At 70.5% G+C, this 227,593-nt stretch carries 205 protein-coding genes and 1 riboswitch (1 of these 206 cut by a window edge); of the genes, 111 read left to right on the top strand and 94 right to left on the bottom strand.

Annotated features, from left to right (window positions below; translation table 11 throughout):
- On the top strand, positions 1-375 hold the 3' end of the coding sequence (locus ACFC1K_RS09640; RefSeq protein ID WP_375871432.1) for an SseB family protein. 819 nt of this gene lie to the left of the window's left edge; 375 of the gene's 1,194 nt are visible here — the last part of the coding sequence; its start codon lies beyond the left edge, outside the window; its stop codon occupies positions 373-375.
- Between the two features lie 142 nt (positions 376-517).
- Positions 518-1,561 (top strand): non-homologous end-joining DNA ligase, encoded by a 1,044-nt coding sequence (gene ligD / locus ACFC1K_RS09635; RefSeq protein WP_375871431.1) that lies wholly within the window; start codon positions 518-520, stop codon positions 1,559-1,561.
- Positions 1,562-1,599: 38 nt separating this feature from the next.
- On the opposite strand, the gene ACFC1K_RS09630 is transcribed toward ligD, so the two are convergent.
- The 6 genes from ACFC1K_RS09630 to ACFC1K_RS09605 all read right to left on the bottom strand — a co-directional run bounded on the left by ACFC1K_RS09630 (position 1,600) and on the right by ACFC1K_RS09605 (position 9,130).
- Positions 1,600-2,775 carry a serine hydrolase domain-containing protein gene (locus ACFC1K_RS09630; protein WP_375871430.1) on the bottom strand — a complete coding sequence of 392 codons (1,176 nt, stop codon included), beginning with the start codon at positions 2,773-2,775 and terminating at the stop codon, positions 1,600-1,602.
- 97 nt (positions 2,776-2,872) lie between these two features.
- Positions 2,873-3,919, bottom strand: coding sequence for an ATP-dependent DNA ligase (locus tag ACFC1K_RS09625; protein ID WP_375871429.1), 1,047 nt, complete (start codon positions 3,917-3,919; stop codon positions 2,873-2,875).
- A 162-nt stretch (positions 3,920-4,081) separates the two neighbouring features.
- Complete coding sequence (locus tag ACFC1K_RS09620) at positions 4,082-7,033, bottom strand: AAA family ATPase (protein ID WP_375871428.1); 2,952 nt, start codon at positions 7,031-7,033, stop codon at positions 4,082-4,084.
- A gap of 37 nt (positions 7,034-7,070) precedes the next feature.
- The gene (locus ACFC1K_RS09615) at positions 7,071-7,286 is read right to left on the bottom strand and encodes a hypothetical protein (protein WP_375871427.1); all 216 of its coding nucleotides are present in this window, start codon (positions 7,284-7,286) and stop codon (positions 7,071-7,073) included.
- 247 nt (positions 7,287-7,533) lie between these two features.
- Entirely contained in the window at positions 7,534-7,728 is a 195-nt protein-coding gene (locus ACFC1K_RS09610) for a hypothetical protein (RefSeq protein ID WP_310288942.1), read from the bottom strand.
- A 163-nt stretch (positions 7,729-7,891) separates the two neighbouring features.
- Entirely contained in the window at positions 7,892-9,130 is a 1,239-nt protein-coding gene (locus tag ACFC1K_RS09605; RefSeq protein WP_375871426.1) for an acyl-CoA dehydrogenase family protein, read from the bottom strand.
- Positions 9,131-9,277: 147 nt separating this feature from the next.
- Here ACFC1K_RS09605 and ACFC1K_RS09600 point away from each other — a divergent pair, with 147 nt between their 5' ends.
- The 4 genes from ACFC1K_RS09600 to ACFC1K_RS09585 are packed head-to-tail and all read left to right on the top strand — an operon-like array spanning position 9,278 to position 12,836.
- A complete protein-coding gene (locus ACFC1K_RS09600; protein ID WP_375871425.1) occupies positions 9,278-10,216 on the top strand; it encodes a hypothetical protein in 939 nt (312 codons plus the stop codon).
- The gene (locus tag ACFC1K_RS09595; protein ID WP_375871424.1) at positions 10,213-11,955 is read left to right on the top strand and encodes a Dyp-type peroxidase; all 1,743 of its coding nucleotides are present in this window, start codon (positions 10,213-10,215) and stop codon (positions 11,953-11,955) included. Before ACFC1K_RS09600 ends, ACFC1K_RS09595 begins: the two co-directional genes overlap by 4 nt.
- Before the next feature lie 7 nt (positions 11,956-11,962).
- Positions 11,963-12,370 (top strand): ester cyclase, encoded by a 408-nt coding sequence (locus tag ACFC1K_RS09590; protein ID WP_375871423.1) that lies wholly within the window; start codon positions 11,963-11,965, stop codon positions 12,368-12,370.
- A 43-nt stretch (positions 12,371-12,413) separates the two neighbouring features.
- Positions 12,414-12,836, top strand: a complete 423-nt coding sequence (locus ACFC1K_RS09585) for a DUF1801 domain-containing protein (protein WP_310288954.1) — start codon at positions 12,414-12,416, stop codon at positions 12,834-12,836.
- Here ACFC1K_RS09585 and ACFC1K_RS09580 read toward each other — a convergent pair.
- The 4 genes from ACFC1K_RS09580 to ACFC1K_RS09565 form a co-directional block, all read right to left on the bottom strand.
- Positions 12,833-13,222 (bottom strand): MmcQ/YjbR family DNA-binding protein, encoded by a 390-nt coding sequence (locus ACFC1K_RS09580; protein ID WP_310288955.1) that lies wholly within the window; start codon positions 13,220-13,222, stop codon positions 12,833-12,835. The two genes, ACFC1K_RS09585 and ACFC1K_RS09580, sit on opposite strands and share 4 nt — an antisense overlap.
- Positions 13,223-13,275: 53 nt before the next feature.
- Positions 13,276-14,388 (bottom strand): alcohol dehydrogenase catalytic domain-containing protein, encoded by a 1,113-nt coding sequence (locus ACFC1K_RS09575; RefSeq protein WP_375871422.1) that lies wholly within the window; start codon positions 14,386-14,388, stop codon positions 13,276-13,278.
- An 81-nt stretch (positions 14,389-14,469) separates the two neighbouring features.
- Positions 14,470-17,190, bottom strand: a complete 2,721-nt coding sequence (locus tag ACFC1K_RS09570; RefSeq protein WP_310288959.1) for a cation-translocating P-type ATPase — start codon at positions 17,188-17,190, stop codon at positions 14,470-14,472.
- Between the two features lie 63 nt (positions 17,191-17,253).
- A complete protein-coding gene (locus ACFC1K_RS09565; protein WP_311292706.1) occupies positions 17,254-17,943 on the bottom strand; it encodes a TetR family transcriptional regulator in 690 nt (229 codons plus the stop codon).
- A 123-nt stretch (positions 17,944-18,066) separates the two neighbouring features.
- Here ACFC1K_RS09565 and ACFC1K_RS09560 point away from each other — a divergent pair, with 123 nt between their 5' ends.
- From ACFC1K_RS09560 to sucD, 4 genes are all read left to right on the top strand, one after another.
- Entirely contained in the window at positions 18,067-19,182 is a 1,116-nt protein-coding gene (locus tag ACFC1K_RS09560; protein WP_375871421.1) for an NAD(P)/FAD-dependent oxidoreductase, read from the top strand.
- Positions 19,095-19,658, top strand: coding sequence for a Rieske 2Fe-2S domain-containing protein (locus ACFC1K_RS09555; RefSeq protein ID WP_375871420.1), 564 nt, complete (start codon positions 19,095-19,097; stop codon positions 19,656-19,658). The genes ACFC1K_RS09560 and ACFC1K_RS09555 overlap by 88 nt, the downstream gene beginning before the upstream one ends.
- 88 nt (positions 19,659-19,746) lie before the next feature.
- Positions 19,747-20,910, top strand: coding sequence for an ADP-forming succinate--CoA ligase subunit beta (gene sucC, locus ACFC1K_RS09550; RefSeq protein WP_310288966.1), 1,164 nt, complete (start codon positions 19,747-19,749; stop codon positions 20,908-20,910).
- A 33-nt stretch (positions 20,911-20,943) separates the two neighbouring features.
- Complete coding sequence (gene sucD / locus ACFC1K_RS09545; RefSeq protein ID WP_375871419.1) at positions 20,944-21,846, top strand: succinate--CoA ligase subunit alpha; 903 nt, start codon at positions 20,944-20,946, stop codon at positions 21,844-21,846.
- 61 nt (positions 21,847-21,907) lie between these two features.
- Here the strand turns inward: sucD and ACFC1K_RS09540 are convergent, their stop codons facing one another.
- Positions 21,908-22,141, bottom strand: a complete 234-nt coding sequence (locus ACFC1K_RS09540) for a tautomerase family protein (protein WP_310288970.1) — start codon at positions 22,139-22,141, stop codon at positions 21,908-21,910.
- A gap of 59 nt (positions 22,142-22,200) precedes the next feature.
- Here ACFC1K_RS09540 and ACFC1K_RS09535 point away from each other — a divergent pair, with 59 nt between their 5' ends.
- From ACFC1K_RS09535 to ACFC1K_RS09520, 4 genes are all read left to right on the top strand, one after another.
- Positions 22,201-22,641 (top strand): nitroreductase family deazaflavin-dependent oxidoreductase, encoded by a 441-nt coding sequence (locus ACFC1K_RS09535; RefSeq protein WP_310288973.1) that lies wholly within the window; start codon positions 22,201-22,203, stop codon positions 22,639-22,641.
- Between the two features lie 75 nt (positions 22,642-22,716).
- Positions 22,717-23,241, top strand: a complete 525-nt coding sequence (locus ACFC1K_RS09530) for a hypothetical protein (protein ID WP_375871418.1) — start codon at positions 22,717-22,719, stop codon at positions 23,239-23,241.
- Complete coding sequence (locus ACFC1K_RS09525; RefSeq protein WP_375871417.1) at positions 23,238-24,806, top strand: polysaccharide deacetylase family protein; 1,569 nt, start codon at positions 23,238-23,240, stop codon at positions 24,804-24,806. Before ACFC1K_RS09530 ends, ACFC1K_RS09525 begins: the two co-directional genes overlap by 4 nt.
- Before the next feature lie 37 nt (positions 24,807-24,843).
- Complete coding sequence (locus ACFC1K_RS09520) at positions 24,844-25,587, top strand: SUMF1/EgtB/PvdO family nonheme iron enzyme (RefSeq protein ID WP_310288977.1); 744 nt, start codon at positions 24,844-24,846, stop codon at positions 25,585-25,587.
- Positions 25,588-25,644: 57 nt separating this feature from the next.
- Here the strand turns inward: ACFC1K_RS09520 and ACFC1K_RS09515 are convergent, their stop codons facing one another.
- Positions 25,645-27,126 carry an NCS2 family permease gene (locus ACFC1K_RS09515; RefSeq protein ID WP_310288979.1) on the bottom strand — a complete coding sequence of 494 codons (1,482 nt, stop codon included), beginning with the start codon at positions 27,124-27,126 and terminating at the stop codon, positions 25,645-25,647.
- A 128-nt stretch (positions 27,127-27,254) separates the two neighbouring features.
- Here ACFC1K_RS09515 and ACFC1K_RS09510 point away from each other — a divergent pair, with 128 nt between their 5' ends.
- From ACFC1K_RS09510 to ACFC1K_RS09415, 20 genes are all read left to right on the top strand, one after another.
- Entirely contained in the window at positions 27,255-28,955 is a 1,701-nt protein-coding gene (locus ACFC1K_RS09510; RefSeq protein ID WP_375871416.1) for a DUF6350 family protein, read from the top strand.
- 4 nt (positions 28,956-28,959) lie between these two features.
- On the top strand, positions 28,960-29,562 hold the full coding sequence (gene purN / locus ACFC1K_RS09505) for a phosphoribosylglycinamide formyltransferase (protein ID WP_375871415.1): 603 nt from the start codon (positions 28,960-28,962) through the stop codon (positions 29,560-29,562).
- A 25-nt stretch (positions 29,563-29,587) separates the two neighbouring features.
- Entirely contained in the window at positions 29,588-31,192 is a 1,605-nt protein-coding gene (gene purH, locus ACFC1K_RS09500; protein WP_375871414.1) for a bifunctional phosphoribosylaminoimidazolecarboxamide formyltransferase/IMP cyclohydrolase, read from the top strand.
- A 131-nt stretch (positions 31,193-31,323) separates the two neighbouring features.
- Entirely contained in the window at positions 31,324-32,673 is a 1,350-nt protein-coding gene (locus ACFC1K_RS09495; RefSeq protein WP_375871413.1) for an RDD family protein, read from the top strand.
- Between the two features lie 20 nt (positions 32,674-32,693).
- A complete protein-coding gene (locus ACFC1K_RS09490) occupies positions 32,694-37,223 on the top strand; it encodes an FtsK/SpoIIIE domain-containing protein (protein WP_375871412.1) in 4,530 nt (1,509 codons plus the stop codon).
- Between the two features lie 126 nt (positions 37,224-37,349).
- The gene (locus tag ACFC1K_RS09485; RefSeq protein WP_375871408.1) at positions 37,350-37,637 is read left to right on the top strand and encodes a WXG100 family type VII secretion target; all 288 of its coding nucleotides are present in this window, start codon (positions 37,350-37,352) and stop codon (positions 37,635-37,637) included.
- 90 nt (positions 37,638-37,727) lie between these two features.
- Entirely contained in the window at positions 37,728-38,021 is a 294-nt protein-coding gene (locus ACFC1K_RS09480) for a hypothetical protein (RefSeq protein ID WP_056370822.1), read from the top strand.
- A 7-nt stretch (positions 38,022-38,028) separates the two neighbouring features.
- Positions 38,029-39,252, top strand: a complete 1,224-nt coding sequence (locus ACFC1K_RS09475; protein ID WP_375871411.1) for a hypothetical protein — start codon at positions 38,029-38,031, stop codon at positions 39,250-39,252.
- Between the two features lie 43 nt (positions 39,253-39,295).
- Positions 39,296-39,913 (top strand): hypothetical protein, encoded by a 618-nt coding sequence (locus ACFC1K_RS09470; RefSeq protein WP_375871410.1) that lies wholly within the window; start codon positions 39,296-39,298, stop codon positions 39,911-39,913.
- A 1-nt stretch (position 39,914) separates the two neighbouring features.
- Positions 39,915-40,532, top strand: coding sequence for a hypothetical protein (locus ACFC1K_RS09465; protein ID WP_375871409.1), 618 nt, complete (start codon positions 39,915-39,917; stop codon positions 40,530-40,532).
- Positions 40,529-41,296: a hypothetical protein gene (locus ACFC1K_RS09460; protein WP_311292694.1), complete on the top strand. Its 768-nt coding sequence runs from the start codon at positions 40,529-40,531 to the stop codon at positions 41,294-41,296. The genes ACFC1K_RS09465 and ACFC1K_RS09460 overlap by 4 nt, the downstream gene beginning before the upstream one ends.
- Positions 41,297-41,511: 215 nt before the next feature.
- A complete protein-coding gene (locus ACFC1K_RS09455; protein WP_375871408.1) occupies positions 41,512-41,799 on the top strand; it encodes a WXG100 family type VII secretion target in 288 nt (95 codons plus the stop codon).
- 84 nt (positions 41,800-41,883) lie between these two features.
- The gene (locus ACFC1K_RS09450) at positions 41,884-42,186 is read left to right on the top strand and encodes a hypothetical protein (protein ID WP_310289007.1); all 303 of its coding nucleotides are present in this window, start codon (positions 41,884-41,886) and stop codon (positions 42,184-42,186) included.
- A complete protein-coding gene (locus ACFC1K_RS09445) occupies positions 42,183-43,310 on the top strand; it encodes a hypothetical protein (protein WP_375871407.1) in 1,128 nt (375 codons plus the stop codon). The genes ACFC1K_RS09450 and ACFC1K_RS09445 overlap by 4 nt, the downstream gene beginning before the upstream one ends.
- 1 nt (position 43,311) lies before the next feature.
- Positions 43,312-43,953, top strand: coding sequence for a hypothetical protein (locus ACFC1K_RS09440; RefSeq protein ID WP_375871406.1), 642 nt, complete (start codon positions 43,312-43,314; stop codon positions 43,951-43,953).
- A 4-nt stretch (positions 43,954-43,957) separates the two neighbouring features.
- Entirely contained in the window at positions 43,958-44,629 is a 672-nt protein-coding gene (locus tag ACFC1K_RS09435; protein ID WP_375871405.1) for a hypothetical protein, read from the top strand.
- 88 nt (positions 44,630-44,717) lie between these two features.
- Positions 44,718-46,301, top strand: coding sequence for an Ada metal-binding domain-containing protein (locus ACFC1K_RS09430; RefSeq protein ID WP_375871404.1), 1,584 nt, complete (start codon positions 44,718-44,720; stop codon positions 46,299-46,301).
- Positions 46,298-46,807 carry a methylated-DNA--[protein]-cysteine S-methyltransferase gene (locus ACFC1K_RS09425; RefSeq protein ID WP_375871403.1) on the top strand — a complete coding sequence of 170 codons (510 nt, stop codon included), beginning with the start codon at positions 46,298-46,300 and terminating at the stop codon, positions 46,805-46,807. Before ACFC1K_RS09430 ends, ACFC1K_RS09425 begins: the two co-directional genes overlap by 4 nt.
- A 399-nt stretch (positions 46,808-47,206) precedes the next feature.
- Positions 47,207-49,066 (top strand): ABC transporter ATP-binding protein, encoded by a 1,860-nt coding sequence (locus tag ACFC1K_RS09420; RefSeq protein ID WP_375871402.1) that lies wholly within the window; start codon positions 47,207-47,209, stop codon positions 49,064-49,066.
- Positions 49,048-50,877, top strand: coding sequence for an ABC transporter ATP-binding protein (locus tag ACFC1K_RS09415; RefSeq protein ID WP_310289023.1), 1,830 nt, complete (start codon positions 49,048-49,050; stop codon positions 50,875-50,877). Before ACFC1K_RS09420 ends, ACFC1K_RS09415 begins: the two co-directional genes overlap by 19 nt.
- Before the next feature lie 138 nt (positions 50,878-51,015).
- Here ACFC1K_RS09415 and ACFC1K_RS09410 read toward each other — a convergent pair whose 3' ends face one another.
- The 6 genes from ACFC1K_RS09410 to ACFC1K_RS09385 are packed head-to-tail and all read right to left on the bottom strand — an operon-like array spanning position 51,016 to position 58,627.
- Positions 51,016-51,930 (bottom strand): N-acetylglucosamine kinase, encoded by a 915-nt coding sequence (locus ACFC1K_RS09410; RefSeq protein ID WP_375871401.1) that lies wholly within the window; start codon positions 51,928-51,930, stop codon positions 51,016-51,018.
- Positions 51,927-52,853: a 1,4-beta-xylanase gene (locus tag ACFC1K_RS09405; RefSeq protein WP_375871808.1), complete on the bottom strand. Its 927-nt coding sequence runs from the start codon at positions 52,851-52,853 to the stop codon at positions 51,927-51,929. Before ACFC1K_RS09405 ends, ACFC1K_RS09410 begins: the two co-directional genes overlap by 4 nt.
- A gap of 41 nt (positions 52,854-52,894) precedes the next feature.
- A complete protein-coding gene (locus ACFC1K_RS09400; protein ID WP_375871400.1) occupies positions 52,895-55,399 on the bottom strand; it encodes a glycoside hydrolase family 2 protein in 2,505 nt (834 codons plus the stop codon).
- Entirely contained in the window at positions 55,396-56,304 is a 909-nt protein-coding gene (locus ACFC1K_RS09395) for a carbohydrate ABC transporter permease (protein WP_310247568.1), read from the bottom strand. Before ACFC1K_RS09395 ends, ACFC1K_RS09400 begins: the two co-directional genes overlap by 4 nt.
- A complete protein-coding gene (locus tag ACFC1K_RS09390) occupies positions 56,301-57,293 on the bottom strand; it encodes a carbohydrate ABC transporter permease (protein ID WP_375871399.1) in 993 nt (330 codons plus the stop codon). The genes ACFC1K_RS09395 and ACFC1K_RS09390 overlap by 4 nt, the downstream gene beginning before the upstream one ends.
- A gap of 20 nt (positions 57,294-57,313) precedes the next feature.
- Entirely contained in the window at positions 57,314-58,627 is a 1,314-nt protein-coding gene (locus ACFC1K_RS09385) for an ABC transporter substrate-binding protein (RefSeq protein WP_375871398.1), read from the bottom strand.
- 289 nt (positions 58,628-58,916) lie between these two features.
- Here ACFC1K_RS09385 and ACFC1K_RS09380 point away from each other — a divergent pair, with 289 nt between their 5' ends.
- Both ACFC1K_RS09380 and ACFC1K_RS09375 read left to right on the top strand, forming a co-directional pair.
- Entirely contained in the window at positions 58,917-59,942 is a 1,026-nt protein-coding gene (locus ACFC1K_RS09380; RefSeq protein ID WP_375871397.1) for a LacI family DNA-binding transcriptional regulator, read from the top strand.
- The gene (locus tag ACFC1K_RS09375) at positions 59,939-62,074 is read left to right on the top strand and encodes an alpha-galactosidase (RefSeq protein WP_375871396.1); all 2,136 of its coding nucleotides are present in this window, start codon (positions 59,939-59,941) and stop codon (positions 62,072-62,074) included. The genes ACFC1K_RS09380 and ACFC1K_RS09375 overlap by 4 nt, the downstream gene beginning before the upstream one ends.
- Before the next feature lie 13 nt (positions 62,075-62,087).
- Here the strand turns inward: ACFC1K_RS09375 and ACFC1K_RS09370 are convergent, their stop codons facing one another.
- On the bottom strand, positions 62,088-63,056 hold the full coding sequence (locus ACFC1K_RS09370; protein WP_375871395.1) for an acetylxylan esterase: 969 nt from the start codon (positions 63,054-63,056) through the stop codon (positions 62,088-62,090).
- 161 nt (positions 63,057-63,217) lie between these two features.
- Complete coding sequence (locus tag ACFC1K_RS09365; protein WP_375871394.1) at positions 63,218-63,670, bottom strand: GNAT family N-acetyltransferase; 453 nt, start codon at positions 63,668-63,670, stop codon at positions 63,218-63,220.
- A 146-nt stretch (positions 63,671-63,816) separates the two neighbouring features.
- On the opposite strand from ACFC1K_RS09365, the gene ACFC1K_RS09360 reads away from it, so the two are divergent.
- From ACFC1K_RS09360 to ACFC1K_RS09350, 3 genes are all read left to right on the top strand, one after another.
- The gene (locus tag ACFC1K_RS09360; protein WP_375871393.1) at positions 63,817-66,030 is read left to right on the top strand and encodes an NADP-dependent isocitrate dehydrogenase; all 2,214 of its coding nucleotides are present in this window, start codon (positions 63,817-63,819) and stop codon (positions 66,028-66,030) included.
- A gap of 138 nt (positions 66,031-66,168) precedes the next feature.
- Positions 66,169-69,087, top strand: a complete 2,919-nt coding sequence (locus ACFC1K_RS09355) for an MMPL family transporter (protein WP_375871392.1) — start codon at positions 66,169-66,171, stop codon at positions 69,085-69,087.
- Positions 69,087-70,940: a YhgE/Pip domain-containing protein gene (locus ACFC1K_RS09350; RefSeq protein ID WP_375871391.1), complete on the top strand. Its 1,854-nt coding sequence runs from the start codon at positions 69,087-69,089 to the stop codon at positions 70,938-70,940. The genes ACFC1K_RS09355 and ACFC1K_RS09350 overlap by 1 nt, the downstream gene beginning before the upstream one ends.
- A gap of 6 nt (positions 70,941-70,946) precedes the next feature.
- On the opposite strand, the gene ACFC1K_RS09345 is transcribed toward ACFC1K_RS09350, so the two are convergent.
- On the bottom strand, positions 70,947-72,983 hold the full coding sequence (locus ACFC1K_RS09345) for a L,D-transpeptidase family protein (RefSeq protein ID WP_375871390.1): 2,037 nt from the start codon (positions 72,981-72,983) through the stop codon (positions 70,947-70,949).
- 219 nt (positions 72,984-73,202) lie between these two features.
- Here ACFC1K_RS09345 and ACFC1K_RS09340 point away from each other — a divergent pair, with 219 nt between their 5' ends.
- The 6 genes from ACFC1K_RS09340 to ACFC1K_RS09315 all read left to right on the top strand — a co-directional run bounded on the left by ACFC1K_RS09340 (position 73,203) and on the right by ACFC1K_RS09315 (position 79,474).
- Complete coding sequence (locus ACFC1K_RS09340) at positions 73,203-74,402, top strand: ROK family transcriptional regulator (protein ID WP_082497112.1); 1,200 nt, start codon at positions 73,203-73,205, stop codon at positions 74,400-74,402.
- A gap of 135 nt (positions 74,403-74,537) precedes the next feature.
- The gene (locus ACFC1K_RS09335; RefSeq protein ID WP_375871389.1) at positions 74,538-75,812 is read left to right on the top strand and encodes an extracellular solute-binding protein; all 1,275 of its coding nucleotides are present in this window, start codon (positions 74,538-74,540) and stop codon (positions 75,810-75,812) included.
- An 88-nt stretch (positions 75,813-75,900) separates the two neighbouring features.
- Positions 75,901-76,866, top strand: coding sequence for a sugar ABC transporter permease (locus tag ACFC1K_RS09330; protein ID WP_310289055.1), 966 nt, complete (start codon positions 75,901-75,903; stop codon positions 76,864-76,866).
- The gene (locus ACFC1K_RS09325; RefSeq protein WP_310289057.1) at positions 76,863-77,705 is read left to right on the top strand and encodes a carbohydrate ABC transporter permease; all 843 of its coding nucleotides are present in this window, start codon (positions 76,863-76,865) and stop codon (positions 77,703-77,705) included. Before ACFC1K_RS09330 ends, ACFC1K_RS09325 begins: the two co-directional genes overlap by 4 nt.
- A 43-nt stretch (positions 77,706-77,748) precedes the next feature.
- Complete coding sequence (locus tag ACFC1K_RS09320) at positions 77,749-78,702, top strand: ROK family protein (RefSeq protein WP_375871388.1); 954 nt, start codon at positions 77,749-77,751, stop codon at positions 78,700-78,702.
- Entirely contained in the window at positions 78,695-79,474 is a 780-nt protein-coding gene (locus tag ACFC1K_RS09315) for a glucosamine-6-phosphate deaminase (RefSeq protein ID WP_375871387.1), read from the top strand. The genes ACFC1K_RS09320 and ACFC1K_RS09315 overlap by 8 nt, the downstream gene beginning before the upstream one ends.
- Positions 79,475-79,549: 75 nt before the next feature.
- On the opposite strand, the gene ACFC1K_RS09310 is transcribed toward ACFC1K_RS09315, so the two are convergent.
- The 5 genes from ACFC1K_RS09310 to ACFC1K_RS09290 form a co-directional block, all read right to left on the bottom strand.
- A complete protein-coding gene (locus ACFC1K_RS09310; RefSeq protein ID WP_375871386.1) occupies positions 79,550-80,941 on the bottom strand; it encodes an FAD-binding oxidoreductase in 1,392 nt (463 codons plus the stop codon).
- Positions 80,938-81,330, bottom strand: a complete 393-nt coding sequence (locus ACFC1K_RS09305) for a YrdB family protein (RefSeq protein WP_310289065.1) — start codon at positions 81,328-81,330, stop codon at positions 80,938-80,940. The genes ACFC1K_RS09310 and ACFC1K_RS09305 overlap by 4 nt, the downstream gene beginning before the upstream one ends.
- Before the next feature lie 95 nt (positions 81,331-81,425).
- Positions 81,426-83,324 carry an RNA polymerase sigma factor gene (locus tag ACFC1K_RS09300; protein ID WP_375871385.1) on the bottom strand — a complete coding sequence of 633 codons (1,899 nt, stop codon included), beginning with the start codon at positions 83,322-83,324 and terminating at the stop codon, positions 81,426-81,428.
- 311 nt (positions 83,325-83,635) lie between these two features.
- The gene (nagA, locus tag ACFC1K_RS09295) at positions 83,636-84,772 is read right to left on the bottom strand and encodes an N-acetylglucosamine-6-phosphate deacetylase (protein ID WP_375871384.1); all 1,137 of its coding nucleotides are present in this window, start codon (positions 84,770-84,772) and stop codon (positions 83,636-83,638) included.
- Between the two features lie 27 nt (positions 84,773-84,799).
- Positions 84,800-86,314, bottom strand: a complete 1,515-nt coding sequence (locus ACFC1K_RS09290; protein WP_375871807.1) for a beta-N-acetylhexosaminidase — start codon at positions 86,312-86,314, stop codon at positions 84,800-84,802.
- A 151-nt stretch (positions 86,315-86,465) separates the two neighbouring features.
- Positions 86,466-86,550: riboswitch (ZMP/ZTP riboswitch) on the top strand.
- Positions 86,551-86,602: 52 nt separating this feature from the next.
- Here ACFC1K_RS09290 and glyA point away from each other — a divergent pair.
- Both glyA and ACFC1K_RS09280 read left to right on the top strand, forming a co-directional pair.
- Positions 86,603-87,877, top strand: coding sequence for a serine hydroxymethyltransferase (gene glyA, locus ACFC1K_RS09285; RefSeq protein WP_310289074.1), 1,275 nt, complete (start codon positions 86,603-86,605; stop codon positions 87,875-87,877).
- A 134-nt stretch (positions 87,878-88,011) separates the two neighbouring features.
- Positions 88,012-88,893 carry a bifunctional methylenetetrahydrofolate dehydrogenase/methenyltetrahydrofolate cyclohydrolase gene (locus ACFC1K_RS09280; protein ID WP_375871383.1) on the top strand — a complete coding sequence of 294 codons (882 nt, stop codon included), beginning with the start codon at positions 88,012-88,014 and terminating at the stop codon, positions 88,891-88,893.
- A 2-nt stretch (positions 88,894-88,895) separates the two neighbouring features.
- Here the strand turns inward: ACFC1K_RS09280 and ACFC1K_RS09275 are convergent, their stop codons facing one another.
- The 14 genes from ACFC1K_RS09275 to ACFC1K_RS09210 form a co-directional block, all read right to left on the bottom strand.
- Positions 88,896-89,543 (bottom strand): NAD(P)H-dependent oxidoreductase, encoded by a 648-nt coding sequence (locus ACFC1K_RS09275; protein ID WP_375871382.1) that lies wholly within the window; start codon positions 89,541-89,543, stop codon positions 88,896-88,898.
- On the bottom strand, positions 89,540-90,022 hold the full coding sequence (locus ACFC1K_RS09270; RefSeq protein ID WP_375871381.1) for a MarR family winged helix-turn-helix transcriptional regulator: 483 nt from the start codon (positions 90,020-90,022) through the stop codon (positions 89,540-89,542). Before ACFC1K_RS09270 ends, ACFC1K_RS09275 begins: the two co-directional genes overlap by 4 nt.
- Before the next feature lie 158 nt (positions 90,023-90,180).
- Positions 90,181-90,915, bottom strand: a complete 735-nt coding sequence (locus ACFC1K_RS09265) for an amino acid ABC transporter ATP-binding protein (RefSeq protein WP_375871380.1) — start codon at positions 90,913-90,915, stop codon at positions 90,181-90,183.
- Positions 90,912-91,757 (bottom strand): amino acid ABC transporter permease, encoded by an 846-nt coding sequence (locus ACFC1K_RS09260; RefSeq protein WP_375871379.1) that lies wholly within the window; start codon positions 91,755-91,757, stop codon positions 90,912-90,914. Before ACFC1K_RS09260 ends, ACFC1K_RS09265 begins: the two co-directional genes overlap by 4 nt.
- Positions 91,758-91,779: 22 nt before the next feature.
- Positions 91,780-92,634 carry a transporter substrate-binding domain-containing protein gene (locus ACFC1K_RS09255; protein WP_375871378.1) on the bottom strand — a complete coding sequence of 285 codons (855 nt, stop codon included), beginning with the start codon at positions 92,632-92,634 and terminating at the stop codon, positions 91,780-91,782.
- A gap of 185 nt (positions 92,635-92,819) precedes the next feature.
- Entirely contained in the window at positions 92,820-93,875 is a 1,056-nt protein-coding gene (locus tag ACFC1K_RS09250; RefSeq protein WP_375871377.1) for an RNA polymerase sigma factor, read from the bottom strand.
- Entirely contained in the window at positions 93,875-94,255 is a 381-nt protein-coding gene (locus ACFC1K_RS09245; protein ID WP_310289093.1) for a YciI family protein, read from the bottom strand. Before ACFC1K_RS09245 ends, ACFC1K_RS09250 begins: the two co-directional genes overlap by 1 nt.
- 77 nt (positions 94,256-94,332) lie before the next feature.
- Positions 94,333-94,896 (bottom strand): hypothetical protein, encoded by a 564-nt coding sequence (locus tag ACFC1K_RS09240; protein WP_375871376.1) that lies wholly within the window; start codon positions 94,894-94,896, stop codon positions 94,333-94,335.
- A 120-nt stretch (positions 94,897-95,016) separates the two neighbouring features.
- Complete coding sequence (locus ACFC1K_RS09235; protein WP_375871375.1) at positions 95,017-95,820, bottom strand: aldolase/citrate lyase family protein; 804 nt, start codon at positions 95,818-95,820, stop codon at positions 95,017-95,019.
- The gene (locus tag ACFC1K_RS09230) at positions 95,805-96,590 is read right to left on the bottom strand and encodes a 2-keto-4-pentenoate hydratase (protein WP_375871374.1); all 786 of its coding nucleotides are present in this window, start codon (positions 96,588-96,590) and stop codon (positions 95,805-95,807) included. Before ACFC1K_RS09230 ends, ACFC1K_RS09235 begins: the two co-directional genes overlap by 16 nt.
- A 125-nt stretch (positions 96,591-96,715) precedes the next feature.
- Positions 96,716-97,882, bottom strand: coding sequence for a 3,4-dihydroxyphenylacetate 2,3-dioxygenase (gene hpaD / locus ACFC1K_RS09225; protein ID WP_375871373.1), 1,167 nt, complete (start codon positions 97,880-97,882; stop codon positions 96,716-96,718).
- A gap of 44 nt (positions 97,883-97,926) precedes the next feature.
- Positions 97,927-99,459 carry a 5-carboxymethyl-2-hydroxymuconate semialdehyde dehydrogenase gene (gene hpaE / locus ACFC1K_RS09220; protein WP_375871372.1) on the bottom strand — a complete coding sequence of 511 codons (1,533 nt, stop codon included), beginning with the start codon at positions 99,457-99,459 and terminating at the stop codon, positions 97,927-97,929.
- 57 nt (positions 99,460-99,516) lie between these two features.
- Positions 99,517-100,206 (bottom strand): GntR family transcriptional regulator, encoded by a 690-nt coding sequence (locus tag ACFC1K_RS09215; RefSeq protein ID WP_310289106.1) that lies wholly within the window; start codon positions 100,204-100,206, stop codon positions 99,517-99,519.
- On the bottom strand, positions 100,203-101,684 hold the full coding sequence (locus tag ACFC1K_RS09210; RefSeq protein ID WP_375871371.1) for a fumarylacetoacetate hydrolase family protein: 1,482 nt from the start codon (positions 101,682-101,684) through the stop codon (positions 100,203-100,205). Before ACFC1K_RS09210 ends, ACFC1K_RS09215 begins: the two co-directional genes overlap by 4 nt.
- A 196-nt stretch (positions 101,685-101,880) precedes the next feature.
- On the opposite strand from ACFC1K_RS09210, the gene ACFC1K_RS09205 reads away from it, so the two are divergent.
- Positions 101,881-103,266: an MFS transporter gene (locus tag ACFC1K_RS09205; RefSeq protein WP_375871370.1), complete on the top strand. Its 1,386-nt coding sequence runs from the start codon at positions 101,881-101,883 to the stop codon at positions 103,264-103,266.
- A 125-nt stretch (positions 103,267-103,391) separates the two neighbouring features.
- Here the strand turns inward: ACFC1K_RS09205 and ACFC1K_RS09200 are convergent, their stop codons facing one another.
- Positions 103,392-104,000 (bottom strand): TetR/AcrR family transcriptional regulator, encoded by a 609-nt coding sequence (locus tag ACFC1K_RS09200; protein WP_375871369.1) that lies wholly within the window; start codon positions 103,998-104,000, stop codon positions 103,392-103,394.
- A gap of 113 nt (positions 104,001-104,113) precedes the next feature.
- Here ACFC1K_RS09200 and ACFC1K_RS09195 point away from each other — a divergent pair, with 113 nt between their 5' ends.
- The 11 genes from ACFC1K_RS09195 to ACFC1K_RS09145 all read left to right on the top strand — a co-directional run bounded on the left by ACFC1K_RS09195 (position 104,114) and on the right by ACFC1K_RS09145 (position 114,196).
- Positions 104,114-104,848, top strand: a complete 735-nt coding sequence (locus ACFC1K_RS09195; RefSeq protein ID WP_375871368.1) for an enoyl-CoA hydratase/isomerase family protein — start codon at positions 104,114-104,116, stop codon at positions 104,846-104,848.
- Positions 104,848-105,702, top strand: coding sequence for a 3-hydroxyacyl-CoA dehydrogenase family protein (locus ACFC1K_RS09190; RefSeq protein WP_375871367.1), 855 nt, complete (start codon positions 104,848-104,850; stop codon positions 105,700-105,702). Before ACFC1K_RS09195 ends, ACFC1K_RS09190 begins: the two co-directional genes overlap by 1 nt.
- On the top strand, positions 105,699-107,816 hold the full coding sequence (gene paaZ, locus ACFC1K_RS09185) for a phenylacetic acid degradation bifunctional protein PaaZ (protein WP_375871366.1): 2,118 nt from the start codon (positions 105,699-105,701) through the stop codon (positions 107,814-107,816). Before ACFC1K_RS09190 ends, paaZ begins: the two co-directional genes overlap by 4 nt.
- Positions 107,813-108,238, top strand: a complete 426-nt coding sequence (gene paaI / locus ACFC1K_RS09180) for a hydroxyphenylacetyl-CoA thioesterase PaaI (RefSeq protein ID WP_375871365.1) — start codon at positions 107,813-107,815, stop codon at positions 108,236-108,238. The genes paaZ and paaI overlap by 4 nt, the downstream gene beginning before the upstream one ends.
- 20 nt (positions 108,239-108,258) lie before the next feature.
- A complete protein-coding gene (paaK, locus tag ACFC1K_RS09175) occupies positions 108,259-109,569 on the top strand; it encodes a phenylacetate--CoA ligase PaaK (protein ID WP_375871364.1) in 1,311 nt (436 codons plus the stop codon).
- A gap of 70 nt (positions 109,570-109,639) precedes the next feature.
- Positions 109,640-110,614, top strand: coding sequence for a 1,2-phenylacetyl-CoA epoxidase subunit PaaA (paaA, locus tag ACFC1K_RS09170; RefSeq protein WP_310289126.1), 975 nt, complete (start codon positions 109,640-109,642; stop codon positions 110,612-110,614).
- On the top strand, positions 110,614-110,919 hold the full coding sequence (gene paaB, locus ACFC1K_RS09165) for a 1,2-phenylacetyl-CoA epoxidase subunit PaaB (protein WP_310241776.1): 306 nt from the start codon (positions 110,614-110,616) through the stop codon (positions 110,917-110,919). The genes paaA and paaB overlap by 1 nt, the downstream gene beginning before the upstream one ends.
- Complete coding sequence (paaC, locus tag ACFC1K_RS09160) at positions 110,916-111,740, top strand: 1,2-phenylacetyl-CoA epoxidase subunit PaaC (RefSeq protein WP_310289131.1); 825 nt, start codon at positions 110,916-110,918, stop codon at positions 111,738-111,740. Before paaB ends, paaC begins: the two co-directional genes overlap by 4 nt.
- A complete protein-coding gene (gene paaD / locus ACFC1K_RS09155; RefSeq protein ID WP_310289135.1) occupies positions 111,734-112,228 on the top strand; it encodes a 1,2-phenylacetyl-CoA epoxidase subunit PaaD in 495 nt (164 codons plus the stop codon). The genes paaC and paaD overlap by 7 nt, the downstream gene beginning before the upstream one ends.
- Positions 112,228-113,424 carry a 1,2-phenylacetyl-CoA epoxidase subunit PaaE gene (gene paaE / locus ACFC1K_RS09150; RefSeq protein ID WP_375871363.1) on the top strand — a complete coding sequence of 399 codons (1,197 nt, stop codon included), beginning with the start codon at positions 112,228-112,230 and terminating at the stop codon, positions 113,422-113,424. Before paaD ends, paaE begins: the two co-directional genes overlap by 1 nt.
- Before the next feature lie 10 nt (positions 113,425-113,434).
- The gene (locus tag ACFC1K_RS09145) at positions 113,435-114,196 is read left to right on the top strand and encodes an enoyl-CoA hydratase/isomerase family protein (protein WP_056370710.1); all 762 of its coding nucleotides are present in this window, start codon (positions 113,435-113,437) and stop codon (positions 114,194-114,196) included.
- Positions 114,197-114,235: 39 nt separating this feature from the next.
- Here ACFC1K_RS09145 and ACFC1K_RS09140 read toward each other — a convergent pair whose 3' ends face one another.
- Positions 114,236-115,888, bottom strand: coding sequence for a thiamine pyrophosphate-binding protein (locus ACFC1K_RS09140; protein WP_375871362.1), 1,653 nt, complete (start codon positions 115,886-115,888; stop codon positions 114,236-114,238).
- A 151-nt stretch (positions 115,889-116,039) separates the two neighbouring features.
- Here ACFC1K_RS09140 and ACFC1K_RS09135 point away from each other — a divergent pair, with 151 nt between their 5' ends.
- A complete protein-coding gene (locus ACFC1K_RS09135) occupies positions 116,040-116,348 on the top strand; it encodes a hypothetical protein (protein WP_310289148.1) in 309 nt (102 codons plus the stop codon).
- Positions 116,349-116,453: 105 nt separating this feature from the next.
- Here the strand turns inward: ACFC1K_RS09135 and ACFC1K_RS09130 are convergent, their stop codons facing one another.
- A complete protein-coding gene (locus tag ACFC1K_RS09130; protein ID WP_375871361.1) occupies positions 116,454-117,167 on the bottom strand; it encodes an IclR family transcriptional regulator in 714 nt (237 codons plus the stop codon).
- 125 nt (positions 117,168-117,292) lie between these two features.
- Here ACFC1K_RS09130 and ACFC1K_RS09125 point away from each other — a divergent pair, with 125 nt between their 5' ends.
- The 5 genes from ACFC1K_RS09125 to ACFC1K_RS09105 all read left to right on the top strand — a co-directional run bounded on the left by ACFC1K_RS09125 (position 117,293) and on the right by ACFC1K_RS09105 (position 122,326).
- Positions 117,293-119,212, top strand: a complete 1,920-nt coding sequence (locus tag ACFC1K_RS09125; protein WP_375871360.1) for an FAD-binding monooxygenase — start codon at positions 117,293-117,295, stop codon at positions 119,210-119,212.
- Between the two features lie 241 nt (positions 119,213-119,453).
- Entirely contained in the window at positions 119,454-120,923 is a 1,470-nt protein-coding gene (locus ACFC1K_RS09120; RefSeq protein WP_375871806.1) for an NAD-dependent succinate-semialdehyde dehydrogenase, read from the top strand.
- A gap of 149 nt (positions 120,924-121,072) precedes the next feature.
- Complete coding sequence (locus tag ACFC1K_RS09115) at positions 121,073-121,279, top strand: dodecin family protein (RefSeq protein ID WP_159845939.1); 207 nt, start codon at positions 121,073-121,075, stop codon at positions 121,277-121,279.
- A gap of 84 nt (positions 121,280-121,363) precedes the next feature.
- Entirely contained in the window at positions 121,364-121,729 is a 366-nt protein-coding gene (locus tag ACFC1K_RS09110) for a hypothetical protein (protein ID WP_310289159.1), read from the top strand.
- 3 nt (positions 121,730-121,732) lie between these two features.
- On the top strand, positions 121,733-122,326 hold the full coding sequence (locus ACFC1K_RS09105) for a GNAT family N-acetyltransferase (RefSeq protein ID WP_310289162.1): 594 nt from the start codon (positions 121,733-121,735) through the stop codon (positions 122,324-122,326).
- Positions 122,327-122,375: 49 nt separating this feature from the next.
- Here the strand turns inward: ACFC1K_RS09105 and ACFC1K_RS09100 are convergent, their stop codons facing one another.
- The 4 genes from ACFC1K_RS09100 to ACFC1K_RS09085 form a co-directional block, all read right to left on the bottom strand.
- On the bottom strand, positions 122,376-122,582 hold the full coding sequence (locus tag ACFC1K_RS09100; RefSeq protein WP_310289165.1) for a three-helix bundle dimerization domain-containing protein: 207 nt from the start codon (positions 122,580-122,582) through the stop codon (positions 122,376-122,378).
- A 68-nt stretch (positions 122,583-122,650) separates the two neighbouring features.
- The gene (locus ACFC1K_RS09095) at positions 122,651-123,322 is read right to left on the bottom strand and encodes a VOC family protein (protein WP_375871359.1); all 672 of its coding nucleotides are present in this window, start codon (positions 123,320-123,322) and stop codon (positions 122,651-122,653) included.
- An 8-nt stretch (positions 123,323-123,330) separates the two neighbouring features.
- Positions 123,331-123,471, bottom strand: coding sequence for a hypothetical protein (locus ACFC1K_RS09090; RefSeq protein ID WP_375871358.1), 141 nt, complete (start codon positions 123,469-123,471; stop codon positions 123,331-123,333).
- 95 nt (positions 123,472-123,566) lie between these two features.
- Complete coding sequence (locus ACFC1K_RS09085; protein ID WP_375871357.1) at positions 123,567-123,932, bottom strand: DoxX family protein; 366 nt, start codon at positions 123,930-123,932, stop codon at positions 123,567-123,569.
- A 113-nt stretch (positions 123,933-124,045) separates the two neighbouring features.
- Here ACFC1K_RS09085 and ACFC1K_RS09080 point away from each other — a divergent pair, with 113 nt between their 5' ends.
- Positions 124,046-124,477: a helix-turn-helix domain-containing protein gene (locus ACFC1K_RS09080; protein WP_310289176.1), complete on the top strand. Its 432-nt coding sequence runs from the start codon at positions 124,046-124,048 to the stop codon at positions 124,475-124,477.
- A 45-nt stretch (positions 124,478-124,522) separates the two neighbouring features.
- Positions 124,523-125,602 carry a winged helix DNA-binding domain-containing protein gene (locus ACFC1K_RS09075; protein WP_375871356.1) on the top strand — a complete coding sequence of 360 codons (1,080 nt, stop codon included), beginning with the start codon at positions 124,523-124,525 and terminating at the stop codon, positions 125,600-125,602.
- A gap of 48 nt (positions 125,603-125,650) precedes the next feature.
- On the opposite strand, the gene ACFC1K_RS09070 is transcribed toward ACFC1K_RS09075, so the two are convergent.
- Positions 125,651-127,087, bottom strand: a complete 1,437-nt coding sequence (locus ACFC1K_RS09070) for a helix-turn-helix domain-containing protein (RefSeq protein WP_310289180.1) — start codon at positions 127,085-127,087, stop codon at positions 125,651-125,653.
- A 141-nt stretch (positions 127,088-127,228) separates the two neighbouring features.
- On the opposite strand from ACFC1K_RS09070, the gene ACFC1K_RS09065 reads away from it, so the two are divergent.
- Positions 127,229-129,109: a phosphoenolpyruvate carboxykinase (GTP) gene (locus tag ACFC1K_RS09065; protein WP_375871355.1), complete on the top strand. Its 1,881-nt coding sequence runs from the start codon at positions 127,229-127,231 to the stop codon at positions 129,107-129,109.
- Between the two features lie 240 nt (positions 129,110-129,349).
- Here the strand turns inward: ACFC1K_RS09065 and ACFC1K_RS09060 are convergent, their stop codons facing one another.
- Together ACFC1K_RS09060 and ACFC1K_RS09055 are read right to left on the bottom strand one after the other, a co-directional pair.
- Entirely contained in the window at positions 129,350-131,350 is a 2,001-nt protein-coding gene (locus tag ACFC1K_RS09060; RefSeq protein WP_375871354.1) for an ABC transporter ATP-binding protein, read from the bottom strand.
- 26 nt (positions 131,351-131,376) lie between these two features.
- A complete protein-coding gene (locus tag ACFC1K_RS09055) occupies positions 131,377-131,592 on the bottom strand; it encodes an AsnC family protein (protein ID WP_310289187.1) in 216 nt (71 codons plus the stop codon).
- A gap of 153 nt (positions 131,593-131,745) precedes the next feature.
- On the opposite strand from ACFC1K_RS09055, the gene ACFC1K_RS09050 reads away from it, so the two are divergent.
- The 7 genes from ACFC1K_RS09050 (at position 131,746) to ACFC1K_RS09020 (ending at position 136,875) form a co-directional block, all read left to right on the top strand.
- Positions 131,746-132,687 (top strand): ABC transporter ATP-binding protein, encoded by a 942-nt coding sequence (locus tag ACFC1K_RS09050; protein ID WP_375871353.1) that lies wholly within the window; start codon positions 131,746-131,748, stop codon positions 132,685-132,687.
- Positions 132,684-133,556: an ABC transporter permease gene (locus tag ACFC1K_RS09045; protein ID WP_310289192.1), complete on the top strand. Its 873-nt coding sequence runs from the start codon at positions 132,684-132,686 to the stop codon at positions 133,554-133,556. Before ACFC1K_RS09050 ends, ACFC1K_RS09045 begins: the two co-directional genes overlap by 4 nt.
- Complete coding sequence (locus ACFC1K_RS09040; protein ID WP_310289194.1) at positions 133,553-134,380, top strand: ABC transporter permease; 828 nt, start codon at positions 133,553-133,555, stop codon at positions 134,378-134,380. The genes ACFC1K_RS09045 and ACFC1K_RS09040 overlap by 4 nt, the downstream gene beginning before the upstream one ends.
- A 125-nt stretch (positions 134,381-134,505) precedes the next feature.
- Positions 134,506-135,180, top strand: a complete 675-nt coding sequence (locus tag ACFC1K_RS09035) for a TetR family transcriptional regulator (RefSeq protein ID WP_310289197.1) — start codon at positions 134,506-134,508, stop codon at positions 135,178-135,180.
- Entirely contained in the window at positions 135,177-135,584 is a 408-nt protein-coding gene (locus ACFC1K_RS09030) for a hypothetical protein (protein WP_310289199.1), read from the top strand. Before ACFC1K_RS09035 ends, ACFC1K_RS09030 begins: the two co-directional genes overlap by 4 nt.
- Positions 135,581-136,186 carry an SRPBCC family protein gene (locus ACFC1K_RS09025; protein WP_375871352.1) on the top strand — a complete coding sequence of 202 codons (606 nt, stop codon included), beginning with the start codon at positions 135,581-135,583 and terminating at the stop codon, positions 136,184-136,186. The genes ACFC1K_RS09030 and ACFC1K_RS09025 overlap by 4 nt, the downstream gene beginning before the upstream one ends.
- Positions 136,183-136,875 carry a DUF4166 domain-containing protein gene (locus ACFC1K_RS09020; RefSeq protein ID WP_375871351.1) on the top strand — a complete coding sequence of 231 codons (693 nt, stop codon included), beginning with the start codon at positions 136,183-136,185 and terminating at the stop codon, positions 136,873-136,875. The genes ACFC1K_RS09025 and ACFC1K_RS09020 overlap by 4 nt, the downstream gene beginning before the upstream one ends.
- 63 nt (positions 136,876-136,938) lie before the next feature.
- Here the strand turns inward: ACFC1K_RS09020 and ACFC1K_RS09015 are convergent, their stop codons facing one another.
- The 7 genes from ACFC1K_RS09015 to ACFC1K_RS08985 all read right to left on the bottom strand — a co-directional run bounded on the left by ACFC1K_RS09015 (position 136,939) and on the right by ACFC1K_RS08985 (position 143,886).
- Complete coding sequence (locus ACFC1K_RS09015) at positions 136,939-138,420, bottom strand: MFS transporter (protein WP_375871350.1); 1,482 nt, start codon at positions 138,418-138,420, stop codon at positions 136,939-136,941.
- A gap of 228 nt (positions 138,421-138,648) precedes the next feature.
- On the bottom strand, positions 138,649-139,002 hold the full coding sequence (locus ACFC1K_RS09010; protein ID WP_045300921.1) for a hypothetical protein: 354 nt from the start codon (positions 139,000-139,002) through the stop codon (positions 138,649-138,651).
- A 139-nt stretch (positions 139,003-139,141) separates the two neighbouring features.
- Positions 139,142-139,618 (bottom strand): 6,7-dimethyl-8-ribityllumazine synthase, encoded by a 477-nt coding sequence (gene ribH / locus ACFC1K_RS09005; RefSeq protein WP_310289212.1) that lies wholly within the window; start codon positions 139,616-139,618, stop codon positions 139,142-139,144.
- The gene (ribA, locus tag ACFC1K_RS09000) at positions 139,615-140,889 is read right to left on the bottom strand and encodes a GTP cyclohydrolase II (RefSeq protein WP_310247740.1); all 1,275 of its coding nucleotides are present in this window, start codon (positions 140,887-140,889) and stop codon (positions 139,615-139,617) included. The genes ribH and ribA overlap by 4 nt, the downstream gene beginning before the upstream one ends.
- Positions 140,886-141,557: a riboflavin synthase gene (locus ACFC1K_RS08995; RefSeq protein ID WP_375871349.1), complete on the bottom strand. Its 672-nt coding sequence runs from the start codon at positions 141,555-141,557 to the stop codon at positions 140,886-140,888. The genes ribA and ACFC1K_RS08995 overlap by 4 nt, the downstream gene beginning before the upstream one ends.
- Positions 141,557-142,594 carry a bifunctional diaminohydroxyphosphoribosylaminopyrimidine deaminase/5-amino-6-(5-phosphoribosylamino)uracil reductase RibD gene (gene ribD / locus ACFC1K_RS08990; RefSeq protein ID WP_375871348.1) on the bottom strand — a complete coding sequence of 346 codons (1,038 nt, stop codon included), beginning with the start codon at positions 142,592-142,594 and terminating at the stop codon, positions 141,557-141,559. The genes ACFC1K_RS08995 and ribD overlap by 1 nt, the downstream gene beginning before the upstream one ends.
- 332 nt (positions 142,595-142,926) lie before the next feature.
- Complete coding sequence (locus ACFC1K_RS08985; protein ID WP_375871347.1) at positions 142,927-143,886, bottom strand: sugar-binding transcriptional regulator; 960 nt, start codon at positions 143,884-143,886, stop codon at positions 142,927-142,929.
- Between the two features lie 87 nt (positions 143,887-143,973).
- Here ACFC1K_RS08985 and ACFC1K_RS08980 point away from each other — a divergent pair, with 87 nt between their 5' ends.
- Both ACFC1K_RS08980 and glpK read left to right on the top strand, forming a co-directional pair.
- Positions 143,974-145,701 (top strand): FAD-dependent oxidoreductase, encoded by a 1,728-nt coding sequence (locus ACFC1K_RS08980; protein ID WP_375871346.1) that lies wholly within the window; start codon positions 143,974-143,976, stop codon positions 145,699-145,701.
- A 72-nt stretch (positions 145,702-145,773) separates the two neighbouring features.
- The gene (glpK, locus tag ACFC1K_RS08975) at positions 145,774-147,312 is read left to right on the top strand and encodes a glycerol kinase GlpK (RefSeq protein ID WP_375871345.1); all 1,539 of its coding nucleotides are present in this window, start codon (positions 145,774-145,776) and stop codon (positions 147,310-147,312) included.
- 3 nt (positions 147,313-147,315) lie between these two features.
- On the opposite strand, the gene ACFC1K_RS08970 is transcribed toward glpK, so the two are convergent.
- Positions 147,316-148,176, bottom strand: coding sequence for an Fpg/Nei family DNA glycosylase (locus ACFC1K_RS08970; RefSeq protein ID WP_375871344.1), 861 nt, complete (start codon positions 148,174-148,176; stop codon positions 147,316-147,318).
- Between the two features lie 41 nt (positions 148,177-148,217).
- On the bottom strand, positions 148,218-148,784 hold the full coding sequence (locus tag ACFC1K_RS08965; RefSeq protein ID WP_375871343.1) for a GNAT family N-acetyltransferase: 567 nt from the start codon (positions 148,782-148,784) through the stop codon (positions 148,218-148,220).
- A 226-nt stretch (positions 148,785-149,010) separates the two neighbouring features.
- Between ACFC1K_RS08965 and ACFC1K_RS08960 the strand changes: the two genes are divergently transcribed.
- Positions 149,011-149,856: an endonuclease domain-containing protein gene (locus tag ACFC1K_RS08960; protein WP_375871342.1), complete on the top strand. Its 846-nt coding sequence runs from the start codon at positions 149,011-149,013 to the stop codon at positions 149,854-149,856.
- Between the two features lie 319 nt (positions 149,857-150,175).
- Here ACFC1K_RS08960 and trpS read toward each other — a convergent pair whose 3' ends face one another.
- From trpS to sdhC, 7 genes are all read right to left on the bottom strand, one after another.
- On the bottom strand, positions 150,176-151,183 hold the full coding sequence (gene trpS / locus ACFC1K_RS08955) for a tryptophan--tRNA ligase (protein WP_375871341.1): 1,008 nt from the start codon (positions 151,181-151,183) through the stop codon (positions 150,176-150,178).
- A gap of 30 nt (positions 151,184-151,213) precedes the next feature.
- The gene (locus ACFC1K_RS08950; protein ID WP_310247762.1) at positions 151,214-152,080 is read right to left on the bottom strand and encodes an exodeoxyribonuclease III; all 867 of its coding nucleotides are present in this window, start codon (positions 152,078-152,080) and stop codon (positions 151,214-151,216) included.
- A 41-nt stretch (positions 152,081-152,121) separates the two neighbouring features.
- Positions 152,122-153,438, bottom strand: a complete 1,317-nt coding sequence (locus ACFC1K_RS08945; RefSeq protein WP_310289236.1) for a YhjD/YihY/BrkB family envelope integrity protein — start codon at positions 153,436-153,438, stop codon at positions 152,122-152,124.
- A gap of 76 nt (positions 153,439-153,514) precedes the next feature.
- Positions 153,515-154,315 carry a succinate dehydrogenase iron-sulfur subunit gene (locus ACFC1K_RS08940; protein ID WP_375871340.1) on the bottom strand — a complete coding sequence of 267 codons (801 nt, stop codon included), beginning with the start codon at positions 154,313-154,315 and terminating at the stop codon, positions 153,515-153,517.
- The gene (sdhA, locus tag ACFC1K_RS08935) at positions 154,315-156,138 is read right to left on the bottom strand and encodes a succinate dehydrogenase flavoprotein subunit (RefSeq protein ID WP_310289238.1); all 1,824 of its coding nucleotides are present in this window, start codon (positions 156,136-156,138) and stop codon (positions 154,315-154,317) included. Before sdhA ends, ACFC1K_RS08940 begins: the two co-directional genes overlap by 1 nt.
- Positions 156,139-156,181: 43 nt before the next feature.
- Entirely contained in the window at positions 156,182-156,631 is a 450-nt protein-coding gene (locus ACFC1K_RS08930) for a succinate dehydrogenase hydrophobic membrane anchor subunit (RefSeq protein WP_310289239.1), read from the bottom strand.
- The gene (sdhC, locus tag ACFC1K_RS08925) at positions 156,631-157,062 is read right to left on the bottom strand and encodes a succinate dehydrogenase, cytochrome b556 subunit (protein ID WP_375871339.1); all 432 of its coding nucleotides are present in this window, start codon (positions 157,060-157,062) and stop codon (positions 156,631-156,633) included. Before sdhC ends, ACFC1K_RS08930 begins: the two co-directional genes overlap by 1 nt.
- Before the next feature lie 239 nt (positions 157,063-157,301).
- On the opposite strand from sdhC, the gene ACFC1K_RS08920 reads away from it, so the two are divergent.
- The 8 genes from ACFC1K_RS08920 (at position 157,302) to ACFC1K_RS08885 (ending at position 167,078) form a co-directional block, all read left to right on the top strand.
- The gene (locus ACFC1K_RS08920) at positions 157,302-158,417 is read left to right on the top strand and encodes a mannose-1-phosphate guanylyltransferase (RefSeq protein ID WP_310289243.1); all 1,116 of its coding nucleotides are present in this window, start codon (positions 157,302-157,304) and stop codon (positions 158,415-158,417) included.
- A 239-nt stretch (positions 158,418-158,656) separates the two neighbouring features.
- Positions 158,657-159,802 carry a BMP family ABC transporter substrate-binding protein gene (locus tag ACFC1K_RS08915; RefSeq protein WP_310289245.1) on the top strand — a complete coding sequence of 382 codons (1,146 nt, stop codon included), beginning with the start codon at positions 158,657-158,659 and terminating at the stop codon, positions 159,800-159,802.
- A 112-nt stretch (positions 159,803-159,914) separates the two neighbouring features.
- Positions 159,915-161,429, top strand: a complete 1,515-nt coding sequence (locus ACFC1K_RS08910) for an ABC transporter ATP-binding protein (protein WP_375871338.1) — start codon at positions 159,915-159,917, stop codon at positions 161,427-161,429.
- A complete protein-coding gene (locus ACFC1K_RS08905; protein WP_056370639.1) occupies positions 161,426-162,793 on the top strand; it encodes an ABC transporter permease in 1,368 nt (455 codons plus the stop codon). Before ACFC1K_RS08910 ends, ACFC1K_RS08905 begins: the two co-directional genes overlap by 4 nt.
- Positions 162,790-164,070 carry an ABC transporter permease gene (locus ACFC1K_RS08900; protein WP_375871337.1) on the top strand — a complete coding sequence of 427 codons (1,281 nt, stop codon included), beginning with the start codon at positions 162,790-162,792 and terminating at the stop codon, positions 164,068-164,070. The genes ACFC1K_RS08905 and ACFC1K_RS08900 overlap by 4 nt, the downstream gene beginning before the upstream one ends.
- A 96-nt stretch (positions 164,071-164,166) precedes the next feature.
- Positions 164,167-164,568 carry a cytidine deaminase gene (locus ACFC1K_RS08895; protein WP_310289255.1) on the top strand — a complete coding sequence of 134 codons (402 nt, stop codon included), beginning with the start codon at positions 164,167-164,169 and terminating at the stop codon, positions 164,566-164,568.
- On the top strand, positions 164,565-165,866 hold the full coding sequence (locus tag ACFC1K_RS08890) for a thymidine phosphorylase (protein WP_375871336.1): 1,302 nt from the start codon (positions 164,565-164,567) through the stop codon (positions 165,864-165,866). Before ACFC1K_RS08895 ends, ACFC1K_RS08890 begins: the two co-directional genes overlap by 4 nt.
- Positions 165,867-165,962: 96 nt before the next feature.
- Complete coding sequence (locus ACFC1K_RS08885) at positions 165,963-167,078, top strand: adenosine deaminase (protein WP_375871335.1); 1,116 nt, start codon at positions 165,963-165,965, stop codon at positions 167,076-167,078.
- A 100-nt stretch (positions 167,079-167,178) separates the two neighbouring features.
- On the opposite strand, the gene ACFC1K_RS08880 is transcribed toward ACFC1K_RS08885, so the two are convergent.
- The 12 genes from ACFC1K_RS08880 to ACFC1K_RS08825 all read right to left on the bottom strand — a co-directional run bounded on the left by ACFC1K_RS08880 (position 167,179) and on the right by ACFC1K_RS08825 (position 179,011).
- Positions 167,179-168,081, bottom strand: coding sequence for a hypothetical protein (locus tag ACFC1K_RS08880; protein WP_375871334.1), 903 nt, complete (start codon positions 168,079-168,081; stop codon positions 167,179-167,181).
- Positions 168,082-168,288: 207 nt separating this feature from the next.
- Positions 168,289-169,245 (bottom strand): SDR family oxidoreductase, encoded by a 957-nt coding sequence (locus ACFC1K_RS08875; protein ID WP_375871333.1) that lies wholly within the window; start codon positions 169,243-169,245, stop codon positions 168,289-168,291.
- The gene (locus tag ACFC1K_RS08870) at positions 169,242-170,246 is read right to left on the bottom strand and encodes a bile acid:sodium symporter family protein (protein ID WP_375871332.1); all 1,005 of its coding nucleotides are present in this window, start codon (positions 170,244-170,246) and stop codon (positions 169,242-169,244) included. Before ACFC1K_RS08870 ends, ACFC1K_RS08875 begins: the two co-directional genes overlap by 4 nt.
- Positions 170,243-171,613, bottom strand: a complete 1,371-nt coding sequence (locus ACFC1K_RS08865) for a flavin-containing monooxygenase (RefSeq protein ID WP_375871331.1) — start codon at positions 171,611-171,613, stop codon at positions 170,243-170,245. The genes ACFC1K_RS08870 and ACFC1K_RS08865 overlap by 4 nt, the downstream gene beginning before the upstream one ends.
- Positions 171,614-171,726: 113 nt before the next feature.
- The gene (locus ACFC1K_RS08860; protein ID WP_375871330.1) at positions 171,727-172,455 is read right to left on the bottom strand and encodes a TSUP family transporter; all 729 of its coding nucleotides are present in this window, start codon (positions 172,453-172,455) and stop codon (positions 171,727-171,729) included.
- Between the two features lie 4 nt (positions 172,456-172,459).
- Positions 172,460-173,278 (bottom strand): alpha/beta hydrolase, encoded by an 819-nt coding sequence (locus ACFC1K_RS08855; RefSeq protein WP_375871329.1) that lies wholly within the window; start codon positions 173,276-173,278, stop codon positions 172,460-172,462.
- A 25-nt stretch (positions 173,279-173,303) separates the two neighbouring features.
- Complete coding sequence (locus ACFC1K_RS08850; RefSeq protein ID WP_375871328.1) at positions 173,304-174,467, bottom strand: mannitol-1-phosphate 5-dehydrogenase; 1,164 nt, start codon at positions 174,465-174,467, stop codon at positions 173,304-173,306.
- Entirely contained in the window at positions 174,467-174,904 is a 438-nt protein-coding gene (locus ACFC1K_RS08845; protein WP_056370616.1) for a PTS sugar transporter subunit IIA, read from the bottom strand. The genes ACFC1K_RS08850 and ACFC1K_RS08845 overlap by 1 nt, the downstream gene beginning before the upstream one ends.
- A gap of 150 nt (positions 174,905-175,054) precedes the next feature.
- Positions 175,055-176,614 (bottom strand): PTS mannitol transporter subunit IICB, encoded by a 1,560-nt coding sequence (locus tag ACFC1K_RS08840; RefSeq protein ID WP_375871327.1) that lies wholly within the window; start codon positions 176,612-176,614, stop codon positions 175,055-175,057.
- A 47-nt stretch (positions 176,615-176,661) separates the two neighbouring features.
- Positions 176,662-178,317: a phosphoenolpyruvate--protein phosphotransferase gene (ptsP, locus tag ACFC1K_RS08835; RefSeq protein WP_375871326.1), complete on the bottom strand. Its 1,656-nt coding sequence runs from the start codon at positions 178,315-178,317 to the stop codon at positions 176,662-176,664.
- Between the two features lie 3 nt (positions 178,318-178,320).
- Positions 178,321-178,599 carry an HPr family phosphocarrier protein gene (locus ACFC1K_RS08830; RefSeq protein WP_375871325.1) on the bottom strand — a complete coding sequence of 93 codons (279 nt, stop codon included), beginning with the start codon at positions 178,597-178,599 and terminating at the stop codon, positions 178,321-178,323.
- 52 nt (positions 178,600-178,651) lie between these two features.
- On the bottom strand, positions 178,652-179,011 hold the full coding sequence (locus ACFC1K_RS08825; RefSeq protein ID WP_310289273.1) for a PTS sugar transporter: 360 nt from the start codon (positions 179,009-179,011) through the stop codon (positions 178,652-178,654).
- 131 nt (positions 179,012-179,142) lie between these two features.
- Here ACFC1K_RS08825 and ACFC1K_RS08820 point away from each other — a divergent pair, with 131 nt between their 5' ends.
- Positions 179,143-181,077, top strand: a complete 1,935-nt coding sequence (locus tag ACFC1K_RS08820; RefSeq protein ID WP_375871324.1) for a BglG family transcription antiterminator — start codon at positions 179,143-179,145, stop codon at positions 181,075-181,077.
- 267 nt (positions 181,078-181,344) lie between these two features.
- On the opposite strand, the gene ACFC1K_RS08815 is transcribed toward ACFC1K_RS08820, so the two are convergent.
- Together ACFC1K_RS08815 and ACFC1K_RS08810 are read right to left on the bottom strand one after the other, a co-directional pair.
- A complete protein-coding gene (locus tag ACFC1K_RS08815; RefSeq protein ID WP_375871323.1) occupies positions 181,345-182,394 on the bottom strand; it encodes a hypothetical protein in 1,050 nt (349 codons plus the stop codon).
- Between the two features lie 328 nt (positions 182,395-182,722).
- Positions 182,723-183,307 carry a GNAT family N-acetyltransferase gene (locus ACFC1K_RS08810; RefSeq protein ID WP_375871322.1) on the bottom strand — a complete coding sequence of 195 codons (585 nt, stop codon included), beginning with the start codon at positions 183,305-183,307 and terminating at the stop codon, positions 182,723-182,725.
- A gap of 207 nt (positions 183,308-183,514) precedes the next feature.
- Here ACFC1K_RS08810 and ACFC1K_RS08805 point away from each other — a divergent pair, with 207 nt between their 5' ends.
- The 5 genes from ACFC1K_RS08805 (at position 183,515) to ACFC1K_RS08785 (ending at position 188,766) form a co-directional block, all read left to right on the top strand.
- Positions 183,515-185,080, top strand: coding sequence for an ABC transporter substrate-binding protein (locus ACFC1K_RS08805; RefSeq protein ID WP_375871321.1), 1,566 nt, complete (start codon positions 183,515-183,517; stop codon positions 185,078-185,080).
- Positions 185,081-185,184: 104 nt separating this feature from the next.
- Positions 185,185-186,144 (top strand): ABC transporter permease, encoded by a 960-nt coding sequence (locus tag ACFC1K_RS08800; protein WP_045300989.1) that lies wholly within the window; start codon positions 185,185-185,187, stop codon positions 186,142-186,144.
- Positions 186,141-187,016, top strand: a complete 876-nt coding sequence (locus tag ACFC1K_RS08795; protein ID WP_375871320.1) for an ABC transporter permease — start codon at positions 186,141-186,143, stop codon at positions 187,014-187,016. The genes ACFC1K_RS08800 and ACFC1K_RS08795 overlap by 4 nt, the downstream gene beginning before the upstream one ends.
- On the top strand, positions 187,013-187,834 hold the full coding sequence (locus ACFC1K_RS08790; RefSeq protein WP_375871319.1) for an ABC transporter ATP-binding protein: 822 nt from the start codon (positions 187,013-187,015) through the stop codon (positions 187,832-187,834). Before ACFC1K_RS08795 ends, ACFC1K_RS08790 begins: the two co-directional genes overlap by 4 nt.
- Positions 187,831-188,766, top strand: a complete 936-nt coding sequence (locus tag ACFC1K_RS08785) for an ATP-binding cassette domain-containing protein (protein ID WP_375871318.1) — start codon at positions 187,831-187,833, stop codon at positions 188,764-188,766. The genes ACFC1K_RS08790 and ACFC1K_RS08785 overlap by 4 nt, the downstream gene beginning before the upstream one ends.
- Positions 188,767-188,820: 54 nt before the next feature.
- Here the strand turns inward: ACFC1K_RS08785 and ACFC1K_RS08780 are convergent, their stop codons facing one another.
- The gene (locus ACFC1K_RS08780) at positions 188,821-190,968 is read right to left on the bottom strand and encodes a phospho-sugar mutase (protein WP_375871317.1); all 2,148 of its coding nucleotides are present in this window, start codon (positions 190,966-190,968) and stop codon (positions 188,821-188,823) included.
- 80 nt (positions 190,969-191,048) lie between these two features.
- Complete coding sequence (locus tag ACFC1K_RS08775) at positions 191,049-191,882, bottom strand: purine-nucleoside phosphorylase (RefSeq protein WP_310289291.1); 834 nt, start codon at positions 191,880-191,882, stop codon at positions 191,049-191,051.
- A 102-nt stretch (positions 191,883-191,984) separates the two neighbouring features.
- On the opposite strand from ACFC1K_RS08775, the gene ACFC1K_RS08770 reads away from it, so the two are divergent.
- Positions 191,985-193,442 (top strand): NAD(P)H-quinone dehydrogenase, encoded by a 1,458-nt coding sequence (locus ACFC1K_RS08770; protein ID WP_375871316.1) that lies wholly within the window; start codon positions 191,985-191,987, stop codon positions 193,440-193,442.
- Positions 193,443-193,567: 125 nt separating this feature from the next.
- On the opposite strand, the gene ACFC1K_RS08765 is transcribed toward ACFC1K_RS08770, so the two are convergent.
- The 3 genes from ACFC1K_RS08765 to ACFC1K_RS08755 all read right to left on the bottom strand — a co-directional run bounded on the left by ACFC1K_RS08765 (position 193,568) and on the right by ACFC1K_RS08755 (position 196,687).
- Positions 193,568-193,783: a hypothetical protein gene (locus ACFC1K_RS08765; protein ID WP_375871315.1), complete on the bottom strand. Its 216-nt coding sequence runs from the start codon at positions 193,781-193,783 to the stop codon at positions 193,568-193,570.
- A 334-nt stretch (positions 193,784-194,117) separates the two neighbouring features.
- Positions 194,118-195,884 (bottom strand): acetyl/propionyl/methylcrotonyl-CoA carboxylase subunit alpha, encoded by a 1,767-nt coding sequence (locus ACFC1K_RS08760; protein ID WP_375871314.1) that lies wholly within the window; start codon positions 195,882-195,884, stop codon positions 194,118-194,120.
- 95 nt (positions 195,885-195,979) lie between these two features.
- On the bottom strand, positions 195,980-196,687 hold the full coding sequence (locus ACFC1K_RS08755; RefSeq protein ID WP_375871313.1) for a Maf family protein: 708 nt from the start codon (positions 196,685-196,687) through the stop codon (positions 195,980-195,982).
- Between the two features lie 37 nt (positions 196,688-196,724).
- Between ACFC1K_RS08755 and ACFC1K_RS08750 the strand changes: the two genes are divergently transcribed.
- Genes ACFC1K_RS08750 through ACFC1K_RS08735 form a run of 4 tightly spaced genes read left to right on the top strand, consistent with a single transcriptional unit; the run spans position 196,725 to position 201,183 of the window.
- Entirely contained in the window at positions 196,725-198,128 is a 1,404-nt protein-coding gene (locus ACFC1K_RS08750; protein WP_375871312.1) for a class I SAM-dependent RNA methyltransferase, read from the top strand.
- Positions 198,129-198,150: 22 nt separating this feature from the next.
- Positions 198,151-198,828, top strand: coding sequence for a response regulator transcription factor (locus tag ACFC1K_RS08745; RefSeq protein ID WP_310289299.1), 678 nt, complete (start codon positions 198,151-198,153; stop codon positions 198,826-198,828).
- Positions 198,818-200,068: an ATP-binding protein gene (locus ACFC1K_RS08740; protein WP_310289300.1), complete on the top strand. Its 1,251-nt coding sequence runs from the start codon at positions 198,818-198,820 to the stop codon at positions 200,066-200,068. Before ACFC1K_RS08745 ends, ACFC1K_RS08740 begins: the two co-directional genes overlap by 11 nt.
- On the top strand, positions 200,065-201,183 hold the full coding sequence (locus ACFC1K_RS08735) for a hypothetical protein (protein ID WP_375871311.1): 1,119 nt from the start codon (positions 200,065-200,067) through the stop codon (positions 201,181-201,183). The genes ACFC1K_RS08740 and ACFC1K_RS08735 overlap by 4 nt, the downstream gene beginning before the upstream one ends.
- 425 nt (positions 201,184-201,608) lie before the next feature.
- Here the strand turns inward: ACFC1K_RS08735 and ACFC1K_RS08730 are convergent, their stop codons facing one another.
- Both ACFC1K_RS08730 and ACFC1K_RS08725 read right to left on the bottom strand, forming a co-directional pair.
- Positions 201,609-201,860 carry an acyl-CoA carboxylase subunit epsilon gene (locus ACFC1K_RS08730; RefSeq protein WP_375871310.1) on the bottom strand — a complete coding sequence of 84 codons (252 nt, stop codon included), beginning with the start codon at positions 201,858-201,860 and terminating at the stop codon, positions 201,609-201,611.
- Entirely contained in the window at positions 201,857-203,464 is a 1,608-nt protein-coding gene (locus ACFC1K_RS08725; RefSeq protein WP_310289305.1) for an acyl-CoA carboxylase subunit beta, read from the bottom strand. The genes ACFC1K_RS08730 and ACFC1K_RS08725 overlap by 4 nt, the downstream gene beginning before the upstream one ends.
- Before the next feature lie 119 nt (positions 203,465-203,583).
- Here ACFC1K_RS08725 and ACFC1K_RS08720 point away from each other — a divergent pair, with 119 nt between their 5' ends.
- The 10 genes from ACFC1K_RS08720 (at position 203,584) to ACFC1K_RS08675 (ending at position 215,853) form a co-directional block, all read left to right on the top strand.
- Positions 203,584-204,393, top strand: a complete 810-nt coding sequence (locus tag ACFC1K_RS08720; protein ID WP_375871309.1) for a biotin--[acetyl-CoA-carboxylase] ligase — start codon at positions 203,584-203,586, stop codon at positions 204,391-204,393.
- A 71-nt stretch (positions 204,394-204,464) separates the two neighbouring features.
- A complete protein-coding gene (locus ACFC1K_RS08715; RefSeq protein WP_375871308.1) occupies positions 204,465-205,049 on the top strand; it encodes a PH domain-containing protein in 585 nt (194 codons plus the stop codon).
- A gap of 63 nt (positions 205,050-205,112) precedes the next feature.
- Positions 205,113-206,249, top strand: coding sequence for a 5-(carboxyamino)imidazole ribonucleotide synthase (locus ACFC1K_RS08710; protein WP_310289311.1), 1,137 nt, complete (start codon positions 205,113-205,115; stop codon positions 206,247-206,249).
- 106 nt (positions 206,250-206,355) lie between these two features.
- Positions 206,356-206,823 carry a 5-(carboxyamino)imidazole ribonucleotide mutase gene (purE, locus tag ACFC1K_RS08705; RefSeq protein ID WP_310290043.1) on the top strand — a complete coding sequence of 156 codons (468 nt, stop codon included), beginning with the start codon at positions 206,356-206,358 and terminating at the stop codon, positions 206,821-206,823.
- On the top strand, positions 206,820-208,298 hold the full coding sequence (locus tag ACFC1K_RS08700) for an LCP family protein (RefSeq protein ID WP_375871307.1): 1,479 nt from the start codon (positions 206,820-206,822) through the stop codon (positions 208,296-208,298). The genes purE and ACFC1K_RS08700 overlap by 4 nt, the downstream gene beginning before the upstream one ends.
- 3 nt (positions 208,299-208,301) lie before the next feature.
- Complete coding sequence (locus tag ACFC1K_RS08695; RefSeq protein ID WP_375871306.1) at positions 208,302-209,432, top strand: glycosyltransferase; 1,131 nt, start codon at positions 208,302-208,304, stop codon at positions 209,430-209,432.
- A gap of 146 nt (positions 209,433-209,578) precedes the next feature.
- Positions 209,579-212,191 carry an FG-GAP repeat domain-containing protein gene (locus tag ACFC1K_RS08690; RefSeq protein WP_375871305.1) on the top strand — a complete coding sequence of 871 codons (2,613 nt, stop codon included), beginning with the start codon at positions 209,579-209,581 and terminating at the stop codon, positions 212,189-212,191.
- 93 nt (positions 212,192-212,284) lie between these two features.
- Entirely contained in the window at positions 212,285-213,172 is an 888-nt protein-coding gene (locus ACFC1K_RS08685; RefSeq protein WP_375871304.1) for an ABC transporter permease, read from the top strand.
- Positions 213,169-213,909 (top strand): ABC transporter ATP-binding protein, encoded by a 741-nt coding sequence (locus ACFC1K_RS08680; protein ID WP_375871303.1) that lies wholly within the window; start codon positions 213,169-213,171, stop codon positions 213,907-213,909. Before ACFC1K_RS08685 ends, ACFC1K_RS08680 begins: the two co-directional genes overlap by 4 nt.
- 3 nt (positions 213,910-213,912) lie before the next feature.
- Complete coding sequence (locus ACFC1K_RS08675) at positions 213,913-215,853, top strand: DUF6541 family protein (protein WP_375871805.1); 1,941 nt, start codon at positions 213,913-213,915, stop codon at positions 215,851-215,853.
- Here the strand turns inward: ACFC1K_RS08675 and ACFC1K_RS08670 are convergent, their stop codons facing one another.
- Positions 215,854-216,240, bottom strand: coding sequence for a DUF2304 domain-containing protein (locus ACFC1K_RS08670; protein WP_375871302.1), 387 nt, complete (start codon positions 216,238-216,240; stop codon positions 215,854-215,856). It abuts the gene before it with no gap.
- Positions 216,240-216,941 carry a glycosyltransferase family 2 protein gene (locus ACFC1K_RS08665; protein ID WP_375871301.1) on the bottom strand — a complete coding sequence of 234 codons (702 nt, stop codon included), beginning with the start codon at positions 216,939-216,941 and terminating at the stop codon, positions 216,240-216,242. The genes ACFC1K_RS08670 and ACFC1K_RS08665 overlap by 1 nt, the downstream gene beginning before the upstream one ends.
- A gap of 51 nt (positions 216,942-216,992) precedes the next feature.
- On the opposite strand from ACFC1K_RS08665, the gene ACFC1K_RS08660 reads away from it, so the two are divergent.
- From ACFC1K_RS08660 to ACFC1K_RS08645, 4 genes are read left to right on the top strand one after another with little or no spacing between them, the layout of a single operon-like run.
- Positions 216,993-217,625: an acyltransferase gene (locus ACFC1K_RS08660; RefSeq protein ID WP_375871300.1), complete on the top strand. Its 633-nt coding sequence runs from the start codon at positions 216,993-216,995 to the stop codon at positions 217,623-217,625.
- Positions 217,622-218,722: a DegT/DnrJ/EryC1/StrS family aminotransferase gene (locus tag ACFC1K_RS08655; protein ID WP_375871299.1), complete on the top strand. Its 1,101-nt coding sequence runs from the start codon at positions 217,622-217,624 to the stop codon at positions 218,720-218,722. The genes ACFC1K_RS08660 and ACFC1K_RS08655 overlap by 4 nt, the downstream gene beginning before the upstream one ends.
- Positions 218,722-219,711 carry a Gfo/Idh/MocA family oxidoreductase gene (locus tag ACFC1K_RS08650; RefSeq protein WP_375871298.1) on the top strand — a complete coding sequence of 330 codons (990 nt, stop codon included), beginning with the start codon at positions 218,722-218,724 and terminating at the stop codon, positions 219,709-219,711. The genes ACFC1K_RS08655 and ACFC1K_RS08650 overlap by 1 nt, the downstream gene beginning before the upstream one ends.
- A 28-nt stretch (positions 219,712-219,739) precedes the next feature.
- Positions 219,740-221,536 carry an ABC transporter ATP-binding protein gene (locus ACFC1K_RS08645; protein ID WP_375871297.1) on the top strand — a complete coding sequence of 599 codons (1,797 nt, stop codon included), beginning with the start codon at positions 219,740-219,742 and terminating at the stop codon, positions 221,534-221,536.
- 8 nt (positions 221,537-221,544) lie between these two features.
- Here the strand turns inward: ACFC1K_RS08645 and ACFC1K_RS08640 are convergent, their stop codons facing one another.
- The 5 genes from ACFC1K_RS08640 to ACFC1K_RS08620 are packed head-to-tail and all read right to left on the bottom strand — an operon-like array spanning position 221,545 to position 227,445.
- Complete coding sequence (locus tag ACFC1K_RS08640) at positions 221,545-222,627, bottom strand: glycosyltransferase (protein WP_375871296.1); 1,083 nt, start codon at positions 222,625-222,627, stop codon at positions 221,545-221,547.
- 56 nt (positions 222,628-222,683) lie between these two features.
- Positions 222,684-223,907, bottom strand: coding sequence for a hypothetical protein (locus tag ACFC1K_RS08635; RefSeq protein ID WP_375871295.1), 1,224 nt, complete (start codon positions 223,905-223,907; stop codon positions 222,684-222,686).
- Positions 223,904-225,055: a glycosyltransferase family 4 protein gene (locus ACFC1K_RS08630; protein WP_375871294.1), complete on the bottom strand. Its 1,152-nt coding sequence runs from the start codon at positions 225,053-225,055 to the stop codon at positions 223,904-223,906. Before ACFC1K_RS08630 ends, ACFC1K_RS08635 begins: the two co-directional genes overlap by 4 nt.
- A 7-nt stretch (positions 225,056-225,062) precedes the next feature.
- On the bottom strand, positions 225,063-226,235 hold the full coding sequence (locus tag ACFC1K_RS08625) for a glycosyltransferase (RefSeq protein WP_375871293.1): 1,173 nt from the start codon (positions 226,233-226,235) through the stop codon (positions 225,063-225,065).
- Positions 226,219-227,445, bottom strand: a complete 1,227-nt coding sequence (locus ACFC1K_RS08620; protein WP_375871292.1) for a hypothetical protein — start codon at positions 227,443-227,445, stop codon at positions 226,219-226,221. Before ACFC1K_RS08620 ends, ACFC1K_RS08625 begins: the two co-directional genes overlap by 17 nt.
- Between the last annotated feature and the right edge of the window lie 148 nt (positions 227,446-227,593).

The raw sequence follows: 227,593 nt of genomic DNA, 5'->3' as shown, positions 1-227,593 counted from the left end.
GTCGAGCAGGCCGATCCGCAGCTGACCGTGAAGACCCTTCTCGCGGCGGAGCGCACCCCCGAGATGAACGCCAAGGTGGCCGAGGCGCTCACCCGTGTGCCGCTGTGGGTCGCGGTGGGGGTCGCCGAGAGCGGCGCGCCCGGCCTGGCGGAGGGGCGCGACGCGGAGGGGCGTCGCTTCCTCGAGGTGTACTCGCACCCGCTCGAGATCGCCGTCATGGGCCGTGGCGACAACGCCGGTCCGATCACCGGCGCGCAGCTCGCGAAGGCGCTGCGCAGCGACGACGGGATCACCGGGGTGGTGGTCGACCCCGCCGGGCCGTGGATCCGGCTCAGCCGTGAGGACCTCGCTCCGGTGCTCGCTCTCGCCGACTGAAAGTCCCGTCCGGGCGCGACGGCGCCGCCTCCTGCGGTGAGCGGGGTGACGGTCCCCACGGCCCCTCCACTCGCCGCTGGCGCGTCGAGCGGAGCCTCGGGCCGGGTGGCCCCAGTCGCGGAGGCCCGCTAGCGTCTGATCCATGGCGTCCCCGCGGATCACCCTCACCGTGCCCGGCCCCGACGGCGATCGCGAGGTGGGGATCTCGAATCCCGACCGGGTGATCTGGCCGGAGGTCGGCATCACGAAGCGCGAGCTCGCGGAGTACCTCATCGCGGTGCGGGAGCCCTTCCTCGCCGCCAACGGCGACCGCCCCGTCTCGCTCGAACGGTTCCCCGAGGGCGTCGACGGCGAGCGGTTCTACTCGAAGAACCCGCCGAAGGGGGCGCCGGCCTTCGTCGAAGCCCAGACCGTGACGTACAACAGCGGGCGGCGGCATCCGCAGATCATCCTCACCGAGATCGCCGCGGCCGTCTGGGCCGTGCAGATGAACACGATCGTCTTCCACCCGTGGGCGTCGCTGACGGCGAACACCGACAACCCCGTCGAGCTCCGCATCGACCTCGATCCGCAGCCGGGAACGGATTTCACGGATGCTGCCGCCGTCGCCCCCGCGATGCGCGACGTCCTCGCCGAAGCGGGGCTGACGGCGTTCCTCAAGACCAGCGGCAATCGCGGCATCCACGTGTTCTGCCCGATCGAGCCGGAGTGGGAATTCCTCGACGTGCGGCACGCGGTCATCGCCGCCGGCCGCGAGCTCGAGCGGCGCCTCCCCGAGAAGGTGACGATGAACTGGTGGAAGGAGGAGCGCGGCGAGCGCATCTTCATCGACTTCAACCAGGCGAACCGCGATCGCACGATGGCCGGCGCTTACAGCCCGCGGGCGCTGCCGAGCGCGACCGTGTCGACGCCGCTCACGTGGGACGAGCTGGGGGCCGGCGTCGACCCGTCCGCGTTCACGGTACGCACGGTTCCGCAGCGCCTGGCCGACGTCGGCGACCCGTGGGCGGACCTGCTCGCCAAGCCGGGGCGCATCGACACGCTGCTGGAGTGGTGGCAGCGCGACCTCGACGACGGGCTCGGCGAGCTGCCGTTCCCTCCGGACTTCCCGAAGATGCCCGGCGAGCCGCCGCGTGTGCAGCCGAGCCGCAAGAACGAGGCGAACTGGCCGAAGGACGAGGGCTGAGGGCACACCCGGTCACCAAGGAGAGCGGTCTGCCGGCCTCACCCGGAGTCCGTGGGCAGGTCGGCGAGGAGCAGGGCAGCGAGCCCCACTGCCGTCGAGCTCGCATAGCCGTGATTGCCCCGCGGATCGTCGATCGCGACCTCGGACGCGATCACGGCCACGGCGTCCCTCACGGGATCGACGACCACCGCCGTCCCGCCTTCGCCCTGGGCGTAGAACACGCCGCGCTGCGGGTCGACCCACCACTGGTAGCCGTAACTGATCCTCCCGTACCCGATCGTGGCGACGACGGGAGTGGTCGCCTGGACCGCCCAGGTCGCCGACACGATCTGCTCATCGCCCCAGACACCTTCGTCGAGCATGAGCTGGCCGATGCGCACGAGATCCGTCGCGTGGAGCCGCAGATGCGTGTAACCGAGGTTCACCCCCTGCGGGTCGGCGGGCCACGCGACTTCCGCATGCTGGTACTCCTGAAGCAGGACCGCAGGGTCGCTCCCTGGCGAGAACCGCTCCTCCCACAGCGGCGCGACATCGATGTCGAGCGGGTCGAACAACGCCTCCTGCGCGAAGTGGAGGGGGGACATCCCGGTTGCCTGCGCGAGGACGGCGGCCAGGATGTGCGTGCCCATGTCGGAGAACAGGAACCGGCCGTCGCCGGGTCCGCGGGCCGCGCGATCCGCGAGGATCGCGGCGACCCAGTCGGGCTGCGCGTACAAGTCCGCGGGGGTGCCGCGAATGTCGCGCTCTTCGGACGTCGGCGCGAAGTTCGCGGTGTGAGTGAGCACGGACTTCAGCTGGATGGCTGAGGTCTCAGGTGTGAGGACCGCCGCATAGTCGGGAAGGAGCTGACCCAGGGTGGCGTCGACCCCCGAGATGAGTCCGCGGTCGATGGCGATGCCGACGAGGGTCGAGGTCACCGCGCGCGTGACGCCGCGCACGTCCCACGTGTCGTCCGCGGTCGACTCCTGATACTGCTCGTACACGAGTTCGCCGTGCTGCTGAACGAGCACCGCGCGGACCGCATCCTCGCCGTACAGCGTGCCGAAGACCGAGTCGATGTCCTCGCGGATCGCGTCGGCCGGTGACGTCTGCTCGGGGAGCGGGGTCGACGCGGACGAGCATCCCGACACCAGCAGCGCCCCGATCGCGGCGCACATCAACGCGACTCGCGTGCCGGCACGACCGCGAGAGCGCGGGTGGTCGATGCGGGCCATGGGTGCCTCCGTCAGCAGTGACCCTGACCGCACGGTACACCCGCGCCGCGCACGCGGACAGAGCACGGCCGGCAGCCGCCGCCCGCCTCCGAACGCGTCAGACCAGGACGTCGGCCAAGTCGTACGCGGCGACCACCTCGAGCTGCTCGTAGGTGCACGAGCGCGGGTCGCGGTCGGGGCGCCAGCGCTCGAACTGCACGGTGTGGCGGAAGCGCCAGCCTTCGAGCTGGTCGTAGCGCACCTCGAGCACGCGCTCGGGGCGCAGCCGCACGAACGACGAGTCGGCCCGACCCGCCTGGAAGCGCGACTTCTCACCTTCGCCGCGCAGCGCCTCGCCGTCGGCGTCGCGCTCGACGAGCGGGGCGAGCTCGTCGATGAGCTCGAGGCGGCGGGCGTTGCTCCAGGCGGCCACGCCGCCGACCGGGTAGAGCGTGCCGTCCTCGCTGTACAGGCCGACGAGCAGTGAGCCGACGCCCTCGCCGGACTTGTGGATGCGATAGCCCAGCGCCACGACATCGGCCGTGCGCGCGTGCTTGATCTTGAACATCGTGCGCTTGCCCGGGGCGTAGGGCTGATCGAGCGGCTTCGCGACCACGCCGTCGAGCCCGGCGCCCTCGAACTCGGCGAGCCAGCGGCGGGCGAGGTCGGGGTCGTCGGTCGTGCGCGTGACGTGCACGGGGTCGGGCACGTCGCGCAACAGGTCTACGAGGGTCTGCCGCCGCGTCTCGAACGGCTCGTTCTGGAGGTCGCGGTCGCCGACGGCCAGCAGGTCGAACGCGATGAACATCGCCGGGGTGGTCTCGGCGAGCATGTTGACCCGGGATGCCGCGGGGTGGATGCGCTGCGACAGCGACTCCCAGTCGAGCCGGCGTCGCCCGTCGCGGTCGATCGGCACGACGATCTCGCCGTCGAGCAGGCACGGCTCGGGCAGGAGCCGCGCGAACGCCTCGACGAGCTCGGGGAAGTACCGCGTCAGCGGCTTCGCGCCGCGCGATCCGATCTCGACGTTCTCGCCGTCCCACGAGATGAGGGCGCGGAACCCGTCCCACTTCGGCTCGTAGCTGAGCCCACCCGCCGCCTTCGCCGGATCGGGAATGTCGGGAACGGACTTCGCGAGCATCGGCGCAGGGATCTCGTACGGCATGCGTCTCATCCTGCCGTTCCCCGCCGACACCCGACACCCCGCGCCGGCATCTTGCCGAGTCGCCACAACACGCCGGAACGGCACGGGCCCAGCCGGCGTGTTGTGGCGACTCGAGGGTGAGTGCAGGCGGGACGGATGCTGCGGACCCGGGGCAGAGCCGGGTCAGGCCGACGTCGGGGACGATGCGGACGTCGAGGCAGACACGGACGCGGCGTAGAGCGCGGCGGCCTCGGCCCGGTTGGCGGCGCCGATCTTCGCGAGGATCGCCGACACGTGCACCGAGGCGGTCTTCGGGCTGATGAACAGGCGCTGCCCGATCTGCGGGTTGGTGAGGCCCTCGGCGATGAGCTCGAGCACCTGCAGTTCGCGCGGCGTGAGGGTCGTGATGACGCCACCCTCGCTCACTTCGTCTGCAGAGGTGGGCGTGAGGCGGGCGTGCGCGGCGAGCTCCGCCGCCCACCGGCCCACGCGAGCAACCCCCTCGGAGGGCGCCGTCGCGACGATCTCCGTGAGGAGTTCCGCGGCCGCGTCGCGGTCCCCGGCGTCGAGAAGGGCGAGGGCCAGGCGGCAGCGTGCGAGCTGCCGGTGCCACACGGCCAGGAGATCGTCGGTCGGCGCGCCGATGAGCGAGCGCCACACGGCGACCCTGTGTTCGGGGGTGCCGTCGGCATCGGCGAGAAGTGCCCGGACGAGGTCGGCGTGCGCCTCCGCCGCCGCGTGGTCGGGCCATGTCTCGACCTTCGCGGTCAGCCGGTCGCGGAGCTCCCGATCGGCCGGGCGGCCCGGGACGAGGGTGAGAAGCGCCGCTGTCACCACCGCGTAGCGGCGCACCGCCGCCGCGCCGGTCTCGGCGTCCGCGATGTCGAAGACGTCGGCGAGGACTCCGGCGAGCACGTCTGCCGTGGCGTCTGCGCTCGCGCCGCGCAGTGTGAGCAGCGCCTCCGCGCGCTCGACCGCCCACCACCCGCGCTTGTCGGGGAACCGTCGCCGCGAGTCCTCGATCGTGGCGCGTTCGGCCAGGAGGAGCTCTGCCCGCTCTGCGTCGCGATCGTCCCACGTCAGGTGCGAGGCCAGCAGGCGGACGATGGACGCGCCATGGAGCGGGTTCTTCATCAGCCGTCGAGCCCGCAGCGCGTAGCGCCGCGCGCCCTCGGGGCGCCCGGTCGCGAACAAGGCGACGGCGAGTGAATACGCGAGCCCCGAGCCCGACCCCCGTTCGATGCCCGCTCGGGTGACGTCCTCGTAATGCTGGGTGCCGACGACGACGGCCTCGTCGAATCGCCCGACGCGCGCCAGCATGTCGGTGAGGGCCGCACCCGCGTACGCCCGCATCGGCGGGTCGATCGACAGCGTCACCGCGCGCTGCAGCGGCGCCAATGCCCTCGGCTCGTCGTCCTCGTCGCCGGCGATGCGCCACGCCTCGACCGTCAGCGCGACCGAGAGCGCGGCGTCGTCCCCGGCTTCCTCGGCCAATGCGATTGCCCGTGCCGCATGGGCGGCGGCATCCGTTCCATGCTCCTCGAGCGCGATGTTGGTGAGTACGCGCGACAGCAGGATGCGCGCGCGGGGGTCATCGAGGCCCTCCAGCAACGAGACGGCCTTCTCGAGATCCTCGGCACGCCCTCGGTGCTCCGCGTTGTACGTCTGCACGAATCGCTGCCGCAGCAGCGCCGCGCGCGTGAGCGGGTCGTCAGGACACACCGCGAGACCCTCGTTCGCCGATCGCAGCGAACGCTCGGCGTCACCCAGATCGTGCCAGGCTTGCGCGGCATCGAGGTGCAGCTCGGGGAGGGTCGTGCCGGCGCGGGTCTCGGCATCCGGAACCTGGTCCCAGAGCTCCGTGAGGCGCTCGGCGAGCTTCGCCGACGTCGCCGGCGAGAATCGCGATCTGGACCGCTCCAGCGCCGCGACGGTGGCATCGAAGGCTGCGGGGAGGTCGCGCGCCGCGAGCCAGTGCTCGGCGACCGCGGACGCGTCGTCGGGGGAGTCGCCGCGGTGGTCGCGCAGGTGCTCGGCGTACCGCCGGTGCACGCGCACGCGCTCGCTCGGCAGCATCTCGGCCTCGACCGCCTCGCGCGTGAGCGCGTGCCGGAAGCAGTAGCCGGGGCCGTCGGCGACGATCACCCGGGTGTCGATGGCCTCGCGCACGGCGTGGTCGAGCGCGCTCTCGTCGAGCGCGGTCACGGCCGCGAGCACATCGTCGTCGACGTGCACGCCGCCCGCGGCCATCGTGCGCACGGCCTGCTGCGCCTCGTCGCCGAGACGGGCGTAACGCGCGAGCACCAGCTCGCGCAGCGTGTCGGGGAGTGCTCGGTCGCCGAGGTCGACGAGCTCCTCGACGAGGAAGGGGATGCCTCCGCTGCGCTCCGCGAGCGCCTCGACGACCCGCGGGTCCAGGCCGCTCGCCAGCTGTGCGACCTGCTCGGCGACCTCGTCGGCCGTGAGCGGCGTCACCTCGACGCGCACGACGGAACGCGTGCGGTCGAGTTCGGCCAGCACGGGCCGCAGGGGATGGAACCGGTCGATGTCGTCGGAGCGGTACGTCGCGACGATGGTGAGCCGGCGGCCCCGGAGCGTGCTGGCCAGGGTCTTGAGCAGGGCCATGGTGGCAGCATCCGCCCACTGCAGGTCTTCGAGCACGACGACCACGTGACGGCGCTGCGACAGGCGCTCGAGCAGCACCTCGATGGCCTCGGCGAACTCGCCCGCCGGCTCGTCGGCCTCGGGAGACTCGTCGGCGATGCCGGGCACCAGCGCCGCGAGGCTCGCGATCGCGGCGGCCGAGCCCGCGGCGTCGCGCAGCGCGTCGGTGCCGACGGCGGCGTGCAGGTCGCGCAGCACGCGACGCACCGGGCCGAACGCGGCACCGATGGGTCCGAGGTCGACGCACTGCCCGAACGCGATGACGGGTGCGTCGTCGGGGCGCGCGTCGAGCGGATCGGCGGTCACGAGCGCGAGGAACTCCTGCACCAGTCGCGTCTTGCCGACCCCCGCCTCGCCGCGCACGATGACGGTGCGCGGGACTCCGCCCACGCCGTTGTCGTACGCCTCGAGCAGGGCGGCGAGCTCGGTGTGCCGGCCGACCATGCGCGGGCTCGAGGAGAGAGCGGGCATGGTCATATCGTGGCACCTTCCGTGCGCCGGGGGACCCTCATCGCGTGGCGACGAACGTCGTGTGCCCAGTGGAGCGGTGCGGCCACCAGAAACGGTGTTGCCCGGATGCTGCCGCCGCCGCATGCCGTGCCGCCGGCGTCGCGGCTGCCTCGGCGTCGCGCTCCGCGTGCTGCGCGAGCAGCGCCACCTCCCGACGCAGGTCCTCCGCGCGATGCGCGTCGAGCACCGAGGCGAGGTACGTCGTGTCGTTCATGTGCGTCTCCTGTCGGGCGACCCGCCGAGGCGGGGCTTCTCACAGGTACGACTGTGCTCGCTAAGGGGTCGGGCACTCATCGGGCGGATGCCCTATTCGCAGCACCCGCGTCCTCAGATCGGGTTCGGGGTCGCAGCGGGATCCCGCGCGAGGAAAGAGGGCGAAGCCGGTGCCGGCTTCGCCCTCTTCATGCGCACTCGCGTGGACAGTTTCGGGGTGTGCGCCCCCCGGGTCTGTGGAATCCGGGTCAGTGACCCGCGATGGCCGTGGCACCCGCACCGTGGTGCAGAACCCCGCGGAACCAGGCCGCCAGCGGCTGCCCGGCAGGCCGAGCCGGCGACTGCCCGCGCTCGCGGTGGGCGCGCATCATCTCGTTCTGGCGCACGAGGTCTGCGGCGCGGTGCTGGTCGAGGACGTAGCCGGTGAAAGTCGTGTCGTTCATGGGTCTCTCCTGTCTGCGGCGGAACTCGGATCGGTTCCGGTTGTGCTGACAGGTACGACTTTCCTCGCTAAGGCGGGTTCCCCTCATCGGGCGATCGCCTTGTCTTGACGGCCGCAGGTACCTTAGTGCGGCCACCCGGCGTCTTAAGCCGGCGTCGAACGCCTCAGGCGAACGCGCTCATGCCCGTGATGTCGCGGCCGATGAGCAGCGCCTGGATGCTCTCGGTGCCCTCGTACGTGTGGATCGCCTCGATGTCGGCCAGGTGCTGCATGACGCCGTTCTCGAGCAGGATGCCGTTGCCGCCGAGCATGTCGCGGGCGGTCGACGCGATCCGGCGCGCGGCGCGGGTGTTGTGGTACTTCGCGAGCGAGGCCTGCGTCGGGCGCAGGTCGCCGCGCTCCTCGAGATCGGCCATCCAGCGGCAGTACAGCTGCATCGCGGTGAGCTCCTCGAGCATGTTCGCGAGCCGCTCCTGCACCATCTGGAACTTCGCCAGAGGCTTGCCGAACTGGATGCGCTGCTGCGAGTACGCGAGCGCGGCCTCGTAGCAGGCCGTCGCGTGGCCCAGCGCCGACCACGCGACACCCGAGCGGGTCGAGTACAGCACGGTCGAGGCATCCTTGAAGCTCTTCGTGCCCGGAAGCACCGCATCGGACGCCACGCGCACGCCGTCGAGCACGATATGCGCCTGATGGATGCCGCGCAGCGACGCCTTGCCGGTGATCACCGTGCCGGTGTACCCCGGGGTGTCCTGCTCGACGAGGAAGCAGCGCACCGCACCGTGGAACTCGTCGTCGTCCGCTTCGACGCGCGCCCACACGAACGTGATGCCGCCCGAGGCGCCGTTGCCGATCCACTTCTTCGCGCCGTCGATCACCCACTCCTGCGTTGCGGCGTCCCGGCGGGCCACGGTCTCGAGAGACACCGAGTCCGATCCGTGGTCGGGTTCGGTGAGGGCGAAGGATGCTGCGACCTCGCCTCTGGCGACCGGCACCAGCCAGCGCGCCTGCTGCGCGTCGCTGCCGAACAGCGCGAGCGTGCGGAGCGCCAGGCCGCCTTGGACGGCGAGCACCGTGCCGAGCGAGCCGTCGCCGCGGGAGATCTCCATGTTCACCAGGCCCGCCGCCAGCGGCGAGAAGCGGGTGAGCGCCGGATGCACGATGCCGTCGTTGAACAGGTCGAGCTCGCCGCCGCGCATCGCGATGTCGAGCGGATACTCCCCGGTGTCCCAGGCGTCCTGCATGCGCGTGCCCACCTCGTCGACGTACGCCTGCGCGCGCTCCCACACCTCGCGATCGGCGGCGGGGATGTCGGCGAACACGGCGTAGTAATCGGTGCCGCGACGCCGGGTGACGTCGTAGCCCTCGACGCGCTGGCCGGGGCGGGGCTGGAAGTCGGTCACGATCGGACTCCTGGCGTGTGGGTGTGCGGTGGTGCGGTATCCGATTCTCGTGGAACTGAATCCCACGATCAATAGTACTCAGTCTCATGTGCCGCACCCGGAATGTCCGCGTGCGCACCACCCGCCCCCGCTGCTAGCTTCTCGAGCATGGAACTGGTCCGGTTCTCGGCGCCCGCACACCTCGACGATGCGGGGCCGGGGTCGGACTTCCCAGATCAGTGGCACGACCTCGTGAGCGCGCTGATCGCCGCGTCCACGGAGGTGAGCGGCCGCGGCGCGTACGTGAACCCGGTGCTGCATCCCGGGAACCGCGATCGCGAGCGGGCGATCACCTGGACGGGGCTCTCGAGGCCGCTGCTCATGGAGCATCGCGACGATCGTCGTGCCGCGTACGCGGCGGCGGAATCGCGCGAGGTGCAGATCGAGTACCTCGAGTGGCACGTCGAGAAGGTCGACGGCAGGATCGCGCGCGTCACCTTCACCACCGAGACGCCGGAGTATTGGATGCTGCTCGCCGAGGTGCACCCCGACACCGTGCTGGCTCTCTACCGGCGACTCGTCTCGCCGGCTGTCGCGGAGGAGGACCTCTTCCCCGACGGCGGCGAGTACGACCCCCGGAACCGGTGGAACACGACCGACGGCATCGTGCACTACGTCATGCCCATCAACTCGATGGGCGACCTGCTCGGCGTCTCGCAGGAGAGCGAGCCGTCGCAGCACGCCGTCGACGGCTACGACGCGCTGCCGTACTCGCGGGAGACCGGGGCCGACGCCCGCATCAACTTCGACGTCTGGGCGATGTCGCGGCAGGGGCTGTCGGTCGCCACGGCGGATCCGCCCGGGCTCTACATGATCGGCTGGGACGATTCGGGCTGGACGAAACCCGACGGCACGCCGGTCGGCGACTACTGGACGATCGAGCGCGGCGAGCCGGGTGCGGCGCTCCGGGTGACCTACGAGGTGCCGGCAGGGGAGGGGTTCCTGGTGGGCGACATCCGTATCGGCGGGCGGCCGATCGAGTTCGGCGGCCAGATCGCCGAGCACATCACCATGTCGGCGCACGTCGTGAGCGGGGGAGCAGCATGAGCGGCAAAGGAGCGCACGCGCTCGCGGGGCTCATGGCGGGCGGCGTCCCGCGGCTTTCGGGCATCGAGCTGCCCGCGCCGGAGCCCGGGCCTGTCGCACGCGCGCTCGCGGGGGACGCGTTCCCGGAGGGTGAGCCGCGGTTCGATCCGGCGACGACCGCCGACATCCAGGGCAACGTCATCCCCGGGTTCAACAAGGACCACCAGCGGTTCCTGTTCCTGCGGATCGAAGACGTCGAAGGCTCACGCGCCTGGCTCACGTGGCTCGCGCCGCGCCTCAGCAGCATGCAGGAGGTGCTCGACTTCCGTCGCGAGTTCCGGCGCGAGCGACTCCGGACGGGCGCCACCGAGCCCACGGCACCCGCCACCTGGGTCGCCTTCGCGCTCTCGGGCCCGGCCGTCGCGAAGCTCGTGGGCGATGAGGCGCTGGACGCCATGAGCGATGAGGCGTTCCGGCAGGGGCTCGCCGCGCGCTCGACCTACCTCGGTGATCCGGCCGACCCGACGAAGCCCGGACACCGGGCCCGCTGGCGGGTCGGAGGCGAGGAATCGGAGGCCGACTTCCTCGTCACGGTCGCCGCCGATTCCGCCGCGGATGCCGACGCCGAGGCATCCGTGATCCTTGCAGAAGGTGCGCGGAACGGGGTGTCGGTGCTCTTCGCGCAGGCGGGCGAGAACCTGCCGGGCGACCTCGGCGGGCACGAGCACTTCGGCTTCAAGGACGGCGTCTCGCAGCCCGGTGTGCGCGGCGCGACGGCCGACGGCGAACTGCTCGCCCCGCGCTACCTCGACCCGCGCGACCCGCACGCGCGCCTGTTCGGAAAGGCGGGTCAGCCGCTCGTCTGGCCGGGCCAGTTCGTGATCGGGATGCCTCGGCAGAACCCCGCCGATCCGCTCGTGCCCGCGGCCGACGACGGAGTGTTCCCCGGCTGGGCGCGCCTCGGCTCATATCTGGTCTGCCGGCGACTCGCGCAGGACGTTCCCGCGTTCTGGGACTTCGCGGCCGCTGCAAGCGCGCACTACGGCACCGATCCGGTGCACTTCGCCTCGCTGATGGTCGGCCGCTGGCCCAGCGGTGCGCCGGTCTCCCGCACACCGGAGAGAGACGACCTCGACCTCGCCGGCGACGAGTTCGCGAACAACCACTTCCAGTTCGACGACGACACGAAGGCGTGGGCGCCGGAGGCCGGGCTCCTGGACGGGGGCTACGGCGGTGACGGGCACGCGAAGGCACGGGCCGATGTCTTCGGCGACGTGTGCCCGATGGCGGGGCACATCCGCAAGGTCAACCCGCGTGACAGCGGCACCGACTTCGGCGCCCCCGCCGACACGATGCTGCGGCTGATGCTGCGGCGCGGCATCCCGTACGGACCTGCGCTCGCGGGCGTCACCGATCCGTCGCCGGAGCTGGTCGCCGCCGAGCGCGGGCTCATGTTCGTCGCACACATGGCGTCGATCGAGGACCAGTTCGAGTTCGTCACACGGCGGTGGGCGAACTCCGCCCTCCAGCCCAACGCCGGCGGCCACGACCCGGTCATCGGCCAGGCCGACGTCCATGGCGATCGCGACCGCTCGTTCGAGGTGCGCACGCCGTCGGGCGAGGCGAAGAGGTTCCTCCTCGACCGCGAGTGGGTGACGCCGACCGGTGGCGGCTACTTCTTCGCGCCCGCCATCTCGGCCGTGGGTGGGCACCTCGCCACGGGCGCGGAGGGACCAGGGCCGCTCCGGCCGCCCGGATAATGAGGAGGTGGAGCCGTGGGAGATGCGCGAGTGGTACGCCGACTTCCTCGACGCGTGCAACCGCCACGACCTCGATGCGATCCGGTCGTTCCTCGATCCCTCGGTGCGCCGAGCCCACCTGCCGGCGGGCGCGGACGCCTGGATCGACGACCTGGCGGACATGTTCGACGCGTTCCCGGACTGGCGGTGGCGGCGCATCCAGCTCGTCGCCGAAGACGACCGCCTCGCCGCCCACGTGCGCGGCAGCGGCACTCAGGTCGGGGCGTTCCGTGGCGTCGCGCCCACCCGCCGGCACGTCAACGTGGCCGAGTTCGCGATGTACCGGGTGGTCAGCGGGCGCATCACCGAGTACTCCGGCTCGGATGCGCGATTCGAAGTGCTGGACCAGCTGAGCGGATCGCCGGCCGGCCGCTGACGGCTTCTGGTCCCGTGTCGGCCTCGGCCGCCATAATGGCGGCGTGAGCGAGATCAAGACCCAGGCGACCGACGCGGATGTGTCGGCGTTCCTCGAGGCGGCGACGCCGCAGCGACGGCGCGACGACGGACTGGCCCTGGCGGAGATCTTCCGTGAGGTGACCGGGGCCGAGCCCGTGATGTGGGGTCCGTCGATGGTCGGCTACGGCAGCTATCGGTACGTGTCTCCGTCCGACCCCAAGCGGCAGGGCCAGTGGCCCAAGACCGCGTTCTCGCCGCGCAAGGCGCAGCTCTCGCTCTACGGGCTGAAGGACCTGCCCGACGGAGCCGAGTTGCTGCCGGAGCTCGGAGAGTACACCGAGGGTGCGGGTTGCGTGTACGTCAAGAAGCTCGACGACATCGATCTCGGCGTCCTGCGGCGGCTGATCGCCATCGCGTGGGGGCGCGGCGACGACCCGCTGCCCTAACCCGCCTGCTCGTCGAACTCGCGTCGCAGGTACTTCGGAGCCTGCACGCGCCACGCCTCGGTGACCAGCTCGGTGAGGTGATCCGCGTCGATGCCGGCCATGCGGAACGCGATCTTCGGTTCGCCCCACGGCGTGGTCGTTCGCAGGAACACGTCGGGTTCCATCTCGACCAGGGCCAGGGCGTCGATCGGGTCGGCGACCTTGACGCCGACGACGAGCTCGGACGCGATGATGGCCCGCACGTCGTCGGGGATGCTCGGCCAGGGATGGCACTCCCAGGCGTACAGCTTGTTGCGCACGAACCAGGCGGCGCCGCCCGTCGTCGCGCGCTCCTCGCTCCCGGGGAGCCCGGCCGCGGTGCCGCGCAGATCGTCGAGGGTGGCCACGCCCCGAGCCTACGGCGCACCTCCGACGCGCCTGTGGCCCCTCCGCCGTTCGGTCAGAACGTGATCAGCTGGCGCAGCTCGCCGCCCGCGGCGAGCCTGTCCATCGCCGCGTCGAGGTCGTCGAGGCCGATGCGGGACGAGACGAGCCGCTCGAGCGGGAGGCGCCCGGCCCGCCACAGCTCGACGTAGCGGGGGATGTCGCGGCTCGGCACGGCGGAGCCGAGGTAGCTGCCGACGACAGTCCGTGCTTCGGCGGTGAGCAGCAGCGGCGACACGCTCGCGCGCGCGCCGGGCGCCGGCAGCCCGACCGTCACCGTGGTGCCGCCCGGCGCGGTCAGGGCGAGGGCGGTCTCGAACGCGCGCGCGGCGCCGGCCGCCTCCACGACGACGGGGGCACGGATGCCGTGGTCCACGGCTTCCTCGGGAGTCAGCGCCCCGCTCGCCCCGCACTCCAGGGCGGCGGCGAGCTTCGAAGGCACCGTGTCTACCCCGATAACCTCGTGACCTGATGCGACGGCGACGAGGAGCGCCGCCATGCCCACACCGCCGAGCCCGACCACGACGACCCGGTCGCCGGGTGCCGGGCGACCGGCGTTGGCCACCGCGCCGCCGCCGGTGAGCACCGCGCACCCGAGCAGTGCGGCGATCTCGGCCGGCACGTCGGAGTCGACGCGCACGACCGATGCGCGACCCACCACGGCGTAGGTGGCGAAGGCCGAGACACCGAGGTGGTGGTGCACGTCCTGCCGCCCACCCTCGCGACCGCGGTGGAGACGGATGCCGCCACCGAGCAGCGTGCCCGCGGCATTGGCCGCCGAACCCGGTGTGCACGGCAGGCGCCCGTCGGTGAGGCATCCGTCGCACTCGCCGCAGCGGGGAAGGAACGTCATGACCACGCGATCGCCGACGGCGAGATCGTCGACATCGTCGCCCAGCTGCTCGACGATGCCGGCGGCCTCGTGGCCCAGCAGCATCGGCACCGGTCGCACGCGGTTGCCGTCGACGACGCTGAGGTCGGAATGGCACACGCCCGCGGCTTCGATCCGCACGAGCAGTTCGCCGGGTCCGGGTGGGTCCAGTTCGACCTCGCCCACCGTGAACGGGCGCGTCTCGGCGAACGGCGGCTCGGCGCCCGAGACCTCGAGCACTGCTCCGGTGATCCTCATGCGACCTCCTCGTCGTGCGACCGTACCCCGAATGGAGAACGCGCGCCCCCATTCGGGTGGCGCGCGTCCTCTGCGTCGGTGTCAGGCCTGCGCGGCGCGGCGGCGGAGCCGCGCGCGACGGATCCACTTCTCGAGCTCGATCAGCACCGGGACGAGCAGGGCGAGGCCGAGCGCGGTGAGCCACTCGTTGCCCGAGAGGCTGACCGTGCCGACGAGGCGCTGCATGAACGGCACCTCGACCGCGACGACCGTGAGGGCCAGCGGGATCGACAGCCACTTCACCGCGTCGATGATCGGTGCGGCGAGACCCGACTCGGGATCGCGGCGCATGACGAGTCCGCCGAAGATCGAGCCGAGCGCGCAGACCACGAACGCCATCGTGACCGGCACGTTGGGCACGGTCGAGCTGAGCAGGTCGGGGTACAGGAGCAGCGGGACGAGCGTCGTGACGAAGATCAGACCGCCGTAGACGAACCAGAGCGTCACCGCCGCCGGGTTGGCGATCGTCTTCTTGGGGTCGCGCGGCGGCTTCAGCATGATGCCGTCGGGCACCGGATCGAGGAGGATCACGATGACCGGGAAGATGGCGATGAAGAAGTTCAGGAACAGCACCATGATCGGCGTGAGCGGCACGCCGTTGTTGATGTCGAAGATGCTCGCGACGAGGAACAGCAGCACGAGCGAGAACAGCTGCGACATCTGGAACCGGACGTAGCTGACGATCTTCTCGTAGATCGACCGGCCGAGTCGCACCGCCGTCACCAGCGTGCCGAAGTTGTCGTCGACGAGGATCATCTTCCCCGCCTGCTTCGTGACGTCGCTGCCGGAGCCCATCGCGACGCCGATGTCGGCCTGCTTGAGGGCCGCGGCGTCGTTCACGGCGTCGCCGGTCATCGCGACGACCGCGCCCTCCTCCTGCATGAGGCGCGCGAGACGCAGCTTGTCCTCGGGGGTGACGCGGCCGAACATGTGCAGGCGCGGGAGCGCCTTCTTCAGCTCGTCGTCGCTCATCGCCTGGATCTCGGCACCGCTCGCCGCGCCGTCGCCGAGCCCGAGCTTCGCGCCGATCGCGGCGGCCGTGATCGCGTGGTCGCCCGTGATCATGCGGACCTCGATGCCGGCCTCGCGCGCGATGCGCACGGCCTCCTTCGAGGACGGTCGCAGCGGGTCGATGATGCCGACGAGACCGACGAACGTGAGATCGGAGACGGCCGCCATGGGGTCGTCGGCCACCGGTGCGTCGGACGCGAAGCGGCGGAACGCGAAGGCGAGGACGCGCAGGCCCTGCTCCGAGAGCGAGCGGTTCGCCTCGAGGATCGCGTCACGGCGGTCGGCGATGGGCACGACGCCCTCCATCGTCGCGACAGAGCTGCAGCGGTCGAGCACCACGTCGGGTCCGCCCTTGACGTAGCCGACGAGGGTCTCGACGCCTTCCACCGGGATCTCGTGGAACGTGCCCATGAACTTGTAGGCAGAGTCGAACGGCACCTCGGCGATGCGGGGGAACTTCGCCCGCGTGAGCTCCGCATCGGCGCCGAGCTTCGCGGCGAGCACGACGAGCGCGGCCTCCGTGGGGTCGCCGATCACCGCACCGTCATCGGACACGGTCGCGTCACTGCAGAGGGTGAGTCCGAGTGCGAGCTGGTTGAACTGGGGGACCGGCAGGCCCGCGACGTGGCGCACTTCGCCCGACTTCTCGTAGCCGGAGCCCGCGACGGTGAACCACTCGCCGCGGTAGTACAGCGATTCGACCGTCATCTCGTTCATCGTGAGCGTGCCGGTCTTGTCGGAGTTGATGGCACTCGTCGCACCGAGCGTCTCGACGTCCGTCAGGTTCTTGACGACGGCCTTGTGCTCGGCGAGCTGGCGCGAGCCGTACGAGAGCATCGCCTGCACGAAGGAGGGCATGCCGGTCGGGATCGCCGAGATCGCCATCGAGATGCCGAGCAGGATCACGGATGCGATCTCCTGGCCGCGCAGCAGCCCGGTGATGATGATGATCGCGACCGCGCCCCACGCGATCCACCCGAGCACGCCGGTGAGCGAGTCCAGCTCGCGCTGCAGCGGGGACTTGGCGGGCTTGACCGCCGAGAGCATCGACGCGATCTGACCCATCTGGGTCTGCATGCCGGTGTCGGTGATGATGACGGTGGACGTTCCGCGCGTCACCTGGGTGTTCTGGAAGACCATGTTCGTGCGGTCGCCCAGCGTGGTCTCGGCGTCGGCGAGGGTGCCGGCATCCTTCGGGATCGGCGCGCTCTCGCCGGTGAGAGCCGCCTCCTGGGTCTCGAGTGTCGCCGAGCGCACGATGCGCCCGTCGGCGGGGACGATGTCGCCGGCCTCGAGGGCGACGACGTCGCCGGGCACCAGGGTCCTGGCGTCGACCTGCAGGAGGGAGCCGTCGCGGATGACCTTCGCCTGCGGGATCTGCATCTTGGCGAGGGCGTCGACGGATGCCTTCGCCTTCATCTCCTGACGCGTGCCGAGCACGATGTTCAGCACGACGAGCGCGCCCACGAGGATGCCGACGCTCACCTGGTTGATGAAGAGGCTGATGATCGCGACGGCGACCAGCATGACGTTCATCGGATCCGCGAGCTGCTGCAGAGCGACCTGCCACGTCGACGGCGGCTTCTCGGCCGCGATCGAGTTGGGTCCGTGCTCGGCCAGCCGCTGGGCGGCGTCGGCGGCAGTCAGTCCGCGGTCGCGGTCGCTGCGCAGGGCGGCGACGACGGCATCGGGGTCCTGTGTGTACCAGGGGGCTTTGCCCGCCGTGTCCGGCGACGTGTCCACGGTGCTCATGGGTTGAACATACCGCCGCACCGAGATCGAGCGACGACGAATTCCAGCGGCGCGCCGTGGCGGTCAGTCGTCCAGTCGCTCGCGCAGTCGGCGGGCCACCTCGGCGGTCGGCATGGACCGGGGGAACACCGCGACGACCACCTGGTCGGCGGCAGGATCCGCCTCGCCGTCCGGAAGGACGCCGAAGCGCCGGCGGGCATCGTCGAGAGCCGTGCGCAGCACCGAGACCGGCACCTTCTTCGGGCCGCGGATGAGCCGGCGCAGCACGTGGTTGTGGATCGCCGTGATGAGCGCCGAGAACCCGACGGCGTCGAGCGGATCGAGGCCCGGCAGCGACGCGCGCAGGTACTCGTCGAAGAGCCGCTCGTACCGGAACACCGTCACGATCTCGCGATCGCGCAGCGCCGGCACGCCGCGCACGACCGCATAGCGTCGCCGCGCGAGCTCGGGGTCGGCCGCGAAGTGCGCGTACACGAAGACGGATGCCTCGCACACGGCCGCCCACGGATCGCGATGCGGCTGCGCCAGGAACTCGCGCAGGCGCTCGAGGAGCAGCTCGTGGTCGGTGAAGACGACGTCGTCCTTGCCGCCGAACTGCCGGAAGAAGGTGGAACGCGACACCCCGGCGGCCTGCGCGATCTGCTCGACCGAGGTCTGGTCGAACCCCTGCTCGGCGAAGAGCTCGAGCGCGGCGGCGACCACGGCAGCGCGGGAGGCGGCCTGAGCGGCGGAGGCGGCAGCGGTGTCGGACATCTCGGGGAGAGCCTAATGCGCGCACCACCGTGAGCGCGGCATACCGGCGCGCGCCACGCCCGCTTCGGGTCTCGTGCTTTCACCGGGGTCGACACAGCGGATGCGGAGGTCTTCTATAGGGCCATGACACCGATGACGCCGATCTGGAAGCAGGATGCCGAGAGCGTCGCGGGTACGCCGTTCGAGCCAGGCCGCAGACGCGACGTCGTGGTCGTCGGCGCCGGTCTGACCGGCCTGTCGACCGCGCTGCTGCTGACCCGTCAGGGCATGGACGTCGCCGTGGTGGAGGCGGACGAGGTGGGCGGCCTCGCATCGGGCGCGAACACCGGCAAGCTGACGCTGCTGCAGGGGTCCGTCCTGTCGGCGCTGCGCCGCCACCACCCGGCGAACCTTGTGCGCGCGTACGTCGAGTCCAACATCGACGGCGCGCAGTGGCTCACCAGCATCGCCGATGAGCTCCGTGTGTCGTATTCGCACCGCACTGCCTACTCCTATGCGCAGACGCCCGCGGGGGTCGCGGTCATCGAGGCCGAGCTGCACGCCGCCACCGAGGCGGGACTGCCGGTGCGGCGCGTCGAGCCCGACCTGCTCGCCCAGTCGCCGTTCGACATGGTCGACGCGGTGGCGCTCGATCGTCAGGTCGCGATCGATCCGCAGCGACTGCTCGTGGCCCTCACTCACGCGCTGCTGCGCGAGGGCGGGACGCTGCACACCGGCGTGCGCGTGACCAGGGTGCACGCCGTGCCGCGCGCGGGTGTCGAGACCGAGGCGGGATTCGTCGCCGCGGACCACGTCGTGCTTGCGACCGCGACACCCATCACCGACCGGGGGCTGTATTTCGCCAAAGTGCGGGGACTGCGCTCCTCGGGCGTCGCGTTTGCGACCGAAGGACCCCTCCTCGAGGGGCTCTACCTGGCGGTCGACGGCGAGACGAAGTCGGTGCGATCGATCACCGCGGACGACGGCCCGGCACACGCTGCGCAGCTCGTCGTCGGCGGCAACGGCTTCCCGGTGGGGCGTTCTCCGTCCCCTCTGGCCGCGGTGAACGGGCTCGTGGCGTGGACGCAGCATCACTTCCCGGCGCGGAGCCGGTGGCGTCGTGGTCGGCGCAGGACTACGAGTCGCACGACCTCATCCCCTTCGTCGGCGCGATGCCGCGCGGACTCGGGCGCATCCGGTTCGCCACCGGCTACGCGAAGTGGGGTCTCTCGAACGCGCCGGCCGCGGCGCTGCGGCTGACGGCGGAGATCACGCGGGTGCCACGGCGCGAGCGCCCGGACTGGATGAACGTGATCGCCACGCGGTTCACGGTGCCCGCCGACCTCGCTCGCGGCGGCGTGCAGAACCTGCGCATCGGGTGGGAGGCGGCATCGGGATGGATCGGCGCGCAGGCCGTGCCGACTCCCGTCCGTCGGCCGGCCGAGGGGGATGGCGTGGTCGCCAGCCGAGGCGGTCAGCCCGTGGGAATCTCCACGGTCGAGGGACGCACATGCGCGGTGAGCGCCGTCTGCACCCATCTCGGCGGCGTGCTGCGGTGGAACGACGCCGAACTGACGTGGGATTGCCCGCTGCACGCTTCGCGGTTCACGGCGGACGGCCACCGCGTCGAGGGGCCCGCGCTCCGCAACCTCGCTCGCCTGCCGCGTGTGCCGGGCGAAGAACTCGACGACGACCCCGGCGCGTCGCTGCGGTCAGAACCGGACATCGACCGGTAGTAGGCTGGGGGACTGGTCGATATCTCGACGTCGAGACGCTTTTGAGCGTCGTCCCCACCCCCATTCGCCACCTGCGAAGGAAATCACTGTGGATCTGTACGAGTACCAGGCACGAGACCTTTTCGAGAAGTACGAGGTGCCGGTGCTCGCCGGCATCGTCGCGGACACGCCGGAGGAGGTGCGTGCCGCAGCCGAGAAGATCGGCGGTGTCGTCGTCGTCAAGGCCCAGGTCAAGACCGGCGGTCGCGGCAAGGCCGGCGGCGTGAAGGTCGCGAAGACGCCCGACGAGGCCTACGAGGCCGCGAAGGCCATCCTCGGCCTCGACATCAAGGGTCACGTCGTCAAGCGCGTCATGGTCGCGCAGGGTGCCCGCATCGACAAGGAGTACTACTTCTCGGTGCTGCTGGACCGCGCCAACCGCTCGTACCTGTCGCTCGCGTCGGTCGAGGGCGGCATGGAGATCGAGGAGCTCGCGGTCGAGCGCCCCGAGGCGCTCGCGCGCATCGACGTCAACCCGGGATCGGGCATCGACAAGGCGAAGGCCGTCGAGATCGCGGAGGCCGCCGGCTTCTCGGCCGACCTGGTCGACAAGGTGAGCGACGTCTTCGTGAAGCTCTTCGACGTCTACAAGGGTGAGGACGCGACGCTCGTCGAGGTGAACCCGCTCGTGCTCACCGAAGAGGGCGACATCATCGCCCTCGACGGCAAGGTCTCGCTCGACGAGAACGCCGACTTCCGTCACGCCGGGCACGCGCTGCTCGAAGACAAGGATGCGGCCGACCCGCTCGAGGCGAAGGCCAAGGCCAACGACCTCAACTACGTCAAGCTCGACGGCGAGGTCGGCGTGATCGGCAACGGCGCGGGCCTCGTGATGTCGACGCTCGACGTCGTCGCCTACGCGGGTGAGAACCACGGCGGCGTGAAGCCCGCCAACTTCCTCGACATCGGCGGCGGCGCCTCGGCCGAGGTCATGGCCGCCGGCCTGGACGTCATCCTGGGCGACCCGCAGGTGAAGTCGGTGTTCGTCAACGTGTTCGGCGGCATCACCGCGTGCGACGCGGTCGCCAAGGGCATCGTCGGCGCGCTCGCCGAGCTCGGCTCGTCCGCCTCGAAGCCGCTGGTCGTGCGCCTCGACGGCAACAAGGTCGAGGAGGGCCGCGCGATCCTCCGCGACGCCAACCACCCGCTCGTGACCCTGGCCGAGACGATGGACGAGGGCGCCGACAAGGCCGCCGAGCTCGCCAACGCCTGAACCGCAGACATCTGACAGAGGAACCGAACAACAATGTCGATCTTTCTTGACAAGGACTCCAAGGTCATCGTCCAGGGCATCACGGGCGGCGAGGGCACCAAGCACACCGCGCTGATGCTCAAGGCCGGCACCCAGGTCGTCGGCGGCGTGAACGCCCGCAAGGCCGGCACCACCGTGCTGCACACCGACGCCGACGGCAACCCCGTCGAGCTGCCCGTCTTCGCCTCGGTGCAGGAGGCCATCGACGCCACCGGCGCCGACGTCTCGATCGCGTTCGTGCCGCCCGCGTTCACCAAGAGCGCCATGGTCGAGGCCATCGACGCCGAGATCCCGCTCCTCGTCGTGATCACCGAGGGCGTGCCCGTCGGCGACACCGCCGAGGCGTGGGCGTACGCGCAGTCGAAGGGGAACACCACCCGCATCATCGGCCCGAACTGCCCCGGCATCATCACGCCCGGCGAGTCGCTGGTCGGCATCACGCCCGCCAACATCACCGGCAAGGGCCCGATCGGCCTCGTGTCGAAGTCGGGCACCCTGACGTACCAGATGATGTACGAGCTGCGCGAGATCGGCTTCTCGACGGCCATCGGCATCGGCGGCGACCCGATCATCGGGACGACGCACATCGACGCGCTGGCGGCGTTCGAGGCCGACCCCGAGACCAAGGCGATCGTCATGATCGGCGAGATCGGCGGCGACGCCGAGGAGCGCGCGGCCGACTTCATCAAGGCGAACGTGACCAAGCCGGTCGTCGGCTACGTCGCGGGCTTCACCGCCCCTGAGGGCAAGACCATGGGCCACGCCGGCGCCATCGTCTCCGGCTCGGCGGGTACCGCGCAGGCGAAGAAGGAGGCCCTCGAGGCCGCCGGCGTCAAGGTCGGCAAGACGCCGTCCGAGACCGCAGCCCTCATGCGCGAGATCATCGAGAGCCTGTAAAAAGCCTTCAACAAGGGACGGATGCCGCAGCATAGTGCTGCAGCATCCGTCCCTCGTCGTTTCAGTCGGCGACGGAACCGCCGAATCGGGCGACCTGACCCGCGCGGTCGGCGTCTTCGCTGGCGAGGACGCCGCCGTTCGCGACGAAGTCGGCGGCGACCTCCTCGAACATGATGCGGACGTCCTGACGGCGGGCGCCGAGTGCCTCGACGGCGGCATCGGTCACCAATTCGGCGAAGCGGCGTCGCTGGTCGACGGTGCGTCCGGGGAGGAGTTCGACTCTGAGGTTGGGCATGAGTCGACCATAGGGGTCGCGCGACCCGACCTGTGGCGCCGCGGCTTTACGCTGGGGGGATGCCGCTGACCGGAGAGTACAAGCCGTCCACGTCCGATTGGGCCCGCACGCAGGCCGAGGCGTTCGAAGCGTCGAACGGCGAGAAGGCGAACACCCTGCGCGGCGTGCCGATCATCGTGCTGACCACGGTCGGCGCCAAGTCCGGGGCCTTGCGCAAGACCGCGCTCATGCGCGTCGAGCACGACGGGCGCTACGCCGTCGTCGCGTCCAAGGGCGGCGCACCCGACGAGCCCAAGTGGGCCGAGAACATGCGCCGGCAGCCCCACGTCGAGCTGCAGGACGCCGACGCGAAGCAGGACTACACCGCCCGGGAGCTGGCCGACGACGAGCGTGTCGAATGGTGGGCGCGTGCCGCGGCGGTCTGGCCCGACTACGACAACTATCAGAAGCGCACCGACCGGCAGATCGCGATCTTCGTGCTCGAGCCGCACGAGGACTGATCTCGGGAAACTGAGGCGTTCCTGAGCGATCCGGGCGCGGCGCGCTCCTAGACTCGGCCCCGTCAGGGGGTGGCCGTGACAGAGGACGCACGCGTCGGATCCGCCGCGCGCCGGTGGGAGATCGCGCTCGCCTGCGCGGCCGCTGCCCTCGTGCTGGCGGCCGTCTCCGCCGCCGCCCTCGTGGCGGTGCCGCCGACGATCGCGAACCTCTCGAGCGAGGTCTCCGACGGGAGCGACCCGACCGACCTCGGCGACGCCTCGGTCATCGTCCCCGCCGACTGGGTGGTGACGCGCGACTCGGAGGACGCGATCACGGTGCGCACGCCCGACGGCGCGCTGCGCGCGAGCCTCGAATCGGTCGACGAGAAGCCCGGCGACGTCGTCGCCGCCACGGCGGGCCCCCTTCGTTCGGAGCTGCTCGCCTCCGGTCTCACCGCGGTGCACGTCGACCTCGACGACGGCGGCGTCGTCGCGGGGGTGGGCGAACCGGATGCTGCGCCCAGCGTGCGCGTCACGGTGCAGGTCTCGCCGGCCGACGGCGATGAACCGGCGGCGTACCGGTCCGCCATCGGCGACCTGCTGGAAGGCATCCGGCGATGAGGGCGCGGTGGATGGTGGCCGCCCTCGCCGCGGCGGTCCTCGCGCTGTCGGCGTGCGCGCCGGCGTCGCGCGGGGGCTGGGATCCCCCGGCGTGGGCGCCTGAGGTCGTTCACGCGACGGATCCAGTCCCCGAGATCTCCGCCGCCGCGGACGGACCGCTGGGCGCGGGCATCGTCCCCTTGCGCGTGCGCAACGACGCTGTCGGCCTCCAGGCCCGCGTCGCCCTCCTGCCGGCCGGCGCCACCACCGACGCGTTCAACGCCCAGGTCGAGCAGTTCGTCCGCGGCGCGATCGCGGACCGCGTGGTCGCCTCGGGGACCGCATTCGTGCCGACGCCTTCGTCCGTCGGGTCCGGCCTCGCGGATCGGCGCTGCGCCTCCGAGAGCACGCGGCGCCCGGCCGCAGAGCTGCTCGCCGATCCCGCGTTCGGGCCGGTGGGCGGGGCGGGGACGGCCGTCGTGTGCGGCATCGTCGCCGCCGGCGGGACGATCGTGGGCGAGCGCGTCCGGGTGCTCAGCGGAGACGCGGCCGGCGTCCACTCCGACACGGCGACGACGCTGTACACCGATGTCGCGACCGGTGAGACGGCGACGGCCGACGGGCTGTGGGCCGAGGGCGCGGCCGGTGCACTCGGCGCGCACATCGTCGAGGCGCTCCGGCGCGACGCGGGCGCGCTCAGCCACCGGCCGGTCGTCGTCGGCGATGAGACCCAGATCGCGGCCATCCAGGCTGCACTGGGCACGACCGTGCCGTCCGACGAAGGCCTCGTGATCACCCTCGCACCGGGCTTCACCGCACCCGACCTGGCCGGGCTCGGCGCGCCGCCGACGACCGAGCCCACCGAGTTCGCCATTCCGGCCGAGGTGGCGGCCGACCTGGTCTCGCCGCTCGGCGCGCGCGTGCTGGCCTCCTCCGGCCAGCTCTACACCGGACCCGTCGCGGCCCCCGCGGGAACCCGCGCCGTCGACTGCGACCTCGTGCCCTGCGTCGCACTCACCTACGACGACGGTCCGTCGTCGTACACGCCCGGCATCCTCGACGAACTGGCGGCTCGCGACGCCGCGGCGACGTTCTTCGCACTGGGCCAGAACGCGCAGGGCTACGCCGAGACGCTCGCCCGCATGACGAGGGAGGGGCACGAGGTCGAGGGTCATACGTGGAACCACCCGCATCTGCCCCAGCTGACGGACGCGCAGGTCACCGCCCAGGTCGTCGACTCCACGCAGGCGCTCGAAGCGGTGTCCGGCCAGGACATCACCGTGTTCCGTCCGCCGTACGGCGAGTTCACGCCGCGGGTGCTCGCCGCTGCGGGCATGCCGGCGATCCTCTGGGACATCGACACCAACGACTGGCAAGGCCCGGCTGACGACGTGCTCATCGCGCGCGCCGTCGAACAGCCGCGCGCGGGGTCGATCGTCCTGCTGCACGACGTCCACGCGGTCACGGCGCGCACCGCGGGCGCGGTCCTTGACGGGCTCCTCGATCGGGGGTTCCAGCTCGTCACCGTGCGGCAGCTGTTCGGCGGGGAGCTGCCCACTTCGGGCTCCTGGCGTCGCGCCCCCTGAGCGCCCCGCACCCACCGCCGCGTGGGATACTTCCGCGGTGACCGACATCGAGCTCGCCCGCATCGCCGGCGGAACGGTCACCCTGCACGACGCCCGCCGCAAGGCGCGCTGGAGCGTCGAGCTCGAACCCTACGAGATCGGGGTGTACGCCGTCACCCAGGAGCAGCTCGCGGAGCTGCTGGGCGAGCCGGCGTCGCACCCGCGCCGCCCCGCGACCGACGTCAGCTGGCTGCGCGCGATCCGGTTCTGCAACGCGGCGTCGGAGTGGGAGGGACTCGATCCCGCGTACTCGTTCGACGGCGAGGACGTCACATGGCACGTCGACGCCGACGGCTTCCGCCTTCCCACCGAGGCCGAGTGGGAGCACGCCTGCCGCGCCGGCTCCACGGGCCCGCACTACGGCCTCCTCGCCGAGGTCGCGTGGACGAGCGCCGACGGCGTCAGCGCCCCGCAGAACGTCGGCGGCAGGCTGCCCAACCTCAACGGCCTGTTCGACACCCTCGGCAACGTGTGGGAGTGGACCTGGGACCTGCTCGACCCCGCCCGCTACGCCGACTACCGCGTGTTCCGCGGCGGCGGCTTCGCCGACGACTCGTGGAGCGTCCGCGCCTCGACCCGCCGCGGCGGCGCCCCGCGAATGCACCACGACGACGTCGGCTTCCGCGTTGCACGAGGCGGCTTCGACGGCACGGATGCCGCGCAGGGATGGTCGGCCCGCGCCGACGCCGAGCGCGCCGCCTACGACGGCCCGACACCGCCCGGCTGGACCCCGCTGCGCTGAAAGGCAGAAGCGGATGCCTCGGGTCGAGGCATCCGCTTCCGTCCGTGGTCTGACGGCTCAGCCGAGCAGGGTCTCCAGCGGTCCGCGTGCGAAGTAGAGCACGAAGCCGGCGGCGACGATCCACAGCAGCGGGCTGATCTCGCGAGCCTTGCCCGACAGCGACCGGACGACGACCCAGGAGATGAAGCCCGCGCCGATGCCGTTCGCGATCGAGTACGTGAGCGGCATGACGGTGACCGCGAGGAACACCGGGAGCAGGATCGAGAAGTCCGAGAAGTCGATGAAGCGGATCTGCGACATCATCAGTGCACCGACGATGACCAGGGCCGATGCCGCGACCTCGGTGGGCACGATCGACACGAGCGGCGTGAAGAACATGGCGACGAGGAAGAGGCCGCCGGTCACGACGTTCGCGAGGCCCGTGCGAGCGCCCTCGCCGATGCCCGCGCCCGACTCGATGAACACCGTGTTCGACGAGCTGGACGTGAAACCGCCCGCGACGGCGCCGACGCCCTCGACGATGAGCGCCGACTTGATGCGGGGGAAGTCGCCCTTCTCGTTCGCGAGGCCGGCCTCCTTGGACAGACCGGTCATGGTGCCCATGGCGTCGAAGAAGTTCGTGAAGACGAGCGTGAAGACGAGCATCAGCGCGGCGAGCACGCCGATGCGCTCGAACGAGCCGAACGACACCTGGCCGACGAGCGACAGGTCGGGCACGCTCACGAGCGACGACGGCAGCTCGGGGACCGACAGGCCCCATCCGCCGGGGTTGACGTCGTCGCCGGAGAACTTCGGGCCGATGTTCCAGATCGCCTCGACGATCACCGCGACGACCGTTCCGGTCACGAGGCCGATGAGGATGCCGCCCTTGACCTTGCGGGCGACCAGGATGCCGGTCAGCAGCAGGGTGAAGACGAAGATCAGCGTCGGCACCGTCGCGACCGAGCCGTTGACGCCCAGTCCCACCGGGGGCGAGGACGCGCCGGTCGCCGTGACGAAGCCGGCGTCGACGAAGCCGATGAACGCGATGAAGAGGCCGATACCCACCGTGATGGCGAGCTTCAGCTGGATCGGCACGGCGTCGAAGATCATGCGCCGCAGGCCCGTCGCCGCGAGGAGCACGATGATCAGACCGTTGATGACGACGAGACCCATCGCCTCGGGCCACGTCACCTGCCCGACGACCGAGACGGCGAGGAACGAGTTGATTCCCAGGCCCGCCGCGAACGCGAACGGCAGGCGGGTCACCAGACCGAACAGCAGCGTCATCACACCGGCGGTGAGCGCCGTGGTCGCGGCGACCTGCGTGAACCCGAGGGTGTCACCGGCGACATCGGTGCCGCTGGACAGGATGATCGGGTTCAGGATGACGATGTACGCCATCGTCACGAACGTGACGACACCGCCGCGGATCTCGGCGGGGATCGTCGATCCGCGCTTGGTGATCTCGAAGAACCTGTCGAAGCCGTTCTTCGGCTCCGGGGTCTCGGTGTTCTCGGTCTCGGGGGCGTTGGGCGCCGTGGACTCGGCTGTGCTCATGTGGGGGGACCTCCGAGGGGAAACGTTAGTCGCTCCTGCCCCAACCTGAGGATTCGCTGGACGGATGCCTCGGCCCCGCGCGCGGGCGCCCCGGCCGGGGCGGTGCGCCGAAGTAGGGTCGATGGCGCATGCATCGCCTCATCGTCGCCCTTCTCGCCTCCGTCGACGCCGTCATCGCGGCGGCCGTCGGCCTTGCCGTGACCCTCGCTCCGCTCACCCTCCTGTGGGTGTTCGGGTTCGGCGGCGGCGCGGACTGGGGCGCGCTGTGGCCGTCGGCGGTGTCGGTGTGGCAGCTCGGCAACCTCGTGCCGCTCAGCATCACACTGCCGCCCGACTACCTCGCCGCGACGGGGATCGATGCGGGCGCGGCATCCTTCGTCCTCTCGCTCGCCCCGCTGGCCTTCGCCGGGTTCACGGCCGTCTTCGCCGCCCGCTCCGGTGCGCGCGCCTCGCACGCCGACGCGTGGCTCACGGGCGTGCTCACCTCGAGCGCCGTGTTCGCGCTCCTGACCACCGGCGCCGCGCTGACCGGCGCCAACGACGTCGCTCGCGCCGAGACGTGGCAGGCGATCCTCGTGCCGACGCTCGTGTTCGCCCTGCCCGCCCTGGTCGCTGCGGTCGTGACGGAGTGGTCCGAGGCGGGGTCCGGCGCGATCGCGCGCCTGCGCGACCGCGTCGAGGCGGCGCCGCACGGCTGGGGAGAGGTGCCCGCGCTCGTCGCGCGCGGGACCGCCGTCGTCGTGGTCGGGCTCGTCGGCATCGGTGCCGCGGTGGCTGCCGTCGCGCTGTTCGCCCGCGCAGGGCAGATCGTCGCGCTGTTCCAGGCGGGCGACGTCGACCCCATCGGCGCCACGGTCATCACGCTCGTCCAGCTCGCCTACGTGCCGACGCTCGCGGTGTGGGGGATGAGCTTCGTCGCCGGCCCCGGTTTCGCCGTCGGCACGGGCACGGCGGTCTCGCCGGCCGGAACCCAGGTCGGCGTCATCCCCGGGCTTCCGGCGCTCGGTGCCGTCCCCGAATCGACGACCTCGTGGCTGCTGCTGCTCGCCCTGCTGCCGATCGCCTTGGGCGCGCTCGCCGGGTGGATCGCGCGATCGCGGCTCCTGCACGCCCGTGGATCTTTCCGCGAGCGGTCCCCACACCCCCTCCACGCGGCGCTGGCGCGCCGCGCGGAGCCTCCGGGTGCGTGGGCCCAGCTGCAGCCCGCGCCCGCGGCCGGCCCGGCGTCGTCGCGGTTCGACGCGGGGAAGACCGCGGCGCTCAGCGGACTGCTGTCGGGGGCCCCCTCGGAGGAGCCCGGCGCCGACGCGCCTCTCGACGAGGATGTCGACTCGCCGGAGGATCCGATCGCGGCGCGTCTCGTCGTGACCGCGGGCATCGCGCTGCTCTCGGGCGGCGCCGCGGCCCTGCTGGCCTGGGCGGCGTCGGGGTCCCTCGGACCGGGGCGACTGGCCGAGTTCGGACCGGATGCCGGGCCCGTCGCGCTGGCGGTCGGCCTCGAAGTGCTGCTCGGCGCGGCGATCCTGCTGCTGTCGCCGCGTTCGGCGGGGGGCGGGAACTCGGCCGCGCAGGACTCCGCGCCCGCGACGGCCGGGGTCGAGCCGGCGGCGGACGACGAGCCGCACCCCGAACCGCCGGAGGCTGCGGCCTTCGCCGCGGTCGCGGCGTTCACGGCCCGACGATCGGGCGCGGTGCCCGCCGAGGACGCCGAGGAGCGGCATCCGTCCCCTCCCGTGCGCGGAGCGCGCCCGGCACCGCTGCCGGACGCCGGCGGTGGCGTCACATCGGACGCGACGACCGAGCCGATCGAACTCCCGCGGCTAGACTGATGCGGTGCTGACGGTCGCTGTTCTCATCTCGGGCACAGGCTCCAACCTGCGCGCTCTGCTCGACGCGGCGGCCGATCCCGAGTTCCCGGCCCGCATCGTCGTCGTCGGTGCCGATCGCGAGGCCGACGGGTTCGCGCACGCCGAGGAGTACGGCATCCCCACGTTCATGGTGCCGTTCGCGCAGTTCGCGAGCCGCGAGGAGTGGGGTGCCGAGCTCGCCACCCAGCTCGACGTCTGGCAGCCCGACCTCGTCGTCTTGAGCGGTCTCATGCGCCTGCTGCCGGCGGACCTCGTCGACGCGTGGTCGCCGCGCATCATCAACACCCACCCGGCGTACCTGCCGGAGTTCCCCGGTGCGCACGGCGTGCGCGACGCGCTCGCCGCCGACGTCGCGCAGACCGGGGCCAGCGTCATCATCGTCGACAACGGGGTCGACTCGGGGCCGATCCTCGCCCAGGAGCGCGTGCCCGTGCTCCCGGACGATGACGAGCACGCCCTGCACGAGCGCATCAAGCCCGTCGAACGCCGCCTCCTGATCGACGTGGTGCGCCGCGTCGCGACCGGCGACCTCGACCTCGCGGCGGTGTCCGCGAGCGCCCAGCTCTGACCCCCACCCCACCGAGGAGACCCGCATGGCCGGACCGAGCCACGACCCCGCCCTGTACCGCCCCCGCGACGTCGTCCCGGTGCGCCGCGCACTCGTGTCGGTGAGCGACAAGACCGACCTGCTGACGCTCGGCGAGGCGCTGGCGGCGGCCGGTGTCGAGATCGTGTCGACGGGCGGTTCCGCCACGCTGCTGCGTGAGGCCGGCTACACCGTGACCGACGTGTCGAGCGTGACGGGCTTCCCCGAGTCGCTCGACGGCCGCGTGAAGACGCTGCACCCGGGCGTGCACGCCGGCCTCCTCGCCGACCTCCGCCTCGAGGACCACGAGCGTCAGCTCGCCGAGCTCGACATCGCCCCGTTCGAGCTCGTCGTGGTGAACCTGTACCCGTTCGTCGAGACCGTGCGCTCGGGCGCGCAGGGCGACGACGTCGTCGAGCAGATCGACATCGGCGGCCCCGCCATGGTGCGTGCATCGGCGAAGAACTACGCCAACGTGGCGATCGTCGTCTCGCCGTCGTCCTACCCGGCGGTCATCGACGCCGTCCGCGCGGGCGGCACGACGCTCGTGCAGCGTCGCGAGCTCGCAGCCCGTGCCTTCGCGCACACGGCCGAGTACGACCGCGCGGTCGCGACCTGGTTCACCGAGGGCACGCTCCTCGAGGAGGCCCTGCCGGCGCACCTCACGATCAAGGCCGAGCGCCTCGCGACCCTCCGCTACGGCGAGAACTCGCACCAGCGTGCGGCGATCTACACCCGCAACGGCGGCCACGGCATCGCCCAGGCGATCCAGCTCCAGGGCAAGGAGATGTCGTACAACAACTACGTCGACGCCGACGCCGCCCTCCGCGCCGCCTTCGACATGGTCAAGCCCGCCGTCGCGATCATCAAGCACGCGAACCCGTGCGGCATCGCGGTGACGGCGCCCAACGCCCTCGACCCCATCGCGAGCGCGCACCTGCGCGCCCACGAGTGCGACCCGGTGTCGGCGTACGGCGGCGTGATCGCCGCCAACGGCACCGTGACCCTCAAGATGGCCGAGAACCTCAAGGACATCTTCACCGAGGTCATCGTGGCGCCCGCGTTCGAGCCGGCGGCGCTCGAGGTGTTCAAGGCGAAGAAGAACCTGCGTCTGCTGCAGCTGCCCGCCGACTGGCAGCAGGAGCGCATGGACGTGCGCCTGGTCTCGGGCGGTCTGCTGCTGCAGGACGCCGACCGCTTCCCCGACGACATCGAGTCCGTCGCGAAGGACTGGCAGCTGGTGTCGGGCGAGCGTCCGGCCGACGAGGAGATGACCAACCTGATCTTCGCGTGGAAGGCCTGCCGCGCGGTCAAGTCGAACGCCATCGTCCTCGCCAAGAACTCGGCGACGGTCGGCATCGGCATGGGCCAGGTCAACCGCGTCGACTCGTGCCGCCTCGCGGTCGAGCGCGCCGGTGACCGCGCCGCCGGGTCGGTCGCCGCATCGGATGCGTTCTTCCCCTTCGCCGACGGCCCGCAGATCCTGCTCGACGCGGGCATCGCGGCCATCGTCCAGCCGGGCGGCTCGGTCCGCGACGACGAGGTCATCGCCGCCGCGAAGGCCGCGAATGTGACGATGTTCTTCACGAACGAGCGCCACTTCTTCCACTGACGCAGGTCACCCGGAGGGGCCGTCCTGCCGATCGACCAGGACATGGGGCTATTTCCCCATGTCCTGGTTCTCGTCGGGACGGGCACGATCGTCCGGATAGGGTCGATGCGGAGCGTTCGCCAGGAGGACCCGTGATTTGGGAGATCGACGACTCGACGCGCGCCGTCGAGGGGCTCGATGGGCGTGGCCGGCCGAAGCCGGAGTACGCCGCGACACTCGGGCTGCGCAGGGCGCCGTTCGGGCGGCGCGTGCTCTCCACATCGATCGAGCTCGGCATCCTGCTCGTGCTCCAGCTCCCGTTCCTCCTCGTCACCCTTCCTGCGTTCCTGAGCACGACGGCGCCGCCGGACGCGGCGGCGCTCGCGGCCCCCGGCCGGCTCGGCCTGGTCATCGCGTGCGGGGCGGCATCGGCGGCGCTGACGACCGCGTTCGTCGTGGTGCAGCTCGTGCTGCACGGGCGCAAGGGCGTCACCGTCGGCAAGGCGATGACCGGGATCCGATCGGTCAACGTTCGCACGCTCGAGCGCCCGGGCTTCTGGCGGGGCGCGGTGGTGCGCTCTCTCGTGCTGTACGGCAGCTTCCTGGTGCCGCTGGTGGGTCCGGTGCTCGTCATCGTGTGCTCGCCGCTGTTCGACCCCGAGCGGCGGGGCCGCGGCTGGGCAGACCTTGCCGGGGCGACGTGGTTCGTCGACGCGCGTGACGGGCTCAACCCTTACGACGTCAAGCGCATGCGCATCGCCCGCAAGACCGCCGCCACCGACCTCGCGGACGAGCGCAGCGAGCTGCGCTCCCTCGCCACCTCGGCGACCGCCCCCGGCACGGGCGCCTACATCCCGGTCACCCGCAGCAGCGGGGGAGTCGTGGGTGCGCCGCGTACCGACGCCTACCCGTCGACCGCCGAGGCGAGCGGAACGGATGCCGCGTCCCCCGCGTCCGCTTCGGCACCCGCGCTCGCACCTGCCGTCGTGGCGCCGGCCGGTGTCGCGCCGGCGGCCATCGTGCCGACGGCGCCCTCCTCCGGGCCGGGGATCCCGTGGACGCCGCCCCGGCTGCTGCCGGACGCGAGCCCCGCACCCGCGCCGGTCCCAGTGGGCCTGGCGGCCGCGCCCGGAACCCCGGCACCACCGTCGTCGTCGCCGGCCGACCCTGCGACTGGCGTCGTCCTCGAGTTCGACAACGGCGCCCGCATCGCGCTCGCCGGGTCCGGAATCCTGATCGGCCGCGATCCGGCGGCCGGGCCGGGGGACGCCGGTCTCGCGCTCGTTCCCTTGGACGACCCGTCGAAATCCATCTCGAAGACCCACCTGGCGCTCCTGCGCACGGGTGGCAGCATCATCGCGATCGACCGTGCGTCGACCAACGGGAGCGCGGTGATCCGCGACGGCGTCGAGCACGCACTTCCGCCCGGCCAGGGCATCGCGGTCCGCTCCGGAGACACCCTGCTGCTCGGCGAACGGCGCGCCCGCGTCCGCATCGGCTGAGGCAGCACAGCGAGGAACCCATGAGACTCAGACTCACCCTGCAGCGCCGGAACGCCCAGCACATCGACATCGTGGTCACGGCCGACACGACGGCGACCGTTCAGGACGTCGCGAGGCACATCGTCGAGACCGATCCGGCGCGCGAGACCGTCGCGTCGCCGCGTGACGTGCTGACGCTCAAGGTGGCGCCTCCGACGTCGTCGACGTTCGCGATGCTCTCGCCCGAGACGCTCATCAGCGACGCTGCCGTGGGCTCGGGCTTCGTCGCCTCGATCGTCAATCTCGGTGAGGACTACGTCTCGACGCGGACGAACGGGGGCCCGCCTGCCGCCATCCTCTCGATCGTCGGCGGTCCGCTCGTCGGCCGCGAGTTCCCGCTGCCGCGCGGTCAGTTCACCATCGGCCGCGTCGCGGGCAACGACATCGTCCTCGCGGATCCCCTCGTCTCCAAGTCGCACGCACGCATCGAGGTCGGTACGTCCGTCGAACTGGTGGACTTGAACTCGGCGAACGGCATCGTCGTGGACGGCGGCCTCGTGCAGCGCCTTCGCGTCATCCCCGGCCAGCGGTTCTCGCTCGGCGACACGGACGTCGTCGTCCGCATGGTGCAGGACTTCGCGCCGGTGGAACAGGATCCCGTCCTCGAGCGGGGCGGCTCGCTCCTGTTCAACCGCAGCCCGCGCGTGGAGCCGCGGTACGTGGGCGAGGAGCTGCCCGAGCCGCGGATGCCGAAGGATCCGGTCTCGCGGCTGTTCCCGTGGCCCATGCTGGTCGCCCCGATCATTCTGGGACTGGCCCTCTTCGCGATGCAGGGCAACCCCCGCGCGCTGCTGGTCGTCGTGCTCTCGCCGCTCATGCTCCTCGGCAACTTCATCTCCCAGCGCACGCAGGTCGGTCAGCGCGCCCGCAAAGAGACGGAGATCTTCGAGCGCACGTTCGAGGAGCTCGAAGAGAGCCTCTACCGCGAGCGGCCGCGCGAGCGCGAGATCCGCAACGCCGAGGTGCCGCCGGTGGCCGTCGTCTTCGACGAGGCGATGCGGCTCGGCCCGATGCTCTGGACCAGGCGACCCGAGCACTGGAACTTCCTGTCGGTGCGACTGGGCACCGCCGAGGCCCCGTCGCGCACGACGGTGAAGCGGTCCGAATCGCCCGAGGCGCTGCAGGAGTTCGTCGACCGCGTCGACCGGCTGCGGGATCGCTACCGCATGATCGACGGCGTGCCGGTGCTCGAGTCGCTGCAGAGCGTCGGGGTGATCGGCGTCGCCGGAGGCGAGCGGGAAGCCGCCGACGCCCTGCGGGGCCTCTGCGTCCAGCTGTTCGGCCTGCACTCGCCCAACGAACTGGTCGCGATCGCGCTCACCGAACCGCGATGGGCGACGCAGCTCGAGTGGCTCAAGTGGCTTCCGCACACGTCCAGCGAGCGCAGCCCCTTCCGCGAGATGCCGCTGTCGGATTCGGCGTCGACCGGCGCCGCGCTGCTGTCGGGCCTGGAGGAGCTCGTCATGCAGCGCTCCAAGGCCGCCTCGTCGCCGCGCCTGCCGCTGGATGACGAGTGGGACCCGATGCGCTACGGCACCGACGTGCGGCGCGCAGCGGAGGAGGCCACGTTCCCCGGCCAGACGGCGGTGCTCGTCATCGTCACCGCCGACGCCCCGGTGGATCGCGCACGCCTCACGCAGGTGCTCGAACGCGGCGCCGACGTCGGCGTCTACGGTCTGTTCGTGGCACCCGTCGTCGAGGCGCTGCCCGCCGTCTGCCGCAGCTTCGTCGACGTGTCCCGGGGCCTCGAGCACGCCCGCGCGGGCACGGTCCGCAGCGGCGTGGACTATCCGGAGACCGCGGTCGAGGGCGTGTCGAACGACCTCATGATCGTGCTGGCCAAGCGGCTCGCGCCGGTCGTGGACTCGAGCACGGTCGTGGAGGACTCGTCCGACATCCCCCACTCGGTCATGTTCCTCTCGCTCGTCGGCGGCGAGCTCGCCGCGGATCCCGGCTCCGCCGTGGAGCGCTGGCGCGAGAACAACACGATCATCGACCGCTCGGGCGCGGTCCTGCCGCGCCTGAAGAAGGCCGGGACCCTCCGCGCGATCGTCGGTCAGGGGGCCACGGACGCGATGGCCCTCGATCTGCGGACGCAGGGACCGCACGCCCTCGTCGGCGGCACCACCGGCGCCGGCAAGTCCGAGTTCCTCCAGGCGTGGGTGCTCGGCATGGCCGCCGCCCACAGCCCCGACCGCGTCACGTTCCTGTTCGTCGACTACAAGGGCGGGTCCGCGTTCGCCGACTGCGTCGAACTTCCGCACACGGTCGGCCTCGTCACCGACCTGAGCCCGCACCTCGTACGACGCGCGCTCACCAGCCTGCGCGCCGAGCTGCACCACCGCGAGCACCTCTTCAACCGCAAGAAGGCGAAGGACCTGCTCGAGCTCGAGAAGCGGCGCGACCCCGACACGCCGCCCGCCCTCGTGCTCGTCATCGACGAGTTCGCGGCGCTCGCGGGGGAGGTGCCCGAGTTCGTGGACGGTGTCGTCGACATCGCGCAGCGCGGCCGCTCCCTGGGGATCCACCTGATCATGGCGACGCAGCGGCCGGCGGGCGTCATCAAAGACAACCTCCGCGCCAACACCAACCTCCGCGTCGCACTGCGCATGGCCGACGAGTCGGACTCGAAGGACGTCGTCGACGACCCCGTGGCCGCGCGCTTCGACCCCGGCATCCCCGGCCGCGGCATCGCCAAGACCGGCCCGGGCCGGCTCGTGCCGTTCCAGTCCGCCTACGCGGGTGGCTGGAGCACCGACGAGGCGCCCGCCGCCGATGTGGGCGTCGCGCAGCTGCGGTTCGGCTCGGTGCAGCGCTGGGAGCTGCCGGACTCGGGCGAATCCGAATCGCATGATGTCGATCCCGGGCCCAACGACCAGAGGCGCATCGTTGCGACCCTGGTCGCCGCCGCCGCGGCAGCCCGGATCCCCGCGCCCCGGCGCCCGTGGCTCGACGACCTCGAGACCACCGTCGACCTCCGTCAGCTGCGGGCAGGACGACCCGGCTTCATCCTGCTCGGCAAGCGCGACGTGCCCGAGCGGCAGCTGCAGGAGCCGGTGTACTTCGAGCCCGACCGTGACGGCTCGCTCCTGGTGTACGGCACCAGCGGCTCGGGCAAGTCCACCGTGCTGCGCACGGTCGCCATCGCCGCGGCGATGGGGCGCCGCGCCGAGAACATCGCGGTGTACGGCCTGGACTTCGGCGCCGGCGCGCTCAAGAGCCTCGAGGTGCTGCCGCACGTCGGATCGATCATCCCCGGCGACGACGCCGAGCGCGTGCAGCGCATCATGCGCTCGCTGGGCGGCATCCTCGACGACCGCGCCAAGCGGTTCAGCGCGGCCAACGCCTCGAGCATCGCGGAATACCGCGAGCTGACGGGGCGCGACGAGTCGCGCATCATCGTCCTCCTGGACGGCCTCCCGCAGTTCCGCGCCGAGTGGGAGTCGACGACCGCGCGGATGCCGTTCTATCAGGCGTTCATGCGCATCCTCGGCGAGGGCCGCCCGCTCGGCGTGCACGTCGTCGCGACCGCCGACCGTTCCGGGTCGGTGCCCACCGCCATCAGCTCGAACGTGTCGCGGCGTGTGGTGCTGCGTCTGTCGGATGAGAATGCCTACGCGCTGCTGAACGCCCCCAAGGACGTGCTCGACGAGCGGTCCGCGCCGGGCCGGGCCATCGTCGACGGCTTCGAGACCCAGATCGCGGTGCTCGGCGGCACACCGAACGTGGCCGAGCAGACGAAGCTGCTGGGTCAGTGGGCCGAGGAGCTTCGCGCGACCGGCGCGCGAGAGGTGGACGAGATCGGCTCGCTGCCGACACGGCTCGCCTGGCAGGCGCTGCCGGATCGCATCGGCGAGTTCCCGGTGCTCGGCATCGCCGAAGACACGCTCGCGGCCCGCGAGTTCGATCCGGTGGGCACCTTCGTCGTCGCGGGGCCGCCCTCGGCGGGCAAGACCAACGCGATGAAGGCCCTCGTCACTGCGATGGTGCGCTTCGATCCGGCCGTGCGGCTGTTCCACTTCGGCGGGCGACGCTCGCAGCTCAAGGAGTTCGCCCCGTGGATGCGCAGCGCCACGACGCCCGACGAGGCGAAGGACCTGGCGACCGAGCTCGCCGAGCTCGTCGCCGACGAGTCGATCGACGCGCGGCTGATGATCGTGATCGAAGACGTGCCGCAGTTCGCCGACTCGCCCGCGGAGCGCCCGCTCAAGGCACTGTTCCAGTCGGTCAACCGCAGCGAGCACGTGCTCATCGGCGACGCGGATGTCACGCAGGTCACCAGTGGCTTCGGCCTGGTGGGCGACTTCAAGGGCGGCCGGAAGGGCATCATCATCAAGCCCGACGCCTTCGACGGCGACGCGGTGTTCAAGGTGCCGTTCCCGAAGGTCAAGCGGTCCGACTTCCCCGATGGCCGCGGCATCTTCGTGCAGGCGGGGCGCCAGGTCACGGTCCAGTTGCCGCTGGTCGAGGCATCCGTCCTCCCCGTTCCGCAGGCGGCGCCGCAGCATTGACGCGGCCCGAGGCGCCCGACGCGAGGACATGGGGAATGATCCCCATCGCGTGCCGTCGGCGCGCTCCGTTAGGTTGCTGAGTGTCCCGCCCGACGGGGGTCGGGAATCTGAGTGAGGGAGTTGACGATGGCCGATTTCGGTGCTTCGTATGCGGAGATGGAGCAGGTGGCGTCGTCGCTGTCGCAGGCTCGTGATGACATCCAGGGTCAGTTGGACGCGCTGAAGAGCCAGGTGGACACGCTGCTGGGTGAGGACTTCAAGACGCAGCACGCGTCGGGCAAGTTCGGTGAGGGGTACTCCGAGCTGACGACGGGTCTGAAGGGTGCTGTGGACGGCATCAACGACATGTCGGAGTCGCTGCTGGGCATGATGCGTGCCATTCAGGACCTCGACCAGCAGCTCGCCGGCGGCTGAACCGCATCATCGGGGTCGGGAGCGGTGCAGGCCGCTCCCGACCGGTGATCGGTGAGGGCGGACGAGTCGGATCGGGAATGAGGAGACCCAGTGAGCGTCAAAGTCAGCTATGACGACCTCGGTGCACTGAGCACGCAGCTGAAGAGCATCATCGACGAGTTCGAGCATGCGGGCAACCGCCGCCGCGACCTCGAGGGTGCCGTCGACCGCCCGTACGAGCTGGGTGACCTGAAGGACGCGGCGCACGACTTCGAGGGCCGCTGGGACGATCGCCGGAAGCGCCTGATGGACAGCTGCAAGGGTCTCGCCGAGCATGTCGACGGCGTGATCGAGGGTTTCCAGGACTTCGACGAGGAAGCCGGCAACCGAACCGGCGAGAGATGAGCCGACGATGACGACAGTGCTTCCGTACATGCCCTCGCAGACGCCGAGGGGAGGAAACCTCATCGAGCACCTGCGCGGCGATGCGGGCGACGTCCAGACGCGTGGTCAGCAGATCGTCGACCTCGGTGCCGACATGTCGGCCGCGTGGATGCTCATCAAGCAACTGGTCGACAACGGCGCCGACATGGAAGGCAGCACCGTCGACAAGCTCCGCGAAGTCGCGGGTGAGGTCAGCGGCGATCTGTCGAAGGCGGCCGAGCTGTACGCCGCCGTCGGGCCGCACATCCTCACCTATGGTCAGGAGCTCGAGACGTCGAAGGCCGCGATCGATCCGATCGTCGACGACCTGATCGAGTTGTGGGCCGCCTACTACTCGCTGTCGCGCGCCGCCGACACGGCTGAGGGCGCCGTTCCGCGAGAGCCCGATGACGATGCCGATGCCGATGAGCAGTCGTCGTACGACAGCGCGAACGCCAATGCTGTCGAGAAGCGGGGTCTCGCCGACGCCAAGCGCGGCGAGTGGGACACGCGGGCCGGTGAGTACGACACGGAGTGGGACAGCTGGCACAGCGCGTTCCAGACCGCGGCCACGAACATCAAGGAAGGCTTCAGCGGCAAGATCGAGGACTCCTGGAAGGACGACCTGCGCGGCGCGCTGGAGTTCCTCTCGAACGTCCTCGCCGTGGCCGGCATCGTGCTCGCGGTGCTGGCGATCGTCGTGGGCGGACCCATCATCGCCGCACTCGCGGCGATCGTCGCCGTCGCGACGCTCGCCGTCGCCCTCACCCGCAAGCTCGCGTTCGACGACGGAAGCTGGGTCGACGTCGCTTTCGGCGTCATCGGCGTGGTGCCCTTCATCGGCCCCGCGGCGCGCGGCCTGCGCGGACTGGGCGCCCCCGGGGGCTGGCGCGCACTCGGAACGGCGTTCGGCGACGACGCCGCCCGCCTGTTCGGCGTCGGTGCGACGGGGATCGACGACTGGGCGTCGGGGCTGAACCGCCTGCAGGGAACCGGGTTCGGCGCGAAGGCCGTCGACTTCACGACGGGCCTGCTGACCGGTCAGAACATGGCGCATTGGGCGGACCCCGCGGTGATGACCGGCGGGTGGAACATCGTCGAGGGTACGGCCGGCGTCTGGGCGACGCAGCTCGGGATCGCCGGGTGGATCAAGGACACCGCAGGAGGGGCGTTCCCGGGGTCCTTCGATCCCGACCAGAACCCGTTCTCGTGACGGAGGTGCCGAACCGGGTCGCGGGTGATGGAAGACTGGCATGGTGAGTGATCTGCGCGCGGAGTTGACCGGAGGCGCCGGAGCGACCGTGCCGAGGTATCGCATGCTGCTGCCGCCCGGGTGGCGGTCGTACGACATGGGGGCCGACACCGAGCGCGATCTCGTCGCGGCGGCGAAGGCACGCCTTGCCGAGGCCGGCCGACCCGACCTGGGGGCGGCGCTCGGTGCGCAGGTGAAGGACGCCTTGGCACAGCTGAAGGGCCAGGACGCGTTCGCTTACGCCCTGCCGGCCGAGAGCTCGCCCACCTGGGTGCTGGGCTCCGCGAGCCTCGTGGGTCTGCGTCGTCGGTCGACGCCGCAATGGACGCTCGACGACATCGTCGAGGATGCCGTGCGCAATCGCGGCGGCGTCCCGATCGGCGAAGGTCACCGCATGGTGCGCTGGACCGAGCGGCGCCCGACCCGCGTCGACGGCGTCGACGCGGTGAGCTTCCTCATCCACTACCTGATCCCGATCCCCGGCACCCGGCGCACGCAGGCCGTCCAGTGGACGGCCACCGTGGCTCATGGGGCCGACCTGGCGCCCGATGACCCTGTGCTGCTGGCGTGGCTCGCTCTCTTCGACAACCACATATCCTCCTTCACCTGGAGCGTCAGCTGAGATGCGGTTGAACCTTCGCTTCGACCGGGAGCACTGCATCCCGGTCGACTTCCCCGCGCACTCGGCGACCGACCGTTCTGAGTGGGCACGCGCGACGGCGGCCGACTTCGTCGCGCGCACCGGGCTCGCCCCCGAAGCCACCGGCCCGATCGCCGCGGCGCTCGACGATGTCGCCCGGGTAGCCTCGGACGACAGCCGCAGCCTCGTCATCGTCGGCATCGACGGTCGGGTGATCGCGCCATTGACCGTGTTCGCGGTGGATGGTGCGCTCAGCGAGGCCGATCAGGCGGCGTTCCTCTGGTCGCCGTCGGCGCAGTTGCCGGCGACGACTGAGGTGATCGAGACGGATCATTTCGGGATCGGCATCTCGACGACGCTTCTCGAGCGGCACGGCGACCGGGATTTCGGATTCGAGCGCTGGCTGTTCTTCGGCGAGGACGCGACCGTCGCCGCCATTCTCGGCCCTGTCGCACCCTACGGGCTGGCCTTCGTGGAGGAAGCGGCGAAGGCGGTGTTGCGGCAGTCCACGCTCGAGGGCTTCGTCGCGTCGAGCGACCGCGTGCGCGTCGACGCACTCGACCGCGCCGTGGTGCGCTTCGGAGAGGAGTGGCCGGCATGACCGCCAGATCGCTGACAGAGCTCGTCGACGAGGCATCGTCGTGGACGCCGGTGGATTGGTGGCGCCTGGAGCTGCGGTCGTTCTCGCGCACCCCCGCGCAGCGCCCCCTTGCCGTGCTCGCGCCGGCAGAGGCCATGTCGGAGCACCGCGGGGTGACGCTGGGCAGTTTCATCCAGGGGCTGGCGTATCTCTTCGCCGTCGCCGCTCCGGTGATCGCCGCCGCAGCCATGGTGCGGTGGGTCCTCGGCGATACCGCGTACGACTTCCCTCTGGCCTTCGCAGGCACGATCACGCTGGTCAGCCTGCTGGTGACGGGGTGGAGTGAGCTGCAGCGGCTGCGCCACCCGCGTGCGTCGCGAGCGTCGGCCGTGCGAACGCTGGCGCTCATCCACGTCATCCCCGGGCTCATCACGGCTCTCATCGCACTCACGGCCGGCGCGCCCTTCCTGCAGGGCGGCGCATGGGTGTGGATCGCCGTGGTCGCCGCCGACATCGTCGTCCACGTCGTCATCCTGATCCGCGGTCCGCTGCCCGCGGGCGGACCGCAGAACGAGCGCGAGAATCTGCAGTGGAGCATCCGCGAGATCCCGCCTGGCACGCTCGCTGAGATCACGGCGCGCCGGGATGCAGCGATCCGGCGTCTCGCCGATCGCGGCCTCATCGAGCCGGGCACGGCGACGCGGGCGCTCACGACCGCGCCGGGAGAGCTGGCCCTGACGCTCGCGCCCGAGCTCCAGAAGTCGGACCCGCAGCGCTCGCGTTGACGGTCGCTGTGGCCGACGGCCCGGCCACGATGTACGCGCGCGCCGCGCGCGGGTGGACCCCGCGGGGATCTCACGCCCGGCGGTGCTGCGGCGCGACGGTGACCGGCGGCATCCGATCCCATGGGGAATGGTCCCCATGGGCTCCGCCAGGTGTCCCGGTTAGCGTGGGGTCATCGGCCCGACGGGGGTCGGGAATCTGAGTGAGGGAGTTGACGATGGCCGATTTCGGTGCTTCGTATGCGGAGATGGAGCAGGTGGCGTCGTCGCTGTCGCAGGCTCGTGATGACATCCAGGGTCAGTTGGACGCGCTGAAGAGCCAGGTGGACACTCTGCTGGGTGAGGACTTCAAGACGCAGCACGCGTCGGGCAAGTTCGGTGAGGGGTACTCCGAGCTGACGACGGGTCTGAAGGGTGCTGTGGACGGCATCAACGACATGTCGGAGTCGCTGCTGGGCATGATGCGTGCCATTCAGGACCTCGACCAGCAGCTCGCCGGCGGCTGAACCGCACCCGCAACGCAAAGCTCGACCGTCTGACCGGAGCGCCGCTCCTGCGGCCTCCGGTCAGCTGTCTCCGGAGGGACTGCAATGACCGATGTGCGGATCGACTACGACGCGATGAATGCGAGCCGGCACGCGTACGCCAACATGCGGACACTGCTCGACGACGCCACGGGCGCGCTCTCGAACGTGTCGGGCTCGGCGGTGCCGCAGGACGAACTCCGTCGGCGCCTCGAAGACCTGCACGGGTCATGGGGCGGCGGCATGAACAAGCTCGCCCGCTACGCGGAGGATGCCGGCACCGGCCTCCAGGGCATCCTCGAGGCGTTCCAGGGCCTCGACAGCGAGCTCGGAGCGAGCATGGTGCCCCAGGAAGGCAGTGCGGCGTGACCGACTTCAGCGCGCTCGGGTTCGACCCCGCACCGGGCGACGTCGCGACCCTCGACACCTACGTTGACGCGCTGTCGAGCGGCTGCGACGGCGTGGACGACGCGCTGTCGATGCTCGACGGCGGCGACGAAGCCGACTGGGTGGGGCTCTCTGCCACCGCTTTCCGCGCCTCCATGAGCGAGGACTTCCGCCCGCAGCTCGCCGATACCGGTGAGGCGCTGCGCACGTCGCGCGACGCCCTGCGCACCTGGAGCACGCAGCTCGCCTCCTTCCAGCAGCGGGCGCGGGTGCTCGCCGAGCAGGCGGATGCCGCAGCCGCGCGGGTCGCCGCGTGCGAGACCGCGCACACATCGGCGGTGAAGCACAAGGATGACGACGATGCGGACCCCGACGCCGTGTCCGACGCGGCCCTCGCGCTCGGGAGCGCCGGCGACGACCTCGAGCAGATCCGTGCCTCCGCCCGCAGCCTCAAGGCCGAGGTCGACGACGAGGCGACGGTCGCCGCGCGCTCACTCAACGACGCCGGCGGCGTCCTCGACGACTACGCGGGCAACGCGTTCTCGAACTTCCTGGGCGACGCAGGTGAATGGCTCGCCGACGCCGGCAACTGGCTCATGGAGAACGTGGTGCCGATCCTGGAGGACATCCTCCGGGCGGCGCTGCCGATCATCGCGATCCTGTCGCTGTTCATTCCGGTCCTCGGCACCGTGGCGCTCATCATGTCGATCGCCCTCGTCGCCATCGACGGTCTCCAGGCCCTGACCGGGCGGGGGGACTGGACGGACTTCGCGGTCGGCGCCCTGGGTCTCCTGGCCGGTGGTGCCCTCGGCATGGCGGCGAAGTCGCTCATCGGTCCCGGTGGTCAGGTGCTCATCCCGTCGATCCAGCAGATGACACCGGCGCTCGCCGGCGGCGGCACCGCGGCGGGATCGCTCGCGGTGGCCCTGAACGTCAACCTCCCGAACCTGGTCTCGAACACGTACTGGACGATGTCGCAGGCGAAGGATGCGCACGACAACGGCGAGAGCTTCGTCGACAGCCTGAGCGGCCCGTGGCAGAACCTCGCCGAGCGCGTCGACAACACGATCCAGGGCAACGGTCCTCGCACGGACGAGGAGCTCTGACATGGCGACACCGAGGATGAGCGGCGATCGCGTGTGGCAGCGGATGCCGCAAGGGTGGATCGAGTTCCGCTCGTTCGGCGACCGCACGCCCCAGGAATGGCTGGACCGGTATCTGGCCGGCGGCGACGGCTGGCTCCCCGACGACGCGCGTGCGGCGATCGTGGCGGGCTTCCACGCCGGGGTCGCCGCGTTCGAGGGAACGGACTTCGACTCCGCGGGGGTCTCCATCACGCTCGGCGAGCGGCCGGCCGTCAGCTTCCTCTGCACGAACGTGGTGAGGGTGGCGGCAGGGACGGATGCCCCGTCCCTGGAGTTCCACCGTCTCTTCCCGCTCGCGCGGTTCGGCGTGGATTCCGCGGCAGAGACCTTCACCGCGCCCGACGGGCGTGTGGGAACGGTCGCCTCCGGCACGCTGGAGCTCGGTGGCAGGGCGGTCGTCACGACGGTCGGCGAGATCCGCCTGCCCGCCGGCGACGGGACGATCCTCGTGATGGGCATGTGCACCGACACCGGCGAGCGCACCGAGCTGGCCGTCCTCACCGCCTTCACGCTGTCGACCACGCAGGTGCTGCCCGACGGCGTCGAGCCGGCTCCCCTGGAAGCGTCGGCGAGCGGGAGCGACCTGCCGCACGCCGTAGCCTGACGGTATGGCCTTCGCACTCATCCTTCCGGCTTCGCGCCCGTGGATCGACGTCCCGAGCGGTGAGAAGGCGGTGGCCGAGGCGGATCGCGTGGCGGTGATGCTGCGGGCCGACTACGAACGCTGGTCGCGCTGGGCGCTGGGGCTCGTGTGCTTCGGGGGTTCGGCGCTGGGCGTGTTCGTCATCGGCGGGATGCTCGACGCGATCGCGGCGCTCGGCGGGGGGGTCGCCCCGGTCGATGTCGTCGTCATCGCGATCGCCACTGTCGTCGCCCTCGCCGGGGCCGTGGGGCTCGTGCGGCTGTGGCTGACCGGACGGACGCTGGCGCGCGCGGCGACCGCATGGCTCCGCCTGCCGTACCGTCAGGGCGGTCGAGCTCGGCGCGGGGGTGGCTGGGTGCTCGCCCGCACGACGAACTTCGACCCGCCCATCTTCGCCCGGCTCACGACGGCCACGCTCGCCTTCCTGCTCGCGATCGGGGGAGTGGCGCTCGCGCTGCGCGATCTGGCCGCCGGCTCGTTCGTCGGCCTCTCCGCGACGGCAGGCGTCGTCGGCATCATCGCCCTCGCGTGTGCTCTGGGCCAAGCCGGCGGCGTCGTCCGAATCGTCTCCGGCGTGAGCGAGGGCGATCCGCTCTGGCACCGTCTGCGCTCGGCGTTCGTCCGCAGCGACGGGTAGGCGCCGGCGTCCGCCGCGGCCGCAGCCGCCGCACAGCCGTGTCCGATTTCCGCGAGCTGATGTCGGCGGAGCGTGTCAGGCTAGGGGCATGAGCCTGGTCATGACGTTCGACGAGAGGTACCGCGCGATCGACTCGCGCGACGCCCGTTTCGACGGGCAGTTCGTCACAGCGGTGCGCTCGACCGGCATCTACTGCCGCCCGAGCTGCCCCGCGCGCACGCCGAAGCCCTCGAACGTGACGTTCTTTCCGACCAGTGCCGCCGCGCACGAGGCGGGCTACCGCGCGTGCAAGCGGTGCCTGCCCGAGGCCGCGCCGGGGTCGCCGCAGTGGAACCTGCGGGGCGATACCGCCGGTCGTGCAATGCGGCTCATCGCCGACGGCGTCGTCGAGCGCGAGGGCGTGCCGGGGCTCGCCAGCCGGCTCGGCTACTCGCCGCGGCACCTGACGCGGCTGCTGACCGCCGAGCTCGGCGCCGGTCCGCTCGCGCTCAGCCGCGCGCACCGCGCGCAGACAGCGCGCATGCTGCTCGTCGGCACCGACCTCCCGGCCGCCGACGTCGCGTTCTCGAGCGGGTTCGCGAGCGTGCGCCAGTTCAACGACACCATCCGGGAGGTGTTCGGGATGCCGCCGCTCGAGCTCCGCGCGCGGCGCCGCGTCTCGCGGCACGAGGGGCCGGGTGCGGCGGGTTCGGCGCCCGGGGTCACGATCGACCTCGCGCTCCCGCACCGCGGCGCGCTGGACGCTCCTGGCCTGTTCGCGTGGATGGCGGCCCGTGCCGTCTCGGGCGCCGAGGCGGCGACCGCGTCGACCTTCGCCCGCACGATCCGCCTGCCCCACGGACCCGCGTGGTTCGAACTCCGGCTCGACGACGTCGGGCGGGTGCGACTGCGGGCCGCGCTCACGAACCTCGCCGACCTCTCGACGCTCGTCACCCGCGCGCGGCGCCTCTTCGACCTCGACGCCGACCCCGACGCCGTCGACGAGTCGCTGGCGCAGCATCCGGAGCTCGCCCCTCTCGTCGACGCGCTGCCGGGCATCCGCGTTCCGGGCGCCGCAGATCCGCACGAGATGCTGATCCGGGCGATGGTGGGCCAGCAGATCACCGTCGTCGCCGCGCGCACCGCGCTCACCTCGCTCACGGCTGCGCTGGGGGAGGAGGTCCCCGCCTTCGCAGGCATGCTGTCGCCCGGCACCGGCGAGAGCCCTGCGCCCGCCCGCCTGTTCCCGACGATGGCCGCGATCGCGGAGCACGGCCCCGACGTGCTCCGGGGCCCCGCCGCACGCATCCGCGCCATCACGGGCGCCGCCGCGGCCCTCGCCGACGGTTCGCTCACCCTCACCGCCGGCGACGACGCCGTCGAGCAGCGCGCCGCGCTCCTCGCGATGCCGGGCATCGGCCCGTGGACCGCCGACTACGTGCGCATGCGCGTGCTCGCCGACCCCGACGTCTTCCTCCCGGGCGACGTCGCGGTGCGCGCCGGCGCCGCCGCGGTCGGGCTTCCCGCCGAGGCTCGCACACTCGACGCGTGGGCCGCCCGCACCGCGCCCTGGCGCAGCTACCTCACCGCCCACCTCTGGCGGGCCGTTCCGCCGAAGCCCGCCGCACCGCGGCGGGGCGCGGCATCCGTCACCGTCCTCACATCCGAATCGACCACCGGAGGCATCTCATGACCACCGCCACCATCCAGACCCTCGACACCCCCGACGGCGCGTTCACGATCCTCGCCGACGACGACGGGCGCGTACTCGCCTCGGGCTGGACCGCCGACGCCGACGCGATCCTCGCGCGTCTCGCGGACCGCGTGCGCCCGTCATCCGTCGCGAAGGGCGAGACGGATGCCGCGGCCGCCGTCGCCGCCTACTACGGCGGAGACCTCGCCGCCATCGACGACGTCGCAGTGACGCAGCACGGCACCGCGATGCAGCTCGCCGGGTGGTCGGCGCTGCGGCGGATCGCCCCGGGCCGCCCGCTGACCTACAGCGAGTTCGCCGTCGAGCTCGGGTCTCCGAGTGCGGTGCGGGCCGCAGCATCCATCTGTGCGCGCAATGCGCCCGCGCTCTTCGTGCCGTGCCATCGGGTGCTGCGCACGGACGGCACGCTCGGCGGGTTCGCGTGGGGGCTGCCCGTCAAGCAGCGCCTGCTCGACCGCGAGGCGGCGGTGCCCGCGCTCATCTGAATCGGCCGCTTCAACCGCTTTCCGGGGGACCGGAAAGCGGTTGTTGCGGTCAGAGAATTCCCAGGTATATGCTGGAGGGCTGTCGCGTCGCTACGACCTAGCGGAGTGCGCAGCCCTTTCCGCTGAGCCCAAGGAGGAAGAAATGTATCAGGCCGCCATCGCCGCGAAGACCGCCTTCGTCCTCCGTCCTGCGGGACCCCGCACCGCCTCCCGGCTGCCGCGTCCCCGCGTTCAGGGGTAGTCCGCCTCCTCGCACCCGCCGGCCCGGCCGGATTCGGCATACCGCCGTCCCCCGGAGCGTTCCTCACCGAGGAAGCTCCTCTCTCATGACAGCGCTCCCACACGGCGCTGTCGCCTCGCGACCCGACGACGGGTCACCGCAACACCCCCACAAGGATCATGACCACCACCGCCCTTCCTGAGCGATCAGAACAGCCGCAACGGTCCGAACTGTCCACCTTCAAAGCCCTCGCCCGGCTCCTCCCGTTCGCGAAGCCCGTGCTTCCGCGTCTGGTGATGGGTGCCGCCAGCGCGCTCGTCGCCAGCCTGCTCGCGCTGACCATCCCGCTCGTGCTCGAGCAGGTGGTCGGCGGCCCGATCACCTCGGGCGACATCGCCATGATCGGGTGGGGCGCCGCCGCGATCCTCGCGCTGGGCCTCGCCGAGGCCCTCATGGTCTGGCTCCGACGCTGGTTCGTGCTCGGCCCCGCCACCATGGTCGAGTACGAGCTGCGGCAGACGTTCTACTCCCGCCTGCAGCGCCTGCCGGTCTCGTTCCACGACCGGTGGCAGTCGGGGCAGCTGCTGAGCCGCATGATGCAGGACATCAGCATGCTGCGCCGCTGGCTCGCCTTCGGCGTCGTGCTGCTCGTCGTCAACGTGATCACGATCGTCGTGGGCACGGCGCTGCTGTTCCGCTGGCACTGGGCGCTCGGCACGATCTTCCTCGTCACGTCCGCTCCGCTCTGGTACGCGGGGTACCGGTTCGAGAAGTCCTACGGCACGCTCGCGCGCCAGTCGCAGGACCAGGCCGGCGACCTCGCCACCTCGGTCGAGGAGAGCGTGCACGGCATCCGCGTGCTCAAGGCCTTCGGCCGCGGCAAGCACGCGCTGCAGAAGTTCACGCGACAGGCCGAGACGCTGCGCGAGACCGAGCTGAGCAAGGCCCGGGCCGTCGGCTGGATCTGGTTCTGGCTCGTGCTGCTGCCCGACATCGCCTTCGCGCTGTGCCTCGGCGCCGGCATCTATCTGACGGCCATCGGTCAGCTGCAGGGCGCGGAGCTCATCGCCTTCTTCGCCATGGCCACCGTGCTGCGCTGGCCGATGGAGTCGATCGGCTTCCTGTTCTCGTTCCTGCTCGACGCGCGCACCGCGACCGACCGCATCTTCGAGGTGTTCGACGAGCAGAACACGATCGTCGACCCCGAGGAGCCGACCACCATCGCGAAGCCTCGCGGCGAGCTCGCGTTCGAGGGCGTGCACTTCCGGTATCAGGATGCCGCGGAGCGCGAGCGCGACCTGCTCGACGGCGTCGACCTCGTGCTGCGGCCGGGCGAGACGATGGCTCTCGTGGGCCTCACCGGCTCGGGCAAGACGACCCTCACGACGCTGCCCACGCGGCTCTACGACGTGACCGGCGGGCGCGTGACGCTCGACGGCGTCGATGTGCGCGATCTGACGCTCGCCGAGCTGCGCCGGCACATCGGCATGGCGTTCGAGGACGCGACCCTCTTCTCCCAGTCGGTGCGTGACAACGTGCTGCTGGGGCGCGAGGATCTCGTGCCCGGCAGCGAAGAGGCCGAGCGCGTGATGCGGGAGGCGCTCGACGTGGCACAGGCGTCGTTCGTCGACGACCTGCCGGACGGCGTCGACACGATCATCGGCGAAGAGGGCCTGTCCCTCTCGGGCGGCCAGCGCCAGCGCCTCGCGCTCGCGCGCGCCGTCGCCGCACGGCCCGCTGTGCTCGTGCTCGACGACCCGCTGTCGGCGCTCGACGTCGACACAGAGGCCCTCGTCGAGGACGCGCTCCGCGAGGTGCTGCACGAGACGACCGCCCTCGTGGTCGCGCACCGCCCGTCGACGGTCACGCTCGCCGACCGGGTGGCGCTGCTCGAGGCGGGCCGCGTGACCGCGGTCGGCACGCACTCCGAGCTGCTGCGCACCAGCGAGCACTACCGACACGTGATCTCGAGCCTCGAGGTCGAGGAAGCCCGACTCAGGGCGAGACAGGAAGACCAGGAATGGGAGGTGACCCTGTGAGCACCACGGTGACCGGAACGAGCGGCGAAGACCGCTCCGATTACACACGCGACGAGAGCAAGGCGATTCGCAAGCGCTCGCTGCGCCTCCTCGGCTCGCTCATCACGCCGGTGCGCGCGCAGCTGATCCTCGCGGGCGTCGTGCTCGTCGTCTCGACTGCGCTGCGGGTCGCGGGGCCGTGGCTCATCGGTGTCGGCATCAACAACGCGCTGCCGGCCGCGGTGGAGCGCATGGACTGGGCGCCGACGATCGTGGTGGTCCTCGTGTACCTCGTCACGGCTCTCGGCGGCGCCGCCCTCATCGGGTGGTACGTCGTGGTCGCCGCGCGCCTCACGCAGGCGATCATGCTCGACCTCCGCAAGCGCATCTTCCTGCACACGCAGCGGCTGAGCCTGGAGTTCCACGAGTCGTACACGTCGGGCCGCATCATCTCGCGCCAGACGAGCGACCTCGACACGATCCGCGAGCTCCTCGACGGAGGCCTCAACGAGCTGGTCTCGGGCATCCTCTACGGTGCGTTCACGCTGGTCGCGCTGTTCCTCGTGGACTGGCAGTCGGGCCTGATCCTCACGTTCATGGGCATCCCGCTCTTCCTCCTGATGCGCTGGTTCTACACGCGCTCGCAGCTCGTCTACCGCGAGTCGCGCGTCGTCAGCGCGAAGGTGATCGTCAAGTTCGTCGAGACGATGACGGGCATCCGCGCCGTGAAGGCCTTCCGCAAGGAGGGGCGCAACGACGAGGAGTTCGGCGGTCTCGCGCTGGACTACCGCGACGTCAACATGCGCTCGATCCGCCTGTTCGGCACGTTCGAGCCGGGACTCATGGCGGTGGCGTCGTTCACGCTCGCGATCGTCGTCGCATGGGGCGGCATCCGCGTCGTCGACGGCGCGATGGAGATCGGCTTCCTGCTGTCGGCGGTGCTGTACGTCCGCAACTTCTTCTCGCCGCTGCAGGAGGTCGCGTTCTTCCTGAACTCGTACCAGTCCGCGACGGCGGCGCTCGAGAAGGTGTCGGGCGTCCTGGAGGAGGAGCCCACGGTTCCCGACCCCAAGAACCCCGTCGACCTGTGGGCGGCGAAGGGCCACATCCGGTTCGACGACGTGCTGTTCGGGTACTCGCAGGACCGCGTCATCCTTCCGGATTTCTCGCTCGACATCCCGGCCGGTCAGACGATCGCGCTCGTCGGCACGACGGGTGCCGGCAAGTCGACGCTCGCCAAGCTCGTGTCGCGGTTCTACGACCCGACCCGCGGTGCGGTGACGCTCGACGGCGTCGACCTGCGCAACCTGCACCCGAAGGATCTCCGCCGTGCCATCGTCATGGTCACGCAGGAGGCCTACCTGTTCAGCGGCACGGTCGCCGACAACATCGCGCTGGGCAAGCCCGACGCGACGCTCGACGAGATCCAGGCGGCGGCGCGCGCGGTCGGAGCGGACAACTTCATCCAGGCTCTTCCCGACGGCTACGGCACCGACGTCAACAAGCGGGGCGGCCGGGTGTCGGCGGGTCAGCGCCAGCTGATCTCGTTCGCACGGGCGTTCCTCGCGAACCCGGCGGTGCTGATCCTCGACGAGGCGACCGCATCGCTCGACATCCCGTCGGAGCGCCAGATCCAGGACGCCCTGCAGACGCTGCTGGCCGACCGCACCGCGATCATCATCGCGCACCGTCTGTCGACGGTCGCGATCGCCGACCGCGTGCTGGTCATGGAGCACGGCGAGATCATCGAGGACGACACCCCCGAGGAGCTCATCGGCGGCACCGGCAAGTTCGCGCAGCTCCACGCCGCCTGGCGGGAGTCGCTCGTCTAGCCCGGCCGACCCCTGATGCCCCGGCCCCCTGTCCACATTCAGGGCCGGGGCATCCGTCGTCTCACTGCTCACCTGTCACGAAGTGCCGCGCGAGCCGACGCTTCGTGACAGGTGAGCGGCTCGTTGCCCGCGGGAGAGTCAGGCGTACGCGACCGAGACCGCGTGGGCGAGTGGATGCTGCGGCGCGAGGCCCGCGAGGGCCGCGGCGCCGTCGATGCCGTGGCCGAGAGGCTCGACGAGCGTGACGTCGAACTCGCTCGCGGCGATGTGCGAGGCGAACGCCTCGCGCAGCTGCGGGGAGCGGAAGACGCCGCCGATCGCGCACGCGGCGAAGTGCTCGCGCTCGTCGTCGGAGCGCACGCGGCGCAGCGCCGTCTCGACACTGTGCGCGAGCTCGCCGCCGGCGCGGACGGTGATGTTCTGCGAGACCGCGTCGCCCTCCGTCGCGAGGCGAGCGACGAGGGCTGCGAAGGACGCGATCACGCTCACGCGCTCGGGGTCGGACTGCAGGTGGATGTACGCCTGGCTGAGGTCGGGCCACCGCTCCTCGGCGACGGCGCGGAGCGCGGTCGCGGGACCGCGGCCGTCGTACTCGCGCATCACGGCGTCGAGCGCCTCGCGGCCGATCCAGTAGCCGCTGCCCGCGTCGCCCATGAGGTAGCCCCACCCGTCGACGCGGGCCACCCGCGAGGCGCCGACCGCGAGCGTCACGACGCCCGTGCCCGCGGCGACCACCGCGCCGCGCGTGTCGCCGAGCGCCCCGAGGAACGACGTCGTCGAGTCGTGCGCGAGGATCACCTCGTGCACGGCGGCGTCGTCGATCCGGGCGAGGAAGGCGGCAGCATCCGATTCCCGTGTCGTGAGACCCGAGACGCCGGCGCTCACGACCGAGACCTCGGCGCCGGTGCGCTCGATCGCAGCGTGCGTCACGGCGGCGAGCTGGGGCAGAAGGGGCTCCCCGGTGCGGATGCCGGGGAACACGATGTCGTGCTCGCGCACGCGCACCTTGATCCCGGTCTGGCCAGCATCGATCGCCAGCACTGCGGCGGTCATCGCGAGACCCCCGCCGCGAGTGCCGAGTACTGTGCGCGCAGATACTCGCCGGCGGGCTTGCCGTACGGGCAGTAGTCGTCGTTGCGCACCGCCTCTTCAGCGGAGTACAGGCGTGCAGGCCAATCCCACAACATGAATCCCCCCACCCACGCGCGCTGCGCGCACGCCTCGAACATGACCCTGTAGTACCGCAGTTGCTCGTCGGGTGAAACCTCCCCGGGCAGCGACCAGTCGTTCGGGCGATCCGGCGACCCCTCGCGCGAGGGGCACCCGGCCTCCATGAAGAAGAACGGCTTGCCCGTCGCGGCGACGGCCGCCTCGATGCGGTCGAGCTCGGCTTCCCACCGGTCGACGGGGTAATAGCCGCTCGAGCTCACGACGTCGACCGCGTCCCACCAGCCGAGGCGGTCCTCCTGGTACTTGTCGCAGTTGTACGTCACGATGCCGGAGTACTCGGCCCGCACGGCGGCGATGAGCTCGCGCCACTCGGCCTCGCGGGCGTCGGCGCGCACCATCTCGCAGCCGACGCAGAGCATCTCGCAGCCCTCCGCCTCCGCGAGGCGCGCGGCGTGCACGATGAACGCGCGGTACGACGTGAACCACTCGCCCCACGTCGGCTCGCCCGGCACGTCCTGGTCGAAGAACCCGATGTGAGCGCGCCACGTGCCGTCCGCGACGTTGACGACGGGCTTCAGGCACACCTTCAGCCCGAGCGCCTTGGCCGCGCGGATCGCCCACACGATCTCGTCGTCGGTCACCGTCGGCTCCTCCCGGAACCGCACCTCGGTCGACTGGGCGGTGTCCTGCAGGGCCGCGTACGCCAGAGCGGTCCAGTTCACGCCGTGGTCGGCCATCAGCCGCAGGGACTCGGATGCCTCGACCGTCGCCCATGTTCCGCGCACGCCTGTCCATCCCCAGGTCATTCCGGCCACGTACGGCCCGAGCGCCTGGGTGGTCTCGGCGGTCACGAGGCGACCAGCTCGTTGGCGGTGCGCAGCACGCGCGGATCGGAGAGGACGGATGCGGCGAGCCCGCCGCCGTCGTGACGCACGATGAGCGTCGCGCTCTCGCCCGGCAGCAGGGTGACGAGCGCATCGGACGCCACGGCATCGGGGTCGACCTTGTCGACGAGGAGCGTGAGGTCGCGCACCAGGGTGGAGGCGGTGAGCGTGACCCGCGTGCCGTCGGCGGCCGGCTCTGCATGCACGTCGACCTCGGCCGCGCCGAGGGCCGAGTCCCGAGGCTCGGCGAAGAACCAGAAGCCCCGCACGTCGTCGACGCCCGCCACCACGAGCTCGGCGGCCAGGTCGGCGGCCACGGCGATGTCGGCGGGCAGCGACACGGTCAGCGTCTCGCGCGGGCCCAGTGAGACCGGGGTCTCGAACCGGGCGAGCTCGTCGCCCGCGAACCCCACGCGTCGCGCCACGAATCCGCCGGACCACGGCTCGGCCGTGTCGTTGACGAGCACCGCGGCGAGCCCGCCGTCGCGGGGCTGGATCGTCGCCAGCCGCGGAGCGAACGCGTTCTTGAGCCCGTAGTAGAGCGGCTTCGGACGCTCGTCGCCGTCGATCGCGGCCCACGACGTGACCGGCCAGCAGTCGTTGAGCTGCCACACGATCGCGCCCTGCGTGTGGGGCGCCCACGAGCGGAAGTGCTCGAGCGCGGCGCGCACGGCGAGCGCCTGGTTGAGCTGCATCGCCCAGTGCCAGTCCTCCATGGCCTCCGGCATCCGGAAGTGCGGGATCAGCCCGTTCGAGAGCTTGGTGTTCCCCTCCATCGCCTTCTGGTGCACGATCATGCCGGGCGATTCGGGGGTCAGCGGCGCGTCCGACACGGAGCGCACGAGCGTCGACCACGCCGGCGGGCCCTGCCAGCCGAACTCGGCGACGAACCGTGGGCGGTGATCGCGGTAGGTGTGCCAGTCGCGACGGTTCCACTGCTCCCACAGGTGCATCGAGCCGTGCTGCTCGTCGTTGGGGTGCGGACCCGTCTGTGTCTGGCCGTCCCAGCCCGCGCCGGGGCTGAACGGGCTGCCGGGCGCGTACGGCACGTGCGGCGCGAGCTCGGCGACGAGCGCCGGGAACAGCTCGTAGTAGTAGTGCGCGCCCCAGGTCTTGCCGTCGAGGCGCAGCTTCCAGCCCCAGTCCTCGTAGCCCCAGAGGTTCTCGTTGTTGCCGGTGAGCAGCACGAGCGACGCATGGTGGCCGAGCCGCACGATGTTCTCGCGCGCCTCCGCCTCGATCTCGGAGCGCAGGGGCTCCTCCTCGGCGTACGCGGCGCACGCGAACAGGAAGTCCTGCCATACCAGGAGGCCCAGCTCGTCGGCGAGCTCGTAGAAGTCGTCCGACTCGTAGAGCCCGCCGCCCCACACGCGGATGAGGTTGAGGTTCGCGTCGAGCGCCTGCTCGAAACGGCGCCGCAGACGGTCGCGCGTGACGCGCACGGTGAGCGCGTCGTCGGGGATCCAGTTGACGCCCTTCACGAACACCGGCTGGTCGTTGACGACGAGCGTGAACGGCGTGCCGGCATCGTCGGGCGTCATGTCCCAGCGCACATCTCGGAAGCCGACGACGCGGTGCGTCGCGTCCAGCGGGTCGGGCGCATCGCCGTACAGACGCACGTCGACCACATACAGCGGCTGCTCGCCATACCCTGCCGGCCACCAGCGATCGGCGTGCGGGACCTCGAGTCGCACGTGCGCCCGATCGCCGTCCACCTCGACGAAGGTGCTCGGCAGGGCGTCGCCGTCGAGCCCGGGCCCGTTCACCGCGACGTGCACGAGAAGACGATCGGATGCCGCATCCGCCGAGCGCTCGAGCTCGACGTCCACCGTGATCGTGCCGCCGTCGCCGTCCGGCGCAGCGACGACGCGCGTCTGCGCGAGGCGTGCGACCGACCAGGACTCGAGCCCGACCGGCTTCACGATGCCGCTCGTGTAGGTCGCGATGCCCCAGTCCCAGCCGAAGCTGCACGCGGACTTGCGGATCGCGTCGTAGGGGAGCGGGTACGGGCGCTGGCGCACGCCGAGTGCGACGCTCTGCTCGTTCGCGTACTTCACCGGCGAGCGGAAGCGCACCACGAGTTCGTTGTCGCCCTCGACGAGCGCGTCGCGCACGTCGAACCGGTACGAGCGGTGCTGGTTCGCCGTCGAGCCGACCTCGCGACCGTTGAGCAGGATCGTCGTCACGGTGTCCAGGCCCTCGAAGACGAGATCGGTGCGGTCCGCGGCATCCTTCGTCCAAGGGAATGTCGTCGCGTACGTCCAGTCGACGAGTCCGATCCAGGCCAGCGCCGACTCGTTGTCGTCGAGGAACGGGTCGGGGATCAGCCCCGCGGCCAGGAGATCGGTGTGCACGCACCCGGGCACGACGGCGGCGACGGCATCCGTGAGTCCGCCGGGAGCAGGTCCGGCGGACGCCCGCAGCGTCCAGCCGGCGTCGATCGGGCGGAAGGAGAGGGAAGAGGTCACTTGACGGCTCCTGCGGTGAGGCCCTTGTAGATCCAGCGCTGAAGCAGCAGGAAGGCGATGAACGTGGGGATGATCACGAGGATCGTACCCGCGGCGATCACCTCCCATTGCGCGCCGTACGGGCCCTTGAATCGGAACAGGGAGGTCGAGATGAATCCCTGCGAGGGCAGATAGAGGAAGGGGAGGTAGAACTCGTTGTAGATCGCGATGCCCTTGATGATCACGACGGTCGCGATGGCCGGCCGCAGCAGCGGCAGGATGATGCGCCAGTAGATCGTCCACCGGTTCGCGCCGTCGATCATCGCCGCCTCGTCGAGCGAGACCGGGATCGACTGCATGAACTGGATGAACAGGTAGATCGCGATGATGTCGGTGCCCATGAACAGGATGATCAGGGCCGCCATCGAGTCGTACAGGCCGAAGGCGCTGATCAGCTGGAAGGTCGCGACCTGCGTCGTGACGCCGGGGATCAGCGTCGCGATGAGGAAGAGCGCGAGCACCAGCCGCTTGCCGCGGAAGTTGAAGCGGTCGAGCGCATAGGCGGCCATCGTGCCGATGAAGATCGTGCCCACCAGCGACACCACCAGGACGATCGTGGTGTTCACGAAGCCTTCGAGCATCTTCCCGCTGACGAACGCCGTCACGAAGTTGTCGAAGTTGAGCCAGTTCGACGGCGGCGTGAACGGGCCCGTCTGCGCGTACTCGGGGGCGGTCTTGAGTCCGGCGAACAGCAGGACCGACAGCGGCAGGATCGTGACGACGGCCGCGACGATGAGACTCGTGTACTTCGCTGTCGTGGCGCTCCCCGAGCGCACGCGCTCGAGGGGCGAGCGTCCGCGGATCTTCGGCTCGGGCGGGCTGGTCCGCAGCGGCATCGTGCGGAGCGGTTCTTCGGTGGTGGTCATGTGAGATCGACCTTCTCGTCGGGGAAGACTCTGCGCTGGATCCATGTCACGACCAGCACGACGATCAGCAGGACGACGGCCATCGCCGAGGCGAGACCCACCGACCGGTAGCTGAACGCGGTCTGCAGCGTGTTGATGACGAAGGTGGAGGAGCCGTTCGCCCCGCCGGTCATCACGAAGGGCACCTCGAACACACTGAGGCTGCCGGCGATCGCGAGGATCACGGTGAGGCCCACGACGCGGCGGATGCCGGGGAAGATGATCGCCCAGAACTGCGCCCAGCGGTTGGCGCCGTCGATGTCGGCGGCTTCGTACAGCTCGTGGGAGATCGACTGGATCGCGCCGAGGAACAGCACGAATCCCATGCCGGTGTAGCGCCACACGGACGTGGCGGCGAGCGACCAGTTGACGACGTCGGGGTCGCCCAGCCACTGCGGCGGCTCGGTGACGCCGAACCAGCTCAGCACGGTGTCGAGCGTGCCGCCGGGCTGGAACAGGTAGAGGAACACGAAGCCGACGGCGACGCCGTTGATCAGGTAGGGGAAGAACAGCACGCCGCGGAAGAAGCCGGAGAATCGGGTCGAGAAGCTCAGGATCGTCGCGAAGTACAGCGCGATGGCGATCTGGAAGAACGACGCCGCGAAGTAGTAGAGGCTGACGAAGAACACCGAGAAGATGCGCGGATCGGTGAAGACCTGCACGTAGTTCTCGAACCCGACGAGGTTCTTCTGCTGGTCGATGCCGTCCCAGTCGGTGACGCTGTAGTAGAAGAGGTTGATCGCCGGCCAGTAGGTGAACAGCAGCAGCAGGCCCACGGCCGCGGCGAGGAACAGCCACGGCGTGAGGTGCTGCATGACGCTCTGGCCTGCGGAGCCGCCCCGCCGGCCGCCGGCTCCGCGGGAGATCCCGCGGAGCCGGCGGCCGCGCATGGGCGCCGAGAGGGCAGCAGGGGCATCCGCCGGTGCCGCGCCAGGAGTTGCGATGGCCATGTCTCTGCCGCCCCCTTCCGTCAGCCCTTGAGGCTCTCGACGGCGGCGCCCCACTTGTCGTTGAGCTCGGCGAAGTAGCTCTCCTTGTCGCCGTCGGCGGCGCCGCGGGCGATGTCGACGAGCTTCTGGCGGTAGATCGGGCCGTACAGGTCGATCTGGGCCTCGTTCGCGGTCTCGGTGAGGAGCGCCTCCTTGCCGGCCGGGGCCGGGTTGATCTCCATGAGCTCGACGCCGGCGGCCTCGAAGTCGGTCAGCGACTCGGGGAGCGGGTCGTCCTTCAGCGTCGACACCATGCCCTGCACGTCGGTGTAGTCGGACTCGCCCACGATCCACCGGATGAACGCCCAGGACGCGGCCTTCGCCTTTGAGTGCTTGCTCACGCCGAGGTTGTAGTCGCCGCCGATCACGGCGTACTGCTGGCCGTCGACGTTCGCCGGGAACGCGAAGAACCCGATGTCGTCGGCCGAGGCGCCGTTGTCTTCGGCGGCGGCCTTCATCTGCGACACGGCCCAGGAGCCGAGGGTCATCGCCGCGACCTCGCCGGTGCCGATGAGCACCTTCGACTGCTCCCAGTCGGTGGTGAGCGGGTCGTCCTCGGTGAGGCCGGCCGCCACGCTCTCGTAGAGCAGGGAGTCGATCGCGTAGACGTCGGTGCCCTCGGTCCACGGTGCCGGGTCCTCGGCGAGCGTGATCGGGGCATCGGCGTCGTCGGTGACGCCGCCGAGGTTGCCGAAGCTCTGGGTCAGCGGCCACCCGCCCTTGTAGTTGGTGTACAGCGGGATCGCATCGGTGTTGTCCTTGACCTTCTGGAGGGCCTCGAGCCACTCCTCCTCGCTGGTCGGGAGCTCGGTGACGCCGGCCGCTTCGAAGACCTTCTTGTTGTAGACGACGCCGTTGGCGTTGCCGCCCCACGCGATGCCGTACTGGGTGCCGTCGTAGCTGGCGGCGGGGAGGAATCGGTAGGTGTCCTCGAAGTCCGCCGTCTTGCCGAGCGGCTCGAGGAACTGCTCGAACTGGTCGGGCTGGATGGTCGGGATGCCGAGGACGTCGCCGTAGTTCGTGGTCGACATGCGCGTCTGCATCTCGGTCGCGTAGTCGGTGACGGCCTCGATGGTGACGTTCACCTCGGGGTACTTCTTCTCGAACTCCTCGACGTAGCGGTCGTACGTGCCGTCCTGCACGAGGTCGGTGCGCCAGGTGAGGACCTTGATGTCGCCCTTGATCTCGCCGTCGATCGTGTTGTCGGCATCGCCCGCGCCGCCGCCCGCGCAGCCGCTGATCGCGACCGCGGCGGTGGCCAGCAGCACGATGCCCGCCAGTGCCTTCTTCGCCATGTGATTTCTCCTTGTCAGGTTCGCCCTTGAACTGCCGGTGCGCGTCGTCGCACCGTTGCGTGGTTCGTCGCGCCGTCAGAGTAGAGCGATTCGAAGCGTTTCCGCAAGCGTTTGATGTCATCGCTGTCTTGTCCTGTCCGATCGTCAGGGTTCGAAGAAACAAGCTCACTGAACTGGGATTATTTTGTAATCCCTTCGCCGCGCGGCATCCCGATGTCTGAGCAATGTCCTACGTGGACATTTCCGGACGCCAGGTGCTAGCGTGAACCCCGCCGGCAAGGAGGCCACGATGACCGTTCAGCAGCGCGCGACGCTCGAAGACGTCGCGCGACTCGCGGGAGTGAGCTCGAAGACGGTCTCGCGCGTGTTCACGCACCGCGACCTCGTCGCGCCGGAGACGGTGGAGCGCGTGCTCGGCGCCGCGAAGCGGCTGCGTTTCCGCCCCAACCCGCTGGCGCGCAATCTGCGCCGCGGCGGCCCGACGAACACGATCGGGTTCATCATGGGCGAGCTAAACAACCCGTTCTACTACAAGCTCGCCGCCGGAATCGAACGCGAGCTGTCGGCGCACGGCTTCTCGCTGGTCGTCGCGACCACCGACGACACCGCCGAGGGAGAGGAGCGCGTCGCCGACGCCCTCCTCGGTCAGCGCCTCGGCGCGCTGCTGCTCATTCCCGTCGCCGACGACCAGTCGTACCTCGAGGGTGAGCGCCATCTCGGCACGCCCGTGATCGCGATCGATCGGCCGGCACGCAACCTCGTCGCCGATTCGATCGTGCTCGAAAACCACCGCGGGGTGTTCGACGCCACGACGCGACTGCTCGAGCGCGGCCACCGGCGCATCGGCTACATCTGCAACCCGGCGTCCGTCTACACGCAGGCCGAGCGCCTGCGCGGCTATCGCGACGCCCTGGCGGCATACGGCATCCGCGACTCCTCGGCGTGGGAGCGCCTCGAAGACGACCTGTCGCGACCCGCCGACGGCCTCATCGCCGATCTGCTCGACCGCGACGACGCGCCCACCGCCATCATCACCGGCAACAACCGCGTCACGATCGGCGCGCTGCGCGTGCTGCGCGACCTCCACGACGACGGCCGCACGGCCCTCGTCGGCTTCGACGACTTCGACACCGCCGACGTGCTCGGGGTCACCGTGATCAGCTACGACCCGCTCGCGCTCGGCAAGGCCGCCGCGACGCTCGCGATCGAGCGCATGCAGGATCCCGCCGGCTTCACCCGTCAGCTCGAGATGCCGACGTGGATCGTCGAGCGCGGCACCGGCGAACGCACCCCCGCAGAGAGGACCACCGCATGACCCCCGGCTTCATCCGTCTCGAGAGCGAGGGCGTCGGCGTGCTCGTCGACGCCCGCGGCCCGGGTCTTCCGCACGTGCTCCACTGGGGTGCGTCCGTCGGCGGGATCACGGATGCCGATGCCGACGCCCTCGCGAAGGCGCTGAGCCGCCAGACCGCCCCGGAGACGCTCGACGCCGCGTGGCAGGTCTCGCTGTCCCCGCAGGAGGGCGACGGCTGGACGGGGCGCCCCGGGATGCAGCTGCGCCGCGACGGTGTCGTGCACCACGCGCGGTGGGACGTGACAGGCCTCGAGGCCGACGACCGGTCGTTCACCGTCGGGGCGCGGGATGCGGCATCGGCTCTGCGTCTGTCGATCACGGTGGGCATCGAGGCCGGCGGTGTCGTGTGGGTGCAGCAGGCGCTCGCACACGAGGGAGCGCCGGATGCGGCGCCGGTCGACGTCGACTGGCTCGAGGCGACGCTGCCGGTGCCGTCGACGACCGACACGCTGCTGACGTTCGACGGCCGCTGGACGCGTGAGAAGCGGCCCGTCGTGACCCCGGTGCCCGCCGGCGCCACCGTGCGGCAGACGCGTCGCGGCCGCCCCGGACACGACAACCCGGTCGCGGCGATCGCCGGGATCGGAGCGCCGCGCTGGCAGGACGGCACCCTGTGGGGCGTGCACCTCGCGTGGTCGAGCGACCTGACGACGCGGATCGACCGCGTCACCGACGCGGTGACGCTGATCGGCGCCGGCGAGCTGCTGCGCCCCGGCGAGATCCGGCTCGCGCCGGGCGACGAGTACCGGGCGCCGCGCACGGCCTTCGTGTACACGGCCGAGGGCCTCGACGGTTTCGCGCACCGCGTGCACACATGGCTGCGGGCGCGGCCGCAGCATCCGGCGTCCGCCCGTCCTCTCGTGCTCAACACGTGGGAGGCGGTGTACTTCGACCACGACGCCGACCGGCTCGCCGCGCTCGCCGAGCGCGCCGCCGAGGTCGGCATCGAGCGGTTCGTGCTCGACGACGGGTGGTTCCAGGGGCGTCGCGACGACTCGACGAGCCTCGGCGACTGGGTCGTCGACCGGGCGGTGTGGCCAGACGGTCTCGGTCCACTCGCGGCACGCGTGCACGAGCTGGGCATGCAGTTCGGACTGTGGTTCGAGCCCGAGATGATCAGCCTCGACTCCGACGTGGCACGCGCCCACCCGGACTGGCTCCTGCACCACACAGGGCACCTCGACCACCATCCGGCGGTGTCGTGGCGCGGGCAGTACGTCATGGATCTCGCGAACCCGGACGCGTACGCCCATGTGCTCGGACAGATCGACGCGCTCGTGGGCGAGCTCGGCATCGACTTCATCAAGTGGGACCACAACCGCGATCTCGTCGAGAGCGTGCACGACGGGCGCCCCGGCGGGCACGCCCAGATGACGGCGGTCTACGAGCTCATCGCGGAGCTGAAGTCGCGGCATCCGTCGCTCGAGATCGAGTCCTGCTCGAGCGGGGGCGCGCGCACCGACCTCGGGATCCTCGAGGTCACCGACCGGGTGTGGGCGAGCGACTCGAACGACCCGGTGGAACGCCAGGACATCCAGCGCTGGACCGGCCTGCTGCTGCCGCCCGAGCTCGTCGGAGCGCACGTCGGCCCGACGACGTCGCACTCGTCAGGGCGCACCACCGCGCTGTCGTACCGGATGGCGACGAGCCTCATGGGCTCGGCCGGGTTCGAGTGGGACATCCTCTCGTGCGACGACGACGAGACCGCCACGATCACGCGGTTCGCGGCGCTCTACAAGGAGCTGCGGCCGATCGTCCATCGCGGACGGATGCTGCACCCCGAGCTGCGCGACCCCGCCTGGCGTGCGACGGCCTTCGTCGCCGACGACGCGGCGGTCGTCGTCGTGGCGACGGTGGCGAGCCTCGAGGATGCCCGCGCCGAGCGACTCCGCGTGCCCGGGCTGGACCGAGACCGTCGCTACCGCGTGCGCGTGCGCCGCGAGATCGGCGCGGCCGCCTACGGCTGGATCGCCCCGGAGTGGTTCACCGCCGGCGAGATCGAGCTGCCGGGGTCGCTGCTCGCCGAGGTCGGCCTGCAGCTGCCGACGCTGTGGCCGCTGCAGGCGTTCGTGCTCCACCTCGAGGCCCTCTGACCAGGGCCGCGGTTCAGGTCAGGTCGGCGAGGAAGCGGGCCTGCTTCGGGAACTGGAACGCCTGACCGCCCTCGTGGCCGTTGTGCGTGTAGACCTCGATCTGCTTCACCGGGTGGGTGTGGCGGTTGTACGCCGCGTACACGGTCGACGGCGGGCAGATGGTGTCCATGAGGGCGACGGAGTACAGGGCCGCAGCATCCGCCCGCTTCGCCATGTTCACGCCGTCGAAGTACGACAGCGTCTCGAACACGCGCTCGTCGCGGCCGCGATGCACGGCGAGGTACCGCACGACCTCCTGGTAGGGGTCGTCGCCGGTGAGGCCGACGGCGCGCTCGAAGTGGCAGAGGAACGGCACGTCGGGCATGACCGCCACGAGGCCGTCCGACAGTCCCGCCGCGGCGATGGCGATGCCGCCGCCCTGGCTCGCGCCGCACACGGCGATGCGGCCGGCGTCGATCTGCGGGAGCGTGCGCACGGCGTCGATGGCGCGCACCGCATCCGTGAAGACCCGGCGGTAGTAGTAGGTCTCGGGATCCTCGATGCCGCGAGTCATGAACCCCGATGACGAGGGACCGGTGCCGTGCGGGTCGAGGGTGTCGCCGCCCGAGCCCCACATCGAGCCCTGGCCGCGCGTGTCCATGAAGAGGTGGGCGTAGCCGGCGGCGGCCCAGCCGAGGCGCTCGCCGGCGAGCCCGCGGCCGCCTCCGTAGCCCTGGTACTCGACCACCGCCGGGAGCGGGCCGTCGGCACCGGCCGGGAGCGTCAGCCACGCCTTGACCGGGTCGCCGCCGAAGCCGGGGAACGTCACGTCGAAGATGTCGACCAGCGTGTACGGCGTCTCGAGGCGCACGACGTCGGGGGAGGCATCCCACTGCCGCGACTGCGCGAGCGTGTCGGCCCAGAAGGCGTCGAAGTCGGCGGGTTCGCGGACGTCGGGGGCGTAGTCCGCGAGCTCAGCGGGGGACAGATCGAATCTCGGCACGCGCTCACCCTAGCGCGTCGCGCGGAAGCGTTTCGACGGTCTGGACCGAGAAGGCGACGGGGTCTCGATGGGGGAGGGGTATTCGAGGCCCCGCCGCCGGTCTCTGTGCGCCCGGCGGGCGCTGTGTGGGGAAGTCTTCGGGTCGATCGTGCGGCTCTGCGTCAGAGACGGATCTCTGCGATGACTTCACCGTACTCGGTCTCGCCGACCGGTGTGAAGCCCACACGCTCGAAGAATGCCTGCGGACCGCCTTCGCCGGCCTCGTAGATGACGTTCACGTGGTCCATCCCGCGGTTGCGCGCCTCTTCGAGGAGCCCCGCGACGGCGAAGCGGCCGACGCCGCGGCCCTGGTCGTCGGCGTCGACGTTGATGCGCCACAGCACCGATCGGAAGTGCTCCTGCGGGTCGTCGAGGTCGAAGTTGCCGCTGACGAACGCGACGACCTCCTCGCCGTCGACCACCACGCGCTGCCAGGTGGTCTGCGGGTTCACGACGGTCGCCGCGATGCCGTAGCTCACCGGCGACAGGAACTCCTCCTGGCCGGGCTTGAGCGACATATTGTTGACCGCCACGATGGTCGTGGCGGACAGTTCGACGAGTCGCAGTTCAGCCATGGACCACAGGCTAGCCCCCATGGCGGCATCCGGCATCGTCCGGAAGTCGGATTAACACGGTGTTCATACGGCGAAGTATCTTGACGTCGAGATATCTCGGCCGCTTGCGATAGGCTGAACGCCGACCCGCAAGAAGGACGTGACTGGTGACCGACTCGACCATCATCTACACCTACACCGACGAGGCACCGGCCCTCGCGACCGCATCGTTCCTGCCGATCGTGCAGGCCGTGACCCGCCAGGCGGGAGTGGACGTCGAGACGCGCGACATCTCGCTCGCGGGCCGCATCCTCGCGGCGTTCCCCCAGAACCTGACCCCCGAGCAGCAGGTGGGTGACGCGCTCGCCGAGCTCGGCGGCCTCGCGACGCTCCCCGAGGCCAACATCATCAAGCTGCCGAACATCTCGGCCTCGATCCCGCAGCTGAAGGCCGCGATCGCCGAGCTGCAGTCGCAGGGCTACGACATCCCGGACTACCCGGACGACGCGCAGTCGCTCGAAGACAAGGACGTGCGCGCCCGCTACGACCGCATCAAGGGCTCGGCCGTGAACCCCGTCCTCCGCGAGGGCAACAGCGACCGCCGTGCGCCGCTGTCGGTGAAGAACTACGCGCGCAAGCACCCGCACCGCAACAAGGCCTTCGGCGAGGGCTCGAAGACCCGCGTCGCGACCCTCGGCCACGACGACTTCAAGTCGAACGAGAAGACGACGGTCATCCCCGCCGACGACGTGCTCGCGGTCCGCTTCGTCGCGGCCGACGGCACCACCACCGAGCTGAAGACCGGCATCAAGGTGCTCCCCGGTGAGATCGTCGACGGCACGTTCCTGTCGGCGGCCGCGCTCGACGCGTTCCTCGCCGAGACCCTCGAGACCGCCAAGGCGGAGGACGTCCTCTACTCGGTGCACCTCAAGGCCACGATGATGAAGGTCAGCGACCCGATCATCTTCGGCCACGTCGTGAAGGCCTACTACGCCGACGTGTTCGACCGTTTCGGCGACAAGATCGCCGAGGCCGGCCTCACTCCGAACGACGGCCTGGGCGCGATCCTCGCGGGCCTCAAGAACGTCGAGGGCGGCGACGAGATCGCCGCCGCGTTCGCCGCGGCCACGGACACCCCGCGCCTCTCGTACGTCAACTCCGACAAGGGCATCACGAACCTCCACGTGCCGTCCGACGTCATCGTCGACGCCTCGATGCCCGCCCTCGTCCGCAACGGCGGCAAGCTGTGGGGCGCCGACGGCGGCGAGGCCGACACGCTGGCCGTCATCCCCGACTCGTCGTACGCGGGCGTCTACCAGACCGTGATCGACGACGTCATCGCGCACGGCCCGCTCGACCCGGCCACCATCGGCACCGTCCCGAACGTGGGTCTCATGGCGCAGGCCGCCGAGGAGTACGGCAGCCACGACAAGACGTTCGAGCTCGCCGCCGCCGGCACCGTCCAGGTCGTGAACCAGGCCGGCGACGTGCTGCTCGCCCACGAGGTCGCCCCGGGCGACATCTGGCGCGCGACGCAGACGAAGGACGTCGCGATCCGCGACTGGGTGAAGCTCGCGGTCACGCGCGCCCGCGCCACCGGTTCCCCCGCCGTGTTCTGGCTCGACGAGAACCGCTCGCACGACGCGGCGCTCATCGCCAAGGTCAAGACGTACCTCGCCGACCACGACACTGACGGCCTCACGATCGAGATCCTCGCGCCCGCCGCGGCGACCCAGTACTCGCTGGACCGTCTGCGCAAGGGCGAAGACACGATCTCGGTGACCGGCAACGTGCTGCGCGACTACCTCACCGACCTGTTCCCGATCCTCGAGGTCGGCACCAGCGCCAAGATGCTGTCGATCGTCCCGCTCCTCGCGGGCGGCGGCCTCTTCGAGACGGGCGCCGGCGGCTCGGCCCCCAAGCACGTGCAGCAGCTCCTCGCCGAGGACTACCTGCGCTGGGACTCACTCGGCGAGTTCTTCGCACTCGCTGCGTCGCTCGAGCACCTCGCCGACTTCACCGGCAACGCCAAGGCACGTGTCCTCGCCGACACGCTGGATGCCGCGACCGGCACCTTCCTCGAGAACGACAAGTCGCCCGGCCGCGCGCTCGGCACGATCGACAACCGCGGAAGCCACTTCTACCTCGCCCTCTACTGGACGCAGGAGCTCGCGAAGCAGCAGGCCGACGCCGACCTCGCGGCGGCCTTCGCCCCCGTGGCCGAGGCGCTCGCCGCGAACGAGCAGAAGATCGTCGACGAGCTCCTCGCGGTGCAGGGCTCGGCCGTCGAGATCGGCGGCTACTACCGCCCCGACGCCGAACTGGTCACCGGTGTCATGCGTCCGTCGCAGACCTTCAACGAGGTCATCGACGCACTCTGACGACTGAGATACGGAAGGACGGATGCCTCGGCATCCGTCCTTCCGTCGTCTCCGGGGCTGTTGATCCCGAGGTCGCGCAGTCCTACTCTGGGGGGCGCCACCGCCGCTGGGGAGGGGCGGCCCTTCCGAGGGGGGACGATGTCGCCTCTGCTGTACACGCTCGGGCGCTGGGCCTTCCGCGCGCGCGGCCTCGTGCTGGGCGTGTGGATCGCGGTGCTCATGGCGCTGTTCGCGGGGGCGGCGCTGCTCGGCACGGGCACCGACAACACGTACACGATCCCGGGCACCGAGTCCCAGGAGGCGCTCGACGCGCTCGGCCGCACGTTCCCGCAGGTGAGCGGAGGGTCGGCGCAGCTGATCGCCGTCGCGCCGCCGGGCGGATCGGCGACCGATGCCGACTTCGAGGCCGCGGTCGAGGCATCCGTCGATGCGATCGCCCAGATCCCGCAGGTGTCGTCGGCGACGTCGCCGTACGGCCAGGCGTCGTCGGCGAACATCAGCGCCGACGGCGACGCCGTGCTCGTGCCGATCCAGCTGACCGTGAGCGGCACGGCCGTGCACGCCTCGACCGGCGAGGCGCTGCAGGATGCGGGCGCGGCGCTGCAGGACGCCCTGCCCCCGGGCTCCGAGGTGTCGGTCGGCGGGCAGCTCTTCTCGCAGAGCTCGACGGGCATCAGCATCACCGAGCTGATCGGGATCGGCGTCGCCTTCGTCGTGCTGGTGTTCACGTTCGCATCGCTGGTGGCCGCCGGGCTGCCGCTCGTGACGGCGATCGTCGGCGTCGGAGCGTCGCTCTCGATCGTGCTCATCGCGACGCGGTTCACCACGATCACCTCGACCACGCCGCTGCTCGCCCTCATGCTGGGACTCGCCGTCGGCATCGACTACGCCCTTTTCGTGCTCGCGCGACATCAGGACCAGCTCAAGGAGGGCGTCGAGCCGGAAGAGGCCGCGGCCCGAGCGATCGCGACGTCAGGGTCGGCGGTGGTGTTCGCCGCGCTCACGGTGATCATCGCGCTCCTCGGGCTCGTGGTCGCGGGCATCCCGTTCCTCACGACCATGGGCGTCGCCGCGGCCGTCGCGGTCGCCCTGGCCGTGCTCGTCTCGCTGACGTTGACGCCCGCGCTCCTGGGGTTCGCGAAATGGCGCGTCGTGCCGCGACGGTACCGTCCCGCGCGGCACACGGATGCTGCGGAAGCCGGCGACGCGGAGGCGCCGGCCGATGCCGTCGACGACGAGTGGGAGGAGCCTGCGCTCGACGACGCCGAGGTGGAGCTCATCGATCCGGCCGAGGAGGAAGCGGACGCCGATGGGGCGACGGACGCTGCCGCTGCGGGCGATGCGACCGACCCGGACGGCGCGGACTCGGCGCCGGCCCCGCGGGCGCCGGGCCGCTTCTTCCGCGGCTGGGTGCGCACCGTCACGCGGTGGCCGTTCGCGACGGTCGTGCTGATCGTCGGCCTGCTGGCATGCGCGGCCCTTCCCGCGGCGCACCTGCGCCTCGCCCTGCCCGACGCGGGATCGATGGAGGAGGGCGAGCCCGGCCGCGTGACGTACGACCTCATCGCCGAGCACTTCGGTCCCGGGTACAACGGCCCGCTGCTGGTGACGGGGTCGGTGATCGAGAGCACGGATCCGGTCGGGCTGATGGGCGACCTCGGCGCCGAGATCGCGACGGTCGACGGCGTGGCCTCCGTGCCGCTCACGACGCCGAACGAGACCGGCGACACCGGCATCGTGCAGGTGATCCCCGAGGGCGGGCCCGACTCGGTCGCGACGGCGGACCTCGTCACGACGCTGCGCGGCATGCACGACCACTTCGAGACCGAGTACGGCGTGGATCTCTCCGTGACCGGATACACCGCGGCCGGCATCGACATCTCGGAGAGACTGGCCGGCGCGCTGCTGCCGTTCGGCATCCTGGTCGTGGGGCTCTCGCTCGTGCTCCTCGCGATGGTGTTCCGCTCCATCGTCGTGCCGATCACCGCGGCGCTCGGCTACGTGCTGTCGATCGGTGCGGCGTTCGGGCTCACCACGCTGGTCTTCGTCGACGGCGTCTTCGCCGACGCCTTGAACGTCGCCTCGGTGGGGACGGTCATCAGCTTCATGCCGATCATCCTCATGGGCGTGCTCTTCGGGCTTGCGATGGACTACGAGGTGTTCCTCGTCAGCCGGATGCGCGAGGACTACGTGCACCACGGCGAGCCGGTGCGTGCGGTGCATGACGGGTTCGCAGCATCCGCTCGCGTGGTCACCGCTGCCGCGACCATCATGTTCGCGGTGTTCGTCGCGTTCGTCCCCGAGGGCGACGCCAACATCCAGCCGATCGCCTTCGGGCTCGCCGTCGGCGTCGTGATCGACGCGTTCCTCGTGCGCATGACGCTCATCCCGGCGGTGCTCGTGCTGTTCGGGCACCGCGCGTGGTGGATGCCGGCGTGGCTGGACCGCCTGCTGCCCTCGTTCGACGTCGAGGGGGAGGCGCTCGCGGAGGAGCTCGCGCTCGCCGAATGGCCCGATCGCGACCTCGCGCTGGCGGCCGAGGGAGCGCGCGTGCACGACCACCAGTGCACGCTCGATGCGGAGCTCGCGCCCGGCGGCATCCTCGTGATCGAAGGGGCGGATGCTGCGGAACGGCGCGCGATGCTCGCCGCGCTGGGCGGGCGAGCCGAACTCGCCGAAGGACGCGTCAGGGTGGCGGGGTTCGTGCTGCCGGCCCGCACCGCCACGGTGCGCGCGCGGACGTCGTACTGGCGCGTGCCCCCGGACGCCGGAGGTCTCGACCTCGCGCTCGACTCGCGGCCGTCGCTCGTGTTCGTCGACGGGCTCGACGACGTCGGCTCCCCGTCGGCGCTGCGGCGCGTGCACGGGGAGCTGACGGCGGCGCGCGCCGCCGATCCCGCACTGGCGCTGGTGGTCGCCGCACGCGACACCGTCGACGTCGAGCCGACGCTGCCCGCCGACGCGGCGCCCGTCGTCGTGCGGCTCGCCGGCGGCGACCGCGATGGCGCGCTCGTCGCGGCGGGTGGTGCCTCCGCGGCTCCCGCGAGGCCGGACTGATGGCCACGTTCAGCGCGACCTCGGGGTCGCCGCGGCTCGGCCGGCTGGCGGTGATCGGTCTCATCATCGTGCCGCTCCTGATCGGAGGGATCCTGGCGTGGGCACTCGCCGCGCCCACGGCGCATCCGGAGCGGCTCACAGCCGCGATCGTGAACGACGACACGCCCGTCACCGTCGACGGCCAGTCCGTGCCGCTCGGGCGGCAATTCGCCGCAGGACTGATGGCCGCCCAGGAGCCTGCGCAGCCCGGAGTCGACACCACGGACGACCCGCCGCCGAGCCTCGACTGGGTGCTCACGAACGACGAGGATGCCGCCGAGGGGCTCGCGGCCGGGAGGTACGTGGCCGTCGTGCGGATCCCCCCGACCTTCTCCGCCGATGCCACCTCGATCTCGGGACCGGGTGCACAGGCGCGGCAGGCGGTTGTGGAGGTGCGGACGACTCCGGCGTCCGCCTGGCTCGACCCCGCGCTGACCGGTGCGGTGACGCAGGCTGCGACTGCGGCCCTCGGCCGGGAGCTCACCGGCCGCTACCTCCAGCAGGTCTATACCGGGTTCAACACGATCGCCGACCAGATCGGCCAGGCGGCCGCGGGGGCGGATCAGGTCGCTGCGGGGGCGGCCTCGGCGGCGACGGGAGCGGCCGATCTGTCGAGCGGGGCGAGCGCGCTGTCGTCAGGGCTCGCTTCGCTGAGCGCGGGAGCGGCGGGCCTGGCCTCGGGGCTGGCGCAGCTCGACGCCTCAGCGCGCCCCCTGCCGGGGGTGGCGGCGGACGTCGCCGCCGGGGCGAACCGGGTCGCCGGTTCGCTGGACGAGGCGCTGCGACAGGCGGATGCCGCGACCCTCGCCTTCGCGGAGGTCGTCGCCGAACTGTGCGGACTCCCCGGACCGGGAACGCTGTGCGATCGCGCCACACAGGCGCTCCGGGAGCTCGAGGCCGCCGACGCGGGGCTGCGCGATCTCACGACCGGCGCGCGCCGCGTCGCCGTCGGCAATGACGCGCTCGCCGCCGCGCTGCCGAGGGTCGTGAGCGGCATCGACAGCGCGGCGACCGGCGCCGGCCAGGTGTCGGCGGGTGCCGCCTCGTCCAGCGCAGGCGGCGGAGAGGTTGCCTCCGGTGCCGCCCAGCTCGCCGCGGGCACCGCACAGGTCGACGCCGGCGCCGCCGAGCTGTCGTCGGGGCTGGACTCCGCGTCGACCCAGCTCCCGACCTACACCGACGACGACATCGACACGCTGTCGACCGTCGTCGCGGAGCCCGTCGTGGTCGACCAGACGACGTCGGCCACCGGCATCCAATCCGTTCCGCTCTTCACGATGATCGCGCTGTGGCTCGGCGCCCTCGTCACGGCCATCGCGGTGCAGTCGGTGCCGACCGCGCGGCTGCTGAGCGGCAGGGGCTCGGTCGCCATCGCCCTGCGCGCCGTCGTGCCGACGGTGGCGATCTGCGCCGCGCAGGGCGTCGTCGTCGGTGCCGCCGTGCTCACGTCGGTGGGCGTGAACCCGCTCGAGTGGATCGCGTTCGTGGCATCGGCGATGCTCTGCGGCGTGGTCTTCGGTCTTGCGAATCAGGGACTGGCGGCCGCGTTCGGCGCCACCGGCCGCATCGTCGCCGCGCTGATCGCGATCGTGGCGCTCGCGGCGGGGCTCGCAGGAACGGTTCCGCCGGTCATCTCGCAGCTCGCAGCGGCGCTGCCGACCGCGGCCGCGACAGCGCTCCTGCGGGCCGCGCTCACCGCCGACGCGGCCGGGGTCATCCCCGCGATCATCGGGCTGGGCCTCACGGCCGTCGCGGGGCTCGGCCTCGTGATCGCCGGGGTCGCCGGCCGGCGGCGGGTCAGCGTGGAGGCGTGACCGCGATCAGGCGTGGACCCAGACCTCGGTGCCGCGTGCGGTCCAGTCGTAGACGAACTTCGCGTCGTCGTTCCACATGTTCACGCAGCCGTGACTCTGCGGAAAGCCCAGGCGGCTTCGGAAGTTCGAAGCGCCGTGGAACGCGATGTCGGGTGCGAACCAGGTGATCCACGGCACGTCCTTCGTGCAGTAGCTGTTCACCGCGGCCGGGTTGTAGCACAGCGCACCCATGTCCTGGACGCGGGTGAAGGCGTTCACGGTGAAGTGCCCGGTGGGCGTCGGCGTGCCGGAGAGCCCCGACGAGATGGTGTACGAGGCGACCACGTTGCCGTTCTCGAAGAGGGTCGCCGTCTGGCTGGAGAGGTCGACCTCGACGGTGCGGGCGAACGTGGAGACGACGGGCGCGACCTCGGTCACGGGCGTCTCGAACACCGCGTTGCCGGTGGCCAGCTGCGTGGCGAAGTCGGAGGCGAAGTTCGAGGTGTCGCCGACCTCGCGCCCCGAGATCCCTGGCGCCTCCTCGCGCAGGACCTTGCCGGCCGAGTTGGTGATGACGGCGCCGTTCTCGGCCGGCCGATTGACCGCGGCGGGAAGACCGTCCACCGCGGCCTGGATCGCGGCCTTGTCGGCGGTGATGTCGTACGCGGCGTTCTCGGGATCGGGTGCGACGGTCAGCCAGCCTGCCAGCGTCGCGCGGTCGATCGGCACCGTGCGCTCTTCGCCGACGTAGAAGCCGGCCGTGTCGAGCATGCCGTTCAGCTGCGCGACGGTCGCGTCGGCGGTCTCGGTCGAGATGTCGGCGGGAACCTCGGACGAGACCGGGTCGAGCTGCACGCGCGTCTCTCCGGCCTCGAAGGCCGCCTGGATGGCGCCCTGGACGGCGGCCACGTCGATCCCCGCACCGGCGACGGCCGGCGTGGAGACATACGACGCGGTGGCCGCGTCGAACGCGAGCGTCGCGTCGGTCGGGTCGGTGTAGAGCTGCGGCGCGACCTCGCGGAGGGCCGCGGTCGCGGCGGCCGGGTCGAGCTCGATCTCGGCATCGGTCGCGGCGAACCACGCGGTGGGGTTCCACATCGGGTGCTGCGCGAACGCGGCGTCGGCGAGTGCCTTCGCGTCGACCGCGGCGCCCAGTTCGGCGCCGGTGACCTCGGCGTCCTCGCCCGCGCCGGTGAGCACCACCGTGGTCTCGGCCAAGCGCTGCTCGATGGCATCGGCCGCCGCGCCAGGCGTCAGCCACCCGACCGGCACGCCGGCGACCGTGGTGCCGGGCGCGATGAGCACGAGCGACGAGACGACGAGCCCGATCACGGCGACGCCGGCGGCTGCGCCGACCCAGATCGCCGTGTGCTTCTTCTTCGGCTTGGGCTCGGCCGGCGCCCACGCGAAGGTGGGGGAGCCGTCGGCCGGAGCGGTCTCGGTCGCCGTGGCGACGGCGCTCGCGGGCTCGGCGGAGAGGTCTGCGGTCGGCGCGAGCGCGGTCGCGACGGCAGGGGCGAGCACGGTCGTCGCGACGGCGACCGTCTCGGCATCGGTGTCGGTGGTGACGGATGACTCGGGCTCGGCCTCCACGGCGGGCTCGGCGTCCTCGTCGGCGGCGGCCTCGTCGACCGGCTCTGCCTCGTCGACCTCTGCCTCCGGCTCGGCCTCGGGCGTCTCTGCGCCGTCGACGATGTCGGCCCCGGCCTCGGCTTCGGGCGCCTCTTCCGCCTCGTCGGCAGCTTCGGCCTCGACTTCGGGCGCCTCTTCCGCCTCGTCGGCTTCGGGCGTCGCGTCCGCCGCGTCCTCGGCTTCCGTCTCCACCTCCGGCTCGGACGGCGATTCCGCGTCCGCGTCGTCGGCGGGGGAGTCCTCCGCATCCGCGGGCGCGACGGAGTCGGCCGTCTCGGCATCCGCCGGGGCCTCAGCATCCGTCTCGTTCACGGCATTCGATTCCGTGGTGTCCGCCGCTGCGGACTGCTCGTCCTCGACGGCCTGCTCGGCCTGGACGGCGTCATCCCCTGACGCCTTCCCTGCCTGCGACTCGGTCGCCAGATTCGTCACGCCACACCCCCGACTGTGATCAACGCTTCCCCCCATGGTAGGCGACGCGCCTGCGTGTCGAGGTCACGGGCTGGTCACGCACGAACCGCCGGTCACAGCAGGAAACCCGCGCGTGCGTCGGTAACGATCCGAACACGGTGCATCACGGTTTTGTAAAGCATCCGACCAAATTGGTCCAGAGACTTGCGAAAAGTTAGTTCGTAAGGTCTACTAACAAACATGCCCAACACGGAAGCGCGGCGCGGCCCTTCCATTATCGACGCGCCGCAGAGCCCCACCACGAATGCCCGTGCATTCGCACCCGGACGCACACTCCGCCAGGGTGCGAAGGTCCTGCCCGAGCACGCACGCGGCCACAACCGCTCGCTCGTGCTCCAGACCCTCTTCCACCAGGGCGCGATGAGCCGCGCCGACCTGTCGCGTGAGACGGGGCTCACCCGGGTCACGATCTCCGACCTCGTCGCTGAGCTCATCGCCGACGGGTTCGTCGCCGAGATGGGGGTGCGCGAGGCCTCGGGGCCCGGCAAGCCCGCGATCCTCGTCGACCTCGATCACGCGGGTCACCGCATCATCGGGCTCGACCTGTCGGGCAGCGACACGTTCATCGGCGCCGTCCTGACCCTCGACGGCGGCATCGTCGCGCGTCGCGAGGTCGCGGTCCCCGCAGCCGACGCTCTCGTCGACACCGTCGTCGAGCTCGCCCGCGCGCTCGTCGCCGAGTCTCACGCGCCCGTGCTCGGCGTGGGCGTCGGCACCCCCGGTGTCGTCGACGATCGGGGAGTCATCCTCACGGCGCCCAACTTCGGCTGGGCCGGCTTCGACCTGGAGGGCGCACTGCGCAACGCTCTGGGGGTTCCGGTCCTGGTCGCCAACGACGCCAACGCCGCCGTCCTCGCCGAGTACACGTTCGGCGGCGCTCCCGACGACGTGCTGCTCGTCAAGGTGGGGCGAGGCGTCGGCTCGGGCCTGCTGCTGGCGGGCCAGCCCATGCGCGGCAGCCGCTTCGCCGCGGGCGAGATCGGCCACGTCACCGTCGGCACCGACGGCGGCCCGCAATGCGCGTGCGGCAAGGTCGGATGCCTCGAAGCCTGGCTCTCGGTTCCGTCGCTGACCTCGCGACTGAACGCGGCGGCCGATCCCGCCGCCCACGAGGGCATCCTCCGCGACGCGGGGGAGCGGCTCGGCATCGCGCTGGCACCCGTGGTCGGCGCGCTCGACGTGTCGGAGATCGTCCTCTCCGGCCCCCCTGAACTCCTCGGCGGCTCCCTTGCGGAGCAGACCGTCGAGACACTCCGCGCGCGCACGCTCGCGCCGTCCGTCGACGAAGGCGTGCGAGTGCGGATGACGGAGCAAGGCCAGGACATCGTCCTGCGCGGCGCGGCCGTCATGGTCCTGTCCGGACAACTCGGGGTGTCCTGACACAGCGCGATTCCCCGGGGGATCCCCCCGGATCCCGAAACAACACGGAGAGCTCCCCGCGGAGCATCCGATCCCCGGATGGGTCACCCGACCCAACCGAAACACCAAGAGAACACCGAAAACGAAGGAAACACCATGAAGAAGACGCTTGGAGCTGTGGCGCTCATCGGCGCCTCGGCACTGGTGCTCGCCGGCTGCGCCGGCGGCAGCGGCAACGGCGGCGGCTCGTCGTCCGAGGAGGGCGCCGAGATCCGTGTGTGGCTGGTCGGCACCGACACCCCGCAGGACGCGCGCGACTACCTGAAGAAGACCTTCGAGGACGAGAACCCCGGGTCGACGCTGGTCATCGAGGAGCAGCAGTGGACCGGCCTCGTCGACAAGCTCACCACGAGCCTGTCGTCGAACGACAGCCCTGACATCGTCGAGATGGGCAACACGCAGGCCCCGGCGTTCACCTCGAGCGGCGCCCTCCTGAGCCTCGCCGACATCGAGGGCGACCTCGGCGGCGACGACCTCCTCCCCGGCTTCGTCCAGGCCGGCAGCTGGGACGGCACCCTGTACGCCGCGCCGTACTACTCGGGCGCCCGCGTCGTCTTCTACAACACGGCGATGTACGAGCAGGCGGGCGTCGCGGTGCCGACCACGCTCGACGAGTACGTCTCGAACGGCGTCACCCTCGCGGGCGCGCTCCCGGGCGTCTCGGGCGTCTACTTCCCGGGCAAGGACTGGTACAACGCGCTGCCCTTCATCTGGGAGAACGGCGGCGAGATCGCCGTGCAGGACGGCGACGAGTGGGACGCGCAGCTGTCGAGCGACGAGTCGCTCGCGGGCCTCGCGCAGGTCCAGGAGCTCATGACCAAGGCCTCGCTCGCCCCGAAGGACGGCGACGAGACCGAAGGCTGGGTGCCCTTCCGCACCGAGCAGTCGGCCACGTACTCGGCTCCGAGCTGGGCCTACTGGTCGATCGTCGCCGACGAGGACAAGCAGCCGACGGCCGTCGCCGACACGACCGGCTACTACGCGCTCCCGGGCATGGAGGGCGGCACCGCCCAGGTGTTCGCGGGCGGCTCGAACGTCGGCATCGCCGCGAAGTCGAAGAACCCCGACCTCGCCAAGAGCGCGCTCGAGATCATGCTGAGCGACGAGTACCAGACGATCCTCGCCGAGGCCGGCCTCGTTCCCGCGCTCGTCTCGCTCGGTGACAAGGTCGCCGCGGCCACGCCGGAGCTCGCGACCGTCATCGCCGCGGCCGCTGCCAACGCCAAGCTCACCCCGGCTTCGCCGAACTGGGCCGACGTCGAGGCGCAGGGCATCATGCAGGACCTGTTCGTCAACATCGCGAACGGCGGCGACATCAAGGATCTCGCCACCGCAGCCGACGAGCAGATCGAATCGATCCTGAACGGCTGACATCACTGAACGGGGTGCCTCGTGCCGCGAGGCACCCCGTTCCATGCCCGCACAGGGCTCGACACAATCTTTTGAGAGGAGGTTCGCCATGACCACCGTCCCCGCAGAGGCCCCGGCGCCCCCGGCGCCGTCGTCAGCGTCACGGCAGGACCCCGAACGTCCGAAGCGGCGCCGCTTCCCGTGGGCGCCCCTCGCGCTCCTGACGCCGGCGCTCATCATGCTCGCGGTCTTCATCGGCTGGCCGCTGGTGCAGCTCGTGATCATGTCGTTCCAGAAGTTCGGCCGGGCGCAGATCTTCGGCGCCCCGCCAGAGTTCATCGGGATCGACAACTACATCGCCGTGCTGACCGACCCCGAGTTCTGGGCGGTCCTCGGCCGCAGCGTCGCACTGTGCGTCGTGAGCGTCGTCGCCACGATGCTCCTCGGCGTCGCGATCGCGGTGATGATGACGAAGCTCGGCGCCGTGATGCGCACCGCGGTCTCCGTCTCGCTCCTGCTCGCGTGGGCGATGCCCGCCCTCACCGCGACGATCGTCTGGGGCTGGATCTTCGACACGCAGTACGGCCTCGTCAACTACGTCCTCACGCAGATCACCGGCCAGAACTGGGTCGGTCACAGCTGGCTCATCGACCCCACGAGCTTCTATGCCGTGGCGGCGATCATCATCACGTGGGGTGCGATCCCGTTCGTCGCGTTCAGCACCTACGCCGCGCTGTCGCAGGTGCCCGACGAGGTGCTCGAGGCGGCTTCGCTGGACGGGGCGGGAGGCTTCGCGCGGTTCCGCCTCATCGTCTTCCCCTACCTGCGCTCGATCCTCCTCGTGCTGCTGGTCCTCCAGATCATCTGGGATCTGCGCGTCTTCGCGCAGATCTATGCACTGCAGTCGATCGGCGGCGTCCGCGCCGAGACGAACACGATCGGCGTCTACATCTACAGCGTGTCCATGGCGTCGGGCGACCTCGGCGCCGGCGGCGCCATCTCCGTGGTCCTCGTCGTGATCCTCCTCGCGATCTCCGGGTACTGGATCCGCACGATGCTGAAGGAAGAGTCATGACCGCCCGTCCTCGCCGCGTCGTCTCGCGCGTGTTCCTGAACGTCGCGGCCCTCGTCGTCATCGTCGCGTCGCTGTTCCCCGTCTACTGGATGGTGAACACCTCGCTGCTCCCGGCGTCGGCCGTGCGATCGACGACCCCGCACTGGTGGCCCGACGAGTTCACGCTCAGCAACTACCAGGAGGCCCTCACCGACGACAGCCTGCTCAACGCGCTGTTCAACTCGGTCGCGGTGACGGGGCTCACTCTCGTGGTCACCCTCGTCTTCGCGTTCCTCGGCGCGGTCGCCGTCTCGCGGTTCCGCTTCCGCTCCCGCACCTCGTTCATCGTCGCGATCCTCGTGATCCAGATGATCCCCGCAGAAGCGATGATCGTCTCGGTCTTCCGCGTGCTCGACGGCTGGTACCTCCTCAACACGATCATCGGTCTGAGCTTCGTCTACATCGCCACGGTGCTGCCGTTCACGATCTGGACGCTGCGCGGCTTCGTCAACGGCGTGCCTGCCGATCTCGAGGAAGCAGCGATGATCGACGGATGCAGCCGCGCGGGCGCCTTCTGGCGCATCACGTTCCCGCTGCTGGCTCCTGGCCTCATCGCGACCGGCGTGTTCGCCTTCATCCAGGCCTGGAACGAGTTCGTCTTCGCCCTCGTCATCATGACGCGGCCCGAGTCGCTCACGCTGCCCATCTGGCTGCGCGCCTTCGTGCAGGCGACGAAGGCGACGGACTGGGCCCTGGTCATGGCCGCGTCGACGATCATGGCGGTTCCGGTGATCGTGTTCTTCCTCTTCGTTCAGCACCGCATGACCAGCGGTCTGGTGGCAGGGGCGGTCAAGGGCTGATGCGCGCGAACGACAACGCCGCCTCCCACGGGGAGGTCGGCCGATGAGGGTCGGACTGGACGTCGGCGGGACGAAGACCGACGCCGTCGCGGTCGACGCCGACGGCGCGATCGCGGGTCGCCTCCGCATCCCCACGGGATGGGGACCGGATGCTGTGGCCCAGACCGTCGTCGACGCCGTGCGTGCGCTCGGCTCCCAGGCCGGCGTCGACCTCTCGGCCGTGCGGTCGGTCGGGGTCGGCATCCCGGGCCAGATCGAGCCGGGCACCGGCCGCGTCGTGCACGCGGTCAACCTCGGCGTCGACGAGCTCGACCTCGCCGCCGCCGTCGGGCCCCAGCTGGGGGTTCCGGTGCAGGTGGAGAACGACGTCAAGGCCGCCGCACTCGGTGCGCATGCGCTGCACACGCGGAGCGGCGCACCGGCGCCGGGCTCGATGGCGTACCTCAATCTCGGCACCGGCATCGCCGCGGGGATCGTCTCGGACGGCGTCCTCTGGCGGGGCGCCCGGGGCACCGCGGGCGAGGTCGGCCACATCTCGGTCGACCCGAACGGACCCCTGTGCCGCTGCGGCCAGCGCGGCTGCATCGAGGCCTTCGCGGGCGGCGGTGCGATCGCGGAGCGCTGGGCCCAGCGCTCCGCACTGCCGGTGCGCGACGTCTTCGACGCCGCCGATGCGGGCGACCCGTCGGCGCGGCAGCTGCGCGCCGGGCTCGCCCGCGGCGTGGCCGCCGCGATCCGGGTGCTGGTGCTGACGGCTGACGTCGATATCGTGGTCCTCGGAGGGGGTGTGACGGCGTTGGGAGATCGACTGATGACGGATGTCGCAGCCGAGCTCGCGGCCAGTGCCGAGGCATCCCCGTTCATGCGCTCGCTGCATCTCGCCGACCGGGTCGAGCTGCTGCCGCCGGGTTCACCGGCCGCCGCACTCGGAGCCGCGCTGGTGGGTGCGGAGGGCGACGCCACACACGACGCACAGGAAGCACTGGTCCATGGCTGAGATCGTCATCGTCGAAGACAAGGCCGCCGCGGGCGCGCTCGTCGCCGACCACATCGCGGAGCTCCTTCGCGCGAATCCCGAGACGGTGCTGGGCCTCGCAACCGGGTCCACGCCGCTGCCCGTCTACGAGGCGCTGCGCTCGCGGCTGGAGGGCGTCGACCTTTCGCGCGTGCGCGGATTCGCGCTCGACGAGTACGTGGGCATCGACCCCGCGCATCCCGAGAGCTACCGCTCGGTGATCACCCGCGAGGTCGTCGAGCCGCTGGGCCTCAACCCCGAGCTCATCCGCACGCCCGACGGCACGCCGGAGGGCATCGAGCATCACGGCGAGGAGTACGACGAGGCCATCCGCGACGCCGGCGGCATCGACCTGCAGATCCTCGGCATCGGCACCGACGGGCACATCGGCTTCAACGAGCCCGGCTCGTCGTTCTCGTCGATCACCCGCGTGAAGACGCTCACCGAGCAGACGCGCCGCGACAACGCACGCTTCTTCGACTCGGTCGACGACGTGCCCATGCACTGCATCACGCAGGGCCTCGGCACCATCCTGCGCGCGCGCCACCTCGTGCTGCTCGCGTTCGGCGAGGGCAAGGCGGCCGCGGTCGCCGGCGCCGTCGAAGGCCCGCTGTCGGCGTCCCTCCCGGGCTCGGCGATCCAGCTCCACCCGCACGCGACGATCGTGGTCGACGAGGCCGCCGCCTCGCAGCTGACCCGCTCCGACTACTACCGCTACGCCTACGACAACAAGCCCGACTGGCAGGGCATCTGACCCCTACGCTGAGGGCATGATCGATGACGCCGACGTCGTGACGCCGGCTGCGACGCCCGCCTCGTAGCCCGCGGCTCAGCGCGCGAAGACCTTGCCGGGGTTGAGGATGCCCTGAGGGTCGAAGACGCGGGTGATCTGACGCTGCAGCTCCCACTGGTCTTCGCCGAGCTCGTCGGCGAGCCAGCGGCGCTTGAGCACCCCCACGCCGTGTTCGCCGGTCAGCGTGCCGCCGAGGCGCAGGGCCGCGCGGAAGAGGTCGTCGGCGGCCGCCCAGATGTGGTCCGGCGCCTCGACGACGCCGAACTCGTCGGGCTCGGCCTCGAAGATGAAGTTGGGATGCAGATTGCCGTCGCCGGCGTGGGCGACCGTCGGGATCACGACCCCGTGCTCGCGCTCGACGCGGGCGATCTCGTCGAACATCGCGGGCAGGGCGCTGCGGGGCACCGAGACGTCCTCGATGAGGGCGGTGCCGAGCGACTCCATGGCGGGGTGCATCGACCGGCGGATCGCCAGCAGCCGCTCTCCCTCTTCACGGTCGTGCGAGACGACGACCGTGCCTCCGGCGCGACGCAGCACGTCGGCGATGGCGTCGGCCTCGGCGATCGCGGCGGGGCCGTCGGTCTGGATGGTCAGCTGCGCCGCGCCCGGAGTCGGTGCCTCGAGCGCCAGGAGCGCGTGCACGGCGGCGAGGGACGCAGCATCCATCAGCTCCATGATCGCGGGCTGCGCGCCCGAGGCGGTGACGGCGGAGGATGCCTCGGCCGCCGCCCGCACGTCGGGGAACGTCGCGGCGATCGTGCAGACCTCGCCGGGCACCAGTCGGCGCAGCTTCAGGGTCGCGCCGACGACGACGCCCAGCGTCCCCTCGGATCCGATGACCAGCGACGTCAGGTCGAGACCCGTGACGCCCTTGACGGTGCGGTGGCCGAGGTGGAGGAGCCGACCGTCCGCGAGGACGAGGTCGACGCCGAGCACCGCGTCGCGCACGACGCCGTACTTCGCGCACAGCAGTCCGCCCGCGCCGGTGGCGATGTTCCCGCCGACCGTCGAGATCGCCCGGCTCGCGGGATCGGGCGCCCACCAGAGGCCGTACGGGGCGAGCGCGGCGTTGAGGTCGGCGTTGAGGATGCCCGGCTCGACGACCGCGAGGAGGTCGTCGGGGCGCACCTCGAGGATGCGGTCCAGGCCGCGCACCGACAGCGAGATCTCCCCGTCTCCGGCATTGGCGCCGCCGGCGAGCCCGGTGCCCGCGCCGCGGGTGACCACGGGCGTGCCGGTGCTTCCGGCGATGCGGAGCGTCTGCTGCACATCGTCGACGCTGCGGGCGTGCACGACGGCGAGGGGGAGACCGGATGCCGCGTGCCCAGACTTGTCTGCGCGCGCGGCGGCGAGCGAGGCCGGGGAGGTGTCGACGCGATCGCCGAGTGCCGCGCGCAGCCGGTCGAGCGCGTCGGCGCCCGGGATCACGACAGGTGCCGCCGGCCGGCGATGAGGCCGGCGGTCACGGCGACCACGCCGAACGCGAGGCCGATCCACGCGTTGCCCATCGACCACCAGGCGGCGGTCGCGGACACGTAGACGAGGAGCTCGACGACGGCGCGGACGAAGGGGTGCACCGCGAACACGGCACGCGGCGACACGAAGAACGCCCAGAGGAGGATCGCGATCGCGGGAGCCCCGACGCCGGCGACGATGTTCCACGGGAACGGCCACATCGTGAAGCCCCACAGCGCGAGGGTGCCGAATGCGAAGATCTCGCACACGAACGCGACCACGTCGATCGCCGAGAGGGGCGCGCGCGTTCCGGGTGCCGGTTCGGCAGGGCGCGCGGGAGTGACGTTCGGCGTGTCGGACATGGCTTCCAGTCTACGGCGGCGTGCCGCGCGCGTCCGCCGGGCTCCGGTGCTCCGGGCCGGCGCTGAGCGCCTCTGACGAGGCAGGACGCGGCGGGTCAGTTGCCGCCGTCGGCAGGCACCGTCTCCAGGGGCAGGGTGTCGGCCGCCTCCGGAGCGTCCGCGGGCACATCGGCGGCGGTGGCGGACGCCATGCGGTCGACGACGCCGCGGCCGAGGCCGTTCGGAAGGCTCACGTTGCGCTTGGTCGTGCCGCTGCCGGCGCCCGTGTTGCCGCCGTTGCCGTTGCCGGTGCCGTTGGTGGGAGTGCCGTTCCCGGTCGAGCCGCCGTTCCCGGTGGCGCCGCCGTTGCCGCTGCCCGTGCCGTTCGTCGGCGTGCCGTTGCCCGAGTTGCCGGTGTTCCCGTTGCCGTTCCCGTTGTTACCCGAATCCCCGGCGCTGTTGCCGTTGCCGTTGCCGTTGCCGTTGCCGTTGCCGTTGCCGTTGCCGTTCCCGTTCCCGTTCCCGTTCCCGTTGCCGTTCCCGTTGCCGTTGCCGTTGCCGTTGCCGTTCCCGTTGTTGCTGGTGTTCCCGTTGCCGTTGTTGCTCGTCGGGTTGCCGTTGTTCCCCTGTGCGTCCTCGTCGCCCTTCGCGGAGCCGTTGCCGGTCTGGCCCGTGGCTTTGCCGCCACCTGACGACGCGGCGCCGCCGCCCTGTGCGTCGCCGCCACCGTCGCCAGAGGCATCGGACACGATGGGCACGTCGGCCGGGCCGGGACCCGGCTCGGCGGGAAGCTGGAGCGCGGTGTCGCCGGTCTCCTCCGGCAGGAGCGCCGGGGCGTTCACGTTCTCGGCCGAGACCTCGTTCGTCGGCGTGGGCGTCGGCGCCGGTTCGGGGCCGGCGGTGGCCGGCAGCATCACGGCCGCGGCGACCACGCCGCTGACGACGACGAGGCCGGCGGCGGCGAGTCCGGAGGCCGCACCGATGCCGGCGACCGCCGACGTGCCGAAGACCGCCCCCGTCGAAGCGACGGCGGTCGCCGCCCCTGCTGCGCCGACCGCCCCCGCCGATCCCACGCCGGCCGACGTCGCCGCACCGGCACCCGCACTCGCGGTCGCACCCGCACCGACGACTCCGCCCGGCGCGATGGTCACCGTGGTGTGAACGACGCTCGACGGCATCGAAGCCAGAGCCACCAGCGAGGTGCCGCCGCCCTGGACTGTCGCGAGATACCCGGCCGTGCCCACCGCGCCGAGCGCGATGGGCAGGAGCACGAGAGCCAGCCGGCTCGAGACCTCCTTGGCCTCGCTCGCGACGATCGAGCAGCGCACGCAGCGGCCGAGATGCTGCTCGAGCTTCGCGTGGTCGCGGCGGCCGAGGTTGAGGCGCGAGTACGCCCCGAGGCGCTCGATGGTCCACTGGCAGTCCGAGCCGTCGGCCACGGACCGCAGGTGCGCCTGGATCCAGGCCTCGCGCAGTCCTTCCCGCGCACGGAACGTCAGCTGGGCGACCGCCGTCGGCTTCATGCCCAACAGCGGCGCGATCTCGGCGGGCTTCATGCGCTCGATCTCGGAGTACCAGAGCACCTCCTGCCACCGCGTCGGCAGGCTGCGGAAGGCTTGATGTGTGAGGCCCCGGTCGAGCGCGGCCTCGCTCTCGTGCTCGGCGCCGGAGGGGTCCTCGACGCCGTCGAGCTCCTCGTACGCGGTCTCGCGGCGCGCGCGCCCCCACGCCGCGGCGGTGTTGCGGATGCTGGTGAAGAGGTACGCGCGGAACGATCCGGTCGGCCCGCCGCCGTGGACGATCGAGTGGTAGATGCGGGTGTACGCCTCCTGCACGAGGTCGTCGGCATCGAGGCTCGAGGTCATGTTGCGCGCGACGGTGACGCCTGCGCGATAGTGCCGCCGCCAGAGCTCCGCGAACGCGTCGGTGTCGCCCGATCGCGTCCGCAGGACGAGATCGGCGTCGGCGTCGGCGACGACCTCCGTCTCGTGCTCCTGCACTTCCTCGTGGTCCATGGATCCCCCAGTTCCGCGGCGCACATCGACGACATCGATCCCGGGTGCGGACCGCGGCTCGTTCCATTGTCGTCGCCGCCTCCGGTTTTGACCAGGGCTGCGACTCGAGTGCGGAGCATCCGTTTCGGTGAATATCCAGAACTCGCGTAATAGATCGGCGGTCGCGCCGTCTCTTTCGTCAGAGTGGCAGGCCGCCTTGTGTGGGGCACGACGGCGGCCGCCCCCGCGGGACTCCCGCGGACAAGGCGGGGCTCGGAGGGATCTCGGGGGAGGGACCTTCGGCCCCGCCTTTCACGTGCGCGCGAGCGTGCTCAGGCGGCGTGCCCGGCGACCCAGACGCGGCGCACCGCGAGAGAGTCGTCCAGCAGCACCGCGTCGGCGGGCGCGCCGACGTCGAGGGTGCCGAGATCGCCGCGGTGGATCGCGTGAGCGGGCTGGCGGCTCAGGGCGTGCGAGGCGACCTCGAGGGGCACGCCCGCGGCCACGACGTGGCGCAGGGCGGCGTCCTGCGTGAGCGTCGAGCCGGCGATCGCGCCGCCCTCTTCGAGCCTCGCGACGCCGTCGGTCACGCGCACCGCAAGGCCGCCCAGCTCGTACCGGCCGTCCTGCGAGCCCGCCGCAGCCATCGCGTCGGTGATGAGCGCGATCCGGTTGCCCGCCACGGCGAACAGCGTCGCGATGAGCTCGAGGTCGACGTGCACGCCGTCGGCGATGATCTCGAGCGTGACGCGCTCGTCGCGCAGGCCCGCGACGACCGGACCGGGGGCGCGGTGATGGATGCCGGGCATCGCGTTGAACGCGTGGGTGAGCAGCGTCGCGCCGGCGTCGAAGGCACGCCGCGTCGTGTCGGCGTCGGCGTTCGTGTGGCCCACCGCGACCGCGACTCCGGCATCGACGAAGCGCCGGATCGCGTCGAAGGCGCCGGGGCGCTCGGGGGCGAGCGTGACCTGGCGAATCGTGCCGCGTCCCGCCTCGAGCAGGCGGTCGACGGATGCCGCGTCCGGCGCCCGCAGCAGCGACTCGGTGTGCGCGCCCTTGTGACCGGGGTCGAGGAACGGACCCTCGAGGTGCGAGCCGAGGACGGTCGGATCGGCGTCGCAGAGGTCGGCGACCATCGCCACGCGCGCGGCGAGGTCGTCGATCGGCGCGGTGATGAGCGAGAGCACCGCGCGCGTCGTGCCGTGGGCGCGGTGCACGGCACGCGCGGTCGCCACGGCCTCCGGGCCGTCGTCGAAGCTCGCGCCGGCGCCGCCGTGCCCGTGGATGTCGATGAAGCCGGGGACGAGGCATCCGTCGCCGCCGTCCACGACCTCGTCGGCGGCAGGGAGGTCGCCGCCGACGCCGGCCGACGAGACGCGCCCGCCCTCGAACAGCGCCCATCCGTCGGTGCGGTCGCTGTCGACGGATACGGAGCCCAGCAGGCGGACGGAGTGGACGAGGGTGCTCATGCGGTGCTCCGGATCACTCGGCGGAGGTCACTCGGTGACCCAGGGGATCTCTTCGGACGGGTGGAAGCCGATGCCCATGCTGGTCCACAGCGGGCCGAGGGCGCCGACCCGCTCGCGGAACGACGCCCAGGTGCGCAGGTCGCTCGCTCCGGTCGCCGGCGACCAGGCGGCCTCGGCGGCGGCGGCGGCGCGGGGGAACGCCATCGTGTCGATGTCGGCGGCCGTGCGGATCGTCTCGGTCCACAGCGGCGCCTCGACGCCGAGGATGCCGGAGTCGTCGACTCCGGGGACCACGTCCGACGGCTCCCACGAGTACGCGCGCTCGACGCTCGTCGGCCCGTTCGCCCAGGTGAGGCCCAACTCGGGTCCGCTCGGGTACTTCATGTCGAGGTAGATCGCGTCGGCGGGGGAGAGGATCAGCTGCGCGCCGTTGTCGACGAACGCGGTCGCCTTCTCGGCGGCGCCCTCCTGCGGCGTGAGGAACCCCCAGTACTGGCCGACCGTGGTGTCGGCGATGCCGGCCGCGGCGCCGGCCTCGTGCCACGCCACGGGCGTCTTGCCGAGGTCGGCGATGATCTCGCTCGCGCGCGCGACGAACTCCGCGAAGTCCTCGTCGGTCGTCGAGAGCGACTCGTCGCCGCCGAAGTGCAGGTACGGCCCCGGTGTCATCGCGGCGAGCTCGCCGAACACATCGGCCACGAAGTCGTAGGTCGCCTCGTCGTGGATCTTCAGCGAAGAGAACCCGACGGCCATGCCGTCGTACGGCGCGCCGACGCGCGGCTCCTCGCCGCCGTAGTCGCGGATGATCTCGCGCATGTGGTCGCTGATGCTCGGGTCTTCGGCGAGTTCGGGGTAGGCGAGTCCGACCGCATGCGTGTGGCCCGGCATGTCGATCTCGGGGACCACGATCATGTGACGGGAGGCCGCGTACTCGACGATCCCGCGGTAGTCGTCCTTCGTGTAGAAGCCGCCCGGGTCGCCGCCGACGGAAGTGCCCGACGCCTTCTCGGTGAGCTCGGGGCGCGAGTCCAGCTGGATGCGCCAGCCCTGGTCGTCGGTGAGGTGCAGGTGCAGCGCGTTGAACTTGAGCGACGCCGCGTGGTCGATGTACGCCTTGACCGTCTCGACGGGATGGAAGTGGCGGGCGACATCGAGCATGACTCCGCGATACGCGAAGCGCGGGGCGTCCTCGATGGTGACGGCGGGCACGGTCCATTCGTCGCCGTCGCGGGCGAGGAGCTGGCCCAGCGTCTGCACGCCGTAGAAGAGGCCGGCCGCGCCGGCGCCGGTGACGGAGACGGATGCCTCGTCCACCGCGATCCGGTACGACTCGGGTGCGTCCGAACCCGCGTCGATCCGCAGCTCGATGCCCGCGCCGTCGCCGCTCGCGAGGGTCAGTCCCGTGCGGGCCTCGACGATCGCGGACAGGGCGGCGGCAGCATCCGCTTCTCCGGTCACCACCGTGGCGGAGGTGAGCCGGAAGGGCTCGCCGGGGCCGGCCTCGATCGAGACGGGGGCGGGGACGACGGCGGGAAGCGACACGGTGTCTCCATTCTGTGCGACCGGGGTGCATCCGGCCAGCAGCGCAGCGGCGAGGACGGCCGCCGCGACGGCCCGTCCTCGTCGACGATTCATGTAAAGAGTCCTAACAAAAGGGATTCGACTCAGCCTAGCGCCTCCTGTTCCGTTATGCTCGGTGTGTCGCGACTGGCGTTGAGGTGGGACACCACCGGGGAGCGACCGACTACGGCATTCGACCGCACGCCTGGGCCGATGTGAATCCCGGCACCCCGTGCCGCGCACCCCGAAAGCCGCAGTCAAGGAGATCGCATGACCGATCAGTTCTTCAACGCCCCTCTCGCCGAGGTCGATCCCGAGATCGCCCAGGTGCTCGACCGCGAGCTCGACCGCCAGCGCGGTTACCTCGAGATGATCGCCTCCGAGAACTTCGTTCCGGTCTCTGTGCTGCAGTCGCAGGGCTCGGTGCTGACCAACAAGTACGCCGAGGGCTACCCGGGTCGCCGCTACTACGGCGGCTGCGAAGAGGTGGACGTCGCCGAGGAGCTCGCGATCCACCGCGCCAAGGCGCTGTTCGGCGCCGAGTTCGCGAACGTGCAGCCCCACTCGGGCGCCACCGCGAACGCCGCCGTGCTGCACGCCATCGCCCGCCCCGGCGACACGCTGCTCGGCCTGTCGCTCGACCAGGGCGGCCACCTCACGCACGGCATGAAGATCAACTTCTCGGGCCGGCTCTACAACATCGTCGCGTACGGCGTCGACCCCGAGACCTCGACCATCGACATGGACGAGGTGCGCCGCCTCGCCATCGAGCACCAGCCCAAGGTCATCATCGCCGGCTGGTCGGCCTACCCGCGTCAGCTCGACTTCGCCGCCTTCCGCGCGATCGCCGATGAGGTGGGCGCCCTGCTGTGGGTCGACATGGCGCACTTCGCGGGTCTCGTCGCGGCGGGCCTGCACCCGAACCCGGTGCCGCACGCCCACGTCGTGTCGTCCACGGTGCACAAGACCATCGGCGGCCCCCGCTCGGGCTTCATCCTCACCAACGACGCCGACCTCGCGAAGAAGATCAACACGGCTGTCTTCCCGGGCCAGCAGGGCGGCCCGCTCATGCACGTGATCGCGGCGAAGGCCACGGCGTTCAAGCTCGCGGCCACCCCCGAGTTCAAGGAGCGCCAGGAGCGCGTGCTGCGCGGCGCCCACATCATCGCCGAGCGCCTGTCGCAGCAGGACGTGAAGGATGCCGGCATTGCGGTCCGCTCGGGCGGCACCGACGTGCATCTCGTGCTCGTCGACCTCCGGAACGCTCAGATCGACGGCAAGCAGGCGGAGGATCTCCTGCACGAGATCCACATCACGGTCAACCGCAACGCGGTCCCCAACGACCCGCGCCCGCCGATGGTCACGTCGGGTCTGCGCATCGGCACGCCGGCGCTCGCCACCCGCGGCTTCGGCGACGCCGAGTTCACCGAGGTCGCCGACGTCATCGCGCTCGCGCTGCAGCCCGGCGCCGACGTCGAGGAGCTGCGCCTGCGCGTCGCGGCACTGACGGCCGCCTTCCCGCTGTACCCCGACTTCCGCCACTGAGTGGAAGTGCCGCCGCGGCGCGGCGGCACCGTCTGGTACCACTGTCGACACGGATGCCGCGGCCCGACGCCGGGCCGCGGCATCCGTCCCGCCCGCCCCGGCGCGAGGGCGCACGACCCACGAGGAGACCCAGGATGACCGCACAGAAGCTCGACGGGCGCGCGGCCGCGGCCCAGATCAAGGACGAGCTACGCGAGCGCGTGGCGGCACTCAAGGACCGCGGCGTCACGCCCGGCATCGCGACGGTGCTCGTCGGCGCCGACCCGGCCTCGCAGCTCTACGTCGGGATGAAGCACCGCGAGTCCGAGGCCATCGGCATGAACTCGATCCAGCGCGAGCTGCCGGCTGACGCCACCCAGGCCGAGGTCGAGGCGCTCATCGACGACCTGAACGCCGACCCGGAATGCCACGGCTACATCGTGCAGCTGCCGCTGCCGAAGCACCTCGACACCGACGCGATCCTCGAGCGCATCGACCCCGCGAAGGACGCCGACGGCCTGCACCCGACCAACCTCGGACGCCTCGTGCTCAATGTCAACTCCCCGATCACCACGCCGCTGCCGTGCACGCCGCGCGGCGTCATCGAGCTGCTGCTGCGCAACGACTACGACCTCAAGGGCAAGGACGTGGTCGTCGTCGGCCGCGGCGTGACCATCGGCCGCTCCATCGGCCTGCTGCTCACGCGCCGCGAGATCAACGCCACCGTGACCCTCACGCACACCGGCACCGCCGACCTGTCGCACCACCTCCGCCAGGCCGACGTGATCGTGGCCGCGGCGGGCGTGAAGCACATCGTCCGCGCCGAGGACGTCAAGCCCGGCGCCGCCGTGCTCGACGTGGGCGTCACCCGCGAGGACGACCCCGAGACCGGGAAGTCCCGCGTCTACGGCGATGTCGCCCCGGACGTCGCCGAGGTCGCCGGCTACCTCTCGCCCAACCCCGGCGGGGTCGGCCCGATGACCGTGGCGCTGCTCATGACGAACGTCGTCGAGGCGGCGGAGCGCTCGCTCGCCTGACGTCAGGCCGCGACGAGCTCGGACCGCTCGCGCGGACGCACGGACTCGGCATCCGTCGCCCCGAAGGACGACATCCCGCGGACCCAGCGCTCGCGGTCGGCCTCGGTGCTGTGCCGCACCTGCGCCAGCCGCGTGACGCCACGGACCTTGATGCCGCAGTACTCCAGCGTGGCGTTGCGCAGCGAGCGGATCGGGGCGTTGCGGTAGACCCATGCGTTCCAGAGCGTGGGGGAGTCCATCGTCATCACGATGCGCGCGCTGCGCCCGGTGAGCAGCTTGTCCCACAGCCGTCCGGTCGGGCGGTAGCGGTAGGCGAAGCCGCGCACGAACACGCGGTCGATCCACGTCTTGAGGGCGCCCGGAAGCGACCCCCACCACTGCGGGAAGAAGAACACCAGGTGGTCGGCCCAATCGACGTCGGCGACGTAGGCGGCGACCTCGGGGGTGAGCGGCACGTCGGCATCGGTGCGCGGCAGGCGCACGTCGTCGCGGACGGACGGATGCTGCGGCACCGTGTCGTTCGCGAGATCCACGACGCGCACTTCGGCGCCGCCGGCACGCGCGGCGTCGGCGTACGACCGGGCGAGGGAGTGGTTGAGACTGGCGGCGAAAGGCGTGCCGACGATCACGAGGATGCGGGGAGCGTTCATGCGAGGGTCTCCTGAGGGTGGTGGACGGCACCCGGGCCGGGCGCCGGCTGTTGCTGGATGAAAGCGGTGAGGACGACGAGCTGGGCGTTCATGCGCGGGGCGTCGATGGGGTCGGCGGCGAGCGAGGGGTGCGTGAGCATCGCGGCGAACTCGCGCTCGAGCACCTCGCCGGCATCGCGCACGAGGGCGGTGCCCTTGTCGGTGAGCGAGAGCAGGATGCTGCGGCCTGCGCCGGGCTGGGATGCCGCGGTGATCCACCCGTCCTCGACGAGCGCGGGCACCCGCTTGCTCACAGCGGCCTTGGTGACGCCGAGGCAGCGGGCGAGCGTCGTCATGTCGACAGGCTCGTGGTCGTAGAGCACAGCCAGGAACTGGAAGTGGTTGAACGTCACACCCCACCCCGCCTGCAGGGCGGAGTCGGCGAACGCGTCGAGCTCGGCGATGAGCTCATGGAGAGTGAAGGTGAGGCGTTCGGACATACCAGTGAGTAAACCAGTTGACTCACCTTAAGTCAACAGGTTGACTCACTGCGTCGTCGTTCACATCGTGTGCTCTCGCCGAGTCGACACGATGTGCACGCGCACGACGTGTGATCTCGGTGAGAGCACATGAAATGAACAGCCCGGGCGATCCGATGTCAGGCGGTGAAGCGCGCGAGGAACTCCCGGGTGCGTGGTTCGCGGGGAGCCGCCAGCACCTCGGAAGGAGGCCCCTGCTCGACGATCGTGCCCGCGTCGAGGAACACCACGCGGTGGGCGACATCCCGCGCGAACGCCATCTCGTGCGTCGCCATGAGGATCGTCGCGCCGTCGGCGGCGAGCTGCCGCACGAGCTCGAGCACCTCGCCCACGAGCTCCGGGTCGAGCGCGGACGTGATCTCGTCGAGGAACAGCACTTCGGGGTCGGTCGCGATGGCCCGCACGATCGCGGCACGCTGCTGCTGGCCGCCCGAGAGGCGGTCGGGGTGCTCGCGCGCGAGGTCGGCGAGCCCGATGCGGCCGAGCAGTTCGAGCGCGCGAGCCTCCGCCTCACGTCGCGGAGTGCGGTGCACGACGCGCGAGGCCAGCGTGACGTTCTCGAGCACCGTGAGATGCGGGAACAGGTTGTAGCTCTGGAACACCGCGCCGAAGCGGGCGCGTACGCGGTTCGCGTCGATGCGCGGATCGGAGATGTCCTCGTCGTCGAGGAAGATCTGCCCGTCATCGATGGGCTCGAGGAGGTTCAGGCACCGCAGCAGCGTCGACTTGCCCGACCCGCTCGCGCCGATGAGCGCGACCACTTCGTGGGTCGCCAGCTCCAGGTCGACGCCGCGGAGCACCTCGCGCTCGCCGAATGACTTGTGGATGCCCGTCGCCCGCAGCAGAGCGGTCACAGGATCGCCCCCGCCTGCTCGCGCTCGCGCAGTCGCGCGGTGTACCAGTCGGTGAGCCGGATGGTGGGGATCGCGAGCAGGATGAACAGTACGCCGGCCACGACGTACGGCGTGAAGTTGTAGGTGAGCGAGGCGACGGATCTCGCCGCGGCGATGGCGTCGACCGCGCCCAGGATGGAGATCAGCCCGACGTCCTTCTGCATCGAGATGAAGTCGTTCATGAGGGGCGGCGTGATCTTGCGGAAGGCCTGGGGCAGCACGACGCGGCGCAGCGACTGCACGTAGCCGAGGCCGAGCGCCCGAGCAGCGAGGCGCTGCGACGGGTGGACGGCCTCGATGCCGGCCCGGATCACCTCGGCGACGTACGCGGAGTATGTGAGCGTCACCGCGATCACCCCGAGCAGCACCACTGGCATGCGCGTGTTCGTGATGGTCGGCAGACCGAAGCCGATGAGGTAGAGCACGATGATGAACGGCAGGCCGCGGAAGAGGTCGGTGTACCCCGCCGCGAGCACGCGCGCCGGGAAGAACACCGGCCCGCGGAGGGTGCGCAGCACGGCGATCACGAGCGCGACGATCGCGACGGTCACGACCGAATAGGCGAGCACCTGAAGGTTGATCAGGAAGCCGTCCCACACCTTCGGCAGCGCCTCGATCGCGACGTCCAGGTTGAAGAACGACTGCTGGACCTTCGACCAGCCCTCGGTGTTGATGACCGTCGCCCAGACGATCGCCGCGAACGCGAGCGACGACGCGATCGCGATGAGCACCGACCGCCGCGAGCGGCGGTGCCGGTAGGCGCGACGGTCGAGCTCGAGCGCGCTGGGCTGGTGCGGGGTCACCGAACGAACGTAGCGGACGCGGTCACTTCAGCTGCGTGACGCCTTCGCTGAGCACGGCGAGCCACTTCTCCTCGAGGGCGTCGAGCGTTCCGTTCTCGCGCAGCGTGTCGACGGCCGCGGTGACGTCCGCGGTCAGCGGGGAGTCCTTCGCCAGCAGCAGGCCCCACTGGTCGGGCACCCCCGCAGCCGGGAGTTCGCCGACCGTGAAGGAGTCGTCGATGTAGAAGTTCACCGCGGTGTAGGCGGTCGGGGTGTCGAGCACGAGGGCATCGATCTGACCGGCCTTGAGCGCGGCGACCGCGTCTTCGTTGGAGCTGTAGAGCTGCGGCGTGGCGGAGGGAGCGATCGCCTCTTCGATCGTCGTCGCGCTCGTGGATCCCGACATCGCGCCGAGCACCAGATCCTTGAGGCCCGCGATGTCGGTCACGCCCTCGGCGGCACCGCCCTTCAGCGCGACCACCGACTGGCTGGCCTCGTAGTAGGGCGACGAGAAGTCGACGGCCTGCTTGCGTTCGTCGGTGATCGTGTACTGCTGGATGTTGAAGTCGAAGCTCTTCGGTCCGGGCGCGATCGCCGACTCGAAGCTGGTCCGCACCCATTCGACGTCCTCGGCGGCGAAGCCCAGCTCCTCGGCGACGGCGTACGCGACCGCTGCCTCGAACCCTTCACCGGACGCCGGGTCGTCGTCGATCACGTACGGCTCGTACGCCGTCTCGCCCGTCGCGATGGTGAGCTTGCCGGGGGTGAGGTAGCCCGCGTCGGCGGCGGCCGACTCGCTGCTCGACGGAGCGGAACCCGAGGCGCAGCCCGTCAGGGCGAGGGCCGCGACGGCGATGCCGGCGGCGGCGATGCGGACGAGACGGATGCTGCGCGACATGGGTGCCTCCAGAAGTCGGGTGTCCACGCGTGCGTGCTGTCGCTGCGCGGATCCCTCCATCTTGGCGAGGGGCCGGGCGGAACGGTCCGCGCGGGTCGGTTTGTTACACGTCCGATGCCGAGGAGCCGGGGCCCGCAGCATCCGTTCCACAACATCCTCGCGCTGCCGGAGACCGGCATCCGTCGTCACGACGCGGACGCGAGCCGGGCCTCGGCCGCCGCCAGGGCCCGCCGCGCACCGTCGGTCGGCGCGATCGCAACGAGCCCGCGGTAGAGCTTCACGAGCGCCTCGACATCGAGGGAGCCGGTGCGGGCGCGGTCGCAGTGCACGGCCTGGATGGCGGCCTCGAGCTGGAATCGCCCCAGGGGTCGTCCGAGCGACGAGGCACGGCGCAGCAGGGCGGCGCCCTCAGCGATGAGCGCGCGATCCCACTCGGCCGGGTCCTGCTCGTCGAGCGGCGGCCACGGCACGTCGGTGCGGGCGGGTGCGCGCGATTGCGCGTAGGTGAGCAGCGCGGCGAGGCCCCACGCCTCCGGCTCGTCGTCGAGGAGGGTCGCGGTGAGCACCGCGAGCCAGCGCGCCTCGTCGGCGAGCGACTCGCGCGGCTCCTCGCCCTGGTCGAGCCAGCCGATGGCGTACGCGCCGTAGATCGCCTCGAGCACAGCCGGCAGCCGGGACGGCATGTCGGCGCGGGTGGGGACGCGGAACGGGATGCCGGCGTCCCGGATCCGCCGCTTCGCGCGCACGAGCCGCTGGGCCATCGCGGAGGGCTCGACCGCGAACGCGCGGGCGATCTCGGCTGCGTCGAATCCGAGCACCGTCTGCAGCATGAGCGGCGTGCGGACGGCAGGGTCGATGGCCGGATGCGCGCACGCGAACAGCAGTTCGAGTCGACGGTCGGGGATCGCCTCGGCGCGCTCGAGAGCGCTGAGCGCGTCGACCTCGCGCTCGTCGGCGCGCACCGCGGCGATCCCTTCGTCGAGCGGAACGCCGGTGCGGTGCGCCGCTGACGCGAGGGCGTCGCGCAGTCGGTTGCGGGCCACGGTGACCAGCCACCCTTCGGGATTGGCGGGGACGCCGGCATCCGGCCACGTGCGCAGCGCGCGCTCGAACGCGTCGGCGAGGGCGTCCTCCGCGAGCGCGACGTCGCGCGTGGATGCGGCGACCACGGCCAGGATGCGGCCGTACGACTCCCGCGCGGTGCGTGCCGCGACCGCGCGGGAGTCGGAAGCCGACGGCATCAGCTCGCGAACGGGGTCCAGGCGCCGTTCTCGAAGAAGGTCGCACTGGGCCGCACCTCGACGGTGCCCCAGCTGATCGACGGCGCCTTGCCGGCCCAGCCGATCGCGGCGTCGAGGTCGGCGACCTCGACCACGAACGTGCCGCCGAGCTGTTCCTTGGTGTCGGCGAACGGACCGTCCTGCACGCGCAGCGTGCCGTCGGGCGCGGTCACCGTCGTCGTGACGGCAGAAGGCTGGAGCACCTCGGCCGACACCAGCACGCCGGCGGCGTCGAGCGCCTTCGCGTACTCGTCGAACTCGCGCATGCCCTCGGCCCAGGCGTCGTCGCCCATGTCGTCAGGGGTCATCTCGGGGTAGTGGAGGAGGAGTGCGTACCGCATGGCGTCGTCCTTTCTTTCAGGGGTATCGACACCCTGATGACGATCGGCGCCCGCCCCGATCGACAGGTCGGGGGGAATCAGCCCTTGCCGAGTTCGTCGAGCATGCGTCGCTGCTCGTCGGTGAGCCCGTCGTTCAGCTCCCTGCTGGCGGCGGATGCCTCGGGGCTCGGGATCGGCGGGGCGGCAGCATCCGTCGATCCGGGCTTCGAACCGGTCGCCTTGTCGTAGAGCGTGCCGGCGTGAGTCTCGACCTTGTCGTCGATGGCGCCGTAGATCGCCCAGCCGATGAGGAGGATCACCGGCGGGATGACCCAGCCCCAGAACGCACCGAAGATGCCGCCGCCGATGGAGACCCCCGTGAAGACGACGGTGACGATCCAGACGAGGAACGCGACGGCGAAGGCGAGCAGGAACTCGACGAGCTTCTCGCCCGCCTTGGTGCGCTGGTTCGCGGACTTCGCCGCCATCGAGCGGAACCACTTCTCGACCAGCGGCTTGATCCAGATGACGAGCGCGGTCAGCACGATGCCCGCCCAGAGCGCGGCCCAGCCGACGCGCGCGGGCGTGAGCCAGCCCACGATCAGCAGGACGACGATGTTGAACACCAGCAGCGACGCGAACCGCACGACCCACTTCTTCATGGATTCACTGTGCCACGTCCGGCAGCGGCAGGGGAACGGTCCCCACGCCCCCACCCGCCGCTGGCGCGTCGGGCGGAGCCTTCGGGCGCGTGGGCCCAGCCGCGTCGGCCGCGTGGACCCTCAGTACGAGGCGCGCTCGCCGGAGGCGTCGGTCGGGATGAAGCGTGCGGCGAGGGCCTCGGAGCCGCGGGCGAGGAGGGCGACGTCGGCGCCGACGAGCACGAATGACGCGCCGGCCCGAAGGTACGCGTCGGCGGTGGCCGGGTCGAAGGCGTTGACGCCGACGGGCTTTCCGGCCGCGCGGACGGCGTCGAAGGTGCGCCTGACGGCGGCGACCACGTCGGGGTGGGTCTGCTGACCGAGCACGCCCATCGAGGCGGCGAGGTCACTGGGACCCACGAAGACGCCGTCGACGCCGTCGACGGCGGCGATCTCGGCGGCCGCCTCGACGCCGGCCGTCGTCTCGATCTGGACGAACAGCGAGACGTGGGTGTCGGCGTCCTGGAGGTACCCGTCGACGCGGTTCCAGCGGGCCGACCGCGCGAGCGCGGAGCCCACGCCACGCGTGCCCCGCGGGGGATAGCGCACGGCGGCGACGGCGGCCTCAGCATCCGTCTTCGACGACACCATCGGCACGAGCAGGTTCTGGGCTCCGAGGTCGAGCACCTGCTTGATCGTCACGACGTCGCCGATCGGCACGCGCACCACGGGGGTGATCGGGTAGGCAGCGACGGCCTGCAGTTGAGCCAGCACCGACTCGAGGCCGTTCGGGGAGTGCTCCATGTCGATGAGCACCCAGTCCAGGCCCGAGCCGGCGCAGATCTCGGCGACGAGCGGCGAGCCGGTGCACACCCAGATGCCCGCGAGCGGCCGGTCGGCGTTCGCGAGGACGACGCTCAAAGTCGGGCTCAGACGAAGCGGCATTCGATCACTCCCATGGGTCCGTAGTCGCACCTGACCGTATCGCCCCGCGACACCCACATGGGGCGCGTGAAGGAGCCCGCGAGGATGATCTCGCCCGCCTCGAGCCGCGCGCCGTGCTGGTGGAACTTGTTCGCCAGCCACGCGACGCCGGTGGCGGGGTGCCCGAGGACTCCGGCGGCGACGCCCGTCTCCTCGATCTCGCCGTTGCGGCTCAGCACACCGGGCACCCAGCGGAGGTCGATCTCGTCGGGGCGCTTGTGCACCTCGCCGAGCACCATCGCGCCGTAGGCGGCGTTGTCGCTGATCGTGTCGACGATGGTGCGGCCCTCGAGCTCGATGTGCGAGTTGAGCACCTCGAGCGCGGGCACCGCGTAGTCGATCGCCGCGAGGGCGTCATCGAGCGTGCAGTCGGGGCCCTCGAGCGGGGTCTTGAGCACGAAGGCGAGCTCGACCTCGATGCGCACGTTCGAGAACTTCTCGACGGGGATCTCGGCACCGGAGCGGTACACGGTGTCGTCGAACATCACGCCGTAGTCGGGCTCGGTGATGCCCGTCGCCTGCTGCATGGCCTTCGACGTGAGCCCGATCTTGCGGCCCACCAGCGTGCGCCCGGCCGCGATGTTCTGGTCGCGCCACATGCCCTGGATCGCGTACGAGTCCTCGACCGTCGCGCCCGGGTACCGCGCCGTGATGCGCGGGATCACCCCGTGTGTGCGGTCGGCCTCGGCCAGCTCGGCCGCGATCGCGGCGATGTCGTCGGGGTGCAGCATCCCTCTCTCCTTCGTTCACTCGGGTGAGCCGTTTGCAGAACTCCACGGATGTCGATCGCCGACGACCTGAATGCCCGCTTACCCGGGCTCCATCGCAGCGATCCGTGGAGTTCTGCCGCCACGTCTCAGAGCTGGTGGCCGAGCTTGTACTCGCCCTGCTTCCAGCTGGGCAGTTCCTCGGCCTTGTCGTCGGGGCGGGTGTACGAGAAGCCGTCGGCGCCGATCGTGACCGCCATCTCGGAGTCGTCGGTGCGGGCGATGACGGGCTGGGGGTTGCCGTCCAGATCGAGCACGAGGGAGGCCTCGGTGTACCAGGACGGGACGACGGGGTTGCCCCACCAGTCGCGGCGCTGGTTGTCGTGGACGTCCCACGTGACGACGGGGTTGTCGGGGTCGCCGGTGTAGTAGTCCTGCGTGTAGATCTCGACGCGGTGCCCGTCGGGGTCGCGCAGGTAGAGGTAGAACGCGTTCGAGACGCCGTGGCGGCCCGGGCCGCGCTCGATCGCGTCGGAGCGGCGGAGCGCGCCGAGCTTGTCGCAGATCGCGAGGATGTTGTGCTTCTCGTGCGTGGCGAACGCGACGTGGTGCATGCGGGGGCCGTCGCCGCCGGTCATCGCGGTGTCGTGCACGGTGGGCTTGCGGCGCATCCAGGCGGCGTAGACGGTGCCCTCTTCGTCCTGGATGTCCTCGGTGACGCGGAAGCCCAGCGACTGCATGAAGTTCACCGCGCGGGGGACGTCGGGGGTGACCTGGTTGAAGTGGTCAAGGCGCACCAGTTCGCCCGGGGTGTGCAGGTCGTAGCGCCACGACAGGCGCTCGACGTGCTCGGTGGCGTAGAAGAACTCGTACGGGAAGCCGAGCGGGTCGGTCACCCGCACCGAGTCGCCGATGCCCTTCGTGAACCCCTCGGGGCGGCGCTCGATGCGGCAGCCGAGCTCCTCGTAGAACGCGACCGCCTTGTCGAGGTCCTCCGCGGACCGGACGCGGTACGAGAACGCGGCGACCGCGGCGACCGGGCCCTGGCGCAGCACGAGGTTGTGGTGGATGAACTCCTCCGTCGAGCGGAGGTAGATCGTGTTCTCGTCCTCCTCGGTGACGTACAGGCCGAGCACGTCGACGTAGAACTCGCGCGACGCGAGCAGATCGGTGACGACGAGCTCCATGTACGCGCAGCGGAGGATGTCGGGCGCCGGCACGGACGGGGTGGGGATCGGGTTGTCGGAGAGGATCGGCGCCTCCTGGCTCACGTAGAAGCCGGAGGAGGTGCGGGTCATCTGGTCACGGTGGGTCATGTCGCGTCCTTGCGTGGGGTTTCCGGAGATGGATGCTGCGGCCCTCAGTGGCCGGCGGCATCCGCCTTTCCGAAGGTGGGGTTGTGGGCGGGGCCGAGCGTGATGTGCACGGCCTGCTGGTCGGTGTAGAAGTCGATGGAGCGGTAGCCGCCCTCGTGTCCGAGGCCCGAGGCCTTGACGCCGCCGAACGGCGTGCGGAGGTCTCGCACGTTGTTCGAGTTCAGCCAGACCATCCCGGCCTCGATGGCCTGCGAGAAGTTGTGGGCGCGCTTGAGGTCGTTTGTCCAGACGTACGCGGCGAGGCCGTAGCGCACGCCGTTGGCGAGTTCGAGGGCCTCCTCGTCGGTGTCGAACGGGGTGATCGCGACGACCGGGCCGAAGATCTCCTCCTGGAAGATGCGGGCGTCCGGGGCGACGTCGGCGAACACGGTCGGCCGCACGAAGTTGCCGGTCTCGAAACCCTCGGGGCGGTCGCCGCCGGCGACCAGGCGCGCCTCGGACTTGCCGATCTCGATGTACGAGACGACCTTGTCGTAGTGCTCGGGGTGCACGAGCGCTCCGACCTCGGTCTTCGGGTCGTGCGGGTAGCCCACCACGACGCGGTCGGCCTGTGCCGCATAGCGCTTGACGAACTCGTCGTAGACCGGGCGCTCCACGAGGATGCGCGAGCCGGCGGTGCAGCGCTCGCCGTTGAGTGAGAAGACGCCGAAGATGGTGGCGTCGATCGCGGCGTCGAGGTCGGCGTCGGCGAACACGACGGCGGGCGACTTGCCGCCGAGCTCCATCGACAGACCCTTCAGGAACGGCGCCGCGTTGCCGAAGATGAGCTGCCCGGTGCGCGACTCGCCGGTGAACGAGATCAGCGGCACGTCCGGGTGCTTCACCAGCGCGTCACCGGCGTCCTCGCCGAGTCCGTTGACGAGGTTGAACACGCCCTTCGGGAGGCCTGCCTCCTCGAAGATGCCGGCCCAGAGCGACGCCGACAGCGGCGTGAACTCGGCGGGCTTGAGCACCACCGTGTTGCCGGTCGCGAGCGCCGGGCCGAGCTTCCACGACTCGAGCATGAACGGCGTGTTCCACGGCGTGATGAGCCCGGCGACGCCGATCGGCTTGCGGTTGACGTAGTTCATCTGCCGGCCGGGCACCTTGTAGGCGTCGTCGGCCTGCGCCACGATCAGGTCCGCGAAGAACCGGAAGTTCTCGGCCGCCCGCCGCGCCTGGCCCAGCGCCTGCGTGATCGGCAGCCCCGAGTCGAACGACTCCAGCTCCGCGAGCCGGGCGTCGCGGGACTCCACGATGTCGGCGATGCGGTGCAGCACGCGCGAGCGCTCGCGGGGCAGCATCCGGGGCCACGGCCCCTCGGTGAACGCGCGCCGCGCGGCGGCGACGGCACGGTCGATGTCGGCCTTCTTGCCGGCCGCGGCCTGCACGTACGTCGCGTTCGTCACCGGGTCGAGCACGTCGAACGTGTCGCCGTCGGCCGAGTCGACGAACTCGCCGTCGATGTAGTGCTGGATGCGGCTCGGCAGGCCCTCGGGCACATGCCGGGTCGCGAGGACGGTCGTGGTGTCGGTCATTGCTGCTCCTTCGTCGGAGGTTGTGGGGACGGATGCCGCGGGCAGCGGCATCCGTGATCAGAACGCGGGAAGGCCCAAGGCCTCGTCGGGGTGCTCGTGGATCATGTAGGCGTCGAGGGTGGCCGAGCGGTGGCGCCGGGCGGCCTTCTCGATCTCGCCGAGAGGAGCCCCGGTCTCGATGAGCACGAGGATGTTCTCGTGCTCGCGCACCGATTCCTGGGCGCGGCCGGGCACGAAGCTGAACGTCGAGTCGCGCAGGTGCCCGAGGCGCGCCCACTCGGCGTGCACGAGGTCGAGCATCCGCGGATTCGCGCACTTCTCGAAGAGCGCGGCGTGGAACTCCTGGTTGAGCGCGGTGAACGCGCGCGGGTCGAAGTGCTCGAGCGTCTCGATCATGAGCTCGTTGATGCGCCGGGCGTTGCGGACGTCGTCGGCGGTGAGCCGGCGCGCGGCCAGCGCCGTCGCCGTGCCCTCGAGGATCGACAGCGCCTGCATGCTGTACCGGTACTGCGAGTCGTCGACCATCGACACCCGGGCGCCGACATTGCGCTCGAACGTGACGAGCCCCTCGGCCTCGAGCTGGCGGATCGCCTCGCGCACCGGCACGACGCTCATGTCGAGCTCGCCGGCGATACTGCCCAGCACGAGCCGGTAGCCCGGCGTGAACTCCTGGTTCGCGATGCGCTCCTTGATCCAGCGGTACGCCTGCTGCGACTTGCTGAGCGTGTCGGCTTCGGTCGGGCTCACGCGCGGCCTTCCTTTCGGGCGTCGTACTTCGCGCGCCATTCGGCGTTCATCGGGAAGAGCCCGTCGACGGGATGCCCCTCCGCGACGCGGTCGGCGATCCAGGCATCCTCGTCCTCCTGGGCGAGGGCGGCATCGACGATCTCCGCGGCGATGCGCGGCGGGATCACGACGACCCCATCTGCGTCGCCGACGATGATGTCGCCGGGCTGGACGGTCGTGCCGCCGCACGCGATCGTCACGTCGGCGTCCCACGGCACGTGCTTGCGACCCAGCACCGCGGGGTGCGCGCCGGATGAATAGACCGGGATGCCGACCGCGGCGACGGCCGCAGCATCCCGAACTCCGCCGTCGGTGACGATGCCGGCGGCGCCGCGGGCGTGCGCACGGATCGCGAGGATGTCGCCGAGCGTGCCCGAGCCGGCCTCGCCGCGCGCCTCGATCACGACGACCTCGCCGTCGCCGACGGCGTCGAACACGCGCTTCTGTGCGTTGTAGCTGCCGCCGTGGGACGCGAACAGGTCCTCGCGGTTCGGCACGAAGCGCAGCGTGCGGGCGATGCCGACGAGCTTCGCCTCGGGATGGAGGGGGCGCACCCCGTCGACGTGCACGTTGTTCAGCCCTCGTTTGCGCAGCTGGGCCGACAGTCCCGCCACGGGCACGGCCTCGAGCTTCGCGCGCAGCTCGGGGGAGAGGGCCGGGGTCGCGGAGTCGACCGCTGGCAGTCCGGCCGCCTCGCGAGAGCCCCAGGCTTCCGTGCGCTGCAGGTCGTCCACGGCAGGCAGTGATCCGAGCTCGGCGTCGAAGGCGGCCGAGCCCTGCACCACCGTCGTCACGAGTCGTCCCGACGACGGGCCGCCCGGAACGTCCACCTCGACCTCGACGACATCACCGGGCTCCGCGACCGACGAGCCGGCGGGCGTGCCGGTGAGGATCACGTCGCCGGTCTCGAGCGTGAAGTGCTGCGACAGGTCGGCCACGAGCTGAGCGAGCGGGAAGATCATGCCCGCGGCCGTGTCGTCCTGCGCGATCTCGCCGTTGAGCCACGTGCGCACGCGCAGCGCCTCGGGGTCGATGATGCGGGCGTCGATGAGCGACGGGCCGACGGGCGTGTAGCCGTCGCCGCCTTTGGAGCGCACGTTCGAGCCCTTGTCGTTCGCGCGCAGGTCGTAGAGGCCGAAGTCGTTGGCGGCCGTCACCCACGCGACGTGGTCCCACGCGTCGGCGAGTCCGACGCGGCGGGCCGGGGTGCCGATCACGAGCGCGATCTCGCCTTCGAAGGCGAGCAGCTCGGTGCCTTCCGGACGCTCGATGGTGTCGCCCGACGCCGCGACCGAGCTCGACGGCTTAAAGAAGTACGACGGATGCTGCGGCCGCCGCCCGCGCTGATCCGCTCGCGACGCGTAGCTGAGGTGGATGGCGACGATCTTGCCGGGGCGGCCGGGAAGCGCCGCGAAACGGCGGTCTGCGGTTGGGCCCACGCGCCCGGAGGCTCCGCGCGACGCGCCAGCGGCGTGTGGAGAAGGCGTGGGGACCGTGATCTCGTCCATGAGCTCCCTTACTCGAAGCGACCTGTTGCGTCGTATTCGAAATCGTATATGATCGTGCAGCATCCGGCAACCATTCCCCAACGGTTCGCCGGCGACGATGTCGTCAGCCCCCGACACAGGAGTCACCATGAGCAGCACCTCAGGACCCACAGCAGGGTTCACCCCCACCGGAACCATCGCGTCCACCACGGACCGACGCCGCGTCGTGTTCGCGACCGTCGTCGGCACGACCGTCGAGTGGTACGACTTCTTCATCTACGCGACCGCGGTCGGCCTGGTCTTCGGCCAGCTGTTCTTCGCACCGCTCGGCGCCAACAGCGCGATCGTCGCCTTCGCGACCGTCGGTGTGAGCTTCCTCTTCCGCCCGCTCGGCGCCTTCCTGGCTGGGCACTTCGGCGACAAGTACGGCCGCAAGGTCGTGCTGATGTGGACGCTGATCCTGATGGGCGCCGCCACCGCCCTCATCGGATTCCTGCCGACATACGACGCGATCGGCGTCTGGGCGCCGATCCTGCTCGTGTTCCTGCGCATCATCCAGGGCATCTCCGCCGGCGGCGAGTGGGGCGGGGCGGTCCTGATGGCCGTCGAGCACGCTCCCCAGACGCGGCGCGGCGCGTTCGGCGCCTCGCCGCAGATCGGCGTGCCGCTCGGCCTGCTGCTCGCCTCGGGCGTCATGGCGCTCATGGCGATGATCGCCCCCGGTGACGCGTTCCTCGTGTGGGGCTGGCGCGTGCCGTTCCTGCTCAGCGTCGTGCTGATCCTCGTGGGCTACTACGTCCGCCGCCGTGTCGAGGAGAGTCCGGTCTTCGCGGAGCTCGCCGAGCGCAAGGAGAAGGCGCGGATGCCGATCATCACGCTCTTCCGCAAGCACCTGCTCCTCGTGTTCATCGCCGCGCTGGTGTTCGCCGGCAACAACGCCGTCGGCTACATGACCACGGGCGGATACATCCAGGGCTACTCGACCAACCCGGAAGGCCCGCTCGCCCTCGAGCGAGGACCCGTGCTGTGGGCCGTCGCGGGTTCGGCGGTCACGTGGCTGCTGTCGACGCTGGCCGCCGGCTTCATCTCCGACCGCATCGGTCGCCGCACGACGTACATCATCGGCTGGATCCTGCAGCTCGTGGGTGTCTTCCTGCTGTTCCCGCTCGTGAACACCGGGAGCATCTGGCTGCTCTTCCTGGGTCTCGCGATCCTCACGATCGGCCTCGGCTTCACGTACGGACCCCAGGCCGCGCTCTACTCCGAGCTGTTCCCGGCATCCATCCGCTTCTCGGGTGTCTCGATCTCGTACGCGATCGGCGCGATCCTCGGCGGCGCGTTCGCCCCGACCATCGCGACGGCCCTCGTGCAGGCGACCGGCTCCACGGTCTCCGTCACGTGGTACCTCGCCGCAATGACCGTCGTGGGCCTCATCGCCACGCTGCTTCTGCGCGACCGCTCCGGCATCCCGCTCGGCCCGGACCACGAGGCCGAGCAGTCGGTCAGCCCGATCTACGGCCTCTCGAAGGCCTGATCCCCCTTCCGCTCACCTGTCACGATGTGCCGGTCCGGCCGGCCGTTCGTGACAGGTGAGCAGTGGGGGATGGATGCCGCGTCCCTGAGCCCTGTGCGGGCTCGGGTGTGTGGCATCCGTGCGTCTCAGCGGGTGCGCATGCCGTCGAGGGCCACGGCGACGACGTCGTGCGCGAGGCGCTCGCGGTCGACGGCCCCGCCCGGCCGGTACCACTCGACGATCGAGTTGACCATGCCGAAGACGAGGCGCGTGGTCACGGCGCCGTCGACGTCGGCGCGCACCTGACCCGCGCGCTGCGCCTCGGTCACGAGAGCGGTCACGCGGTGGTCGAACGCGCGCCGCCGCTCGAGGGCGGCGCGTTCGACGTCGCTGTTGCCGCGCACGCGCAGGAGGAGCGTCACGTAGGGAAGCTTGTCGACGAGCACGAGCACCGCGCCCCGCAGCACCGCGCCGAGCCGCTCCGCCGGGTCGCCGATGGACGCCTCGGGCTGGTCGAGCACGCCCTCGAGTCCGTCGAGCGCTTCGTCGAGCGCGAGCGCGAGCAGCTGCTCCTTCGAGTCGAAGTGGTGGTACAGCGCCGACTTCGTGAGGCCCAGGCGTGAGGCGAGGTCGGCGACGGACGTCGCGTCGTACCCCTGCTCGTTGAAGAGGGCGACGGCGACGGCGAGCACCTGATCGCGGTCGTAGCCGGGGCGGCCGCGTCGCGCGGGGGATGCGTCGGTGCTCGCGGACATGCGCCCAGTCTCGCACCCGTCGGCGTCGGCGCCGCGCAACACGAGGATATTACTGAACGATCGATCAGGTAATATGGGCGCCGATCCGCGAAGAGGCGGACGCAGGAGGACGGATGCCTGAGCCGCTGAAGATCCAGCGCCGCGAGGACCGCGTCGTCGCGACGCTGTCGCGGCCGGAGGTGCGCAACGCCATCGACCAGGACACCATCGACCGGCTGCACGAATTGTGCGGCGAGCTCGAGCGCGAGCCGCGCACGCTCATCCTCACGGGCTCCGACGGTGTGTTCGCCTCGGGCGCCGACATCGCCCAGCTGCGCCAGCGCCGCGCCGCCGACGCGCGCCGGGGGATCAACACCCGCGCGTTCACCCGGGTGCGGAACCTCCCGATGCCTGTCATCGCGGCGATCGACGGCTACGCCCTCGGCGGGGGCGCCGAGCTCGCGTACGCGGCCGACATCCGCATCGGCTCGCCGAGCCTCAAGATCGGCAACCCCGAGACCGGCCTCGGCATCATCGCGGCCGCCGGTGCGACCTGGCGCCTGCCCGAGATCGTCGGCGAGGCGCGCGCCGCAGAGCTGCTGCTGACGGGACGGATCCTGGATGCCGACACCGCCGTCGAGTGGGGCCTGGTGTCGTCGCTGTTCGAGCCGGGCGACCTCCTGCCCGCCGCTCACGCGATCGCCGACCGCATCGCGCGCAACGATCCGCTCGCGACGCGCCACACGAAGACGGCACTCCTCGCCCCGCGCGCCGCGCACCCCGAGATCGAGCTGGAGCTGCAGGCGCAGCTCTTCGAGAGCCCCGAGAAGGACCGCCGCATGACCGCGTTCCTCGAGAGGAAGCGCTGATGGGCGTTCCCACTCGGGTCGGGGTGATCGGCGGCGGGCGCATGGGTGCGGGCATCGCTCACGCGTTCGTGCTCGCCGGGGCCGACGTGGTCGTGGTCGAGCGTGACGACGAGGCGGCGGGGGCAGCATCCGCTCGGCTTCTCGAAAGCGTGCGTCGCAGCGTCGAGCGGGGCACCACCGATCGCGGGTTCGACGCTCTCGTCGCGGCGATCGAGACGGCGACGGATGCTGCGGCTCTGGCCGGCTGCAGCCTCGTGGTGGAGGCGGTTCCGGAGGATCGGGAGCTCAAGCTCGACGCCCTCGGGCGTGCGGAGCGCGTACTCGCGCCGGAGGCGGCCCTGGCCACCAACACGTCGTCCATCTCGATCGACGACCTCGCATCCGGTCTGGACCGGCCCGCGCGCTTCCTGGGGCTGCACTTCTTCAACCCCGTGCCGGCGTCGCAGCTCGTCGAGGTCGTCGCCGGGACCGCGACCGATGCCACGCTCGTCGACGCGGCGAAGGGCTGGATCGCGGCGCTGGGCAAGACGCCGATCGTCGTGCGCGACAGCCCGGGCTTCGCATCGAGCCGGCTCGGTGTCGCGCTCGGGCTCGAGGCGATCCGCATGCTCGAGGAGGGCGTCGCCTCGGCCGCCGACATCGACGCGGCGATGGAGCTCGGGTACCGGCATCCGGTCGGTCCCCTCCGGACGACCGACCTCGTCGGCCTCGACGTGCGCCTCGGCATCGCCGAGGAGCTGCATCGCGAACTCGGGGAGCGCTTCGCGCCCCCGGAACTGCTCAGGCGCCTCGTCGCGGACGGACATCTCGGCCGAAAGACCGGTCGCGGCTTCTACGAATGGAGTGACAAGTGACCGACATCCTCCCCAGCTACCTGCGCGACGCATGGTGGGCTCCCGCCTCCGCGCCGGGCGCGACGGAAGTGCGCGACGCGTCGACCGGCGAGATCGTCACGCTCGTCAGCACCGACGGCATCGACCTCGGCGCAGCGATCGCCCACGCACGGACGGTCGGCCAGGCGAGCCTCGGCGCGCTGACGTTCCACCAGCGTGCGCTGCTGCTGAAGGAGTTCGGCATCGCGCTGACTGCGCGCAAGGAGGAGCTCTACGAGCTGTCCAAGCGCGCCGGCGCCACGGTGCGCGACTCGCTCAGCGACGTCGACGGCGGCATCGGCGTGCTCTTCACCTACTCGTCGAAGGGGCGGCGCGAGCTGCCCAACGCCCAGGTGTACCTCGACGGCCCGGTCGAACCGCTATCGAAGGACGGCTCGTTCCTCGGGCGCCACGTGTACACGCGGCTCCCCGGCGTGGCCGTGCAGATCAACGCCTTCAACTTCCCGATGTGGGGCGCGCTCGAGAAGTTCGCCCCGGCGTTCCTCGCGGGCGTGCCGACGATCGTGAAGCCCGCGACGCCGACGGCGTACGTGGCCGAGGCATGGGTGCGGATCCTCGTCGAGACCGGGAAGCTGCCGGCCGGCTCGCTGCAGCTGGTCAGCGGTGCCGTGCCGGGGCTGTTCGACCACCTCGGGCTCGGTGACCTCGTCGGGTTCACCGGGAGCGCGTCGACCGGATCCCGACTTCGCGAGCAGGCGGCCCCGGGCGTCAGGTTCACGAGCGAGACCGACTCGATCAACGCGTCGGTGCTCGGCCCCGACGCCGTCCCGGGCACGCCCGAGTTCGATGCGTACGTCAAGCAGCTCATGGTCGAGCTCACGACGAAGGCGGGTCAGAAATGCACCGCGATCCGTCGCGCCATCGTGCCGCAGGGCGCCGTCGAGCCGCTCGTCTCCGCCCTGCGCGACAAGATCGCCGAACGTGTCGTCGTGGGCGACCCCCACGCCGACGGGGTCACGATGGGCCCGCTCGTCTCGCTCGCGCAGCGCGACGAGGTGCTGCGCGCCGTGGGTGCGCTCGAGGCCGCAGGCGGCCGCATCCTGCTCGGCACGACGGAAGCCCCGGACGTGACGCTCGCCGACGGCTCGACCGGTCCCGCTCCCGACGGAGCCTTCGTCACGCCCATCGTGATCGGGTTCGACGGTGTGGCCGACGCGCTTCCCGACGCGGTGCACGACGTCGAAGCCTTCGGCCCCGTGGCGAGCGTGATCGTCTACCGGACGGTGGACGAGGCCGCCGACCTCGTCGGCCGCGGCGGCGGGTCGCTCGTGACGAGTGTCGCCACGAACGACCCGGCGGTCGCCGCGACGCTGCTCGCGCGCACGGCCGCGTACAACGGGCGCCTGCTGTTCCTCGACCGCGACGACGCGCGCACCTCGACGGGACACGGCGCGCCCGTGCCGCACCTCGTGCACGGCGGACCCGGCCGCGCCGGCGGCGGCGAGGAGCTCGGCGGCATCCGCGCGGTGCTGCACCACATGCAGCGGACCGCGGTGCAGGGCTCGCCGGCGATGCTCACGGCTCTGACCGGCGTGTGGCATCAGGGCGCAGCATCCCGATCCGATCGTCACCCGTTCCGCAAGTCGCTCGCCGAACTCGCGATCGGCGACCAGATCGCCTCGCCCCTGCGCCCCGTGACCCTCGACGACATCGAGACGTTCGCGAACTTCACCGGCGACCTCTTCTACGCCCACATGGACGAAGAGGCCGCCGCCGCCAACCCGTTCTTCCCGGGCCGCGTGGCGCACGGCTACCTGCTGGTCTCGTGGGCGGCGGGGCTCTTCGTCGACCCGGAGCCGGGCCCCGTGCTCGCCAACTACGGCCTCGAGAACCTCCGGTTCATGACCCCCGTGTCGCCCGGCGACGAGATCCGCGTGGTGCTCACGGCCAAGCAGATCACGCCCCGCGAGACCGACGAGTACGGCGAGGTGCGGTGGGACGCCGTCATCCTCAACCAGCGCGACGAGATCGTCGCGACGTACGACGTCCTCACGCTGGTCGCGAAGACGGCGGCGGAGTCGGATGCTGCGGCCGAGGCATCGGTTCCTGCCGAGGCCGAAGGGGTGACGTCGTGAGCGACCCCGCCGCGCACTTCGTGGGCCAGCGCCGCATGCTGCAGCGCGATCGTGCGTCGGCCGCGCTCGGCATGGTCGTCGAGCGCGACGAACCCGGCGAGGCCGTCGTATCGATGCGTGTGCGCGACGACATGACGAACGGCTTCGCCATCACGCACGGCGGCATGGTGTTCGCGCTCGCCGACACCGCGTTCGCGATGGCCTGCAACGAGGACGACGACGTGACGGTGGCCGCCGGCGCCGACATCTCGTTCCTCAAGGCGACGCACGCCGGTCAGACCCTCACCGCGCATGCGCGGCGCCGCATCCTCTCGGGCCGCAACGGCCTCTACGACGTCACAGTGACCGACGAGACCGGCGACGTGGTCGCCGAGTTCCGCGGTCGGTCGCTGACGACCCGGCGCACCCACCCCACCGACTGACCCGACGAGGAAGAGGCGAGATGTCGACGATGACAGCGAACCGGGCAGCCCCCACCGACACGCTCGATCCCGAGGAGCGGATGTCGCGCGACGAGATCCGGGCGCTGCAGCTCGAACGGCTGCAATGGACCGTCCGGCACGCCTACGAGAACGTGCCGCTCTATACGCGCAAGCTCGATGACGCCGGCGTCGCGCCCGGCGACATCCGCTCGCTCGAGGACGTGCACCTGCTGCCGTTCACGACGAAGGAGGACCTGCGCCAGACCTATCCCTTCGGCATGTTCGCGGTGCCGATGGATCGGGTGCGCCGCATTCACGCCTCGTCCGGCACGACGGGCCGACCGACGGTCGTCGGCTACACGCAGGGTGACCTCGATCGTTGGGCCGCACTGGTCGCCCGGTCGCTGCGCGCCAGCGGCGTGCGGCCCGGCATGAAGGTGCACAACGCCTACGGCTATGGCCTCTTCACCGGCGGCCTCGGCGCGCACGCGGGTATCGAGCGTCTGGGCGCGACCGTGATCCCGATGTCGGGCGGGCAGACCGCGCGCCAGGTGCAGCTGATCCGCGACTTCGAGCCCGACGTCATCATGTGCACGCCGAGCTACCTGCTGACGATCGCCGACGCGATGGTGGCGGCGGGGATCGACCCGGCCTCGACCTCGCTCACGGTCGCGATCCTCGGCGCCGAGCCGTGGACGAACGAGATGCGCGCCGAGCTCGAGCGTCGCATGGGCGTCGACGCCGTCGACATCTACGGGCTCAGCGAGGTCATGGGGCCGGGCGTCGGCAACGAGTGCGTCGAGACCAAGGACGGCCCGCACCTGTGGGAGGACCACTTCCTGCCCGAGATCATCGACGACGACGGGATGCCGCTTCCGGACGGCGAACGCGGCGAACTGGTGTTCACGTCGCTGACGAAGGAGGCGTTCCCGGTGCTGCGCTACCGCACGCGCGACCTCACGCGGCTGCTCCCCGGCACCGCCCGACCGGGCATGCGGCGCATGGAGAAGATCACCGGGCGCAACGACGACATGATCATCCTCCGCGGCGTGAACATCTTCCCGACGCAGATCGAGGAGCTGGTGCTCGGCATCGAGACGCTCACGCCGCACTTCGTCATCGAGCTCACCCGCGAGGGCACGCTCGACGCCATGGCGGTGCGCATCGAGCGCCACCCCGACCTCTCCCGTGAGACGTGCGAGGCGGCCGCCGAGGTGCTCGCGCAGCGCATCAAGACGCACATCGGCTCGACGGTCGCGGTGCGGCTCGAGGAACCCGGGGCCCTGCCGCGCAGCGAGGGCAAGTACAAGCGGGTCTACGACCTGCGCTGAACCCCGGGCTGCGGCATCCGTCGCCGTAGTAGACTTACTGAACGAACGGTCTGTAAATAAGGAGTCGATGATGACGACCGAGGTGCTGATCGACGAGGCCGCCGAGCAGGCGGCGTTCGACGCGATCATCGAGGCGGACTCGCGCATCGAGCCGCGGGACTGGATGCCGGCGGCGTATCGCAAGACGCTGATCCGGCAGATCTCGCAGCACGCGCATTCCGAGATCATCGGGATGCAGCCCGAGGGCAACTGGATCTCGCGTGCGCCGAGCCTCAAGCGCAAGGCGATCCTGATGGCGAAGGTGCAGGACGAAGCGGGTCACGGCCTGTACCTGTACTCCGCGGCGCAGACGCTCGGGATCACGCGCGACGAGATGACCGAGCAGCTCATCGAGGGCCGCGCGCGGTACTCGTCGATCTTCAACTACCCGACGCCGACGTGGGCCGACATGGGCGCGATCGGCTGGCTCGTCGACGGCGCCGCGATCTGCAACCAGGTGCCGCTCTGCCGCGCGTCGTACGGTCCGTACGGCCGGGCGATGGTGCGCATCTGCAAGGAGGAGTCGTTCCACCAGCGGCAGGGGTTCGAGATCCTGCTGACGCTGATGCAGGGGTCGCCCGCGCAACGCGAGATGGCTCAGGATGCGGTGAACCGCTGGTACTGGCCGTCGCTCATGATGTTCGGGCCTCCTGACGACGAGTCGCCCAACTCGGCGCAGTCGATGGCGTGGAAGATCAAGCGCTTCTCCAACGACGACCTCCGGCAGCGGTTCATCGGGATGCTGGTGCCCCAGGCCGAGGTGCTGGGCGTGACCCTTCCCGACCCCGAGCTGCGGTGGGACGAAGAGGGGCAGCGCTGGCACACCAGCGAGATCGACTGGACGGAGTTCCACGAGGTGCTCGCCGGCCGTGGGCCGATGAACGTGGAGCGCATCCGCAACCGCCGCAACGCCCACGAGGAGGGCGCGTGGGTGCGCGAGGCCGCCGCCGAGTACGCCCGCAAGCAGCAGCTGCGTGAGTCCGCGGCGATGAAGGGAGCTGCGTGATGGCCACTCCAGGCACCTCGCCGCGCGAGTCGTGGCCGCTGTGGGAGGTGTTCGTGCGCGCGAACCGCGGGCTCAGCCACGTGCACGCCGGCTCGCTCCACGCCCCGGATGCCGAGCTCGCGCTGCGCAACGCCCGCGACCTCTACACCCGCCGAGGGGAGGGCACGTCGATCTGGGTCGTGCCCGCCGACGCGATCACGACGAGCGACCCCGACTCGAAGGGCGCGTTCTTCGAGAGCCCCGCGGGCAAGAACTACCGCCACGCCACGTACTACACGGCGTCGGAGGGGGTGCCTCACCTGTGACCCAGGATCTTCCCCACGGCGAGGTGACCGTCGAGCACATCGAGCTGTCGGCCGAGCTGGCCGGTGCCGAGGGGCGCGCCGCGACGGCGGACGTCGCCGAGTACGCACTGTGGCTCGGCGACGACGCGCTCGTGCTGTCGCAGCAGCTCGGCGCGTGGATCGCCCGCGCCCCCGAGCTCGAGGAGGACGTCGCGTTGGCGAACATCGCGCTCGATCTGCTCGGGCACGCGCGCTCCTTCCTCCGCTACGCCGGCACCTATGACGACCGCACCGAGGACGACCTCGCCTACTGGCGCGACGAGCCGGACTTCTGCAGCGCCTGGCTCTTCGAGCAGCCCAACGGAGACTTCGCGCAGACGATCGCGCGTCAGCTGGCAGCATCCGTGTACCTGTTCGAGCTGTACACGGCGCTGCAGAGATCGTCCGACGAGACTCTCGCTGCGATCGCCGCGAAAGCGGTCAAGGAGGTCGAGTACCACCGCGACCACGCCGTGCAGTGGACGCTCCGCCTCGCGGGCGGCACTGACGAGTCGCGCCGACGTATGATCCGCGCGATCGGGGATGTGTGGCCGTACGTGGGCGAGCTGTTCCGTGACGAGCCGCTGATCGAGCGCCTCGACGGGGTCGCCGTGCGGCCGTCGACGCTGCTGCCGGCATTCGAGGCCGTGATCTCCGCGGTCTTCGCCGAGGCCGAGCTCGAGGTGCCAACGACTCCCATGTCGTCCGCCGGCGGGCGTCACGGGTCGCACTTCCCGACGCTGGGCTACCTGCTCGCGGAGATGCAGGTGCTCGCCCGGCAGCACCCGGGGGCGACATGGTGACCGTCACGGCAACGGCCGAGCGCGCGTGGGAGGTCGCGGCATCCGTTCTCGATCCCGAGGTTCCCGTCCTCACGATCGAGGATCTCGGCGTGCTGCGCGACGTCGTGGTCGACGCCGGGCGTGTGACGGTCACGATCACTCCGACGTACTCGGGATGCCCTGCGATGGACGCGATCCGCGACGACGTCGTGCTCGCCCTCACGGCGGCGGGCTTCGACGACATCGACGTGCGACTGGTGCTCGCCCCCGCGTGGACCACCGACTGGATGACGGATGCCGGCAAGCACAAGCTCGTCGAGTACGGCATCGCTCCGCCCACCGGGCGTGCCGCGGTGAGCGGGCCGATCCGACTGCAGCTCTCGGTGCGCTGCCCGCGCTGCGGGTCGCTCGACACGCGTGAGCTCGCGCGGTTCGGGTCGACGTCGTGCAAGGCGCTGTACGAGTGCCGCGCGTGCCTCGAGCCCTTCGACCACTTCAAGGTCCACTGATGCGGCCCGACGCCGTCGAGGCGAGCGACAACGAGCGCATCGCCGAGACGCTGCTCACCACCGCGGTCGGCGGCCCGCGCGGCGCCAAGCATCGCGCACGGTTCCACACGCTGCGAGTCGCGGCGGTGCGGCCGCTCACGGATGCCTCGGTGGAGGTGACCTTCGCGATCCCCGAGGAGTCGCGGGACGCGTTCGACTACCTCGCGGGCCAGCACGTCGCGCTGCGGAAGGTCCTCGACGGCCACGAGGTGCGCCGCTCGTACTCGCTGTGCCGCGCCGAGGACGCCGGTGGCGCGGGTGATGGGCCGCGCACCATCAGCGTCGCGATCAAGCGCGACTCGGGGGGCTGGTTCTCGACGTGGGCGCAGACAGAGCTGAAGGTCGGTGACGAGATCGACGTGATGAGCCCGCAGGGCACGTTCACCTCGAAACTCGCCGACCTCGACGACGCGCATGTCGCGGGGATCGCCGCGGGGTCGGGGATCACGCCGCTGATGGCGCTCGCCGCGACAGTGCTCGCGCGGTCGCGCACGTCGCGGTTCACGCTCGTCTACACGAACCGCTCGAGCCTCGACGTGATGTTCCTCGACGAGCTCTCGGACCTCAAGGACCGCTATCCGACCAGGCTCGCGCTGCACCACGTGCTCTCTCGCGAGCAGCGCACCGCCCCGCTGCTGTCGGGCCGCATCGACGAGCCGCGGCTGCGGCGGATCCTCGGCGACCTCGTGCTGCCCGACACCGTCGACGAATGGTTCCTGTGCGGGCCGTTCGAACTCGTGCAGCTGTGCCGCGACACCCTCGCCGACATCGGCGTCGACCCCGCGCATGTGCGTTACGAGCTGTTCACGACGGGCGAGGGGGAGCGGGCCGAGCCGTCGGCCGGGCGCCCGGTGTTCGTCGCGAAGGACGAGCCGGTGCGCCGCATCGAGTTCACCCTCGACGGGCAGTCGCAGGCCGTCGACAGCCCTGTCGCCGCGCACGAGTCGATCCTCAACGCGGCGCTGCGCGTGCGGCCCGACGTGCCGTTCGCGTGCGCCGGCGGCGTCTGCGGCACGTGCCGTGCGCGCCTGCTCCAGGGTTCGGTCACGATGACCGAGAACTACGCGCTCGAGCCCGACGAACTCGAGCGCGGATACGTGCTCACCTGCCAGTCGCACCCGACGACCGATACCGTCGTCGTCGACTACGACGTCTAGGAGGAACGCCATGATCGAACTGACCATCACGGGCGACGTCGCCGAAGTCGTCCTCAACGCGCCCGCGAAGCTCAACGCGCTCTCGCTGCGGGAGTTGGGGGAGATGGATGCCGCGTACCGCAGCGCGGAGGAGTCCGGGGTGCGTGCCCTCGTGCTGCGCGCCGAGGGCCGGGCGTTCTGCGCCGGCCGCGACATCGCGGGCGTGGACCCGGTGACCGACGACGTGCCCGAGTACCTCGCGGGCGTGGAGACGCTGATGCGGCGGATCGCCGCGTTCCCGGCGCCCACGTTCGCGGCTGTCCACGGCGCGTGCCTGGGCGTGGGGCTCGGCCTCGCGATCGCGACCGACGTCGTCTACGTCGCTGACGACGCGAAGATCGGCTCCCCGTTCGCGAGCCTGGGCGCGATGCTCGACTCGGGCGGCCACGCCCTGCTGTACGAACGGCTCGGCGCTCACCGGGCGCTGGATCTCATCTACACCGGCGCGATGATGTCGGGTGCCGAGGCTGTGGCGGCCGGCCTGTTCAGCCGCGCGATGCCCGTCGAGGAGGTCTTCGACTTCACGCTGCAGCGCGCAGCGCTCGCCGCGGCCGGACCGACTGCTGCCTTCGTCGCCTCGAAGCGGCTGATCGCTCGTCTGCGCGGCGAGCGCCTGTGGGACGCTCTGGCCGAAGAGGCCCGCGGCCAGGAAGCGCTGCGCAGCACCGCCGACTACCGCGAGGGCTTCGCCGCCTTCCAGCAGAAGCGCAAGCCCGACTTCACGGGGGAGTAGGTCGCCCGCGCCCTGGGATGCGCGACGAGTCCGCCGGGGCTACGAGTTCACTCGGATGATCTCGCGCTGATACGGCGCGATCACCGATCCTGAGATGCGGCAATCGAGGACGAGGAAGCGACGGGATGCTGCGGGCTCGGCCGCCCACTCCGCGAGCCGGTCGAGGTCCGCCAGGGTGCGGACGACGACGCCCTCGGCGCCGACGCCGGCAGCGAGCGCGGCGAAGTCGACCTCGGGGATGAGCATCGGCTCCTTCGCGAGGCCCTTGAGACCGTAGAGGTTGATCTCGGCGCCGTAGGCGGCGTCGTTCCAGACCACGGCGAGGCCACGGCCGCCGGCGACCCGCACGGCGGTCTCGAGGTCGGCCAGGGCCATCAGCCCGCCGCCGTCGCCCGTCGTCAGCACGACGGTCGCCGACGGCTTCGCGAGCGCAGCGCCGGGCACCGACGGCCAGCCGAGGCCGATCGATTGGAACGCCGTGCCGACCATCGTCATGCGATCGGGCGACGCGACCGGCCAGTACATGTTCGCCCAGCCGATGAAGTGGCCGCCGTCCGAGACGACGATCCGGTCGTCCGGCAGCAGCGCGCCGATGCGCGCGGCGACGGTCCGCGGGTCGAGTCGCCCATCGGGTGCGACGCCGTCTCCTGCCTCATATGCGCGCAGCGGCATGAGGTCGACGGACTCGCGCCAGCCGCTCGCCGCGCCGCCGCGCGCCTGCAGGCCGTCGGCGACGGCACGGGCCACGACCGCGGCGTCGCCGCGCACGTAGCCGCCCACGTGTGGGTGGGTCGCGGCGGGCGCGATGTCGACCTGGAACACGCGGGTGCCGGGTGCGAACAGGTCGCCGAAGCGCATCGTGAACTGGTTGAGGGACGCCCCGAACACGACGGCCACATCGGCCTCGCGGACGAGTTCCATGGCGCCCTCTGCTCCGAAGCCGCCGGTGACGCCGAGGTCGAACTCGGCGCGCGGGAAGATTCCGCGCCCGAGCGCGGTCGAGGCCGTGACGGCTCCGACCGCGTCGGCGACGTCGCCGAGGGCCTCGCCGGCGCCCGAGATCCACGCTCCTCGACCCGCGAGCAGGAACGGTCGCTCGGCAGAGGCGAGCGCCGCGACGAGTCCCTCGACCGCACCCTCGGCGAAGGGCCCCGCGGGCACGAGGGGAGCGGGAAGACGCGGCTCCGGAGCCTCGGGAAGCGGGCCGGCGTCACGTGCTGCGACGTCGTAGGGGATCGCGAGCACCGTCGGCACCCGGTAGGTGAGCGCGTGCTCGATGGCGATGATGGTGGTGGCCGCAGCATCCGCCCGCCCGACGGTATAGGTGCGCGCGCCCACGGCCGATGCGAGGGCGATCTGGTCGACGTCCCACGGGCGCGGGCCCGACGTCGGCTCGTCGCCGACGACGAGCACCAGCGGCACGTGCGCCTGCACCGCCTCGGCGAGGGCGGTGAGCGTGTTCGTGAAGCCGGCGCCGTACGTCGCGGTCGCGGCGGCGAGCCGCCCGGAGGCGCGGTGGTACGCATCGGCGGCGACGACGCCGCCGGCCTCGTGGCGCACGGCGGTGAAGTGCACGTCGGTGGAGCGCTCGAGCGCGTCGAGGAAGTACGCGTTGCCGTTGCCCATCACGCCGAAGACGTGATCGATGTGGTGGGCGAGGGTGAGGGCGACGTGCGCCGAGACGGTGCTCATGGCAGGAGACATGGCGATGCCTTTCGAGACGGAACGGATCGAGAGCCGTATGTGTCTCGCGCGTGCGCGCTGCGTGCCCATTTTTCGAGCACCGGCGGGCGACGGTGCCACCGGACGTGATGAGTATAGGTCTTCGGGCAGGATGGGAGTCATGAAGACGACTCAGCTCCGCCGGTACACGCTCGTCGACGGGGAGTACGACGCCTTCGTCGCGTGGTGGAACGAGTGGATGCCGCGGGTGCGGCCCGCCGCCGGCTTCACGATCGAGTTCGCCTACGGCCTTCCCGAGACGAACGAGTTCGTGTGGGCGGTGAGCGCCCCCGGCGACGAGGACGCGTTCGTCGCCCTCGAGAAGGAGTACCTGGCGTCCGAGTCGCGGGCCGAGGCGTTCGCCGGGGTGCCGCAGCGCGTCGCGGAGTACAACATCCGCCTCGTGACCGAGTACCCGACCGCGGGCTGAGCGCCACCCTGCAGAACTCCACGGATCCGCGCGATCGCGTGGCGTCGCTGACGATGACGGGCGGACTTGCGACAGATCCGTGGAGTTTCGCCGCCGGGTCCCGCCTCAGCCGCCGAGCGCGTCGCGGATCGCACTCGCCGATCGGGTGAGACGCGCGGCGATCTCCTCGTCGGTGTGCGCGCTCGCGACGAACACGACCGCGATCGCCGCGGGCCCGCGCCCGCGCACGACGAGCGGCACGGCGACCGCTCGCAGGCTGGGGATGACCTCGTCGTGGCTCGTCGCGAAGCCGCGGGTGGCGGCATCCGTCACCTCCGCCGCCAGCTCCGGTGACACACCGGTCGGCCACGACGACGTCGGCAGCAACGACAGGATCGCCTTGCCCGGGGCACCGCGCGTGATCGGATGCCGCGTGCCCGGCCGCTGCGCGACAGGGTTCACGGCGTGGCGCGGCTCGACGCTCGAGAGCGTGACGCACTCCTCGTGGTCGAGCACCGCGAGGAAGCAGGTCACGCCGAGGTCGCCCGCGACAGCGGTGAGCTCGGGGAGCGCCTCGGCCTGCAGGTCGTGCGCGACGCCCGCGGCGAGGGCGGCGAGACGGGCGCCCAGCTCGATGCGGCCGGCGGCGTCACGCTCGACGAGCCCGTGGTCCTCGAGCGTGCGAAGGAGGCGGTAGGCCACCGAACGATGCACCTCCAGCCGCGTCGCGATCTCGTCGATGGAGAGGGGGCCGCGTGCGTCGGCGAGCACTTCGAGGATCCGGATGCCGCGGCTCAGCGTCTGCGACGCGGGCACTGTCGTGCTCTCCGGCCTTGTCATGCGACATCCCTTCGTATACGATCTGTTCAATAGTAGAACGGTGTGTTCGAATATAGAACACGCCTTCGCTCGTCGGCAAGCCCCAGGCCACGAGCCCTCGACACCGTCGTCCGAGGAGGACACCGATGCAGTTCCACCACCACGGCTACGTCTCCGCCGACCCGCGCGTGCAGGACGCCGCCGGCACCGGCATCGACCGCCCGGCCGAACTGCCCGACGAGATGGACATCCTCATCGTGGGCTCCGGCCCCGCCGGCATGCTCCTTGCCGCCCAGATGTCGCAGTTCCCGGGGGTCACGACCCGGATGATCGAACGTCGCGAGGGACGCCTCGTCCTGGGGCAGGCCGACGGGATCCAGCCGCGGAGCGTCGAGACGTTCCAGGCATTCGGGTTCGCCGAGCGCATCGTCGCGGAGGCCTACAACATCGCGTGGATGAACTTCTGGGGGCCTGACCCCGAGAACCCCGACAACATCCTCCGCACGGCCCGCACGGAGGACTACGCGTTCAAGATCAGCGAGTTCCCGCACCTCATCGTGAACCAGGCGCGCGTGCTCGACTACTTCGCCGAGGCCGCCGCCCACGGTCCGGGTCGCATCCTGCCCGACTACGGCATCGAGTTCGTCGGCCTCACGGTGCACGACGGCGGCGAGTTCCCGGTCGAGGTGCGTGTGCGGCACGTCGCGGGGGAGCGCGCGGGCGAGGAGCGCACCGTTCGCGCGAAGTACGTGGTCGGCTGCGATGGCGCGCGCAGCGGGGTGCGCGAGGCGATCGGCCGCCGGCATGTCGGCGCGTTCTCGGCGCACGCCTGGGGCGTCATGGACGTGCTCGTCAACACCGACTTCCCGGACTGGCGCACCAAGTGCGCGATCAACTCCGAGGCCGGCAACATCCTCCTGATCCCGCGTGAGGGCGGCTACCTCTGCCGCGTCTACGTCGACCTCGGCGAGGTCGCGAAGGGCGACGACCACCGCGTGCGCCATACGCCGATCGACGCGGTCATCGCCAAGGCGAACAAGATCCTCCACCCGTACTCGCTCGACGTGAAGCAGGTCGCGTGGCACAGCGTCTACGAGGTGGGCCACCGCGTCACCGACAAGTTCGACGACGTCGACGTCGACCAGGGCCACGACCCCCGCGTCTTCCTCACCGGCGACGCGTGTCACACGCACAGCGCCAAGGCCGGCCAGGGCATGAACGTCTCGATGCAGGACGGCTTCAACCTCGGCTGGAAGCTCGGGCACGTCCTCACCGGCCTCAGCCCCGCGTCCCTCCTCTCGACGTACTCCGCCGAGCGGCAGCCGGTCGCCCAGCAGCTCATCGACTTCGACCGCGAGTGGTCGACCCTCATGGCCCGCAAGCCCGAGGAGATCTCCGACCCGCAGGAACTCGCCACCTTCTACCTCGGAACCGCCGAGTTCCCGTCGGGATTCATGACGCAGTACGGCGCGTCGATGATCGTGACGGATGCTGCGCACCAGGCGCTCGCCGAGGGGTTCCCGCTGGGCAAGCGGTTCAAGTCCGCGGAGGTCGTGCGCGTCTGCGACGGCAACCCGGTGCACCTCGGCCACCACGCGAAGGCCGACGGCCGCTGGCGGATCTACGCCTTCGCCGACGCGCCCGCGGCGGGGGAGGCATCCGTCCTCTCCGACTGGGCCGCGTTCATCGCCTCGCCCGAGTCCCCGGTGCAGCGCTTCACGCCGGAAGGCGCCGACGTCGACGCCGTGTTCGACGTCAAGGTGATCTATCAGCAGCCGCACGAGGACGTCGACATCACCCGCGTGCCCGCGCCGTTCCTGCCGAAGACGGGCCCGCTCGGGCTCACGGACTGGGAGAAGGTCTACGCGGCCGCGCCGAGCGCCTGGACGAGCACTGACATCTTCGACGAGCGTGGCCTGTCGCGCGACGGCGTGGTCGTCGTCGTGCGGCCCGACCAGTACGTCGCCGCGGTGCTCCCGCTCGGGGCGACCGACGAGCTGTCGGCGTTCCTCGCCGGCGCCTTCGTCGACCAGCACGCTCCGGCGCTCGCGCCCGTCCTCAATTGAGGAGCAGAGCCGAGATGAGGAGTCGCGGCCCGAGTCCGGTCCCCATCTCGGCCCTCGACCTCGAATGAGGAAGCACGCGAGAGTCGCAACCGCTGTGCAGGCGGGCGAATCATGACATCGAACTGTACAAGATGTACATCGGTCGGCAAGGGCCGCCGCGGGCAGAATAGCCCCAGACCAACGATCGAAGAGGGTGCCGAGGCATCCGTCCACCGACAAGGGAGTCCCCGTGACCACGACGATCACCGAAACCCGTGAGTCCGAGCTGCTGGCGTCCGTCCCCGACGGGCTGTTCATCGGCGGGCAGTGGCGTGAGGCATCCGGCGGCAAGACGCTGAAGGTCTACGATCCCTCGAACGGCGAGATCGTCAAGGAGATCGCGAACGCGTCGCCCGAGGATGGCAAGGCGGCCCTCGACGCGGCTGTCGACGCTTTCCCGGCATGGGCGGCGACGCCGGCGCGGCAGCGCGCCGAGATCCTGCGGCGCGCGTTCGACCTGCTGCAGGAGCGCAAAGAGGACTTCGCGCTGCTGATGACGATCGAGATGGGCAAGCCCCTGGCCGAGGCTCGCGGTGAGGTCGCCTACGGCGGCGAGTTCCTCCGCTGGTTCAGCGAGGAGACCGCGCGCGTGCAGGGCCGCTACGGCGCGAACCCCGAGGGCACCGGCCGCATGATCGTGTCGCAGCACCCCGTGGGCCCCTGCTTCCTCATCACCCCGTGGAACTTCCCGCTGGCGATGGCGACACGCAAGATCGCGCCCGCGCTCGCCGCCGGCTGCACCGTGGTCATCAAGCCCGCCGAGCTCACCCCGCTCACCACGCTCGCGTTCGCGAAGCTGCTCGAGGACGCCGGGGTACCCGCCGGTGTCGTCAACGTCTTCACGACCTCGACCTCGGGCGCCGTGTCGGAGCCGATCATCCGCGACCCGCGCCTGCGCAAGCTGTCGTTCACCGGGTCGACGCAGGTCGGTCAGCGCCTCCTCGAGCAGGCCGCGCAGGGCGTGCTGCGCACGTCGATGGAGCTCGGCGGCAACGCCCCGTTCGTGGTGTTCGACGACGCCGACCTCGACAAGGCGGTCGACGGCGCGATCGCGGCGAAGTTCCGCAACATCGGCCAGGCCTGCACCGCCGCCAACCGGTTCATCGTCCACCGCTCCGTCGCCGACGAGTTCGCCCGTCGCGTCACCGAGCGCGTGAACGGCTTCACGATCGGCCGCGGCACCGAGGAGGGCGTCACCATCGGCCCGCTCATCGACGACCGCGCGGTCGCGAAGGCGGCGCAGCTCGTGCAGGACGCCGTCGCGCGCGGCGCGCAGGTGCGCACCGGCGGCAACGCCGTCGACGGGCCCGGAACGTTCTACGAGCCCACCGTGGTCACCGACGTGCAGCCGGGGTCGGAGATCCTTCGCGAGGAGATCTTCGGGCCGGTGCTCGCGATCATCCCGTTCGACGACGAGGACGACGCGGTGCGTCTGGCCAACGACACCGAGTACGGACTCGTCTCGTACGTGTTCACCGAGAGCCTCGCGCGCGGCCAGCGCATGATCGAGCGCCTCGAGACCGGCATGATGGGCCTCAACATGGGCGTCGTCTCCAACGCGGCAGCGCCGTTCGGCGGCTGGAAGATGTCGGGCCTGGGCCGCGAAGGCGGCGCCGAGGGCATCCACGAGTACCTGCAGACCAAGTACACGCTGACGCCGAACCCGTTCTGACCCACGCCTGAATCGATGACATGAGGAGAGCGGATGCCCCGGGAGGGGGCATCCGCTCTCCCCGTTCTCCCGGTCGAGGTGCACCCCTTCCATACAGGCGCGACCGGGATCACTATGGTCGTGTCGGCATCGAGCGATGTGGGGTCAAGATGAGCGTTTACCGAGTGATCGACGTCATCGGCACGAGTGCCTCGTCCTGGGAGGAGGCCGCCCGAGAAGCCATCAGCACCGCGTCGGGATCGCTGCACGATCTGCGCATCGCCGAAGTGACGAAGCAGGACGTCGTCGTCGGCGACGACGGTGCGCTGCTGTTCCGTTCGCGGATCCAGCTGTCGTTCAAGTACGCGCCGGAGTGACCCGTCGCGACGCCTCTGGTGGCGCTCCGCAGGGCTCTCTATGTTGGGTGTCAGCGTGTGCGGACCGAAGCGGAGGAGTCGTTGATGGAGTCACCGGTCGAGAGTCTGACGAAGTCCGCGCCATCATGGGGCGCGAAGATGGCGTTCGGCGAGACCATCGATGTCGGCGGGCGGCAGGTGACGCCCGCGGCACTGGTCATCTTCGGGTTCGGCGGTGGCGGCGGATCCGGCAAGTGGCCGGCGCGCGGCGGGTTGCCCGAGGGTGAGGGCGAAGGAAGCGGCGGGGGCGGCGGCGGCTACGTGCTGCCCATCGGCGCGTATGTGAACGGCCCTAACGGGCCGAAGTTCCAGCCGAACCCGGTGGCCATGATCATGGTGAGCGTCCCTCTTGTGTCCGCCGCCGGCTGGGCGCTGGCGCGCATCATCACCGCCGTGCGGTCGGGGCGGTAGGACGTGGCCCTGGCGACGTCGCACGTGATCAGGCCGCTCACTCCCGAGACGTTTCCCGCGTGGCTGGCGCTCGCGCAGAAGCACAACGGGGTCTGGGGCGGGTGCTACTGCTCGTACTTCCACGGCGACACCGAGCACACCGTCAAGAGCGGGTACGACCGCCCGACGTTCAAACAGCGGCTCGTGGACGAGGGCGTCGCGCACGCCGCGCTCGTCTTCGACGGCGACGACGCGATCGCGTGGTGCGAGTTCGGCAGTCCGTCCGAGCTTCCCGGTATCTATCACCGCAAGGAGTACGACGCGGGCGAGACGAACCCGGCGCCGTGGCGCATCACCTGCTTCTTCGTCGACCGCGACCACCGGCGCTCGGGAGTCGCGCGGGAGGCGTTGGACGGTGCGCTCGAACTGATCGCGCAGGCGGGAGGCGGCGAGGTGGTCTCGTTCCCCAACGAGCTCCCGGTCGGCAAGAAGACGTCGTCGTCGTTCCTCCACAACGGCACGAGGGCCATGTTCGAGAAGGCCGGGTTCACGTTCGAGCGCCACATCGGCAAGAACAAGACCGTGATGCGCAAGACGATCGCGCCGGCGGGCGCCTGACGCCGGTTCGCACGGGGCCCGGTAGGCGAGAGGACGCCGCACGGGCGGACTACTGGATCGGATGCTCGAGCCGGGCGCGTGCCTCACGCTCGACCAGCACGGGGACGAAGTCGCGCACCTTCGCGCGCTCGAAGTGCGAGTGCGCGTCGGCGACGGCGCGCTCGATCTCGGAACGATCTCTCGAGGGGAACCGCTCTTCCAGCCGGTCCACGACGTCGGAGAGGGCTTGATCCTCATCCGCGAGCTCACGGGTCATGTGCTCAGGGTGCTCTTCGCCCTCGGCTCTCGTCAAGCAGGCGAGGATCGAGGTGTCGGCGGCGCGGATCAGTCGTACGTGTCGGTCCACGACGCGATGTCGACGCCGTGGTTGTCGGGCGAGGCGAGAGACCACCAGGCCGGAGCGTGGGAGTCGTCGGCGAGTCGCCCGCCGGCCGCGAGCGCGGCGTCGACGCGGGCCTGGGCCTGATCCGCCGGCACGAAGATGTCGAAGTGCGTCCGGCCCCTCGACGGCGAGTCCCCGGTGATCGGGTTGAAGGCGAGTTGCGGTCCGCAGCGCATCGGATCCGCGGCATCCGTGTCGCCCACGTCCTCATAGCCGAGCGCCGCGGTGAAGAAGGGGCGCACGTCGGCCCCGGAGTGCTGTGCGACGTAGATGCCGATCGACTGTGCGCGCGAGGGGTCGGGGGTCAGGCGCTGATCAGCGGCGGCCTCCGACACGGCGGCCGCGAACTCCACGGCTGCGGCGGGGATGCCCTCCGGGCCGGCGTACGGGATGCGCACGACGACGCCCTCGGGACGCACGTCGATGTCGGGTCGGAGGCCGAATCGCTCGGCGGCGGCGACGATCGGGGCGACGAGCCCGGCGGCGTGGGACAGAGAGGTCGCGGTGAAGACCGCCTGCGGCCCCGTGCCGGTGACCCGCCAGTCGGAGACGCCCGGCGCCCGATGGAACCCCGCCGCCGAGATCGCGTCGGACCCGTCCGCCGATTCGCCCATGGAGTCTCCTACACCGGTTCGGTCGTGCGGATCAGGCCGCAGTTCACGCACGACCAGGCGACCAGGAAACGCTCATCGTCGAGGATCTCGAAGTTCAGCGCGTCGCCGCACGTGGGGCAGAGTCGCGGATCCGCGTCGTTCACCCTCATGCCGTCAGCTTAGGGAACCGGATCGCGCGCCGGGAGTCCCGAGGAGAGCGGATGCCTCGGGCCGAGCCATCCGCCCTCCTCCGGTGCCCGTGCGGTCAGAGCACGACCAGGAAGCCCACCACGGCGCTCACCGCGGACAGCACGGCGAGCACGATCGACGGGGTCGCGTTCTCCTTGCGCCGCACGTGCACCGCGACCGCGCCGATCATGACGACGGTCAGGGCGGCAGCGGCGATCGGGGTGAGGATCGGCGCGATGCCGGTCAGGAGCGGCAGGATCAGGCCGATGCCGCCGACGACCTCGGCGGCACCGATGAGCTTCACGGTCGGGTCGGCGAAGTCGTCGGCCCAGCTCAGGCCGCTCGCGACGAGCGCGGACTTGGGACGGGCGACCTTCATCGCGCCGGCCGCGATGAACGCGAGGGCGAGCAGGCCGTTGAGGATCCAGAGGGCGATGATCATGCGAATACTCCAGGGAGGGATCGTGGGGTCTGTTACTGTTTGTAAGCAACCCCATGATGCGTCACCTGAAGGACGCGTACAAAAGGCACACGGATGTAAGTAGGTGACACGCGATGTCGACCACCCTCACGGTCGAAGTCCCCGGCGAGCCCACCCCGACCGGCTACGAGCGCTCGTGCGAGCAGGCGTCACCCGGCTCCGACCACGGGCGTGCCATCCGCGACGTGCTCGACCGCATCGGCGACAAGTGGTCGCTGCTGGTCATCGGCACGCTGCGGCGCGAGCGCCTGCGCTTCACCGAGCTGCAGCGACACATCCCCGGCATCTCGCAGCGCATGCTGACGCTCACGCTGCGCCAGCTCGAGCGCGACGGGCTCATCACGCGCACCGTCCACGCCGAGGTGCCGCCGCGGGTCGAGTACGAGCTGACGCCGCTCGGCGGCACGCTCATCCAGCTCGCGATGGCGCTCGCCGACTGGGCGATCGAGTACCACCCCCGCATCGAGGACTCCCGCGCCGCCTACGACGCCGCGCACCAGCGCTGACGATCGCGGACACCCCGCGTCCGCGACCTGGGCCATGATGGGCGGATGAACACGTCGGTCCTCCGGCACGAGCGGCTCCGGTCGCACCGTCTGAGCGCCCCCGCGGCGACGGTCGTCGACGCGGCGCGGCACATGCTCGCGACGCAGAGCCAGGAGTTCTGGGGCGGGCGCTGGGCGCTCGCGACCCGCGTGCGCGGCCGCACGACGGTGCGCGACGTGGACGCCGCCTACGGCCGGGGCGAGATCGTGCGCACCTGGACCATGCGCGGGACCATCCACACGATCCCCACCGCCGACATGGAGTGGGTGCTGTCGCTGACCGCCGAGCGCCAGCGCCGCCAGGCGGCGGCCGTGCACCGCAACGAGGGGATCGACGCCGACGAGGCCGACCGCGCCGAGCGCCTCGCGCGGGCAGCGCTCGGCGGGGGCAACCGCCTCACGCGCAAGGAGCTGTTCGAGGTGTGGGAGCAGGGCGGGGTGTCGACGTTCCGGCAGCGGGGTTACCACCTGCTCGTCGCGCTGTCGCTGCGCGCCGTGCTGTGCCAGGGCCCCGTCGTGCCACGGGAGAAGGGGCCGACCCGCGAGCAGTTCTTCGTGCTCGCCGACGAGTGGATCACGGATGCCGTGACCCCGGCCGATCCGATGGCCGAGTTCTTCGTCCGCTACATCGCCTCGCACGGTCCCGCCGGCGCGCGGGACTTCGCGTGGTGGACCGGGCTCCCGCTCGGGGTCTCGCGCGCGGCGGCGGAGGCGGCATCCGATCGCCTGCGTCTCGTCGCCGACGAACCCGAGCCGCAGTACGTGGTCGCCGGCGCCGCACCGCGGCGCAGCGCCGCGGCCCCCGAGGTGGTGGCCCTGCCGCCGTTCGAGGAGTATTACCTGTCGTACGCCGACCGCACCGTGCCCTGCGCGCCGGAGTTCTTGAGCGCGATCGGCCCGAGCATGAACGGCGTCGTCCGCCCCATCCTCGTCGCGCGCGGTGAGGCGGTCGGCGTGTGGACGCACTCGCTGGCCGTGGGCCGGCACGCGGAATCCCCGGTGCCCGAGCTGTTCGCCCCCGGGGCTGCGACCGACGAGGAGATCGCCGCCGCGCTCGACCGCTACCGCGACTTCATCACGGCATAGAACGCGGCTGCCGCCTGGGCCCGCAGCATCCATCCTTCCCGACGCGCATCAGGCGTGGCGGTCGAGGAAGTCGTACACCTCGTTGTCGTCGACGCCGGGGAAGGCGCCGCGGGGGAGCGGCGAGAACATCTGCATGTGCACGCGCGCGCTCGGCCAGGCCTTGCCCGCCCAGCGATCCGAGACGCCGGAGGCGACCCGGCGGCAGCACGACTCGTCGGGGCACGTCGAGGTCGCGCGCTTCTGCGTCTCGCGTCCGCGGAACCACCGCGCGTCGTCGAAGGGCACGCCCACCGTGATCGAGAACTCGCCCTCGGCCGTGGTGCCGGTCTGCGTCGAGCACCAGTAGGTGCCGGCGGGGGTGTCGGTGTACTGGTAGTGCTCGGTGGTGCGGTTCTGCTCGGAGAACGCGGCGCGCGCCGAGAACTTCCGGCACGCGATCTGGCCGTCCACGGCGCCGGTGACGTCCATCGGGAGCGGGAGGTCGTCGTTCTCGTAGACGCGTGAGATCGCGCCCGAGCCGTCGACGCGCAGGAAGTGCAGCTTGATCCCCAGATGGTGCGTCGCGAGGTTGGTCAGGCGCATGCCGGCCGCCTCGTGCGTCACGCCGAACGCGTCGCGGAAGTCCTCGACGGCGAGGTTGCGATCCTTCTTGGCCTGCTGCAGGAACGACACCGAGGCGGTCTCGGGCATCAGGCAGCACGCGGCGTAGTAGTTGATCTCGAGCCGCTGCTGCAGGAAGTCGGCGTAGTCGGTGGGCCTCTTGTGGCCGAGCAGGCGGTGCGCCATCGCCTGCAGCGCCATCGACCGCAGGCCGTGGCCGCCGGGGATGGACGCCGGCGGCAGGTAGATGCGCCCGTGCTCGAGGTCGGTGACCGAGCGCGTCGAGTGGGGCAGGTCGTTCACGTAGATCAGCTCGAAGCCGAGCTTCTCGGCCATGATGCTGACGGTGCGGTGCGTGAGGGCTCCCGACACGTGGCCCGCCGCCTTGAGCTGCTTCTCGGCGAGCTTCTCGATGTCGGGGAGGTAGTTGTCGCGCTCGCGCATCATGAGGCGCAGCTCGGTGTTGGCGCGGCGCGCCTCCTCGGGCGTCGCGATCGCCTCGCGCTCACGACGCTGCAGTTCGCGGTGCAGGCCCAGGATCGACTCGATCGTGTCGTCGGACATGCCCTTGGTCACCTTGATCGGCGTGACACCGAGCTGGCGGAAGACCGACCCCGACTGCGCGCGCTCGAGCTCGATCTCGAGCGCCGCGCGGCGGTTGGGCGGCTCGGCCGAGAGGAGGTCGCCGACCTCGACACCCGTCGTCGAGGCGATCGCCTGCAGCAGCGACAGCTTCGGCTCGCGCTTGCCGTTCTCGATGAGGCTGAGCTGGCTTCCGGCGACCCCGACCAGCGCGCCCAGTTCGTCGAGCGTGTACCCGTGGGCGAGACGCTGATGACGGATGCGGTGGCCCAGGGTCGACAGTTCGAGTGACGTCGGGGGCATTCCTTGATGCTAGCGAAAGAATTGCAACTCTTGACACCAGATTTCGTGGGAAGAGCCGCCTGTTACGCCCGAAAGTAGAGGAAGAGCACGAATCTGCATCGTCGAAACCATCTGACGGTCGAATCAACGAGGAGCGACACCATGGCCCTTGCCGACATCTTCCCCCGAACCGAAGGCTCCACCACCGCCCGTCCCGCCCTCGCCCGGACGTATGGCGAGCTGCCGACCGTTCAGGGCGAAGGCATGGTCGCTCTGCGCGCGTGGGTCGACGAGATCGCCGCGCTCACGCAGCCGGCGCGCATCCACTGGGTCGACGGCTCGCGTGCGGAGAACGACATGCTCCTTCGCGAGATGGTCGACGAGGGCAAGCTCATCAAGCTCAACCCCGAGTGGCGCCCGGGCTCCTACCTCGCCCGCTCCCACCCGAGCGACGTGGCGCGCACGGAGGCACGCACGTTCATCGCGTCGGAGCGCGAGGAGGACGCCGGCCCGACCAACAACTGGGCCGCGCCCGACGAGATCCGCGCCACCATCACCCCGCTGTTCGAGGGCTCGATGAAGGGCCGCACGATGTACGTCGTGCCCTTCTCGATGGGTCCCGTCGGCGGCCCGCTGTCGCACATCGGCGTGCAGGTGACCGACAGTGCCTACGCCGTCACCTCGATCGGCATCATGACGCGCGTCGGCACCGACGTGCTGCGCGAGATCGCCGGCGGCGCGCACTGGGTCAAGACCGTCCACTCCGTCGGCGCCCCGCTGCAGCCGGGCGAGGCGGATGTCGCGTGGCCGTGCAACGACGAGAAGTACATCGTCCACTTCCCCGACACCCTCGAGGTCTGGTCGTACGGCTCGGGCTACGGTGGCAACGCGATCCTGGCGAAGAAGTGCTTCGCGCTGCGCATCGCCTCGGTGATCGGCCGCGACGAGGGCTGGCTCGCCGAGCACATGCTCCTCATCCGCGTCATCGACCCGGCCGGTCGCGCCTACCACATCGCCGCCGCGTTCCCGTCTGCGTGCGGCAAGACCAACCTCGCCATGCTCCGCCCGACGATCCCGGGCTGGCGCGTCGAGACCCTCGGCGACGACATCGCGTGGCTGCGTCCGGGTGAGGACGGGCGCCTCTGGGCCATCAACCCCGAGGCCGGTTTCTTCGGCGTCGCGCCGGGCACCGGCCAGTCGACCAACGTCACCGCGGTCGAGACGCTGTGGGGCAACACGATCTTCACGAACGTGGCGCTGCGCCCCGACGGCGACGTGTGGTGGGAGGGCCTCACCGACGAGCCGCCGGCACAGCTCACCGACTGGGAGGGCAACCCGTGGACGCCGGCCTCCGGCCGCCCCGCCGCCCACCCGAACTCGCGCTTCACCGTCGCCGCGGCCCAGTGCCCGCAGATCGCCGACGACTGGGACGCCCCGCAGGGCGTGCCGCTCGACGCGATCCTGTTCGGCGGCCGCCGTGCCACCAACGTGCCGCTCGTCGTCGAGGCGACGGACTGGACGCACGGCGTGTTCATGGGCTCCAACATCTCGTCGGAGAAGACGGCGGCCCAGGAGGGCACCGTCGGCGAGCTGCGCCGCGACCCGTTCGCGATGCTCCCGTTCTGCGGCTACAACATGGCCGACTACTTCGGCCACTGGCTCAAGGTCGGCCAGCAGCTGCGCTTCGACCGCGCACCGCGCGTGTTCCAGGTGAACTGGTTCCGCAAGGGCACCGACGGACGCTTCCTGTGGCCGGGCTTCGGCGACAACTCGCGCGTCATCGACTGGATCATCCGCCGCATCGAGGGTGAGGTCGGCGCCGTCGAGAGTCCGATCGGCCGCCTGCCTCGCACCGAGGACCTCGACGTCGACGGCATCGACGTACCGCAGGCCGACCTCGACGAGCTGTTCGCCGTCGACCCGCAGCTGTGGCTGCACGAGGCCGACCTCACCGAGGAGTTCTACCGCACGTTCGAAGGCCGCGTCCCCGCTCCGCTGTGGGCTGAGCTCGCCGCGCTCCGGTACCGCCTGCAGCGCGCCTGACCCGGTTCCGACGCCTCGGCCCCGCCTGTGCGAGGGGTCGAGGCTTCGGTCTCGGTTGCGACCGGTGACGGTCGCACACAGACCGGCGCCCGGCCCTCTTCTTGGCAGAGGGGCCGGGCGCCTATTCTCCTTGTACGACTCGGGCTGTTCCGCAGTCGCTTCCGGCGGGTGCGCGGCCCCGCGGAGCGCACAACGCGACTGCGGAACAGCGGGGACTCGGTCGGGTGGGGGCGAGGAGGATCAGACCAGCAGCTGGTGCTTCGCGAGGTCGCGATAGAGCGGCGTGGTCTGCACGAGCTCGGAATGCGTGCCCTGGCCGACCACGCGGCCGTGCTCCATGACGACGATGTGGTCGCTGTCGACGACCGTCGACAGGCGGTGCGCGATCACGACGAGCGTGCGGCCGGCCGCGACGGCGTCGATCGCCTCGCGCATGCGCTGTTCGTTGAGCCCGTCGAGCGACGACGTCGACTCGTCGAGCAGCAGGATCGGGGGAGCGGCCAGCAGTGCCCGCGCGATCGCGAGGCGCTGACGCTCGCCGCCCGAGAGCATCACGCCCGACTCGCCCACGGGCGCGTCGACGCCCAGCGGGTTGCGGTCGAGCACCTCGCCGAGGTTCACGGCACGAAGCACTGCTTCGCAGTCATCATCGGATGCCTCGGGCGAAGCCAGACGCAGATTGTCCCCGATCGTCCCGGCGAGGGTCGGGGCGTCCTGTTCGACGTAGCCGAGCTGCGCCCGCAGCACGTCGCGGTCGAGCGTGCGCACGTCCGTGCCGTCGAGGAGGATCGCCCCCTCGGTCGGGTCGTAGAAGCGCTCGATCAGCGCGAGGGTCGTGCTCTTGCCGGCGCCGGACGGGCCGACGAGGGCGACGCGCGCCCCGCGCGGCACCGAGAACGAGACGCCCCGCAGCACCTCGGTGTCGGCGGACACGGATGCCGCGGCATCCGCAAGTCCTTCGAGGCCGGTGTCGCCCGCCCCGTCGCCGAGCACGATCGTCGACGTGTCGACGTGCGCGCTCTCGAGCACGGCCAGTGCCTCGGACTCGGCCTTGCGCCGCGCCTGGACGACGTTCTCGGGGTAGCGGAACCGCACGTCGCGGAACTCGATCGCGGCAGCTTCGACAGGCTCAGCGACCGCCCCCTGAGCCGGTCGGAGGGTGCGCGCCGCGATGTCGACGTCGTCCTGCGCCTCGGTCGGGAGGTCGAGCACCTCCTGGATGCGGCCCAGGGCTCCGAGCGCCTGACTCACGGAGGTGATGGCGCCGAAGAACGAACCGAGCGGGGCGATGAGCATGAACAGGAACATGATGAAGGTCACGAGGCTCGCGATCGACAGCGCGCCGGTGGCGACGCGGAAGCCGCCGAGGCCGATGACGACGAGCAGCGACACCTGCAGCGCGACGTTGGCGATCGGCACGACCAGCGCCGACACCTTCGCGATGCGCACGCCGACGTGGTAGGCCTCGGTCGCCTGCGCGGTGACCGCGTCGACCTCGCGCGCCGTCGCGCCCGAAGCGCGGACGGTGCGGATCGAGCCGACCGCGCGCTCGACGCCCGACGCGAGGGCGCCGACCTTCTCCTGCTGCTCGGTCGAGGCGGTGCGGATGCGGCCGCTCAAAAGCACCACGCCGAGCACCGAGATGCCGATCACGAGCACGATGATGGCGAGCAGGACCGGGTCGATGATGGCCATCGCGATGAGTGCGCCGGCGAAGAGCAGCCCGTTGCCGATCGAGTCGGCGAGGCCCTGGGTGAGCGCGGCGTAGAGGAGCGTGGTGTCGCTGCCGACGCGTGAGACGAGATCACCGGTGCGGCGCGCGTCGAACTCGCTGATCGGCAGGTGGAGGATGCGCGAGATGAGCCGGCGCCGGCTGGAATACACGACCGCGGTGCCGGTGCGCTGCAGCAGGTAGTGCTGCCAGCCCGAGATGAGCGACGCGAGCAGCACGAACCCCACGAGCGCCCAGATGAGCAGCCCCAAGTCGAGGTTCTCCTGCACGCGCGTGATGACCTGGCCCACCAGGAGCGGCTGGATGAGCGACGCGCCCGCGCTCAGGATGCTCAGCACCACCACGACGGCGAGCGTGCGCTTGTGCTCGAAGAGGTAGGGGAGCAGCTGCGTGAACGTCGCGCGCGGCCCCTCTTCGGCCTTCCCGCGCCGGGAACGCCCGCGGCGGGCGCGGGCGGACTCCGCAACGGCGGGGGCGGGAGGGGCTTCGTCGAGATCGGCGGAGGGCATGGGTGTACCTCGTTCGTGAAGGGGGCTTACCTTCGACCGTACTTCTTGTGGACGGCCTGTCGGCTCACACCGAGGGCGCCCGCGATCGCCTGCCACGAGAAGCCGAGGTTGCGCGCCTTGCGCACCTGCACCTCCTCGGCGCGCGCGAGCTCGCGGCGCACCTCGGCGAGACGGTGCAGCTCCGCGATCGGCTCGCGTTCGCCGGCCGCCCCGATCAGGGTGGTCAGTTCGTCGCCGCTCATCGGGCAGCCTCTCGTTTCCGGTCACGGATGCCGCGGCCTGCGGCATCCGTCGTCAACCGTAGTTGACACTCATCGAGGTGTCAACTTGTGTTGACGACGTCCGTTCGCGGGGGGCCACTGGGCGGTGTCGGAGCGGGGCGTTAGGGTAGTCCGGTGCCCGCCCCCGTGATCACCGCTGACAACCTCGTCAAGGCCTACAAGGTCAAAGGCAAGCCCGACTTCCTCGCCGTCGACGGCCTGTCGTTCGAGGTGGCGCCGGGCGAGTCGTTCGGACTCCTGGGCCCGAACGGTGCCGGCAAGTCCACGACGATGAAGATGGTGGGCGCGGTGTCGACGCGCACCCGCGGAGATCTGTCGATCCTCGGGCTCGATCCCGACCGCTACGGCCCCGAGATCCGGTCGCGTCTGGGCGTCGTGCCCCAGCAAGACAACCTGGACGGCGAGCTCAACGCTCGCGAGAACCTCTACATCTACGGCCGCTACTTCGGCCTGCCCGGCAAGGTGTGCCACCAGAAGGCCGACGAACTGCTCGCGTTCGCGCAGCTCGAAGACAAGGCCAAGAGCAAGGTCGAGCAGCTCTCGGGCGGCATGAAGCGGCGGCTCACGATCGCGCGCGGCCTCATCAACGACCCGCGCATCCTGCTGCTCGACGAGCCGACCACGGGTCTCGACCCACAGGCGCGCCACGTGCTGTGGGACCGCCTCTTCCGCCTCAAGGAGCGCGGCACCACCCTCGTGCTGACGACGCACTACATGGACGAGGCCGAGCAGCTCTGCGACCGGCTGATCGTCGTCGACAAGGGCCGCATCATGGCCGAGGGCACGCCGGCCTCGCTCATCCGCGAGCACTCCAGCCGCGAGGTGCTCGAGGTGCGCTTCGGCTCGGACCGCAACGAGCAGGTCGCGCCGCAGCTCGAGGGTATCGGCGACCGCGTCGAGGTGCTTCCCGACCGCATCCTCGTCTACGCGAACGACGGCGAGGCGGCGCTCGAGACGGTGGCGCACCGGGGGCTCACCCCGATCACGTCGCTCGTGCGCCGCTCGAGCCTCGAGGATGTCTTCCTCCGGCTCACCGGAAGGTCGCTGATCGAATGAGCCTTCCCTCCGAAGACGCTACGACCCGCGTGCAGCCCTCGCTCGACGAGCTGCGCGACGAGGCGATGCGCTGGGGCCGCAAGCCCCGCGCGTTCGGCACCTGGTACGTCACCGAGCACATGGTGCGCGCGATGCGCGCGTACGGCTGGACCATCATCGTCGGCGCGCTCGGCCAGCCGATCCTCTACCTGCTGGGCCTCGCCGTCGGCCTCGCCGCGCTCATCGACGCCCCGATCACGCAGAACGGCGTCGAGGTCTCGTACCTCGTGTTCGTCGCGCCGGCCCTCCTGATGACCGCCGCGATCTCCGTCGCGTCGGAGGAGTTCTCGTATCCCGTCATGGCGGGCTTCAAGTGGCGCCGCTACTTCTTCGGCTTCAGCGCGACCGGGCTCTCGCCGGGGCAGATCGCCGGTGGCGTCATCTCCGGCGCCTCCGCCCGCATCATCGTCGTGGTGGTCGCGTACTACCTGTTCCTGTGGCTGTTCCAGGCGGTGCCGAACCCCGAGACCGGGTGGCTCACGATCCCGATCGGCCTGCTCGCAGGCCTCGCGTTCGGCATCCCGTACATGGCCTACGCCGCGTCGATCACCGACGACAAGGGCCAGGTCGCGCTCGTGCAGCGCTTCATCTTCATGCCGATGTTCCTGTTCTCGGGCACCTTCTACCCGCTGGCCACGCTGCCGCTCTGGTTGCAGTGGATCGGGTGGGTGTCGCCGCTGTGGCATGCGACCGAGCTCGGCCGGGTCGCCACCTACGGCCTGCCCATGGACCCGTTCGTGATCGTCGTGCACGTCGGCTATCTGCTCCTGCTGTCGATCGGCGGCTACGTGATCGGCCGCCGCATCTTCCAGAGGAGGCTCGGCGCATGACCGTCGCGACCGGAACCGAGACCGGCGCGATCCGCGCCGGCGGGGTACGCGCGCTGTGGGCGGGCAACCCGCAGTCGGTCGTGCAGCGCGGCCTCATCGCCGCGCGCTCGTCCAGCTGGGCCGTCGTGCTGTCGGGCTTCTTCGAGCCCGTGTTCTATCTCGCCTCGATGGGCATCGGCCTCGGCTCGCTCATCGGCGACGTGCAGACCTCCAGCGGCGTGGAGGTGCCCTACGCGGCCTTCATCGCGCCCGCTCTGCTCGCCGTGTCGGCGATGAACGGCGCGATCTACGACTCGACGTGGAACGTCTTCTTCAAGCTCAATTACGGCAAGCTCTATGAGGGCATGCTCGCGACATCGCTCGGGCCGCTCGACGTCGCGCTGGGCGAGATCCTCTACGCGCTGCTGCGCGGCCTGCTGTACGCGACCGGCTTCATGATCATCATGCAGATCCTCGGCCTCAACCTGGCGTGGACCGCGATCCTGGCGCTGCCGGCGGTACTGCTCATCGCCTTCGGGTTCGCGAGCCTCGGCATGGCCGTCACGAGCTACATGAAGACGTTCCAGCAGATGGACTGGATCAACTTCGTGCTGCTGCCGATGTTCCTGTTCTCGGCGACGCTGTACCCGATCACGATCTACCCGGAGTGGATCCAGCACGTCATCATGGCGTTCCCGCTGTGGCACGGCGTCGAACTCGTCCGCGGACTCACCACCGGCATCCTCACCCCCGAGATGTGGTGGCACGTCCTCTACTACGTCGTGATGATCGCCATCGGTCTGGTGTTCACGACGAAGCGTCTGCGCGCGCTGTTCCTCGACTGATTCCCGGTTGACTCGGATGCTGCAGCCCCCGCGGGCGGCAGCATCCGAATCATCGCGTGCCTGCGCATGCGCTTCGCGCGTGCTGTCTATTGAACATGTTCAGAAACGGGAGTACCTTTCTGAACATGTCCAGTTCCGTCGGCACGGCAACGAAGAGCGAGCGCACGAGAGCGCTCATCCGCGACATCGCCCTGCGCTCGTTCCGGGAACGTGGGTACGACCAGACCACGATCCGGCTCATCGCGTCCGAGGCCGGCGTGTCGGTGGGCACGACCAACTACCACTTCGCGTCGAAGAACGACCTCGTGCAGGAGCTCTACCTCGACGTGCAGCAGCAGCACCGCGCGGCGGCGCTCCCGCTCCTCGAGACGAGCGACGATCTCGTGGAGCGGCTCGGCATCGTCTTCCGCACGGGTCTCGCGCAGCTCGAGCCGTACCACCGGTTCGCCCCGGAGTTCCTCTCGGCGGCGGTCTCGCCGCGGTCGTCGATCAACCCGCTGTCGAGCGACTCCTCGGAATCGCGCGAGATCGTGGTCGGCCTCTTCCGCGAGGCGATCGCGGGTGCCGCAGACAAGCTCCCCGCGGAGTTCGACGAGGATCTGCCGTCGGCGCTGATGCTCGGCCACCTGCTGCTCGCCCTGTTCTGGGTCTATGACACATCGGACGGCCGGGAGCGCACGAGCAGACTGCTCGAGCGCGGCCTGCGGCTCCTCAAGCTCTCGCTTCCTCTGGTGCGTCTGCGCGTGCTCCGCAAGCCGCTGCGCGAACTGCTCGACCTCATCACCGAGGTGCAGGCGTGAGCCACGGCGAAGCCGCGGCGACGGCATCCGAGGAGTCCCCGGCCGCGGCGGAGGTCGGGCTCTGGAGTGAGCGGTGGTTCCGCGTTCTCACGGTGCTGAATGTGCTCATCGTCGTCGCGTCGGCGTGCGTCTGGGCTGCCTCGCTGAGCGATGGGCTGCCCACGGCGGCATCGTGGTTGATGTTCGTGCTGCCTGTCGTTCCTGCCACCGTCGCGATGCCGGCCGTTTCAGCGGTCATCGTGGGGTCGGCCGCGGCGTTGTCCTCACTCAACATGTTCGGCGAAAGGCAGAAGGCGCGGCGCTTCCTCCGCGCGATGACGGTGTGGGGCACCATCGCTCTCGGCGCACCGGTCGCGTTCGCGGCGGTGTGGATCTTCGTCGCGGCGATCGGATCGCTGCGGTGACCCGGCGCGCGATCTACGTCAGCATCCGCATCGCGGCGCCGATGGAGCGGGTGTGGCAGCTCACCCAGGACCCGGCGCTGCACGCGCGCTGGGACGTGCGTTTCAGCCGCATCGCTCCGACCGCACGCCTGGCGGGCGGCGGCACGCGCTTCATCTACGAACGCCGCCTGCCCGGATGGACGATCACGGGCACCGGCACGACGATCGGCGAACACGACCGCCCTGATGGAACGCGCACGTCCGCCCTCCGTTTCGACAGCGACAGCCGGCTCTCGCCGCTCGGCTCGGGTCGAGGCTACTGGCGGTACCGTCCGGACGGTGAGGGCGTCGTCTTCACGACCGGGTACGACTACAGCCCGCAGTGGGGTCGCACGCTGGATCTGGTCGTTCGACCGCTGATCGGCTGGGCGACCGCCTGGAGCTTCGATCGGCTGCGGATCTGGGCCGAGTCCGGCACCCCACCCGAGCGGTGGCCGTTGCGATCCGTGCTGCGCGTCTGGCGCCCAGAGCGTCCTCGCGCCGCCCGGTGCGAGCGTCGTCCTCCCGGCCGTCGGGTGATGGAGGACGCCCCGACGACGCTCCAGGAGCTGGTGCACCCGTGAGCGCCGAGACCGCGGTGGCCACGTCGATCTTCGCGCGCGCGATGGGCGACGACTTCTCCCGCCTCCACCCCATGGTGCAGCGTCGCTTCGGAGTCGGGCTCGCGGCGGGCTACGCGTGCGTCGGCCGCGGCACCATGAGCACGATTCGCCGGGGTCCCTGGTGGACGATCCCATTCCTTCAGATCGGGCGCTTCCGCAACATCCTCATCCCCGAGACGGGGCGCGGCATCGCGTTCACGATCGAGAACCATCCGTACCGCGACCCGTTCGGACGCGAGACGGTCACCTTCGTGCGTCATTTCCGGATGCCGCGTGCCGTGCGCCGCTTCGACGCCACGATGGTCCTCGGCGATGACGGACGGATCCTCGACTACCTCGGCAGCCATCAGCACCTCGCAGTCGACCTCCGGCTGACAGCGGAGCCCGACGGGAGCCTCCTGCTGCGGTCCGACCGGCAGCGCTTCTACGAAGGTCCGCTCGGCTTTCGGTTCCCCATGCTGTTCAGCGGTCGGGCCGAGCTCCGCGAGAGCTACGACGATGTCGCGCAGGTCTTCCGCATTCGCCTCGAGGTGCGCAACCGCGTCTTCGGGTTCCTGTTCGGCTACGAGGGTGAGTTCCGCTGCGAGTTCCCCGAGGCGACCGATGCGCCCTCGCACACGAAGCCCGTTCGCCACGAGCGGCGCGTGTGAGCGGAGACAGTGGATGCCTCGACCCGGCCGGGTCGAGGCATCCACCGTTCTGAGAAGCCGGGGCTAGAGCGAGCCGGTGGCTCCCACGCCCAGGTCGGCGTCGTAGTCGACGTCCTTGGTCTCGGGGGAGAGGAGGAGCGCGATGAAGGTCAGCACGCCCATCGCCGAGAGGTACAGGCCGACGAGCCACGGGCTGCCGTCGGCCGAGGCCCACAGCGCGACCGCGACGATCGGCGCCAAGGCGGCACCGAGGATCGACGACACGTTGTACGAGATCGCCGACCCCGAGTAGCGGACGTTCGTCGGGAAGAGCTCGGGCAGGACGGCGCCCATCGGACCGAACGTCGAGCCCATCAGCATGAAGCCGAAGATCAGGAACGCCTGCGTCAAGGCCCCGGTGAACTTGGGGTCGAGCTGCGGCGACAGGAACAGGTTGAACGTGAGGCCGAAGACGATGATGAGGCCGGTCACCCACAGCAGCAGGCGGCGGCGTCCGATCGTGTCGGCGATCGGACCCGACAACAGCGTGAAGATGCCGAAGAACACGACGCCGATGATCTGCATCAGCACGAAGTCGGTGTATCCGAAGCCGAGACCCGGATAGAACTGCGCGGCGAAGGCCGCCGGGTCGAACGCGGTGCCCGCCGCCTCTGCGGCCTTCTGCGCTGCGGCGGACGCGACCTCGAGGTCTGCGGCCTTGGTGCCGTACGAGAGCGTGAAGTTCGTCATCAGGTAGAACAGCACGTAGGTCGCCAGCATGATGAAGGTGCCGAGGATCAGGTGCCACCAGTGGTGACGCAGGACCGTGGCGAGCGGGAACTTGCGGATCGCGCCCTTCTCTTCGGCCTTGACGAAGGTGTCGGACTCGACGAGGCGCAGGCGGACCCACAGGCCGATGATCACCATGACGGCGGAGAACAGGAACGGAACGCGCCAGCCCCACGCGAGGAAGTCGGCCGAGCGCTGACCCGCGCCGTCGGGGTGGGGGAGCAGGAAGTTGATCGCGAGGAACACCGAGTTCGCGATGATGAAGCCGAGCGGTGCGCCGAGCTGCGGGAATGTGCCGTACCAGGCGCGCTTGCCCTTCGGGGCGTTCTCGGTCGCGACGAGCGCGGCGCCCGACCACTCGCCGCCGAGCGCGAAGCCCTGGAACAGGCGCAGGACCAGCAGCAGGATCGCAGCCCACACGCCGATCTCGTTGAACGTCGGAAGGCACCCGATGAGGAACGTCGCGATACCCATGGTGAGCAGCGACGCGACGAGCGTCGCCTTGCGGCCGAACCTGTCGCCGAAGTGCCCGAACACGATCGCGCCGAGGGGGCGCGCGATCATGGCGGCGCCGAAGACGCTGAACGACAGCAGCAGCGACGTGGTGTCGTTGCCGGTCGGGAAGAAGAGGATCGGGAAGACGAGGACGGCGGCGGTCGCGTAGACGTAGAAGTCGTAGAACTCGATCGTGGTGCCGACGAGGCTCGCGAGGATGACGCGGGAGCGGGGGTTTGCGGGTGCCGCGGAGGTCGCGGCGGTCGTGCTGGGGGAGGACATATTCACCTGGGGCATGCGCGGAGCGAGGCATCCGGATGGGATGCGGCGGTGGGCGGACGCCGGGCGCAGGGTGACGCGTCAGGCGGCACTGCACTGGATCACCGTGGGTGCGGGCGTTGTCGCCCGGCACAAAAGACCAGCCTACTCCCGGGATTCCGCCCCGGCCGCAGAGACGGAGAACGGATGCTGCGGCCCAGGGCCGCAGCATCCGTCTCGCGTGTCAGGAGGTCAGCGCCAGAGCACCGCGATCGCGGCGTTGGCGAAGGTGAGCACACCGATCGACCAGAAGATGGCGCCCGGCACCGAGCCGGTCTTGCGCTGCCGGCCGGCGCCGATGCCCAGGAGCGCGCCGATGATGACGAGGATGACCAGCTTCACACCGATCTTGGCGTAGTTGAGGTCGTAGTCGATGCCCCACGGGGCGGCGAGGATGAGGCCGGCGAGACCGGCGATCGCGAGGCCCCAGTTCATGAGGCGCGTGATCTGGTGCTTTCCGTTCACCGCTTCGACGACCCAGGCGCCGAAGAGGATGGCGAAGCCCACGAGGTGGACGAGCACGACGACGTGGCGGAGGATTTCCATGCCATCAGTCTAGCTGAAGGTTGCCTCGCCGCCAGGTGCCCCCGCCCTGATTCTGCCCGCCGGAATCGCAAATCCCGCGAGGATCGGCCTGTCACCCGTGGGTGGGCCGATTCTCGCGGGATCTCCGGTGTTCGCAGGCTCAGGCTCGCAGGTCGCGGAGCACCACAGCGGTGCGGATGGCCGCGTCGGCCGCTTCGAATCCCTTGTCTTCGACGGAGCCCTCGAGGCCGGCGCGGGCGATGCCCTGGGCCTCGTCGTCGAGCGTCAGCACGCCGAAGCCGACCGGCTTGCCGGTGTCGAGCGCGACGCGGGTCAGGCCGTCGGTCGCCGCGTTCGAGACGAACTCGAAGTGCGGCGTGCCGCCGCGGATGATGACGCCCAGCGCAACGACCGCGTCGGCTCCGGCCTCCAGAGCCGCCTTCGCCACGACGGGGAGCTCGAACGAGCCGGGCACGCGGACGAGCCGGTGCGAGGCGCCCGCGGCATCGGCGGCGCGTGCGGCGCCGGCGATGAGGCCGTCGGTGATCGTCTCGTGCCACGTCCCCGCGACGACGACCACGTCGAGTCCGCTGCCGTCGACCGGTGCCGTGGCCTCGGGTGCGCCCTTGCCGCTCATCGTTCTGCTCCTTCGTGCATGTGGGCGATGGCGTCCGCGAGGTCCGCCTCGTTGATGATGTGACCCATGCGATCGCGCTTGGTCTCCAGGTACTGGTGGTTGTTCGGGCCGACGCCGACCAGGAGCGGCACCTGCTCGACGATGTCGAGGCCGAGCTCGCGCAGCTGCTTGACCTTGTCGGTGTTGTTGGTCAGCAGGCGCACCTTCTCGATACCCAGGTCGGTGAGGATGCCGGCGGCCGCCGCGTAGTCGCGGGCGTCGGCGGGGAGGCCCAGCGCGAGGTTGGCGTCGACGGTGTCGAGGCCGCGCTCCTGCAGCGAGTAGGCGCGCAGCTTGTTGATGAGGCCGATACCGCGACCCTCGTGGCCGCGCATGTAGATGACCACGCCGCCGTCCTGTTCGATGGCGTCGAGGGCGGCTTCCAGCTGCGGGCCGCACTCGCACTTGAGCGAGCCGAACGCCTCACCCGTCAGGCACTCCGAGTGCACGCGCACGAGGGGCGCGTCCGAGAGCTCGCCCGAGACGACCGCGATGTGGTCGGTGCCGGTGACGCGGTCCTTGTACGCGAGGAAGCGGAACTCTCCGTGCCCGGTGGGCACGTGCGCCTCCGCGCGCAGGCTCACGCGGCGCTTGTGCGCGTTGCGGATCGCGGGATCGCACGGGACGTTCTCGTCGAGGTGGGCGGCGAGCTGCTCGATCGTGATGACCGGGATGCCGTACTCGGCGCCCAGCTCCTGGAGCCCGGGCAGGCGCATCATGCTGCCGTCCTCGGCGACGACCTCGCCGATGACGCCGACCGGCGCGAGGTCGGCGAGCTTCATGAGCTCGACGGCGGCCTCGGTGTGGCCCGCGCGCTCGCGCACGCCGCCGTCGACGGCGCGGAGCGGCAGGATGTGGCCGGGGCGGATCACGCTGGTGGGCGTCGACTCGGGGTTGGCGAGCACGTTGAGCGTGTGCGCGCGGTCGGCGGCGCTGATGCCCGTCGAGACGCGGTCGGCGGCATCCACGCTCACCGTGTACGCGGTGCCGCGGGCGTCCTCGTTGTTCTCGACCATCGGCGGCAGGTCGAGGCGGTCGGCCCAGTCGGCGGGCATCGGCGCGCACAGGAAGCCGCTCGTCCAGCGGACCGTCCACGCGACCCACTCGGGAGTGGCGAGCTGCGCCGACAGGATGACGTCGCCCTCGTTCTCGCGGTTCTCATCGTCCGCGACGATGACCGGCCGGCCGGCGCGCAGCGCCTCCAGGGCCTCGGGGATCGTGGCAAGGCTCATTTCGAGCCTCCTTCCGTGGGTGCGGACGCGTCCGCGGGGAGTTCAGGTGCGGCGTCTGCCGCCGTGGTGAAGCTGAGCAGCCGCTGCACGTGGCGCGCCAGGATGTCGGTCTCGAGGTTGACGCGGTCGCCCGTCACACGGGCGCCGAGGGTCGTCGCGGCGAGGGTCTCGGGGATGAGCGAGACCTCGAACCAGCCGTCGCCGGGGGCGGCGGCGCTCGCACCGCTCACGGTGAGCGAGACGCCGTCGACGGCGATCGAGCCCTTGTCGACGACCAATGGGGCGAGCTCCGCGGGGACCGAGATGCGCAGCACCTGCCACTGTTCGCCGGGTCGCACCTCGAGCACCTCGCCGGTGCCGTCGATGTGGCCCTGCACGATGTGTCCGCCGAGGCGGCCGTGCGCGGCCGTCGCACGCTCGAGATTGACGCCGCGGCCGGCGGAGACACCCTCGAGGGTCGACATGTCGAGGGTCTGCTTCATCACGTCGGCGGTGAACCAGTCGGAGCCCTGGTCGACGACGGTGAGGCACACGCCGCTGACCGAGATGGAGTCGCCGTGCGCGGCATCCGACACGGCCTTCGGCCCGCGAACCGTCACACGCACGCCGTCTCCCGACGGCTCGACAGCGGTGACCTCGCCGATCTCCTCGATGATTCCGGTGAACATCACTCGTCTCCTTCCGAAGCGGGGTGGGCGACGAACAGCAGATCGTCGCCGAGTGGGATGACGGATGCCACGGCCAGGCGTCGCGCCTCGCCGATGGTGGTCACCCCGATGTCTTGTACAGCGAGCCGGTCGCCGCCGAGCAGCACCGGAGCGACGTACACGAGCAGTTCGTCGGCAAGGCGCTCACGCAGGAACGACGCCGCGACGGCAGGGCCGCCCTCGACGAACACGCGCTGCACCCCGTGGGTGCGCAGGTCTTCGAGCAGAGCGCGCAGCCCGCCCGAGTCGTCGTCGCCGGGGTACTGCAGGAACGCGTGCGGATGCTGCCGCACGGCCGCCGCCTCGGGCACGGTGCGCGCGCCCACGACGACCGGGATCGGCTGGTGGGGCAGGAGTGACCCGTCCTCGGCACGAGCGGTCAGCGCCGGGTCATCGGCGAGCACCGTGCCGGTGCCGGCGACGATCGCGTCGGCTTCGGCGCGGCGGCGGTGGACGTCGGCGCGAGCCTGCGGCCCGGTGATCCACTGGCTGGTGCCGTCGGATGCCGCGGCCCGGCCATCGAGGCTCTGGGCCCACTTCACCGTCACGTGCGGCCGGCGCAGGCGCTGGACCGTCAGCCACGAGTCGAGGAGCGCGGTCGCCTCGTCGGCGAGCAGGCCGGCCTCGACCTCGACGCCGGCTGCGCGCAGCCGCGTGGCGCCGCCGGAGGAGTGGTCGCCGGGATCGGCGATCGCGTAGACGACCCGTGTGACGCCCGCGGCGATGAGGGCCTCGGAGCACGGCCCGGTGCGACCGGTGTGGTTGCAGGGTTCGAGGGTCACGATCGCGGTCGCGCCGCGCGCGGCGCCGGGCACGAGCCGCGACAGCGCATCCACCTCGGCGTGCGGGGTGCCCGCACCGCGGTGCCAGCCCTCGGCGAGCACGTCGCCGTCCGGCGACAGCAGGAGCGCGCCGACCTGAGGGTTCACGCCACGCGGACCGCGTCGGGCGATCGTCAGCGCCCGACGCATCGCGTCGTGTTCCGCTGTGCTCGCCATCCGGCCCCTCGTCTCGTCGTTCTCGACGCCCCGGGGCATAGGAAGCGGAGGCGCGCATGGCGACGCCTCTGTGCTGCCTCCCATCCGGACTAGCGACCTGCCTCCCTCAGGAAACCTGTCGCATCACCGTCGGTTCCGGAATTCCACCGGATCGGCCGCGGCGGCATCCGAATCGGATGCTGATGCCTTGGCTCGCGGACTGTCACCGCCGGTTCGGATTCTCACCGACCCCGGAGCACGTTGATGCTCTCGAGTGTAGTCAACGCGGCATCCGTCCATTCATTCCATGTCTTCGAATGAAGTCCGCGCGCCCGCCTGATCCCGCTCCGGCCTCACTCCAGGAGCGCCCGCGCGGTGGCCTCGTCGACGATGAGATCCGTCGCGATGCGCGCGGCGAGGGCACCTCGGAGGCTTGCGAGCTTCGACACCCCTGACACGATGCACAGACGCCGTGGGATGCCGCGCAAGAGGTCGAGGCTCGGACCGGTGGCACGGTCGTTGAGGGCGATTCCGCCGCTCGACCCGTCCGCGCGGTAGAAGACGGTGGCCACGTCGCCCACGACGCCTTCGTCGGCGAGCTGATCGAGTTCGGCCGGCTCGAGGTAGCCGCCGCTGTAGACGTGGCTCGGCACGCGAGATCCCGCGGACCCGGTGCTGAACACCACGAGGTCCATCGCGGGGAGCATGTCGAGGATGCGCCGCGTGCTGCGCTCGCGCCACATCGCGTCCTTCGTGGCGGGGTCGTCGAAGAACGCCGGCACGGGGAACTGCTGCGCGCTCCCGTCATAGGCGGCGGCGAACCGGCTCAGGATCTCACTCGCGTAGAGGAGACCCGTCGAATGGGTGTTGCCGGAGCCGTTCAGCTGCACGAATGTCGCGCCGTGCACCGGCTTGGGCACGAGGTGACGGCTCACCGCCACGGTCGTCGACCCCCAGGCGACGCCCACGATCATGTCGTCCTGCACGAGGTCCAGGAGCGCGTGTGCGGCGGCGATGGCGACGCGCTGCAGCCGGTCGACCTCGGTGGTGTCGTCGGGCACGGGAACGACCTGGGCGAGGATGCCGAAGCGCTCGGCCAGTCGCTCCTCGAGTCGCTGCGGCGCGGCGAACGGCGACCGGATGCGGATGTCGACGATGCCCGTCGCCCGCGCGTGCGTGAGCAGTCGTGACACCGTCGAACGCGACGTGCCGAGCTCCTGTGCGATCGCTTCCATGGTGCGGTCCTGCACGTAGTAGAGGTGCGCGGCCGTGAGCGCGCGCTGCATCGTGCGGGCGTCGCCGATCTGGTCCATCCGCCCATCGTGCACGTATGTGCATATCCCCTGCAAGGACGTCCAGCGATGCCATGATGGGACGACAGCACGACGATGGGGGATGCGATGACGGCGCGGGCAGCGGAACGAGGATGGGCGGCTCTCGCCGAGCGGCCCTACGCCGACGTCCTGATCATCGGCGGCGGCATCAACGGTCTCGCGACGTTCCGTGACCTCGCGATGCAGGGCGTGGACGTCGCACTCGTCGAGCGCGACGACTTCATCAGCGGCGCGTCGGCAGCGTCGTCGCACATGATCCACGGCGGCATCCGCTACCTCGAGAACGGCGAATTCCGGCTCGTGCACGAGGCCGTGACCGAGCGCAACGCGCTGCTGCGCACCGCCCCGCACTACGTCAGGCCGCTGCAGACCACCATCCCGATCTTCTCGACGTTCTCAGGAGTGCTGTCGGCGCCGCTGAAGTTCCTGCGCCACGGCGGCGGGAAGCACCGCGAGCGCGGGGCCGCGCTGATCAAGATCGGGCTCGTCATCTACGACTCCTTCTCCCGCGGGGGCGGCGTGTTCGGCAAGGGCACCGTCCCTCGACACACCTTCCACGGGCGCAAGCGTTCGCTCGCGCAGCTGCCTCAGCTGAACCCTGACGTGAAGTACACCGCGACCTACTGGGACGCGTCCCTCCACGACCCCGAGCGCCTCGCCATCGACGTGCTGCGTGACGGCCGCGCCGCGGGCGGCGATCGGGCGCGCGCCGCCAACTACACCGCGGCCGTCGGGGTCGACGACGGGCGGGTCGTGCTGCGCGACACGCTGACCGGCGAGGAGACGCGGTTCTCGGCATCCGTCATCGTGAACGCCAGCGGTCCGTGGACGGATCTCACCAATCTCGCCCTCGGCGACCCGACCCGCTACATGGGCGGAACGAAGGGCTCGCACGTCGTGCTCGACCACCCCGCGCTGCTCGCCGCGACCGGCGGGCGGGAGCTGTTCTTCGAGAACGAGGACGGACGCATCGTCCTCATCTACCCGCTGAAGGGCCGCGTTCTCGTCGGCACCACCGACCTCGAGCACGACATGGCCGACCCGATCGTGTGCACCGAGGCGGAGGTCGACTACTTCATCGAGCTCATCGGCCAGGTGCTGCCGTCGATCCCGGTCGAGCGCTCGCAGATCGTCTACCGGTTCGCCGGCGTGCGGCCGCTCCCCGGCCACGACGATGTCTCGCCGGGGTTCGTCTCGCGTGACTACCGCGTCGAGTCCGCACCGCTGATCGGCGGGGATGCGACGATCCTGAGCCTCATCGGCGGAAAGTGGACCACCTTCCGCGCGTCGGCCGAGCATCTCGCCGACCGCGCCCTCGGGCTGCTGGCCCGCCCGCGCCGCAGCTCCACTCGAGGCGTGCCGATCGGCGGCGGCCGCGGATACCCGATGACCGAGCGCGCTCGCCGGCAGTGGATCGCGGCTCACGCCGCCGACCTGCCTGCCACCCGCGTCGCGATGCTGCTCGACCGGTACGGCACCATCGCCGCCGCCGTCGTGGACGCGATCGCCGCGGATGCCGACGACGCCCTGCTCGAGCACCTGCCGGGCTACAGCTCGGGCGAGCTGCGGCACCTCGCGGCGACGGAGGACGTCACGCATCTCGACGACCTGCTGCTGCGGCGCACCAGCATCGCGTTCGTCGGCGAGGCGACGGCGGAGGCGGTCGCCGAGGCGGCCGACGCGGTCGCGCCCGTGCTCGACTGGGACACCGCACGGATCGCGCTGGAAGTGGGACGTGCGCTGGACCGGATCCACGCCGCGGACCCGTCCTGGATCCCCGCCGCCGCGCGATAGCCTGACCGCACGCGCGCTGGGCGCGCGGCCGACCCGCGCGGGCGATGTCGCCCGCGGAGCAAGGAGACGACGTTGCCCGACCACGTGCTGTCCATCGACCAGGGCACGACCTCGACACGTGCCATCGTGTTCGACGCCGCCGGTGCGGTGGTCGCGGTGTCCCAGCGGGAGCACGAGCAGATCTTCCCCCGGGCCGGTCGTGTGGAGCACGACCCGGTGGAGATCTGGACCAACACCGAGTGGGTCATCGCGTCGTGTCTCTCGCGCGCCGGGCTCGCGGCATCCGAGATCGCCGCGATCGGCGTGACGAACCAGCGCGAGACGGCGATCGTGTGGGAGAAGCGCACCGGGCGTCCGGTGCACAACGCGCTCGTATGGCAGGACACCCGCACCCAGCCCCGGATCGACGAGTTGGCGGCCGAAGGAGGCGCGGATCGATTCGCCGAGGCTACGGGGCTGCCGCTCGCCACGTACTTCTCGGCGTCGAAGGTCGCATGGATCCTCGACAACGTGGACGGAGCGCGCGCGGCCGCCGAAGCGGGAGAGCTGCTGTTCGGCACGCCCGACACCTGGGTGGTGTGGAACCTCACGGGTGGCGCCCGCGGCGGCATCCACGTCACCGACGTCACCAACGCGTCGCGCACGCTGCTCATGGACCTGCGCACGCTCGACTGGTCGGACGACCTGCTCGCCGTGTGGGGCATCCCGCGCGCGATGATGCCTGAGATCCGCTCCTCATCCGAGGTCGTCGGTCACTCCTCGCTGCCCTCGGTGCTCGACGGGGTGCCGATCGCCGGGATCCTCGGCGACCAGCAGGCGGCGACCTTCGGGCAGGCCGCGTTCGACGCCGGGGAGTCGAAGAACACCTACGGCACAGGCAACTTCCTGCTCGTGAACACCGGCACCGAGATCGTGCGATCCGGCAGCGGCCTCATCACCACGGTCGGCTACCGCATCGGCGACGAGCCCGCCCGCTACGCGCTCGAGGGGTCCATCGCCGTGACCGGCTCGCTCGTGCAGTGGCTGCGCGACAACCTGGGCATCATCCAGCGCTCCGAGGACGTCGAGACCCTCGCCGCGAGCGTCGACGACAACGGCGGCGCCTACTTCGTGCCGGCGTTCTCCGGGCTCTTCGCGCCGTACTGGCGCTCCGACGCGCGTGGCGCGCTCGTCGGACTCACGCGCTACGTCAACAAGGCGCACATCGCACGCGCGGCGCTCGAGTCGACGGCGTTCCAGACGCGCGACGTGATCGACGCCGTGGTCGCCGATACCGGCCGCACGCTCGACGAGCTTCGGGTCGACGGCGGCATGACGCGCGACGACCTCCTCATGCAGTTCCAAGCCGACATCCTCGGCATCCCGGTCGTGCGCCCGAAGGTCGTCGAGACGACCGCGCTCGGCGCCGCGTACGCCGCAGGTCTCGCGACCGGCGTGTGGAGCGACCTCGACGAGCTCCGATCGCACTGGCGCGAGGACGTCCGCTTCGAGCCGCAGATGCCCCAGGACGAGCGCGAACGCCGCTATCGCCAGTGGCGCAAGGCCGTGTCGAAGTCGCTCGACTGGGTCGATGACGACGCCCGCGTGCTCATGGGCACGACCGGCGACTGAGGGCTATTTCAGGAGGCGCGAGAGGCGGCGGTCGGCGAGGATCTTCCCGCCGGTCTGGCAGGTGGGGCAGTACTCGAGCGAGTTGTCCGCGAAGAAGACGCTCCGCACCTCGTCGCCGCAGACCGGGCATTTCTCGCCGCGACGCCCGTGGACCTGCATGCCCCGGCGTTTCGCGTCCTTCAGCTCGGCCGGTGGCTTTCCGGATGCCTCGGCGACAGCATCCGTCAGCGTCTCGGTCATCGCGTCGAACAGGCGCGTGATGTCGTCGTCGGCCAGTGAGGAGGCCAGCGCATACGGCGACATCTTCGCCGCGTGCAGGATCTCGTCGGAGTACGCGTTGCCGACCCCCGCGATGATCATCTGGTCGCGCAGCACCCCCTTGATCTGGGTGCGACGGCCGGCGAGGAGCTCGGCGAAGGTGTCGCGGGTGAAGGAGGCGTCCAGAGGGTCGGGGCCGAGCCGTGCGACGCCGGGGACGTCCGACGGGTCGCGCACGACATAGACCGCGAGGGACTTCTTCGTGCCCGCCTCGGTGAGATCGAACCCGGCGCCGTCCGAGAGCGCGACGCGCAGCGCGATCGGGGTCTTGCCCGGGCGGATGATCGTCTTCGGCAGCTCGTCGTACCAGCGCAGCCACCCGGCTTTGGCGAGGTGGAACACGAGGTGCGGGCCGGTCGTGGCGAGGTCGATGAACTTGCCGTGGCGCGAGGCTCCCGTGATCTCCTGCCCATGCAGCGCGTCGATCGGCGGGTCGTACGTCTTCAGCGCCGCGATGTTCGCGACGGTCGCCCGCATGATCTGCACGCCGGTGAGCCGCTCGCGGAGGAAGTCGACGAGTCCCTGCACCTCGGGCATCTCGGGCATGCGCTCATCCTGCCATGCCGCGGCGACACGCGGGCCGGTCGTCAGTCCTCGAGCACCGGCCAGGGCTGAGGCGTCCGCTCGTCCGTCGTCAGGAGAGCCGCGATCCAGCCGTCGTCGCGGTGCCTCACGCTCACGAGCGCCTGCCGCAGGGTGCCCTCGAAGCGGAAGCCCAGAGCGCGGGCGACGCGCGCCGACGGCTCGTTGCCGACGACGGCGCGCCATTCGATGCGGGTGAGGCCTGCGCCGTCAGGCGAGAAGGCCCAGTCGATCACCGCGTTCGCGGCTTCGCGGAGGCGCCCGCCGCCACGCTGGTCCGGCGCGACCCAGTACCCGATCTCTCCGTTGCCCTGCCCATCGAGGCGGTAGAACCCGATGGTTCCGACGAGCGTCGCGCCGTCGCGGATCACCCAGGTGCGGTGCAGCTCGCCCGCCCACTGCTCTGCGACCGCGTCGATGAACTTCTCGGCATCCTCGCGCGCATATGGCGAGGGCACCCGCGTGTACCGCTGGATGTCGGGGTCCTGGCACGCCGCGTACACGGCGTCCACGTCCTCCGCGCGCGGCGCGGACAGCTCCAGGCGCGCGGTGCGCAGGGTCACGGGCTCCATCCGCACAGCCTAAGTGCCGGACAGGCCCCTCAGTTCGCAACTCAGGACGGGCGTGATCTCTGCGCGCGGGGTCCGCGCGATTCCGGGTGATGGACGTCGGCCGTGGAGCGATGATCCTGAATTGTGAACATGCCGGCTCCTCCACAAGTCGCGGGGAACGATGGCCATCCCCAGATTCAACGCGCCCGACGACCGCCGGTGCGCGACAGCGCGAGGGTCGGTGATCATGTGGACGACTCACCGGACCCGTCGCGATCTGATGGCCGATGGCATGACCGCGCGTGACATCACGGCGGCCGTCCGCGCGGGCGCACTGATCCGTGCCCGACGTGACCGCTATCTTCCGCCGGAGACGCCGGATGCTGTGGTCCGGGCGGTCCGCGTCGGCGGACGTCTGACCTGCCTGTCCCTCCTCCAGCATCTCGAAGTCTTCGTGGAGACGAATGCGCGTCTGCACGTGCACCTCGACACACGAATGAGCCGTATGCGTTCGCCGCACGACCGCCGAAGGAAGCTGGACCTGAAGAAGCTCCACGGCACGCGTTTGCACTGGCTCGCCATGCCGAACGACCCCGGTGCCGCAACGTGCACCGACCTTGTTGTCGCTTTGGCGCACGCGGTGCTCTGCCAGCCGCCACGCGCGGTGATCGCGTCGATCGACAGCGCGCTCAACAAGAAGCTGATCCGCTCCGAGCAGCTGTCATCAATCTTCGAGATCCTGCCCGCGAAGTATGCGGTGCTGGCATCGCTCGTCGACGGCCGGGCACAGTCAGGTCCTGAGACCCTCGTGCGACTGATGCTCGCCGGCCTCGGTTGCTCGACACGCTTGCAGGTGGAGTTCGAGAATGTCGGGTTCGTCGATCTCGTCGCAGACGGCTGGCTCGTCATCGAGTGCGACAGCAAGGAGTTCCACTCGGACTGGGATCAGCAGGTCAAGGACTACCAGCGTGACCTAGAGCTGGCGCGGCAGGGCTACGCCGTCCTCAGACTCACGGCGAGTGACATCCTCTTTCGCCCGGATGACGTGCTGGCCGCGTTGCGGGGTTTGCTCACGCAGCGCACCAAGCGCTGACCGCCCCATCGCGGTCTCAAGCGGCTGTCGCGGTTCGCAACTCAGGACCGATGCGCGGAGCGAGAACGCGAAGCGCCTGAACGCTGTATCCATCCTGAGTTGCGAACCGGGGAGGGCCTCGGGTGGCAAGGCTTGTGAACTCGCTCGCCCGGGCGCCGGGACCATCCCTGATGCTCGCAACTCAGGATGGTCACGACCTGGGGGGCTCCGCGTCGCCGGGCGACGGAATCATCCTGAGTTGCGAACGCAGCGAACCGGACCGAAGACGCCCAGGCAGCCTGGGGGATGCCGCGCCCCGCGGCCGCAACATCCGTTCCGGTCAGCGGGAGCGGCGGAGGAGGCCGACCTTGTCGTAGACGTCGCCGAGCGTGCGCTCGGCGACCTCGGACGCCTTGCCGGCGTTGACGGCGAGGACGCGGTCGAGCTCGAAGGGGTCGTCGAGCATCTGCAGCGCACGCTCGCGCACCGGGCCGAACTCGTTGACGACGACCTCGGCGAGGCCCTTCTTGAAGTCGCCGTACCCGCGGCCCGCGTACTCGTCCTCGATGGACGGGATCTGGCGGCCGGTGAGGGCGGCGTAGATCACGAGCAGGTTCGAGACGCCGGGCTTGGCCTCGCGGTCGTAGCGCACCGAGCCCTCGGAGTCGGTGACGGCGCGCATGATCTTCTTGGCCGAGACCGCCGGGTCGTCGAGCAGCCACAGCACGCCGGCATCGGACTCCGCCGACTTCGACATCTTCGCGGTGGGGTTCTGCAGGTCGTAGATGCGGGCCGTCTCCTGCTGGATGACCGGCATCGGCACCCGGAACGTCTCGCCGAAGCGGCTGTTGAAGCGCTCGGCCAGGTCGCGGGTGAGCTCGACGTGCTGCTTCTGGTCGTCGCCGACGGGCACGATGTCGGTCTGATACAGCAGGATGTCGGCGGCCATCAGCACCGGGTACGTGAACAGACCCACCGAGGTCGCGTCCGAGCCGTAGCGCGAGGACTTGTCTTTGAACTGCGTCATGCGCCCGGCCTCGCCGAAGCCCGTGATCGTCGACAGGATCCACGCCAGCTCGGCGTGCGCGGGCACGTGCGACTGCACGTACAGCGTCGACTTCGAGGGCTCGATGCCCGCGGCGATGTACTGCGCGGCGGTGCGGCGCGTCTTCTCGCGCAGGTGCTCGGGGTCCTGCGCGACCGTGATCGCGTGCAGGTCGACCACCGAGAAGAACGCGTCGTACGACTCCTGCAGGTCGCGCCACTGCATGAGAGCCCCGATGTAGTTGCCGATCTGAAGGGAGTCGGCGGAGGGCTGCATGCCGGAGTACAGGCGGGATCTACTCATCCGAAAAGTCTATAGAGCGGATGCTGCGCCTCAGCGCCCGATCGAGTAGTCGGCGACGACGGGGGAGTGGTCGCTCCAGCGCGTGTCCCACGAGGGCGCGCGCACCACCCGGTAGTCGGCGACCCGGGCGCCGAGCTCGGGCGTCGCGAGGTGGTAGTCGATGCGCCACCCGGTGTCGTTGTCGAACGCGCGCCCGCGCATCGACCACCACGTGTAGGGGCCGTCGACGTCGCCGTGGAAGCGGCGGCCGATGTCGACCCAGCCGAGGCCGGGGCCGGTCGAGCCGTCCGCGCCGGTGACCTCCGCGCCCTCCTCGCCGAAGAACCGGTCGAAGTACGCGCGCTCGCGGGGGAGGAACCCGGCCTTCTTGACGTTGCCCTTCCAGTTGCGGATGTCGAACTCCCGGTGGCCGACGTTGAGGTCGCCCATGACGAGCGCGAGCGGGGATGCGGCCTCGAGCTGCGGCATCCGTGTCTCCATCGCGTCGAGGAAGGCCCACTTCGCGTCCTGCTTGGGGGTGTCGGCCTCGCCGGTGTGCACGTAGGCGCTCACGACGATCAGGCGCTCACCGTCGATGTCGAAGTCGGCCTCGATCCAGCGGCCGGCGCTGTCGAGCACCTCGGCCGCGTCCTCGGCGGCGGGGCCGAGCACGCGGCGCACCTCCACCGACGGGATGCGGCTGGCCACGGCCACGCCGGCGCGGCCCTTCGCGAGAGCCTCGTCGTTGACGATCTCCCAGCCCGGGAGCGCCGCGCGCAGCTCGTCTTCGGTCGCGCGGACCTCCTGAAGCGCCATCACGTCGATGTCGGCGGCGTCGAGCCACTCGAGCATGCCCTTGCGCGTCGCCGCGCGGATTCCGTTGACGTTGACAGAGGCGATGCGAACACGGCGAGACACGACGGCAAGACTATCCGGGGCCGCCGACACCGGACGACGCGTCAGCCGTTGTCCTGGGCGCGGGGCGGCCGGCCGCGCTTGGACGGCTTGCTCGGCGTCGCGTCGGCCGACGACGTGGGGACCGACGCCCGCCCCGGTGCGGCGCCGTTCCGCGCCGGCACCGCCGGTGTCGCCGCTTCGACCTGGCTCAGCTCGTCCTCTGCCTCGCGCACGGCGCGGTCGGCGACCCATGCGCGGTACCACGGCGCCTGGTCGCGCGCGTCCTGCGCGGTGCGCAGCCGCACCCGTGCGGCCACGAGCAGAGCCGCGTGCTCGGCCGCGACACGCTCGGCGTCGGTCTGCGGCAGCAGCACGACATCGCGGTCCTTCGCCGCGACGGCGATCCAGGCGGCGGCGACGAGCATGACGATCCCGAGCAGCCGGAACCACAGCAGCATCCCGATGAAGATCGCGAACGTCGCCAGCAGCGGGTTGGAGGGCGTGTAGCTCAGCAGCAGACCGGCACCGAGCTGGAGCACCGAGATGCCGGCCCCGCCGAGCATGGCACCCGGCCAGATGCGGCGCCACGGCAGCTTCGTGCCGGTGAGGAAGCGGAAGAAGCCGACGAGCGCAGTCGAGGTCACCGCGAATCCGATCAGCAGGGAACCGATGCTCACCGTGATCGTGGTGAGCGCGCTGGTGTCCTTCCACCCGATCAGCGAGAAGATCCAGTTCATCGCCAGCGTTCCGACCGTGCTCAGAGCGGCGCCCAGAACGAGCGCGGCGCCGAAGATGAGCGCCGCAAGGAAGTCGCGCGCCTTGAGCAGGAAGTAGCTGCGTCGATCGGGCGGGATGGCGAAGAGCTCGCGCACGGCGCGGCGGGAGTAGGTGACCCAGTCGATCGCCGTCCAGATGAGGGCGCCGAGGGCGATGATGCCCGTCCAGCCCAGGACGCCGGAGTTCTGTGACGCGATCTCCTGCACCTGTTCGTTGGTGAACAGGCCGCCGGACGGCGCGATGAGTCCCGGGATGTAGACGTTGATCAGGTCGATGAGGGCGTTGACGGCATCCGGGCTTCCGCCCAGCCAGATCCCGGCGATCGCGAACACGACGTAGATCGCGGCGAAGCACGCGAACAGCGCGACGTAGCTGACGCCGGCCGCGAGCAGGAACCCGTTCTCGATGAGGAAGTGGCGCCACACCCGGACGGGGAACCACGCCATGGTCGCCTGCGTCAGCCGCGTCGCACGGCTGATCGGCGCGTCGAATCGCTGCCGGAGGCTCTGCTCGGTCGTCTCCCACCGTTCGCGGAGCGACTCCTCCTCGCGCTGCGCGGCGTCCGCTGCCGCACGGGCATCGGGCGGGGGAGTGTGCGTCACGGTGTTCAGATTAGCGACAGACGGATGCCGCATTGCTCAGCGATGCGGCATCCGTCTGCCTGAAAGAGAACCGCGGTTACGGGCGCCCGCGGAGGACCGCCTGCTTGACCTCGGCGATCGCCTTGGTGACCTCGATGCCGCGCGGGCACGCCTCGGTGCAGTTGAAGGTCGTGCGGCAGCGCCATACGCCTTCCTTGTCGTTGAGGATGTCGAGGCGCACGTCGCCCGCGTCGTCGCGCGAGTCGAAGATGAAGCGGTGCGCGTTGACGATGGCCGCGGGGCCGAAGTACTGGCCGTCGGTCCAGAAGACGGGGCACGACGACGTGCACGCGGCGCAGAGGATGCACTTCGTCGTGTCGTCGAAGACTTCCCGGTCGACGATCGACTGGAAGCGCTCCTTGCCCTTCTCGGGCGTCGAGTTCGCGATGAGGAACGGCTGCACCTCGCGGTAGGAGGCGAAGAAGGGCTCCATGTCGACGACGAGGTCCTTCTCGAGCGGCAGGCCCTTGATGGCCTCGACGTAGATCGGCTGCGAGATGTCAAGGTCCTTGATGAGCGTCTTGCACGCGAGCCGGTTGCGGCCGTTGATGCGCATCGCGTCGGAGCCGCAGATGCCGTGGGCGCACGAGCGGCGGAACGTCAGCGAGCCGTCGACCTCCCACTTGATCTTGTGCAGGGCGTCCAGCACGCGGTCCGTCGAGTACAGCTCGACGTCGTAGTCGACCCAGCGCGGCTCCTCGTCGACCTCGGGGTCGAAGCGCCGGATGATGAAGGTGACGAGGAACGACTGGATGCCGGTGTCGTTCGCGGACTCCTCTGCGCGGACGGGCGCGTCGGCGTCGGTGCGCTCGATGACGTCGGTGACCGAGGTCGCCATCAGTACTTCCTCTCCATCGGCGGGTAGTTCAACTCGCCCTTTTCGTTCTTCGTGAAGACGACGGGCTTCCAGCCCAGGCGGATGTGGTCCTCGGCGTTCGACGAGTGCGGGTCGCCCGACAGGTACGCCATGGTGTGCTGCATGTAGTTCTCGTCGTCGCGCTGGGGGAAGTCGTCGCGCATGTGGCCGCCGCGGCTCTCCTGGCGGTTCTTCGCAGTGACGACGACGACCTCGGCGATGTCGAGGAGGAAGCCGAGCTCGACGGCCTCGAGCAGGTCGGTGTTGAACCGCTTGCCCTTGTCGTCGACGTGGACGTTCTTGTACCGCTCGCGCAGCTCTTCGATCGTGAGGAGCACCTCGCCCAGCGACTCGTCCGTGCGGAACACCTGGGCCTTGCGGTCCATCTCGTCCTGCAGCGTCTTGCGGAGGACGGCGATGCGCTCGGTGCCCGGGTTGTTGCGGAGGCCCTCGATGAGGTTGCGCACCTCGGCGGCGGGGTCTTCCGGGAGCGGAACGAAGTCGGCGGTCTGGACGTACTGGACCGCGTTGCGGCCCGCGCGCTTGCCGAAGACGTTGATGTCGAGCAGGGAGTTGGTGCCGAGGCGGTTCGAGCCGTGCACCGAGACGCACGCGCACTCGCCGGCGGCGTACAGGCCGGGCACGACGGTGGTGTTGTCGCTCAGCACCTGCGCGTCGTTGTTCGTGGGGATGCCGCCCATCGCGTAGTGCGCCGTCGGCATGACGGGCACCGGCTCGACCACCGGGTCGACGCCGAGATAGGTGCGCGCGAACTCGGTGATGTCGGGGAGCTTCGTCTCGAGCACCTCGGCGCCCAGGTGCGTGCAGTCCAGCAGCACGTAGTCGCGGTGGGGTCCGGCGCCGCGGCCCTCTGCGACCTCCTGCACCATGCACCGGCTGACGATGTCGCGCGGGGCGAGGTCCTTGATGGTCGGGGCGTAGCGCTCCATGAACCGCTCGCCGCTCACGTTGCGCAGGATCGCGCCTTCACCGCGGGCACCTTCGGTGAGGAGGATGCCGAGCCCGGCGAGACCGGTCGGGTGGAACTGGAAGAACTCCATGTCCTCCAGCGGCAGTCCCTTGCGCCAGATGATGCCGACGCCGTCACCGGTGAGGGTGTGCGCGTTCGAGGTCGTCTTGAAGATCTTGCCGAAGCCGCCCGTCGCGAAGATGACGGCCTTCGACTGGAAGACGTGGAGGTCACCCGTGGCGAGCTCGTAGGCGACGACTCCCGCGATCTGCTTGTCGGTGCCCTCGCCGACCGTGATGAGGTCGAGCACGTAGAACTCGTTGAAGAAGTTGATGCCGAGCTTGACGCAGTTCTGGAACAGCGTCTGCAGGATCATGTGGCCGGTGCGGTCGGCGGCGTAGCAGGCACGGCGCACAGGAGTCTTGCCGTGGTCGGCGGTGTGGCCGCCGAATCGGCGCTGGTCGATCTTGCCCTCGGGCGTGCGGTTGAACGGCAGGCCCATGTTCTCGAGGTCGATGACCGCGTCGATGGCCTCTTTCGCGAGGATCTCGGCCGCGTCCTGGTCGACGAGGTAGTCGCCGCCCTTGACGGTGTCGAAGGTGTGCCACTCCCAGGAGTCCTCTTCGACGTTGGCGAGTGCCGCCGCCATACCGCCCTGCGCCGCGCCGGTGTGCGAGCGGGTGGGGTACAGCTTCGAGATGACGGCCGTCTTCGCCCCGGGGCCCGCCTCGATGGCGGCGCGCATGCCGGCGCCGCCGGCGCCCACGATGACGATGTCGAACTGGTGGTAGTGGACGCCGTCCTTGACGTAGCTGTCGGTGGTCTCAGTGCTCACGCTGTGTGCTTTCGGTGGTCGATGCTCGGGTGTCGCCCGAACGCTAGGCGCAGATGCTGACGATGAGGTCGGACGCGGTGTCGGCGTCGAAGCCGAGGCACGGGTCGAAGGTGAAGACGACCAATGTGCCGAGCACGATCAGGAACGCCGCGGCGAGGCCGAGCGCCCAGACCAGCACGCGGCGCGTGCCGGAGTGGGTGACGTAGTCGTTGACGATCGTGCGCATGCCGTTCGCGCCGTGGATCAGCGCGAGCCACAGCATGAGGACGTCCCACCACTGCCAGAACGGCGTGGCGTACTTGCCGACGACGAAGGCGAAGTCGATACCGTGGATGCCCTCGCCGACCATCAGGTTCACGAAGAGGTGCCCGAAGATGAGGACCACGAGCAGCACGCCCGAGGCGCGCATGTAGACCCAGCCCCACTTCTCGAGGTTGGCGCCCCGGCGGCGGACGGTGGCGCGCGGAGCGCGCGGATCGGCGATGGCGGTCATCAGTGGCCCCCTCCCGGAGCGAAGGCGAGCATGAGGTGACGCGGGACGAAGCCCAGCATCGTCACGACCCACAGGCCCAGCACGCCCCACCACAGCTGGCGCTGGTGGCGGGTGGCCCACGACCACATGTCGACCAGGATGGTGCGCAGACCGTTGTACGCGTGGTACGCGATGGCGCCGACCAGGGCGACCTCGCCCAGGGCCATCACCGGGTTCTTGTACGTGCCGATCACCGCGTCGTACGCCTCGGGCGACACCCGGATGAGCGCCGTGTCGAGGATGTGGACGAGCAGGAAGAAGAAGATGGCGACGCCGGTGATGCGGTGCAGCACCCACGACCACATGCCTTCGTTCCCGCGGTACAGGGTGCCGCGAGGAACTCGGGAAGTGGTCTCGGATACCGACGGTGTGACGCGTGCTGGTGCAGACACGTCCGTCCTCCTTGGATCGAAACACGATGGGGCTGGCCTCGGACTGCGAGGACGGCCCCCGAAGAGGGCCCGGAACCGTGGGCTTCGGGCCGTCGGCGTCACGCGGGCGCTGCGTCCATCCTATTCCCGCATTTCGCGGACGGTCGACGAAGGCGACCCTTACGACCCCTCCATCCGGAGGGATCTTCACCGCTGGAAAGAACCCCGGTTGTTTCGCCGATCCGGCTACCCTGGGTGCCATGCCCGGACCCATCGACGACTTCTACGCCGTGATCCCCGCCGGCGGCATCGGCAGCCGGCTGTGGCCGCTGTCGCGCGCCGACGCGCCGAAGTTCCTCCACGACCTCACCGGCTCGGGCCACACGCTGCTGGGCGACACCTGGAACCGGCTGGAGCCTCTCGCCGGACCCGACCGCATCGCCGTCGTGACCGGGCGCGCGCACCGTGCGGCGGTGGAGAAGGAGCTGCCCGGTATCCCCGACAAGAACGTCTTCCTGGAGTCGGAGCCCCGCGACTCGACGGCCGCGATCGGCTTGGCCGCCGCGATCCTCTCTCGTCGCGAGCCCGACGTGATCATCGGCTCGTTCGCCGCCGACCACGTCATCCGCGTGCCGCAGCTGTTCGAGTGGGCGGTGAACCAGGCGGTCTCCACCGCGCGCGAGGGGTACATCTGCACGATCGGCATCCAGCCGTCCGAGCCGTCCGTCGGGTTCGGCTACATCAAGAAGGGCGACGCGCTGAAGGTCGAGGGAGCGCCCGAGGCCGCGCTGGTCGAGAGTTTCGTCGAGAAGCCCGATCTCGAGACGGCGAAGGAGTACTTCGCCGACCGCAACTATCTCTGGAACGCCGGCATGTTCATCTCGCGCGCCGACGTGCTGCTCGGCGAGATCGCCGAGAACGAGCCTCACCTCTACGCGGGCCTCATGGACCTCGCCGAGGCATGGGACGACCGCGACGAGCGCGGACCGGTGGTCGACCGGGTCTGGCCGACGCTCAAGAAGATCGCGATCGACTACACCGTCGCCGAGCCCGCGGCCGCGAAGGGGCGCCTCGCCGTCATCCCCGGGCACTTCGACTGGGACGATGTGGGCGACTTCGCGAGCCTCGCCAAGCTCAACTCCCACGGTCGCAAGAACGACCTCGCGATCCTCGGCGAGAACGCCCGCATCCTCTCCGATGCGGCCAGCGGCATCGTCGTGAGCCAGACCCGCCGGGTCATCAGCCTCATCGGAGTCCGCGACATCGTCGTGGTCGACACCGAGGACGCGCTCCTGGTCACCACGAGCGAGCACGCGCAGCGCGTGAAGGGCGTCGTCGACGCACTCAAGCTCAGCGGACGCGGCGAAGTTCTGTGAAAACGGATGCTGCGGCCCGCGGCTGGGCCCACGCGCCCGGAGGCTCCGCGGATCGCGCCAGCGATGCGTGGAGTGGGCGTGGGGACCGTTTTCCCTGATCGTCTGCTCATCTGAGCGGGATATTGCGTCTTTGTAACCTTTCGCGAACGACGCCTCACGATGCATGCAACCGCGCCGTCACAGTGGGTAACTTTGTGCAGTCCCCGTGAAGGACGCGGGGGAACGTAGTGGAGGCTGAGTTGACCATCTCACGCACCAAGAAGCTCGTCGGCGTCACCGTCGCCGCGGGCATGCTGATCGCCCTCGCCGGCTGCGGCTCCGCCCCTGAGGAGACGGAATCCACGGGAGACGCCGGAAACGTCGTCGAGGGCTTCACCCCCTGCCTCGTGTCGGACGACGGCGGCTTCAACGACAAGTCGTTCAACCAGTCCGCCAAGGAAGGCATGGACCGCGCCGCCGAGGAGCTCGGCGTCAAGCCCATCGAGGTCGAGTCCAGCTCGGCGAACGACTACGCCCCGAACCTCGAGAACCTCATCGCCGAGGGCTGCACGTTCATCATCTCGGTCGGCTTCAAGCTGTCGGCCGACACGGTCGCCTCCGCGCTCGCGAACCCCGACGTGAACTACGCCATCATCGACGACCGCGCCGACAACAGCGGCAAGACGGGTGACGACGGCAAGGAGACCGGCGACGGCAAGACCGACGCGCCGAACATCAAGCCGCTCCTGTTCGACACCGTCCAGGCCGCGTACCTCGGCGGCTACGCCGCGGCCGCGTGGTCGGCGCAGGCCGGCGTCAACAAGGTCGGCACCTTCGGCGGCATCCCGATCCCGCCCGTCACCATCTTCATGGACGGCTTCATCGACGGTGTCGAGAAGTACAACGAAGACAAGGGCGCCGCGGTCGAGACCTTCGGCTGGGACGTCGACGCCCAGGAGGGCTCGATGACCGGTGGCTTCGCCGCCAACGACACCGCCAAGCAGACCGCGCAGGGCATCCTCGACCAGGGCGTCGACGTGATCCTCCCGGTCGGCGGCCCGATCTACCAGAGCGCGCGCGACGCCATCACCGACGCCGGCAGCGGCACGGTCATGCTGGGTGTCGACTCCGACCTGGCCAAGGCCGACCCCTCGGTCGCCGACATGGTGCTGGTCTCGATCATGAAGCGCATCGACGAGGCCGTCTACCAGGCGACCATGGAGGCGTCGTCGGGCGACTTCGACCCGGCCACCTACATCGGCACGCTCGAGAACGAGGGCGTGGGCCTGTCGGGCTTCGGCTCGTTCGAGTCGCAGCTGCCGGAGGGCCTGCTCGATGAGCTCGCCGCCCTCCAGGAGCAGATCATCTCGGGCGACCTCGAGGTGACCTCGCCCAGCTCGCCGTAAGGCAGCAGGAACAGCGGAACGCGGCCGGGTGGACGACTCCACCCGGCCGCGTTCTTCCCCGCCGCCATCAGATGGATGGCGCCGCGGCCGACAGCATATATAGGGTGCACATATGAAGCTCGAGCTCCGTGGGATCACGAAGCGTTTCGGGTCCCTCGTCGCGAACGACCACATCGATCTCGTGGTCCAGCCGGGTGAGATCCATGCCCTTCTCGGCGAGAACGGCGCCGGCAAATCCACACTCATGAACGTGCTCTACGGCCTGTACCAGGCCGATGAGGGCGAGATCCTGCTGGACGACGTCGTCCAGCACTTCCGAGGCCCCGGCGACGCGATGAACTCGGGCATCGGCATGGTGCACCAGCACTTCATGCTCATCCCGGTCTTCACCGTCGCCGAGAACGTGATGCTCGGCCACGAGAACACGAAGGCGCTGGGCGCCCTCGATCTCGCCAAGGCCCGCCAGCACGTGCGCTCCGTCGCCGACCGCTTCGGGTTCGAGGTCGATCCCGACGCCATCGTCGGCGATCTCCCCGTGGGCGTGCAGCAGCGGGTCGAGATCATCAAGGCCCTGTCGCGCGACGCGAAGGTGCTCGTGTTCGACGAGCCGACCGCCGTGCTGACGCCGCAGGAGACCGACGAGCTCATGACGATCATGAGGCAGCTGCGTGATGAGGGCACCTCGATCGTCTTCATCACCCACAAGCTGCGCGAGGTGCGCGCCGTCGCCGATCGCATCACCGTCATCCGGCTCGGCAAGGTCGTGGGCGAGGCCTCGCCGACCGCCTCCAACGCGGAGCTCGCGTCCCTCATGGTCGGCCGCGCGGTCGAGCTCACCGTCCACAAGAACCCGCCCCAGCGCGGCGAGGGCGGACTCGAGGTGCGAGATCTCCGTGTCGTCACCGCGAACGGCACCGTCGTCGTGGAGGACGTGAGCTTCGACGTCCGGCCGGGCGAGATCCTCGCGGTCGCGGGCGTTCAGGGCAACGGCCAGACCGAGCTCATCGAGGCCATGGTGGGCCTCGGGGAGCGCGTGAGCGGCTCGATCGAGCTCGACGGCGTCGAGCTCGTCGGCAAGAGCGTGCGCGGGATCCTTGACGAGGGCGTCGGGTTCGTGCCCGAGGACCGCACCGAGGACGGACTCGTGGGCACCTTCACGGTGGCTGAGAACCTCATCCTCGACCGGTCCGGCGACAAGGCCTTCGTGTCGGGCGGCACGATCCGCCGCGGCGTGCTCGAGGACTTCGCCAAGGCCCGCATCACCGAGTACGACATCCGCACCCAGGGCCCCGACGTCCCCGCCGGGACGCTCTCGGGCGGAAACCAGCAGAAGGTCGTGATCGCCCGCGAGATGAGCCGCGAGCTGAAGCTGCTCGTCGCGGCGCAGCCCACGCGCGGCGTCGACGTCGGCTCGATCGAGTTCATCCACAAACGCATCGTCGAGACGCGGGATGCCGGCATCCCGGTCGTCGTCGTCTCCACCGAGCTCGACGAGGTCGCGGCCCTCGCCGACCGCATCGCGGTGATGTACCGCGGAGCGATCGTCGGCATCGTGCCCGGCGACACCCCCCGAGACGTTCTCGGCCTCATGATGGCCGGCGAGAAGCCCGAGGAGGCCGTCGCGTGAACGACCAGAACCCCGCTGCGAGCGGCGACCCGCTCAAGGGGCTGCCGGCTGATCAGCTCCCGTCCGTGTCGGGCCCCCTCACGGGTTCGCCGGATCTCCCCGCCCCCACGCCCGACGCGCCCGGTGCCGTCGACGGCGAGGTGCCCCCGCCGCCGCGGCAGAACGTCTTCATCAAGGAGCTGCTGCGCAGCAACTGGGTGACCACGGTGCTCGCGATCGTCGTGGCGATGGTCGTGGGCGGCATCCTGATGGCGATCACGAACGAGGACGTCCAGGCGGCGTCCGGCTACTTCTTCGCGCGACCCGGCGACACCCTCGGCGCCGTCTGGAACGCGGTGTACGGCGGTTACGAGGCACTCTTCCGCGGGGCGATCTACAACCCCCGGGCGAACGACTTCGCGACGCAGATCCGACCGCTCACCAACACGCTCGGCTTCGCCGCCCCGCTGATCGCCGCAGGCCTCGGCGTGGCGCTGGCGTTCCGCGTGGGCCTGTTCAACATCGGTGGTCGCGGCCAGATCCTCATCGCGTGTGCGACGGCGGCGCTGTTCACGTTCAACCTGAACCTGCCGATGTTCCTCCAGCTTCCCCTCACGCTCGCGGCGGGTATCGCCGGCGGTGCGATCTGGGGTGGCATCGTCGGTGTGCTGAAGGCGCGCACCGGCGCCCACGAGGTGATCCTCACCATCATGCTCAACTACGTCGCGTTCTACCTCGTGACGTGGATGGTGCGCACCCCCGGCATCCTGCAGCGCCCGGCGGGCGACCAGCCGATCTCGTCGGCGACGCCGGCGAACGCGCAGTTCCCCGACCTGCTCGGGCCCCGGTTCCCCCTGCTCGACTGGGGCTTCGTGATCGTCATCGCGGCCACCGTGTTCGTGTGGTGGCTGGTGGAGCGTTCGAGTCTCGGCTTCCGGCTCCGCGCCGTCGGCGAGAACCCGCACGCGGCCCGGGCGTCCGGCATCTCGGTGCAGCGGATGTACATCTACGCGATGCTCTTCGCCGGTGGACTCGCGGGCCTCGCCGGCATGAACCAGATCCAGGGTTCGGTGACCACCGGCTTCGACGGGTACATCGACGCGGGCATCGGCTTCGACGCCATCACCGTCGCCCTCCTCGGCCGCAGCCGTGCCTGGGGCGTGTTCGCCGCCGGCATCCTGTTCGGCGCGCTGAAGGCGGGTTCGTTCACGATGCAGGCCTCGCAGGGCATCCCCGTCGACATCGTGCTCGTCGTGCAGTCGCTCATCGTCCTGTTCATCGCGGCGCCGCCGCTCATCCGCACGATCTTCTTCCTGCCGAAGACCGATGCCGAGAAGGCCGCCAAGGCGAGAGCCAAGGCCGCGAAGAAGGCGGTGTCCGCATGACCGCGCTCGCTCCTGCTCCCGACGGGACGATCCAGCTGGCCACCGTGAAGGTGCGCCACCTGAAGCTGGCGGTGACCCTCGCGATCGCGACGGCCCTGCTGGCTCTCCTCTTCCTGTTCGTCCCGCGCAACGGCATCAGCACCTTCCGGCTGAGCGACCCGAGCTCGTCGATCGGTCTGCCGAACGTGAGCTTCCCGACCGCCGTGACCTGCTGGGTCCTGATCGGCGTCCTCGTGCTCCTGACGCTCTGGGCGTTCTGGGACTCGGCGAACTACCGCCGCACGGGCCTCTGGCTGCCGATCGTGTTCAGCCTCCTCGCCGTGTTCGCGTTCCTCGTGTGGGCGGCCGCGGGTGGGCTCGTGCCCGTCACCGGCCTTCTGTTCGGCGCACTGTCGCTGTCGGTCCCGCTGATCTTCGGTGCCCTCGGAGGCGTCATCGGCGAGCGGGTCGGCGTCGTCAACGTCGCGATCGAGGGTCAGTTCCTGTTCGGTGCGTTCAGCGCCGCGCTGCTGGCGAGCATCACCCACAACCCGTTCGTCGGGCTCGTGGGCGCGATGGTGGGCGGCGTTCTCGTGGCGTTCGTGCTGGCGGCGTTCTCCATCAAGTACCTCGTCGACCAGGTGATCGTCGGCGTCGTGCTCAACGTCCTCGTGACCGGCCTGACCGGCTTCCTCTACGGCGCGCTGCTCGTGCCGAACGAGGCCGACCTCAACCGACCGGTCCGCTTCACGCGGTGGGAGATCCCGCTGCTCAGCGACATCCCGATCATCGGACCCGTGCTGTTCAACCAGACGTTCATCGTCTACCTCATGTACATCACGGTCGCGCTCGTCGCCTGGGGCCTCTACCGCACCCGCTGGGGCCTGCGGCTCCGCGCCGTCGGTGAGCACCCGCAGGCGGCCGACACCGTGGGCATCAAGGTGAACACCAGCCGGTTCTGGAACGTCTCGCTCGCCGGCGCGATCGCCGGCATCGGCGGTGCGTACTTCACGCTCGTCTCGGTGGGCCAGTTCACCAAGGAGATGACGGCCGGCCTCGGCTTCATCGCCCTCGCGGCGGTCATCTTCGGCCGCTGGGACCCGATCCGCGCGACCCTCGCGGCGCTGCTGTTCGGGTTCGCGACGAACCTGCAGAACCTCCTGACCGTGCTGCGGACGCCGATCCCCAGCGAGTTCATGCTGATGCTGCCGTACGTCGTGACGATCATCGCCGTCGCCGGCTTCGCGGGTCAGATCCGCGGTCCCGCCGCCGCCGGCAAGCCATACATCAAGGGATGACGCGGTGCCTGCCGTGCGTGTGAAGGGCGACGGATGCCGGGCCGCGGCATCCGTCGACCCTCCTGATACCCGACCCGACGCGAACGGAGCGCGCTCATGACCGATATCGACTGGGATGAGCTGCGCGCCGCGGCGACCGACGCGATGCAGCGGGCCTACGCCCCCTACTCGCGCTACAAGGTCGGCGCCGCCGCCCTCGTGACCGACGGGCGCATCGTCACCGGCTGCAACGTCGAGAACGCGTCGTACGGCGTCACCCTCTGCGCCGAGTGCGGTCTCGTCAGCGAACTCGCGAACTCGGGCGGCGGGAGCCTCGTCGCCTTCGTCTGCGTCAACGGCCACGGCGACACGATCATGCCGTGCGGCCGCTGCCGGCAGCTGCTCTTCGAATTCGCGATCCCCGGCATGCTGCTCGAGACGGTGTCGGGCATCCGCACCATCGACGAGGTGCTCCCCGACGCGTTCGGACCCCGCGACCTCGAGGAGGCGACCCGATGAGCGATGCGACGGGCGTCGAGCCGTTCGACGCGGTCGACGTGATCCGCACCAAGCGCGACGGCGGTGCGGTGCCGGAGCAGGCGCTGCGCTGGATGGTCGACGCCTACACCCGCGGCTACGTCGCCGACTCGCAGATGGCCTCGTTTGCGATGGCCGTCCTCCTCAACGGCATGACGCGCGACGAGATCCGCGTCATGACCGACGCGATGATCGCCTCGGGGGAGCGGATGAGCTTCTCGGGGCTCGGCAAGCCCACGGTCGACAAGCATTCGACCGGCGGCGTCGGCGACAAGATCACGCTGCCGCTGGCTCCGCTCGTCGCCTCGTTCGGCGTCGCGGTGCCGCAGCTGTCGGGCCGCGGGCTCGGCCACACCGGCGGCACGCTCGACAAGCTCGAGTCGATCCCGGGCTGGCGCGCTGCGCTCTCGAACGACGAGATGTTCGCGCAGCTCCAGGGCGTCGGCGCCGTCATCTGCGCCGCGGGCTCGGGTCTCGCCCCGGCCGACAAGAAGCTCTATGCGCTGCGTGACGTCACCGGCACCGTCGAGGCGATCCCGCTGATCGCGTCGAGCATCATGTCGAAGAAGATCGCCGAGGGCACCGACGCGCTCGTGCTCGACGTCAAGTTCGGCTCCGGCGCCTTCATGCGCGACGTCGACCGGGCGCGCGAGCTCGCCCGTACGATGGTCGCGCTCGGCACCGACTCGGGCGTCTCCACGACCGCGCTCCTCACCGACATGAACACGCCGCTCGGCCTCGCCATCGGCAACGCCAACGAGGTGCGCGAGTCGGTCGAGGTGCTCGCCGGCGGCGGCCCCGCCGACGTCGTCGAGCTGACGGTGGCGCTCGCCCGCGAGATGCTCGCGCTCGCCGGCCAGCCGGACGCCGACGTCGAGGCGGCGCTGCAGGACGGCCGTGCGATGGACGCCTGGCGCGCGATGGTCATCGCGCAGGACGGCGATCCGGATGCTGCGCTCCCCGCCCCGAACGAGACGCACACGGTCACCGCCACCGAGGGTGGCTACGTCACCGGCATGGAGGCGCTCCCGTTCGGCATCGCCGCGTGGCGCCTGGGAGCCGGACGCGCACGCGCGCAGGACCCGGTACTGCACGCGGCGGGCATCGATCTTCACGTGAAGCCCGGCGATCAGGTGAGCGCCGGCCAGCCGCTGTTCACCCTTCTCGGCGAGGATGCCTCCCGGTTCGACCGCGCCCTCGAAGCCCTCGACGGGGCGTGGGAGATCGGCCCCGACGCACCCGAGCGCAGTCCTCTCGTCCTGGAACGCATCACCGCCTAGGCTGAGTCAGTCCCGCGCCGGGCCCGACGCGGCGCCCGGGCCGCAGCATCCGTCCGCACACCACTGACTCGCGATCGCAACCGAGGAGAATCCCACATGCCCATCGACCAGCACGGCGACGCCATCCTCGACGGAGTGTCGCTCCGCAGCCTGCCCAAGGTCTCGCTGCACGATCACCTCGACGGCGGCGTGCGCCCCGCGACGATCATCGAACTGGCCGACGCGATCGGGTTCGAGGTCCCCGAGTCCGACCCGGACGACCTCGCGGACTGGTTCGCCGACAAGAGCGACTCGGGCTCGCTCGTCGAGTACCTCAAGACCTTCGACCTGACCATCGGCGTCATGCAGACGCGCGAGGGCCTCACGCGGGTCGCCCGCGAGTTCGTCGAGGACCTCGCCGCCGACGGCGTCATCTACGGTGAGGTGCGCTGGGCCCCCGAGCAGCACCTCGGCCGCGGGCTGTCGCTCGACGAGGTGGTCGCGGCGGTGCAGGAGGGCATCGAGGAGGGCGAGGACGCGGCCGAGAGCCGCGGCCACGACATCCGTGTCGGCCAGCTGATCTCGGCCATGCGTCACAGCGACCGCTCGCTCGAGATCGCGCGGCTGGCCGTGGACTGGCGCAACCGGGGCGCGGTCGGGTTCGACATCGCGGGTCCCGAGGACGGATTCCCGCCGTCGCGCCTGCGCGACGCGTTCGACTACCTGGCGTCGGAGTTCTTCCCCGCCACCGTGCACGCGGGCGAGGCCGCCGGCCTGGACTCGATCCGCTCGGCGCTGATCGACGGCCGCGCGCTGCGCCTCGGCCATGGCGTGCGCCTCGCCGAAGACCTCGAGGTCGTCTCGCGCGCCGGCGAGGAGGTGCTCGTCCAGTTCGGCGACCTGGCGCGCTGGGTGCGCGACCGCGAGATCCCGCTCGAGCTGTCGCCGTCGTCGAACCTGCAGACCGGCGCCATCGAGCGCTGGGGCACGACGATGGAGGACCACCCCTTCGATCTGCTCTACCAGCTCGGCTTCGCGGTCACCGTGAACGTCGACAACCGCACCATGAGCCGCACGTCGCTCACGCGTGAGCTCGCGCTGCTCGCCGAGACCTTCGAGTACGGCCTCGACGACCTCGAGGCCTTCCAGCTCAACGCCGCCGCCGGCGCCTTCCTCCCCGTGGAGGAGCGCGAGGAGCTCATCGACCTCATCGCCGACGGCTTCGACGCCTAGTCGGACCACCGGCTCGAGCAGAGCGGATGCCGCGGCCCGCGGCATCCGCTCTCTTCGCGCGTCGTCTGCAGAACTCCACGGATCACCGACTTTCGACGGGCTATGAGGCCTTGCGGTCCCTCAACCGAGTCTGTGTTGTGGAGTTCTGCGGATGCTGGCGCCCGGCGTGGGCGCCGAGGATCGCCTTCATCGCCGCGAGGGTCGCGTCCGAGCGGTAGTAGATATCCTCTGCCACGGGTCGGATCGTGGTGTAGCCCAGCCCTGCCGCGGCGATATCACGCCGGCGGTCGCGCAGCTGCGACTTCCAGTCTTCGTGGTGAGCCTTGCTGTCGCACTCGACGACGAGCCACCCGTCGATGATCAGGTCGACGCGCCCGACGCCGGGAAGCTCGACCTGAACGTCGACATGGCACCCCAGCGCCCGGAAGAGCAGGCGCATGAGCGTCTCTGCCCCCGATTCGCAGTGAGGGTCAAGCAGGTCCCGCAGGATTCGATAGCGCCGCGGCAGACGGCGGAAGATTTCGGCGATCGCCGCCTCGTCCACGAGCTCGGAGTGCCAGGCGCTGTCCAGGGTGGCCACCGCATCACGCGCAGGCTGACACCGACACGCCTGAACGAGTGCGCTGACCAGGTCGACCGCCAGAGCTGTTCTCTCGCATTCGGTCTCGCGCCAATGGGCGACGACCTGCTCGGGCCGCACGGGTAGACGTGTGGTTGCGGGCGTGAACTGCAGATGTAGGGGGTGCCGGTCCCTCACGAACACACCGATCTCCGCAAGAAGAGAGACACAGTCGAGCCGACCACCGAGCCGGCTCGCCTCCAGCAGTCGCGGATGGGCGTCGGCGCGGAGGTAGCGGCCGTTCCGGGTGCGGACGAGGCGCCCGTCGGCTACGAGACAGGCGATGCGGTGCCGGCTCATGCCGTGCTCGGCGAGCGCCTGGGGACTGAGGAACGTCGCCGAGAGTATGCGGTGCGCGGCGGCGTGCTTCTCGAGTTCGGACACGTCACCCAGCGAATCGGTCGCGCGCCGAGCGGGGTGGTCTGCCCGAGGGATCCGGGGACAATCTCCGCGGATTGCGGGCTGGGGAGAAGAAGCCGCGGGTGGCAGAACTCCACGGATCCGCGTGCTTCTCGGCCCGTTCGAGCCCTTCGAGGGCGCAGCCGGCGCAATTCCGTGGAGTTTCGCAGATCGACCGGAGAGCTGCCGCGGTCAGCGGCGCGCCGCGCCGGGGTGTGACGCCAGGTACGCCTCGAAGGCCTCGGACGAGGTCTTCGAGGGGGTGAACCCGAACTCGTCCTTCAGTTTCGCGTTCGCCAGTACGGGGCGGTAGCGGAGGAAGCGCACCTGTTCCGGGCCGTGGACGGTGAGGCGCAGCATCCGTCCCATCCGCAGGCCGAAGCCCAGCAACCCCGGCGGCACGGTCACGACGGGCTTGCCCAGGCGCCGGGCGATCTCGGGCACGGTCACGCGGCCGTCGCCGGCGACGTTGTAGATGCCGGGCGGGCCGTCGGTGGCGGCGCGCGCCATCGCGGCGGCGACGTCGTCGACCCACACGAAGACGAAGGGTGACTCCGAACCGCGCACCTTCAGGAGGGCGGGGCCGTCCCAGAGCGCCGTGATCTGGTTCTGCACCGTCGGGCCCAGGATCGTGCCGATCCGGAACACGACCTGCTCGAGCTCGGGGTGCGCCTCGCGGTATCCGGCGAGCAGCTGCTCGACGAGGCGCTTGTGCTTCGAATACGGGAACTCGTCGTTGCCCCGCACGGGGTCGCTCTCGCGCAGCCACTCGGGGTTGTCGGCGTGATAGCCGTAGGCGGCGCCCGACGACGACACCACGATCCGCTTCACGCCGGCCTCGACGCACGCCTCGAGCACGTGCCGCGAGCCGTCCACATCCACCCGGTACTCGAGACCGTGGTCGCGGCCGGGGTTGACGATCGCGGCGAGGTGCACGACGACGTCGATGCGGTGGCGACGCAGCAGCGGCACGAGGCCGTCGGGACGGGTGACGTCGCACTCGTCGTAGACGACGCCGTCGACGGGATGCTGCGGCCGCCGCAGGTCGCCGGCCACGACCAGTTCGACATCCGGGCGGGAGACGAGGGCAGCGGCGACGTGCGAGCCGAGGAAGCCGGCGCCGCCGGTGACGAGGACGCGGCGGCTCATGCGACGGGCTCCGCGGGACCGACGGACCCCGTCGCGGACCCGGTCGCGCCGTCCGCCGACGAGCGCAGCGCGTGGCGCGACGCGTCGCCCTTGGCCGACCCCGTGCGCTTCTTCGTGTGCCGCGCCCAGAGGGCGGCGACGATGAGCCCCGCGATGATGTCCCAGATGCCCCACCAGCCGGCGACGATCGCCATGCCGCCGAGGCCCCCGAAGAACGCGAAGACGAGTCCGAGGCCCAGGCCCGCGTTGCGGATGCCGACCTCGAACGTCATCGCCTTGCGCTCGCGGGTGCCGAGGCCGCCGACGACCGCGGTGCTGTACCCGATCGCCAGGGCGACCGCATCGTGGATCGTGACGACGAGGATGATGACGCCGAGGAAGGCGACGAAGTAGGCCCAGTTGCCGACGAGTGCGGCGACGATGAAGCCGACGAGCGCGAGCAGGGAGAACCACTTCACGAACGGCTGCACGCGCTTCGCGAAGGCGGGGAAGCGGTGCCGGATGAACAGGCCCAGCGCGAACGGCAGACCGATGATGAGCAGGATGTCGCCGAGCATCGCCCACGCGTCGAGCGACACCGCCTCGAGCAGCGTGCGCGCGGTCGGATGCAGCGACCCCCAGAACGCGATCGACAGCGGCAGCACGAAGATGTAGATGATGTTCGAGACCGCGGTCATCGACACCGAGAGCGCCACATTGCCGCCCGAGCGATGCGTGAGCACCTGCGAGATGTTGCCCGGCGGGCAGCAGGCGACGAGGATCATGCCGAGCGCCATGGACGGCGTCACCGGCAGGATCAGCGTCAGTCCGAACGTCACGGCGGGCAGCACGATGAGCTGGGCGAGGATCGCGATGACGAAGGGCTTCGGCTTGCGCGCGACGACCTTGAAGTCCTCCAGCGTCGTGTCCAGCGCGATGCCGAACATGATCAGCCCGAGCACGACGTTGAGGATCACGAGTGTGCCCGGATTGAAGTTGAGCACGACGTCGTCGGGGTTCACGCCGTCACCTCCCGGCGCGCGGCACCGCGCGCCCGTCGCGGGCCGCGGGAAGCGGCATCGGTCTTCAGTGCCTGAGTGGCGGTGCGGACGGCGCCGCGGTAGGCGTCCTTGTTGACGTAGTACGACATGCGCTCGAGGCCGAGGTAGTTGTAGCCCCCGGTGAGGTCGGGCCACGGTTCGCCCGTGACGCGCGCCCGGAAGGCGGCCGCGCGGTCGGGGTGGCGCTGCAGCGCCGCCAGGTACGCGGCGATGAGCTCGGCCTGCTCGTAGCGACCCTGCCAGCCGATTCCGGATGCCTCGATCATGCCCATCACGTACAACCCGTTGAAGGACGGGGTGAAGGTGTTGAGGAACAGCCGCGGGGCCATTCCCGACCACGCGAGGGCGCCGCGGTCGACGAACGGGTAGTCGAGCTTGTAGCCGGTGGCGAGCATCACCGTGTCGTACTCGGCCGACGATCCGTCGCGGAAATGCACGGTGCGTCCGTCGAAACGATCGATGTCGGGCACGATCCGCAGGTCACCCTGGCCGAGGTGGTTGAGGATGAGCGTGTTGACGATGGGGTGCGATTCGTAGATCTTGTAGTCGGGCTTGGGGAACCCGAACCGCACGGGGTCGCCGGTGAAGGCACGCAGCACGCGCGTGTCGACGAACTGCTTGATGCGCGCCGGGAGCGGCTTGCCCTGGTTGAGGGTGTCGGAGGGCTTGCCGAACAGGTAGCGCGGCACGAAGTAGTAGCCGCGGCGCACGCTCATGTCGACCGATGCCGCGTGGTGCACGGCGTCGACCGCGATGTCGCAGCCGGAGTTGCCCGCGCCGATGATGAGCACCCGCTTGCCGGTGAGCTGGGTCGCGGACTTGTAGGCGCTGGTGTGGAGGAGCTCACCCGTGAACTCGCCACGGAACGCGGGGACGTTCGGCTCGGCGAGCGTGCCGTTCGCGAGGATCACGCCGTCGTAGCGCTGCTCGACCGGTGCGACACCTTCGTCTGTCGAAAGACCCTCGGCGCGCAGCATCCAACCGCCGTCGTCCGTGGGCTCGAGCGAGGTGACCTTCGTGTCGAAGCGGAATCGGGCGGTCAGCCCGAAGTGATCGGCGAAGTCGCGGAAGTACGTGATGAGCTCGCGGTGGCTCGGGTAGTCGGCCTTCGTGCGCATCGGGAACTCGGCGAACTCGGTCGTGGTGCGCGACGAGATGAGGTGCGCCGACTCGTACATCGTGGAGCGCGGGTTCTCGATGTCCCAGAGCCCGCCGACCCCGCGCGACGCCTCGAAGCCGTCGAACTCGATCCCGGCCTTCTGCAGCGCCCGAGCGGCGGAGAGGCCCGATGGCCCGGCGCCGATGATGGCATAGCGGTGCGCGCTCATGCGTCCTTCATTCCGTCTCCACACGTCGTCGTGTCGTCGGCGCGACGGTGCCGACCCCAGTTTCGAGAGCAACCCTATGCGTTAGTCGGAATTAACCGAAATCCCGCGTCGCCTCACACGAAGACTGCCAGGATGCCCCGCACCAGCACCACTGTCGCACCGGCCCACGCGATGGCGAGCATCGCCACCCGGGCGATCCGCGGCGACACGTTGCGCGACAGGATCGTGCCGATCGCGATGCCGGCGATCGTGGCGACCACGAGGGTGCTCACGTCCTCGATGGGGGAGACGGGCAACCCGCGCAGCGCCACGGACGCGACGCCGAACGCCAGGAAGATGACCTGCACGCTGGCCGCGAAGCGGCGCTGCGGCCATTTGTCGCCGACCGCGTACGCGGCCAGTGCGGGGCCGGACAGGCCGCTCGCGGCGTTCATGAAGCCGGCGGCCGACCCGGCGACGATCGCGCCGGTCCGGCCGGACAGCGACGCCGAGAGCGCGGGGATATGACTGGCCACGAGCGCGAAGTACGCCATCGCGGCGATCAGCAGGAGCAGGGCGGCCTCGGGCAGCAGGTGCACCAGCAGCACGCCGAACGGCGAGGCGGCGAGGCCCGGCCAGATGAGCCACCAGGTGCGCCGCCACTCGACGTGCTTCCAGACGAACGGAACCGCGGTGCACGCAGCCACGAGGGCGAGTAGCACGGCGATCGTGACTCCTTCGACAGGTCCGTAGAGCACGACGATCGGCCCCACGAGCACCAGCACGAACCCGAGTCCGGTGATGCGCTGGATCACGGCCGCGACGAAGGCCGCGATCGCCGCGAGGACCAGCGTGAGAGCCACGGGCTCAGCCTTGCGCGAGCGCGAAGGCTCCGACGAGCTCGGTGAGCTGGTCGCGCATGTCCTGGTCGGAGATCGTCGGGGTGTTGTCGCCGGCCTGCAGGCCGTAGTCGCCGAACGAGGAGTGGCTCGCGCCATCGATCTCGTGCATCTCGGCGTCCTCGGGCAGCAGGTGGCGGGCGTCCGCGATCTTCTCGGGCGTCGAGAGCCCGTCCTCGCTGCCGGAGACGCTGATCACCGGCAGGCCCGACTCCGACAGGTCGTTCGAGCAGTAGGAGCCGAACAGCGCCAGGCCGTCGGCATCCGTCGCGAGCTGGCACGCCCGGACGCCGCCGAGCGAGTGCCCGCCCACCAGCCACGTGTCGACGTCGGGCGCGAGGCCGGTGAACGTCGACAGCGGCCTGACATCGAAGAACGCGAGGTTGAGCCACGGCTTGGTGATGACGACGGTGACGCCGTCCTCGGCGACGAGGCCCGAGACCTTGTACGCGTACGCCCACGGGTCGACCTTGGCTCCCGGGATGTACACCAGTCCCACGTCGGCGGACTCGCCGGCGGGGGAGAGCACGATGCCCGCGTCGGTGTCGGTGATCTCGATGTCGGGGTTCGCCTTCACCTCCGCGAGCGGATCCGCCTCGGCGCCCATCACGCCCACCTGGCTCCAGATCAGGATGCCGACGACGGCGAGCACGAGGAGCGCCCCGATCGAGCCGAGGATCCACCACAGGACCCGCAGCCCGCGTCGGCGGGGCTTGGCCGCCGGTCCGGAGGGGGTGCCCGTCGCGGGGTCGGCGTCGGGTGCGGGGTCGGCGTCGCGTGCGTTCACCTCACGAGCGTAGCCCGGCGGGAATCTACCCTTTCGCGCTTCCGAGCTCCGCCTGCCTGGCCGCCACGATCGCCTCGACCTTCGGGAAGAGTGGATGCTGCCGCTCGAGGCCCGTGACCGACTCGGTGAAGGAGGCGGCATCCTGTTCCCGCAGCATCCGCTGCAGGTCCACCGACTGGGCGTCCTCGGTGTCATCGAACGCGAGCGCCGCACCCATCGCGGCGACCAGCGCGTCGACACCGAGCCCGCGTTCTGCAGCCTCGGCCGCCGGACCCACGAATCGCTCGTGCCGCGAGAGCTTGCGCAGCGGCTGCCGCCCGACGCGCCACACAGTGTCGGGGAGCGCCTTGTTGCGGAACCGGCCGAGGATCGTCGCGCGGTAGTCCGCCAGCGAGGCCGCGTCGAGCCCGTGCTTCGCTTCCAGCAGCGCCGACGTCTCTTCGAGCGCAGCCTCGACCCGCGACGCGATCGCCGGGTCGGCCAGTGCCCCGGCGATCCCCTCGACCCCGGCCTGCGCCCCGAAGTAGGCCGTGGCCGCGTGCCCGGTGTTGACCGTGAAGAGCTTGCGCTCGATGTAGGGCGCCAGGTCGTCGACGAAGTGCGCGCCCGGGATGTTGGGCGGGTCGTCGCCGAACGGCGGCCGCTCGATCGCCCATTCGAAGAACGGCTCGACCGTGACGTCGACGCCGGCGCCCTCCGGCTGGGCCGGCACGATCCGGTCGACCGCCGTATTGGCGAAGACCGCGCGGGCGGCGAGGGCATCCCATGCGTCGCCGGCGAGGGCCTTGATCTCGTCGCGCAGCAGGTCGGTGGCGTTGATCGCGTTCTCGCACGCCATGATCTGCAGCGGCGGGCTCGAAGGGTCGCGGAGCGCCAGCCCTGCGACGATGTGCGGCGCGACGAACTTCAGGATCGTGGGTCCGACCGCCGTCGTGACGACGTTGGCCCCGGCGATCTCGTCGATGACCTTGTCGGGGTGCTCCGCGCTGTTGATGGCTTTGAAGCCCGTCACCACCGTGTCTCGACCGCCCTCGCCCACCTCGTGCACCGTGTAGCGGGACACGTGGTTGATCGCGTCGACGAGCGGGGCGGCGACGTCCGAGAACACGAGCTGGTAGCCGCCCTCGTGCAGGAGCAGCCCGACGAACCCTCGCCCGATGTTGCCGGCCCCGAAGTGGACGGCCTTCATCACACGCCCGCCGCCGACACCAGGCCGAACAGCTCCTCCGGCGTCTGCGCGGTCTTGAGGCGTTCGACCTCGTCCTCGTCCGAGAAGAGGATCGCGATCTGCGACAGGATCTCGAGGTGCTCGTCGCCCTTGCCGGCGATGCCGACCACGAAGGTCACGGGATTGCCGTCCCAATCCACGCCGCCGTCGTAGCGCACGACCGACAGCGCCGACTCGAGGATCTCGCCCTTGGTCTCGTTGGTGCCGTGGGGGATCGCGAGCTCGTTGCCCATGTACGTCGACACGGTCTGCTCGCGCTGGAGCATCGCGTCGTAGTACGCGCCGGTGACCGCGCCCGCAGACTGGAGGATGTCGGCCGCCTCCCGCATCGCCTCGTCGCGTGTCGCGCTCCCGGAGTGGATGCGCACCTGCCCGATGCTCAGAACCTCGCGTGCCATGTTCTCGCCTTTCTCGTCGTTCGTCTCTGGTGTCGTCGGAGGAGATACGGATGCCGCGCCCCGCCGCCCGTACCGAGCAGCGGGGCGCGGCCGTGCCGAGGGCGATGGGGCCGGGGGCTTCTCGCCCGCCCGGCCCCACCGCGGTCTCAGCTACGCAGTCCCGTCCTCGTGCTGGGCGCGGACAAGGTCCACGACCTCGTCGTAGCGCGGCGAGTTCATGAAGTTGTCGACCGACACGTGGACCGAGCCCGGCGTCTTCTGCCGCGCCCGGTCGGTGAGCTGGTTCTGCGTGATCACGAGATCCGCCGACGCGTCCAGGGCCGCGATCGCCTTGTTGGTGACCGTGACGTCCTCGATGCCCGCCTTCTTGATCTTGTTGCGCAGCACGCTCGCGCCCATGGCCGACGAACCCATGCCCGCGTCGCACGCGAACACGATGTTCTTGATCTCGCGCTCGGTCATGGTGGCGGGCTCGATGCCGCCGTCAGCGCTCGTGGCGGCGCCGCTGCGCAGGCCGTCGAGCGCCGCCGACGTCTTGCCCTTGGCGGCCGCGGTCTGCGTGATCGCCGCGCCGAACGCGTCATCGGTCGCCGCCATCGCCTCGAGGTCGCGCTTGCGCGACGCCCGCAGGATGACCCACGAGATGAGGAACGTCACCGTGGCGGCGAGGACCACCGACAGGAGTACCGCGACATAGGAGTTGTTCGCGACTTGGGCGATCACCGCGAAGATGCTGCCTGGTGCCGCAGGCGCTCTCAGCGCACCCCCGAGGAGCATGTTCGTGGTGACGCCGGTCATGCCACCCGCGATCAGCGCGAGGATCAGCATCGGCTTCATCAGCGCGTACGGGAAGTACACCTCGTGGATGCCGCCGAAGAACTGGATCACCGCGGCGCCCGGGGCCGAGGCGCGCGCGGCGCCGATGCCGAAGAACGTGAAGGCGAGGAGCAGGCCCACGCCAGGGCCGGGGTTGGCCTCGAGGAGGAACAGGATCGACGAGCCGGTGTCGGCGGATTCCTGGATGCCGAGCGGAGTCAGCACGCCGTGGTTGATGGCGTTGTTGAGGAAGAACACCTTCGCCGGCTCGATGATGATGCTCGTCAGCGGCAGGAGGTTCATCGAGACGAGCCAGTCGACCGCGTTGCTGAGCACCTGCATGATGCCGTTCACGACCCACGCGATCGGGTAGAAGCCGATGATCGCGAGCACGAAGCCCCAGATGCCCGCCGAGAACATGTTCACGAGCATCTCGAAGCCGGCCCTGATCTTGCCCTCCCAGAGGCTGTCCAGCCACCTCATCGAGTAGGCGCAGATGGGCGCCATGATCATGGCTCCGATGAACATGTGCACCTGGCCGAGCTGGTTGTCGGCGGGGAGGTCGGCGTTGATCTGCGCGATCAGGTAGTCCGATCCCGCGATCGCGCCGAACGTGCCGATCGAGGCGACGACGCCGCCGCGCACGCCGTAGATGATGTTGCCGCCCGTGTACGCGATCAGGATCGGCAGCAGGTAGTGGATGAAGGGCCCCACCAGCGTCGCGAGCGCCGGGACCGGGGTCCAGCCGACCGCGATGAAGAACGCGGTGAAGATGCCCCACGCGATGAGCGCGGGGATGTTCGGCATGATCATGCCGGACAGGAACGTGCCGAAGCGCTGAACTCCGACCCGCGCCTTGCTGGTGCCCGTCGCGGGCACTGACGCCGTTGTCATTTTGCTGTCTCCCTTGTGTGTGTGGGTGTCCGGGCCGCCGGGGCGACCTATCGGGTGGCCGCCTGCTGGGCTGCGGATCGGGCGGATGCCGCGTCATTGGCGGCGAGTGCGGCCGTGGCGATGTCGCGCGCCTCGGCGATGGTGTGCTGGAGAAGGGTGGCGCGCACGTCGGCGAGGGCCGTGGGTGCCATGGACAGGCTCGTGGCGCCCAGGCCGACGAGCACGACGGCCAGCAGCGGATCTGCGGCCGCCTCGCCGCAGATTCCGACCGGCTTGCCGTGCGCGCGGCCGGCGTCGCCGACCTCGCGGATCAGCCGCAGCACGGCGGGGTGCCACGGATCCTGGAACGACGCCACGGACCCGAGGAGCCGGTCGGCGGCGAGCGTGTACTGCGTGAGGTCGTTGGTGCCGATCGAGGCGAAGTCCGCGTCCACGAGGATGCGGTCGGCGAGAAGCGCCGATGAGGGCACCTCGACCATGACGCCGGCGGTCTTGATGCCGTAGTCGCGGGCGAGGGCGGTGAAGTAGTCCGTCTCCTCGACGGTGGCGATCATCGGCGCCATGACCCACAGGTCGGCGTCGGTGGCGGCATCCGCTTCGGCGAGGGCAGTGAGCTGTTCGCGCAGGATGTCCTCGCTGGCGCGGAGAGCACGGATGCCGCGGAGCCCGAGCGCGGGGTTCTCCTCGTGCGCGTCGTTCAGGAACGCCAGCGGCTTGTCGGCGCCGGCGTCGAGCACGCGCACGACGACCTTCTTCCCCGGGAACGCGGCGAGGAGTTTCGTGTACGACTCGCGCTGCTGCTCGACGGTGGGTGCCTGGTTGGAGCTCAGGAACAGGAACTCGGTGCGGAACAGTCCGACGCCCTCGGCGCCCAGTGCGACCGCGTCGGCGGCGCCCTCCGGGTTGCCGAGGTTCGCCAGCAGCGGGATCGCGGTGCCGTCCGCGAGGGCGCCTTCGGTGATGGGAGCGGATGCTGCGGACGCACGTGCGTCCGCGCGGTTCTGCGCCCGCTCGAGCTCGTCGGCGGTCGGGTCGGTCGTCACGACGCCGGCGGCGGCATCCACGATCACCGTCTCGCCGTCGCGCAGGCCCGTCGCGGAGGTCGCGCCCACGATCGCGACGATCGACTTCTCGCGCGCGAGGATCGCGGTGTGAGAGGTCGGGCCGCCCTCGGTGGTCACGAGGGCCAGCACCTTGGTGAGGTCGAGGAGCGCCGTGTCGGCCGGCGCGAGGTCCTTGGCGACGAGGACGAACGGATGCCCGGGATCCGGCACGCCGGGGGCCGGCACCCCGCGCAGCCGGGCGATCACGCGCTGCGCGACGTCGTCGAGGTCCGCAGCGCGCTCGCCGAGGTAGCCGCCCATCGCCGTGAGCTGATCGCGGAACGACGCGAACGCGTCGTACACCGCGAACTCGCCGGTCTTGCCCTGCGCGAGCCGCGTGCCGATCTCGTCCGCGAGGGTCGGGTCCTCGGCCATCATGGCCTGAGCCTCGAGCACCTCCTGCGCGGCTCCGCCGGCCTGCGCCCCACGGGCTTCGAGCTCGCGCGCGACGGCGGCGACGGCATCCGTCACCCGTCCCTTCTCCTCGTCGGCGCTGATCGTGCTCGGCGCGTCCGACGGCGCCGGCGCGGGCTCCGCCATTCGCGCGACGGGTCCCTGGGCGACGCCCAGTCCGATTCCCACACCCCGGAGTTCGGTCATGGTTCAGGCCTCCGCGTTGTGGTCGGTGGTGAGCAGTTCCGCGAGCGTGTCGAGCGTCGACTCCGCCCCGTCACCGTCTGCCGTGAGGGTCACGTAGTCGCCCTGCTCGATGCCGAGTGCGATCACGCCGAGGATGCTCGCCGCGTTGACGGGGCTCCCCGCGTCCTTCGCGATGGTGATCGGGATGCCGGCATCCTTCGCCGCCTGCGCGAACAGCTTCGCCGGACGCGCGTGCAGACCGTGCGCCGATCCGATCCGGACGGTGCGGGAGATGGGTGGCATGTCGTGACCTCTCTGTCTGTTCGTGGTTCGGTGTCTCAGGAATGCTCGCCTGTCACGAATCGCCGTTCTCGGGCGCAGATCGTGACAGGGGAGCAGAAGTCGGTCGGGGAGTTTCGATGGCGGCACGCACGAGTTCGAGGGTTCTCGTGCCGTCCCGGTCTCCGAAGATGTCGGGCGGCAGCAGTACCACCGTCGTGCCTCGCGCGGCGGCATCCCGTTCTATGCGCTCGAGCGCATGGATCAGGTGCGGACCCACGAGGACGACGTCGGCGGCATCGAGATCGATCGGAAGCGACTGCTCGGTGCCGGCGAAGGCGGAATAGTCGAGTCCCTCTGCGTGAGCCGCGTGACGCACACGCTGAGCGACGAAGGTGCTCGAGGCACCCGCTCCGCAGACCACCAGGATCCTCATCGATCCGCCTCCTCTTCTGGCCATTCTTGTGAGAACGCTGGGAGCGGCACAACCACTCCTTCTTCCGCAGGGGCGGAAACGCGGAGGCGGCCGACGGCCTCGGGCGCCGGTGCGCGTGGTTGACTGGCCCTGTGACCCGAGTCCGGCAAGATCGTGTGCTCGGACTGCTCCTGCGCGACGGCGACTGGGTCACCGCATCCGCCCTCGCCGACGCGCTGGGCGTGACTCCGCGCAGCATCCGCTCCTACGTCACCGCCGCGAACGCGCGGGTGGCGCCGGGCGTCGCGGTCGATTCCGGGCCGCAGGGCTACCGCGCCGGATCGGATGCCGCGGCGGCGCTCCGGGCGGGCGGCGACACGGGCACACCACGGGACCGGCTGCACACGCTGGTGCGTGCGCTGCTCGACGCCCCGGAGGGCATCGACGTGTTCGAGACTGCCGACGCGCTCCATGTCTCGCCGGCCACCCTCGACGCCGACCTGGCCCGCGTCCGCGGGCTCCTCGGCGGAACCGAGCTCACCCTCGAGCGCTCCGCGTCCCGCGCCCGGCTGCGCGGCACCGAGGGCGCGCAGCGACGCCTGCTGAGCAAGCTCGCCCACGACGAGATGGACGCCGGATCCTTCGACCTCGCCGCCCTGCGCCGCACGCTCGGCGAGGGATCGGTCGGGGCGCAGGCGTTCGGCCCGTTCAAGACGGAGCTCGTCGCGCGCCTCGGCGAACTGGGGTGGTTCGTCAACGAGTTCGGAATCGCCGACGTCGTCATGCACATCGCGATCGCCGCAGACCGCACGTCGCGCGACCGCCCGCTCGACGCGGCCGGCGGCACCGCGGCGGAGCGGCCGACCCAGAGCCAGGTCGCCGAGATCATCGCGGAGCTGTCCGAGCGGCACCTCGGCGTGCGGCTCGGCAGCGCCGATCTGCAGCACCTCGCGACGTTGGTGCTCACGCGCGTCGTCGCGCCCGACGGGCACGAGGGCGCCGCATCCGCCACCGTGCCCTCGTCTCTCGATCCCGAGATCGAGGCCGTGGTGCGCGAAGTCGTGACGGCGGCCGCCGACGAGTTCCTCGTCGACATCGCGCACGACGACTTCGTGGCGCGGCTCGCCCTGCACGTGCAGAACCTGCTGCACCGCGCCCGCGAGCGGGCGTGGTCGCGCAACCCGCTGACGCGGTCGCTCAAGTCGACCTACCCCATGATCTTCGAGGTCGCGGTGTTCATCGCGAGCAGGCTGCAGCAGCGGCTCGGCATCCCGCTGCCCGACGACGAGATCGCCTACATCGCGATGCATGTCGGGGGCCGGCTCGAGCGCAGCCGTCGCGCGGACCAGCTCCTCACCGCGACGATCGTGTGCCCCGGCTACTACGACCTGCACGAGTTGCTGCGCTCCAGCGTCGACCGCTCGCTCGGGCAGGCGATCGAGGTCGTGGGCGTCGAGACCCGCGTCGATCCCGACTGGGCCTCGATCGACACCGACCTCGTCCTGACGACGATCGACCCGCCGACGACGAACGACCGGATCGTGCGCATCCAACCGTTCCTCACCGACGCCGACGTCGAACGCGTGCAGGCCGCGGCCGGGAGGATCCGGCGCTCGCGCCGCCTCGCGCGGCTGCGCGCCGAGCTGGAGCGCTACTTCGAGCCGTCCGCCTTCCTCCGCGGCCTCGATGAGGCCGCGGGCGAAGAAGGCGTGATCCGGGGGCTGGGCGCCCTGCTGCAGGCCCGCGGGGTCATCGACGCCGAGTACGTCGAGCGCACCATCGAGCGCGAACGCCTGTCATCGACCGCGTTCACCGACGCCCTGGCGGTGCCGCACGCGCTCGAGATGACGGCATCCCGCACCGCCATCGCCATCGGCATCGCCGACCCGTCGATCCCGTGGGGCGACGGGCGCGTGCAGGTCGTGGCGCTGGTGGCATTCTCCGAGACCGACCGCGAGGCCTTCCAGACCGTGTTCGAGCAGTTCGTCGAGGTGTTCAGCGAGCGTGACAGCGTGCAGCGCCTCGTCCGCCGGGGCACCGACTTCAACGCCTTCCTCGACGAGCTCGTCGCCGTCATCGACGGCTGAGCCGCGGAAGCCTGAGCCGCAGCATCCGTCTCCGGTGCCCGTCGACGGTAAGGGTTCGGGGCGCAGAGCGAACGTTCGGGGCGCGGGGCGTGCGCCCCGATGGCCCGGAATACGCCCCAAACCCGGAAGGGGGACGGATGCTGCGGCCCTGGGTTGCCGGCGGTCCGAACTCTCGGCCTTTGCGGTCTGGGGCGCGTGGCGAACGTTTGGGGCGCGCGCTGTGCGCCCCAAACGACCGCGGCGCGCCCCAAGCCCGAGGGGACTGACTCAGCGAGGCGGCCGGATGCTGAAGTCTTCGAGTCTGGCGCGGAGGTCGGCGGCCGTCGCGAGGTGGGGCCATCCCCACCTCGCATAACTGCGCTGTGTGGTTCCGCGGATCCAGTCCTCGCGCTGCTTCTCCTCATCGAACACCTGCGACGATGTGCGGCCGTCGAGAATCTTGCCGTCGACGTACTTGATCGCGCCGTCGAACTCGCCGAACGCGTTCGCGTCCTCCAGGCCGAAGTCGACGTAATACGGGTGCATGCCCCGCCCGGGCACCGCAACCTGAAGCCGGATGGTGCGAAAGCCGATCTCGCGGAGCCGGATTCGGCTGATGCTCTCGCCGGGCAGCTGTGCGCGACCGTCGGCGAATTCGAGGACGCGACGCGCACGGGTGAGTCCGTGAGCTGATCGGCCGGCGATCGTGAGCGACTCCTGACGGAACCGTTCAGCGCCCTCGAAGTCGTACTCGTCTGGACCGGTGACGAACTGCTGTCGGAGTGCGGCGTCTGCCACGGTGACGGCCTGCTCGAACGTGGCCGTGCGCGCGACGTCCGATACGGTGCGAACAAGCGAGGTCACCCGCAGCCCGTCGATCTCAATGACCTCGCCCTCTGCGAGCTCGCCGCGGTGGCGGATCACCCTACCGGCCGCTCCCGGCCGCGCCCGCGGCGTGATCACGTGCACTCTGTGTCGATCCGCGCGGTAGAGCGGCAGCCCATGCGAGGCCGCGGCGGTCTCGTGCGAGACCACCGGCGGTGTGGGACAGCTCAGCGCGAGAGCCTGTGCGCGGGCGACGACGCGGGCCTCGGGCTTTGCGGCGTTCCAGGCCGTCGACTCCACATAGACACCGAGTCGCAGCCGAGTGATTGCACCGGTGGCGACCGCCGCCGTCAGCTGGCGCGGGGTGATCGCGTCGAGGAGTTCATCTCGCCTGAGCAGGGTGAGGGGGGTCACATCGCCGAGTCTCGACGAATCAACTGTCTGGGGGGTGCCTGCCCTCCAGTCTGTGGACAACACCACCCTGTGGAGGAAGAGTCGCGCGTGCCGCAGCATCCGCTCTTCCCGTAGTCGCCGGGATTGGGGCGTGCGACCGTCTTTCGGGGCGCACGGGGTGCGCCCCAAACGTTCGCAATGCGCCCCAAACCCAGGGCATGAGCGAGGGATGCCGCGACCCACCGCCATTGGCGGAAGTCAGGGCGTCCCGCGGCACCTTGCGTTTGGGGCGGAGGGCAACCGTTCGGGGCGCGCGCAGCGCGCCCCGAACGCTCAGCACACGCCCCAACCCCGAAGTGCCTCGCGAGCGACGCGCCCAAACCCGGCGCGAACGGGTACGCGAGCCTCGCCGATGCACTCGGGAGGCGACGGATGCTGCCGCCCGGCGTCAGCCGCGGGCGAGGCGCTCGGTGAGGTCGAGGCGGACGGCGGGCCACTCGGTCGGGAGGATCGAGAAGACCACGGTGTCGCGCAGGGTGCCGTCGGGGCCGAGGCGGTGGTTCCGCAGCACGCCGTCCTGCTTGGCGCCGAGGCGCGCGATCGCGGCACGGGACTGGCGGTTGTGCCAGTGCGTGCGGAACTCCACCGCGATGGCGTCGCACTGATCGAACGCGTGGGCGAGCAGCAGCAGCTTCGAGGCGGTGTTCACGGCCGTGCGCTGGGCTTCGAGTCCGATCCACGTGTGCCCGACCTCGACGTGCCGGTTGGCCTGGTCGATGTTGCAGAACGTGGTCGTGCCGATCACTCGCCCGGTATCGAGCCGACGCACCGCCCACGGGTTCATGTGACCCTCGTCGCGCCACGCGAGCCTCTGCGCGATGTCGGCCGCGATGCCCTCGGGACGCGGCACCGAGGTGTACCAGGTGTGCTCCAGCCCCTCGGCCGCGGCAGCGAGGTCGGCCTCATGCTCGGGGGAGAGGGGTTCCAGTCGCACGTGCGCGTTCTCGAGGGTGACCGGCGAGGTGAGGAGCATGTTCCGAGCGTAGGCCGCGGGTGCGCGGAACCACGCCGGATGGGCATCGTGCGAAGCATGCCGAGCGCGTTGACGTCCACATGCGCGCCCGCGCGTCGTCATACTTCGCAATTGTTCGCCCCGCCCGGCCCTCGCCTCCGGAGCCCCGCCTAGGCTCGAACGGTGCGTCCATTCCGGCGCATGCACAGCGAAGAGGACTCGAAACAGATGAAGACGAAGAGGCGAGTGATCGCCCCCATCGCACTGGCACTGGCGGCGACCATCGGTCTGGCCGCCTGCGCGCAGGGCGATGCCGCACCCGAGACGTCCGGTGCCGAGGCCACCGGCCAGCTCACCTACGCGATCGCGAGCGACCCGTCGTCGCTCAACCCGATCAACGTCAGCGACCGCTGGGGTCTGACCGTCACGAACATCGTCTACTCGCCGCTCGCGCGGGTCGAGGGCGACGGTACCGTCGTCAACGAGCTGGCCGAGTCCATCGAGCCCGCCGACGACGGCCTCTCGGTCACCGTCACGCTGAAGGACGGCCTGAAGTGGTCCGACGGCGAGCCCCTCACGGCTGATGACGTCGTCTTCACGTACACCAACAAGGCCGTCCGCGAGAACGGCAACGCCGACCTGCTGTACGTGGGCGACCAGCCCATCACGGCCGAGGCGACCGACGAGCGCACCGTGGTCTTCCACCTGCCGAGCGTGAGCGCCGCGGCCCTCAGCAACATCGCGACCGAGACGTACATCATCCCCGAGCACGTGTACGGCGACGTCACCGACTTCTCGGTGACCGAGCTCGACCCGCTCGCGGTCGGTTCCGGCCCCTACAAGCTCACCGAGTACGAGCGCGGTCAGTACCTCACTTTCGAGGCGAACGAGAACTACTACGGCGAGGCGCCGAAGATCCCCGAGCTGACGCTGCGCATCGTGTCGGACGCGAACACGACCAAGACGGCCCTGCAGACGGGTGAGGTCGACGCATCGTTCGCCACGCCCGACGCGATCGCCGAGCTCGAGGGCGCGGGCCTGAACGTCTACCCCTACGCCGAGGGCCGCGTGGCCTACCTGGGCCTCAACGCCGCGAAGCTCACCGACCCGAAGGTGCGCCAGGCGATCTTCTTCGCCCTGAGCCGCGACGACATCAATACGGCCGCGTTCCTCAGCGACGACTACTACGAGAACGCCTACACGATCCTTCCGCCGAGCAACGCGTTCGCGACCGAGGACGTCGAGAAGTACGAACAGGACGCGGATGCCTCGGCAGCCCTCCTCGAGGAGGCCGGCGTCTCCGACCTCAGCTTCACCCTCGCGTACGCCGGGGCCGACCCCGCGCAGAAGACCGAAGCGACCCTCATCCAGCAGCAGCTGAAGGACGCCGGCATCACGGTGGAGCTCGCGGGCATCGAGCCCGCCGCGGTCTTCGAGGAGATCCAGAAGGGCGCCGACTCGCAGTACGACGCGTTCCTCGGCGGCTACATCATGGGTCAGGACCCCGACGCGTACAGCCTGCTGTACCGCACGGGCGCCTCGGCGAACTACTTCTCGTACTCGAACCCGGCCACGGACGCACTGTTCGACCAGGGCGCGGTCGAGCTCGATCCCGAGGCCCGCAAGGCGATCTACGCCGACCTGCAGGCGCAGATCGCCGAGGACGCGGTGGTCTTCCCGCTCGCCGACAACCTCAAGATCCTCGCCGTGAACCCGCGGATCGGCGGCGTCGAGGACGCCAAGCTGGTCCCGATCTACACGTTCGAGAACTTCGGGCTCCTCACCGAGCAGTGAGTCACCGACGTCACGGGTCCCGACACCGGGGCCCGTGACGTCGTCCTGTGTCCGGGGGGCGCTGCGGCGCAGCATCCACTTGGCACAGCTCTGAAAGGAGAACGATGGCGGTCTACATCCTCCGCCGCCTGCTGCAGGTCGTGCCGATGCTGCTGCTCGTGACGTTCGTCGTCTTCGCGCTGCTGCACGCGGCGCCGTACGACGTGGTCGACACCATCACGACACCGCAGATGTCGGAAGAGACCAAGGCCGCCATGCGCGAGCGGTACGGCCTCGACCAGCCCATCGTGGTGCAGTACGGCCTGTGGCTCGCCAACGTCCTGCAGGGCGACTTCGGCTACTCGCTCGCGAGCCGGCATTCGATCGCAGAGGAGCTGGCCGCGCGCATCCCCAACACGATCATGCTCGTGGCTCCCGCGTACCTCGCGGCGCTGCTGCTCGCGGTGGTGCTCGGCCTCATCGCGGGCTCGCGCCGGGGCACCGTCGTCGACAAGGCCATCGACGGCCTCGCGGGCATCGGCATCGCGACGCCGTCGTTCTGGTTCGCACTGCTCGTGATCTACGTCTTCGGGTACCAGCTGCGGTGGTTCCCGATCATCGGCATGCACTCCGTCGGCAAGCAGGGGGATCCCGTCGACTTCCTCATGCACTTCGTCATGCCGTTCCTGGTGCTCGTGGTCGCGTTCTTCCCCGAGCTCGCGCGGTACGTGCGGTCGGCGACGATCAGCCAGTTCTCGCAGGACTACGTGCTCGTGCAGCGCGGGTTCGGCGCCTCGCGGCGCCAGGTGCTCACACGCCACGTCGGCCGCAACGTGATGCTGCCGATCATCACGCAGCTCGGCCTCGCACTGCCGATCCTCGTCACCGGTGCCATCGTGACCGAGTCGATCTTCGGCTGGCCGGGGATCGGCCCCTACTTCCTCACGGCGACCCGCAGCCTCGACTACCCGGTCGTGCTCGCGGTGCTGCTGCTGTCGGCGGTGCTCGTGATCGTCGGCAACCTCATCGCCGACGTGCTGTACGTCGTCGTCGACCCGCGCATCCGGATCGGAGCGGGCTCATGACCACGACCACCACCCCCAACGTCGCGGCGGTCGTCGACGCGACCACGCTCGTGCACAGGACGCGCTCGTTCCGCTCGGTCTCTGCACTGCTCGCGATCGCGTTCCTGGTCGTCGTGGGGCTGGTCGCGCTCCTCGCACCGCTGCTGCCCCTCGACCCGTCGACCACCGACCTCGCGATCCGCTGGCAGCCGCCGAGCGCCGCGCACTGGTTCGGCACCGACGAGCTCGGCCGCGACTACTTCTCGCGGGTCGTCTACGGCGCCCGCATCTCGCTGACCGTGGGCATCCTCGCGATGGCCGCGGCGACCGCCATCGGCGTCATGGTCGGGCTCATCGCCGGGTACGCCGGCGGACGCGTCGACGACGCCCTCATGCGGTTCGTCGATTTCCTCTCGTCCATCCCGTGGATGGTGCTCGTGATCGTCGCGAGCGTCTTCCTCAAGCCGGGCCTCTGGACGATCATCTTCGTGATCGGCGTCTTCTCGTGGATGGCGACGGCTCGCCTGGTGCGCGCCGAGACCCTCACGCTGCGTGAGCGGGCGTTCGTCCGCTACGCGCGGTACATCGGCGTGCGGCGCGAGCGCGTGATGTGGCGACACGTCGTGCCCGACGCGGCGCCGACGATCATCGTCGCCGCGACGGCGAGCATCTCGACCGCGATCCTCACCGAGTCCGCGCTCAGCTTCCTTGGGCTGGGGATCCAGCCGCCGATGGCGTCGTGGGGGAGCCTTCTCGAGAGCGCGCAGGGAAGCCTCCAGACCGCGCCGTATCTCGCGCTCATCCCCGGTGTGCTGATCCTGCTCACCGTGCTGTCGTTCAACGTCCTGGGCGACGCGCTGCGTCAGTCGGTCAGCGAAGGAGGAGCGTCATGACATCGACGAGCGACGTGCTGCTCAGCGTCGACGGGCTCGACGTCGACCTGCCCGGACGCACGGGCGGTCGCGTGACCGTGCTCGACGATGTCTCGTTCGACGTCCCGCGTGGGCGCGTGGTGGGCATCGTCGGCGAGTCGGGCTCGGGCAAGACGATGCTGCTGCGGGCACTCATGGGGATCCTCCCCGACGGTGCGAACCGCGAGTGGCGCCGCGTGCTCCTCGACGGAGAGGACGTCACGTCCTCGCGCCGGCGGCTGCCTGCGGCCATGGTCTTCCAGGACCCGATGACCTCGTTCAACCCGCTCGTGCGGATCGGCGCGCACCTCACCGAGGTGGCGCAGCGGTTCCAGAAGGTGGGCAGGCGCCAGGCGACCGCCCTCGCCCGCGAGGCGCTCGCCGCCGTGCGCATCCCCGAGCCCGATCGGGTGCTGTCGCGGTACCCGCACGAGCTCTCGGGCGGCATGCGCCAGCGGGCGATGATCGCGATGGCTCTGCTCGCGCAGCCCGAGCTGCTCCTCGCCGACGAGCCGACGACGGCGCTCGACGCCACGATCCAGGCCCAGATCCTCGCCCTCCTGCGCACCCTGCAGGCCGAGCGGTCGCTCACCGTGCTCATCGTCACGCACGACCTGGGCGTGGTCGCCGCCGTCTGCGACGACGTGCTCGTGATGAAGGACGGCCGCATCGTCGAATCGGGCAGCGTGGATCGCGTCTTCCGCGAGCCGCAGCATCCGTACACGAAGGAGCTGTTGGATGCTGCGCCCGACGCTCCCGCTGAGCTCGGCGCGGCGGCCGACCAGGGAGGTGAGGGATGAGCGTCGTTCGGCAGGCTCAGGAACCGGGGAGCGCGCGCAGGACCGACCTCGTCGAGGTGCAGGGACTCGTCAAGACGTTCCCGCAGCGCAACGCCTGGGGACGCACCGTCGGCACGACGCGCGCCGTCGACGGGATCGACCTGACCATCCGCCGCGGTGAGACGCTGGCGCTCGTGGGGGAGTCCGGCAGCGGCAAGTCCACGCTCGGGCGCTGCATCCTGCAGATGGACGAGCCCACGAGCGGCACGGTCACGTACGAGGGCGTCGACCTCACGGGGCTTCCCCGCGCGAAGCGCGCGCCGTACCACCGCTCGATGCAGGTGATCTTCCAGGACCCGTTCTCGTCCCTCAACCCGCACCGGACGGCCCTCCAGAACGTCATGGAGCCGCTGACCGTGCTCGCCCCCGACTCCGATCCGCGGTCTCGCGCCATCGAGGCCCTCGCCGCCGTGGGGATCGACGGGGATGCCGTGAACCGTCGCCCGCGCGCGTTCTCGGGCGGTCAGCGCCAGCGCATCGTGATCGCCCGCGCGATCGCTGTGCGGCCGGGCTTCGTGGTCTGCGACGAGCCGTTGTCGGCGCTCGACATGTCGATCCAGGCGCAGGTGACCGACCTCCTGCTGCGGCTGCAGCGCGAGCTCGAGCTCACCTACCTGTTCATCTCGCACGACCTGTCGGTCGTGCGAGAGATCGCCACGCGAACCGCCGTCATGAACCGCGGGCGCATCGTCGAACTCGGCCCCACCGCGGAGGTCTTCGCGTCACCGCAGCACCCGTACACGCGGCACCTGCTCGACGCGGCGCTGTCGACCGATCCGGCGCAGGCTCGCCGCCGCCTCGAGCGCATCTCCACGCGCCCCGAGCCCGTCGGCCTCGAGCCTGACGGCACCGCGCTCGCCGAGGTCGCACCAGGCCACTTCGTGCTCCGCTGAGACGAGCAGAGGACGGATGCCGCGAGCCGCGGCATCCGTCCTCTCATCGTCGTGTCAGCCGCCGTACTCGGCGAGCAGAGCGCGGGCGCCGTCGGCGAGGGCCGCGATGCGCGCGGCCGCATCCTCGCGCGACTCGCCGCGCACGTCGAGGTACAGCTTGAGCTTGGGCTCGGTGCCGCTCGGGCGCACGATGACGCGCGAGCCGTCGGCGAGCCAGAGGCGCAGCACGTCGCCCGGGGGCAGGTCGTCGACGCCGTCGAGCAGATCGTCGATGCGGTCGACCGCGACGTCGCCGACGGACGACGGGTGCCGCTCCCGCAGCGCCGCCATGATCCGGGCGATCTGCGACACGTCCTCGACGCGGATCGAGACCTGGTCGCTCGCGAACGCCCCGAACTGCTCGTCGAACTCGGTCAGCAGATCCGCCAGCGTCGCCCCGCGTCCGCGGGCCTCCGACACCATGCCCAGCATCGCGACGGCGGCTGAGATGCCGTCCTTGTCGCGGACGGTCCCGGGGTTCACGAGGTAGCCGAGCGCCTCCTCGAAGCCGAAGATGATGCCGGGCGCGCGCGAGATCCACTTGAAGCCGGTGAGCGTCGCGTGGAAGTCGAGCCCGTAATGCTGCGCGACCGCCTCGAGGCCGGGGGACGACACCAGCGAGCATGCGAGCGAGGCGACGGTGCCGTCCGCCGAGGCAGGGGCGGCTCCGTCGGCGGTCGCGAGCCGGCCGGCGCGCCAGCCGAGCAGCAGGCCGATCTCGTTGCCCGTGAGGCGGCGCCAGCCGCCCTCTGCGGACTCGTCGGGAAGCGCGACGGCCAGGCGGTCGGCGTCGGGGTCGTTGGCGATGACGAGCTCGGCGCCCGCCTCGCGCGCGGCCTCGAACGCGAGGTCCATCGCGCCGGGCTCCTCGGGATTCGGGAACGCGACGGTCGGGAAGGCGCCGTCGGGCTCGAGCTGGGCCGAGACCGGGACCGGGGCGGGGTAGCCCGCGGTCTCGAGGATGCGCGACAGCGTCTCCCAGCCGACCCCGTGCATCGCCGTGTACACCCACGTGAGGCCGTCGGCCCCCGCGGGAGCGGGCGCGACGGCGGCGGTCGCGGCGACGTACTCGTCGACGACGCTCTCGGTGGCCAGCTCGAACCCGAGCGACCGCGGCACAGTGCTGATGTCGCCGGCCTCCGCCACGCGCGCGATGTGCGCGGCGATGTCGGCGTCGGCGGGCGACACGATCTGCGAGCCGTCGTCGTCACCGCCCAGGTACACCTTGTAGCCGTTGTCGTCGGGCGGGTTGTGGCTCGCCGTGACCATGACGCCGGCCGCCGCACCGAAGTGGCGCACGGCGAACGCGAGCACCGGCGTCGGCAGCAGCCGCGGCATGAGGATCGCGCGGAGCCCCGCTCCGGCGAAGATCTCGGCCGAATCGCGGGCGAACACATCGGAGTTGCGCCGCCCGTCGTAGCCGATGACGACGATCGGGGCGTCGTCGAGGATTCCGGGCACCTCGGGCCCCTCCGCCTCGAGCGCGTCGGCCGAGGGGGTCTCGGTGAGCTCGGGCGCGGACGGCTCCGCGAGTTCGTCCGGAGCGGTCCCCACGCCCTCTCCACGCGGCGCTGGCGCGCGCGGAGCCTCGGGGCGCGTGGGTCCAGCCTCGGCCACGCCGTCGTCCGTGACGTCGGCGCTCTCGTCGCCTGAGGCGGGGGAGTCGACGTCGCCGAGATCCGCGGCGTCGGCGTCGGCGGTGGCGGTGTCCGCAGGCGCCTCAGCGTCGTCGGCTCCTGCCTCGGGTGCGTCGTCCTCGGGAGCGGGCTCGTCGTCGAGCTGCGCCGGCGCGACCGCGATCCCGTCGTCCGCCGCGCTGTCGTGGCCCGCAGCTGCAGCCGCATCGTCCTCGTGCGAGCCGGCGTCGACGCCGACCGGCGGAAGCCCGGCCTGCTCGCGCACGTACGCCGCGAGTCCCGCGGCCGCCTGTGCCACGAGCACGCGGTTCATGCGGTTGCTGCCGGCGCCCAGCGCGCCGCGCAGTCCCGCCGTCCCGAAGGCGAGGCGCGCCGAGAATCGGTCCTCGAGGTCTTCGACCGCGGCGGGATTGCCCGACTCTGCGGCCTCGATCAGCGCGCGCAGCTCGGCGCGGGTCTCGCCGTCGGGGTCCTGTGCGACCCATGCGTGTGCCCGCGCGAGGACGTCGGCGGCAGCTGGGCCCACGCGCCCGGAGGCTCCGCGCGGCGCGCCAGCGCCGTGTGGAGGGGGCGTAGGGACCTGCCCGCCGTTCACCTCCCCGCCGTTCACAGCGCCCCGATCACGCGGGCCAGCAGCGACGAGATGACGGGCTCGGCGTTGCGGCCGGCCTCGAGCACCTCCTCGTGGCTGAGCGGGTGCTTCTGGATGCCCGCGGCCATGTTCGTGATGAGCGAGAAGCCGAGGATCTCCATGCCGGCCTGCCGCGCGGCGATCGCCTCGAGCGCAGTGGACATGCCGACGATGTGCCCGCCGAACGACTTGACCATCTGCACTTCGGCCGGCGTCTCGTACTGCGGTCCGCGGAACTGCGTGTACACGCCCTCATCGAGGCTCGCGTCGATGGATCGCGCGAGGTCGCGAAGTCGCCGCGAATACAGGTCGGTGAGATCGATGAAGGTCGCGCCCTCGAGCGGGGTGTCGCCCGTCAGGTTGATGTGGTCGCTGATCAGAACCGGGCGCCCCGGGTGCCAGGTGTTCTTGATGCCGCCGGCGCCGTTCGTGAGCACCATCGTCTGCACGCCGGCGGCGGCGGCGGTGCGCACACTGTGCACCACGCGGCGGACGCCGTACCCCTCGTAGTAGTGGGTGCGGGCGCCGATCACGAGAACGCGGCGGCCCTTGGGCGTGACGACGCTGCGGAGGGTCCCGGCGTGGCCGGTGAGAGCCGGGGCGCTGAAGCCGGTCACCTGAGTGGCGGGGAAGGTCGAGGTGGTCTCACCGAGGAGCTCCGCGGCCTTTCCCCAGCCGCTGCCGAGCGTGAGCGCGATGTCGTGACGCTCGACGCCGGTGATGCGGGCGATGTCCTCCGCGGCGGCGGCGGCCACCGCGAACGGGTCGGCCGTGGGGTCGTCGAGAGGATTGCCGGTGGTGTCTGACATGGGACCACTTTAGGAACGGACGGCGACGAGGGCCAGCGGAGCCGCATCGAGGCGCACCCGGGAGTGTCGCGGTGTCGTGTGCGAGGCGCTCGGCAGGGGAGAATGGAATTCATGTCGATCAGCTTCGAGACCACCCAGACCGTCGCCATCCTCGGCGGCGGACCCGGAGGCTACGAAGCGGCGCTGGCCGCCGCCCAGCTCGGAGCCGAGGTGACGGTGGTCGAGCGCGCCGGCATCGGCGGCTCGGCGGTCATCACCGATGTGGTCCCGTCGAAGTCGCTCATCGCGACGGCCGACGCGGCCGTCGCGATCGCGGGCGCGGGCGACCTCGGCGTGCAGCTGTTCGCCAAGGGCAAGGACGGCAAGCCGCTGAAGCCCGAGATCGCCATCAACCTCACCGCCGTCAACAAGCGCCTCCTGACGCTCGCCCGTCAGCAGTCCGACGACATGCGCGCGTCGCTCGCCGAGGCGGGCGTCCGCATCATCTCCGGCCACGGCCGCCTCGAGGGCGACAATGCCGTCGTGGTGTCCACCGGCCCCGGCGGCACCGACTTCGACCGCATCGAGGCCGACACGCTCGTCGTCTCGGTGGGCGCGTCACCCCGGGAGCTCGCCAGCGCGAAGCCCGACGGCGAGCGCATCCTCACGTGGACGCAGCTCTACAACATGACCGCGCTCCCCGAGCACCTGATCGTGGTCGGCTCGGGCGTCACGGGCGCCGAGTTCGCCGGCGCGTACATGAACCTCGGCGCGAAGGTGACCCTGGTGTCGAGCCGCGACCAGGTGCTCCCCGGTGAAGACAAGGATGCGGCCGCCGTGCTCGAACGCGTCTTCAAGCGCGGCGGCATGAAGCTGCTGTCGAAGTCGCGGGCCGACAAGGTCGAGAACACCGGCGACGGCGTCGTCGTGACCCTGTCGGACGGCCGCACCGTCGAGGGCAGCCACTGCCTCATGGCGGTCGGCTCGATCCCGAACACGAAGGGCATCGGTCTCGAGGAGGCCGGCGTCCAGATGACCGAGTCCGGCCACATCCAGGTCAACCGCGTCGCGCGCACCTCGGTGCCGAACATCTACGCCGCCGGCGACTGCACCACGTTCGTACCGCTCGCCTCCGTCGCCTCGATGCAGGGCCGCACCGCCGTCTTCCACGCGCTCGGCGACGTCGTGATCCCGCTCGAGCGCCGCCGCATCACCTCGAACATCTTCACCGCCCCCGAGATCGCCACCGTCGGCTGGCAGGAGAACGACATCGAGGACGGCCACATCAACGGCGTCGTCCACAAGCTGCCCCTGGCGGCCAACCCGCGCGCCAAGATGATGGGCATCAAGGACGGCTTCGTCAAGATCATCGCCCGCGAGGGCAGCGGCACCGTCATCGGCGGCGTCATCGTCGGCCCCCGCGCCTCCGAGCTCATCTACCCGATCGCGATCGCCGTCGAGCGCCGCCTGACGGTCGACCAGGTCTCCCGCGTCTTCGCGGTCTACCCGTCGCTGTCGGGCAGCATCACGGATGCCTCGCGCGCGATGCACGTCGTCGACCACAACGTCTACGGCGGCTGACGCGCTCGTCCGCATCGTGTGCTCTCACCGAGGGCACACGTTGTTCGCGCGCATGACGTGTGCGCTCGGCGAGATCACGTGATGTGAACGGATGCCGCGGCCCGCAGCATCCCGTCGTCCCGGCGTCAGCCGAGGCCGGTGTTGCCGCGCCAGAGGTCCGCGGCGCGGTTCGCGGCGGCGTCGACCAGCGCCCGCAGCTCCGGACGGTCGGGCATCGCGAACGACACGTACGCGCCGCGCCCGCCAGCGACAGGGCGGCCGTAGGCCTTCACCGCGACCGAGTGGTCGGGCAGCAGGCGCACGGTGAGCGACTGCAGCTCGAACTCCTCGCCGCGGCGCACATCCGTCTAGCGCAGCTCCGGCGGGATCACGACGTTGATCGCGAGCGCCGACACCTCGGGCGCATCGCCGGTGGGGGCATCCATCCGTTCATCCTGCACTGGTGTGCTGCCGGGCGACACCCACTCGTGTGGCGCAACACGCGGGAGCGCCGAAACCATTCCGCGTGTCTTGACACCCGAATCTCAGGCCCGATTCCGGGCCGCGCCTTCGGGTGGCCCAACACGCGGGAGCGCCGAGACCATTCCGGGTGTCTTGACACCTCAAGCCACGCGCCACGAGAGTGAGCGCGCAGGGGAGGAGACGGATGCCTCGGGTCGAGGCATCCGCACACACTCAGGAGATGGTGAGGAGCTGGTGGCCCGCCGACACGGTCGTGCCGGGGTCGGCGTTGATGGCGCCGATGACGCCGTCCTTGTGGGCCTGGATGGGCTGCTCCATCTTCATCGCCTCGAGGACGATGACGAGGTCGCCCTTGACGACCTGCTGGCCCTCCTCGACGGCGACCTTCACGACCGTGGCCTGCATCGGCGACTTCACCGCGTCGCCCGAGGCGCCCGCGACGACCGAGGGGGCGTGCGAGCGACGTGACGGCGGCACGGCCGCGGGGCGTCCGGCGACGCCGACGGGCGCGACGACGCGGTCGGGCAGGCTTACCTCGAGACGCCTGCCGGCGACCTCGACGACGACCGTGTGCCGCGCCTCGGCGGGGGTGGGCTCGCTGAGCTCGCCGTCCCACGGGGCGATGTCGTTGACGAACTCGGTCTCGATCCACCGGGTGAAGACGCCGAAGCGGCCGTCCTCCGCGGTGAACGCGGGATCCCGCACGACGGCGCGATGGAAGGGCAGGACGGTCGGCAGGCCCGAGACCTCGAACTCGTCCAGCGCGCGGCGCGAGCGCTCGAGCGCCTCGGCGCGGTCGCGGCCCGTGACGATGATCTTCGCGAGCAGCGAGTCGAACGCACCCGACACGCTGTCGCCGGCGGTGACGCCGGAGTCGAGTCGGATGCCGGGGCCGCCGAACGTCTTGAACACGTGGATCGGCCCGGGCTGGGGGAGGAAGCCGCGGCCGGGGTCCTCGCCGTTGATGCGGAACTCGATCGAGTGGCCTTCGGGCTTCGGGTCGTCGTACCCGAGCTCCTCGCCCTCGGCGAGGCGGAACTGCTCGCGCACGAGGTCGATGCCGGTGACCTCTTCCGAGACCGGGTGCTCGACCTGCAGACGCGTGTTGACCTCGAGGAACGAGATCGTGCCGTCGGCGCCGATCAGGAACTCGCAGGTGCCCGCGCCGACGTAGCCGACCTCCTTGAGGATGGCCTTCGACGCCTCGTACAGGGTCTTGTTCTGCTCGTCGCTGAGGAACGGCGCGGGGGCCTCCTCGACGAGCTTCTGGTGCCGGCGCTGGAGCGAGCAGTCGCGCGTCGAGATGACGACGACATTGCCGGCGGCATCCGCGAGGCACTGCGTCTCGACGTGACGCGGCTTGTCGAGGTACTTCTCGACGAAGCACTCGCCGCGACCGAAGGCGGTGATCGCCTCGCGGGTCGCCGACTCGAACAGCTCGGGCACCTCATCGATCGTGCGGGCGACCTTGAGGCCGCGTCCGCCGCCGCCATATGCGGCCTTGATCGCGATGGGCAGACCCACCTCTTCGGCGAACGCGACGACCTCGTCGGCGCCGGCCACGGGGCCGGGGGTGCCGGGGGCGAGCGGCGCGCCCACCTTCTCGGCGACCGCGCGGGCGGTCACCTTGTCACCGAGGGCCTCGATCGCCTCGGGCGACGGCCCGATCCAGACGAGGCCCGCCGCGATGACGGCGCGGGCGAAGTCGGCGTTCTCGGCGAGGAAGCCGTAGCCGGGGTGCACCGCGTCGGCGCCGGAGCGCCGCGCGACGGAGAGGATCTTCTCGATCGACAGGTACGTGTCGGCGCTCGTCGCGCCCTCGAGCGCGTACGCCTCGTCGGCGAGGCGCGAGTGCATGGCGTCGCGGTCCTGGTCGGCGTAGACGGCGACCGACGCCTTCCCGGCGTCGCGGGCGGCGCGGATGACGCGGACGGCGATCTCGCCGCGGTTGGCAACGAGAACCTTGGCGATCTGAGGCATGAGTGCCAGCCTACCGACGGCATCCCGAGGGCTTTTGAGCGGTTCGTACAAGAACCGACGAGAAACGTGGGATTCCTACGACAAAGGGAGCGCCCTCACTGCGCCCCGTCTTCGACGAACGACTTCTCGCCGACCTCGGGCCGCTCGAGCGATGAATCGGACGTGTTCCACAGCGACGTCCACTCCACGCCCACCTCGCGAACGAGCTGCCGCAGCGTCGACACCGACATGCCGACGACCGTGGACGGATCGCCCTCGACCCGTTCGATGAACGCGCCGCCGAGGCTGTCGACCGTGAACGCGCCCGCCACGTGCAGGGGCTCGCCGGTCGCGACGTACGCGTCGATCTCGGCATCCGTCACGTCCGCCACGAAGGAGACGGATGCTGCGGCCGTCGCGTGCACCTCGCGCGGGGGTTCGCCGGGCGCGATGCGGACGACGGCGTGGCCGGAGTGCAGCACGCCGGTGCGCCCGCGCATCGCGCGCCAGCGGGCGGCGGCGTTCTCGGGCGTGTAGGGCTTGCCGAGCACCTCGCCGTCGAGCTCGAACATCGAGTCGCCGCCGATCACGATGCCGTCGAAGTCGGGGATGTCGTCGCGCAGCCGCGCCGCGACGTCCGCCGCCTTGCGCCGCGCGAGCAGCAGGACGTGCTCATCGGGCGCGAGCGTGCGGGCCTCGGCCGCCTCGACCGCCGCGATGACCGCCTCTTCGTCCACGTCGGGGGCGAGGGTCAGCGGACGGATGCCGAACTGCCCGAGCAGCATGAGCCGGGCGGGCGAGGTCGAGGCGAGGCAGACGCGCATCCCCTCACAGTACGGGGCGGGGACGTAGGCTCGTCGGGTGAGTGAAACCGGCGACCTCCTCGATCTCGACATCACGGGCGTCGCCCACGGCGGCGTCTTCGTCGCCCGGCACGAAGGCCGCGTCGTGTTCGTGCCCGACACGATCCCGGGGGAGCGCGTGCGCGTGCGCCTCACCGACACCGGGAAGAAGTCGTTCTGGCGCGGCGAGACGCTCGAGGTGCTCGACGCATCGCCGCACCGGCAGCTGCACGTATGGCGCCAAGCCGATGTCGACATCCCGCCGGAGCAGCGGCCCGGCGGCGCCGACTTCGGCCACATCGCGCTCGAGCACCAGCGTGCGCTCAAGCTCGAGGTGCTGCGCGACGCGCTGCAGCGGTTCGGCGGCATCGACGACCCGGTCGCCACGATGAGCGGCGTCGCACCGGTGCCCGCCCCGGATGGCGCCGAGGCCGACGGCGAGTCCGTCGACGGCACCGGGTGGCGCACCCGAGTGAGCCTGCACGTCGACGCGGACGGCAACGTCGGCCAGTACGCCGCGCGCAGCCACCGGGTGATCCCGCTCGAGGACCTGCCCCTCGCCACGCCTGCCGTCGAGCGTGCCGCGCTCGCCCTCGCCGGCAGTGAGGCCGGGCGCATCGACCTCGTCCAGCCCGCGGACGGTCGCGTCCGTGTGCTCCCGCGGCCGGAGAAGCCGGTCCCCACGGCCACTCCACACGCCGCTGGCGCGTCGCGCGGAGCCTCCGGCCGCGTGGGCCCAGCTGCGGGTCGCCGCGGACGCGGTGCTCGGCCGGCCGCCGCCAGGCATCGCAAGCCGCCCGCTCCCGAGATCGTCCTCGAGAGCGTCGGCGGCCGCGACTTCCGCGTCGATGCCGGCGGCTTCTGGCAGGTCCACCGTCTCGCGGCGCACACCCTCACCACCACCGTCGCCGCAGCGCTCGGCGCGCTCCCCGGCGATGCCGCCGCCGTCGACCCCGACGCCTGGCACCTGGACCTCTACGGCGGCGTCGGCCTCTTCGCGGCGACGCTCGGCGACCTGGGCGGATCCTCGACCCGCGTGACGAGCGTCGAGTCCGACGCACGAGCGACCGAGCATGCGGGGGAGAACCTCGCCGAGTGGGTCGGCGCTCGCGCCGAGACCGGGCGCGTCGACCGGTGGCTCGCGCGGCTCGCGGCCGAGGCATCCGTCCCCGAACGCGAGCGGCTGTCGCGTGGGGTCGTCCTGCTCGACCCGCCTCGCTCGGGAGCAGGCCGCGAGGTCGTCGACCATCTCACGTCCCTCGCCCCCTCGACCGTCGTCTACGTCGCGTGCGACCCGGTCGCCCTCGCACGCGACATCGCGACCTTCCGTGCCGGCGGGTACGAGGTCGCAAGTGTCGATGGCCTGGACCTTTTTCCGAATTCGCACCACGTCGAAGCCGTGGCGGTTCTCACGCGCAGGTGACACTCGTCGCTAGGCTGGCGGAATGACGCGGGTGGCCTTCATCGATGATCACGAGTCGGTCCGGCTCGGCCTCGAGGCTGCGTGCGCGCGCGCCGAGATGATGAGCGTCGCCTTCTCGGGCAGCACCGTCACGGAGTACGTCGACTGGCGTGCGTACGAGCGTCAGGCCCCCGCCGACGTCGTCGTGCTCGACCTGACGCTCGGCGACGGCACCACGGTGACCGAGAACGTGCGGCGCCTCGTGCTCGACGGTTCGAGCGTCATCATCCACAGCGTCGCCGACCGGCCGGCGGCCGTTCGGGAGGCGCTCTCCGCCGGTGCCGCCGGCGTCGTCAGCAAGTCCTCGCCGATCGGCGACGTCATCGCGGCGGTCCGCACGGTCGCACGCGGCGAGCCGCTCAACAACGTCGAGTGGGCCAGTGCCGTCGAGGGCGACCGCGCCTTCGCCGATGCGCAGCTGTCGGCGCGCGAGCGCGACGTGCTGCGCCTCTACGCCGCGGGGCTGCCGCTCAAGGTCGTCGCCGATCGCCTCGGGGTCGCGTACTCGACGGCGAAGGAGAACATCACGCGCATCCGCGTCAAGTACGTCGAGGTCGGCAGGCCCGCGCCGACGAAGATCGATCTGCTGCACCGCGCCGTCGAGGACGGGATCCTCGTCGAGCCCTCGGCGGACCCGGGAGACGCCACGCGTGGCCGTTGACGCGCAGACCGGCGTGCTCGACACCGCGTGGGGACAGATCCCGCACTCGCCGCAGACGACGGCAGGGATCGGGTCGTTCACACGGTCCCGCGTCGAGCGCATCATCTCACTCGTCGCCGGCGGGTTCGGCTCGCTGATCCTCGGACTCCAGTCGTTCCTGAGCGCCCTGGGGCCCGCCCCGGAACGCCCGGGGTGGCACGTGCCGCTCATGGTCGTCGTGTTCGGCGCGCTCGGCGTGATGGTGCTCGCGTGCGTGGTGGGCCGCGGTGTGCGTCCGGCCGCAGGCGTCTTCGCGATCGTCTACGTCCTCGTCCTCCTCGCGTGGCCGATCGCCACGGCGGGCGTCGAAGCTCCGACCACCGACGAGCCGTGGATCTGGTACCTGCTCAACCTCGCGACGTTGGCGGCCGTGCTCGCCTTCCCGTTCCCGCTCCAGATCGCGTTCACGATCGCCCTGCCCCTGCTGTTCGGTGTCGTCCGGATGATCCAGGTCGGTCTCGAGCCGCTCTACTGGCCCGTCGTGATCCTCGACGTGAGCTTCGCGCTCATCCTGGGCGGCATCATCCTGACGCTGGGGTGGCTGTTCCGATCGGTGGCCGTGAACGTCGACAAGACCCGGGCGCAGGCCGTCTCCTCGTACGCGAAGGCGGCCGCCGCCGACGCCGCCGAGCAGGAACGCGTCGCGGTGGCGGCGCTCATGCATGACAGCGTGCTGGCCGCTCTGATCGCCGCGGAGCGGGCGACGACGCCCCGGGAACGCACGCTGGCGGCGACCATGGCACGGGAGGCGCTCACCCGACTGGCCAACACCGAACAGGACGAGCACGAGGGGCCCGACGAGCCGTGGGCGCCGGCCGTGCTGTCCGAGGAGATCGCCCAGGCTGCCGACGAGCTGGGGGTCAGCGTCGACGTGCAGCGGGAGATCGACCCGGACGCCCCGTCCATCCCCGGACGCGTGGCCCGCGCGATCGCGCTGGCCGCGACGCAGGCGATCGCCAACGCGGTCCAGCACGCCGGCGGTGCCGGGCTGGGCGTCGTGCTGCATGCGGCATATGGAACGGTGCGCGTCGAGGTCCACGATGCGGGGGAGGGGTTCGACCTGGACGCCGTCCCCGATGACCGCTTGGGCATCCGCGCGTCGATCATCGCGCGGGTAGCCGCGGTGGGCGGGCGCGCCGAGCTGGAGTCAGGACCCCACGGCACCGTCGTGCGGCTCATCTGGCGGGAGCCGTCGGCATGATCAGCGTCAAGAACGTCCTCACCGTGCTCGGCGTCGCCTTCACCGCTTACTTCGCCGCACGAGGGCTGCTGTGGACCGGGCGGCCCATCCCGCAGCCGCTCATCATCGTCATCTCCGTCGGGATCTACCTCGCGGTGACCTGGCTGTGCATCTTCTGGCAGCCGTCATCGCGTCGCTCGAGTCCGGCCCCTCGCACGGACGGCTCGACCGACGACGAGTCGCTCGAGAGTCTCGAGGCGCAGGCGGCGCCGCACCCTGCCGGCGAAGGCATCCGCGGCCCGTTGCCGCTGCCGGTGACGGCCCAGATCCTCGCGCTCGCCTGCGCGGTGATCGTGCCGAACGCCATCCCGATCGCGGTCGGCGAGACGGCTCGCACCGTCTCGTTCGCGACGTGGTACCTCGGGGGGATCGGTGCTCTCATGACCATCGTGATGGTGCGCCGTCGTCCCTGGACGGCGTGGGCGGGCATCGTCCTCCTCACGATCGCTTCGTTCCTCTGGATGGGTCCGCTCAACGCGCTCGCGCTCGGGCTCGTCGGCTCGATCGTCTGGGTGACATGCGCCCAGCTGCTGGTGTTCTCGATGGACCGCGCCGCGCGCGACACCTCGCGGCTCACAAGGCTGCAACGCGCCGCGACGGGATGGCAGACGTCGCAGGTGGTCCGCCAGCGCGAGCGGCGCGTGCAGGTGCAGCGGGCGCTCGCGGTCGCCGGCCCCGTGCTCACGCGCACGGTGGCCCACGCGGGCGTGCTCACCGAGGCGGACCGCCTGGAGGCGCGCATCGCCGAGGGCCGGCTGCGCGACGAGATGCGCGGTCCGCGCCTGCTCGACGACGAGGTGCGCGCCGAACTCGAGCGGGCACGCCGCCGCGGCGCCAACGTCACCGTGCTCGACGAGGGTGGACTCGACGACGTCGACGATGAGACCCTCGGCATCATCCGCGCGCAGTTGGCCGAGACCCTGCGCTCGGCGAGCTCGGACCGCCTCTACATCCGCACGTCGCCCGACGAGCGCGTCGCGGTCACGGTCGTAGGGCGCTCGCCCTCCATGGGTGGGCCCAGCGACGAGGACTCCGTCGACCTGTGGCGCGAGATCCCGCACCCGGGCAGGGCCTGACCCTCACTTCTCGACACAGGGTCCCCACGGCGCTTCGCGCGGCGCCGGCGCGCCGGGCGGGGCGTCCGGTCGGTGGCCCCAGCGGCGACCCGGCGTGCCCGCGGACGACTGAACGGCGCCCTCCGGGAGGCAGACTCGCTCCCCGCCGGAAAGGGGGAGGGGATTCCTGGCGGAGAGCGGGAAATGAAGGAGGCGAGGGGCGGCGAAGCCGCCCGCCCCTCGCCTGCGCGGAAGGTTACCCGAAAACCATCCGCATGGCCGGATCCGGGGCATCCGCTAAGCGGTGCCGGATCGACCGAACGCAGAAGCGTTCCAGCGAGACAAGTATCTCGGGGTTGCAAGGGGTGTGTCTGTAGGTATTTCGGGGGACAAAGCCGTCGCGCCGTGGACCGGGTCCATAAACCCTGCGCGGACGGCGTCCACGGTCAGGCGCTCCCGAATCGGCCCCAGCCGAGGTCGCGATCAAGCGGGTGCCGCAGCGTGCGCTGCGAGAGCTGCCAGCCGGTGCGGCTCTGGCGGTCGTCGGCGACGGCCTCGGCGGCTTCACCGGTGTACGCCTCGCTCACGACGGCGATGAGCGCGGCGAGTTCCACCTCGGTGGGCGCGCCACGGAGGACCTCGATGGTCGGGCCCTGGGGCGCAGCATCCGCCTCCATGCCCTCGTCTGCGGGGCTCACAGCGGGATGTTCCCGTGCTTCTTGGGCGGCAGGCTCGCGCGCTTGCCGCGGAGGGCGCGGAGGGCCTTGGCGATCGAGACGCGGGTCGCGGCCGGCTCGATGATGCCGTCGAGCTCGCCGCGCTCGGCGGCGAGGAACGGTGAGGCCACGTTGTAGGTGTACTCGTTCGCGAGGCGCGTGCGGACGGCGGCGACGTCTTCGCCGTTCTCCTCCGCCTTCTTGATCTCGCCGCGGTACAGGATGTTGACGGCACCCTGGCCGCCCATGACGGCGATCTCGGCCGTCGGCCACGCGAGGTTCACGTCGGCGCCGAGCTGCTTCGAGCCCATCACGATGTAGGCACCGCCGTAGGCCTTGCGGAGGATCACGGTGACCAGTGGCACGGTCGCCTCGGCGTAGGCGTAGAGAAGTTTGGCGCCGCGGCGGATGACACCCGTCCACTCCTGATCGGTGCCGGGGAGGTAGCCCGGCACGTCGACGAGGGTCACGATCGGGATCGAGAACGCATCGCAGAAGCGCACGAAGCGGCTCGCCTTCTCGCCGGCCTCGATGTTGAGGGTGCCGGCCATCTGCGAGGGCTGGTTGGCGATGATGCCGACCGAGCGGCCCTCGACGCGGCCGAAGCCGATGACGATGTTCGGCGCAAACAGGGGCTGCACCTCGAGGAAGTCCTCGGCGTCGACGATGCCGCGGATCACCTGGTGGATGTCGTAGGGCTGGTTCGGCGAGTCGGGGATGACGGCGTTCAGCGCGCGGTCGGCATCCGTCGTCTCGAACTCGAAGCCCGTCTCGTAGACCGGCAGCTCCGCCATGTTGTTGTCGGGGAGGAATCCGAGCATCGACCGCACGTAGTCGATCGCGTCGTCCTCGTCCTCGGCGAGGTAGTGAGCGACACCCGAGCGGGTGTTGTGCGTGTGCGCGCCGCCGAGCTCCTCCATGCCGACGTCCTCGCCGGTCACGGTCTTGATGACGTCGGGGCCGGTGACGAACATCTGGCTGGTCTTGTCGACCATCACGACGAAGTCGGTGAGGGCGGGGGAGTAGACCGCGCCACCCGCGGCCGGGCCCATGATGATCGAGATCTGGGGGATGACGCCCGATGCGCGGGTGTTGAGGCGGAAGATCTCGCCGTACTTGCCGAGGGCGACGACGCCCTCCTGGATGCGCGCGCCGCCGGAGTCGAGGATGCCCACGATGGGGATGCCGCTGCGGAGGGCGAACTCCATGACCTTGATGATCTTCTCGCCGGCGACCTCGCCGAGCGAGCCGCCGAAGGTCGAGAAGTCCTGCGAGTACACCGCGACGGTGCGGCCGTGGATCGTGCCGACGCCGGTGACGACCGAGTCGCCGTAGGGGCGCGAGCGGTCCATGCCGAAGGCGGTGGTGCGGTGGCGGACGTACTCGTCGAGCTCGACGAAGCTGCCGGTGTCGAGCAGCATCTCGATGCGCTCCCGCGCGGTGCCCTTGCCCTTCGCGTGCTGCTTCTCCTTGGCGACCTCCTCGGGATCGAGGACGGCCTCCTGGAAGCGTGCGCGGAGGTCGGCGATCTTGCCGGCGGTCGTCGACAGGTCGGGCTGCTCTGGCGCTTGAGTCACGGATTCCACCCTATCGGCGGGCCCCGTCGATCTGTTGGAGGGTTCGCACAAGGGGGAGCGGCATCCGCTGTTCGTCGTCGGAGGGAACCGGCGGGCGCGAGTCCGGCGAGAGGCGTAGCGTGAGCGGCATGACGTTCTCGTCCGAGGGGTTCCCGCTCACCGCCGCCGTGAGTCCGCGCGTCCAGGTCGTCGAGTCCACGGACTCGACCAATGCCGACGTCATCCGGCACGTCATCGACGCGCCGCATGAATGGCCGCACCTGTCGCTGCTGCTCACGAACGATCAGCGAGCCGGTCGCGGGCGCCTCGACCGCACGTGGGTCACGCCGCCCGGATCGGCGCTCGCGGTGTCGGTGGCGGTCGACGCCTCGGCCCTTCCGGTCGCGGCCCGCGGGTGGATCCCGCTCATCGCGGGCGCGGCGATGACCCGCGCGATCGCCGCGCAGCTGGTCGCCACGGTGCACAGCGCGACGCTCAAGTGGCCGAACGACGTGCTCCTCGACGGGTCGAAGATCTGCGGGATCCTCGCGGAGGTGGTGCCGGGGCATCCCGACGTCGTCGTGATCGGCTCCGGCGTCAACACGCGGATGGCGGCCGTCGACCTCCCCGTGGCGACGGCGACCTCGTTCGCCGCCGCAGGACTGGTGTGCGACGACGACCGCCTCCTCGCCGATTACCTCGGCGCTCTCGACGAGCAGCTGAAGGCGCTCGGCGCGGCCGGCGGCGACGCCGCTGCATCGGGCGTGCTCGGCGAGGTCGAGTCGCTCTGCAGCACGCTCGGAAGCGACGTCGCGGTGTCGCTGCCCAACGGCGAGACGCTGTGGGGCCGTGCGCAGCGGATCGATCCCGACGGGCGCCTGGTCGTCGTGCAGGATGCCGAGTTCGAGAGCGTCGTCTCGGCCGGAGACGTGGTGCACGTGCGGAGCCGCCTCGCATAACGCTGAGCCGGCATGACGCAAAACGGCGGGTGCGCACCGGACTGTCAGCCCCGCACCGCACAATGGGGGACATGACGCAGCCGACGAGCTACGGCGGCAGGCCGCTGACGCCCGCCCCCGGTGCGCCCACACCGGAGCTGCTCGTCGCGCGCTTTCGTGCGCACGCCCGGCGGCTCACCTGGTCGGCGCTGGTGCTGATGGTCGTCGCCGGCGCCGTCGGCTACTTCTATGGGAATCTGCCGGCACCTTTCGAGAATTGGATGCTGCTGGCCGGCGCCGCGCTCGTGGTGCTGCTGCTCGTCGTGCTGCCGTATCTCGCCTGGGCGGGGCACGTGTACACGATCACGACGCGGCGCGTGATGGAGCGCCGCGGGGTCTTCTCGGTCAAACGCCGTGAGCTGGCGCACGTCCGCGGGTACACCCTCAAGGTGCACCGCGGCCTGCTGCAGCGCATGTGGGGCGCTGGAACGATCACGCTGACGAACGGTGTCGACGAGCCGTTGCGGCTCGCGAACATCCCGAGCGCCGAGCTCGTGCACGAAGCGCTCGTCGACCAGGTCGAGGTGAACCAGATCCTCGCGCACCGCGACGCCCAGCCGCTTCCCCCCGGGCCGCAGCCTGCCGTTCCTCCGAGGCCTCCGCTGCCGCAGGTCTGACCCGGCGCGTTCGTCGTCCCGCGGGTGCGGGATGATGGAGGGAGGCTTACGAGAGGGAATGGCATGGCGCTGCGAGTCGGAGTCGTCGGGGGTGGGCAGCTGGCCCGCATGATGATCGCGCCGGCGGTCGAGCTCGGGGTCGAGATCCGGGTGCTCGCCGAGGACGAGGGGATGTCGGCATCGCTCGCCGCGACCGCCGTCGGCGACTATCGCGATGCCGCCACCGTGCTCGCCTTCGCGCGCGACGTCGACGTCGTCACCTTCGACCACGAGCACGTGCCGCAGGACGTGCTGGCGACCCTCGTCGGCGAGGGCATCTCCGTGCACCCCGGCCCCGACGCGCTGAAGTTCGCCCAGGACAAGCTCGTCATGCGCGCGCGCCTCCAGGAGCTCGGGATGCCGCAGCCCGACTGGGCCGCCGTCACGAACGCCGACGAGCTGCAGGCCTTCATCGACGATCACGGCGGCCGCGCCGTCGTGAAGACGCCGCGCGGCGGCTACGACGGCAAGGGCGTGCGGGTCGTGTCGGCGGGCACCGAGGCCGACGACTGGTTCGCCACCCTCGCCGAGGACGCGCACGGCGGCGCCCTCCTCGTCGAGGAGCTCGTCGACTTCACGCGCGAACTCGCGCAGCAGGTCGCCCGCCGGCCCTCGGGCGCGGTCCGCGCCTACCCGGTCGTCGAGACCGTGCAGCGCGACGGCGTGTGCGCCGAGGTGATCGCACCGGCCCCGCACTCCAGTGACCGCCTGCAGCAGGTGGCCGCAGGCATCGGCGTCTCGATCGCCGAGGGGCTCGGGGTGACCGGGATGCTGGCGGTGGAGCTGTTCGAGACCACCGACGAGCGGCTTCTCGTGAACGAGCTGGCGATGCGCCCGCACAACAGCGGCCACTGGAGCCAGGACGGCGCCGTGACGAGCCAGTTCGAGCAGCACCTCCGCGCCGTCCTCGACCTGCCGCTGGGCGACACCGATCCGGTCGCGGGATGGGCCGTGATGGTCAACATCCTCGGTGGTCCGGTCGAGGAGTCCCTCGACGCCCGGTTCGCCGCGGCGATGGACGAGCACCCCCAGGCGAAGGTCCACACCTACGGCAAGGCACCGCGCCCCGGCCGCAAGGTCGGGCACGTCAACGTCGTGGGCGATGAACTCGATGACGTGGCGTACCAGGCCAGGGCCGCAGCATCCTTCTTCCTGGACTGACGTCCTCGGAAGCGCGCCGTTGCGGGGAGTTTCCAGCCACGACCCCTACCCTTGACGAGTGACTGCGCCCCTTCATTCCTCCGAGGCGCCGCTCGTCGGCGTCGTCATGGGCTCCGACTCCGACTGGCGGGTCATGAGCGACGCCTCTCAGGCGCTCACCGACTTCGGCATCCCGCACGAGGTCGAGGTCGTCTCGGCGCACCGCACGGTCGACAAGCTCGTCCGCTACGGACGTGAGGCGCGGGCGCGCGGGCTGCGCGTCATCGTCGCCGGCGCCGGAGGCGCGGCGCACCTCCCCGGCATGCTGGCATCCCTCACCGCCCTCCCGGTTGTCGGAGTGCCGGTGCAGCTCGCGACCCTTGACGGCATGGACTCGCTGCTCAGCATCGTGCAGATGCCGGCCGGCATCCCGGTCGCGACCGTCTCCATCAACGGCGCGAAGAACGCCGGCCTCCTCGCCGCACGCATCCTCGGCAGCGCGGACGCCGACATCGCGGACCGCGTCGAGGCCTACGCCCGCGATCTCGAAGCGCAGGTCGAGCAGAAGAACCGGCGGCTCAAGGAGTCGCTGTGAGCGTAATGAGCGCGCCCCGCCTCAACGCCCGCCCGTCAGGTCCGGGTGTCGTCGAGGAGCGCCCGATGAGGAATCCGGATGCCTCATCCCGCGCCGTGATGACGCGCCGCGGGTGGTGGCTGGTCGGGCTCAACTTCCTGATCCCGGGTTCTGCGCAGGTGCTCGCGGGCAACCGCAAGCTCGGCCGATTCGGCATCGCCGCGACGCTGGTGATGTGGGTGCTGCTCGTCATCGGGCTGCTGTTCGGCCTGCTGGCGCCGACGGCGGGGCTGAGCATCGTGACGAGCGCGTGGCTTCCCGACTGGCTCGGGCTGCTGCGCCCGCTGCCGCTGCTGATCGCGCAGGGACTGCTGCTCGCCTACGCGGTGCTGTGGATCGTGCTCACGATCGATACGCTGCGCCTGGTGCGGCTGGTCAAGACCGGGGGCATCGCGCGGTTCGCCATCGCGCTGGTGGGCGTCGGGCTTCTCGTGGTCGCGAGCGGAACCGCGGTCTATGCCTCGAACGCCGTCGGCGCCGTGCGCAGCACGATCAGCTCGATCTTCGGGGCGAGCGGTCCGACGGTTCCCCCCGACGACGGCTACTACAACATCCTCCTGCTCGGCGCCGACAGCGGTGAAGGCCGGGACTCGATGAGGTTCGACAGCATCTCGGTGGTCTCGGTGAACGCCTCGACCGGTGCGACCACGATCACCGGCATCCCCCGTGACATGCCCAACTTCCCGTTCGCCGAGGGGCCGATGCAGGACGAGTACCCCAACGGCTTCGAAGGGCACGGCGACCCCACCTGCGGCTGGGGGAGCGGGATCAACCAGCTGACCAATGCGGTCGAGCAGTGTCGCGAAGACCGCGGGGTCGGACTGTATCCGGATGCTGAGGCCCAGGGCTCGACGCCGGCCATCGAGGCCACAAAGGACGCGGCCGAGGGCATCCTCGGGATCAAGATCCCGTACTACGTCTTCGTCGACATGCACGGGTTCGCGTCGCTGGTCGACGCGCTCGGCGGGGTCGACATCAACGTCGTCGAGCGGCTGCCGAAGGGCGGCCCGCCCGAGGGCGTCGATCCGCACAACGTCGACGCATGGGCGACCGGCTGGATCGAGGCCGGCCAGCAGCACATGGACGGCGACACCGCGCAGTGGTACGCGCGCTCGCGCTACACGACGAGCGACTTCGACCGCATGCGGCGCCAGCGCGAGCTGCAGGAGGCGATCCTCGCCCAGTTCACGCCTCAGGTCGTTCTGACGCGCTTCCAGGACGTCGCGGCCGCCGGCGCCGACATCGTGGAGACGGACCTGCCGCAATCGCTGATCCCGACGCTCGTCGACCTCGCGGTCAAGGCGAAGGAGGAGCCGGTGCAGACGCTCGAGCTGACGCCCGCCGGTGGCATCGACGAGTTCAGCCCCGACTGGGCGTACATCGCACAGCTGGTGCAGACGACGCTCCACCCGCCGACCCCGACTCCGGCGGGCTGATCGATGGTCGCCACGCTGCGCGTCATGCTGGATCAGCTGGTAGCGCCTTCCGAGCCTGAGTTGGTCGAGGCGTCGCGCGAGCTCGCGCGGGCGCTGGTGCTCGGAGCGCCGTCGGGCTGCGAGGTCGAGGCGATCGCTCCCGCCGGCGGGGTCGAAGGCGCGCTGGACTCGGTGCCGGGTCTGGCCGGCGTGCGCCGCACGGCCCTCCCGCGACGCGAGCTCGCGGCTGCGCTGCAGCTGGGCGTGGGCACGGGGATCGGCGGTGGCATGATCCATTCGCCGTCTCTGTTCGCGCCGCTCGTGCGCCACGATCGGGTGCACAACCACGATCAGGCCGTCGTCACGGTCTGGGACCTCCGGCCGTGGGAGTCGCCCTCGGAGCTGCCCCGAGCGGTGGTGGCCTGGCACAAGGCGATGCTGAAGCGCGCGGTGAAGCATGCGGACGCCCTGGTGGTGCCGACGCACTCGCTGGCAGCGCGACTGCTGGAGATCGCGCCGGGGCTGCGGGACCGGGTGCGCGTGATCGCCGGGGCGGCTCCGCTCGGGTTCGCCGTGCCGACGGATGAGGTCGGACGCCGTCGGGCGCTGGGCGTGCCGGAAGGCTATGTGCTGCTCGCGGGTGGTCCGCTGGGCTCGGAGGGAATAGATGCCGGACTCGCTGCGGTCGCGGCATCCGGTATCGATCTTCCTGTCGTCGTGATCGACGTCGAGGAGGGCCACGAGCCGGCGGTGGCGGACCTCGCTTCTGCGGCGGGGCTTCCGGAGCGGGCGCTGCACGTGCGGGGGGTTCTGGACACCTCCGACCGGGCCGCGGTGTTCGGCGCGGCGGTCGCGTTCGTGGCGCCCTCGCGCAGAGCGGCGTTCCCGTGGCGCGTGGTCGATGCCCTGACCCTCGGCGTGCCCGTGATCGCGGCTTCGTCAGCGGTGCACGACGAGGTCGTGTTCGACGGGGGAGAGCTGGTTTCGGGAACGGATGCTGCGAGCCTCGCAGACGCGCTCGGCGCGGCGTTGGCGTCGGGACTCGGGTCGACCGCCGCCGCCGAGCGTCTCGGCGTGCTCGCGGGGGATCGCGGTCGCGCGTTCTCCTGGCGCGAGGCCGCCGACAAGGTGTGGATGCTGCACGCGGAGCTCTAGCGGAGCGGATTAACCGCGCGGATCGGCCTATTCCTTCGGCGAGGCTTCCCGGTACCATCTGACTCATGCGTCACACTGGTCACGTGGCTGCAGGTTACAGGGGGGAGCGTCGCGCGCCTGCGCGACGCCGGGTCGGTGTTTTCGCGATGGTGGTGAGTCTCGTCGCAGCATTGTTGCTGGCGCCGGGGGTTGCGTCGGCAGCTGGTCAGGCCGCGACCGGAACGCCGGGAGCGGGTGTCGCCGGAGACATCGTCAAGACGGCGGATCTTTCGCAGTTCCAGCCGGGGAACATCATCAGCGACGGCGTCTTCTTCGATAGCGGCACGATGACCGAGACGCAGATCCAGCAGTTCCTCGAGGCGAAGGTGCCGCAATGCCAGGCGGGCTACACCTGCTTGCGCGACTGGTACGACACCCCTCGAACCACCAGCGCCGACGCGATGTGCGGTGCCTACGCGGGTGGCGTGCGCGAGCGTGCGTCGACCATCATCCACAAAGTCGCTCGGGCGTGCGGCATCAACCCGCAGGTCATCCTCGTCACACTGCAGAAGGAGCAGGGCCTGGTCACTCACGTGTGGCCCAGCGAGTGGCGCTACACGATCGCGATGGGGCAAGGGTGCCCTGATACGGCGGCCTGCGACACGCGTTACTACGGATTCTTCAACCAGGTCTTCGGGGCGGCATGGCAGCTGAAGCGCTATGCCAATCCGCCCGGAACCAGCCAGTACTTCACGTGGTACGCCCCCGGCAAGACGTGGAACCTGCGCTATCACCCGAACGTTTCCTGCGGCTCTTCGCCCGTCTACGTCCAGAACCAGGCAACCGCGAATCTCTACTACTACACGCCGTATCAGCCGAACGCGGCCGCCCTGCGGGCAGGCTACGCCGAAGCGAACGATCCGTGCTCCTCGTACGGCAACCGGAACTTCTACAACTACTTCACGGACTGGTTCGGCTCGACTCAGGTGCGCGCCAACGTGTGTGCTCCGCCGGCGGAGTCCGCGATCACGGTGTCGGGCGGGTTGTTTGTTGTCAATGCCGACCAGGTGAATGCACGGATGGCGCCCACGACGGAGTGCGTCGACGGAGGCAGGCTCGTCTCCGCCGACACATTGGTGGTGCGCACGGGCACCTACTCGGGATGGGACCGGGTGACCTTCGACGGCGTTTCTTCGTGGATACGTGCCGACCTGCTCACGCCGCTTTCGGCCACTCCCGTTCCGACACTGTCGCTCGATGACACCCGCCACATCTTCGCCCTCACGTCAGCGGGTTCGGTGCTCGCGTATCCGTTCTCAAAGGTCGGCCAATGGGGTTCCGCGGTCACGGTGCTCTCAGGGCAGAACCTGAAGCAGATTGTGGCCGTCGGGGACCTCGACGCCGACGGCCATCGCGACCTGATCGGCGTCGACGGCCAGAATCGGGCACTGCTCTACCGTGGTGATGGGGCATCATTCTCGGGACCGATCACGCTCCCCGTCGATTGGTCCCGGATGCGCCTCGTCACCGGCGCGGGGGACTTCGACGGGGATGGGACGCCAGACGTCTTCACCGCCAACGCCGACGGTTCGCTCCAACTGTGGCGCGGAGATCGCAAGGGCTCATTCCGATCTCCGATCGTCGTGGGGAACGGCTGGGGGACGATGACCCTGCTTGCCGGGGGTGCGGACTTCTCGGGAGACGGTGCTCCGGACCTGCTCGCCCGCGACATGGCCGGACGACTGCACGTCTACGAGGGTGATGGGCGGGGGAGCTGGTCTACCTCCGCACCTATCGGTCAGGGCTGGGGGTCGATATCGGCGCTGCTGGCGCCGGGTGACTTCACCGGCGACGGGCGTGCCGACGTCCTTGCAAGGGACAGCGCGGGCGGACTGCATCTATACCCCGGAATGGGCGGCGGGGTCGGTTACCTGAGCCAGATCGGTGCGGGTTGGGGCGGGATGCTTTCAATCGTCGGTCCCGGTGCGGCCGTGGGTGCCCCCGCGCCCCGGGCCCAGGGTCCAGGAGCCGGTGACGTCAGCGGAGACGGCAACCCGGACGTGGTGGCGTTGGGCTCCAATGGTCTCCTCCTTTATCGGGGGAACGGTGCAGGCGGGTGGCTCTCGGCATCAGTAGCAGACGCGAGTTGGCCCTCGAGCGCAAGGATCGTCCCTCTCGGAGACTTCGACAACGACGCGGCGCGAGACCTCGGTCGCATCGGCGCCGACGGCACGTTCACCCTCATGGCGGGCAATGGAGACGGAACTTTCCGAGCGCCGGTCGCCATCGGAAACGGCTGGTCGGGCCTCGACACCGTGTTCGGTGGAATCGACTACGACGGTGATGGAAAGGTCGACGTCATCGCACGCGACGCGGGCGGCAGGCTGCTCCTCTACCGGGGGAACGGTGCCGGCGGATGGGCTTCGGGCGGCAGCGTGATCGGCTGGGGCTGGGAAGGATTCGACAGCATCGTCAACGCGGGCGACTTCGACGGCGATGGTCGGTCCGACATCCTCGCTCGCGTGCGGACCACCGGAGCGCTGGTCCTGTATCCGACGAACGGCAAGGGCGGATGGGGCGAGGCGCGCCAGATCGGCAACGGATGGGGCGCATTCACGTCCCTGTTCAGCCCGGGGGATTTCGACGGCGATGGCGAGCCCGACGTCCTGGTGAGGACCGCAGCCGGAGACGTTCTCCTCTATCGCGGCGACGGACGTGGCGGCTGGCGCGGGAGTGTCAAGATCGGCTGGGGTTGGGCCGGATTCTCCCAGCTGTATTGACCGGCGCCCGCGTTCGCGGGGGATTGCCGTACACGCACGTTATGATGGGGGCGCCCTTCGGGCATGTCCCCCAACGTGAGCTTGAGTTGAGCCTTGCCCGATAACACCCAGATCTTCGCCACCGTTCCGCGATCGAACTTCGATGTACCCGGACGCAGCAGCGGTCTCCTCGACGTCTTCCGCTGGCACTACCTGCTGCGGCTGCTGGTCCGGACGGGCGTCACAACCCGCTATCGGAACTCCGTCCTCGGATGGACGTGGTCATACGTGCGGCCGGCCGCCCAATTCCTCGTCTTCTTCGTGGTCCTCGGCGTCTTCCTTGCGCTGAACCACGGCATCCCGAACTACGCGATCTACCTGTTCTCGGGAATCGTGATCATCAACCTCTTCAGCGAGGCGTTCAAGAACGCGACGACATCGATCGTGAACAACGCGCCACTCGTGCGAAAGGTGTACCTGCCGCGTCAGCTGTTCGCGGTTTCCTCGGTCATCGTCGCCCTCGTGCACTTCCTGCCGCAGGTGGCGTTGCTCGTGATCGTGTGCCTGTTCTTCGGCTGGATCGTCAAGCTGTCCGTGCTCTCGATCCTCGCCATCTTGGCGGCGGTCGTCATCATCGTGCTCTTCGCGCTCGGCCTGGGGCTCTTCTTCGGCGCCGTGAACGTCCGCTACCGCGATGCGGAGAACATCGTCGAGCTGCTCCTGCTCCTCGCGACCTGGGCCTCTCCGGTGCTGTACTACTGGACGATGGTCCAGGACGTGCTGCCGGAGTGGCTGGTGACGCTGTACATGCTGAACCCGATCACGCAGGCCGTCGAACTCTTCCACTTCGCCTTCTGGTACCCGATCACCGAGACCACCCTGCCGTTGCCGCCCATGCTGGCGATCAACACACTCTGGACGACACTGATCACGATCGCCACCGTCGCCGTCGGGCACATCGTTTTCCGGCGCCTCGAGGGAAGGTTCGCGCAGGACCTATGAGCTCCATCACCGAACAGACTCGTCCGAGCGTCGTCGTCGACGGCGTTCACAAGACCTTCACGCTCAACCATGCGTTCTCGCTGAAAGACACCCTGGTGTCCTGGGTTCGGGGGCGCAAGACGACCAGCACCTTCGAGGCGCTCCGGGGAATCGACATCGTCATCGACGAAGGGGAGTCGGTCGCGATCCTCGGCCTCAACGGCTCCGGCAAGTCCACGCTGCTGAAGCTCATCTCCGGCGTGATGCGTCCCGACGGCGGCGAGGTGCTCACCCGCGGGCGAGTCGCTGGCCTCATCGAGGTCGGCGCCGGTTTCCACCCCGAGCTGTCCGGCCGAGAGAACGTTTTCCTGAATGCGGCCATCCTGGGGATGAATCGCAAGGAGATCGAGGCGCGCTACGACCAGATCGTCGCGTTCAGCGAGATCGAGGAGTTCATCGATCAAGAGGTCAAGCACTACTCCTCAGGCATGTTCATGCGGCTCGCGTTCTCGGTCGCGATCCACGTGGAACTCGATGTGTTGCTCGTGGATGAGATTCTCTCCGTCGGTGACGCCCCGTTCCGCGAGAAGTGCCGTGAGAAGTTCCAGGAACTGATCGCTGCGGACAAGACTCTCGTCGTCGTCAGCCACGACATGGAAATGGTTCGCGAACTCTGCACCCGCGCGATCGTGATCGACAAGGGTCTGGTGGTCTACGACGGTGGAGTCGAGGGCGCCATCGCGATCGTCGAGGGCTGAGCCCTGAGCTGGTGGGAGGCCGCGGGGGCCGTTGCCGCCGCCGCTCTGTGGCTCTTCGGCCCCGGCCTGGCGATCGGGCTGGCGGCACGTCTGCAAGGGCTCGCGCTCTGGGCGATGGCGCCGGCGTTGTCGACGGCGGTGCTCGCCGTTCTGGCCATCGTCTTCGGGCTGACGGGTCTGCCGTGGCAGCCGCTGTCGGCGGGCATCGGCGCCGTTGTGGTCGCTGCGGCCGTCTGGGCACTGAGCCTCGTCGTGCGGCCGGGGTCCGCCCCGACGGGCGCGCCGCGGGGAGCCCCTTGGCTCGTACCCGCCGGTGTCGCCGTCGGCGCCGTGCTCACCGCACTGCGCCTCGCGCTCTACATCGGCGACCCCGACAACCCTTCGCAGACGAACGATGCGGTGTTCCACCTGAACGCGCTCCGGTACATCGCTGACACGGGGTCCGCCTCGTCGCTGGATCTGACCGGAATGCTCGGCGCGGCGACCATCTACCCCGCGGCCTGGCACGCACCCGCCTCGCTCGTGTTCATGATGGGCACCGACATCGTGGTCGCCGCGAACGCCATGAGCCTCGTGATCGGCGGAGCGGTGTGGACCCTCGGCGTGGCGTGGTTGACGCTGGTGGCTACCCGGGGCGACCGGCTCGCCGCGGCGGCCGCTGCGGCGCTCGCCGCCGCCGCCGCCGCGTTCCCCCTGCTGATGATCCAGTGGGGCGTGCTATACCCGTCGCTGCTGGCCATCGCGATCCTCCCGGCAGCGCTCGCAAGCATCCTCGAACTGCCGCAGCGGTGGTCGTCGACGCGCTGGCGGGGAGTGATCTGGGGTGCAGGTCTCGCGGGCGTGGCGGCCCTCGGCGTCGCGCTGGCGCAGCCGTCGATCCTCGTGATCTGGGGCATCGCCGGGACGAGTTTCGGTGTCTGGCTTGTTGTTTCGGCGTGGCGGACCGCTCCCGCTCGCACCCGCATCTGGCTCGCGGCGACGGCACTCGGCCAGGTCGCCGTGCTCGTGTGTCTGTGGTGGCTGCTCGGGCGGTTCGTCACGTCCGAGTGGCCGCCATCGAGAGGCAAGCTCGAGGCGGTGCTGGACGTGTTGTCCAACAGCCTGGTCGGATTCCCACGTGAGTGGGCTCTGAGCGCGCTGATGCTCGTCGGCCTCATAGCCAGCGTGAGAGTCGCGCATCTACGATGGCTTGCCACTTCGTGGGCCGTGGTCGCCGCGCTTTACTTCGTCGCGGTGGCGGTCGGGAATGCGACGGTCCGCGCTTTCCTGCTGGCCCCGTTCTACGGCGACCCCTATCGTGTGGCTGCGGCGCTCCCGGTCGTCGTGATACCGCTCGCGGGAATCGGAGCCGCGGCCCTGGCGGGTCTCGTCGGCGGTCTGATCCAGCGTCGGCGCGACCTCCCACACGCCCCGGCTGTAACGGTCGGTGCAGCGACGCTCGCGGCACTCGCCGTCGCCGGACTGATTTCCATCGCGGTCTCGCCCATCATCCAATGGCGCGATGTCTGGACGGGCGCAGTGGATCGCGTGACGTGGTACACGATGGCCGACGACAGCTACCTCACGCCCGATGAACGGGCGCTGCTGGGTCGGCTGAACGCGGTCGTCGCACCGGGTGACGTCATCGTCGGGAATCCATCGACCGGAATGGCCTTCGGGTTCGCGATCGGCGATCACGCGGTTTATCCCTTGACCTGGCAACCGCCTCAGACGGCAGCGTACGATGTCCTCGCGTCCAGCCTCAACGAGGTCGCCACCGATCCTGCGGTGTGCCCGGCAGTGGAGTCGATCGGAGCACGGTACGTACTCGATTTCGGGCCGGGCGAGACCGAGTATGGTCGCTACATCCTTCCCGGGTTCACGGATATCGCCGCGCGTGGCGGCTTCGAGCTCGTCGATCGACAGGGTGACGCCGTCCTCTGGCGGATCACCGCCTGCGGCTGATCAGCCCTGTCCGCCCGTCGGACCGTCAGGGGAGTGTCGGGTCGGCTCAGCCCGAGACTCGCTCTCACGTGCCTCAAGAAGTGCGATCCGTCGCGCGAGCTGGGTGATGCGTCGGTTCTGTTCGACGTTCGCCCGGTACTGCGTGGCGATGAAGACCAGTACGACGACAACGAGCGCGTACAGGAGCAGGTCGGTACCGCGCCCGACGCCGATCAGTGTCGCCACCCAGGTGAGCCACTGGGGGAACAGGACCGAGAGGACGGCGGCGACGACGAAACCGAGCAGAAGCAGCCGACGGATCGCGAGGTGGCTGTCGCTGCCCGGATTGCGGATCACGAGGAAGCCGATCACGAGGATCGCCGCGATGAGGAGGATCTGGATGAGCATCAGCGGACCACCAGATCGACGAGGATGTTGATCGAGTTCAGCACGCTCTGCCCCTTCGCCTTCGAGTAGTCGGTGTAGAGCAACTCGACCGGATACTCCTGCCAGGCGAGCCCCGTGTTGCCGAGTTGCAGCACGATTTCGGTCGCGTGCGCCATGCGGTCCTGTTTGAGATGCACTCGCTCGGCGGCGTCGCGGCGGATCACGCGCAGGCCGTTGTGCGCGTCCGTCAGACGCAGTCCCGTCGACTTGTTCGTCACCCATACCGCGGTCTTCAGGATGACACGCTTGATCAGGCCCGGATTCGTACGGTCGTCGAGGAACCGTGAGCCGAAGACGATCGACAGATCCGCCTCCCGTGCACGCCGGACCATCCCCACTGCGTCGTCCACCCGATGCTGGCCGTCCGCGTCGAACGTGACCAGATACCGGGCGCTCGGGTGCTCCAGTGCGTACTCGATGCCCGTCTGAAGCGCGGCGCCCTGACCGAGGTTCACCGGATGACGCACGACCCGCGCGCCGGCCGCCTCAGCGATGGCGGCAGACCCGTCCGAGGAACCGTCATCGACACAGACGACGTTGGGAAACGACGGCAGAAGCCCGGCGATCACGTCGCCGATGACGGTCGCTTCGTTGTAGAGGGGAATGACGACCCAGCTCTCGGCGTCGGGCACAGGTGCGCCACTCGGGGACTCGGCGGTCATCCAACCATTGTTACAGAGCACGGTAGACTTGACGGCGCGTTGCGATGACCGATGCCGCGACGCGAGGAGCCCCCAAACGTGAGTGAGCCTTTCGCCGTGCGTGTCACGGAAACCGCCGACGTGTCCGCCGACTCGGAGATCGGCGACGGATCCTCCATCTGGCACCTCGCCCAGGTGCGCGAGGGCGTGAAGATGGGCCGCAACTGCATCGTGGGCCGCGGCGCGTACATCGGCACCGGCGTCCAGATGGGCGACAACTGCAAGGTGCAGAACTACGCTCTCGTCTACGAGCCCGCGAAGCTGGCCGACGGCGTGTTCATCGGACCGGCCGTCGTCCTGACCAACGACACGTACCCCCGCGCGATCAACGCCGACGGCACACTGAAGGATGCCCACGATTGGGTTCCGGTCGGAGTGACCATCGAACGCGGCGCGTCCGTCGGGGCGCGCGCCACGTGTGTCGCGCCGGTCACGATCGGCGAATGGGCGACCGTCGCCGCGGGAGCGGTCGTCGTCAAGGATGTTCCCGCGTTCGCACTCGTCGCCGGCGTGCCCGCCCGCCGAATCGGCTGGGTCGGCCGTTCCGGACACCCGCTGATCGAGCGGGACGGTCTGTGGCGTTGCCCTGTTTCGGATGACCTCTACGAAGAGGTCGACGGTCTGTTGAGAGAGGTCACCAAGTGACACCGGATTTCATTCCTCCTGCCAAGCCGATCATCGGTGACGACGAGAGGGCGGCCGTCGACCGCGTCCTGCGCAGCGGGATGGTCGCACAGGGGCCTGAGGTCGCGGCGTTCGAGAGCGAGTTCGCTGCGCACTTCGTCGAGGGTCGCGAGACGGTTGCGGTGAACTCCGGAACGTCGGGTCTGCACCTCGGGCTGCTGGCGGCCGGCGTCGGACCGGGCGACGAAGTCATCGTGCCCTCCTTCACCTTCGCCGCCACGGGCAACTCGGTCGCCCTCACCGGCGCGACGCCGGTATTCGTGGACATCGAGCCCGAGACGTTCACGCTGGACCCCGCGGCGGTGGAAGCGGCGATCTCGTCCCGCACGCGCGGCATCCTTCCCGTTCACCTCTACGGACACCCCGCGCGGCTCAGGGAACTCTCGGCCCTGGTGGAGAAGCACGGCGTGGCGCTGTACGAAGACGCCGCGCAGGCGCACGGCTCCTCCCTCGACGGGCGTCCCGTCGGAACGTGGGGGGAGTTCGCGATGTTCTCGCTGTACCCGACGAAGAACATGACGTCGGGCGAAGGGGGCATGGTCACGCTCGCCGACGCGGCGACCGCCCGCAGGGTGCGTCTGCTGCGCAACCAGGGGATGGAGAAGCAGTACGAGAACGAACTCGTGGGCTTCAACGCGCGCATGACCGACCTGCATGCGGCCATCGGTCGGGTCCAGCTCACGAAGGTCGACGGCTGGACTGCGCGCCGTCAGGCGAACGCCGCGTTCCTCGACCAGCACCTCCGCGGGGTCGGGGTGCCTTCGGTCGCTGCCGGTGCCGTGCACGTCTATCACCAGTACACGATCCGGGTGCCGGAGGAGCGCGACGGGTTCGTCACCGCGCTCAGGGACGAGCACCAGGTCGGCAGCGGCGTGTACTACCCGATCCCGAATCACCGCCTGCGGTCGCTCGCACACTTCGCGCCGGGCGTCGACTTGCCGGAGACCGAGCGCGCCGCACGCGAGGTCGTCTCTCTGCCCGTGCATCCGTCGTTGTCGCAGAACGACCTCGAGCGCATCGTGGCCGCCGTGAACGCCGTCGCGGGAGCGGGCGCCTGATGGCCGACACCCTCCGCGCCGGACTGCTCGGCGTCGGGATGATGGGCAGGCACCACGCGCGCATCCTGCGCGAGGTGGACGGCGTCGACCTCGTCGCGATCGCCGACCCGGGCGGCGATCCGCACAGCGTCGGCGGGTCTCTTGCGGTGCTGCCCGACATCGATGCGCTCATCGAGGTGGGCCTTGACATCGCCGTCGTCGCCGTGCCGACCCGGTTCCACCACGAGGCGGCGCTCAAGCTCGCCGAGGCGGGCGTGCACACGCTCGTCGAGAAGCCGATCGCGCACACCGTCGACGCGGGCCGAGAGATGACGGACGCCTTCACGTCGCGCGGCCTGGTCGGGGCGGTCGGTCACGTCGAGCGTTTCAACCCCTCACTCCAGGAGCTCCGCCGTCGCCTCGCGAACGGCGACGTCGGCGAGGTTTACCAGATCGCCACGCGCCGTCAGAGCACCTTCCCCAGCCGTATCGCAGATGTCGGCGTCGGCAAGGACCTCGCATCGCACGACATCGATCTCACCGCCTGGGTGGCGCAGAGCGACTACCGCAGTGTCTTCGCGCAGACGAACTTCAAGAGCGGACGCGAGCACGAGGACATGATCGCGGTCACGGGCCGCCTCGCGAACGACATCATCGTGAGCCACCTCGTCAACTGGTTGAGCCCGATGAAGGAGCGCGTGACGGTCGTGACGGGCGACCGCGGCACCTACATCGCCGACACGGCGACGGGGGACCTCACGTTCTTCGCCAACGGCACGATACCGCTTGAGTGGGACTCGGTCTCGTCATTCCGGGGTGTCTCGGAGGGCGATGTGACCCGCTTCTCCTTCGCCAAGCGTGAGCCGCTGCGTGTCGAGCACGAGGCATTCCGTGACGCCGTCCTGGGGCTGCCGAGTGATGTCGTCACGATGGAGCAGGGACTGCACACGCTCGAGGTCATCGAGGGAGCGCTCGAGTCGGCGCGGACGGGATTGTCGGTCACCTTCTGATGTCGATTCTCCAGACCCGGAGCGCCGCATGAAAGGTGTCTGGGTAATCCTCCGGCTCCTCCTCCCGCTCCTGCCGGCCGGTGCGCGTCGCTACTTCCTCGGCTACATGATCTGGACGAGCGCACTCACGGTGCTCGACGTCATAGCCGTGTCGATGCTGGCGATCGTCATCGGCCCCGCGATCACAGGCGGCACGCTGAGCATCCCGCTGATCGGGGAGGTCACCGCCGAGCAGGCTCCGCTGTTCGCCCTACTCGCGTGCGTGCTCATCATCGTGAAGTCGGCGCTGTCGCTCCTGCTCCACTGGCACGCGACGCGACGCTTCGCGAAGTACGAGCTCGCGATCGGCGATCGCATGTTCAAGGCGTACATCAACTCGAGCTGGGAGCAGCGCTCCAAACGCACGGTTGCTGAGATCACGCGGATCGCCGACTCGGGCATCGCGAACACGATGGCGGGCTTCCTGCTCCCGCTTATGCGCGTGCCCGCCTCGATCTGCACGTTCGTCGTCGTGCTCACGGTGCTGCTCGTCGTCGATCCGATGATCTCGATCATCACGCTCGTCTATCTCACACTCATCGCCCTGGTCGTGCACAACCTCGTCACCAAACGTGCCCTCGAGGCCGCCACGGTGAACCTCGAGTTCAGCTACCGCGTGGCGATCCTGATGACCGAGATGATGGAGGCGCTCAAAGAGCTCAGCCTCCGCAACCGCCTCGGCGACGTCGCTGATCTCGTGACGGCCAATCGGCAGCGCTCCGTGCGCGCTCGCGCGAACGGGTCGATCCTCGGGCTCATCCCCGGGTTCGTCTTCGAAGCGGCGCTGATCGGCGGCATCATCCTGATCGGCGGCTTCTCTTACCTCCAGGGAGGGTTCACCTCGGCCCTCACATCGGTCGCGCTGTTTGCGACCGCGGGCTTCCGGCTCATCCCCGCGATCAACGGCATCCAGGGCGGCATCGTGCAGGCGATCGCGTCCATCCCGTCCGCGAGCGACGTCGTGGACGATCTCATCGCGGCCGAGAAGGACATGGAGACCTCGACGACGCCCGCCGACACGGCGGTTCTCGTCGAACGCCCGGAGCGACTCGCGCTGACCGATGTGCGCTTCCGCTATCCCAAAGCGGAGGAAGACGTCATCCGGGGCATGTTCCTGGACATCCCTCTGGGCAGCTCGGTCGGGATCGTAGGACCTTCGGGAGCGGGCAAGTCGACGCTCATCGACCTCCTCCTCGGGCTCAGCGTGCCCTCGTCGGGCGAGATCCTCATCGACGGACATCCGCTCAACGCCGTTCTGCGCCAGTGGCGCGGCCGTGTCGGTTACGTGCCGCAGCGCGTCGCGCTGTTCGACGGCACCATCGCGCAGAACGTCGCCCTCACGTGGGGCGACGAGGTGGACCGCGAGCGCGTCGTGCACGCGCTGGAACGTGCGCAGTTGAGCACGCTCGTCGCGTCGCGCACGGGCGGCATCGACGAGCGGATCGGCGAGCGTGGCGTGTCGCTGTCGGGCGGTCAGCAGCAACGGCTCGGTATCGCGCGCGCCCTCTACACCGACCCCCTCGTGCTCGTGCTCGACGAGGCCACGAGCTCGCTCGACACCAAGACCGAGGACGAAGTCACGAGGTCGATCCGCGCGCTGCAGGGTGAGGTCACCCTCATCTCGGTGGCGCACCGACTCTCTACGGTCAAGGACTACGACCGCATCTGCTATGTGGATGAGGGGCGGATCGTCGCGCAGGGAACATTCCGCGAGGTGGCATCGCAGCTTCCGTCGTTTGCGGAGCAGGTACTGCTGGCGGGCCTCGGTCGCGAAATCGATCTCTAGGTCGCTCGTCAGGTCGCGGACAGCGACCGCAGACCCGCGTAGAGCGTGCGAAACGGCGACTGACGGTGCAGAGCGAGAAGCGGGTTGCGCGGAAGCATGGCGGCGACCGTGCGATAGTTCCACCGCGCATCGATGAAGTGCAGGATTGCAACGGGGTCGGGCTGCTCCCTCTCGAGCTCGTCGATGACGCTGCGGTCGGCGCGAGCGAGCAGGCTGGTCACACCCGGTGCCGAAGCCTCGAGGCGCGCGAGCACCGCGAGAAGATCGGCGCGATGCGCGGCGATCCCTTCGGGCACTCTCGTCCGGGCGAGCACGGCGTCGAAGAAGTGCACCCGGAGGATCTTCACCGCGAGCGCACGTCGATCCGCTCGCCCGAGTCGCCCGTACCAAGGGTGAGCCTCGATCGCATCGAGGAAGGCGAAATCGTCGTGGACGGGGCGGGGCGCCGACGTGACGCGGTCGGTCGCGTCGTCGTTGACGAGATACGCGGGCCCCGTCCTGTCGTAGGCGACGTCGCGACCCGTGAACCACAGGGTCGCCGAGTACGCGAGGTCCTCGCCCGATGCCAGCCCTTCAGTGAAGCGGAGGTCGGGGAATCGCTCGCGCGACACCAGACCGAGCGGCGCGCTCCGATACGCCAGCCGGTCCTTGCGGGCGCTGAGTCGGCGTGTGCGACGGCCGCGGCGCACCGGCGGATAGGGGTCGGCACCGCGGGCACCGAGGAGGACCCGCGCGATTATCGTCGACGCTCCCGTCGCGCGCTGCAGCGCGAGCCACGAATCGAGGGCCCCCGGCGCGAGCTCGTCGTCGGAGCCCATGACCGAGACGAACGGCGCGTCCGATAAGTCCAGCCCGTGATTCATCGGACCCGCGGGAGAGTGGACGCCGTCGGCGAGCGAGAGGAGCCGGACGGACGGATGCTGCGCGTAAGATCCGAGGTTCGCTCGGATGACCTCGGGATCGATGTTGTGGGCGACCACGTTGACGCGCACATCCGCGGTCGTGTGATCGACGATCGACGCGACGGCGCGGGCGATGGGGCGGGATGCCGAGTGCACGGCGATCGTCACGTCGACGTCGGGGCGGGTCATGGATCGAGCCTACCGAGCGCGGAGGGCACCGCCGGGCGCCCGACGCGGCCGACCCATCAGGCGCGAGGCCGGATCCAGTCGTCGAGCAGGACACGCGCGCTGAACGGACCGGAATGGACGGCCTGCACGAACGCCGGGCCGGCTGCTGCGAGCTCGCGTGCTGCTACGGGGTCCGCGAGCAGTCCCGACACGACGTCGCCGAGGGTGTCCGGTGTCGCCTGGACGATCGGGAGCTCGAGGCCCGTCGCGCGCTCCACCTCGTCGCGGACGTCGGGGAGAACATGCCCGAGAACGATGCGGCCCGCTGCCATCGCCTCGCACGCGGCCACGCCATACGACCCGATGCGGAACTGGTCGATCACGATGTCGGCCGCGGCGAAGCGCGCCGGCATCTCGTCGGCCGTCGCGCCCGTGACAGTCTCATAGACGGCTCGGCCCGATTCGAGGAGGGGTGCCAGTGCCGGCGCGATGAGGTGGCTGCCCTTCTGGACGGGCGCGCTCGAGGCGTGGATGATGCGGGCCGGGCCGCCATCGAGCACGCGCGCGTCGGTCGCGAACGCCGCGACGTCGGTGACGACGGGGCACCAGATCGCGGTCGGCACGTCGAAGAGGAGGTCGGGGGTGGAGACGAACACAGGTCGGTCGAGTCGCCGCAGCAACTCGAGGTTTGCGCGCGCGTCCTCGCGCAAGACGTCCGTCCTGGGGTCTTCGGGGTACGGCGACCAGGGCGTTCGCGCCGCATGACGGTCGGGATCTCGCACGTCGGTGCCGTGGGCGAGGAAGGCGACCGATACCCCGGCTGACGCCAGTGCCTCGACCTCAGCCGCGACGCTGCGTGAGAAGCGTGTGCCGAAGAGGGGCCGCTCGGCCTCGACCAGCACGTGGGTGAACTGCGAGACCGCCTCCCACTGCGCTTCGCCCCACCGCGACGACGCGTTCACGACCGCGATCGCGACCGATGAGTCGGCGGGGAAGTCGAAGCCTCCGGGGAGCGAGACCGCCATATTGCGTGCCGCGAGACCCGCGTCGGCGGCCTCGAGCGCCCGCGCCCAGCGGTAGCCCTGCCCGGAGTAGTTCGTCGGACCTATGAAGACGCGGAGTCCACCCGTCGGGACTTCGGTCGGAGCTCCGTCGCCCCCGCCGAGCAGAACCGATGACAGCCGGCCGACGACGCCGTCGGGGTTGCGCGCTGCGGAGGCCATGAGTCTGTTCACCCATGCGGGCAGCGAGGACCGATGCCGCATGAGCCAGTCGACCGCGCGGGTGACGAGCCCGCTCACGGCATCCGCCTGCGCGTGGCGGCGGTGATCTCGTCCGCGACCCGCCCCGCGACCGCGGCCATCGAGTGCTCGCGGGCCGTCCACTCGGCCAGGGCCGCGCGGTCGGCCTCGGTCGGAGGGTGATCGATCAGCGCCCGCAGGGCGTCCGCGAGCTCGTCCGCGTCGTGCGACACAGCGGAGCCGGCCCGCACGTGCCGACTCGCCTCCGTGACGAACGGGCCCGTCGGACCGGGGCCGGCGAACACGACGGGGCAGCCGGCGGCCAGCGACGAGTACACCTTCGAGGTGAAGGCGTAGTCGTACCCTGTCCCCGGCCGCAGGGTCGCGATCGAGACCAGCGCGCCGCCGAGCACGCGCGAGAGATCCTCGGGGTCGACGGGTGCCGCGAACTCGACAACGGACTCGAGGCCGCGGTCGCGCGCGCGAACGGCGAGCGTTTCTTGCTCACCGTTGCCGATGACGAGCAGGCGCACATCGACTCCCTTGTCCCGCAAGACCGCCAGGGCATCCACGACGACCTCCGCCCCGTGCCAGGTCGAATAGCTGCCGGCGTAGACGACCAGCGGCTGGATGTCGGCCGGGCGGTACGAGAAAGACGACGTGTCGGCCCCGAACCCCGTCACAGCGATCGGCCGCTCGATGCCGAGCGCGCGCACGCGGTCGACCACGCCCTGCGAGATCGTCACGAGTCGCGTCGCTCCACGCATAGCGAAGCGTTCCAGCCGGCGCAGCACGCGCGTGACAGCCGTCGACGAGGTCGCCATGCTCGCGGCATCCGACCAGATGTCGGCAGCGTCGTAGACGTACGGGATGCGGCGCAGAGCGCACACGATTCGCACGACGACGCCCGTCGTGGGAGGCGGCTCGACGAAGACGACATCGGGACGCCGCGCGAACAGCAGCCGGAAGAACAGTGGAAGATCGAAGCTCGCGTAGGGCAGATATCCGCGCACGTAGCCGTTGCGGTCCCGGACGACCGGGAAGGTCCGCACGCGCTCACGGGGCGCGTGCGGCTCGGACGAGTGCGGTGGCCGGGCCGTCAGGACGGTCACGTCGTCGCCGCGCTCCACGAGCGCATCCGCGACGCTGCCGAGGAAGAACGACGCGGCCGACGGCTCGGGCCGGTAGATGCGTGAGACGATCGCCACCCGCACGTCAGGCCTCGATGAAGTGCTTCATCAGCACATCGCGCGAGAAACGCCCGTCGTGGAGTCGTCGGACGAACTCGGGGCCGGACTGGGCGATCTCGCGATAGTGATCCCGGCGGGCCGCGATATCGCGAAGCCGCTCCTCGACGGTCGCGAGCGTCGTCTCGGGGATCGGAAGCGGCATCCCGGCATGCCTCTCGACCTCGTCGCGCACCTGATCGGTCACGTGCGCGAGCACGATCCGTCCCGACGCCATCGTCTCGCACGCGCCGACGCCGTAGTCGCCCGTGCGGAACTGGTCGAGGACGACATCGGCATCCGCGAACACCGCGGGCATCTCGTCGTTCGGGATGCCCTTGAGCTCCACGTACTCGATGACGCCCTCGTCGTGCAGACGTCGCACGATCGGCGCGAGGTCGGGTGTGCCCTTGAGGTTCGGGTTGGTCGGGGCGTGCACGACCTTGACACGCTCGCGCGCGAGCGCAGGGCGATCGCTCGCCCACTTGTCGGGATCGACCACAACCCCGAGGAAGTGCGCCTGCGGCACGTCGACGAGCAGCCCCGCCGTCGACACGAACGTCGGCACGCCGAGGTCGGCGATGAGGCGCAGATTCTCGGCGACGCTGGGTTCGAGCAGAGCCGCGGGCACCCAGATGTCGTTGTGGAAGTACGACCATTCGTCGCCCGCCATGTGCGTGGACGGCAGGCGGATGTCGGTGCCGTGGCCGACGACCGCGAGCTTCGCGCCCTGGGCCTGCATGAGCGCGGCCTGCTTGCGCACGTCGCCCGAGTGCAGCCCGCCGAGCACGGGGAAGCAAGCCTCGATCATGACGTGGGTGTACTCCGTGCCGATCGTGTCGAGCATCGCCTGCTGCCACGCACGGGAGTGCTCGGCGGTGCGCCACGTCACTCGGTAGTCGGCGTCGTATTGGAGCACGTTGTTCTCGGTGTGCACGTAGTTGCGCGCCGACACCTCGCCCGTCGACTCGAGCGCACGGGACCAGCGGTAACCCTGGCCGGCGTAGTTGACGGGGCCGACGAGCAGACGGTAAGGCTTCGTCAGGTCGGGATGCGGGGGCTCCGGCGGACGGACGCCGCGCACGCGGTCGACGTTCGACGCGATCGCGTCCTGCAGCGACTTGGGGATCAGTTTCCATGCGCGCTCAACGACGGGGTGCATGCTGCTCGCTTCCCTTGCGGCTCTCGCCGAGATCGATCCAGTGCTCGAGCAGGGCTCGTGCGGCCAGTCGGCCGTCGTGCACCGCGTGCACGAACGCGACGCCCGCGGACCGGAGTTCCGCCCCGTCGCTGCGCGCGAGGCTTCGCAGCACCTCCTCGATCGTGGCCGGCGTCGCCTCGACGATCGGCAGCTCGAGACCCGTGAGGGCCGTCACCCTCTCGCGGACGTGTTCGGCGACATGTCCGACGACGATGCATCCGGCCGCCATCGCCTCACACGCGGCGACGCCGTACGACCCGACCCGAAGCTGATCGATCACGACATCCGCCTTCGTGAAGACCTCCGGCATCTGCCCCGACGGCCGACCCTGTACGAGATCGAGCTCGATCACGCCCTCGGCGGCCAGCAATTCGAGCACGGGCAGGACGAGCGAGGTGCCCTTGACCGGTCCGACGGAGGGGGCGTGCGCGACGCGGAGTGGGCCGACCCGCCCCGGCCGCTCGCTCTGCCAGCGCGCAGGGTCGACGACCACGGGGCACCAGTGGGCATCGGGCAGGTCGTCGAGCAGATCAGGCGTCGACACGAAGACGGGTCTACCGCTGGTCGTGACCAGCTCGATGTTGCGCGACGCAAGGGTCTCGGCCCGCGGCGCATAGATCGAGGGGTCGTTGTAGTGCGACCATTCATGGCGCTCGACGTGGCGCGACGGCAGACGCACGTCCGTACCGTGGGCGAGGTAGGCGACGTCGACGCCGCCTTCGGCCAGGGCCCGTGCCTGCGTGCCGACCGACCGTCCGAAGAGACGGCCGAACGGCGGCTCCTCGGCTTCGATGAGCACGTGAGTCGCGCCGAGCGCCGCTTCGAACTCCCGACGCTGCCAATCACCGTCGTTGTGGTAGGTCCCGACCGGAACGACGACGTCAGCCGGGAAGTCGAACCCGCCGGGCACCTCCACCGCGAGATTGCGTGCGCTGATCGACGCGTCGGCCGCCTCGAGCGCGCGCGCCCACTCTCGTCCCTGACCGGAGTAGTTGACCGGGGCGATGAGGACGCGTCGCGGCGCGTCCTCGAATGACGTGGCGGGCACCGAGCCGATCGCCGCGGGACGCCCGAGCCGCTTCGCGGCGACGCGGCCGATCAACGAGTCTGGCGCGTCGGCGATGGCGTCGATGGCGGTGTTGATCCAGCGCGGGATTGAGTTCCTGTTCACAGCGTCGGGTGGGTCCCCATCGGCGCGCGAGTCATGGCATCCAGTCTATGAGCACGAGCACGCGCGACGGCTCGACGCGTGCCCCGTATCATGGCAGTCGGTCGCAGAGCGGGTATCGCGGCCGTCTGCGGCTCCGCCGCCGAGTCGC

This window comes from Microbacterium sp. NPDC056057 (assembly GCF_042266945.1).
Taxonomy (GTDB): domain Bacteria; phylum Actinomycetota; class Actinomycetes; order Actinomycetales; family Microbacteriaceae; genus Microbacterium; species Microbacterium trichothecenolyticum_C.
Note: the sequence above shows the minus strand (reverse complement) of the source record. Positions and strands in the feature narration are given on the sequence as shown.

Excerpts from the sequence above, each read along its gene's own strand:
- ligD (WP_375871431.1), top strand. The coding sequence starts at position 518 with ATGGCGTCCCCGCGGATCACCCTCACCGTGCCCGGCCCCGACGGCGAT.
- ACFC1K_RS09630 (WP_375871430.1), bottom strand. The coding sequence starts at position 2,775 with ATGGCCCGCATCGACCACCCGCGCTCTCGCGGTCGTGCCGGCACGCGA.
- ACFC1K_RS09625 (WP_375871429.1), bottom strand. The coding sequence starts at position 3,919 with ATGCCGTACGAGATCCCTGCGCCGATGCTCGCGAAGTCCGTTCCCGAC.
- ACFC1K_RS09620 (WP_375871428.1), bottom strand. The coding sequence starts at position 7,033 with ATGCCCGCTCTCTCCTCGAGCCCGCGCATGGTCGGCCGGCACACCGAG.
- ACFC1K_RS09615 (WP_375871427.1), bottom strand. The coding sequence starts at position 7,286 with ATGAACGACACGACGTACCTCGCCTCGGTGCTCGACGCGCATCGCGCG.
- ACFC1K_RS09610 (WP_310288942.1), bottom strand. The coding sequence starts at position 7,728 with ATGAACGACACGACTTTCACCGGCTACGTCCTCGACCAGCACCGCGCC.
- ACFC1K_RS09600 (WP_375871425.1), top strand. The coding sequence starts at position 9,278 with ATGGAACTGGTCCGGTTCTCGGCGCCCGCACACCTCGACGATGCGGGG.
- ACFC1K_RS09595 (WP_375871424.1), top strand. The coding sequence starts at position 10,213 with ATGAGCGGCAAAGGAGCGCACGCGCTCGCGGGGCTCATGGCGGGCGGC.
- ACFC1K_RS09575 (WP_375871422.1), bottom strand. The coding sequence starts at position 14,388 with ATGAGGATCACCGGAGCAGTGCTCGAGGTCTCGGGCGCCGAGCCGCCG.
- ACFC1K_RS09570 (WP_310288959.1), bottom strand. The coding sequence starts at position 17,190 with ATGAGCACCGTGGACACGTCGCCGGACACGGCGGGCAAAGCCCCCTGG.
- ACFC1K_RS09565 (WP_311292706.1), bottom strand. The coding sequence starts at position 17,943 with ATGTCCGACACCGCTGCCGCCTCCGCCGCTCAGGCCGCCTCCCGCGCT.
- ACFC1K_RS09560 (WP_375871421.1), top strand. The coding sequence starts at position 18,067 with ATGACACCGATGACGCCGATCTGGAAGCAGGATGCCGAGAGCGTCGCG.
- ACFC1K_RS09555 (WP_375871420.1), top strand. The coding sequence starts at position 19,095 with ATGCCGCGCGGACTCGGGCGCATCCGGTTCGCCACCGGCTACGCGAAG.
- sucD (WP_375871419.1), top strand. The coding sequence starts at position 20,944 with ATGTCGATCTTTCTTGACAAGGACTCCAAGGTCATCGTCCAGGGCATC.
- ACFC1K_RS09540 (WP_310288970.1), bottom strand. The coding sequence starts at position 22,141 with ATGCCCAACCTCAGAGTCGAACTCCTCCCCGGACGCACCGTCGACCAG.
- ACFC1K_RS09535 (WP_310288973.1), top strand. The coding sequence starts at position 22,201 with ATGCCGCTGACCGGAGAGTACAAGCCGTCCACGTCCGATTGGGCCCGC.
- ACFC1K_RS09525 (WP_375871417.1), top strand. The coding sequence starts at position 23,238 with ATGAGGGCGCGGTGGATGGTGGCCGCCCTCGCCGCGGCGGTCCTCGCG.
- ACFC1K_RS09515 (WP_310288979.1), bottom strand. The coding sequence starts at position 27,126 with ATGAGCACAGCCGAGTCCACGGCGCCCAACGCCCCCGAGACCGAGAAC.
- ACFC1K_RS09510 (WP_375871416.1), top strand. The coding sequence starts at position 27,255 with ATGCATCGCCTCATCGTCGCCCTTCTCGCCTCCGTCGACGCCGTCATC.
- purH (WP_375871414.1), top strand. The coding sequence starts at position 29,588 with ATGGCCGGACCGAGCCACGACCCCGCCCTGTACCGCCCCCGCGACGTC.
- ACFC1K_RS09490 (WP_375871412.1), top strand. The coding sequence starts at position 32,694 with ATGAGACTCAGACTCACCCTGCAGCGCCGGAACGCCCAGCACATCGAC.
- ACFC1K_RS09485 (WP_375871408.1), top strand. The coding sequence starts at position 37,350 with ATGGCCGATTTCGGTGCTTCGTATGCGGAGATGGAGCAGGTGGCGTCG.
- ACFC1K_RS09475 (WP_375871411.1), top strand. The coding sequence starts at position 38,029 with ATGACGACAGTGCTTCCGTACATGCCCTCGCAGACGCCGAGGGGAGGA.
- ACFC1K_RS09465 (WP_375871409.1), top strand. The coding sequence starts at position 39,915 with ATGCGGTTGAACCTTCGCTTCGACCGGGAGCACTGCATCCCGGTCGAC.
- ACFC1K_RS09460 (WP_311292694.1), top strand. The coding sequence starts at position 40,529 with ATGACCGCCAGATCGCTGACAGAGCTCGTCGACGAGGCATCGTCGTGG.
- ACFC1K_RS09455 (WP_375871408.1), top strand. The coding sequence starts at position 41,512 with ATGGCCGATTTCGGTGCTTCGTATGCGGAGATGGAGCAGGTGGCGTCG.
- ACFC1K_RS09450 (WP_310289007.1), top strand. The coding sequence starts at position 41,884 with ATGACCGATGTGCGGATCGACTACGACGCGATGAATGCGAGCCGGCAC.
- ACFC1K_RS09440 (WP_375871406.1), top strand. The coding sequence starts at position 43,312 with ATGGCGACACCGAGGATGAGCGGCGATCGCGTGTGGCAGCGGATGCCG.
- ACFC1K_RS09435 (WP_375871405.1), top strand. The coding sequence starts at position 43,958 with ATGGCCTTCGCACTCATCCTTCCGGCTTCGCGCCCGTGGATCGACGTC.
- ACFC1K_RS09430 (WP_375871404.1), top strand. The coding sequence starts at position 44,718 with ATGAGCCTGGTCATGACGTTCGACGAGAGGTACCGCGCGATCGACTCG.
- ACFC1K_RS09425 (WP_375871403.1), top strand. The coding sequence starts at position 46,298 with ATGACCACCGCCACCATCCAGACCCTCGACACCCCCGACGGCGCGTTC.
- ACFC1K_RS09420 (WP_375871402.1), top strand. The coding sequence starts at position 47,207 with ATGACCACCACCGCCCTTCCTGAGCGATCAGAACAGCCGCAACGGTCC.
- ACFC1K_RS09415 (WP_310289023.1), top strand. The coding sequence starts at position 49,048 with ATGGGAGGTGACCCTGTGAGCACCACGGTGACCGGAACGAGCGGCGAA.
- ACFC1K_RS09410 (WP_375871401.1), bottom strand. The coding sequence starts at position 51,930 with ATGACCGCCGCAGTGCTGGCGATCGATGCTGGCCAGACCGGGATCAAG.
- ACFC1K_RS09405 (WP_375871808.1), bottom strand. The coding sequence starts at position 52,853 with ATGACCTGGGGATGGACAGGCGTGCGCGGAACATGGGCGACGGTCGAG.
- ACFC1K_RS09395 (WP_310247568.1), bottom strand. The coding sequence starts at position 56,304 with ATGACCACCACCGAAGAACCGCTCCGCACGATGCCGCTGCGGACCAGC.
- ACFC1K_RS09390 (WP_375871399.1), bottom strand. The coding sequence starts at position 57,293 with ATGGCCATCGCAACTCCTGGCGCGGCACCGGCGGATGCCCCTGCTGCC.
- ACFC1K_RS09385 (WP_375871398.1), bottom strand. The coding sequence starts at position 58,627 with ATGGCGAAGAAGGCACTGGCGGGCATCGTGCTGCTGGCCACCGCCGCG.
- ACFC1K_RS09380 (WP_375871397.1), top strand. The coding sequence starts at position 58,917 with ATGACCGTTCAGCAGCGCGCGACGCTCGAAGACGTCGCGCGACTCGCG.
- ACFC1K_RS09375 (WP_375871396.1), top strand. The coding sequence starts at position 59,939 with ATGACCCCCGGCTTCATCCGTCTCGAGAGCGAGGGCGTCGGCGTGCTC.
- ACFC1K_RS09365 (WP_375871394.1), bottom strand. The coding sequence starts at position 63,670 with ATGGCTGAACTGCGACTCGTCGAACTGTCCGCCACGACCATCGTGGCG.
- ACFC1K_RS09355 (WP_375871392.1), top strand. The coding sequence starts at position 66,169 with ATGTCGCCTCTGCTGTACACGCTCGGGCGCTGGGCCTTCCGCGCGCGC.
- ACFC1K_RS09350 (WP_375871391.1), top strand. The coding sequence starts at position 69,087 with ATGGCCACGTTCAGCGCGACCTCGGGGTCGCCGCGGCTCGGCCGGCTG.
- ACFC1K_RS09340 (WP_082497112.1), top strand. The coding sequence starts at position 73,203 with ATGCCCAACACGGAAGCGCGGCGCGGCCCTTCCATTATCGACGCGCCG.
- ACFC1K_RS09335 (WP_375871389.1), top strand. The coding sequence starts at position 74,538 with ATGAAGAAGACGCTTGGAGCTGTGGCGCTCATCGGCGCCTCGGCACTG.
- ACFC1K_RS09330 (WP_310289055.1), top strand. The coding sequence starts at position 75,901 with ATGACCACCGTCCCCGCAGAGGCCCCGGCGCCCCCGGCGCCGTCGTCA.
- ACFC1K_RS09325 (WP_310289057.1), top strand. The coding sequence starts at position 76,863 with ATGACCGCCCGTCCTCGCCGCGTCGTCTCGCGCGTGTTCCTGAACGTC.
- ACFC1K_RS09320 (WP_375871388.1), top strand. The coding sequence starts at position 77,749 with ATGAGGGTCGGACTGGACGTCGGCGGGACGAAGACCGACGCCGTCGCG.
- ACFC1K_RS09315 (WP_375871387.1), top strand. The coding sequence starts at position 78,695 with ATGGCTGAGATCGTCATCGTCGAAGACAAGGCCGCCGCGGGCGCGCTC.
- ACFC1K_RS09305 (WP_310289065.1), bottom strand. The coding sequence starts at position 81,330 with ATGTCCGACACGCCGAACGTCACTCCCGCGCGCCCTGCCGAACCGGCA.
- ACFC1K_RS09300 (WP_375871385.1), bottom strand. The coding sequence starts at position 83,324 with ATGGACCACGAGGAAGTGCAGGAGCACGAGACGGAGGTCGTCGCCGAC.
- nagA (WP_375871384.1), bottom strand. The coding sequence starts at position 84,772 with ATGAGCACCCTCGTCCACTCCGTCCGCCTGCTGGGCTCCGTATCCGTC.
- glyA (WP_310289074.1), top strand. The coding sequence starts at position 86,603 with ATGACCGATCAGTTCTTCAACGCCCCTCTCGCCGAGGTCGATCCCGAG.
- ACFC1K_RS09280 (WP_375871383.1), top strand. The coding sequence starts at position 88,012 with ATGACCGCACAGAAGCTCGACGGGCGCGCGGCCGCGGCCCAGATCAAG.
- ACFC1K_RS09275 (WP_375871382.1), bottom strand. The coding sequence starts at position 89,543 with ATGAACGCTCCCCGCATCCTCGTGATCGTCGGCACGCCTTTCGCCGCC.
- ACFC1K_RS09270 (WP_375871381.1), bottom strand. The coding sequence starts at position 90,022 with ATGTCCGAACGCCTCACCTTCACTCTCCATGAGCTCATCGCCGAGCTC.
- ACFC1K_RS09255 (WP_375871378.1), bottom strand. The coding sequence starts at position 92,634 with ATGTCGCGCAGCATCCGTCTCGTCCGCATCGCCGCCGCCGGCATCGCC.
- ACFC1K_RS09250 (WP_375871377.1), bottom strand. The coding sequence starts at position 93,875 with ATGCCGTCGGCTTCCGACTCCCGCGCGGTCGCGGCACGCACCGCGCGG.
- ACFC1K_RS09245 (WP_310289093.1), bottom strand. The coding sequence starts at position 94,255 with ATGCGGTACGCACTCCTCCTCCACTACCCCGAGATGACCCCTGACGAC.
- ACFC1K_RS09240 (WP_375871376.1), bottom strand. The coding sequence starts at position 94,896 with ATGAAGAAGTGGGTCGTGCGGTTCGCGTCGCTGCTGGTGTTCAACATC.
- ACFC1K_RS09235 (WP_375871375.1), bottom strand. The coding sequence starts at position 95,820 with ATGCCGCTTCGTCTGAGCCCGACTTTGAGCGTCGTCCTCGCGAACGCC.
- ACFC1K_RS09230 (WP_375871374.1), bottom strand. The coding sequence starts at position 96,590 with ATGCTGCACCCCGACGACATCGCCGCGATCGCGGCCGAGCTGGCCGAG.
- hpaD (WP_375871373.1), bottom strand. The coding sequence starts at position 97,882 with ATGACCCACCGTGACCAGATGACCCGCACCTCCTCCGGCTTCTACGTG.
- hpaE (WP_375871372.1), bottom strand. The coding sequence starts at position 99,459 with ATGACCGACACCACGACCGTCCTCGCGACCCGGCATGTGCCCGAGGGC.
- ACFC1K_RS09205 (WP_375871370.1), top strand. The coding sequence starts at position 101,881 with ATGAGCAGCACCTCAGGACCCACAGCAGGGTTCACCCCCACCGGAACC.
- ACFC1K_RS09200 (WP_375871369.1), bottom strand. The coding sequence starts at position 104,000 with ATGTCCGCGAGCACCGACGCATCCCCCGCGCGACGCGGCCGCCCCGGC.
- ACFC1K_RS09195 (WP_375871368.1), top strand. The coding sequence starts at position 104,114 with ATGCCTGAGCCGCTGAAGATCCAGCGCCGCGAGGACCGCGTCGTCGCG.
- ACFC1K_RS09190 (WP_375871367.1), top strand. The coding sequence starts at position 104,848 with ATGGGCGTTCCCACTCGGGTCGGGGTGATCGGCGGCGGGCGCATGGGT.
- paaK (WP_375871364.1), top strand. The coding sequence starts at position 108,259 with ATGTCGACGATGACAGCGAACCGGGCAGCCCCCACCGACACGCTCGAT.
- paaA (WP_310289126.1), top strand. The coding sequence starts at position 109,640 with ATGACGACCGAGGTGCTGATCGACGAGGCCGCCGAGCAGGCGGCGTTC.
- paaB (WP_310241776.1), top strand. The coding sequence starts at position 110,614 with ATGGCCACTCCAGGCACCTCGCCGCGCGAGTCGTGGCCGCTGTGGGAG.
- paaD (WP_310289135.1), top strand. The coding sequence starts at position 111,734 with ATGGTGACCGTCACGGCAACGGCCGAGCGCGCGTGGGAGGTCGCGGCA.
- paaE (WP_375871363.1), top strand. The coding sequence starts at position 112,228 with ATGCGGCCCGACGCCGTCGAGGCGAGCGACAACGAGCGCATCGCCGAG.
- ACFC1K_RS09145 (WP_056370710.1), top strand. The coding sequence starts at position 113,435 with ATGATCGAACTGACCATCACGGGCGACGTCGCCGAAGTCGTCCTCAAC.
- ACFC1K_RS09140 (WP_375871362.1), bottom strand. The coding sequence starts at position 115,888 with ATGAGCACCGTCTCGGCGCACGTCGCCCTCACCCTCGCCCACCACATC.
- ACFC1K_RS09135 (WP_310289148.1), top strand. The coding sequence starts at position 116,040 with ATGAAGACGACTCAGCTCCGCCGGTACACGCTCGTCGACGGGGAGTAC.
- ACFC1K_RS09130 (WP_375871361.1), bottom strand. The coding sequence starts at position 117,167 with ATGACAAGGCCGGAGAGCACGACAGTGCCCGCGTCGCAGACGCTGAGC.
- ACFC1K_RS09125 (WP_375871360.1), top strand. The coding sequence starts at position 117,293 with ATGCAGTTCCACCACCACGGCTACGTCTCCGCCGACCCGCGCGTGCAG.
- ACFC1K_RS09115 (WP_159845939.1), top strand. The coding sequence starts at position 121,073 with ATGAGCGTTTACCGAGTGATCGACGTCATCGGCACGAGTGCCTCGTCC.
- ACFC1K_RS09110 (WP_310289159.1), top strand. The coding sequence starts at position 121,364 with ATGGAGTCACCGGTCGAGAGTCTGACGAAGTCCGCGCCATCATGGGGC.
- ACFC1K_RS09100 (WP_310289165.1), bottom strand. The coding sequence starts at position 122,582 with ATGACCCGTGAGCTCGCGGATGAGGATCAAGCCCTCTCCGACGTCGTG.
- ACFC1K_RS09095 (WP_375871359.1), bottom strand. The coding sequence starts at position 123,322 with ATGGGCGAATCGGCGGACGGGTCCGACGCGATCTCGGCGGCGGGGTTC.
- ACFC1K_RS09090 (WP_375871358.1), bottom strand. The coding sequence starts at position 123,471 with ATGAGGGTGAACGACGCGGATCCGCGACTCTGCCCCACGTGCGGCGAC.
- ACFC1K_RS09085 (WP_375871357.1), bottom strand. The coding sequence starts at position 123,932 with ATGATCATCGCCCTCTGGATCCTCAACGGCCTGCTCGCCCTCGCGTTC.
- ACFC1K_RS09080 (WP_310289176.1), top strand. The coding sequence starts at position 124,046 with ATGTCGACCACCCTCACGGTCGAAGTCCCCGGCGAGCCCACCCCGACC.
- ACFC1K_RS09075 (WP_375871356.1), top strand. The coding sequence starts at position 124,523 with ATGAACACGTCGGTCCTCCGGCACGAGCGGCTCCGGTCGCACCGTCTG.
- ACFC1K_RS09070 (WP_310289180.1), bottom strand. The coding sequence starts at position 127,087 with ATGCCCCCGACGTCACTCGAACTGTCGACCCTGGGCCACCGCATCCGT.
- ACFC1K_RS09065 (WP_375871355.1), top strand. The coding sequence starts at position 127,229 with ATGGCCCTTGCCGACATCTTCCCCCGAACCGAAGGCTCCACCACCGCC.
- ACFC1K_RS09060 (WP_375871354.1), bottom strand. The coding sequence starts at position 131,350 with ATGCCCTCCGCCGATCTCGACGAAGCCCCTCCCGCCCCCGCCGTTGCG.
- ACFC1K_RS09055 (WP_310289187.1), bottom strand. The coding sequence starts at position 131,592 with ATGAGCGGCGACGAACTGACCACCCTGATCGGGGCGGCCGGCGAACGC.
- ACFC1K_RS09045 (WP_310289192.1), top strand. The coding sequence starts at position 132,684 with ATGAGCCTTCCCTCCGAAGACGCTACGACCCGCGTGCAGCCCTCGCTC.
- ACFC1K_RS09040 (WP_310289194.1), top strand. The coding sequence starts at position 133,553 with ATGACCGTCGCGACCGGAACCGAGACCGGCGCGATCCGCGCCGGCGGG.
- ACFC1K_RS09035 (WP_310289197.1), top strand. The coding sequence starts at position 134,506 with ATGTCCAGTTCCGTCGGCACGGCAACGAAGAGCGAGCGCACGAGAGCG.
- ACFC1K_RS09015 (WP_375871350.1), bottom strand. The coding sequence starts at position 138,420 with ATGTCCTCCCCCAGCACGACCGCCGCGACCTCCGCGGCACCCGCAAAC.
- ACFC1K_RS09010 (WP_045300921.1), bottom strand. The coding sequence starts at position 139,002 with ATGGAAATCCTCCGCCACGTCGTCGTGCTCGTCCACCTCGTGGGCTTC.
- ribH (WP_310289212.1), bottom strand. The coding sequence starts at position 139,618 with ATGAGCGGCAAGGGCGCACCCGAGGCCACGGCACCGGTCGACGGCAGC.
- ribA (WP_310247740.1), bottom strand. The coding sequence starts at position 140,889 with ATGAGCCTTGCCACGATCCCCGAGGCCCTGGAGGCGCTGCGCGCCGGC.
- ACFC1K_RS08995 (WP_375871349.1), bottom strand. The coding sequence starts at position 141,557 with ATGTTCACCGGAATCATCGAGGAGATCGGCGAGGTCACCGCTGTCGAG.
- ribD (WP_375871348.1), bottom strand. The coding sequence starts at position 142,594 with ATGGCGAGCACAGCGGAACACGACGCGATGCGTCGGGCGCTGACGATC.
- ACFC1K_RS08985 (WP_375871347.1), bottom strand. The coding sequence starts at position 143,886 with ATGGACCAGATCGGCGACGCCCGCACGATGCAGCGCGCGCTCACGGCC.
- ACFC1K_RS08980 (WP_375871346.1), top strand. The coding sequence starts at position 143,974 with ATGACGGCGCGGGCAGCGGAACGAGGATGGGCGGCTCTCGCCGAGCGG.
- ACFC1K_RS08970 (WP_375871344.1), bottom strand. The coding sequence starts at position 148,176 with ATGCCCGAGATGCCCGAGGTGCAGGGACTCGTCGACTTCCTCCGCGAG.
- ACFC1K_RS08965 (WP_375871343.1), bottom strand. The coding sequence starts at position 148,784 with ATGGAGCCCGTGACCCTGCGCACCGCGCGCCTGGAGCTGTCCGCGCCG.
- ACFC1K_RS08960 (WP_375871342.1), top strand. The coding sequence starts at position 149,011 with ATGTGGACGACTCACCGGACCCGTCGCGATCTGATGGCCGATGGCATG.
- trpS (WP_375871341.1), bottom strand. The coding sequence starts at position 151,183 with ATGAGTAGATCCCGCCTGTACTCCGGCATGCAGCCCTCCGCCGACTCC.
- ACFC1K_RS08940 (WP_375871340.1), bottom strand. The coding sequence starts at position 154,315 with ATGGCGACCTCGGTCACCGACGTCATCGAGCGCACCGACGCCGACGCG.
- ACFC1K_RS08930 (WP_310289239.1), bottom strand. The coding sequence starts at position 156,631 with ATGACCGCCATCGCCGATCCGCGCGCTCCGCGCGCCACCGTCCGCCGC.
- ACFC1K_RS08920 (WP_310289243.1), top strand. The coding sequence starts at position 157,302 with ATGCCCGGACCCATCGACGACTTCTACGCCGTGATCCCCGCCGGCGGC.
- ACFC1K_RS08910 (WP_375871338.1), top strand. The coding sequence starts at position 159,915 with ATGAAGCTCGAGCTCCGTGGGATCACGAAGCGTTTCGGGTCCCTCGTC.
- ACFC1K_RS08900 (WP_375871337.1), top strand. The coding sequence starts at position 162,790 with ATGACCGCGCTCGCTCCTGCTCCCGACGGGACGATCCAGCTGGCCACC.
- ACFC1K_RS08895 (WP_310289255.1), top strand. The coding sequence starts at position 164,167 with ATGACCGATATCGACTGGGATGAGCTGCGCGCCGCGGCGACCGACGCG.
- ACFC1K_RS08890 (WP_375871336.1), top strand. The coding sequence starts at position 164,565 with ATGAGCGATGCGACGGGCGTCGAGCCGTTCGACGCGGTCGACGTGATC.
- ACFC1K_RS08885 (WP_375871335.1), top strand. The coding sequence starts at position 165,963 with ATGCCCATCGACCAGCACGGCGACGCCATCCTCGACGGAGTGTCGCTC.
- ACFC1K_RS08875 (WP_375871333.1), bottom strand. The coding sequence starts at position 169,245 with ATGAGCCGCCGCGTCCTCGTCACCGGCGGCGCCGGCTTCCTCGGCTCG.
- ACFC1K_RS08865 (WP_375871331.1), bottom strand. The coding sequence starts at position 171,613 with ATGAGCGCGCACCGCTATGCCATCATCGGCGCCGGGCCATCGGGCCTC.
- ACFC1K_RS08850 (WP_375871328.1), bottom strand. The coding sequence starts at position 174,467 with ATGAAGGCCGTCCACTTCGGGGCCGGCAACATCGGGCGAGGGTTCGTC.
- ACFC1K_RS08845 (WP_056370616.1), bottom strand. The coding sequence starts at position 174,904 with ATGGCACGCGAGGTTCTGAGCATCGGGCAGGTGCGCATCCACTCCGGG.
- ACFC1K_RS08840 (WP_375871327.1), bottom strand. The coding sequence starts at position 176,614 with ATGACAACGGCGTCAGTGCCCGCGACGGGCACCAGCAAGGCGCGGGTC.
- ptsP (WP_375871326.1), bottom strand. The coding sequence starts at position 178,317 with ATGACCGAACTCCGGGGTGTGGGAATCGGACTGGGCGTCGCCCAGGGA.
- ACFC1K_RS08830 (WP_375871325.1), bottom strand. The coding sequence starts at position 178,599 with ATGCCACCCATCTCCCGCACCGTCCGGATCGGATCGGCGCACGGTCTG.
- ACFC1K_RS08825 (WP_310289273.1), bottom strand. The coding sequence starts at position 179,011 with ATGAGGATCCTGGTGGTCTGCGGAGCGGGTGCCTCGAGCACCTTCGTC.
- ACFC1K_RS08815 (WP_375871323.1), bottom strand. The coding sequence starts at position 182,394 with ATGCTGCGGCACGCGCGACTCTTCCTCCACAGGGTGGTGTTGTCCACA.
- ACFC1K_RS08810 (WP_375871322.1), bottom strand. The coding sequence starts at position 183,307 with ATGCTCCTCACCTCGCCGGTCACCCTCGAGAACGCGCACGTGCGACTG.
- ACFC1K_RS08805 (WP_375871321.1), top strand. The coding sequence starts at position 183,515 with ATGAAGACGAAGAGGCGAGTGATCGCCCCCATCGCACTGGCACTGGCG.
- ACFC1K_RS08800 (WP_045300989.1), top strand. The coding sequence starts at position 185,185 with ATGGCGGTCTACATCCTCCGCCGCCTGCTGCAGGTCGTGCCGATGCTG.
- ACFC1K_RS08795 (WP_375871320.1), top strand. The coding sequence starts at position 186,141 with ATGACCACGACCACCACCCCCAACGTCGCGGCGGTCGTCGACGCGACC.
- ACFC1K_RS08790 (WP_375871319.1), top strand. The coding sequence starts at position 187,013 with ATGACATCGACGAGCGACGTGCTGCTCAGCGTCGACGGGCTCGACGTC.
- ACFC1K_RS08785 (WP_375871318.1), top strand. The coding sequence starts at position 187,831 with ATGAGCGTCGTTCGGCAGGCTCAGGAACCGGGGAGCGCGCGCAGGACC.
- ACFC1K_RS08775 (WP_310289291.1), bottom strand. The coding sequence starts at position 191,882 with ATGTCAGACACCACCGGCAATCCTCTCGACGACCCCACGGCCGACCCG.
- ACFC1K_RS08770 (WP_375871316.1), top strand. The coding sequence starts at position 191,985 with ATGGAATTCATGTCGATCAGCTTCGAGACCACCCAGACCGTCGCCATC.
- ACFC1K_RS08760 (WP_375871314.1), bottom strand. The coding sequence starts at position 195,884 with ATGCCTCAGATCGCCAAGGTTCTCGTTGCCAACCGCGGCGAGATCGCC.
- ACFC1K_RS08755 (WP_375871313.1), bottom strand. The coding sequence starts at position 196,687 with ATGCGCGTCTGCCTCGCCTCGACCTCGCCCGCCCGGCTCATGCTGCTC.
- ACFC1K_RS08745 (WP_310289299.1), top strand. The coding sequence starts at position 198,151 with ATGACGCGGGTGGCCTTCATCGATGATCACGAGTCGGTCCGGCTCGGC.
- ACFC1K_RS08735 (WP_375871311.1), top strand. The coding sequence starts at position 200,065 with ATGATCAGCGTCAAGAACGTCCTCACCGTGCTCGGCGTCGCCTTCACC.
- ACFC1K_RS08720 (WP_375871309.1), top strand. The coding sequence starts at position 203,584 with ATGACGTTCTCGTCCGAGGGGTTCCCGCTCACCGCCGCCGTGAGTCCG.
- ACFC1K_RS08715 (WP_375871308.1), top strand. The coding sequence starts at position 204,465 with ATGACGCAGCCGACGAGCTACGGCGGCAGGCCGCTGACGCCCGCCCCC.
- ACFC1K_RS08710 (WP_310289311.1), top strand. The coding sequence starts at position 205,113 with ATGGCGCTGCGAGTCGGAGTCGTCGGGGGTGGGCAGCTGGCCCGCATG.
- purE (WP_310290043.1), top strand. The coding sequence starts at position 206,356 with ATGGGCTCCGACTCCGACTGGCGGGTCATGAGCGACGCCTCTCAGGCG.
- ACFC1K_RS08695 (WP_375871306.1), top strand. The coding sequence starts at position 208,302 with ATGGTCGCCACGCTGCGCGTCATGCTGGATCAGCTGGTAGCGCCTTCC.
- ACFC1K_RS08690 (WP_375871305.1), top strand. The coding sequence starts at position 209,579 with ATGGTGGTGAGTCTCGTCGCAGCATTGTTGCTGGCGCCGGGGGTTGCG.
- ACFC1K_RS08680 (WP_375871303.1), top strand. The coding sequence starts at position 213,169 with ATGAGCTCCATCACCGAACAGACTCGTCCGAGCGTCGTCGTCGACGGC.
- ACFC1K_RS08670 (WP_375871302.1), bottom strand. The coding sequence starts at position 216,240 with ATGCTCATCCAGATCCTCCTCATCGCGGCGATCCTCGTGATCGGCTTC.
- ACFC1K_RS08665 (WP_375871301.1), bottom strand. The coding sequence starts at position 216,941 with ATGACCGCCGAGTCCCCGAGTGGCGCACCTGTGCCCGACGCCGAGAGC.
- ACFC1K_RS08660 (WP_375871300.1), top strand. The coding sequence starts at position 216,993 with ATGCCGCGACGCGAGGAGCCCCCAAACGTGAGTGAGCCTTTCGCCGTG.
- ACFC1K_RS08650 (WP_375871298.1), top strand. The coding sequence starts at position 218,722 with ATGGCCGACACCCTCCGCGCCGGACTGCTCGGCGTCGGGATGATGGGC.
- ACFC1K_RS08645 (WP_375871297.1), top strand. The coding sequence starts at position 219,740 with ATGAAAGGTGTCTGGGTAATCCTCCGGCTCCTCCTCCCGCTCCTGCCG.
- ACFC1K_RS08640 (WP_375871296.1), bottom strand. The coding sequence starts at position 222,627 with ATGACCCGCCCCGACGTCGACGTGACGATCGCCGTGCACTCGGCATCC.
- ACFC1K_RS08625 (WP_375871293.1), bottom strand. The coding sequence starts at position 226,235 with ATGCACCCCGTCGTTGAGCGCGCATGGAAACTGATCCCCAAGTCGCTG.